Annotated in this window: 144 protein-coding genes and 6 pseudogenes (1 of these 150 running past the window's edge); 85 read left to right on the forward strand and 65 right to left on the reverse strand. The window is 67.6% G+C overall.

The genetic code is table 11. From position 1 onward, the window contains the following. The 8 genes from ACH4D3_RS19000 to ACH4D3_RS19035 all read left to right on the forward strand — a co-directional run. Positions 1-978, forward strand: the 3' end of a protein-coding gene (locus ACH4D3_RS19000) for a CRISPR-associated endonuclease Cas3'' (protein WP_398323407.1). Its footprint begins 1,890 nt before the window's first position; 978 of the gene's 2,868 nt are visible here — the last part of the coding sequence; the start codon falls outside the window, past its left edge; the stop codon is at positions 976-978. Between the two features lie 336 nt (positions 979-1,314). After that, entirely contained in the window at positions 1,315-2,862 is a 1,548-nt protein-coding gene (gene casA / locus ACH4D3_RS19005) for a type I-E CRISPR-associated protein Cse1/CasA (protein ID WP_398323409.1), read from the forward strand. Then, positions 2,862-3,497, forward strand: a complete 636-nt coding sequence (gene casB, locus ACH4D3_RS19010; RefSeq protein ID WP_398323410.1) for a type I-E CRISPR-associated protein Cse2/CasB — start codon at positions 2,862-2,864, stop codon at positions 3,495-3,497. Before casA ends, casB begins: the two co-directional genes overlap by 1 nt. 211 nt (positions 3,498-3,708) lie before the next feature. Further along, complete coding sequence (gene cas7e / locus ACH4D3_RS19015) at positions 3,709-4,872, forward strand: type I-E CRISPR-associated protein Cas7/Cse4/CasC (RefSeq protein ID WP_398323412.1); 1,164 nt, start codon at positions 3,709-3,711, stop codon at positions 4,870-4,872. Then, on the forward strand, positions 4,869-5,678 hold the full coding sequence (gene cas5e / locus ACH4D3_RS19020) for a type I-E CRISPR-associated protein Cas5/CasD (RefSeq protein ID WP_398323414.1): 810 nt from the start codon (positions 4,869-4,871) through the stop codon (positions 5,676-5,678). Before cas7e ends, cas5e begins: the two co-directional genes overlap by 4 nt. After that, positions 5,675-6,319 carry a type I-E CRISPR-associated protein Cas6/Cse3/CasE gene (gene cas6e, locus ACH4D3_RS19025; protein WP_398323416.1) on the forward strand — a complete coding sequence of 215 codons (645 nt, stop codon included), beginning with the start codon at positions 5,675-5,677 and terminating at the stop codon, positions 6,317-6,319. Before cas5e ends, cas6e begins: the two co-directional genes overlap by 4 nt. Before the next feature lie 23 nt (positions 6,320-6,342). Further along, the gene (locus tag ACH4D3_RS19030; RefSeq protein ID WP_398323418.1) at positions 6,343-7,902 is read left to right on the forward strand and encodes a Mu transposase C-terminal domain-containing protein; all 1,560 of its coding nucleotides are present in this window, start codon (positions 6,343-6,345) and stop codon (positions 7,900-7,902) included. 83 nt (positions 7,903-7,985) lie between these two features. Then, the gene (locus tag ACH4D3_RS19035) at positions 7,986-8,708 is read left to right on the forward strand and encodes an AAA family ATPase (protein WP_398323420.1); all 723 of its coding nucleotides are present in this window, start codon (positions 7,986-7,988) and stop codon (positions 8,706-8,708) included. A gap of 779 nt (positions 8,709-9,487) precedes the next feature. Here the strand turns inward: ACH4D3_RS19035 and ACH4D3_RS19040 are convergent. Beyond that, a complete protein-coding gene (locus ACH4D3_RS19040; protein ID WP_398323422.1) occupies positions 9,488-10,138 on the reverse strand; it encodes a GNAT family N-acetyltransferase in 651 nt (216 codons plus the stop codon). A 702-nt stretch (positions 10,139-10,840) separates the two neighbouring features. Here ACH4D3_RS19040 and ACH4D3_RS19045 point away from each other — a divergent pair. From ACH4D3_RS19045 to ACH4D3_RS19055, 3 genes are all read left to right on the forward strand, one after another. Further along, on the forward strand, positions 10,841-11,479 hold the full coding sequence (locus tag ACH4D3_RS19045; protein WP_398323424.1) for a hypothetical protein: 639 nt from the start codon (positions 10,841-10,843) through the stop codon (positions 11,477-11,479). A 270-nt stretch (positions 11,480-11,749) separates the two neighbouring features. After that, on the forward strand, positions 11,750-13,957 hold the full coding sequence (locus ACH4D3_RS19050; protein WP_398323425.1) for a hypothetical protein: 2,208 nt from the start codon (positions 11,750-11,752) through the stop codon (positions 13,955-13,957). After that, positions 13,950-14,738: a hypothetical protein gene (locus ACH4D3_RS19055; protein ID WP_398323427.1), complete on the forward strand. Its 789-nt coding sequence runs from the start codon at positions 13,950-13,952 to the stop codon at positions 14,736-14,738. The genes ACH4D3_RS19050 and ACH4D3_RS19055 overlap by 8 nt, the downstream gene beginning before the upstream one ends. 57 nt (positions 14,739-14,795) lie before the next feature. On the opposite strand, the gene ACH4D3_RS19060 is transcribed toward ACH4D3_RS19055, so the two are convergent. From ACH4D3_RS19060 to ACH4D3_RS19070, 3 genes and pseudogenes are all read right to left on the reverse strand, one after another. Continuing rightward, positions 14,796-16,022: a hypothetical protein gene (locus tag ACH4D3_RS19060; protein WP_398323429.1), complete on the reverse strand. Its 1,227-nt coding sequence runs from the start codon at positions 16,020-16,022 to the stop codon at positions 14,796-14,798. 659 nt (positions 16,023-16,681) lie between these two features. Further along, positions 16,682-16,918, reverse strand: coding sequence for a hypothetical protein (locus ACH4D3_RS19065; protein ID WP_365981100.1), 237 nt, complete (start codon positions 16,916-16,918; stop codon positions 16,682-16,684). Between the two features lie 99 nt (positions 16,919-17,017). Continuing rightward, a pseudogene (locus tag ACH4D3_RS19070) lies at positions 17,018-17,188 on the reverse strand (SLOG family protein); the annotation flags it as partial. 844 nt (positions 17,189-18,032) lie between these two features. Between ACH4D3_RS19070 and ACH4D3_RS19075 the strand changes: the two are divergent. Beyond that, the gene (locus ACH4D3_RS19075; RefSeq protein WP_398323430.1) at positions 18,033-18,512 is read left to right on the forward strand and encodes a lamin tail domain-containing protein; all 480 of its coding nucleotides are present in this window, start codon (positions 18,033-18,035) and stop codon (positions 18,510-18,512) included. A 129-nt stretch (positions 18,513-18,641) separates the two neighbouring features. Here ACH4D3_RS19075 and ACH4D3_RS19080 read toward each other — a convergent pair whose 3' ends face one another. Together ACH4D3_RS19080 and ACH4D3_RS19085 are read right to left on the reverse strand one after the other, a co-directional pair. Next, positions 18,642-19,250, reverse strand: a complete 609-nt coding sequence (locus ACH4D3_RS19080; protein WP_393673863.1) for a hypothetical protein — start codon at positions 19,248-19,250, stop codon at positions 18,642-18,644. 107 nt (positions 19,251-19,357) lie between these two features. Beyond that, a complete protein-coding gene (locus ACH4D3_RS19085) occupies positions 19,358-19,861 on the reverse strand; it encodes a lamin tail domain-containing protein (protein WP_383625543.1) in 504 nt (167 codons plus the stop codon). A gap of 251 nt (positions 19,862-20,112) precedes the next feature. Here ACH4D3_RS19085 and ACH4D3_RS19090 point away from each other — a divergent pair, with 251 nt between their 5' ends. From ACH4D3_RS19090 to ACH4D3_RS19105, 4 genes are all read left to right on the forward strand, one after another. After that, positions 20,113-20,346 (forward strand): DUF6207 family protein, encoded by a 234-nt coding sequence (locus ACH4D3_RS19090; RefSeq protein WP_365980955.1) that lies wholly within the window; start codon positions 20,113-20,115, stop codon positions 20,344-20,346. Positions 20,347-20,517: 171 nt separating this feature from the next. Then, on the forward strand, positions 20,518-21,177 hold the full coding sequence (locus tag ACH4D3_RS19095; RefSeq protein WP_393673869.1) for an HNH endonuclease family protein: 660 nt from the start codon (positions 20,518-20,520) through the stop codon (positions 21,175-21,177). Next, positions 21,174-21,509 carry a hypothetical protein gene (locus ACH4D3_RS19100; protein ID WP_365980953.1) on the forward strand — a complete coding sequence of 112 codons (336 nt, stop codon included), beginning with the start codon at positions 21,174-21,176 and terminating at the stop codon, positions 21,507-21,509. The genes ACH4D3_RS19095 and ACH4D3_RS19100 overlap by 4 nt, the downstream gene beginning before the upstream one ends. A 38-nt stretch (positions 21,510-21,547) precedes the next feature. Beyond that, entirely contained in the window at positions 21,548-21,919 is a 372-nt protein-coding gene (locus tag ACH4D3_RS19105) for a hypothetical protein (RefSeq protein WP_398323433.1), read from the forward strand. A 365-nt stretch (positions 21,920-22,284) separates the two neighbouring features. Here the strand turns inward: ACH4D3_RS19105 and ACH4D3_RS19110 are convergent, their stop codons facing one another. Both ACH4D3_RS19110 and ACH4D3_RS19115 read right to left on the reverse strand, forming a co-directional pair. Beyond that, positions 22,285-23,199, reverse strand: coding sequence for an MBL fold metallo-hydrolase (locus tag ACH4D3_RS19110; protein ID WP_365980951.1), 915 nt, complete (start codon positions 23,197-23,199; stop codon positions 22,285-22,287). Positions 23,200-23,893: 694 nt separating this feature from the next. Then, positions 23,894-24,340 (reverse strand): isochorismatase family protein, encoded by a 447-nt coding sequence (locus tag ACH4D3_RS19115; RefSeq protein WP_398323626.1) that lies wholly within the window; start codon positions 24,338-24,340, stop codon positions 23,894-23,896. 340 nt (positions 24,341-24,680) lie between these two features. Between ACH4D3_RS19115 and ACH4D3_RS19120 the strand changes: the two genes are divergently transcribed. The 3 genes from ACH4D3_RS19120 to ACH4D3_RS19130 all read left to right on the forward strand — a co-directional run bounded on the left by ACH4D3_RS19120 (position 24,681) and on the right by ACH4D3_RS19130 (position 27,425). After that, positions 24,681-25,229 (forward strand): RNA polymerase sigma factor, encoded by a 549-nt coding sequence (locus ACH4D3_RS19120; protein ID WP_398323435.1) that lies wholly within the window; start codon positions 24,681-24,683, stop codon positions 25,227-25,229. Further along, entirely contained in the window at positions 25,229-26,239 is a 1,011-nt protein-coding gene (locus ACH4D3_RS19125) for an RNA polymerase sigma factor SigF (protein WP_398323437.1), read from the forward strand. Before ACH4D3_RS19120 ends, ACH4D3_RS19125 begins: the two co-directional genes overlap by 1 nt. Positions 26,240-26,453: 214 nt before the next feature. Then, complete coding sequence (locus ACH4D3_RS19130) at positions 26,454-27,425, forward strand: hypothetical protein (RefSeq protein WP_398323439.1); 972 nt, start codon at positions 26,454-26,456, stop codon at positions 27,423-27,425. A gap of 34 nt (positions 27,426-27,459) precedes the next feature. Here ACH4D3_RS19130 and ACH4D3_RS19135 read toward each other — a convergent pair whose 3' ends face one another. Further along, positions 27,460-29,409: a hypothetical protein gene (locus ACH4D3_RS19135; RefSeq protein WP_398323441.1), complete on the reverse strand. Its 1,950-nt coding sequence runs from the start codon at positions 29,407-29,409 to the stop codon at positions 27,460-27,462. 509 nt (positions 29,410-29,918) lie between these two features. Here ACH4D3_RS19135 and ACH4D3_RS19140 point away from each other — a divergent pair. Next, entirely contained in the window at positions 29,919-32,717 is a 2,799-nt protein-coding gene (locus ACH4D3_RS19140) for an AAA family ATPase (RefSeq protein WP_398323443.1), read from the forward strand. Positions 32,718-33,060: 343 nt separating this feature from the next. On the opposite strand, the gene ACH4D3_RS19145 is transcribed toward ACH4D3_RS19140, so the two are convergent. Together ACH4D3_RS19145 and ACH4D3_RS19150 are read right to left on the reverse strand one after the other, a co-directional pair. Continuing rightward, positions 33,061-33,483: a hypothetical protein gene (locus ACH4D3_RS19145; RefSeq protein ID WP_222515089.1), complete on the reverse strand. Its 423-nt coding sequence runs from the start codon at positions 33,481-33,483 to the stop codon at positions 33,061-33,063. A gap of 543 nt (positions 33,484-34,026) precedes the next feature. After that, the gene (locus ACH4D3_RS19150; RefSeq protein WP_398323445.1) at positions 34,027-35,331 is read right to left on the reverse strand and encodes an epoxide hydrolase family protein; all 1,305 of its coding nucleotides are present in this window, start codon (positions 35,329-35,331) and stop codon (positions 34,027-34,029) included. A gap of 1,144 nt (positions 35,332-36,475) precedes the next feature. Here ACH4D3_RS19150 and ACH4D3_RS19155 point away from each other — a divergent pair. Next, positions 36,476-37,567, forward strand: coding sequence for an MBL fold metallo-hydrolase (locus tag ACH4D3_RS19155; protein WP_398323447.1), 1,092 nt, complete (start codon positions 36,476-36,478; stop codon positions 37,565-37,567). A gap of 244 nt (positions 37,568-37,811) precedes the next feature. Here ACH4D3_RS19155 and ACH4D3_RS19160 read toward each other — a convergent pair whose 3' ends face one another. Then, entirely contained in the window at positions 37,812-38,405 is a 594-nt protein-coding gene (locus tag ACH4D3_RS19160) for a hypothetical protein (protein ID WP_186779668.1), read from the reverse strand. Between the two features lie 226 nt (positions 38,406-38,631). On the opposite strand from ACH4D3_RS19160, the gene ACH4D3_RS19165 reads away from it, so the two are divergent. The 3 genes from ACH4D3_RS19165 (at position 38,632) to ACH4D3_RS19175 (ending at position 41,567) form a co-directional block, all read left to right on the forward strand. Further along, complete coding sequence (locus ACH4D3_RS19165) at positions 38,632-38,904, forward strand: WhiB family transcriptional regulator (RefSeq protein WP_186779667.1); 273 nt, start codon at positions 38,632-38,634, stop codon at positions 38,902-38,904. A 112-nt stretch (positions 38,905-39,016) separates the two neighbouring features. Further along, positions 39,017-40,591: a cytochrome bc complex cytochrome b subunit gene (locus ACH4D3_RS19170; RefSeq protein WP_398323449.1), complete on the forward strand. Its 1,575-nt coding sequence runs from the start codon at positions 39,017-39,019 to the stop codon at positions 40,589-40,591. Positions 40,592-40,724: 133 nt separating this feature from the next. Beyond that, entirely contained in the window at positions 40,725-41,567 is an 843-nt protein-coding gene (locus ACH4D3_RS19175; RefSeq protein WP_398323451.1) for an alpha/beta fold hydrolase, read from the forward strand. Between the two features lie 912 nt (positions 41,568-42,479). Here ACH4D3_RS19175 and ACH4D3_RS19180 read toward each other — a convergent pair. The 4 genes from ACH4D3_RS19180 to ACH4D3_RS19195 form a co-directional block, all read right to left on the reverse strand. Then, positions 42,480-43,085, reverse strand: coding sequence for a YceI family protein (locus ACH4D3_RS19180; RefSeq protein ID WP_186779664.1), 606 nt, complete (start codon positions 43,083-43,085; stop codon positions 42,480-42,482). 119 nt (positions 43,086-43,204) lie between these two features. Continuing rightward, a complete protein-coding gene (locus ACH4D3_RS19185) occupies positions 43,205-43,954 on the reverse strand; it encodes an SDR family oxidoreductase (protein ID WP_398323453.1) in 750 nt (249 codons plus the stop codon). Between the two features lie 174 nt (positions 43,955-44,128). After that, positions 44,129-45,859, reverse strand: a complete 1,731-nt coding sequence (locus ACH4D3_RS19190; protein WP_383625496.1) for an L-aspartate oxidase — start codon at positions 45,857-45,859, stop codon at positions 44,129-44,131. Between the two features lie 70 nt (positions 45,860-45,929). Further along, entirely contained in the window at positions 45,930-47,162 is a 1,233-nt protein-coding gene (locus tag ACH4D3_RS19195) for an NAD(P)/FAD-dependent oxidoreductase (protein WP_398323628.1), read from the reverse strand. 182 nt (positions 47,163-47,344) lie between these two features. Between ACH4D3_RS19195 and fdxA the strand changes: the two genes are divergently transcribed. Beyond that, complete coding sequence (gene fdxA, locus ACH4D3_RS19200) at positions 47,345-47,731, forward strand: ferredoxin (RefSeq protein ID WP_186779660.1); 387 nt, start codon at positions 47,345-47,347, stop codon at positions 47,729-47,731. Positions 47,732-47,778: 47 nt separating this feature from the next. Here the strand turns inward: fdxA and ACH4D3_RS19205 are convergent, their stop codons facing one another. The 3 genes from ACH4D3_RS19205 to ACH4D3_RS19215 all read right to left on the reverse strand — a co-directional run bounded on the left by ACH4D3_RS19205 (position 47,779) and on the right by ACH4D3_RS19215 (position 50,316). Next, complete coding sequence (locus tag ACH4D3_RS19205) at positions 47,779-48,276, reverse strand: Ohr family peroxiredoxin (protein WP_186779659.1); 498 nt, start codon at positions 48,274-48,276, stop codon at positions 47,779-47,781. Positions 48,277-48,490: 214 nt separating this feature from the next. Beyond that, on the reverse strand, positions 48,491-49,387 hold the full coding sequence (locus ACH4D3_RS19210; protein ID WP_398323456.1) for an RNA polymerase sigma-70 factor: 897 nt from the start codon (positions 49,385-49,387) through the stop codon (positions 48,491-48,493). 155 nt (positions 49,388-49,542) lie between these two features. Continuing rightward, positions 49,543-50,316: a class I SAM-dependent methyltransferase gene (locus ACH4D3_RS19215; RefSeq protein WP_398323457.1), complete on the reverse strand. Its 774-nt coding sequence runs from the start codon at positions 50,314-50,316 to the stop codon at positions 49,543-49,545. Positions 50,317-50,471: 155 nt separating this feature from the next. On the opposite strand from ACH4D3_RS19215, the gene ACH4D3_RS19220 reads away from it, so the two are divergent. The 4 genes from ACH4D3_RS19220 to ACH4D3_RS19235 are packed head-to-tail and all read left to right on the forward strand — an operon-like array spanning position 50,472 to position 54,159. Further along, a complete protein-coding gene (locus ACH4D3_RS19220; protein ID WP_384503294.1) occupies positions 50,472-51,479 on the forward strand; it encodes a patatin-like phospholipase family protein in 1,008 nt (335 codons plus the stop codon). A gap of 34 nt (positions 51,480-51,513) precedes the next feature. Further along, the gene (locus ACH4D3_RS19225) at positions 51,514-52,731 is read left to right on the forward strand and encodes a macrolide family glycosyltransferase (RefSeq protein WP_398323459.1); all 1,218 of its coding nucleotides are present in this window, start codon (positions 51,514-51,516) and stop codon (positions 52,729-52,731) included. Positions 52,732-52,735: 4 nt separating this feature from the next. Further along, entirely contained in the window at positions 52,736-53,224 is a 489-nt protein-coding gene (locus ACH4D3_RS19230; protein WP_398323461.1) for a hypothetical protein, read from the forward strand. Next, complete coding sequence (locus ACH4D3_RS19235) at positions 53,221-54,159, forward strand: hypothetical protein (RefSeq protein ID WP_398323463.1); 939 nt, start codon at positions 53,221-53,223, stop codon at positions 54,157-54,159. Before ACH4D3_RS19230 ends, ACH4D3_RS19235 begins: the two co-directional genes overlap by 4 nt. A 103-nt stretch (positions 54,160-54,262) precedes the next feature. On the opposite strand, the gene ACH4D3_RS19240 is transcribed toward ACH4D3_RS19235, so the two are convergent. The 3 genes from ACH4D3_RS19240 to ACH4D3_RS19250 form a co-directional block, all read right to left on the reverse strand. Then, the gene (locus ACH4D3_RS19240; protein ID WP_398323465.1) at positions 54,263-55,471 is read right to left on the reverse strand and encodes a 2-oxo acid dehydrogenase subunit E2; all 1,209 of its coding nucleotides are present in this window, start codon (positions 55,469-55,471) and stop codon (positions 54,263-54,265) included. Between the two features lie 82 nt (positions 55,472-55,553). Beyond that, positions 55,554-58,241 carry a pyruvate dehydrogenase (acetyl-transferring), homodimeric type gene (aceE, locus tag ACH4D3_RS19245; protein ID WP_398323467.1) on the reverse strand — a complete coding sequence of 896 codons (2,688 nt, stop codon included), beginning with the start codon at positions 58,239-58,241 and terminating at the stop codon, positions 55,554-55,556. Between the two features lie 117 nt (positions 58,242-58,358). Further along, complete coding sequence (locus ACH4D3_RS19250; protein WP_186779651.1) at positions 58,359-59,099, reverse strand: SDR family oxidoreductase; 741 nt, start codon at positions 59,097-59,099, stop codon at positions 58,359-58,361. 203 nt (positions 59,100-59,302) lie between these two features. Between ACH4D3_RS19250 and ACH4D3_RS19255 the strand changes: the two genes are divergently transcribed. Next, positions 59,303-59,752, forward strand: coding sequence for a cupin domain-containing protein (locus tag ACH4D3_RS19255; protein ID WP_186779650.1), 450 nt, complete (start codon positions 59,303-59,305; stop codon positions 59,750-59,752). 42 nt (positions 59,753-59,794) lie between these two features. Further along, a complete protein-coding gene (locus ACH4D3_RS19260) occupies positions 59,795-60,415 on the forward strand; it encodes a DUF5134 domain-containing protein (RefSeq protein ID WP_398323469.1) in 621 nt (206 codons plus the stop codon). 18 nt (positions 60,416-60,433) lie between these two features. Here the strand turns inward: ACH4D3_RS19260 and ACH4D3_RS19265 are convergent, their stop codons facing one another. From ACH4D3_RS19265 to ACH4D3_RS19295, 7 genes and pseudogenes are all read right to left on the reverse strand, one after another. Then, positions 60,434-61,825 (reverse strand): aldehyde dehydrogenase family protein, encoded by a 1,392-nt coding sequence (locus ACH4D3_RS19265; protein WP_398323471.1) that lies wholly within the window; start codon positions 61,823-61,825, stop codon positions 60,434-60,436. Beyond that, entirely contained in the window at positions 61,825-62,925 is a 1,101-nt protein-coding gene (locus ACH4D3_RS19270; RefSeq protein WP_186779647.1) for a phenazine antibiotic biosynthesis protein, read from the reverse strand. Before ACH4D3_RS19270 ends, ACH4D3_RS19265 begins: the two co-directional genes overlap by 1 nt. A gap of 28 nt (positions 62,926-62,953) precedes the next feature. Further along, positions 62,954-63,436, reverse strand: a complete 483-nt coding sequence (locus tag ACH4D3_RS19275; RefSeq protein WP_186779646.1) for a cupin domain-containing protein — start codon at positions 63,434-63,436, stop codon at positions 62,954-62,956. 2 nt (positions 63,437-63,438) lie between these two features. After that, positions 63,439-64,905 carry an NADP-dependent phosphogluconate dehydrogenase gene (gndA, locus tag ACH4D3_RS19280; protein WP_398323473.1) on the reverse strand — a complete coding sequence of 489 codons (1,467 nt, stop codon included), beginning with the start codon at positions 64,903-64,905 and terminating at the stop codon, positions 63,439-63,441. Positions 64,906-65,274: 369 nt separating this feature from the next. After that, on the reverse strand, positions 65,275-65,748 hold the full coding sequence (locus ACH4D3_RS19285) for a carboxymuconolactone decarboxylase family protein (protein WP_365980924.1): 474 nt from the start codon (positions 65,746-65,748) through the stop codon (positions 65,275-65,277). A gap of 188 nt (positions 65,749-65,936) precedes the next feature. After that, positions 65,937-66,783 (reverse strand): annotated as a pseudogene (locus ACH4D3_RS19290) (helix-turn-helix transcriptional regulator). A 29-nt stretch (positions 66,784-66,812) separates the two neighbouring features. After that, positions 66,813-67,745 carry an SDR family oxidoreductase gene (locus ACH4D3_RS19295; protein ID WP_398323475.1) on the reverse strand — a complete coding sequence of 311 codons (933 nt, stop codon included), beginning with the start codon at positions 67,743-67,745 and terminating at the stop codon, positions 66,813-66,815. A 217-nt stretch (positions 67,746-67,962) separates the two neighbouring features. Between ACH4D3_RS19295 and ACH4D3_RS19300 the strand changes: the two genes are divergently transcribed. Continuing rightward, a complete protein-coding gene (locus ACH4D3_RS19300; RefSeq protein WP_398323477.1) occupies positions 67,963-68,697 on the forward strand; it encodes an alpha/beta fold hydrolase in 735 nt (244 codons plus the stop codon). Between the two features lie 35 nt (positions 68,698-68,732). On the opposite strand, the gene ACH4D3_RS19305 is transcribed toward ACH4D3_RS19300, so the two are convergent. Further along, positions 68,733-69,194 (reverse strand): RrF2 family transcriptional regulator, encoded by a 462-nt coding sequence (locus tag ACH4D3_RS19305; RefSeq protein WP_393517992.1) that lies wholly within the window; start codon positions 69,192-69,194, stop codon positions 68,733-68,735. A gap of 201 nt (positions 69,195-69,395) precedes the next feature. On the opposite strand from ACH4D3_RS19305, the gene ACH4D3_RS19310 reads away from it, so the two are divergent. Both ACH4D3_RS19310 and ACH4D3_RS19315 read left to right on the forward strand, forming a co-directional pair. Further along, entirely contained in the window at positions 69,396-70,604 is a 1,209-nt protein-coding gene (locus ACH4D3_RS19310; RefSeq protein ID WP_398323479.1) for an NAD(P)/FAD-dependent oxidoreductase, read from the forward strand. 182 nt (positions 70,605-70,786) lie between these two features. After that, positions 70,787-71,452, forward strand: a complete 666-nt coding sequence (locus ACH4D3_RS19315; protein WP_376650205.1) for a nitroreductase — start codon at positions 70,787-70,789, stop codon at positions 71,450-71,452. 277 nt (positions 71,453-71,729) lie between these two features. Here ACH4D3_RS19315 and ACH4D3_RS19320 read toward each other — a convergent pair whose 3' ends face one another. After that, the gene (locus ACH4D3_RS19320; protein WP_398323481.1) at positions 71,730-71,945 is read right to left on the reverse strand and encodes a hypothetical protein; all 216 of its coding nucleotides are present in this window, start codon (positions 71,943-71,945) and stop codon (positions 71,730-71,732) included. A 693-nt stretch (positions 71,946-72,638) separates the two neighbouring features. Here ACH4D3_RS19320 and ACH4D3_RS19325 point away from each other — a divergent pair. Then, the gene (locus ACH4D3_RS19325; RefSeq protein ID WP_398323483.1) at positions 72,639-73,511 is read left to right on the forward strand and encodes an RNA polymerase subunit sigma; all 873 of its coding nucleotides are present in this window, start codon (positions 72,639-72,641) and stop codon (positions 73,509-73,511) included. Positions 73,512-73,601: 90 nt separating this feature from the next. On the opposite strand, the gene ACH4D3_RS19330 is transcribed toward ACH4D3_RS19325, so the two are convergent. Then, a complete protein-coding gene (locus ACH4D3_RS19330) occupies positions 73,602-74,351 on the reverse strand; it encodes a sigma-70 family RNA polymerase sigma factor (protein ID WP_376650203.1) in 750 nt (249 codons plus the stop codon). Positions 74,352-74,761: 410 nt separating this feature from the next. Between ACH4D3_RS19330 and ACH4D3_RS19335 the strand changes: the two genes are divergently transcribed. Both ACH4D3_RS19335 and ACH4D3_RS19340 read left to right on the forward strand, forming a co-directional pair. Next, entirely contained in the window at positions 74,762-75,142 is a 381-nt protein-coding gene (locus ACH4D3_RS19335; RefSeq protein WP_261400964.1) for an N-acetyltransferase, read from the forward strand. A 1-nt stretch (position 75,143) separates the two neighbouring features. Further along, the gene (locus tag ACH4D3_RS19340) at positions 75,144-76,355 is read left to right on the forward strand and encodes a PP2C family protein-serine/threonine phosphatase (protein ID WP_398323485.1); all 1,212 of its coding nucleotides are present in this window, start codon (positions 75,144-75,146) and stop codon (positions 76,353-76,355) included. On the opposite strand, the gene ACH4D3_RS19345 is transcribed toward ACH4D3_RS19340, so the two are convergent. Next, positions 76,344-77,273: a cupin domain-containing protein gene (locus tag ACH4D3_RS19345; protein WP_398323487.1), complete on the reverse strand. Its 930-nt coding sequence runs from the start codon at positions 77,271-77,273 to the stop codon at positions 76,344-76,346. The two genes, ACH4D3_RS19340 and ACH4D3_RS19345, sit on opposite strands and share 12 nt — an antisense overlap. A gap of 208 nt (positions 77,274-77,481) precedes the next feature. On the opposite strand from ACH4D3_RS19345, the gene ACH4D3_RS19350 reads away from it, so the two are divergent. The 5 genes from ACH4D3_RS19350 to ACH4D3_RS19370 all read left to right on the forward strand — a co-directional run bounded on the left by ACH4D3_RS19350 (position 77,482) and on the right by ACH4D3_RS19370 (position 86,180). Further along, entirely contained in the window at positions 77,482-78,357 is an 876-nt protein-coding gene (locus ACH4D3_RS19350; protein ID WP_365981089.1) for an SDR family NAD(P)-dependent oxidoreductase, read from the forward strand. A 520-nt stretch (positions 78,358-78,877) separates the two neighbouring features. Then, the gene (locus ACH4D3_RS19355) at positions 78,878-79,930 is read left to right on the forward strand and encodes a hypothetical protein (protein WP_398323488.1); all 1,053 of its coding nucleotides are present in this window, start codon (positions 78,878-78,880) and stop codon (positions 79,928-79,930) included. A 414-nt stretch (positions 79,931-80,344) separates the two neighbouring features. After that, entirely contained in the window at positions 80,345-84,094 is a 3,750-nt protein-coding gene (locus ACH4D3_RS19360; protein WP_398323490.1) for an RICIN domain-containing protein, read from the forward strand. Positions 84,095-84,296: 202 nt separating this feature from the next. Beyond that, a complete protein-coding gene (locus tag ACH4D3_RS19365) occupies positions 84,297-85,646 on the forward strand; it encodes an NAD(P)/FAD-dependent oxidoreductase (RefSeq protein ID WP_383625429.1) in 1,350 nt (449 codons plus the stop codon). A 75-nt stretch (positions 85,647-85,721) separates the two neighbouring features. Next, positions 85,722-86,180: a MarR family winged helix-turn-helix transcriptional regulator gene (locus ACH4D3_RS19370; protein WP_398323492.1), complete on the forward strand. Its 459-nt coding sequence runs from the start codon at positions 85,722-85,724 to the stop codon at positions 86,178-86,180. A gap of 571 nt (positions 86,181-86,751) precedes the next feature. Here the strand turns inward: ACH4D3_RS19370 and ACH4D3_RS19375 are convergent. Next, positions 86,752-87,339, reverse strand: coding sequence for a TetR/AcrR family transcriptional regulator (locus tag ACH4D3_RS19375; RefSeq protein ID WP_376650196.1), 588 nt, complete (start codon positions 87,337-87,339; stop codon positions 86,752-86,754). A gap of 128 nt (positions 87,340-87,467) precedes the next feature. On the opposite strand from ACH4D3_RS19375, the gene ACH4D3_RS19380 reads away from it, so the two are divergent. From ACH4D3_RS19380 to ACH4D3_RS19410, 7 genes and pseudogenes are all read left to right on the forward strand, one after another. Continuing rightward, entirely contained in the window at positions 87,468-88,646 is a 1,179-nt protein-coding gene (locus ACH4D3_RS19380; protein ID WP_398323494.1) for a nitroreductase family protein, read from the forward strand. A gap of 162 nt (positions 88,647-88,808) precedes the next feature. Beyond that, a pseudogene (locus ACH4D3_RS19385) lies at positions 88,809-89,561 on the forward strand (IS5 family transposase). Positions 89,562-90,032: 471 nt separating this feature from the next. Continuing rightward, positions 90,033-90,824, forward strand: coding sequence for a DUF427 domain-containing protein (locus tag ACH4D3_RS19390; RefSeq protein ID WP_398323496.1), 792 nt, complete (start codon positions 90,033-90,035; stop codon positions 90,822-90,824). A 161-nt stretch (positions 90,825-90,985) separates the two neighbouring features. Next, positions 90,986-91,936, forward strand: a complete 951-nt coding sequence (locus ACH4D3_RS19395; RefSeq protein WP_383625417.1) for an alpha/beta hydrolase — start codon at positions 90,986-90,988, stop codon at positions 91,934-91,936. Positions 91,937-92,135: 199 nt separating this feature from the next. After that, a complete protein-coding gene (locus tag ACH4D3_RS19400) occupies positions 92,136-92,855 on the forward strand; it encodes an alpha/beta fold hydrolase (RefSeq protein ID WP_398323498.1) in 720 nt (239 codons plus the stop codon). A 419-nt stretch (positions 92,856-93,274) separates the two neighbouring features. Further along, positions 93,275-93,616, forward strand: a complete 342-nt coding sequence (locus ACH4D3_RS19405; protein WP_398323500.1) for a hypothetical protein — start codon at positions 93,275-93,277, stop codon at positions 93,614-93,616. A gap of 1,347 nt (positions 93,617-94,963) precedes the next feature. Further along, a pseudogene (locus tag ACH4D3_RS19410) lies at positions 94,964-95,649 on the forward strand (transposase family protein). Positions 95,650-96,941: 1,292 nt separating this feature from the next. Here ACH4D3_RS19410 and ACH4D3_RS19415 read toward each other — a convergent pair. Both ACH4D3_RS19415 and ACH4D3_RS19420 read right to left on the reverse strand, forming a co-directional pair. Next, the gene (locus ACH4D3_RS19415) at positions 96,942-98,360 is read right to left on the reverse strand and encodes a sugar porter family MFS transporter (protein WP_398323502.1); all 1,419 of its coding nucleotides are present in this window, start codon (positions 98,358-98,360) and stop codon (positions 96,942-96,944) included. Positions 98,361-98,837: 477 nt separating this feature from the next. Next, positions 98,838-99,260, reverse strand: coding sequence for an OsmC family protein (locus tag ACH4D3_RS19420; RefSeq protein ID WP_186780184.1), 423 nt, complete (start codon positions 99,258-99,260; stop codon positions 98,838-98,840). 325 nt (positions 99,261-99,585) lie between these two features. Between ACH4D3_RS19420 and ACH4D3_RS19425 the strand changes: the two genes are divergently transcribed. Both ACH4D3_RS19425 and ACH4D3_RS19430 read left to right on the forward strand, forming a co-directional pair. Further along, positions 99,586-100,278: a sigma-70 family RNA polymerase sigma factor gene (locus ACH4D3_RS19425; RefSeq protein WP_365980900.1), complete on the forward strand. Its 693-nt coding sequence runs from the start codon at positions 99,586-99,588 to the stop codon at positions 100,276-100,278. 93 nt (positions 100,279-100,371) lie between these two features. Then, positions 100,372-101,124 carry an SDR family oxidoreductase gene (locus ACH4D3_RS19430; protein ID WP_398323504.1) on the forward strand — a complete coding sequence of 251 codons (753 nt, stop codon included), beginning with the start codon at positions 100,372-100,374 and terminating at the stop codon, positions 101,122-101,124. A 163-nt stretch (positions 101,125-101,287) separates the two neighbouring features. Here the strand turns inward: ACH4D3_RS19430 and ACH4D3_RS19435 are convergent, their stop codons facing one another. Then, complete coding sequence (locus ACH4D3_RS19435) at positions 101,288-104,029, reverse strand: AAA family ATPase (RefSeq protein ID WP_398323630.1); 2,742 nt, start codon at positions 104,027-104,029, stop codon at positions 101,288-101,290. 360 nt (positions 104,030-104,389) lie between these two features. On the opposite strand from ACH4D3_RS19435, the gene ACH4D3_RS19440 reads away from it, so the two are divergent. The 3 genes from ACH4D3_RS19440 to ACH4D3_RS19450 all read left to right on the forward strand — a co-directional run bounded on the left by ACH4D3_RS19440 (position 104,390) and on the right by ACH4D3_RS19450 (position 108,784). Further along, positions 104,390-107,149 carry an AAA family ATPase gene (locus ACH4D3_RS19440; protein ID WP_398323506.1) on the forward strand — a complete coding sequence of 920 codons (2,760 nt, stop codon included), beginning with the start codon at positions 104,390-104,392 and terminating at the stop codon, positions 107,147-107,149. A 470-nt stretch (positions 107,150-107,619) separates the two neighbouring features. Continuing rightward, on the forward strand, positions 107,620-108,009 hold the full coding sequence (locus ACH4D3_RS19445) for a hypothetical protein (protein ID WP_383626946.1): 390 nt from the start codon (positions 107,620-107,622) through the stop codon (positions 108,007-108,009). Between the two features lie 427 nt (positions 108,010-108,436). Next, positions 108,437-108,784 (forward strand): ArsR/SmtB family transcription factor, encoded by a 348-nt coding sequence (locus ACH4D3_RS19450; protein ID WP_383626943.1) that lies wholly within the window; start codon positions 108,437-108,439, stop codon positions 108,782-108,784. Positions 108,785-108,979: 195 nt separating this feature from the next. Here the strand turns inward: ACH4D3_RS19450 and ACH4D3_RS19455 are convergent, their stop codons facing one another. The 5 genes from ACH4D3_RS19455 to ACH4D3_RS19475 form a co-directional block, all read right to left on the reverse strand. After that, complete coding sequence (locus tag ACH4D3_RS19455; protein WP_386010804.1) at positions 108,980-109,429, reverse strand: SsgA family sporulation/cell division regulator; 450 nt, start codon at positions 109,427-109,429, stop codon at positions 108,980-108,982. Between the two features lie 322 nt (positions 109,430-109,751). After that, positions 109,752-112,499 (reverse strand): ATP-binding protein, encoded by a 2,748-nt coding sequence (locus tag ACH4D3_RS19460; RefSeq protein WP_398323509.1) that lies wholly within the window; start codon positions 112,497-112,499, stop codon positions 109,752-109,754. Positions 112,500-113,878: 1,379 nt separating this feature from the next. Then, complete coding sequence (locus ACH4D3_RS19465) at positions 113,879-114,646, reverse strand: SDR family oxidoreductase (protein ID WP_315902945.1); 768 nt, start codon at positions 114,644-114,646, stop codon at positions 113,879-113,881. Between the two features lie 792 nt (positions 114,647-115,438). After that, positions 115,439-116,176: a sigma factor gene (locus tag ACH4D3_RS19470; protein WP_384503244.1), complete on the reverse strand. Its 738-nt coding sequence runs from the start codon at positions 116,174-116,176 to the stop codon at positions 115,439-115,441. A 117-nt stretch (positions 116,177-116,293) separates the two neighbouring features. Continuing rightward, complete coding sequence (locus ACH4D3_RS19475) at positions 116,294-119,104, reverse strand: AAA family ATPase (protein WP_398323511.1); 2,811 nt, start codon at positions 119,102-119,104, stop codon at positions 116,294-116,296. Positions 119,105-120,917: 1,813 nt separating this feature from the next. On the opposite strand from ACH4D3_RS19475, the gene ACH4D3_RS19480 reads away from it, so the two are divergent. After that, complete coding sequence (locus tag ACH4D3_RS19480; protein WP_398323513.1) at positions 120,918-122,642, forward strand: FAD-binding protein; 1,725 nt, start codon at positions 120,918-120,920, stop codon at positions 122,640-122,642. A gap of 925 nt (positions 122,643-123,567) precedes the next feature. On the opposite strand, the gene ACH4D3_RS19485 is transcribed toward ACH4D3_RS19480, so the two are convergent. The 3 genes from ACH4D3_RS19485 to ACH4D3_RS19495 form a co-directional block, all read right to left on the reverse strand. Next, on the reverse strand, positions 123,568-123,999 hold the full coding sequence (locus tag ACH4D3_RS19485) for a peptidase inhibitor family I36 protein (protein WP_398323514.1): 432 nt from the start codon (positions 123,997-123,999) through the stop codon (positions 123,568-123,570). Positions 124,000-125,220: 1,221 nt separating this feature from the next. After that, positions 125,221-125,850 carry a hypothetical protein gene (locus tag ACH4D3_RS19490; RefSeq protein WP_398323516.1) on the reverse strand — a complete coding sequence of 210 codons (630 nt, stop codon included), beginning with the start codon at positions 125,848-125,850 and terminating at the stop codon, positions 125,221-125,223. A gap of 172 nt (positions 125,851-126,022) precedes the next feature. Then, the gene (locus tag ACH4D3_RS19495) at positions 126,023-126,985 is read right to left on the reverse strand and encodes a hypothetical protein (RefSeq protein ID WP_398323517.1); all 963 of its coding nucleotides are present in this window, start codon (positions 126,983-126,985) and stop codon (positions 126,023-126,025) included. 286 nt (positions 126,986-127,271) lie between these two features. Here ACH4D3_RS19495 and ACH4D3_RS19500 point away from each other — a divergent pair, with 286 nt between their 5' ends. Further along, positions 127,272-127,535, forward strand: a complete 264-nt coding sequence (locus tag ACH4D3_RS19500; protein WP_186780227.1) for a helix-turn-helix transcriptional regulator — start codon at positions 127,272-127,274, stop codon at positions 127,533-127,535. Positions 127,536-127,705: 170 nt separating this feature from the next. Continuing rightward, positions 127,706-128,107 (forward strand): annotated as a pseudogene (locus ACH4D3_RS19505) (DUF6083 domain-containing protein); the annotation flags it as partial. A 39-nt stretch (positions 128,108-128,146) separates the two neighbouring features. Here the strand turns inward: ACH4D3_RS19505 and ACH4D3_RS19510 are convergent. Further along, positions 128,147-128,368 (reverse strand): hypothetical protein, encoded by a 222-nt coding sequence (locus tag ACH4D3_RS19510; RefSeq protein ID WP_398323634.1) that lies wholly within the window; start codon positions 128,366-128,368, stop codon positions 128,147-128,149. A gap of 75 nt (positions 128,369-128,443) precedes the next feature. On the opposite strand from ACH4D3_RS19510, the gene ACH4D3_RS19515 reads away from it, so the two are divergent. Then, on the forward strand, positions 128,444-129,922 hold the full coding sequence (locus ACH4D3_RS19515) for a UvrD-helicase domain-containing protein (RefSeq protein WP_398323632.1): 1,479 nt from the start codon (positions 128,444-128,446) through the stop codon (positions 129,920-129,922). Between the two features lie 49 nt (positions 129,923-129,971). Here the strand turns inward: ACH4D3_RS19515 and ACH4D3_RS19520 are convergent, their stop codons facing one another. Continuing rightward, a complete protein-coding gene (locus tag ACH4D3_RS19520) occupies positions 129,972-130,445 on the reverse strand; it encodes an ATP-binding protein (protein ID WP_365980887.1) in 474 nt (157 codons plus the stop codon). A 272-nt stretch (positions 130,446-130,717) separates the two neighbouring features. Here ACH4D3_RS19520 and ACH4D3_RS19525 point away from each other — a divergent pair, with 272 nt between their 5' ends. Then, positions 130,718-130,954 (forward strand): DUF397 domain-containing protein, encoded by a 237-nt coding sequence (locus ACH4D3_RS19525; protein WP_031087280.1) that lies wholly within the window; start codon positions 130,718-130,720, stop codon positions 130,952-130,954. An 88-nt stretch (positions 130,955-131,042) separates the two neighbouring features. Continuing rightward, positions 131,043-131,945, forward strand: a complete 903-nt coding sequence (locus tag ACH4D3_RS19530) for a helix-turn-helix domain-containing protein (RefSeq protein WP_398323520.1) — start codon at positions 131,043-131,045, stop codon at positions 131,943-131,945. 18 nt (positions 131,946-131,963) lie between these two features. Here ACH4D3_RS19530 and ACH4D3_RS19535 read toward each other — a convergent pair whose 3' ends face one another. The 12 genes from ACH4D3_RS19535 to ACH4D3_RS19590 all read right to left on the reverse strand — a co-directional run bounded on the left by ACH4D3_RS19535 (position 131,964) and on the right by ACH4D3_RS19590 (position 147,378). Further along, a complete protein-coding gene (locus ACH4D3_RS19535) occupies positions 131,964-132,833 on the reverse strand; it encodes an SAM-dependent methyltransferase (RefSeq protein ID WP_398323522.1) in 870 nt (289 codons plus the stop codon). 90 nt (positions 132,834-132,923) lie between these two features. After that, entirely contained in the window at positions 132,924-133,460 is a 537-nt protein-coding gene (locus tag ACH4D3_RS19540; protein WP_384503224.1) for a hypothetical protein, read from the reverse strand. A gap of 30 nt (positions 133,461-133,490) precedes the next feature. Continuing rightward, positions 133,491-134,567, reverse strand: a complete 1,077-nt coding sequence (locus ACH4D3_RS19545) for a helix-turn-helix domain-containing protein (protein WP_031087276.1) — start codon at positions 134,565-134,567, stop codon at positions 133,491-133,493. A 155-nt stretch (positions 134,568-134,722) separates the two neighbouring features. Continuing rightward, positions 134,723-134,896, reverse strand: coding sequence for a hypothetical protein (locus ACH4D3_RS19550; RefSeq protein ID WP_384503220.1), 174 nt, complete (start codon positions 134,894-134,896; stop codon positions 134,723-134,725). 776 nt (positions 134,897-135,672) lie between these two features. Further along, positions 135,673-136,851: a Wadjet anti-phage system protein JetD domain-containing protein gene (locus ACH4D3_RS19555; RefSeq protein WP_398323525.1), complete on the reverse strand. Its 1,179-nt coding sequence runs from the start codon at positions 136,849-136,851 to the stop codon at positions 135,673-135,675. Continuing rightward, the gene (locus ACH4D3_RS19560) at positions 136,848-140,282 is read right to left on the reverse strand and encodes an ATP-binding protein (protein WP_398323527.1); all 3,435 of its coding nucleotides are present in this window, start codon (positions 140,280-140,282) and stop codon (positions 136,848-136,850) included. Before ACH4D3_RS19560 ends, ACH4D3_RS19555 begins: the two co-directional genes overlap by 4 nt. Next, positions 140,279-140,875, reverse strand: a complete 597-nt coding sequence (locus tag ACH4D3_RS19565; RefSeq protein WP_398323528.1) for a DUF4194 domain-containing protein — start codon at positions 140,873-140,875, stop codon at positions 140,279-140,281. Before ACH4D3_RS19565 ends, ACH4D3_RS19560 begins: the two co-directional genes overlap by 4 nt. Next, the gene (locus ACH4D3_RS19570; protein WP_398323530.1) at positions 140,872-142,338 is read right to left on the reverse strand and encodes a DUF3375 domain-containing protein; all 1,467 of its coding nucleotides are present in this window, start codon (positions 142,336-142,338) and stop codon (positions 140,872-140,874) included. The genes ACH4D3_RS19565 and ACH4D3_RS19570 overlap by 4 nt, the downstream gene beginning before the upstream one ends. 149 nt (positions 142,339-142,487) lie before the next feature. Continuing rightward, complete coding sequence (locus ACH4D3_RS19575) at positions 142,488-143,849, reverse strand: AAA domain-containing protein (RefSeq protein WP_398323532.1); 1,362 nt, start codon at positions 143,847-143,849, stop codon at positions 142,488-142,490. Further along, the gene (locus ACH4D3_RS19580) at positions 143,839-145,347 is read right to left on the reverse strand and encodes a hypothetical protein (RefSeq protein ID WP_398323534.1); all 1,509 of its coding nucleotides are present in this window, start codon (positions 145,345-145,347) and stop codon (positions 143,839-143,841) included. The genes ACH4D3_RS19575 and ACH4D3_RS19580 overlap by 11 nt, the downstream gene beginning before the upstream one ends. After that, entirely contained in the window at positions 145,344-146,483 is a 1,140-nt protein-coding gene (locus ACH4D3_RS19585; RefSeq protein ID WP_398323536.1) for a hypothetical protein, read from the reverse strand. The genes ACH4D3_RS19580 and ACH4D3_RS19585 overlap by 4 nt, the downstream gene beginning before the upstream one ends. A gap of 49 nt (positions 146,484-146,532) precedes the next feature. Continuing rightward, positions 146,533-147,378, reverse strand: a complete 846-nt coding sequence (locus tag ACH4D3_RS19590; protein ID WP_398323537.1) for a hypothetical protein — start codon at positions 147,376-147,378, stop codon at positions 146,533-146,535. A gap of 134 nt (positions 147,379-147,512) precedes the next feature. Here ACH4D3_RS19590 and ACH4D3_RS19595 point away from each other — a divergent pair, with 134 nt between their 5' ends. From ACH4D3_RS19595 to ACH4D3_RS19630, 8 genes are all read left to right on the forward strand, one after another. Then, entirely contained in the window at positions 147,513-148,835 is a 1,323-nt protein-coding gene (locus ACH4D3_RS19595) for an exonuclease SbcCD subunit D (RefSeq protein WP_398323539.1), read from the forward strand. Then, positions 148,832-152,032, forward strand: a complete 3,201-nt coding sequence (locus ACH4D3_RS19600; protein ID WP_398323541.1) for an AAA family ATPase — start codon at positions 148,832-148,834, stop codon at positions 152,030-152,032. Before ACH4D3_RS19595 ends, ACH4D3_RS19600 begins: the two co-directional genes overlap by 4 nt. 244 nt (positions 152,033-152,276) lie before the next feature. Further along, positions 152,277-152,813, forward strand: coding sequence for a hypothetical protein (locus tag ACH4D3_RS19605; protein WP_398323543.1), 537 nt, complete (start codon positions 152,277-152,279; stop codon positions 152,811-152,813). Between the two features lie 162 nt (positions 152,814-152,975). After that, positions 152,976-155,072, forward strand: coding sequence for a telomere-associated protein Tap (gene tap, locus ACH4D3_RS19610; RefSeq protein ID WP_398323544.1), 2,097 nt, complete (start codon positions 152,976-152,978; stop codon positions 155,070-155,072). Positions 155,073-155,259: 187 nt separating this feature from the next. Beyond that, on the forward strand, positions 155,260-156,042 hold the full coding sequence (locus ACH4D3_RS19615) for a TnsA-like heteromeric transposase endonuclease subunit (protein ID WP_398323546.1): 783 nt from the start codon (positions 155,260-155,262) through the stop codon (positions 156,040-156,042). Further along, positions 156,039-158,165, forward strand: a complete 2,127-nt coding sequence (locus ACH4D3_RS19620; protein ID WP_398323548.1) for a helix-turn-helix domain-containing protein — start codon at positions 156,039-156,041, stop codon at positions 158,163-158,165. Before ACH4D3_RS19615 ends, ACH4D3_RS19620 begins: the two co-directional genes overlap by 4 nt. After that, a complete protein-coding gene (locus tag ACH4D3_RS19625) occupies positions 158,162-159,292 on the forward strand; it encodes an AAA family ATPase (protein ID WP_398323550.1) in 1,131 nt (376 codons plus the stop codon). Before ACH4D3_RS19620 ends, ACH4D3_RS19625 begins: the two co-directional genes overlap by 4 nt. Continuing rightward, a complete protein-coding gene (locus tag ACH4D3_RS19630) occupies positions 159,289-161,619 on the forward strand; it encodes a TniQ family protein (RefSeq protein ID WP_398323552.1) in 2,331 nt (776 codons plus the stop codon). The genes ACH4D3_RS19625 and ACH4D3_RS19630 overlap by 4 nt, the downstream gene beginning before the upstream one ends. 343 nt (positions 161,620-161,962) lie before the next feature. On the opposite strand, the gene ACH4D3_RS19635 is transcribed toward ACH4D3_RS19630, so the two are convergent. Beyond that, positions 161,963-162,226: a hypothetical protein gene (locus ACH4D3_RS19635; protein WP_398323554.1), complete on the reverse strand. Its 264-nt coding sequence runs from the start codon at positions 162,224-162,226 to the stop codon at positions 161,963-161,965. 244 nt (positions 162,227-162,470) lie between these two features. Between ACH4D3_RS19635 and ACH4D3_RS19640 the strand changes: the two genes are divergently transcribed. Beyond that, entirely contained in the window at positions 162,471-166,844 is a 4,374-nt protein-coding gene (locus ACH4D3_RS19640) for an NACHT domain-containing protein (protein WP_398323556.1), read from the forward strand. Positions 166,845-166,879: 35 nt separating this feature from the next. Here the strand turns inward: ACH4D3_RS19640 and ACH4D3_RS19645 are convergent, their stop codons facing one another. Next, positions 166,880-169,195, reverse strand: coding sequence for an LppP/LprE family lipoprotein (locus ACH4D3_RS19645; protein ID WP_398323558.1), 2,316 nt, complete (start codon positions 169,193-169,195; stop codon positions 166,880-166,882). A gap of 352 nt (positions 169,196-169,547) precedes the next feature. Here ACH4D3_RS19645 and ACH4D3_RS19650 point away from each other — a divergent pair, with 352 nt between their 5' ends. From ACH4D3_RS19650 to ACH4D3_RS19670, 5 genes are all read left to right on the forward strand, one after another. After that, positions 169,548-170,084, forward strand: a complete 537-nt coding sequence (locus tag ACH4D3_RS19650; protein WP_398323560.1) for a hypothetical protein — start codon at positions 169,548-169,550, stop codon at positions 170,082-170,084. 302 nt (positions 170,085-170,386) lie between these two features. Then, the gene (locus ACH4D3_RS19655; RefSeq protein ID WP_398323561.1) at positions 170,387-170,686 is read left to right on the forward strand and encodes a hypothetical protein; all 300 of its coding nucleotides are present in this window, start codon (positions 170,387-170,389) and stop codon (positions 170,684-170,686) included. 3 nt (positions 170,687-170,689) lie between these two features. Beyond that, a complete protein-coding gene (gene tpg, locus ACH4D3_RS19660) occupies positions 170,690-171,244 on the forward strand; it encodes a telomere-protecting terminal protein Tpg (RefSeq protein ID WP_384503192.1) in 555 nt (184 codons plus the stop codon). Between the two features lie 529 nt (positions 171,245-171,773). Next, complete coding sequence (locus ACH4D3_RS19665) at positions 171,774-172,277, forward strand: hypothetical protein (RefSeq protein ID WP_398323563.1); 504 nt, start codon at positions 171,774-171,776, stop codon at positions 172,275-172,277. Between the two features lie 104 nt (positions 172,278-172,381). Next, positions 172,382-174,100: a pentapeptide repeat-containing protein gene (locus tag ACH4D3_RS19670; RefSeq protein WP_398323565.1), complete on the forward strand. Its 1,719-nt coding sequence runs from the start codon at positions 172,382-172,384 to the stop codon at positions 174,098-174,100. 630 nt (positions 174,101-174,730) lie between these two features. On the opposite strand, the gene ACH4D3_RS19675 is transcribed toward ACH4D3_RS19670, so the two are convergent. Beyond that, positions 174,731-174,904, reverse strand: a complete 174-nt coding sequence (locus tag ACH4D3_RS19675; RefSeq protein WP_398323567.1) for a hypothetical protein — start codon at positions 174,902-174,904, stop codon at positions 174,731-174,733. Between the two features lie 173 nt (positions 174,905-175,077). On the opposite strand from ACH4D3_RS19675, the gene ACH4D3_RS19680 reads away from it, so the two are divergent. From ACH4D3_RS19680 to ACH4D3_RS19690, 3 genes are read left to right on the forward strand one after another with little or no spacing between them, the layout of a single operon-like run. Continuing rightward, the gene (locus ACH4D3_RS19680; protein WP_398323569.1) at positions 175,078-175,941 is read left to right on the forward strand and encodes a TIGR02391 family protein; all 864 of its coding nucleotides are present in this window, start codon (positions 175,078-175,080) and stop codon (positions 175,939-175,941) included. 60 nt (positions 175,942-176,001) lie between these two features. Beyond that, entirely contained in the window at positions 176,002-176,469 is a 468-nt protein-coding gene (locus ACH4D3_RS19685) for a hypothetical protein (protein WP_398323570.1), read from the forward strand. A 5-nt stretch (positions 176,470-176,474) separates the two neighbouring features. Next, positions 176,475-176,675: a hypothetical protein gene (locus ACH4D3_RS19690; RefSeq protein WP_398323572.1), complete on the forward strand. Its 201-nt coding sequence runs from the start codon at positions 176,475-176,477 to the stop codon at positions 176,673-176,675. Between the two features lie 83 nt (positions 176,676-176,758). Here ACH4D3_RS19690 and ACH4D3_RS19695 read toward each other — a convergent pair whose 3' ends face one another. After that, positions 176,759-177,019, reverse strand: coding sequence for a hypothetical protein (locus ACH4D3_RS19695; RefSeq protein ID WP_398323574.1), 261 nt, complete (start codon positions 177,017-177,019; stop codon positions 176,759-176,761). Between the two features lie 69 nt (positions 177,020-177,088). Here ACH4D3_RS19695 and ACH4D3_RS19700 point away from each other — a divergent pair, with 69 nt between their 5' ends. The 5 genes and pseudogenes from ACH4D3_RS19700 (at position 177,089) to ACH4D3_RS19720 (ending at position 179,380) form a co-directional block, all read left to right on the forward strand. Continuing rightward, complete coding sequence (locus tag ACH4D3_RS19700) at positions 177,089-177,274, forward strand: hypothetical protein (protein ID WP_398323576.1); 186 nt, start codon at positions 177,089-177,091, stop codon at positions 177,272-177,274. A gap of 10 nt (positions 177,275-177,284) precedes the next feature. After that, positions 177,285-178,133, forward strand: a complete 849-nt coding sequence (locus ACH4D3_RS19705; RefSeq protein ID WP_398323578.1) for a helix-turn-helix domain-containing protein — start codon at positions 177,285-177,287, stop codon at positions 178,131-178,133. Positions 178,134-178,232: 99 nt separating this feature from the next. Next, entirely contained in the window at positions 178,233-178,421 is a 189-nt protein-coding gene (locus ACH4D3_RS19710; RefSeq protein ID WP_398323580.1) for a hypothetical protein, read from the forward strand. Further along, a pseudogene (locus tag ACH4D3_RS19715) lies at positions 178,418-178,860 on the forward strand (DUF6415 family natural product biosynthesis protein). Before ACH4D3_RS19710 ends, ACH4D3_RS19715 begins: the two are co-directional and overlap by 4 nt. 10 nt (positions 178,861-178,870) lie before the next feature. After that, positions 178,871-179,380, forward strand: a complete 510-nt coding sequence (locus ACH4D3_RS19720) for a hypothetical protein (RefSeq protein WP_398323582.1) — start codon at positions 178,871-178,873, stop codon at positions 179,378-179,380. 75 nt (positions 179,381-179,455) lie between these two features. Here ACH4D3_RS19720 and ACH4D3_RS19725 read toward each other — a convergent pair whose 3' ends face one another. Then, a complete protein-coding gene (locus ACH4D3_RS19725) occupies positions 179,456-180,286 on the reverse strand; it encodes a hypothetical protein (protein WP_398323584.1) in 831 nt (276 codons plus the stop codon). Between the two features lie 208 nt (positions 180,287-180,494). Here ACH4D3_RS19725 and ACH4D3_RS19730 point away from each other — a divergent pair, with 208 nt between their 5' ends. The 3 genes from ACH4D3_RS19730 to ACH4D3_RS19740 all read left to right on the forward strand — a co-directional run bounded on the left by ACH4D3_RS19730 (position 180,495) and on the right by ACH4D3_RS19740 (position 183,637). Next, the gene (locus ACH4D3_RS19730; RefSeq protein ID WP_398323586.1) at positions 180,495-181,766 is read left to right on the forward strand and encodes a helix-turn-helix domain-containing protein; all 1,272 of its coding nucleotides are present in this window, start codon (positions 180,495-180,497) and stop codon (positions 181,764-181,766) included. A gap of 238 nt (positions 181,767-182,004) precedes the next feature. After that, positions 182,005-183,219, forward strand: a complete 1,215-nt coding sequence (locus tag ACH4D3_RS19735) for a hypothetical protein (protein WP_398323587.1) — start codon at positions 182,005-182,007, stop codon at positions 183,217-183,219. Positions 183,220-183,328: 109 nt separating this feature from the next. Beyond that, entirely contained in the window at positions 183,329-183,637 is a 309-nt protein-coding gene (locus tag ACH4D3_RS19740; protein WP_398323589.1) for a hypothetical protein, read from the forward strand. 896 nt (positions 183,638-184,533) lie between these two features. Here the strand turns inward: ACH4D3_RS19740 and ACH4D3_RS19745 are convergent. Then, the coding region (locus ACH4D3_RS19745; protein WP_398323591.1) for a Helicase associated domain protein at positions 184,534-186,608 on the reverse strand (2,075 nt) is incomplete at its 5' end.

Below are 186,608 nucleotides of genomic sequence, written 5' to 3' on the forward strand. Positions count from 1 at the left end.
GACCTGGTCCTCGTCCATGCCCGGGTGAGGGGGCGGCGACGGCAGAGCACACTGGGAGACCTCCGCCACCGGCTGGGGCCGACGGGCCCGCGCCCGGCCCGCCGCGTTTTCGTCACTACCAGTCTCCTCGACGTGAGCCTGGACATCGACGTCGACCTGATGGTCAGCGACCTCGCTTCTATCGCACGTCTGCTGCAGCGTCTGGGCCGTCTGGGCCGCTTCACGCATCTGTGGACCGGACAGGGGCGTCGGCCCGTCTGGTGGGACGGGGAGAACAGTCCGACGCTGACGGTGCTGTACCCGGTCAACTCCCGTGGCGCGACCGCCCTGCCGCCCGGCTGGGACACGGTCGAGCCCGCTGTCGCCCTCCATGAAACCGCCCGGCTCCTGCCTGCCCTGGAGAAACAACCGGTCGTCGTCCCCGACGACGTCCAGGCTCTCGTCGAACAGGTCCACGGCGTCACCTCCGGTTTCGCAGCCCAGACGACGCGCCTGCAGCAGATGGCCGCAGCCCACCAGAGGCGCACCTGCCGCCAGGAGCAGCTCAGCGCAGTCCACCTGGTACCCCCGCCCAAACGGGTCTCTTCCCTGGCCGACCTGCACCGCCAGCACCTCACCACCGCCCAGGCCGCCACCCGGCCCGGTGTCCTGCCCCGCCGACTGCTGCCCTGTTACCGAAGTGCCGACGGCACGCTGACGCTCGACGCAGCAGGCCTGCTTCCGCTCCCGGACCAGGAACACCTCGGCCCGCGCCACCTGCGCAGCATCCTCGAACACTCACTGCCCGTCCCGGCCGCCTGGGTCGCCCGCGCTTCCGCACCGCACCAGCCGCCCGCCAGCTGGAAGCAGCACCCCCTGCTCGCCGACATCGTGCTGCTGCCCACCGACTCCGTAACCCTTGAGAGTGAACATCATTTCGGCCAGCACTGGCTCCGCATGGACGAAGAACTCGGCCTCCAACACCGCAAACAGCAGTAATCACGATGCGTGAAGCCCAGCGCCAAAAGCATTACGCCATTACTTGATCGTCGGACTTTCTCACCGGTCGTGAGAGACGGCAGCGGCATGGTTCGCTGTACCCGCGACCCCGTCGAACCCTCGACCGCACCTCGCACATCCTTCCCCTCGCCCCACAAGGGCGCGGTGACGAACCCGTGCCCAGCCGTGCCTACGCGCGGCACGTGCAGCTGCCGCATGCCCGAGCCAGACCCAACCACCGGCTCAAGGGAACACCACCCTGGCCCCGGCACACCCCATCGCCCCAGGCCTTCACCGCACCTTCCGCTCCCGCCCCCCTTTTCGAAAGACACGCTCTTGTCTGCGTTACCCCCGCCCACCACCTCGTTCAGCGCGGCCGACCACCCCTGGATCGACGTCCGCACCGGCGGCCAGTACGACCAAGTGGGCCTGCGATCCCTGTTCCTGGACGCCCACCGCATCGACGACCTCGCCCTGCCCCAACCCCCGGCCGCGTCAGCCCTCCTGCGGATCGCGGCCGCCATCACGGCCCGCATCACCGGCCTCGACGACCCCGAACTCACCGCCTCCCAGTGGAACGCGCTGCGCCGCAGCCGCCTGGCCGAGGGCCGCTTCGACCCGGACGCCGTCCACACCTACTTCGACCAGTACGTCTGGGACGTCTTCGACCCCGTGCGGCCCTGGCTGCAGACCCCCTCACTGCGCACCGAGTGCGACCACAGCACCGGCATCAACGCCTTCGTGCCAGGGCGGCCCGCCGGCCGCAACTTTGCCTGGTTCAGCCCGCACGGCCACCACACCGCCAAGCCCGTTCCCACCGCCGAAGCCCTGCAGATCCTGCTCATCCACCACTACTACGGGCGTTCCGGCACCGGCACGCCCCGCACCCAGGACGGCACCACCGGCGGCAAGCAGACCAGTGGGCCCCTGCGCTCCAGCGTGTCCTTCCACCCGCTGGGCCGCACCCTGCACGAGACGCTCCTGGCCGGTGTGCCCGCCTTCACCGGCGACGACCAGCCGCCAGGCGCGGACACCTGCCCCTGGGAAGTATCCACGCCACCCGACTCGCAGGCCACGCTGCACGGTCCGGTGACCTGGCCCGGCCGGCAACTGACGGGACTGAGCCGGCACGCCATCCTCCTCGTGCCCGGCGACGACGGCACCACCGTCACCGACGCCTACCTCACCTGGGCCACCCAGCAGCCCAAGCCGATCACCACCGACCCCTACCTCGCCTACCGCATCATCCCCGAAACCAAGAAGGTCGACCGGCGCCGCATCCTCCACCGCGCCGACGCGTCCCGCGCGTGGTGGCGTGACCTGGAAACCCTGCTCCTGGCCCCGGACGAACACGGCACACAGCGCCGGCCGGCCATCTTCGACACCCTCAACGACCTCCCCGAACCCCTGCGACGCAGCCTGCGGATCCGCGTCCACGGATTCGACCAGGACGGCAAGGCCGTAGACCACCAGTGGTACACCGCCATCACGCCGCCCCTGCTGAACTGGACGCAGGAACACGACCCGGCCAAAGCCCAGCGCATCGCCGAGTGCTGCCGGGAAGCCGAACAGGCCGCGCAGCGGCTGCAGACCGTCGCCAAAGATGCGTGGGACACCGCCATGCGCAGCCGCCGCGGCACCACACCGCCCCCCTGGGTGAACAAGTCATTGACCCGTTACTGGCCGAAGGCCGAGACGGTGTTCTGGCGGCTGCTGGAAGAACCCGACACACCAGCCCCCACGGCTTTCGCCGCCGCGGCCGCCGCCGCCCTGCGCGAGACCACCGAAGCCGCCCGGACCCGCCAGACCTCCGCGGCCCGCGCCGTCGCCCACGCCGTCCAAGAGCTCTACCGCCGGTCCGCCACACCCCGGAAAGCCGCCTGATGTCCACCGCAGCCGAACACCGCGCCTCCTGCGACGCGTTCGTCGCCCACATCCACCTCCTGTGCGCCGAACCCGGCGTCCGTGTCCGCCTCAGCCGGGGGAGAGGCCGGCCCGTAGAGGAATGCGCCCCCATGGACCGCTACCTGGCCCGGCGCACTGCGCACCGCCAAGGACGCCGCGCCTACTACACCGTCGCAAGCCTCATCGCGATGGCCGGACCCCAGTCCCACACCCCCGGCGTCCGCCCCGACCACGACGCCGGCCTCCTCAACCCCGAGGACGGCCCCGACGGGCTGCTCGTCGCCCCCGTCGAACCCGCCCTACCACCAAAGCCGGACCCGGCCGCCTGGTACGCCCGGCCGAACCTCGGCGCCACCCTCGCCACCGCCGTACGCCGAGCGGGCCACCAAGCTGAGCGCACCGAGAGCCTTCTCCACGTCCTGACCCGCCTCAGCGACGACCAACTCCACCGTCGGCTGCCCGCACCCGTCACACGGCTGCTGCAGGACGGCATCACCCCCGACTGGGCAGTCCTCCTGAACGACCTGGTGCAGCGCCCCTACCGCCGAGACAAGGTCGGACTGCGCTGGCGCGACGCCTTCTACCTCGCCACTCCCGAACCCCGGCGCACCTGAAGCACGCAGAGGCAGCAGCCGGCTCCGGCCAGCCCCTACAGGAACCTGCCGACATCCCCGGCGCCCACCGGACCCCACACCACGCCACAGCGCACGACTGGCCGGCCACCAGTACAGTGCCGGCCCCCTCGTCCCTCCTGTTCCGGCAGCCCCCGTCCCATGGGCTGCACCAGCGGCATACCCGCCGCCCCACCGCGAAAGAGCCCCCTTCATGCACACCCCCGCACGCTTCCTCGACCTGCACATCCTGCAGCCCGTGACCGCGGCGAACCTGAACCGCGACTCCGACGGCGACCCCAAGACCATCCTCTTCGGGAACACGACCCGAGCCTTCGTCTCCCCTCAGGCGTGGAAGCGGCCCATCCGCCTCAACGTCGAGCAGGACCTGGGCGAGCACGCCGCCCGCACCCGCATGGTGCCACCCCTCGTCGCCCGGAAACTGCAGGAAGCCCAGTGGCCCGAGGACCTCGCCGCGTTCGCCGCGGCCCAGATCGTCCACTCGGCCAAGGACAAGGGCCTGCAGCACAACGACCAGGAGGGCTATCGCACCCAGGCCATGCTCTACCTCCCCAAGGACGTCGTCGACGACCTCGTCGCCCTGTGCGAAAAGCACCGCACCGACCTTGAAGAAGCACTCGCCGCCCACACCCCTAAGAAGCAGATCGCACCGGTCCTGCCCGCCAAAGACCTCGCCGCGCACCTGACCCGCCGCACCGCGAGCATCAACCTGTTCGGACGGATGCTCGCCGAAATCCCTGCCGGTCACGTCGAAGCGGCCGTGCAGATGGCCCCCGCCTTCTCCGTGCACCAAAGTGACCCGCAGCCCGACTTCTTCACCGCAGTGGAAGACCTGCCCCAGGACGGGGACTCCGGCAGCGCCCACCTTCAGACCGCGTTCCTGACCACCAGCCTCTTCTACCGTTTCGCCACCGTCAACATCACCGACCTCCACCGCAATCTCGGCCCCGGCGCCACCGTCGGCACGGTCAAGGATCTCGTCGAGCTCTTCGTCCAGCACTTCATCCTCAGCATGCCCAGCGGCAAGAAGACCGCCACCGCACCGCACACCGTCCCGGATCTCGTCCACTACGCCGTCCGCGACCGCCGCTCCGTCTCCTACGGCGCTGCCTTCGAACAGCCCGTCACCGCCCCCGCCCACGGCGGCTACACCGCCCCCGCCCGCCAGGCGCTCGCCGACTACGCCGCCACCATGAGCCGCCTGCTCGGCACCCGTCACCTCGTCGCCCACGGACACACCGGCACCCAGGCCAAGCCCGTCAAGGACCTTGGCTCACGGCACACGTCCTTCGACGACCTCGCCGCCGCCTGCGCCGCCGCCGCGACCGCCGACCTCACCGGCGCGGGCCGGCCGTGACCGGCCTCGTCCTGCGCCTGGCGGGCCTGCTGCAGTCCTCCGGCGAACGCGGCGTCTTCCACTACCGCGACACCTGCGCCTTCCCCACCCGCTCCTCACTCATCGGCATGTTCGCCGCCGCCCAGGGCCGCCCCCGCGAGCACGCCCTCGACCCCTATCTCCACCTGAAGGCACCTGGTGACACCACCGCCCCGAGCCACCGCGATCTGACCCTCACCCTCCGCATCGACCAGCCGGGCACCCGCTACCGCGACTTCCACACCGTCGGCGGCGGCCGCCCCCGCGAGCAGGGCCTTCACACCGGCGAAGGCGCCCGGCGAAAGGTGGCCGCCGCCACTCTCGTCTCCCACCGCGACTACCTCACCGACGCCGTCTTCACTGTCGCCGTCACCGGGCCCGCCCTCCTCATCGGCCACATCGCCGAAACCCTGGAGCGGCCTCGCTTCGGACTGTTCCTCGGCCGACGCGCCTGCCTGCCCGACGAACCCCTCGTCCTCAACCCGGACAGCCCCGACCCCGTCGAGGAACTGCTCACCCGTGTCCCCCTGACCCGCAGCCGGCCGCCCGGCCCCGCCGGCACTGACCTGCCCACCACCTTTGTCTGGGAACACCCGCCCCCCGGAGTCGACCCCGCCACACCGCCCGACCGGGAGAGCACCAGCGAACCCGTCAACCTCACCCGCCACGCCCGGCGCCACCTGCCACGCCCCCTGTGGATGACCACCGAAGCCCTGCCCGCCCACCTGTACGCAGGCCCCCGCCCTCTCGACGCCCTCACCACGTACATGCACGGAGCACCCGCGTGACCAGCCTCTCCCGCCTCATCCTCGACCCCCGCCATCCAGCGGTCAGAGCGGACCTCGCCGACGTCGACAGCCTCCACAAGACCCTGATGCGTCTGGTCCCCGACCACGCCGGTCCCACCCCACGGGCCAGGGCCGGCCTCCTGTTCCGCACCGAACCCGGACCCGATCCCGTCCTCCTCGTCCAGACTGCCAACCCGCCCGACCTCACCGCCCTGCCCACCCACTACGGCACCGGCCGCACCCTCGACCTCACCCCGCTGCTGAACTTCCTCACTCCCGGCCGCACGGTCCGCTACCGCATCACCGCCGCCCCCACCGTCGCCCGCTCCGCAGGCAACCCCACCCCCCACCCCGTTACCGGGAAACGCCGCGGCAAGATCACCCACCTCACCGGCGACGAGGCCCTCGCCTGGTGGCAGCGCCGCGCCACCGCCGCAGGCCTCGAACCCGTCACCATCACCTCCGTCCCACGCCCCTTTCCCCGCACCCGCGTGACGCGCTCGGCCCCCTACTTCACGCTCACCCAGTTCGACGGCCTCGCCCGCATCACCGACACCACCCCCCTCACCGACGCACTGAAGAACGGCATCGGCCGGGCCAAAAGCTACGGAGCCGGCCTCCTCTCCCTCGCCCCCGCCTGACCCTCGACGAGAAAGCACACCCCGTGCCCCACCCGCCCGACCACGACGCCCTGCGCGCGGCCGCCATCCACCGCCTCTACACCCTCGAGCAGTCGGAGCGACTCACCCGCGCCCGGATCGCCGGCGTCGCCGACGCTTTCGGTGTCGATCCCCGCACCGTCGACCGCTGGCTCGCCAACGCCCGAGCCAACAACGGCACCTACCGGCCCCCCAGCCGCACCAGCTTCGTCCTCACCCCGCACATGCTCGACGCCGTAGCCCGCTGGCGCGGCAACGCCACCGCCGCCTGGAAGGAACTACGCGCCGAAGACCACCCCGTCCCGTCCTTGGCCACCTTCCACCGCGCCACCAACAAAGCCCTCACCCCCGGCATGCGGGCCGGCCTCCGCGCCGGTGAGAACGCCCGCCGACGCTTCGACGTGGCCGGTGAACGCGAACGCCTCCACCGCAACCACGCCTGGGAAACCGACCACGTCGAAGCCAGCGTCAAAGTCCGCATCGAAGGCCACATCCGCAAACCCTGGATCACCTTCTTCGTCGACTGCGCCACCTCGGCCATCTGCGGCCTCGCCATCAGCCCGCAACGCCCCAGCCGCGAAGGCGTCCTCGTCGCCATCCGCGACGCCATCCTCATCGACGAACACCACGGCCCGTTCGGCGGCGTCCCCACCTACCTGCGTGTCGACGGCGGCAAAGAGTTCCTGTGCGCCACGGTCACCGAAGCACTCGGCGTCCTGGGAACCGAAATCATCGCCCTGCCGCCCTTCACCCCCGAAGGCAAAGGCAACGTCGAAGCAGTCAACGGAGCCATCAAGAAGACCCTGTTCGCCGGCATGCCCGGCTACACCCACGCCCCCACCCTCCGCGGCGGCAAACCCGTCGACCCCGACCAGCCCCTGCTCCACTTCGAAGCGTTCGTCGACCACGTCCTCACCTGGGTCCACCACTGGAACCACGAGAACACCCCCAAAAGCCTGGACGGCCGGACTCCCCGCCAAGCCTGGGACACCGACCCCGCACTCATCGACACCGTCAGGGCCGAAGACCTCCACACCTACACCCTCGAACGCCACGGCAAACCCCTGACCATCAACAACAGCGGCGTCCGCTGGCGCAAGCGCAACTACATCGCCGACTGGATGCACGGCCGCGTCGGAGAGAAAGTCGACCTGCGCTACCTCCCCCACCACGACCACCGCGTCGAGCTCTACGACCCCCACACCGGCCGCCACCTCGGCCCCGCCACCATGGCCCAACAAGCCACCCAAGAACAGGCCCTCAGCCTCAAACAAGCCCGCCGCCGCGAAGCCGACCGCCTGCGCGCCCAACTGAAGAAGGCCGAGAAGAACCGCAACGAACGCTACGCAGCCGCAACCCGCCCCGCACCACCCGTCCCCCTGGACACGATGCCTGAAGAAGAAGCCCTTGAGCATCTGCGCACCCTCGACGGCTTCACCCCGGCCACAGAAGCCCTGCCCGACCTCATCAAACTGCCCGAACCCGACGCCGCACTGACCCGGCCACTCGACCCCCGCACCACACCGCCATCCACCCTGCCCACACCACCCGAGGACCAGCCGTGAGTGCCCCCGCCACCTCGCCCCGCCCCAGCCAGCTCCCCCCACCCAGCCAGGACCACTACCTGGGCCTCACCGGAGCCAACGCCATGGCCACCAAAGCCGTAGCCGAAACCGAAACCCGCATCCTCAAAGCCATCAAGCACAACGCCCTGGTCTGCATCCACGGACACGTCGGACTCGGCAAGACCTTCGCCGTCCACACCGTCCTACGACGCCACGCCCCCGAAACCACCGTCCGCCTGCGCTACAACAACGGCGCCAACATGAACGAAATCCGCACCCAACTATGGCGCCGCCTCGACCTGCCCGGACCACCCCCGCAATCCGTCGGCCCCTGCGACCAGCAGATCCACGACGCACTCGAAGCAGAACCACGCGTCCTGCTCATCGACGAAGTACAAGGCCTCGGAACCAAAGCACTGGAATACTTCCGCACCCTGTGGGGCGACGACGCACGCCGCGCCCCCATCATCCTCGTCGGCAGCGGCAACGCCCGGCAGAAGATCCTCAACAACCCCGCCCTGCACTCCCGCATCCTCGACTGGTACCAGTTCAGCCCCCTCACCCCCACCGAAGTCCAGGCAGTCATCCCCGCCTACCAGCGCATCTGGGCCGACGCACAGCCCGAACTGATCCTGTACACCGACGACATGGCCGGCCACGGATCATTCAGGAACTGGGCACGAATCACCCTCCTCCTCCACGACGCCCTCGAGGAGAATCCCGGCCTCAGCCTCAGCAAAGACCTCATCCGCTGGGTACTCAGCCGCATCGATCCCACCACTCGCCACACTCCGCAACGCGGGTGACCGCACCGGCTCTCGGCCGCCACTGGCCGCCGTACCGCCCGAGCCGTGCCGAGCGCAATTCACCTATGCCGATCCACGAACCGCCACACATGTACGGGAAGTACATGTCCTGCCTCCCCGCAGAGCGTCAGAGGAGCCCGGCTGAGGCCAGGGGCGCTGGGCGCATGCGGTCGACCTCGTCGTAGATCCGGGCGCGCAGCTGCGCTCACTCCTCGGTGAGCTGCAGACTTCCGTAGCGCGTCTCGTAGAGGGCCGGGCGTTGTGCGGGATGTGCGGTCCGCTTGGACACGACCATGCCAGCGCGAGGACGACGTCTGGCTGACGGAAACGGCCACCCCGCCACGTACAGCAGGGGAGTAATGCAGAACCCGCCAACCGATGTGGAGGACAGCGCCCCAGGCCGGGTAGGGGAGCTTTCGTTCCGGGCGGTGTCGGCGTCGGTGACGATCATGTGCTGCTCACGAACGGCACGGGGCTTCTTCTGGGTGGCGTAGCGTCGGCATGCCACTGCATCCGACGCGCTGTCCGACTCGTGTACCACCGCAGCTCGTGCCGAATCCGCTCTCCTGGGTCGAGGTCGTGCAGCAGGGCGGCCGCGAGGACTTCGCCGCTCACCAGGCCGGGGATCTGCCGTTGCTGGGACACGGCGGCTTCCAACGTGGGTATGGTCTCCGCGCCCTCGTCCACCCTGGTCCTGGTTGACGCTGCCCTCGGCGTGGCCGGGCTCGACTTCAGCTGTCCCAGGGAACAGTGCGGGGCGTGTCGAAGCAGCCCCGGCGTCAGGTGTCGCGCTCCAGGAGGATCAGGGGGGTGCCGGCTCTGGCTGTGCGGCGCAGGGCTGTGCCGGGCTGCAGTGCTTTCGCAGCGAGTTGGTAGCCATCGGATCCGTCGTCGCAGGAGGTGAGCCCGTGGCGGGTGGCGAAGACGAGGGGTTCGTTCTGTGCTGCGATGGTGTATCCGCGTCTGCGGTACCAGCGCATGATGGGGAAGGCCCCGACGCGGATCTTGGCGAGGGCCAGGTGGGTTCCGTTGGCGCGCGCGGTGTTCTCGGCCTCCTGGAGCAGGACGGTCCCGACGCCCTGGGTGCGGTGGGATTCTGCGACGGCGAGGAGTTCGATCTCGACGAGGGAGTGGATCAGGCTGTTGCGGTGGGGCGACGGTTGTTGCTGAAGCCACCGGATCGGGGGCGTGGCGTACAGCATTCCTGAAACGGCCTCGCCGGTCCGGGCGACCCAGCACTGTCCCTGCCCGTACGGGAGCGGCACGCAGCCGCCGTGGTGGTCGATGGCTGCGGCCAGGGGAGAAAGGGGACTGTCCGCCGGCAGGGGGCTGTCCTGGAGGGCGAGTGCGCCCAGGGCTGCTGCCGCTTGCCCCTCTCCTCGGGCTGCGAGAGCAACTGCGGCGCGGCGGGTGCGGGCCTGGTCGGTCATGGGGGCACCTTATGACGGGGCGCGGCGCGGCCGTGTTCGACTGCTGGTTCATGCAAGTGCCGCGAGGACGGGAGCGGTGGCCCGCTTTGGAGCTTCTCCTGGCTGACCGTGGCCGCGCCTCGTGCCCCTCGCATCGATTGGACCCAAGGACCGACCAGGCGGGCGGCAGAAGCCGCCCGGCTGTCAGGCCGCAGACCGACGGCCCCACCAGACATCTGGCGGACCAAAGACGTCGGCAGAACTCTCACACGCCGATTCACCTGTGACGTGCCGTGCCTGACGGTGTGCAAGTTATCTATTGGGACTGACATTCTCAGTGGGTAATGGCTGGAATCTTCAGAGTGGTGGAGTCGGTGCGCCTGCCACACTCTGTCCGTGAATCCCACGGTGGCCATGCGCCTGCTTCTTTCTCCGATCACCTGTGCGAAAGTAGTACGCTTGATGCGAAAATCCGGGTGGTCCCTGTCCTTCGACGTGGCATGGCGGACCGCTCGAATCGCCTCCCATCCCGACGAGCTGGTCTACCGCGAGGCCGGCCACCGTACGCACCTGGCATCGGACACGACGTCAGCTCATGTGTCACCGCCCCCTCGCGAACCACAGTAACCACTTCATAATCACCGTTCGCACGAACTCGAAGAGTGTTCGAATAGGGCCTCGGGGCTGCAGGGAAGTGGCCTATTTAGGAGTCCCTTTCGCGCCATGGGTGCTGGAAGCGGTGCGGGCGCCACCGTCTCGGAGGTAAGAAGAGCACGCGTATTCCAGTTCTTGGTCGTCGCTTTCCGGGGGGAAGTCATGAATGACGCCGCAGACCTCTCTCTTATCGCCAGCAGTGCACTGCCGGCGGCCTTCACCTTCCTGTTCCAGCGGCTGCAGACGGCCCTGGAACGCCGTCGCTCAGCGCGGACAGAGCAGCCGGAACACGCCCCGGACGTTCCCGCGGAACTGGTCGGCAGTCTCCAACTGCCGCTGACGGTCGACGAGGACGAACTCGCCGACCACGCCCCGGTGCTGGAGGCCCTGGCACTCGGACTGCGACGCTACGACCGCGAACCCCACCTGGTCACCGCACACGATGCCGACCTGATGCAGGCGCTCGGAAAGGTGCGTGAAGGACTGGAGCGCGTTTACGGCCAGCGGTTCACCTTCCAGGGGGAGACGCGACAGAGCAGCGGCCCCCTCAGTGTCCAGCACTACGACACCGTGACCGGCGAGGTGATCGGCATGGAAGCAGGGCAGGCGATCCTCGGTGCCGCCACGAGCACGATCAGGGCCGGAAGTGTCGAAGCCGGGGGCAGGGTCGTCGGGATGAAAGCCCCGATCATCGACGGCCGCAGCTGACGGACTGCCCTTGCTCGCCTCCCCTCTGCCCTCTCTCGAGGAGGAACCCAGCGCATGACCCAGCCCGTCTTCGACAAATCACCTGCAGGGCCCGCCGAGGACCTACCGCAGTCCGTGGACGAGAAGGACGCACGACAGCCACCGACGCCGGATTCCGGCACCTTCAGCACACGGGTACCCTCACCGTCTCCCGCCCCGGACCCGGCCGCCGCCACTCACCCCATGGCGTACCCGGCACACACCACGGCGGAATTTTCGAAAGTCAGTCCGGTGCGTACAGAGGACACCGGCAGTACCCCCGGCGCCGGCGAGGGAGACGACGCGAGCGGAGAGGAGCCGACGAGGGGCACACAGCCAGCCACCCCCGGTGAGCCGACGGCCGTCACCCTTCCCGCCACCGCCGACGCCACCACACCCCCCAGCGCTGCGGACAGCTCCGACGAGGCGCCCGCCTCCCCAGGCGGGGCCTACGCTGACGTTCACGCCGACACCAACCACGGCACCATGATCGGACAGTTCTTCGAGGCAGTGGAACGCCTCAGCGGTGCCCCCCTGCCTCCTCAATGGGTGGACCGGGAACTCGCCGACTACGTACCGGTGAAGAACGAGGAGGAACTCGCCCGCCGGCTGCAGGACGACCGCGTCGTCGTACTCTTCGCAGATCACTTCGGCAGCGGCCGGTGGACGACCGCGCTGCGTCTGCTGACGACGCTTCCCAGCCAGCCCCGCACCCTGAGGCGGATCCGCCGTGAGCCCGGCGACGCCTTCAGCACCGAAGGCATCAGAGGCCACAAACGCACCGGCTGGATCCTGGACCTCCGAGATCCGGACGACAGCATCCCTGCCACCTGCGACTTCGGCCTCGAACTCCGCCACACCGCAGACCTGGACGCGGACGACTCCCATCTCGTCGTGCTTATCAGCACTCGTCTGTGGCATCAGATCGGACACGGAGCCGGCCACCTTGCACGCACCCCAACCCCTCCGGCCCAGACCACACTGTTCGCCACCCTCCTGCAGTCCGCCGGCATCGAGCACGCGAAGGACTTCGCCGCCGACCACCGCCTGACCGAACAACTGGCCAACCTGCGACCAGGACAGGTCAAAGAGCACGCCCAGACACTCATCCGCGCCGAACGCCACTACCGCAGCGCCACCGGCAGAGGAACCGACCCAGAAAGCCCAGGCTTCGAAGCGGTCGTCGCAGCCGCCGCCAACGCCACCTCCGGATGGATGGACGTGCTCGCCACCTGGCACTCCCACCCCCAGAGAACCAGCTACGACCGCAACTACCTGCTCCTGACCGCCGTCTACGGCGGAGAACCCATCGACAGCGTCCACACCAAGATCGCTTCTCTCTCACAGGCCTTCGACGAGAAGGAGCCGGCCGGAGCACGGCCCAAGGGCCAGCAGGGACCGGGCCTGATCCAGCTGGCACGGCAGATCGAGGCCGATCCGCTCCCCGACGGCCGTCTGCGCTTTCCCGGGCCAGGATTCGCCGAGGCCGTCGTCCGCTACTTCTGGCGTGACCGGCCCGAACTCATCACCCCATTCACCCGGTGGACAGCGAAACTCTGCCTTGACATCGGAAAGAAACAAGGCACGCAACTCGCCGAACGCATGATCCCCTGGGCGCTGCACGACCTCCAAGCCTCCCGCTCCACCAAACTGCTGCGCCAGGTGGCCGACGACTGGGCACAGGAAGACGCCCTGGCCCCCCATGCACACGACCTCATCGTCGCCGCCATACTCGACCCCCAGACTGCACAACTAGTCAAGAACGCTGCCGACCGCTGGACCGGTCAGCAGGACACCAGCCCACCGCTCCTGCGGACCCTCGCGCACGTCTTCCAAACCCTCACTCCCGCACAACCCGCACGCATGCTCCGCCGACTGGGCACCCTCGCCTCCTCCCAGAAACCAGGGGTCGCGGACGCCGTCGGTGACGCTCTCAACACCCTGTTCAGCAGCGAAAAGCTCCGCCCCCAGGTCCGTCAGACACTCGACTCCTGGTTCACCAGCACCGACCAGGCCCTGCAGCATGCCGCGGCCAGCGCCTTCGTACACCTCGCCGCACAACGCGACCCGGCCGGCCTCCCGGCCCTGCTGCATACATCGGATGCCGAAGCAGCCCCCTGGGTCGTCCGCGGCTGGAGAACCACGCTCGAGGCCGAAAAACCCAGCCCCGCCGCACACCACGCCTGCGCCGTCTGGCTCGACGCGGCCACGACACGACCGGACACCACGGAACGCATCCTCTCCACGCTGATCCGGTCCGTGCACGACGTCACCGGCCACGATCTGCGGGGCCAGCGCTACCTCAATCTCGTCCGCATGGCCGAACGATGGCTCATCCGGGACGACACCACCCGCCACCACGACCGCGAGCACATCCACACCATGCTCATGCACCGCACCAAGCAGGCAGACCCTCACCACAGCCAGCACGACAGAGAGGACGCCTCGACGGGTGACTAGGATCCGGCTCTGGCCGGGACGGCAGGGCACGCTGACAGCAACATTCACGGCTGCCAGCACTGAGGCTGATTTCCGCTTCGACGTGCACGCCGAAGGACGCTGGCAGGCCACGCGCCGAGGCCATCACGACCCCGCCGCATCCGCGACCTGCCATGTCATCGACGAAACGAAACGGCTGGCAGCCGAACACTCGGTCCTCGCCGCAGCAGAACTGCAGCATCGACTCAACGCACTCCTCGGCCGGCCAAGACAACTGCGCGAGACCACCGTGAACCTCAACTGGGCACACGTGCACGTCCACGTCGACCCAGAGACTCAGCACGTGGCTCACACCCGCCTTCGCCTGCGCGCCCGAGCACAAACGCAGTGGGAACTCAAGCAGGTGACGATGGCCCAAGCCGAAACCTACCGAGACCAGCTGCGCGAAGACCCCAACCTGCTCGTGGCGCAGCTCCTCCTCCACTCACCCCAAGCGGTCACCCAGCAAACCCTGGAAATACTCCCTCAGATCGCCAGGTCCGTAGCCGCCTACGCCCCCGGTGCCAGGTGGGTGCAGACAGCGCTCCTCCTCGACAAGTGGTTCGCGGACCTGCCGACCGACGCCAAGAGATTCATCATCGACCGCCTCAGTACCACCCTCACCGAATTCGGTGGCGAAGCCATCGCACAACAACTGAGAGATGCCCACGCCACGTCGGTACCGGCTGAACGCCCCACTCAAGGGGAGGGCTCAGACCGCAGCCCGGCCGGCCTCAACGGCTACGATCACCACAGCGGATGACGAACGAGACACGATGCTCCCGCCCTGCCAATCGGCCACCTATGTGCCACCGGGACGTCAGCGGCGCGCGGGCGAGGCCATGTGCGCTGGGCGCATGCGGTCGAGCTCGTCGTAGATCCGGGCGCGCAGCTGGGCCCGCGGCTCGGTGAGCTGCAGACGTCCATAGCGCGTCTCGTACCTGGCCAGGCGGGCCCGGATGTGCCGGTAGAGGTCGGGGTGGCGGCGGACAAGCTCGTTGTAGGCCTGATCCCCGGCCTTCTTCAGGAGTTGGTAGCTGGGGTCACGGCGCTCGGCCAGGGACATCCCGTCGTTGAGCGAGGTGATCAGCCGCACAGATTCCGAGCGGCGCTGCAGCAGGGCGGCGAACATGCGCCGCCGGTCGTGAAGCCGCCGAAGCTGTGCGTCGCTTCGCGGCCGACTGGTGAGGGCGAGGTCGTGCAGGTGCTTGGTGTGGGCGTTGTTAGCACGCGGGGCCATCTCCACCAAGGTCTCGGTGAGTTGGTCGCGCCACCGGTTGAGCAGCAGCGGGTGGCACAGTGCGTCATCGCGTGCGTCCTGTTGCGCGGCGTCGGCAACGATGCGCCGCCGGAAGGCCGGTCCGTCGAGCTCAAGCAGCTCGTGCACCGCGTCGTTGACGGGGGCGGCGAGCCATCCGTTGTCGATGCAGCGCGTGATCTTTTCCGGGATGGAGCGGATGTGGACGGTGGCCGAGGGCGCGAGTCCCTTGTCTGCCGCGAGGCGGCGTACGAGGGCCTCCTTCTCGTCCGGGAGGTAGCGGCCCAGCCACGCCCGGGCCAGGCGCCGGGAGTCGTCGGTGGGCGCGGGAAAGGGAAGGATCCCTGCGGCGGTGAGCTCCGCGATGCGCTGGTTCTTGAGGCGTCGCTCCGTATCGCGCAGCCGGTCCCGCACGGCCCGCTCCTGAGCGGCCAGGTCCTCGATCTCCTCGGGGCGGCCGCCGGACAGGACGCGGACCTCGCGCCAGAGCTGCCGGTCGTGCATCGCGTAGGTGAGGGCGTCGACACTCTGGTCGATGCGGTCGGGGCCGAAGAGCAACTCGTCCAGGCCGGTGCGCTGCAGGCCGCATGCGTGGGCGGTGACCACCTTGGCCAGGTCGAGGAAGCTTACATTCACCAGGTCCGCCAGCTCGTGCAGGGGGAGCCGCCACGGCTGCGGGTGCGGTGCACGGGTGGCTGTGAAGCCCGGACCGGAGAGCGGGGGAGCGGCCCGGTGGCGGACAGGCCGCTCATGCGGCTCGGCGAGGTCCAGAGCGAAGCGCATCTTCACATAGCGGATGGTGCGGCCGCGGTGCAGCACGGTTGTGGGGCGGTCCCACAGGGTCCGGCACGGGGCGCGCCTGGCAGCCCCGCAGGTTGGGCACGCGATCGTCGCGACCTCGCTGGAACGCAGATTCCACAGGGCCCGCCGCGTCGGGGAGGTGTCGAGTGCAGCGTCGGCCCGCGCGGAGTCGTCAAAGCTGGAGCACATGTGCCGGAGGCTGCCAGGCACAGCTCGCCTTCTGACCGGGCCACGCCGCGCAGGCGTCGTGCAGGCCCCGGAAGCCAGTCTTCGCGTTCCAATCGTGTACTCACGTTCGCATTGCTGCCGCACTATCGGGTGAACTCGTGCCGGGGAGTCTCCCTAACGGGCCCTGGAGCGCACCTTGACATGCATGCCGTTCGCGACCGGGCTGGGCCCCCCGCCCGTCCGCACGTCGGGGCCTCTGCTCGCCTGACTCGGGCGTCGCGGCGTCTTCGGTCTGGTGACTCGCACCGGGCCCCGAAGCAGTAGACAGGAACCCCGGCAACCCGGCCGTGCCAAGATCCCGTCAGGGCCAGCCAATCTGCCCACTACAGGTGCCATCGACGCAAGCCGCATCCCGGGCAGACGGGAGCCAACGGTCGGCGCGCCGGGACCTCCCATACCGGCCCCGAGGACGGAGCTGCTCAGCGGCGGTGTACTGCGCGGGCGGCGGCAAGTTCGGCCTGTACGCGCCGCACCCGACCCCTGGGGAAGACCTCCAGGCCCAGCCAGGTGCCCGCTTCCACGTCGTTGCCGGACACGAGCCACACCGGCACGCCGTCGATCAAGGCGCGCAAGCACATGTCGGAGGTGCCGCCGCCACCGGCATTAAAATGATCATGAAATGCGATCACGAGGCCCGGCCGCTCGTGCAGCAGCATCCGCGTGTTCCGCTCCGGTCCCGCCATCCGCCAGTCGTGCGGGCGCTCACGCCGCACTGCAGCCCAGTCGACCGGGTGACACCGGTGGCGGTCTGCCCCCAGCCCGTGACGGCGGCACCAGCGGCACGCAGCAGCATCCGCTCCGGTCGCCGAGCCCTCGATAACCACGAGCCTGTCGCCATAGCGTCTTGAGAGCCGGCCCAGGACTGTCGCTACGGCAGAAGGCCACGGCCAGCGGCGGCTCCCGCACATCAGCACCCGGCCCTCCATCAGCTCCGGCACACCTCTCACCCGCCCTTCTGGGCCAGCGTTGCATGTGGCACTGACAGCAGACCGCAGATCTGGCTGTGCCCAGGACAGGAAGACGCGAACGGGGCGGTGAAAAGCGAGGCCGCACAGAAGCGCAGCTGCTGCGCGGTGGACGGCCGGAGCCGGAAGATCTGCATGGAGCTGCCCCCGCCCACCGTTGAGTCGCAGGCGCGCGCGAAGAGGCGCGCTGAGGCGCAGCGCAAGGCCGAGGAAGCCGAAGCCCGCAAGGCCGGAAAGACGTTTGGCGACGTAACCGCAGCAATGGCGGCAGCGCCCGCGGTGGACCTGGTTGAGGATGGCGAGGCCGGCACATCGGTGGTCGCCGAGGCGCGGCTGCTTCGCGTGTTGGCCGACTTAGGAGACGCTCCCGCTTCCTGCGCTGGGACGCAGGTACACGGCCTGCACGGTGTTCTACAAGTCCCTGGCTGTCGTAGCGGGGGCAGAGCCGTTCACAGACACAGTCTGTTGCGCAGGGCGAGGCTGTTACTCACTTTCGAGTGAACGGGCCGCGGCGGCTGGGGTGGCGTGATCTGGCGTGGGGGGTTCTTGGGCCAGTGCCTGCAAGGCTCGTCTACCGAAGAGCTCGTCAATCTGGTGTATTTAGTACATAGATGGATATGGCAGGTGAGTGTCATGGTGACGTGAGTGATTGGTAACGCCTTCACGCCTTCTCCATGAACCGGTCGTCCGGTCGACAGTGTGTGGCTGCGCGGCCGACCGGCCGCCACCGCACCACGCACAACCTGGCCTCGTGGCCGCTGGGCCTGCCTGGTCGTGTTGTGCCTGTACCCAGCAGGGGGAACCTGTGTCGAAGTCCATCACTGCCCGCCGCCTGACCGCCGCCGCCCTCGTCGTCGGCGCCCTGACCGCCGCACTCGCGGTGCCGGCCACGGCCGCCGACCACGACCACCGGGCGAAGCGGCCGAACGTGGAGATCAGCCACGTCCAGTACGACTCTCCGGGCCGTGACACCCGCTCCAACCGCTCGCTGAACAAGGAATGGGTGGAGATCACCAACAACACCCGCCGCGCGGTCAACCTGGACGGCTGGACCCTGAAGGACGAGGACGGCCACACCTACACCTTCCGCCACTACCGCCTGGACGGCCGCGCCACGGTCCGCGTCCACACCGGCCAGGGCCGCGACACCCGCCACGACGTCTACCAGGACCGCCGCAACTACGTGTGGGGCAACCGCTCCGACACGGCCACTCTTCGCAATGACCACCGCCGCTTCATCGACAGCCAGTCGTGGGGCCACCACCGCCACGGCGGCCGTCACTGACACACCGCCTGAGCCGATAGCCGGGCCGGGCCGGGTCGGCAAACGGCCCGGCCCGGACATCGGGCACAGCACTGTCCCCGCGCGGCGCGCCACCCCCTGCCAGGGGTGGCGCGGCGCCGGCCTGGGGCTCTACGCGCTGCCCATGCCGGCTGAGTTGGGTGGCAGGCAGTACAGGGCGATGTCCAGGTCCCGGGGTGTCCAGGCGTGGGCGGGGGAGGGGGCCTGACTGAGGAGGTCGTCGAGGGCGGCGATGTAGCGGCTGTACCGGCCAGAAGCGTGGGTGAGCGAGATGCCCAGGGAGCTCAGGGCGGTGTGGGCGCGGCGGTCGTAGACAGCCATACGGTGGGGTGCGGCCGCGGTGAGGACGGTGGAGGCCAGTGCGTCGCCGCGAGTGAAGCCGGGAAGGCCGGCCAGCGCGGCCCGGCCCGCACGGGCGGCCTCGCTGCGGCTGAGAGCGGGGGTGCGCACGGCGGCCGTGGCGGCCGCGGTCGCCTGCCGTACGGCCGTGTCCGCGGTGGTCATCAGCGCGCGGGCCCAGGGAGTGTCGGCGCGCAGGCGTTTGAACAGCAGCAGCGCTCCGATGTCGGCCTTGCCGATGCTGCCTTCGCTCTGGGCCCGCTGGGCAACCTGGTGGAGGATCTCGTCGTAGTGGATGCCGGACGACCGCGCATACATCTCGCGTGCAGTGATCAGCCGCTGCCAGTCGTCACTGCAGATGTCACCGGTCCGGTCCGTCACGGCCTGCTGGTTCCTATCGGTCTGTGAGCGTCCGGGGTACGGCGAGGGGCCCCGGCTGCCGGGGTGTCTGTCCGACAGCCGCCTGTCGGTGCGCAGCGGGCAGTTGGTCAGCCGTGGTAGGTGATGTAGCCGTTGCCGTCGCGGTCGTTGGCCTTCTTGGTGTAGACATGGACGTCGGCGCGGGCACCGCCCGGCTTGTAGAAGTAGATGGTGTCCTTGTCGTTGTTCCAGATGAAGTTGCAGTTCTGCCGGTAGACGACGTTCTTCCCGTCGGAGTCGGTGCCGCGACCGCCGCGGAGGCTGACGTAGTCGCCGGGCTGCAGGGTGTGGCTGTTCTTGAAGGTGAAGGTGTTCCCGGCGGCGTCCTTGACCTTGTAGCCCTTCAGGTTCACGGTCGCCGTCTTCGAGTAGTTCTTGATCGTCAGGTACTCGTTCTTGGTGTTGCCGCCCGAGCACTTGTTGGAGTCCCGGCCCGGAGCGTCGTACTGCACGCCCTTGATCTTCAGGGCCGAGGAGTACTCGGCGGCCTGCGCCGGAACGGCGGCGGCGAGGCCGAGTGCGGCGGCGGCCGCCGTGGCAGCGGAAGCAGTCAGGGCGTAGCGGATGCGCATGAGGATTTCCCCCTCAGTGGTGCGAATGGAGCGCCCGGAGCCTACCGGAAGTGATCACCTCATGGAGGTAGAGTGAAGAACTTGTGACCATGGCTGCCGGTTGTCAGTAGTTCCCTGCGCCTGGTCACCCTGCGGGGCCCGGGGCAACTCCCCGGCTGGCTTGCCGTCAGGTGCTGCAACGAACGAACCCCGTCAGGGTGAATCCGAGGTCGTGGCAGAACCGGCCTACTCGGTAGCGCGTCGTGCGGGGCATGGAAGCGATCAACGACGTGCATGTGTCGCAGCCGGGTCTGGTCGTGGTCGATGTCGCCGCGGCCGACGACGAGACCGCGTTCGCGTTCCACACGGCGCTGGCCGCCCGGTGGGCGACCACCGGGGTGGAGCGCACGACACGGGATGCGGGCCAGCCAGGTGTCCGTCTGCGCTGCTACCTCGACCTGCGCCAGCCCGTCAACGCATCCGGCCAGGCGCCGACGCCCCACTGAACAAGCCGCCCTGCCCGGTCACTCGCCTTCCCGCGCCGGGTTCCGGGCACAGCACGACCCGCTGTCGTGGGGAGCCGGACCGCAAACGCCGGTATGACGAGTGCACCCACACGGGCGGCGCACTCGGCAAACGCCTGACAGCGCCCCCTCAGGGGCCGTTATGAACGGTGCATGCTCAAGTCTGTGCTGCGCGGCCTGGCTGCCGCTGCTCTCGCCGTCCTGCCCCTGACTGTCTCAACGCCCGCCCAAGCGGTTGAGACGCTTCCGCTGTCCGAGGCCATCGTGCGTCTGCCGGTGGCGGTCGAGTCCCGCGACGGCTACGACCGGGACGCCTTCAAGCACTGGAACGCCGGCGCGAACCCGTCCGACGGCTGCAACACCCGCGCCGAGGTATTGATCGCGGAGGCGGTGGAACCGCCGACGGTGGGTCCGAAGTGCCGCCTGACAGGCGGCCGCTGGTGGTCATACTACGACCAGGTGTGGGTAACCTCGGCCTCCAGCCTGGACATCGACCACATCGGCCCGCTCGCCGAGGCATGGGACAGCGGCGCCTCCATCTGGTCGGCGCAGCGCCGGGAGGCGTACGCCAACGACCTCGGCGCGGCCGCCAGTCTGGTCGCGGTCACGGCCCGCTCGAACCGGTCCAAGTCGGACCAGGACCCGGCCCAGTGGCTGCCGCCGGCGGCCGAGGTGCACTGCCGCTACGTCGCCGAGTGGGTGGGCACGAAGCTCCGCTGGACGCTGTCGGCGGACGAGGCCGAGGTGGCGGCGCTGCGCGAGGTGGCGGACGGCTGCCCGGAGCAGACCGTGACATACGAGCCGGCCCCGTGACCGGGGTGAGGCAGGACGTGGTCCTGCTCACCGAGGACTGGCACAGCGGCGCCTCGACATGGTCGACGCAGCGCCCAGAGGCGTACGCCAACGACCCCGGAGACGCCACCAGTCTCGCCGCTGCCACCGCCCGCTCCCACCAGTCCAAGTCCGACCGGAACCAGGCCGAGCAGCTGCCGCCGGCGGGTGAAGCGCACTGCCGCTACCTCGCCGAGTGGGAAGACATGAAGCTCCGCTGGGGCCTGTCGGCGGACGAGGCTGAGGCGGCGGCGCTGCGCGAGGTGGCGGACGGCTGCCCGGAGCAGACCGTGACGCGCGAGACAAACCCATAACCACGGGATGCCGGCGCACGCGAACGAGGAGAGGATTCATGGCCACAGCACGAAGGACACGACGGCGGATCGCCACGGTCACGGCCGCGCTCACGACCACCGCAGGGCTGCTGTTGGTAACGGCGGCGCCGGCGAGTGCCGAAGTGAAGTCCACCTGCGGCACCTACATCTGCGTCGCCACCGCATACCAGGGCCGCGACTACGTCCAGGACATCACCGTCACCACGAGGGACGGCCTGCCGGGGACGCTACGTGCGTTTGTCGGCGACTACCGGGGGAGCAAGGCGAACGCCTCGCGGTGGCGGTTCGTCGTCAACCGGGAGATCAGGGCGTACCCGAGGCTAGCCGTTTGCGGCGGACTCGATCGCGGTGGCAGGGTCATCGAGAACCACTGCGTGATGATCCCCTGAAGCCGGGCCGGCCCCGCGCCACCACGCCACGAGTCCTGAGCGGACCTGCAGGTCGACCCAGGTCCTGCTGTAGGGAGTCGGTGAAGAAGGAAGCCATTTCGCAGGCGCTGCGGAGGTGCAGAAGTCTCTGCGTAGTCGTCCTTGTGGACGTCCATGTGCGATGCACGGGCTGTCCTGACGCGCGGTGGCTGAATGGCCGAGTCTGTCCCCGTTTTGTGTTCACCGGGACTGGGTTTTCGGCATCCGACGGGGCTCGGCGATCGGAACGGGGTCCGCGCTGCGCGGGCAGGCCGCGGTGCTCGCCGCAGCCTGCCCGTATCCGCGCCGCCCAGGCCCTCAGGCTGAACCGGCAGCGATGCCGAGACTCAGTAGTCCCAGACCGTCGGCACGAAACGGAAGGCGTTGCCGGCCGTCGCCACGTGGCAGACGGACGGGAACGGCAGGTGGCTGGCCATCAGGTGCTCGCCGCTCGCCGCCATCTCCTTCAGTAGACGCATCCGGACCCGGGCCGACTCCTCGGGGTCGTGTTCAAAGCCGTTGTACCAGCCGGGCTGGTCGAACCCGCACTGGAACACAGCGTCACCGGCGAACGTCAACCGCTGTCCACCCGACTCCAGGCGGACGATGCTGTGACCGGGAGTGTGACCCCCGGTGCGCTCGATCAGTACGCCGGGCGCGACCTCGAACTCGGTCTCGAAGGGGTGCAACTGGCCGCGGTAGACATCCAGGAACCGTGCGGCGGTCGTGACGAGCGTCTCGGGCACCGGCGCCGGCATGGCGGTGCGGGAGAAGTCGGGCGCCTGCCAGAACTCGGCTTCGGCCGCGGCCAGGTGGACTCGGAGGTCCTTGCGCAGCCGGCCCCTCAGACCCTCGACGAGCAGTCCCCCGATGTGGTCCATGTGCAAGTGGGTGAGCACCACGTCGGTCACGGATGCGGGATCGATCCCGGCAGCGTCCAGCCTCATGGCCAACTGCCCGGCCCGGGGGAAGCCCGGGAACTCCGTACCCAGCCCGGAGTCGATGAGGATGGTCCGGTCCCCACTGCGGACCACGGACACGTTCAGTGGGTAGTCGATCACCTCGGGCGGCAGGAAGTTGTCACGGAGCCAGGCCGACAGCTCGGCCTTGGCGGCGTTGGTGGCCAGCGTCGCAGGGTTGATCGCCAGCACCCCGTCACTGATCACTGTGACATCGATGTCGCCGACCTTCAGCGCGTAGCGAGACGGAACTGCCTCGTCCCTCATCGGTGCGTGCGGGTGCGCGACGTTGATCTGGTTCATGTGCTCGTCCTTTGGAAGGCCTCGACAGAAGTCATCGACGAAGTGACGAGATCACTCCGTCCTACTCTCTCCAAGACAATTCAAGGTCAGCGCCTGTGACGACCCATCACATAATCCACACATTCGTGTGAAGCTCACCCCAGCAGCCTCACATCATGAGGACGTAGGTCTCGTGAGCAGGACGTCAGGAAGCGGCGCGGCCCTCGGGCGCAACAGGGCGGCCAGCCGCCGTCCGATCTTGCGGATCAGGGCCAGTGGCCTGCCCTTGCAGCAGCTCCGGCCCGGCGATCCCTCGTCTCGTCAGCCCAGAGATATGCGCGACGGGACAGCCCGTGTCCGTGCGACGGTCGGGTGGCAACGCACCGGTCGAGGCCGGCTGTTCGACCACGACCAGCACCGTTCCGTGCTCGGCCTGGAGCTTTGCCACGCAGTGACGCCTCGATCGCCCCGGCCCTCTCCTCATCACCACGCACCACATACAGGTCGAGATACGTCCAGGAATCAATCCGGCGTTCAAACTGCGGGCGGCTCAGATGAGTGCCGCGCGGACGGCCTTCAGGTACTGATCGACGTCGTACCGCGGCGTGAGAGATGGCCGGATGCCGTCCGGTCATCGCGTCGCAGGTCCTCGAGTCCCGCGTCCGTGGCGGTGGTGTCGGCGAACATGGTCACGTGGTGACCTCGTCCCATGCAGCTACGCGGTGGACTCGACGCACATGGTGCCGATCATCCCAGTGACGGTGATGTATTCCGCCCGGTGCTGACGGAGCTCCACGTCAAGGTCGGTCGTGGCCAGGACGTCGATGTTCTTGTGGGGTGCGATGACGATATCGTCGCAGGTGGGAGAGAGGTCTGGGTGGAACTCCGCGCCCCAGCGGCCCTCCTCGAACCTACGGTTCTCGAACAGCACCTGATGGATGCCAGCCAGGCGCTTATGCCATGGGGGGAGAATACCGGGTGGTCCAGTTCGCGCACCCCGGGCCAGCAGTCGCTTCAGGTTGTGGAAGGTGCCGATCCTGTCGAACCCCGCCTGGTAGAACGGTATTCCTTCCCGCTCCTGGTGGAATACCTCGTTCGTCGTGTCGATGAGGGGCAGCCCAGTCCCGGCCCCGCTTCGTACGGTGTGCTCATCGGTTTGCAGGCCAACTCATCCGAGCCACAAGGATCGTCCAGTCGCCTCTCGGCTGGAGTCGGTGGGGCGTGTACACGTTTTCGGCGCCTGATTCCTCTACCTGGTGAAAGCACTTCGAGCCTCGGGAGGCCAACGCCGTGACAGGACAGTGGAGTTGGGTGATAGTGGGCACCGGGGCGGCTGCTGCGGGAGCGGCAGTACGGACCTGCGGATACCTGCTCAGGGAGCGGGTGCGTGCCCGGGCGATGGTCCGGATGGCACGTGAGCTGTCCGTCCGCGGGGGGAGGGCCGAGGTGAGCGACCAGGACGGCACGGCATGGAGCGTCCGCCTGGACGAGCAGGATCCTCAATGACAGCCCCGCCCGAGGAGGAGTTCGACGCCCTGTTCCGTACGTGGTACCGGCCCCTTCCGGCGCAGGCGATCTTCGTCTCCGGAGGGCGCCGCACTCTGGCCGACGACGCGGTCCAGGAGGCCTTCCTGCAATGTTGGCAGCGCTGGAACGCCCCGCACTTGGAACCGGTCAGGGCCTGGCCTGCATGGCTACGCACCACCGTCGTGCGGGAGGTGCTGCGACTGCAGAAGGAAGCCGGCTCGATCGGTTTCGATACAGAGCACCACGATCGGGCTGCGGCGGAGGTGGACTTGGCGTCCTGGATGGATGCGCGCGGCGCCTACCGCACGGTGCTGGAGCGCATCGTGTCCCTCAGCGACAAACAGCGCGAAGTCATGGGCCGCTGCGCGATTGCCGGACAGCCGCTGGGGGATGCCGCGAAGGAGATGCGAATCCAGGTCGCGACCGCGCGCGTGCATCTGCACCGCGCCCGCCAGGCGCTGGAAGATGTACGAAGCCAGCTGCAGGAGCTGGGCGTGATCGACACGGGCGAGGGGAGGCAGTGATGACCGGCCACCACGACGAGGATGAAGTTGCCGCACTGCCTGCGGGGGCCGTCCGTCGCGGGCGGGAGGCGGCGAGGGCCGACCACCACGACAGGGACGACATTGCCGCGCTGCGCGAAACCCTCATGGCCAGTGAAGGACCGATCGGATCGCTCGTGGCCACGGCCCAGGACGTCGAGTCCGCGCTGGCCAGAGTCAAGCGGCGGACCAAAACACAGCCCACCCCCCAGCCGCCCCTTCGCACTACGTCGTCCGCCGCCGACCGTAGTGACGCGCGAGCGATGTTCCTCCAACTGCGCGCGATGCAAGGCGGCAGCCCGGAGTACGCCGAGCTGCGCAACCGGCTGGTCCGGATGCATCTGCCGCTCGTGGAGCACCTCGCACGCCGCTTCGGTAACCGCGGTGAGCCGCTGGACGACCTCGCCCAGGTCGCCACCATCGGTCTGATCAAGTCGGTCGACCGCTTCGACCCGGAGCGTGGCGTGGAGTTCTCCACGTACGCGACCCCGACGGTGGTCGGTGAGATCAAACGCCACTTCCGTGACAAGGGCTGGGCAGTGCGTGTACCCAGGCGCCTTCAGGAACTGCGCCTTGCGCTCACCACGGCCACTGCGGAGCTGTCGCAGGAACAAGGCCGACCGCCCACGGTCCACGAGCTGGCCACGAAGCTGTCGATCTCGGAGGAGGAAGTCCTGGAGGGCCTGGAGTCCGCGAACGCGTACTCCACACTGTCGTTGGACATCCCCGACACCGACGACGAGTCCCCGACGGTCGCGGACACCCTGGGAGCCGAGGAAGAGGCACTCGAGGGCGTCGAGTACCGCGAGTCCCTCAAGCCGTTGCTGGAAAGCCTCCCGCCGCGCGAGAAGCGGATCCTGCTGCTGCGCTTCTTCGGCAACATGACCCAATCGCAGATCGCGCAGGAGGTCGGCATCTCCCAGATGCACGTCTCCCGGCTACTGGCGCGCACACTGGCCCAGCTGCGAGAGAGGCTCCTTGCGGAGGAGTGAACTTCCCTATACAGAACCTTCCGTGCCTGCGTTACCCGCTCCCGGCAGTGCCTTGGGACGCACTGCCGGGCGGCGAAGGCCGCGGGTGCGCGAGGCACCCTGGCAGGGCGCCAGCCCACACCTGGTTTCGGGTCGGTGATGGTCGTTTGCGCGGAACCGTCGCTGGGCTACGTGTGGGTGGATGGCTGCTATGGGGGCGGGGGAGGAGACGGACATGAGCTCTGGAGAGACAGACGGATTACATGAGGGGGAGCAGTGCCGGCCCTCGAGGGAAGAGACAAGCGGCAGCGCCGCGCCGCCGCGATCAGGCAGGCGAACGGGCGATGAGGACGGTCAGGGATCCACACGGCCGGAGGGTGATGCGGTCGCAGCGGAAACCGGGGACAGCGGCCCGCAGCCGGAGGGAGGGTTCTGGCACAAGCAGAACAGGACGCTCGAGATCGTCGGCGCCGTTGTTACGGCGGTCGCTGGGGTAGCCGGACTGATCTTTCTCTTCTGGCCCGATGCGCAGCCCAAACCTGCGCCCGAGCCGGCGCCGGCGGTCGAACTGGTCGACTCGGACGTCGACCGGGAGCAGAACGTCGCTGCCGATGTGGTCTTCGACGGACAAGTCACCGAACAGGCTCGGGTGCCCGCGTCCGTCGTCAGCGCGACGCTGAGGAACAGTGCAGACAACCCCGTTCTGATCACCCGTGCTGAAGTGAACCTTGTTTCCGCTGCTGAGGTGTTCTGCCGTTACGGGGCCGGGCCGACTGACATCACTGCGCAGTACGACATCAAGATCCCGGCCGAAGCCCGCGAGGGAGCCGTAATCCACCGGAAAATGAAGTACACCCTGCCGCCGCATGCTCAGGAGCGGGTTGCGTTCACGGTGGGGCCCGAGCGGTACGGAGAGGGGTCGATGCCCTGGATCTACACCTTCACCATCTCCCTGTACATGGACGACGGTGCCACGGTCACGGTGCCCGAGGTCACCTACCTGGCTCCGACCGACAGAGCCACGGCGTTTCTCGCCATGGCGGATCAGGCCACGGGTCCGCCGCAGCCGGGCGGGCCGGGGCTGATGGACCCCTCCTGCATCTCCAAACAAGCCCGCCTTGTAGCGCAGTTGGTCAAGTCCGCGCCACGCCCGTCGCCGGAATTGCGGGAATTCAGCGCAGACCTGGCACGCATAGCCGCTCAGTGAGAGGGTCTCGTGCCCGTTGAGGCCGTGGCAGGGCTTATCGGCTGCCCGGCGGCTTCGGCCACGGGCTCCCCGCGGCGGCTGCGTCCAGCAGGTCGCCCAGACGCAGCCAGGCGGTGGGGCCGGAGTGGGTGGCGGGGCAGGCCGCGAAGCGGTCCCATGCCTCCTGATCACTTCCCAGAGCCTCGCGTACGGCCGTGACCACCGCGGCGTGCGCGGTTGCGTGGTAGTCGCCCCGGGCGCGCAGCGCCGTCCAGGCAGGCAGGGCGCGCACGAGTGCCGGATCGGCCTCCGCTCTGCCCAGAACCAGCTGGGTCCAGGCCTCACGCCAGGACGGCCCGCCGCCAAGACGGGTGCGCAGGCGCCCGGTGAGACGGAGCAGCACCGTGTCGGGACAGCTGTGGCGGCGCAGCACATTATCGAAGTCGTCACGCGACCGGTATCCGCTGGCGGCGCAGGACAGCAGGGCCTTTTCCACGAGGGAGTCGTCGCCGGCGTGCCGAGTCAGATAGTCGCTCAGTGCCTGCGTCTGGAGACGGGCCAGGTCGCGCACGGTCACCTCGTCGGGAGCGCCGAGCGCGGTCCGGCGACGTTCCACGCCGGTCGCGGGGGCAGGGTCTGCGAGCACGCGTTCGATCGTGTTCAGGCTCTCCTGGATCTCGCTGCGCTCGTCGTGACGCGGCTGGAGGCCGGGGTGACGGTAGCTCAGCCGCTCGTGCGCGTCGCGGACGAGGGGGCCGACCCCGGCCCTGACGTCTTCGGTGATGGTCGGAAGGCGCAGCACCATGTCGCGGACCCAGGTCACCTCGCGCGCGGTGATTCCCCGATAGCGGTCCATAGGCTCCCAGTAGGGCAGGGCACAGGCGGCGGTCTCGGCGAACTGCGTGGCGAGATCGGTGAGCAGGGCGGCGGACGCCTGCCACTGGACAGGGCGGTAGCCGTCCTTGGCCTGCGTGGGGCTGAGGATGTGGCGCCATGTTCCCACCGCGGCACGTTGCGCCCAGGTGATCGGTGCGTGGCACCCCATGTCGAGCAATGTGCTGCTCTTTCGGCGCAGGGCATGATGGAAGAGCGTCTGCTCGTCGTCCGTCACTGCAGACAGGTCCGTGGCGAAGTGTTCCAGGACCTGCTGCTCGTCCGATCCGGCGCGGAGCATGCGGCAGCCCCGGGCCAGTAGCACTTCGAAGGAGAAGCGGTCGAGGTCGGCCCTGGCGAGCTCGGCCAGCAGCGCGGGTTCGACCGCCCAGGGCAGACTACCGAGCAGCTCGTCGCGGATCAGCCCCTCGGCGCCGGCATCGGCAGCCCACGCTATGAGCTCTCGGTGACAGTGCGGATGGCGGTTGAGTACCTGACGCCACATGCTGCGCCACGCGTCGTACGCCTGTTTGTACTGCTTCCACGTGCCGTCTGTGTCGGATCCCTCGCCGATCTTGTCCGGATCGGGCTCGGTGGGAAGCGTGTCCCGGGCAGCCTCGAACACCAGAGGGTGCAGCGGTCCTTGCTGCAGCACGGTCTGGGCCGCAGTCGGCTCCTGAAGCAGCTGTGGAGTCATGGGCAGCGGTGCACCGCTGCGTGCACGCAGCTCCGCAGCAACCGTGGCGGCGAGGCGTGCATCCGCACGCGGCGTCCCGAGCATGCCCAATTGCTCACTCGTGCACCGTCTGAGGGCCTGCTCCCGCAGTGAGGCCGTGCACGACGGGTGCTCGAGGGCAGTCGCGACCAGTGCGGGCTGCTGGCCGACGCCAGACGCTTCCCCCTCGGCCCCCAGACCTGCCTCCACGGTGGTCTCCAGAAGCCACAAGGGTGCCTCCTGCGCGTACGGGCCAGACAGCAAAGCCTCCACCAGAGCTGACTGTGCATGCCCGGGCTGCGCCGTTCGGGCCTGTTGTGCCGCCAGTTGCACCACCGGGTCGTTTGGGCTGCGGCCGGCCATTGCCGTGCGGAGAAAGTCGACGGGGAGCACAGGGCTCAGATCTTGGCCGGTCACGGTTCTTCTCCATCACTGCGTGCAGGGCTGTTGGGTCGGAATGCTGCCGTACAGCACTGACATCGAACGCTCTGATTCAGCGCGGCAGGGCCGCGGCCCGCCGCCCTGCGGTCAGAGGCTATCTGCGGCTGCGACCGTGTGCTCCTCGTTGGCGTGTCTGGCCGCCGATTGCCCTGGCAGCGCGGGCTGCCAGCATTGCTGGGTACGCTATGCGCAAGCGACAGGTGGCCAAGGGCATGGCCGGCCGCCCGAGGTCCACCCGACGACGTGGACGAAACGCGTCTGGGTGAGGGGGGCGGTGCCTGCGGGAAGCGGCCGGCTTCTTCCGCCAGCACGGTGTAGCTCTTCATGACGGTGACCGGGTCGTCGACACCGGCCTTCGAATGCACAAAATGAGTCATACCCCCTCTTTTCGGTGACGCCCCCGCCGCTGTGACGGGCGGTCGATACTCACCGCGACACTTGGCGGTTCAGGACAAGGCTCCGATAGAATTTCTTGGACGACGGACATGGCGGAGCGATACTTCCCGACGAAGGCGGACATGGTGCCTGACATCGCGCCGTTGCGGGGGCGACACCGCGAGCTGGCGGAACTGGAAGCGCTGGTGGGCGGTGCCCGCGGTGGCCGCAGCGGGGCGCTGGTCGTCTCCGGTGAGGCCGGTGTCGGCAAGACGGCGCTCCTGGACCACCTCACGGCACGGACCGCGGCACACGTGCGCACCGAGCGGATCGTCGCCTCCCAGTCCGAGATGGAACTCGCCTACGCCGGCCTCCAACAGCTCTGCGGGCACATGATGGGTTCGGCCGCCAGGCTGCCGACTCCGCAGCAGGAGGCAATCGAGGTGGCGTTCGGGCTGCGCACCGCCGCAGCGCCGAGCCCGTTCTTCGTGGGACTGGCTCTGCTGGGGCTACTCACCGAGACTGCCCAAGAGCAGGCACTGCTGTGCGTCGTCGACGACGCACAGTGGCTCGACCAGGCGTCCGCGCGTGCCCTCGCCTTCGCCGCCCGGCGCTTGGACGCGGAGGGCATCGTCCTGGTGCTCGCCATGCGCCAGGCCGATCCGGTGTTCGCGGGCCTGCCCCACATGGTCGTCGAAGGGCTCGGCCACGAGGACGCGTGCGAGCTGCTGCGCCTGGCCGCACCCGGTGGTCTCGACCGGCGGGTGCGCGACCAGTTGATCGCGGAGGCTCGTGGCAATCCGCTTGCCCTGCGCGAACTGCCCCGGGCACTGAACCCGGCCCAGATCGCCGGCGGTTTCACCCTGACGGGCTCCCTGCCGCTGGAGAGCCGCATCGAGCAGAGCCTGGTCGTGCAGCTCGCGCCGCTGCCCCCGCCGACGCGCCTCCTGCTGTTGCTGGCGGCCGCCGAACCCACTGGTGACCCGGGGCTGCTGTGGCGTGCGAGCGCAGTACTGGGACTGGGCCCGGAAGCCTTCGACACGGCCAAGGCTGCCGAGGCCCTCATCATCGGCACCCGCGTCGGCTTCCGCCATCCGCTGGTGCGGTCGGCCGTGTACCGGGCGGCGTCACCGGGCGACCGACGTCGCGTCCACGCCGCTCTGGCCGACGTCACCAACGCCGAACACGACCCGGACCGCCGGGCCTGGCATCGGGCCAGCGCGACCCTGCAACCGGACGAGGAGGTCGCCGCCGATCTGGAGAAGTCCGCGGTCCGCGCACGAACGCGCGGCGGCGCGGCAGCTGCCGGCGCGTTCCTTGAGAGGGCAGCGGAGCTCACACCCTCGCCGTTCCACCGCGGGCAGCGGCTGATCGCGGCGGCCGAGGCCAAGCACGACGCGGGCGCGTCGGACGCGGCCCTGCGCCTGCTCGAGTCCGCCCGCGTCCTTCCCCTCACTGCGCTCCAGGAGGCGCTCGTGGTGCGGCTGCGCGCGCGGGCCGGATACGCGCTACGGCGTGACCGCAGCGGAGCGCAGAACCTCCTCGACGCGGCACGGGGGCTCGAAGGGCTCGACCCGGTCCTCGCCCGCGACACCTACATCGAAGCGCTCGCGGCGGCGACTTACGGCGGCAGGCTCGGTGACGCCGAGCAGGTGGCCGCCGTCGCGCACGCGATCCTCGGCGCCACGCCCGCCGCCGAGGAGACCGACCGGGCACGGGACCTGATCCTGCGCGGACAGGCGCTCCTGGCCACCGAAGGGCAGACGGTGGCGCTCCCCACCCTGCGACGGGCCCAGCGTGCGTTCCTCGAGCAGGCGCCGGACTTCCTCGAACTGCACTGGATGTGGTTCGCCTCTCGCGCCGCCCAGGACCTGTGGGATCCCGACGGGCTGCGTGCGCTCGCCGACCGGCAGGTCGAGCTCGCTCGCGCCGAAGGCGTCGTCACCGTGCTGCCGATTGCCCTGAGCCTGCTGATGCTCGTACAGATGACCGACGGCGACCTGGACGGGGCGGAAGCCTCCTGCGACGAGATCGACGCCATCAAGGAAGTCACGGGCAACCCGCTGCCGCCGTACGGGCGACTCCTCCTCGCCGCGTACCGGGGGCAGGCCGACGAGGCGGAGCGCTTGGCCGAGCGGATTCGGGCCGACGGGCTCGCGCGCGGCGAGGGATACGCGCAGAGCGCGGCCAACTTCTCCGAGGCGGTCCTCTACAACGGCCTGGGACGCTTCGCTGAGGCGGTGGCCTGCGGCCGGCGCGAGCTGCCGTACACCCATGAACTGAACCTCGCGATGCGCACGCTGCTCGAACTGGTGGAAGCGGCCACGCACACCGGTGAGCACGCACTCGCCGAGCAGGCACTCGAACAGTTGGCCCGCGTTACACGGCCGGTGGGCACCAGATACGCGCTGGCCGTACTGGCGATGGCCGAGGCGCAACTGCGTGCGGGGGACAAGGCCGAGAACCTGTATCTGGACGCGATCGCGCGCTTCGAGCACGAGCGGATCCCGATCTGGGAGGGGCGGTGCCGCCTGCTGTACGGCGAGGCACTCAACCGCCAGGGGCGGACCGCCGAGGCGCGCGAGCAGCTCCGCACCGCCCACAAGGAACTGACAGCCTGCGGAGTGAACGGATTTGCCCAGCGTGCCGCGGACGAGCTGCGCGCCTGTGGCGAGACCCTGCGGGTCCACGCACGGGGATCGGCAGCGCGGCTCACCGAACAGGAACTGAATGTGGCGCGCCTGGCCCGTGAGGGGCTGACGAACCGCGAGATCGGCACCCGCCTGTTCATCAGCGCACACACCGTCGAGTACCACCTGCGCAAAGTCTTCGTGAAGCTCGGCATCAAGCGGCGGACCGAGCTGAAGCCTGCCCTCGCCGGACTCACACCGACCGCGTCGAGCGCATGATCACCCACGAGCCGGTGTCCTCTCCCGGTTCCGAACGCGGGCGACGTCCGCGCCGTGCCTTCCGGAAGGGCCGTCCGGTGCGCAACGACATCCATGAAGCCTTCCCCGACCTCGCCCACCTGTCTTCACTTACCGCCACGTCAAACGCCCTTGTTAGGACCTCTTATTACAGCGCTGCTCGTGGGTGGGCGGGCTATCGTGACAGCGGGGATGCCGTCGCCCGTTACCTCTCGGAAGTGCTGTCGCCGCCAGAACGGGGCGCGTGTCCATGAGGACGTGAGCACTGCTGACGCGGCGCCCTTTCCCGTGTCATGCATGGACCGCTGCGCCCCGTTGAAGGCGCTCAGACGGTCTGCCGTGGAGGCAGGAACGCGCCTGCAGTCTCCGGGTCCGGCCAAGGCGTTACGGTCTCGCCGGCGACGAGCCAACCGCGGACACCGCCGCGCTTGAGTCGCAGCTCGTAGAGGAACGGTGCAGCGGACTCGCTCATGCGGCGGTAGAGAAGCACAGTGGCGTCGTCGCCCTGCTCCTCCAGGTGCAGAATGCGGTACTCCGTGGACAGGGCCCTTTCCCCGTTACTGCCACGAGCCGCGAACTCGGCGAAGACATCCTCGCGCGGTGCCGCGACGATCGAGCCGTCCTTGCTCGGGAACAGGATGGCCATATCGGCAGCGTAGAGCTTGTCCATTTCGTCCATCCGATAGTTGCTTCCATCCTCCACGACGTAGCGGATGAATTCCTCGATCTCCTTGTTGACCGTGCCCATAGTTTCCTCCAGGAAGCTTCTGGCGTGCCGAGTCCGGGCAATCCAATTGCCCTAAGGTCGGCGGTGCGAGTGTTTGCCTGCTGTGCGACGCGAACGTAGACGAGTGAGTCCACTCAGTCGTCGGCGGTCGACGGTTGTTAGCCCGACCCCCACAGGGCGGGTATCACTGGCGCGACCACATCTTTACGTGCGACCACCCAGACCCTTGTTCGGCGCCTATCGAACAAGCTACCTTGTTCATTCGGCATTTGTCGAACGTTGCGCCTGTGGCAAAAGCCACAACGTGGAATTGCTTAATTCGGCCTTCTTGGAGAGGCTAGGAGGACGACCGACCAGTTCCGATTTCGATCATCGTGAATACCGATCATGAACCCCCAGGGGTGCACCCACGCCCTGCGGGCGCGCTTGCCGGGGCATGGAGCGAAGTTCCTGGAGGACTCGGCCTGGTGGCGACCGGACTCCCCGCGGCCGGCCGATATGAACCGATGGCAATGACGGCGCCGTGCGTACAGTTCCGTCACCTCGTAGTCGCGCGCATACGGATCACGCGCCGCGGAACAGGCGACCGAACTTGCGCATTTCCTCCGCGAAGATCACGGGCTGCTCGAAAGCTGCGAAGTGACCCCCCTTGCTGGCCTGGTTCCAGTACACGAGCTTGGAAAAGGCCCTTTCGGCCCACGCGCGAGGCGGCGTATAGAATTCCTTCGGGAACAGTGTGACGCCCATCGGGATGTCAATTTCTACGGCATTCATGGTGACGTCAGAATTCTCCCAGTAGAAGCGTGCAGCCGATTCAGCGGAATTCGTCAGCCAGTAGAGGGTGATGTCGTCCAGCATTTCATCCAGAGTCCAGATGGACTCGGGGTTCTTGTTGCTGTCGCTCCACACTCCGAACTTCTCGTAGATCCAGGCAGCCTGACCCACGGGCGAATCCGCCAGCGAGTAGGAAACTGTCTGCGGCCTGGTCATCATTTCAAGCTGATAACCGATCTCGTTCTGCTGCTGCCGGTTCAGCTGATCCATCGCGACCTGTTCCTCAGGAGTCAGGTGATCGAGGTCGAGATCGGGCGGCACGATCTGCGGGAAGTTCAGGTGGATGCCCAACAGCCCCTTGGGCCGCAGCACACCCAACTGGGCGTTGACTGCCGCTCCCCAGTCGCCGCCCTGGGAGAGGTAGTGATCGTATCCGAGGCGCGGCATGATCTCAGCCCATGCCTTGGCCGTCCTCGCACGCCCCCAGCCCAGATCGTCGGGCTGGTCGGAGAACCCGAACCCCGGCAGAGAGGGAACGACCACGTGGAAGGCGTCGCGTCGTGATCCACCGAATTCGGTGGGATGCGTCAGACGCCGGATCACGTTACGGAATTCCAGAACGGATCCCGGCCAGCCGTGGGTCAGCATGATGGGCATCGCCTCGGCGTGCGGTGACTTGGCGTGCAGCAGGTGGATGCTGACCCCGTCGATAACCGTGCGGTACTGACCGAAGCTGTTGAGCAACGACTCCACCCTGCGCCAGTCGTAGTGCCGCTTCCAGTACTCCACGAGGTGCTTGACGCGCCGCAGAGGGGCTCCCTGCGACCAGTCGTCCACCAACTCTTCCGCCGGCCACCGTGTCATTTCCAGCCGCTGCCTCAGATCGCGCAGCATGCTCTCGGGCACGTGAAGCCTCATGGGAACAACGGCATCATTCGGCGGGCTCGGCAGGTACAACTCCGCAGCTGTAGTGCCTGATTTTGGGGCTGCCTGGGCGGCTCCGGGGGTGATCACTGAAGCTGCGGACCCCGCCCCCAGGGCGCCCATGGCGTACAGCAGTCGCCGACGGCTCAGAACACTTTCTCTATTCGGCATCAGCTTCTTGCTCCTGTCGGTACGTTCTGGCGCCGCGGTACTCCGGCGGCCTGCATGACCAGAACAAGCGCTGGGCACCCGGGTCTGGATCCCACACACCGGGCCCCTTATGGACCTGCGGTCGGTTTGCGCTCTGGGATTCACGGATCGTGAGTGCGAGTCGCCAACTCGACTTGCAGGGAGCCCTGTACAAGCACCTGCACGTGCCGTCTTGTCGTCCAGGTAACGACGAGGGTGCATACCTGACGCATCGGCCTCGGGCGTTCGGAAGGCTTCGGACCGTATTCAAAGGAGGCAGTCGTGGCGCGGGCGACGAGCGCCCGCCCGGCAACCCGATGCCTGGAACGTCCGCGCAAGCAGTTCTACAGAGACTAATGTTCGCTATCCATCGAACATATCTGGAAACGTATCACGGCCATCGTCCGTGCGGCATCTGACAGCCGTGGCATCAGTCACAGCGTGAGCGCCCTGCGGAATGGATGGAGATCGGCAGCGCTTCTCCGTGCTGCACCTCCGTCATGCGGACGGGTGTGATCTGCTCCCGGGCCGGCCATCGCGCGAGGCATGCCGGTTCGGAGCGCGTCGAACGCTCATGTAGATTGTTCGACGTGTTTCGAACGCTTCGCATCGTGTGAGGGTGGCGGTGCGCCACCTCGGCCTGGCCTGGTCCCGGGCCGAGTGCCTGTCGGCACTCCAGCGACGGCGGAGCCGCAGAGAGGACGGTCAGTGACGGCTGGAGGAGCAATGCGATGAGTGATGTCTCCCGCCGCGGACGCGGATTCTCCCTCGTCTGAGGAACTACGGGATGAGCGGCGCGCGGAGACGCGCCCCTGGGCATCGAGTAGTTCTCCTGGCGGCGGTGCCCTTTCGGCGCGCACGTACAGGGCATGCGGCCCAGTCGGCGGGCGACGTGCACCCGCTGCGCGTGCGACCGAGACGGCTCCTGACTTCACCGCGTGATCAAGCAGGACGGGGCGGCTGAGTGACAGCCGGAAGCGGTTTGTCATTAATCCCCCGGAATCATCCACTGTCATAGTGTGCTCAGTAACACACCGCAACATCCAACATTGTGTACAACCCTCCGATTTTGTGATGTCTGATGCCGGGCACCTCGTGCCCGATGCGAGCCCTGGAAGGCGAATCGATGACCAACACTCTCCGGCGAACTGAACCGGCCACGCGGCGCAGTGTGCTCAGGGGCGCGGCCGCCGCGGCCGCTGTGCCTGCTGGGGCGGGGCTGCTCGGCACGACGATGGCGAGGACCGCCGGCGCTGCTGAACGGGAAGCCTTGCCGGACTTCGCACCGGTACCTGCCAGCGCCCTGGGTCCGGCGATGAATGCGCAGGGGTACCACGTCGGCAAGATCCAGGGCAACCTTTACTGGGTCACTGACAGCTTCTACACCTCGATGTTCCTCACCACACGCAAGGGCGTGGTACTCGTCGACGCGCCACCGACGATCGGACACAACCTTCTGCGCGCCATCGGTGAAGTCACCAAGGCCAACGGCAGGCCGAGCAAGGTGACGCATCTGGTGTACTCCCACTCCCACGCCGACCACATCGGAGCGTCCGCCATCCTGGGTCCCGATGTGGTGCGCATCGGCCACGAGGAGACCCGCGCGCTGCTCAAGTACCAGTCAGATCCCAATCGCCCGGTGCCGAAGGAGACGTTCCGAGACAGGTACGTGCTCGAGGTGGGGGGCGAGACGCTGAAGCTCGCCTATCACGGTCCGAACCATGCACCCGACAACATCTATGTCTACGCGCCCGAGTACAAAACGCTCCTGCTGGTGGACGTCTTCTACCCCGGCTGGGTGCCGTTCGAGAACCTCGCGATGTCCGAGAGCATCCCCGCCTGGGTGGACGCGCATGACGTGGCGATGAACTACCGCTGGCAGACACTGGTCGGCGGACACTTGGGGCGCCTCGGTACCCGAGCGGACGCATATATCCAAAAGCGGTACATATCAGACCTGGATGCGTCCGTGCGCACCGCTCTGGCCACCGTGGACCCCACGCCGTACATAACGAAGTACGGCCCCAGCGGCAATGCCTGGGCCATCTTCAAAACATACCTCGACGCCGTTGCCCGAGAGGCCGCCGAACCCGTGTCCGACAAGTACACCGGCATACTGGCAGGCGCCGACGTGTACACCCTGGGGCACGCCGCGACGCTGATGGAATCCCACCGCATCAACGGGGGCATCCTCGGCCCCTTCGGTACCCGCCCCTGAAAGAGCCCCGCCGCCTGCTGCCCGTCGTAGCGGTGACCGGCAGGCAGCAGGCATGGAGACGTGCCAAGCACACTATTGAAATGCGATACACTTTTCACAGTGTTCTTGCTGTGATGTAGGTACCCGGCGACAGCAGCCTGGAACACGCTTCAGCACCTGCCGATGGAGCCAAGCAGGTGCGTAGCTGCTCCGGACGCCACTCGGTCCCCCGCGAGCCGGCGTCCGGAGCGGTCAGTCAGGGTGTTTACCGGGCGCGGTAGAGCCCACGGCCAGCCCGGCGGATACGGGAGTTGCCGACGAGACGGTCGAGGGTGCTGCGAACCGCGTTGATGCTCCCGCTGTCACTATCGCGGCCCAGTGCCGCCGCGACATCACGAGCGCGCACGTCGGCGTCGCCGACGCCCGCGAAGTACTCCAGGATCTGCTCAGTGAGCCTGCCGTAGTTCCGCTGCTGGCCGTCTTCGGTGCGGGGCGAGCGCGAGGTCCTCTTCGCCGTCTGCGGCCGCTGTGCCGGCTGCTCGACGCGCGACTCGGTCCGGGACCCGGCGGTGTCGGCGTCCTTGACGGGGACGTCAGCGTCCGCCGGCGCAGCCTCGGCTGCCCGGGGGCGTTCTGTGCGCGGGAGAGCGGCGGCAGGCTCGGCGGAACCCGTGCTCGCCGGAGTGAGCATGAGGACCTCGAGCGCGCTGAGGGCACGCTGAACGGAGCCGAGGTGGGCCACGACTGCGGCCAGTTCCCGCTCGAGTGCCTGCTTCTGGACCTCTAGGCGGGCCAGGTCCTCCTGGAGGCTCTCTGCGGTGATCTCAACATTGTGTGCCGCGCGAGTTCCCGAGACCATGTGTTCCTCTCATTCTCATCCGTACGTGCACATCATAAGCGGGAGCCCGCTCCTCACAAAGATGTACCAATTGTTGCCACTGTCCCCCAAGGAGTGCAACGGGGGGCCGAGGGGAAGTCTGTCAGGCCCGAGCGAGCTCTCTCGATGTGCGGAAACCCCTGTGTCACACATACGGGCAGTGCCCGGTCTCACAAGCCAGATACTTCGTCACCGAGGAGGCTCAGCCATGGACTGGCGTGAGAAGGCGAGTTGCCGACACGAGGATCCTGATCTCTTCTTCCCTGTAGGCAACATCAACAGTGGCCCGTCGCTGGTACAGGTTGATGAGGCGAAGGCCGTGTGCCATCGGTGCCCCGTGATGGAGACATGCCTGAACTGGGCGATCGGGGTCCCGCCAATGGAGGGGATCTGGGGCGGCACTACGGAGAGCGAGCGCCGTGCCATCAGGCGCCAACTGGCACGCCGGACGACCCGGACCACCGTGAAGGCCGTCGCGTGACAGGTTCCGGGGTGCTGGGGACGGAACCGCGACACGGTTATGTCACATATTCACACGGTGTCTGGTCGTATGGAAGACAGACGTCCGCAATCCCAGCCGTTGGAGTGCCACCGTGAATGAGTCGGGTGAAAGGGTCGCCCAGTGGACGAAAGAGCGGCTGGGCCACCGCGGCAGTGACCGGGGAGCACTGCGGAAGGCTTTCCCAGGGCATTGGTCGTTCCTGCTGGGAGAGATCTGCCTCTACAGCTTCGTCGTCCTCGTCCTCACGGGCGTGTACCTGACCTTTTACTTCCACCCGTCGTCCGAGCAGCTGATCTATGAGGGCAGCTACGTGCCGCTGCAGGGGCAGCTGGTCTCGGAGGCGTTCGACTCGACCATGCACATCTCCTTCGACGTGCGTGGCGGCCTCCTCATCCGGCAAGCCCACCACTGGGCGGCCTTGGTATTTGTTGCCGCCGTGTTCACACACATGATGCGGGTCTTTTTCACCGGCGCCTTCCGAAAACCGCGTGAGCTCAACTGGGTCCTGGGGTTCTCCCTGCTGATCCTGGCCATGTTCGGGGGACTCACCGGATACGATCTGCCGGGCGACCTTCTGTCCGGCACCGGGCTGGTCGTCGTGAACGGAACGATCCTCTCCATACCCATCGTCGGCACCTACCTGTCGATGTTCCTCTTCGGCGGAGAGTTCCCGGGAAACGATCTCGTGGCCCGCTTCCACACCATCCATGTCCTGCTGATCCCGGCCCTCATGACGGCGCTGATCCTCGCCCACATCGTCCTGTCCCTCCGCCACAGGCACGCCCAGTACCCCGGGCCGGGACGCACCAACGACAACGTCGTCGGCATACCCGCCCGGGTGTATGCGGTGAAGGCGGCGGGATACTTCTTCCTGGTCACCGGTGTGATCTTCTTCCTCGCAGCCATCGCACAGATCAATCCCGTCTGGGAGTACGGCCCCTACCGGCCCGACCAGGTCTCGGCCGGATCACAACCCGACTGGTACATGGGCGTGGCCGACGGACTCCTGCGGGTCATGCCCGGATGGGAGATCAGCGCCTGGGGTCACACGCTCGCCCTCGACAACCTTGTTCCGCTACTGGTGGGCGTCGGACTCTTCGCCGCAATGGGCGCGTATCCCTTCCTCGAGGCGTGGGTGACCGGCGACAACCGGGAACAGCACCTCCTCGACCGACCGCGCAACAGGCCCGCGCGCACCGCACTTGGGGCCGCCTGGCTGAGCGTGTACATGGTGTCGCTGATCGGGGCGGCCAACGACCTGATCGCAACGCGTTTCCACGTCTCTGTCAATGCTGTGACGTGGGGGGTCCGCATCGGCCTGTTCGCCGTACCGCTCGTCGTCTACTTCGTTGCGAAACGCTGGGCCCTCGGCCTGCAGCGACGCGACCGCGACAAGGTTCTGCACGGCCGGGAGACAGGCATCATCAAACGCCTCCCGCACGGAGAGTACGTCGAGGTGCACGAGCCGCTCGGCCCCGAAGAGCTGCATGCGCTGACCGCGCACGAGCAGTATGCGCCACTTGCTCCGCCGACCAAGGACCACGACAACGCAAGGCCCACCCGCGTACAGCGGCTACGGAGCCGGCTCAGCCGCGGTCTCTACGGAGAGACTTCGCAGATTCGGAAGCCGACTGAGAAGGAATACAAGGAAATTACTCACCCGTAGATGTCACACGGCGACCGGGTTCCCTGTCACAGAAGCGGAGGAGGAACGTAATTCCTCTGCTCCGAAGAGGCCCGGATCACAAGCGGATCCCTCCATGGCCGCGCACCAGTAAATTCCCGGAAAGGTCTTCGAAATGAACTCGCGTTCTGTTTACCGCCGTCTCCGCACACCACTCACTCTTACGGCCGCAGCGACGGTCGCAGGCGCTCTTCTCGCCACGTCGGTCGCTCCGGCGAGCGCCGGCAAGGGAACACCGTCCCAGCACCGCAAGCCGACCGTGGTCCTCGTCCACGGCGCATTCGCCGATTCGACCAGTTGGAACGGCGTCATCAAGAAGCTGAAGCGGCACGGATACCCGGTCGTAGCCGCGGCCAACCCGCTGCGCGGACTGAGCAGTGACTCCGCCTACGTCAAGGAACTCCTGGCCGGCATCGACGGGCCCGTGGTGCTCGCCGGACACTCGTACGGCGGATCGGTCATCAGCAACGCCGCCCGCGACGCCGACAACGTGAAGGCGCTGGTCTACATCGCGGCCTTCCTGCCCGACAAGGGAGAGAGCGCGCTCGCTCTCTCCGGGAAGTTCCCGGGCAGCACCCTCGGCGAGGCCCTCAAGCCGGTACCGATCACCCAGCCCGACGGCTCCCAGGGCGTCGATCTCTACATCGACCAGAGCGAGTTCAACCACCAGTTCGCGGCGGACGTCCCGAAGAACACAGCCGATCTGATGGCTGTCACTCAGCGCCCCGTGACCAGTGCCGCATTGGAGGAGGAGGCCGGCGAGCCCGCCTGGAAGACCATCCCCTCGTGGGTCCTGGTGACCACACAGGATCTCAACATCCCGCCGAAGGTCCAGAAGTTCATGGCGGACCGAGCCAAGGCCCACACGGAGAAGGCCGTCGCCTCGCACGCGGTGAGCGTCTCGCAGCCGGACAAGGTCGCCGACATCATCCAGGACGCCGCCCGGACGGTCCGCTGACCGTCGGCCCACGGCAGAAACCGGGGCGGGATGGCGTGTCGCGCCATCCCGCCCCGGTTTCTGCCCGGCACGTGGCATGCAACTCCGTGCATAGATCGAGCGGTGGAAGTCGTCCGATGCCTGTCGGGCCAGCGCTCATGACGGCCACGTAGACGCATCACGGGGGCAGTCCTGGTCGGTGGGCAGCGTCCTCGGGCAACGGACGGCCGTTGCGCAATCCCGTGCGTTGACGCTCGAGACCGGACGTTCACACAGCCGTAGAACTCCTCCTCGTTCACGAGTTCTACTGCTGGCGCCGTAGGGCTTCCTGCTTCATCGCCGACCGCTGCCCGGAGCACTCCGTTGAGGTCTTGTGCCGGCTCCACTGGCCGACACTGGGCAGGCTTTTCGCAGCGCTCACGTCCCTGCCGTGGGTTCGTGGCGCAGCCGCCCGTCCGGTTGTGAAGGCTCAGGACGTCGTGCCCTGCCAGGTGCAGCAGCGGGAGCACAGTCTGGATGCGAGAAGCGGTCGACGGCGACCACTTCTCGCCCCTGCCAGGATGCCGTACTCCAAAGAGCGGCACTCACTCCCGCCCGCCTCCGAGGTGGCTCGGGCAAGCGTGTGGTTCTCGACCATGGTGCGAGCAGAGCGATCCCCCTCCAGCGCGGCCCCGACCCTCGCTCAGTGGGCGGCAACAGGCCGCCTTGCCCAATGAGTTGCATCCCCACCGGCCTGACTCGGGCCGTCACCCCGGCGACCAGCCCTCACCCACGGAGCTCGTCCCGCTCACAGTGGCCTGGTCGGCCTTGATGTAGCCCATCATGTCAGCCATCAACCGCCGCTAACGGCCCGTCGAGAGTTGGACCACGTACAGACCAGCGCGCCAGACCCCCGGCGACCGGAGATCTGGCGTGCGCGTGAGCGTCAGTGGGTCAGGCGGCGGGAGATAGCTGCTGCTCCTGGCGCACTGCGGAGATGTCGAGCACCAGCGTCACCTTGTCGCTGATGAGGACACCGCCCGTTTCCAGGGCTGCGTTCCACGTGAGTCCCCAGTCGGACCGTTGCAGGGTGGCCCTGCCCTCGAAACCGACCCGGTGCTGGCCGTAGGTGTCCTGGCCGGCACCGCCAAAGGTGATCTCGAGGTCGACGGGCAGTTCGATGTCCTTGATCTTGAGGTTGCCGACCAGGCGGAACATGTCGTTTCCGACCGGCACGATCCCGGTGGAGCGGAAGGTCATCAGAGGAAAGACCGCGGAGTCGAAGAAATCCGGGCCGGTGAGATGCGTGTCCCGCTCCCGGATGCCGGTGTCCAGGCTCTGCGTCTGGATACTCGCGTAGGCCTCTGACCGTTCCGGCCGGGAGCCGTCGAGTTTGAGGAGTCCCTCGAACGCGTCGAACTTTCCCCGCACATTTGAGATCATGGCGTGCCGGACGGAGAAGCCGATCGTGCTGTGGACCGGGTCGATGGTGTAGAGGCCGGTCAGCGGCGTGTACCGGCCGGTCTCGGAGAGGCTGTTCTGCGTGCGGTTCCTGAGCATGACCAGACGCTTCCTTCGGGGGCGGAGTGATGTGGCGGGGGAGGGCGGCGCCGTCGGGAGAAGACAGGGGCGGCCCCAGAGAGGGGCCGCCCCGTCCGGACGGCCTGCTGCCTGCCGCTCTACCGCTGCTGCTGCGCGGACCAGTCGGCGATCCGGGTCTCGGCGATCTGCGCGTCGGGGCCGGGCAGGAGTGTGGTCTCCTGGAGCTGGGCACCGAAGTACGGGGCCTTCGGGTCCGCCACGACCTTGCGGGGGTCGTTCTTGGCGGCGAGGGCCTTGCGGACCAGCTCGTCCAGCTGGAACGCCTCGGGGCCGGCCACCTCCACCACGCCGCCCACGGGCGTGCCCACGGCTGTGCGGCCCACGGCGGCGGCGACGTCGTCGGAGTAGATGGGCTGGATCTTGACGGGGGCCAGGCGCACGGTGTCGCCCTCGGTCGCGGCGTCCGAGATGCCCTTCATGAACTCGAAGAACTGCGTCGCGTGGACGATGGAGAACGGGATCCCGGACTCCTTGATCAGCTCCTCCTGCACCTGCTTGGCACGGAAGTAGCCGCTCTCCTGGAGCCGCTCGGTGCCGACCACGGAGAGCGCGACATGGTGGGTCACACCCGCTTCCGCCTCGGCCTTGAGGAGGTTGCTGGTCGACGTGCGGAAGAACTCCATCACGTCGTCGTCCGCGAACGAGGGGGAGTTCGAGACGTCGACCACGACGGAGGCGTCCTGCAGGACCTCGGCCAGGCCCTCACCGGTCAGGCAGTTGACGCCGGTGTTGGGAGCGGCCGGCACCGCCTCGTGGCCGTGCTCGTTCAGCTTGGCGACCAGCTTCGAGCCGATCAGGCCGGTCCCGCCGATGACTACAACCTTCATGATTCGGATCCTCTCCGAGTTCTCTCTGCGCGGCGAAGTTGCGTGAAGCGGTGTTCCGCCGCATCGGCCAATTTTGTTCTTCACTGGGAAAGACAGAATGCTGACTTCATTTGTGACACTGCACCCGGATGGATTCGGAACCCTCCGGACCTTCCGTGCCGGGATAGCTGCGGTCTATTCCACGAGCTTGCCGTCGGCCGAGACGTCTTCCATCAGACGGGAGATCTCGTCCGGAACAGGGCCGATGCTCTCGTGGGTGATTCCCGACGTGGGGGACCACACCAGGTTCACCTGCAGCGCGGGATCCATCTGCGGGTAGTCGCTTCGGTTGTGGCACCCGCGGGTCTCCCGGCGTTCGAGCGCCGCTTCGAGCGTGGCCCGCGCCGCGAGAGCAGCGGACTTGAGATCGAAGGCGTGGGCCAGGTCCTGGAAGCCGGCGATGTCAGGGTGGACGCCGACATCTTCCATCCGCTTCTCGATCGCGGTGAGTTCCGACAGCCCGGCGCGCAGCCCGTCCTCGTTGCGTACGACGCCCGCGTGCTCGGTCATGGTGTTGCGGATCGCGCGCTGGAGGGCGCGCACGTTCTCCGGCCCGTCCGCCGCGAGCAGCTCGTCGATCTCCGCCCGTGCCGCGGCCACCGCGGCCGCAGAGCGTGGCTGCGCAGTGAGCCCCTGGGAGTAGGCGGCGGCCGCTTGGCCCGTGATGCGGCCGAAGACCAGCAGCTCGATGAGGCTGTTGCCGCCCAGGCGGTTGGCACCGTGCAGGCCGCTGGACGCCTCGCCGATGGCGTACAGACCGCGTACGTCGGTGCTGTGGTCGTCGTGCCTGACCCACACGCCGCCCATCGAATAGTGGGCCGTGGGCGCGATCTCGATCGGCTCGCGGGTGATGTCCAGCATCTGCAGGTCGAGCAGTGTCTGGTAGACCCGGGGCAACCGGTTCATGATCGTCTGCCGGGGCAGGTGAGAAACGTCGAGCCAGACGCCGCCCTTGGGCGTACCGCGCCCTTCCTTGATCTCCGTGTAGGAGGCCAGGGCCACCCGGTCGCGGGTGGACAGTTCCATGCGCTCGGGGTCGTAGCGGTTCATGAACCGCTCGCCGAGGGCGTTGCGCAGGATTCCGCCCTCCCCTCGAGCGGCTTCGCTGACGAGGGTCCCTGCCGCGTTCTCCGGCTCGATGATGCCCGACGGGTGGAACTGGACCAGTTCCGGGTCGCGCAGCCGGGCACCGGCTTCCACCGCCAGCCGGAACGAGTCGCCGGTGTTCTCGTCGCGCCGGGAGGACGTACGCCGCCAGATACGGGTGTGGCCGCCCGCCGCCAGAATGACGGCGTCGGCATGGATGAGATAGCGCTGTCCGTCCGTGAGGTCGAAACCGTAGGCCCCGAACACGGCACCGTCGTGCACCAGGAGCCGGGTGATGTAGACGCTGTCGAGCATGGGAATCCCGAGCTGAGTCGCCCGCCGGATCAGGGTGCGCTGGATCTCCAGGCCGGTGTAGTCGCCGGCGAAGGCGGTGCGGCGGAACTTGTGCGCGCCGAAGAAGCGCTGCGAGATGCGGCCGTCGTCCTCCCTGGCGAAGGCCATGCCGTAGCGCTCCAGGTCATCGATCCCCAGGGCGGCGCCCTGGGTGACGATCTCGACGGTGCGCGGATCGGCCAGGAGGTAGCTCTCCTTGAGTGTGTCCGCGGCGTGCTGCTGCCAGCTGTCCTCGGGGTCCATGGTGGCCAGGGCCGCATTGATGCCCCCGGCGGCCAGGGCCGTGTGCGTGTCCTCCTTCGGGCGCTTGCCGACGGCGAGGACATCCATCCCGGCCTCGGCGAGTTCGATGGAGGCCCGCAGGCCAGCCCCGCCCGTACCGATCACCAGCACCCCGGTGGAAAGACGTCGTTCGGTGATAGCCACGATTGCTCCGATCGCTTGGGTCGTCACCGACTACGACCGGCTGGTCCCGGTGTTTGTGACACGGGCCGGATCAGGGCAGCAGGCTGCCGAGGGGGACCTCGGGGTCGGCAAGAAGAGCGTCGTCGATGTCGGTCCGGGACTGCACCAGAGCCCGGATGGGATCGACGACGTCCCACACGTTGACGTTCATGCCGGCGAGCACACGACGGCCCGACATCCAGAAGGCGACGAAGCGCCGCTGGTCCAGATCGCCACGGAAGACCACACGGTCGTACCCGTCGGCCTCCGTGTAACCCGTGTACTCCATCCCCAGGTCGTACTGGTCGGTGTAGAAGTACGGCAGCCTGTCGTACACGGCGTCCTGGCCGAGCATGCTCCGCGCTGCTGTCTCCGGCTGATTCAGAGCATTGGCCCAGTGTTCGACGCGCACATGACGGTCGAGGAACGGGTGGTAGGCATTGGCGACGTCACCCGCCGCGTAGATCCCGGGCACCGACGACCGCAGGTGCGCGTCGGTGACGATGCCGTTGCGCACCTCCAGGCCCGCCTGCTCGGCAAGTTGCACGTTGGGGGTGATGCCGACTCCCACAACGACGGCGTCCGCGTCCAGACGAGTACCGTCGGACAGCAGCACCCCGTCCGCGCGGCCTCCTGCCCCGGTGATGCGCTCAACCTCCACACGCGAGCGCAGGCGGACGCCGTGATCCGTGTGGAGCTGGGCGAACACCTCGGCCGCCTCCCGGCCCAGCACCTTCATCAGGGGCAGATCTCCATGCCCGAGCACCGTCACCTGTGCCCCCGCCATCCGTGCGGCGGCCGCCGTCTCGAGCCCAATCCAGCCGTCGCCGATCACCACAATCCGTGCGCCCGCGGTGAAGGCGGCCTTGAGCCGTTCGCTGTCACCCACCTGCCGCAGGTACAGCACGTTCCCGAGATCCGCACCCGGAATCCGCAGGCGGCGAGGAGACGAGCCGGTGGCCAGCAAGAGCCCGCCGTAGGACACACGGCGGCCGTTGTCGAGCTCCACCTCCTTGGCCAGAGGGTCGACGGCCCGCACGCTGGTGCCCAGGAACAGGTCCACCGCGTTGTTCGCATACCACTCCTCAGGGTGCACGAAGATCGAATCGCGCTCTTCCTTGCCCAGCAGGTAGCCCTTGGACAGCGGCGGGCGGACGTAGGGCGGCTCCTTCTCGTCGCTGATGACGAGAAGTGGGCCGGTATGGCCGTGCTCCCGCAGTGCCTCAGCCGCCTTTCCTGCGGCGAGTCCGCCCCCGACGATCACGAAAGTGTTCACAGATGACACGGTGTTCCTCTTCTCGGATGTCGCATTACGAGGCACGTGGCCCTCGGCCAACTGACCGGGCATCTGTGCCTCCTGTGACATCCGGCCGGGCCTCGGCGATCGCCGGGGTGTCACACCAGCAAGATCTCCTCGGTCTTAACGGCTGGCCGGGAGTGCCGCGTCCGAGGGCGAAGGAGGACAGGATGACGTACGTCATTGCGCAGCCCTGCGTCGATGTCAAGGACAGAGCATGCGTCACGGAATGCCCCGTGGACTGCATCTACGAGGGCGAGCGGACGCTCTACATCGACCCGTCCGAGTGCGTCGACTGCCACGCGTGTGAGCCGGTGTGCCCGGTGGAGGCGATCTTCTACGAAGACGAGCTCCCTGAGCAGTGGGCGCACTACCGCTCTGTGAACGCCGAGTACTTCCAGGCCGTCCGGGAGCCGGACACGCCCCGGGGCACCGGAGGCGACCACCGTTTCGTCGCTGAGCTGCCCCCGCAGGGCTCGCGGAGAAAGAAGGAAACCGCCGTGTTCACCATCCGGAAGGAAGAGGCCGCCGATGCCGATCTCTGGTTTCCCAGCTGACACCCGGTCCGCCGCTCGGGCGCCAGCCGGCGCATGCGACGGTGCGGTCAGGGAGCGAGAGTGACGGTCGACGGCGTTCCCTCACCAGCCATTCTGGCGTAGGGACACAGCGAGTCCGCCTTCTCGATGAGGGGCGTGGCGACCTCCGGAGCGACACCGGGCCACTTGACCACCAGATCGACGCGGAGCAGGTACCCGCCGTCTCCCGGATCCCGGCCGAACGCCACTGTCGCCTCGACACAGATGGCGGATGGATCGAGCGCCTCCTGCCGCGCGACCAGGCTCAGGGCCCCGTGGAAGCAGGCCGCGAAGCCGGCGGCGAAGAGCTGCTCGGGATTGGTTCCGTGCCCGTCGCCGCCGAGCGCGGCTGGCATCCGCAGGTTGAGGTCGAGAACTCCGTCGTCCGACCGCGCTCGTCCGGAGGCCCGTCCGTGGGCGGCCACCCCACCACTGACCGTCACGGTCGTCGTGTAGATGGCGGAGAAGGACTCGCCGTCGAAGTCCTTGTCCGTGGACAGGTCCGGCAGTCTGATGTGTTCGGTCACCTCGTGACTCCCCAGGCAGGAGTCTTGACTTGCCGGCCACAACCGCTCACACCGCAGAGGGCGGGACCTGCCGCGCCGCTCATGGCTGTCATCACGTCGTCTGTCCTTCTGGTCTTCAGGAAACCGCAGATTCGGATAACCAGATGACCGACGAGTGGCCGTCCTTGTGACACAGCGTGCCCCGAGCCGCCTCCTGAGTCTTCGAAGGCCGTGCTCAACCTGTCAGCGACGCGACGTACGGCGTCAGCTTGGCCGGGTTCATCACCCACATGATCCGGTCGATGCCCTCTGCCGAGACATCGACGGACAGCAGAGCCACGGGCTCCTCCCCAAACTGCACCAGGACCGCCGGCCGGCCGTTGGCCTCGACCCAGCGGACCTGTGCCTGCGGCCAGAAACGGGGGGCGAAGGCGGCCAGGTACCTGGCGACACGGGCACGCCCGAAGACGGGGATCCTCGATGCTCCACGCACTCCTCCGCCGTCGGAGTAACTGACGACATCCGCAGCGAGGACATCCTCCAGAGCCTCGAGATCCCCGGTCCGCGCCGCAGTGAGGAACACCTCCAGCAGGCGCTGGTGGGCGGACCGGCTCACCCTCTCACCGCGCTCGGCGGCCAGATGCTTACGGGCCCGGCTCACCAGCTGGCGGGTATTGACTTGACTCGTCTCCAGCATCTCGGCGATCTGCCCGTAGGGATAGTCGAACGCCTCTCGCAGAACGTAGGCGGCCCGCTCCACAGGGTTCAGCTTCTCCAAGAGGTGGAGAACGGCCAGTTCGACCGCCTCGGCGCGTTCCGCGCCCATCTGCGGATCCGCGCTCGTATCGACAGGCTCGGGAAGCCAGGGACCGACATATGCCTCACGCCGTACCCGGGCGGACTGGGCCGTATTGATCGCGAGCCGCGTGGTCATGGTGGCCAGGAAAGCCGCAGGCTCGACGACCTGGGTGCGATCAGCGTTCTGCCATCGCACCCAGGCCTCCTGGAGGATGTCCTCAGCCTCCACCGTGCTGCCCAGCACGCGATAGGCGATGCCGAAGAGCTGTGGACGCGACGCAACGAAGTCCTTCGTCGCCTTCTCCAGTGCGTCCACATCGTCCCCAGCGTGCATTGGCATCCCTTCCGGCCCGCAGAAAACCCATGCTACAACCGGCACAGACGGGACGCGCGGACGACTCGAAGGAACACACGGTACCCGAACATCGTGGTACTCGATGTCACACACGAGGGAGATCCGGCAGGGGCGGGAGACGGGAGCATGGCGGGTCAGAAGCGAGGCCCCGGGCGCACGAGTGTCACCGCGAGGACAGCCGGATCACGCCGCAGGGGCAGCGGAGCGAAGCCGTGACCGGCCAGGTCGCTGAGCAGATCTGCGCGAGCAGCAGGCCACATCCAGAAGGTCTCCGTGTGCCGACTGAGCAAACCCTCCGATCCCCGGACCCAGTAGCGGCATCGGGTACGGATGCGGTCCCCGACGGCCGACATGGCCATGTGCCCCCCGTAGACGTGCTGCCCGACCGTCTGGAGGGGAAAGACACGCACGGTGTCCGAATCGGGAACGCGAGCGGGCGGAAGCTGGAAGACCAGTGAACCACCGGGTACGAGCGCCCGGGCGACGGCCGGCCACAGCGCTCGCCGTTCCTCTGGCGCGAGACAGGCGATGGTGTTGTGGCAGATCGCCACATCCGCGACCTCGTGCAGTGCCGTCTCCTCAAGGGACCGAGGATGCACGGTGACACGCTCCCTCGGCGCCCGTGGCAGTGCAGCCAGCCGCGTCATCAACGGCGCACGCATAGCCCGAGAGGGCTCGACAGCATGCACATCGACCCGGGACTCGCCCAGGCACATCATGGTGACCCGCCCGGTTCCGGCTCCGATGTCGAGTACTCCGACACGCGCGTCTGCCGCATCGCGGCCGTAGAGCTCCCGGACGAGGGCCTCGTCCTGCTCCGCCTGGAGCACATCGTAGAACTCCGCGGTGACCGCATAGTCGTCCGGCGGTGGGCGGCGGGCTGGCGCTCTCGAAATGACGGAGTACATGCCCAGCAGGACCGGTCACCCGACGGATGTGTGACAGCCGTCCGGCACCCGACCGTATCCAGGGCGAGGACCCGCCCGTGTCACAGATCCACCTGCCACCCGGTCGTAGTGGGCGGACCGTAACGACGCGTCACCCAGGGTGGAGAAGGTAGATCATGCAGGTCACTCGCCTCCGGAAACCGCTCTCGTCACCACGCCCCGACGAGACGCGTTCCCTGCCACCGCGCAAGGTGTCCACGGCCGCCGAGGCGGTGGGCCTGAACACGCTTCCGCGGCCCGTCGCCGTGGTCGTGGGAGCCGGCGGCGTGCTGGGCGCGGCGCACGTCGGCATCGGGCACGCCTTGGAGGAGCGTGGGTTCGTCCCGGACATGATCATCGGGACTTCAGTGGGAGCGCTGAACGGCGCCATCGCGGCCTCGCGCCCCGACGGGGCGGCGTCGTGGCTGGAACACGTGTGGAGGGAACTGCGCCGCCGGGACGTGTACCGGCTCGCCCATCCGTCCTCCCGGGCCGGCATCTTCACCGACCTGGGGCTGCGCCGACTGATCGTCCGTGCCGGACTTCCCTCGCGCATCGAGCAGCTGGCGGTTCCCTTCACCGCAGTGGCCACGGATCTGGTAGCCGGTACACCGGTGCTGCTCGACCACGGCGACCTCGAATCCGCCCTGCTGGCCAGCACGGCCATCCCCGGGATCCTGCCGCCGGTCGAACGAGGGGGCAGAATGCTCGTCGACGGCGGAGTGACCGCCTACGTCCCCGTGCTGGCGGCCCTCGAGTCGGGCGCATCCAGCGTGGTCGTGGTACCGACCGGGCCGGAGAGCTCGCCACTGCCCCCCAACGTCCCGCCCCTGCGGCCCGGCGCGATCGCCGCCCGGGCAGGGGTCCTGCTGTTGCACCACCAGATCGAACGCGACCTGCGCGAAGTGGCGCGGAGCATCCCGACCGTAGTGCTGCCGACCGGCACCCACGACTGGCCCGCCCCCTGGGATTTCGGCCACTCGCAGCGACTGATCAGCACCGCGTCCCAGACTGCCGGGCACTTCATCGACGCGCTGCACGTCACCGGACCGGGCCTGTACCGGATCGGGGACGCTGACGGGTCCGTTCCCGGCACACGGATCACTCAGAACGCTTGGAAGACAAGAACACAACAGAAGACCTGATCACAACAGGTCCAGACCCAGAGGAGATTGGTCTGTGAGCACCGTCGCGTTCCTCAACATCGGCATGCACGGGCACGTCAACCCGACCCTGCCGGTCGTCTCCGAACTCGTCAGACGCGGCCACACGGTCACATACCACACCTGGCCGGCGTTCCGTGAGGCGATTGAGGCCACCGGTGCCGCCGTACACCTCTACCCCGGTGGTGCCCCTCCGCTGCCCGAACCGGTCACCCCGCTCGCGCTGCTGGAGGCGCTCGCCGGCACCGCCGTACGCATGCTGCCCGCCGTCCTCGACGACCTCCGCGGCATCGGCCCCGACCTGATCGTCCACGACAGCGCCTGCCCCTGGGGCGCGGTCGCCGCGCGTGAACTCGGGATCCCGGCGGCGTCCTCGTTCACCACGTTCGCCTACAACCGACACGTCCCCAGCCCCACGAGCGCCTCGTGGGACCTGCTCACCGCGGCGCGGGCCCGACCCCGCAGCCTCCAGGGCTACGTCCGATCACGCCACGAACTGCACCGACGGTTCGACACCCACGACATACCGCTGGTCGACCTCTCAGGCATCCGCCAGCCGCTCAACCTGGTCTACACTTCACGCGAATTCCAGCCGGACGTGCAGGAATTCGACGGGTCCTACCGGTTCGTCGGCCCCAGCCTGGGCGCCCGGCCGCACGACCCGACCTTCCCGTTCGAGCGGCTGCGGGACCCCGTGCTGTACGCGTCCCTGGGCACCGTGTTCGACGCCGCCCCCCGCCTGCTGCGCTGCTTCGCCACCGCGCTCGCTCCACTGGGCGGCACTGTGGTCCTCTCCACCGGCAGAACTGACCCTGGGGCGCTGGAGCCCCTGCCGAAGAACGTCATCGCGCGTCTTTTCGTGCCGCAGACAGAGGTGCTGGAACGCACCGCCCTGCTCGTCACACACGGCGGGATGAACAGTGTGAACGAGGCCCTGTACGCCGGAGTCCCGATGCTGGTGATCCCGCAGGGTGCCGACCAGCCGCTGGTGGCCCGGCGCGTCACCGACCTCGGAGCAGGCCTGTCGATGCACCCCCGGAACGTCTTGGAGAACACGGTCCGGTCGCTCGCCCGGCAGCTGCTGGACGAACCCCGGTTCCGGAAGGCCGCGCACACCATGCGGGACGCCCAGCACCGGGCGGGCGGGTTCCGACGAGCCGCAGACGAACTGGAGCGGTACCTGCATACAGCGCGTCCGCTCCGGCCGGCCGCCGACCGGGCACAGCAAGGGTGACACCATGTCACCCGCCGTCGTCGCACTGCTTCTGCTCGCCGGACTGTCAGAAGCCGCCGGGCGCATCATGCCGCTCTTGGTGTGCCGGCCCGGAGTGTCCCTCAGGAACGTCGTCGGACTGATGCTGACCGGCGCCATCGTCGAGGGGGCCGTGCTCGCACTGTGGCCGCTGACCGCGTGGACCGTAGCCGAACTGCTGCTGACCTCACCGCCTGCGGACGGCACACTGGAGTGGACCCCCGGCCTGCTCGCACCCCTGCTGCTCGCCGCAGTCCTCGCCTTTCCGCTGCTCGGCCCCCTGCTCCATCTGCTGCTCTTTGCCGGAGTCGGCGCCACACTCACCGGCCCGCTGGCCGCCACGACCGGGCTGGGCTGGTGGACCGCCGCCGGCTGCGTGGCCGCAGCCGGAGTAGCGCTCGGCATCACGGTGGAGGGCGTCCGCCGACTGGTCGTACGCCTCAGCGCGACCGCTGCCCCGGAGGCGCTCGCATGAACCACTTCCTGCTCTGGGCCAGCCTGCTGGGACCGGCTCTGCTCGCCGAGGGACTGCTCGCCCGATATGAGGTGCTGGCCTACGGTGCCGGCTGGCGCAACCCCGTCACCACGCTCCCCAAGGGCGTGCCCTACGCCCGTGGCGCGGCACCCGACGATCCCCCGAAGGCATACCTGGTCTACCTGGACGGCATCGGAAAGCGGCGCGTGCGCGACAGCCGCGACGGCGGCCAACTGGTCAAGGCCGTAATTGCCGCAGCACCCGAATTGCGGGTCCTGGGCCAGGTCCAGCCCTACTCGCCGCTCGCCGACCCGCTTGCCGACCGTCCCGTATGGGCATGGCTGCGCCGCCATATCGGGCTGCTGCTGTTCCTGCACAACGTCATGCAGATCTTCGTCGCTGCCGACCGGCGGTACCGCCCCCTGTACAACCGGGCCGTCGGCTCACAGATCGCCACGCAGCTCCGGTTGGCCGGATACCGCCCGGGCAGCGGCACCCCTGTGGTGTTGCTCAGCTACAGCGGCGGCGCACAGGTCGCCACCGGCGCAGTCGACGAGCTGCGCACACGGCTGGCCGCCCCGCTCATGCTCATCATGTTCGGTGCGTTCCACAACGGGGCCAACGACCTCTCCTGCGCCGAGCACGTGCATCAACTGACCAGTGCATACGACCGTGTCGAGCGGGTCGGCACCTGGATGTTCCCCCAGCGCTGGCCGCTGCTGCGCCGCAGTGCCTGGAACCGCGCCGCCCGTGACGGCAAGATCACCGTTCACCGGCTCGACCCGGCCACGCACGTCGGACCGCGCAGTTACATCAGCCCCACCGCTCTGCTGCCGAACGGCCGCAGCCATCTCGACCGCACCACGGATACCGTGATCGCGATCGTGCGCTCCCGGCGTGCTGCGACCGCGATGACACAGGACCCGGCACCCTGAGCGGCGACGGCCGCATACATCCGAAACCGCCGAAGGCGGTGCGGGGCGACGTTTCGCTCGTCGCCCCGCACCGCCCGTGCCTTTCCGCAGCCGCAGCCGCAGCTCAGGTCCGGGAACCGGGCGAGAGGTCGCCCTCGAAGGCCGCGGCCTCCAGGATCGCCTTGACGGCGGTCAGATACCGGGCGGCGTCCGCACCATCCACCAGACGGTGGTCGTACGACAGGGACAGGTACACCATGTCGCGGACACCCAGGCCCACGGTGTCCTCGTCGATCATGACGGCCGCCGGCCGCTTGACGGTGGCACCGATACCCAGGATGGCAGCCTGGCCCGGCGGCACGATCACCGTGTCGAACAGAGCGCCACGTGAGCCGGTGTTGGAGATCGTGAAGGTCGCTCCCGACACGTCGTCCGGGGTGAGATGGCCACTGCGGGCCCGGCCGGCCAGTTCGGCGGTCGCGTGCGCGATGCCCGCAGTGCTCAGGTCGCCCGCGTCCTTGATGACCGGAGTCATCAACCCCCTGTCGGTGTCCACCGCAATGCCGATGTTCTCGCGGTCGAAGTAGGTGATCGTGCCCTCGCCCTCATTGATGCGGGCGTTGATCACGGGATGCGCCTTGAGGGCCTGGGCAGCCGCCTTGACGAAGAACGGCATGGGCGAGAGCTTGACACCCTCGCGGGCAAAGAAGTCCTCCTTGGCCCGGTTGCGTAGACGCAACAGCACGGTGACGTCGACCTCGACGACGGAGGTCAGCTGAGCCTGCTCCAGCAGCGCCTGCTTGAGGTTGTCTCCGATGATCCTGCGGATACGGGTCATCGCGACGGTCTGTCCCCGCAACGCCACCGTGCCGGCAACCGGGGTCGCGGGTACGGCAGCCACCGCGGGAGCGGACGCCGCAGGCACCGGAGCCGGAGCGGGCACGGCCTCCTCGACCACGACAGGCGGCGCGGCGGCCTGAACCGGTGCGGGAGCCGGAGTCGGCTCCGGCGGAGGAACCGAAGCCGGCGTAGAGGCCGCCGCAGGAGCAGGAGCAGGAGCAGGAGCAGGAGCAGGTTCCGGTGCCTGGGCCGTGTCCGGCGCGCCGATGACGCCGAGAACGGCGCCGATCTCGACGGTCTCGTCCTCAGGGACGCTGATGGAAACGAGGATGCCAGCGGCGGGGGAGGGGATTTCGGTGTCGACCTTGTCGGTGGAGATCTCCAGGAGGGGTTCGTCGACTTCCACGCTGTCGCCGACCTGCTTGAGCCAGCGGGTGACCGTGCCCTCGGTGACACTCTCACCGAGGGCTGGCAGGGTTACGGAAAACGCCATGATGTTGGTTGCTCCTCACACGTCCACAGGGCGTCACGGCACCCCTTGTCGTCGTATCCGGCCCGCATCAGGCGGGTCCGGTTCATGCCTGCCATCCGTAGCGTTCGCGGGCCTCGGCAACGGTCTGCGGGGAGACCTCGCCGGCCCGGGCGAGCTGGTCCAGAGCGGCGATCACGATCGACTCCGCGTCCACCCGGAAGTACCGGCGTACGGCGTCCCGGGTGTCCGACAGGCCGAAGCCGTCCGTTCCAAGGGAGGCGTAGTCCTGCTCGACCCACTGACTGATCTGGTCGGGCACCTGACGCATCCAGTCGCTGACCGCCAGTACCGGGCCCCGCGCACCCGACAGTGCGCGCGTCACGTACGGGGTGCGCTCCGAGCCGTTCAGCCGCTCACGGTCCGCGCATAGGGCGTCGCGGCGCAGCTCCGTCCAAGACGTCACCGACCAGACGTCGGCGTGCACGTTCCACTGCGACCGCAGGAGTTCCTGGGCCTCCAGCGCCCAGTGGATCGCCGTGCCGGAGGACAGCAGCTGGATCCGCGGCCCGGCGTCAGGGAACTCGGCCTGCCGGAAGCGGTAGATGCCCCGCACGATGCCCTCTTCGATGTTCGGCACGGGCGGCATGGCGGGCTGTCGCTTCGGCTCGTTGTACACCGTCAGGTAGTAAAAGACGTTTTCGGGCTGCTCGCCGTACATGCGACGCAGCCCGTCCTTGACGATGACCGCGATCTCGTATGCGAAGGCCGGGTCGTAGCTGATCGCCGCCGGGTTCGTGGAGGCCAGCAGATGGGAGTGACCGTCGGCGTGCTGCAGCCCCTCACCGGTCATCGTCGTACGGCCCGCGGTCGCCCCGATGACGAAGCCGCGCCCCATCTGGTCGGCGAGCGCCCAGAACTGGTCGCCGGTCCTCTGAAAGCCGAACATGGCGTAGAAGATGTAGAACGGGATCATCGGCTCGCCGTGCGTGGCGTACGAGGTCGCCGCCGCGGTGAACTCGGCCATTGAACCGGCTTCGGTGATGCCCTCGTCGATGAGCTGGCCGTTCTTGGACTCCCGGTAGTACAGCAGCTGGTCGGCGTCGACCGGCTCGTAGGTCTGCCCGTCCGGCGAGTAGATCCCGGCCGTCGGGAACAGGGACTCCATGCCGAACGTGCGGGCCTCGTCGGGAATGATCGGTACCCAGCGCGGCCCCGTCTCCTTGCCCTTCATCAGGTCCCGGACCAGGCGGACGAGGGCCATCGTCGTGGCCACCTCCTGATTGCCGAAACCCTTCTCCAATGCTTCGAAGGGCTTGGCGGGCGGCTGTTCCAGCCGGCCCGCGACCACGCGGCGCACCGGGGCGGGACCGCCCAGGGCGGCACGCCGCGCGCGAAGGTAGCGCACCTCCGGCGCGTTCTCGCCCGGGTGCCAGTACGGCACCACGTCGTCACTCAACGCGCTGTCCGGAATAGGAAGTTCAAGCAGATCACGCATCTGTCGGAACTGCGCCAGAGTGAGCTTCTTCATCTGGTGGTTGGCGTTGCGCGACTCGAAATCCGGCCCCAGCGTGTGTCCCTTGACGGTCTGGGCGAGGATGACGGTCGGCGCTCCCTGGTGCTCGACGGCGGCCCGGTAGGCTGCGTACACCTTGAGTGGCTCGTGCCCGCCGCGTGACTTCTCGAACAACTCGGTCAGCTGCGCGTCGCTCAACCCGGCCGCAATGCCGGACAGCGCGTCGCCGGTGAAGAAGTCCTTGCGGATGTAGGCGGCGTCCCGCGCGGCGTATGTCTGCATCTGCGCGTCCGGCACCTCGCCCAGGCGGTGAACCAGCGCACCGGTGGCGTCCTGCGCGATCACCGGGTCCCAGGCCTCGCCCCACAGGGACTTCACCACGTTCCAGCCCGCCCCACGGAACCGCGCCTCCAGTTCCTGCACAATCTTCGAGTTCGACCGGACGGGACCGTCCAGGCGCTGGAGGTTGCAGTTGACGACGAAGGTGAGGTTGTCCAGCCCTTCGCGGGCGGCGAGCGCCAGCGCGGCCATCGACTCGGGCTCGTCCATCTCACCGTCTCCGAGGAAGGCCCACACCCGCGAACCCGAGGTGTCCTTGATGCCCCGGGCGTGCAGATACCGGTTAAAGCGGGCCTGGTAGATGGCAGCAAGCGGCCCGAGTCCCATGGACACGGTCGGAAATTCCCAGAGCCACGGCAGCCGCCGCGGGTGGGGGTAGGACGGCAGACCGTGACCGTCCGCCTCGCGTCGGAAGGCATCCAGCTGAGCCTCGCTCAGACGCCCTTCGAGGAACACACGGGCGTAGATCCCCGGCGACGCGTGCCCCTGCACATACAGCTGATCGCCAGAGCCGTCGCTGTCCTTGCCCTTGAAGAAGTGGTTGAAGCCGATCTCGTAGAGCCACGCGGCCGAGGCATACGTGGATATATGACCGCCGAGCCCCAGACGCGAGCCGCGCGTGACCATCGCGGCCGCGTTCCAACGGTTCAGGGCGGTGATCCTGGACTCCATGTCGAGGTCGCCGTCGAAGGATGGCTGGGCCGTCACCGGGATCGTGTTGATGTAGTCCGAGGAGAGCAGTCCGGGCAGTCGGACCCCGGACCTGGCTGCGTACTCGTGGACCCTTCGCAGCAGGTAACCCGCCCGATCCGGACCCGCGTTGCGCACCACGGCGTCCAGCGATGCCTGCCATTCGGCGGTCTCTTCGGCGTCGCGGTCGGGTAGCTGGTCGAGTTCACTTGTCGGTGCGGACTCAGCGGGCTGGGCCGGATCGCTCATGACGGCCTTCCTGTCACGGTGTCGGGAGGAAAGGGGCCGGACGCAGGACTGGACGGGGCGTTGGTGTCCGCGGCCGAGGGTTGGGGGTGGGATGGGGGCCGGCATAGCCAGGAGGAGTCACCGCCGGGCGAGCCACTGGTCGAGGGTGCCGTGACCCACGTGCGCGTCGGCACCCGGGAGCAAAGTCCGCTCCCCGAGCACCGCGCCGAAGAACGGGGCGTGCGGGTCGGTGACCACACCCCGCGGATCGCCATGCGCCGCCTGCACTTTCGCGGTGAGTTCGTCCAGGCGGTACTGGTCGGGCCCGGCGACCTCGCGGGTGCCGAACAGCGGTACGCCCACGGCGGCATGGGAGACCGCGGCGGCGACGTCGTCCGTGGACACAGGGCGTACCAGCGCGGGCGCCACGTGTACGCCGTCTGCGTGCTTGGTCGAGCGCGACAGTGCGTCCACGGACTCGAAGAACGGCGTGGCCCGTACGACGGAGTGGGGTATCGGGGAGTTCCGCACCTGCTGTTCCTGCAGCGCCTTCGCACGGAAGTAGCCGCCCTGGACCCGGTCGGCGCCCACCACGGACAGGGCCACGAAGTGCTCCGCGCCCGCCGCGGCGGCGGCCCGCAGCAGATTGGCTGTCGCGGTGTCGAAGAACTCGACACTCGCCCGTTCGCCGCGGGACGGCGCGTCGGTGACGTCCACGACCACCTCGACACCTCGCAGGGCGTCGGCGAGACCCTGCCCGGTGGTGACGTCGACGCCCTCGGAACGGGCCACGGGGACGGCCTCCACACCGTGGTCCCGGAGCCTGGCGACCGTCCTGGAGCCGATCAGCCCGCTGGCTCCTGCAACTACGACTCTCATCTGGGGTCTCTTCCGTCGGGGGGCCGATGACCCCGCTGATGCCTGTGTGGCGGTGATGGCGGGATCCACCGCTCACCACAGGTACGACCGGGCTCCCGGCGCTGTTGTGACATTGCGGACGGGGATCCGCCGGTGTCACAGATCCGCCCGGTGTCCGGTCATCACGGAAAGACCGTTGTGACATCCACGGAAGGTGCGACACAGTGTCCGAGAACCACGCAGCTCACACCCACGGAGCCGGCGAGCACGAGGAGGGGGCGAGCTGGATGACCGCGGCCAGGATGCTGCAGGACGCCTCCCCGATCAGCGTTCCCGAAGGCGCCTCGGCGATGACCATCGAGGTCGAGTGGGAGCCGGGCGACCCGGGTACCCCTCCGCACCGCCACTCCGGCCCGGCCTTCGGCTACGTCATCGAGGGCGCGGTCCGCTTCGAGCTGGAGGGCGAGCCCGAGCGCGTCGTCGAAGCCGGAGGCACGTTCTGGGAGCCCGGCGGCGACGTCATCCACTACCAGGACGGCAACGCGCTGACGGACGCGCGGACCCGGTTCGTGGTGACCATGATGTGTGCGCCCGGCAAGCCCATGCTGGAGCTGGTCAGCGAGGAGGAGCTGGCGCAGCGCACACACCTGCGCGCCCCCCGGCCCGCCGCCTGACGCGCGAGGCTGCCCGTACAGGCTGCGTGAGGCGCGAAGGTCATGAGTGCCATTGACACCGTGTACGGGATGCTGAGCGTCCTGTTCGCCGCCGCCGCGGTCCATGGCCTGCGGCGGACCGTGCTGTCCAAGGGCTCGGCGTGGCGCGAGCGCCTCGACCACCTTCTGCACACCGCCATGGCCCTGGCCATGGCGGTGATGCCGTGGAGCTGGGGACGTGTCCTCCCGGAGCCGCCGCAAACAGCCTTCTTCGCGGCGTCCGCCCTGTGGTTCCTGCTGTCCGCGCGGGACTCCCGACCGGGCACGATCGCCAGACGGCTGCCCCACGCGGCCGGCATGGCAGCGATGGCGTGGATGTCCCACTCCATGGCGGCTTCGTCGCACGAGACACTCGCCGGCGGGCTCTCGGCGGCACACCACGCCGCCGGTTCGGGCCACCACGCCGAGGAGACGACGGCCGGTGACGCCGTCGCCGCGACGCTGGCCCTGTTCCTGCTGGCGTACGCGCTGTGGTCACTGACCCGGGACATGCCGGCGCTGCGCACCCCGAGGCCCCCTGGGATGCACGGCACCGGTGCCTCGGGGACACGGCATCCCTACGCCCACTTCTGGGAGGGATCGATGGCCCTGGGGACAGCCGTCATGCTGCTGATGCCGCACTGAAACCGCCCGGCAGGGCCGTCACAGGGAGCCTATGACGGCCTTGCCGCGCATCAGGAAGTCGGACAGATAGCCGTCGTGAGGTACCCCCGGTGCCATCCAGTAGGTCGGATACCCGCCGAGATACACGTTGGCGATGGTGGGTTCGGCCAGCAGCTTGTCGACCAGCGTGCCGTCACTGGTCAGGGCCGACAGGACCAGCGTGTCACGCAGCGGAGCGATGCCGTCCGCCCGGCTCCACGGAGCCACCCACACACAGGGGAAGGGCAGTTCGGTCCGCAGCTGTACGGCATCCGCACGGGAGACCAGGTGGACGGCCGGCCGGAGCACAGCGCTGCCGTCCCCGAGGTCCTCGGCGATTCCCTCCCCACCCAGCAGCGCCTGCGTCCCCTCGGCCACGGCACGCAGGTGGGAGCTGAGGGCACGGGCCCGCTCCAGCGGCTGCACGGGAAGTACCGCACGCTCGTCCTGCGGAGGCAGGCCGGGCAGCGCGGACAGACGGGCCGCGAGGGCCTCGGCCAGCGGCACGGGGTCGCCCTCGACAAGCACCGCGGTGGCGTTGACGCACGCGGTGCCGCCCTCGTCGGCGACCGAAGCGACGATCACGTCCAGATACTCGCGCCAGTCCGTGTCCGCGGTGACCAGGATCTTGGTCCGGCCCGGCCCCTGCGGAAGGACTCGCGGGTCGTGCGCGTACCGGGCCACGACGTCGTCGCCGCCGTACACCACGGCGCGGTCGGCACCGCGCACCAGGGCATCGGCGCCGGCGTGGTCGGTGGGCAGCAGCACGAGCCGGTCGTCGGGCATACCGGCCCCGCGCAGGGCCGCGACCAGCCGGTGCGGGGTGAACGGCTCCCGCCGGGACGGGCGGACGGCGACACGGTAGCCCAGCGCCAGCGCCTCCAGCCACAGCCGGTGGACGCCAGGATGGTTACCGGATGCGTTCACGGCGAACACGTCCCCGCGCCGCGCCCAGACGGCGCCGCCCTGGCGGACGGCCGCATCGCGCCGATCGGTGACAGCACCCACCGGCCTGCCCTGCTCGGCGGACGAACGGGCCCGGCGCACGAATCGCGCCGTCCCCTCTGTCGAAGCCCGCACCACCGGCAGCGGGGTGCCCGAGGTGCGGCTCACGAGTGACTCGTACTCCCGCACGCCCAGACCGCCTGCCGTGTCCGAGGCGAACGCGTGGGCCGCCGCGGCCAGCATCGCGTCGAGGCCGGCGGCCGGAACCGGCTTGGCCCTGCGCAGGGCGGCCAGAGCCCGTGTGACGAACACCGGGGGCACCAGACTCAGCCGTGCCACCTCGGCGCCCGTCACATCCGTCACCGCCTGAGGAACGCGGGTCCGGTAGGCGCCCCGGGGACCCAGCGCGTCCAGGTGCGGCACACAGCCGTCCGGCAGGCCCGCCATCAGTACACGCCCTCAATCACCGCTTCGCCCCCAACCTTCGGCACCGGGGCGACGTCCGCGACGGCGTCGCCCGCGTGCCCCTCGACCGGCCGGACCCGCAGCGCGAGGTCCCGCTCGGCGTTGTTGGGTACGAGCATCGACTTGCTGACATGGCTGACCACGACCTGCCCCCGCTCGCCGACCTCCACCTTCTCCCCGGTGACCGGGTCCAGGACCGACAGGAAGACATATGGCGAGACCGGGTCGAAGACACAAGGGTCGGACGCCGACAGGCCGACCCGCTCGATCAGCGCGGTGAGCATCATCGTGTTGCCGTACATGCCGATCAGCCGCACGTCCGGGAAGACCTCGGTGCTCAGCAGATCGCGGGTGTCGGGATCCATGTGCGTACCGCCCCAGACGATCGCGTCGACCTTGCTGTTGATCACCTCCACCAGGTCGTCCTCGCGGGCAAACCGCTCCAGAAGCGGGGTGGTGGCCGCGAGGACGCCGATGTCCTGGGTGAGCAGGATGCGCCGGCACTGCTCGACGAGGTGGTCGGTGTAGGCCTCGGCCTCGTCGGCCCGGCCCGCAGCGACGAGTCCCCTCACCCACCGGGGGTCCATGTCGATGCTCAGTCCCGGGGCCCCGAGACCGGCTGCCGCGCGCTGCAGCACGTCGCCCACCAGGTGCGGGCCGGTGGGCGCGACGGTCAGCCAGTGGGCACCGACGGGCAGACCGTGCGCCCTCAGCCGGCGGTCCACCTGCTCGGAGCTGTGCCGCATCCAGTCCTCGAGCTGAACTACTCGTTTGGGGGCGCCGGTCGTTCCACCGCTGTCGAATACGTTGAGGACACGGGCCCCGGGCCCGTAGCCCCGGGGGACCAGGTCCGTCACCCGCACGTTCCGCAGCTCGTCCGTCAGGTCGGGGAAGAGCGCCAGGTCGTCCACCCCGCGGACGTCCTGACGCGGGTCGAAGCCGAGCCGTCCGGCCCGGCTCAGCCAGTACGGGGAACCGGTCTCGGGGTCGAAGTGCCACCGCATGGCGGCCCTGACGAACTCGTCGGGATCCACCCCGTCCGAGGGGCCGGCATCCAGGACGGCTGGAAGGTCGTGCGGCACGATGAAATCCCTTCTGCAGGCGGCCGGGTCAGTCCACGAAGTACGAGTCGTGCTTGTCGAAGAACCTCGAGCGTTCCTCGTCCGAGGCGTGGGCCAGCTGCGACACCTGCTCGAAGTACTCCTCGCGGGGCGCGCCGGGAGTGAAGAGCAGCAGCATCTCGGCCGGGGCGTCGGAGTCATTGCGGAACGCATGCAGCCCGCCCTGCGGTACATGCAGGAAGTCGCCCTTGCCCGCGTCGACCCACCGCTCGCCGTCGTAGAGGCGGACGGTGCCCTCCAGGATGTAGAAGGACTCCGAGATGGTCTTGTGGAAGTGGGTCCTGGGGCCGCCGGCCTTCGCGCTCATCTCGACCCGGTAGAGGCCGAACTCGCCGCGGGTGGTGGTCGTGGTCGCCAGGTAGTGGATTGCGTCCTTGCCCGTCTCACCCACGTCCGGCCCGGTGCCCGCAGGCCGGAAACCGGCGCTGACCTCGCCGTCGTCGCCCCGGTAGACCTGTTCCGGATAGGACATGGCTAGCCTTCCTTTCCTGTGGGCGACTCACCGGTCCGGGTCTCCGGACGCTCGGACTCCCCCCAGTGGGTGTGGAACGTGCCGGAGCGGTCGACGCGTCCGTAGGTATGCGCACCGAAGAAGTCGCGCTGCCCCTGGATGAGTGCGGTCGGCAGGTGCTCTGCCCGCAGGGTGTCGTACGAGGCCAGGGCCGCTGAGAAGGCCGGGACGGGGATGCCACGACGGGTGGCGGACGCGATGGTCTCGCGCCACGGCACCTGCGCCTGGGCAATCTCCTCGGCGAAGCCCTTCTCGACGAGCAGGCTGCTCATGGCCGGGTCGGCGGTGTACGCGGCGCGGACACGGTCGAGGAACGCGGCACGGATGATGCAGCCGTCACGCCAGATCCGGGCGACTGTCGCGAGGTCGATGTCCCAGCCGTACTCGGCGGCCGCGCTCTGGATCATCGTCCAACCCTGGTCGTAGGCGATGACCTTCGACGCGTACAGGGCACTCTCGACCCGGGAGGCGAACCTGGCCGCCTCCGTACCACTCAGCGGTACCGTGACGCCGCCCGGCAGTCCGCGGTAGGCCGCGCGCAGGGCGCGGCGTCCGGAAGCGGCCCGGGCGAAGGTGGCCTGTGCGATGGCCGTCACCGGCGCGGCCAGGTCCAGCGCTGTCTGCACGGTCCAGCGGCCGGTGCCCTTCTGGCCCGCCGCGTCGGCGACCACGTCCACGAACGGACCGCCGGTGTGCGCGTCGGTGTGAGCGAGGACCTCCGCGCTGATCTGGACCAGGTAGGAGTCGAGCCGTCCGCTGTTCCAGGTGCGGAAAACGTCCGCGATCTCGCCGGGGGAGTAGCCGGCGACCTGTCGCAGCAGGTCGTAGGCCTCGGCGAGCAACTGCATGTCGGCGTATTCGATGCCGTTGTGCACCATCTTCACGAAGTGCCCGGCGCCGTCGCTGCCGATGTGCGCACAGCACGGCTCGCCGTCGACCTTCGCGCTGATGTCCTCCAGCATCGGACCGAGGACGGCATACGCCTCCGCGGAGCCGCCGACCATGATCGACGGGCCGTTGAGCGCGCCTTCTTCGCCACCGGAGATTCCGGTGCCGACGAAGTGGATACCGCGCTCCTTGAGGGCGGCCTCACGACGGCGAGTGTCCGCGAAGTGGGCGTTGCCCCCGTCGATGATCATGTCTCCCGGTTCCAGGAGAGGGGCGAACTCCTCGATGACAGCGTCGGTGGCCGCCCCCGCCTGCACCATGATCATCAGCCGGCGGGGCCGCTCCAGTGCCGCGACGAACTCCTCGGCGGTCCGCGCGGGGACGAAGGCCCCCTCGTGACCGAACTCCTCGGTGAGCGCCCGGGTACGGAACGCAGAACGATTGTGGACAGCGACGGTGTAGCCGTGGCGGGCGAAGTTGCGGGCCAGGTTGCGGCCCATCACGCCGAGCCCGGTCACGCCGATGTGTGCGGTTGCCTGCATGGTGGTGCGGATCCTTGGGTTGTGGAGAGAGGTGAGGGAGGGCCGTCCTCGGACCGGACCGTCTGGTGCGACCTGCCGTTCGCCCGCCGACCGGCGGGGCGCGTGCCCTACAGGTGGCTGCTCTCTCGGCTCGCTGCCGTCACACCGACCTGGAACCGGTCGCCAGTCACAGATTCCGCAACGGGACCTGGCCATCCCAACGTTATTCGATGTTCATGATGCATCGAACAATGTACAGGGCCTCTGGCATCGGTTCCTGCCCACGCAACGGTGGCATATCACACACGGTGTTGCGAGTCCGTCTCCTCGCCGGAGGCCGGGGTGACGTGGAGACGGACCGTCTGTGTCCGGGCGGGCCGGACGGCTTCGTCAGCCGAACTGACCGGGCTGGTAGCTGCCGGCGGGCTGCTGGTTGATCACGTTGATGCGGTTGTATGCGTTGATGATGGCGATGAGCGAGAGGAGCGCGATGAGCTGGTCCTCGTCGTAGTACTTGGCCGCGTTCGCCCAGGCCTCGTCCGTGACACCGCCGGCCGCATCTGCGATACGGGTGCCCTGCTCGGACAGTTCCAGCGCGGCACGCTCAGCGTCGGTGAAGACCGTGGCCTCCCGCCATGCAGCGACCAGGTTCAGCCGCTGCTGCGTCTCACCGGCCGCAGCGGCGTCCTTGGTGTGCATGTCGGTGCAGAAGCCGCAGCCGTTGATCTGGCTGGCGCGGATCTTCACGAGTTCCTGCGTCGCCGTGGGCACGCCCGAATCCGAGGCGACCTTGGCCGCCGAGTTGATGTGCTTCAGCACCTTGCCCGCGAAGGGGTTGCCGAAGAAGTTGAGACGCGGTTCCATGACGTCCTCCTGGCCGAGTAGTGGTTACCTCCTCCTGACCGAGCAGACGGCGGATGTGTGACAGCGGGCAGGGCTGAGCGCGGCCTCTCCGGCAGGCCCAGCCTCGATCAGCACGTCGAGGTGCTGACCGAGGCGGGCACCACACGGACCGAGCGGGCAGGCGCCCAGTGCCCAGTGCTGCTTCAGCCTCAGGGGCGCGCATCTTCTCCAAGGACCGACAGCAGCCGGAGATTCACGTGGCTCTCCGTGCCGGGTACCGCGGTGAAGACCAGCAGCCGCTGCGCCTGATCGGGGTCGACCAACGTCTGACAGTGCAGTTCGAGCAAGCCGACCTGCGGGTGCTGGAAACGCTTTCGGAGCACAGGAGGAACCCAACACCGGATGCCCGTCCCACAGGGCCGCGAACTCGGCACTGGCGGTCCGCAGCTCCTCGACGAGTTCCCCCGCGCGTGAGTTCCTGCCGTCACGCGCGTACGCGCCATGCAGATCCGCGACCAGGAGACGGCTGTGCTCCGCACGGTCGCTCTCGGGGCGGATCAGCCGTGATGCGGGCTGGGTGAACCAGCGATAGTGCAGGCTGCGGTTCCAGCCGGTGAAAGCCCGCTCGTCCCCCAGCAGAGCCACCGCCGTCCGGGTCTGCCTGAGCGTTTCGCCGAGGTGGTTGACCACTTGTGCGGGGGTGTCCTCCAGCCGCTCGAGGATGCGCATCATGCCGGGATTGATGTGGTCGGCGCGCCGGATCCTGCGTGGAGCAACGTGCCCGCCGAGCCGGAACAGGTGATCCCGCTCCTCCAGGGAGAGGCGCATGCCGCGTGCGATCGCGGCCAGCATCTGTTCGGACGGATGCGGCCCTCTCGGTTGCTCCAGCCTGCTGTAGTAGTCCGCCGACATGTCGCACAGCGCCGCCACCTCCTCGCGGCGCAGGCCTCCGGTGCGCCGTCGGCGTCCACGGGGCAGGCCGACGTCCTCCGGCTGGAGGGCGTCGCGACGGGCTCTGAGAAACGCCGCCAGTGCGGCGCGGTCTCCTGTGTCCACTGTCCGTAGTCCTTTTCGTCCTGGCCGTATCAGACGGCAGGGAACGCGACGCCCGTGAGCCGTTCGGAGACCTGCCAGAGCCGGGCCGCGGTCGCCTCGCTGCGGGCTGATCTGTAGATCGCGAGCCGGGTGGGGCCTCCAGTGAACTGGCCCAGACCGTCGGGTCCGTACAACTGCCCGCCGCCTGCTCCCGGACTCGTGGCCGCGTGGAGGATCGGAAGCAGTCCCTCGTCCACGGACTGCACGAACAAGCCCCAGCGCGCGAGCCGTTTCACGACAGCCTCGTGCGGCGCGGGCCGGGCCCTGCCCAGGCTGGGCCCGGAGGCGTAGAGGTTGGTCAGCGTCGTGCCGGGATGCGCGGCGTTGCTGACGATGCCCCATTCGCCCGTCGTGCTGCGTCGGTCCAGTTCCAGTGCGAACAGCAGATTGGCCAGTTTGGAGAGACTGTACGCGCGCACCGGAGAGTACCGACGGCTGCTCTGGAGGTCGTCCCAGACCGGCTTGCCACTGCGCGCGGCGCTGCTGGTCACAGTGGTCACACGGGCTTCTCCGGCCCGCAGCAGTGGCAACAGCCGTCCCGTGAGCGCCATGTGCCCCAGATGGTTGGTGCCGAACTGCAGCTCATACCCGTCCGCCGTCGTATGCCTGGTCGGCGGGGCCATCACCCCGGCATTGTTGACCAGGAGATGGATGGCCCTTCCCTCAGCCTCCAGCGCGGCAGCCAGTTTCTCAACAGAGGCCAGGGAAGCCAGGTCGAGGGCACGGGTGGTGACCTTGGCGGCCGGCTCCGCCGCACGGATACGGGCGACAGCCGCGGCACCCTTGGCCTCGTTGCGCACCGGAAGGATCAGTTCGGCGCCGGCGGCCGCGAGCCGCGTGGCAAGCCCCAGGCCGACCCCGTCGCTTGCTCCGGTGACGACGGCGAGTTTCCCTCGCATACCCGTCACGGTCACTTTCTTCATCACAGACTCCTGATTGTGCGGTCGGCTGCTCGGACCATCAGGGTTGCTGCACCGGACGCCCTGATCCATGTGACGTCGGACCATGGTTCAAGGCCGCCACCCACTTACATCACAGTGTGACAAAGTGTTGCCTCTCGCTGTACGGTCAAGTGCGACGCTCCGCCACATGGTTGCATGATGCTTCCGTGGTTCTTCCTCCACGAAGGAACTCGTCCCCATGCCCGCAGTTCTCATCCATGGCATACCCGACACCCACCATCTGTGGGACCCCGTTCGTCAGTATTTGTCCCGGAGTGATGTCGAGGCATGGGACCTGCCCGGCTTCGGCGCGCCGAGACCGGCCGGATTCGGCTCCAGCAAGGAGGAGTACGTCGACTGGCTCGTCGAGCGGCTGGAGCGAATCGGTGAGCCGGTCGACCTGGTTGGCCACGACTGGGGATGCATTCTCACCGCCCGTGTGGCCTCGGTGCGGCCGGATCTGGTCCGCACCTGGGCCGGAGGGAACGGCCCCGTCAGCTCCGAGTACGTCTGGCATCCGCTCGCCAGGATCTGGCAGGACCCGGTTGAAGGCGGTCGATACATGGATCGACTGGAGGCAGCGTCCTTCGCGCGCGATCTGACGGAAGGCTTCGACGTGCCCGCCGGACCGGCGGCCAGGACAGCTGTCCGGGTCGATGCCCCGATGAAGGACAGCATCCTCAAGCTCTACCGTTCCGCCCTGACTGTGGGGGCGGAGTGGGAACCTGGACTCTCCCAGGTGTCGGCGCCGTGCATGGTGTTCTGGGGTGCGCTCGATCCAGCGTGCCAGGTCGAGTTCGGCCGGAAGCTGGGTGACGCTCTGCATGCGACCAAGGTCATCGAACTGGACTGCAACCACTGGACCGTGCTCCAGCGGCCGGCCGAGGTGGCGGCGGCTCTGGAAGCGCACTGGGGTCCGTCCGTCCGCGCTTGAGTCATGCGGCCGTGCACCGGACCGGAGGGTGCGGCTCAGCCGAAGGCGGACCGGACGACGTGACGGGTCTGCGGGATGCTGACCAGTTCGGCTCTGATCTCGGCGAGGGTCTGGGCGGCCAGGGCCTGGTGCCACGCCTGCTCAGCGCGCCGCATCGCCGCGTTCACAGCGCATGTTCCCGTGGGCGGCGGTGACAGTGCGCCGATCCGTCCGCAGGACCGGATCTCGGCACAGTTGAAGGCACGCGCCGTGCCCTCGATGGCTTCCACCACGTCGAGCAACGTGATGTCCTCGAGCGGTTTGGCCAGCCTGAAGCCTCCCCGTGGCCCCGGGACGGAGCTCAGAAGTCCGGCACGCGTCAACTGCTGCAACTGCTTGTTGAGGTAAGAGGCGGAAAGGTCGTGCGCTGCAGCGAGTTGCGCGCTGCCTGCGGGCCCCCCGCCGATCATGTCCAGGTTGAGAAGCGTGTGCAGGGCCCACTCGACCCCTTTGGCCATTCGCATATTACGGACACTACATGTCCGGGTTTCAGGGCGTTCCACCGGCGGCGCAGCACAGAAATCTTGTCGTTGAAGATCCTGGATATCTACTATCCAGAAATTGCGTCCGGTCAGGCGATCGCCACTTCGACCAGCGCCCCGGTTCATCGTCGGGCGCCCAGCGTGCTGTTCATCACTCGGTTCTTGAGGGAGACGTATATGAAAGACATCGTGATCATCGGCGGAGGCTTCGCCGGCGTGTGGAGCGCAGCGGGCGCCGTGCGAGCCGCCCGCGAGGCCGGTGAGGCCGGTGAGCAAGTGCGGGTGACGCTGGTGAACGGTGGTGACGACCTCGTCGTCCGTCCCCGTCTGTACGAGGACGCTCCGGAGACGATGCGCGTGCCGCTGGACCGCGTCCTCGGGCCGATCGGTGTGCGCCGGGTGGCGGCGACGGTGACCGGCATCGACACGGAAGCGCACACCGTCCGAGCCGTCGACCGGACGGGTGAGAACCTCGACCTGCCATACGAACGGCTCGTTCTGGCCAGCGGCAGTCAGCTGGTACGTCCCGACTTCCCCGGCTCTCAAGAGGTCTTCGACGTCGACACCCTGCCCGCGGCGGCACGGCTCGATGCCCATCTGCGGCGGCTGCCCGAACGCACCTCCTCACCGGGCCAGTACACGGCCGTCGTGGTCGGAGCCGGGTTCACCGGTCTGGAGATCGCCACCGCCCTGGTCGAGCGCCTGCGTACCGTCTCCGACGCCCAGAGCGATCCTGCGGAGGGCGTCCGCGTCGTGCTCGTCGACCGGGCCGACGTCGTCGGTCCTGAGCTCGGTCCCGGTCCCCGTCCGCAGATCGACAGCGTCATCGACGAGCTGAAGATCGAACGGCGGCTGGGGCGGACCGTGGCATCGGTCACGACGGAGGGCGTCACACTGTCGGACGGTGAAGTGATCCAGGCAGCGACCGTCGTATGGACGGCGGGCATGGCTGCCAGCCCGCTTACGTCGCAGATCCCCGGCGAGCGTGACCGGTGGGGCCGGCTGACCGTGGACGAGTACCTGCGGGTGACCGGCGTCGACGACGTCTACGCCGCCGGCGACACGGCACGCGGCCCGGCAGACGAGGGCCGAAGCACGGTCCAGAGCTGCCAGCATGCCCTGCCGATGGGGAAGTACGCGGGACACAACGTCGTGGCCGAACTGCTCGGCAACACTCTGATTCCTTTTACCCCGGACCCCTACTCCAACTGTCTGGACCTCGGTCCTGCCGGCGCCCTGACCACGGCCGGCTGGGACCGCCAGGTGGTGGCGACCGGCCCCGAGGCGAAGACGCTCAAGGAGAACATCAACACACTGTGGATCTATCCGCCGGTCGACGACCGTGAACTGATCCTTGCCCAGGCGGGCCGCTTCTCCAAGGGCTGACCACCAGCAAGGTTTCAGAGCCCCCTTCAGGCGCCGTTCACGCGTCCGGAGGGGGCCTTCTGCATGATGGCTCAAATAGTGTGAATACCTTGGTGGTAAGTACACACACACTGTCTACGGCTGGTACGGTCGCCCGTGCCGTGAGTGCCTCGGTTTGCCAACAATGTAGGGAGCAGGCGATCTTGGACGTCTATGAAGCGGTCACCAGCCGACGAGCAGTGCGCGGTTTCACCGACCGTGAAGTTCCGAGGGAGGCGCTCCAGCGCGTCGTGTCCGCCGCCGCCTGGACGCCGTCCGCGTCGAACCTCCAGCCATGGCATGCCTATGTGCTGACAGGCGAGCCCTTGTCCGAACTGAAGAAACACGTGCGCGAGCGCATAGCCGCAGGCGAACCGTGGGACGAGCCGGAGTACGTGCAGTATCCGGCCACTCTGAAGTCCCCGTATCGTGAGCGGCGGTCCGAGTTCGGCGCCCAGCGCTACGGCTCACTCGGGATCGCGCGCGAGGACTGGGAGGCCCGCCAGAGGGCCGCCACCGCGAACTGGGAGTGCTTTGGCGCCCCTGTCGCCCTGTTCTGCTACATCGACCGCGATCTCGGACCTGCCCAGTGGTCCGACGTCGGGATGTTCCTGCAGACCGTCATGCTGCTGCTGCGCGCCGAAGGGCTGCACAGTTGTGCGCAGATGGCGTGGGCGAAGTACCGCACGTCCGTCGCGGAGATCCTTTCGCCTCCGGACGAGCTCCTCCTCTTCTGCGGAATGTCCATCGGATACGAGGACCTGACGATCAGCCACCCACGTACGGGCCGGGCGCGGCTTGAAGAGACGGTCTCCTTCGTCGGCTCGTGACCTGGGCGCGCAGCCCGTGACCTGGGCGGAATGCTGAGGACGGCCCAGTGCTTGAACCACCGCGGTCGGCCCTCGACCGATGGTGAGTCCGGCGTCGTACGCCTGGCGGTGCGTGGCGGCGATGTCTTCCGCTCACCTATGGCTTCCCCGCCGCGTTCCGCCCAGGCATCGGAGCTGTTGCTGCGAGTCCCGAAACCCGGAAATGCCATCCTGCTGCACAGCAGGCTGAGTACAGGCTTGTGCCCGCGGTACCGGCAGGCACGAGACGAGTGATGCACTACGAATGCATGCGCTCCCTACCGTCCGCACCGGGAGCCGAATGACGCAGTTTGTGCAGGCTGTCCTTTACCACCCTGATACGCGTATCCACCTCGTGGAGGGCGTCGCTCAGCATGCTTAGGCGGGCCTCGAGCAGGGCAGCCTCGGCGGCCAGGGAGACGCTGGCGCCGGCCGGGTCTGCGTAGACATCGCCGTGATCGCGTGCCGTTGACATGTCTGTTTCCCTTCCTCGCTGAACAGGTGCGCGTAGGCGCCACGCACACCACCGAGGAACTGACAGGGCAGCCGTGGGATCTGTGACAGGTTCCGCCGAAGCGACGACCGGCAGGCTGCAGCCAGCTGGTGGAGCAGCGCCCTTGCCCTCACTCAGCCGGCTGGGAGTGGAGGCCGCCGGAGCGCGCCGAGGCAAGGCATGGTTCGTGGTGGCTGAGGTGGGCGCCGTCCCGCGTGAGGTCCGCGATCAGCTTCAGCCCGTGCTGGCTCGAAGGAGGAGACCCTGGCTGGTGACCGGCCTCGGCCAGGGGATCGGATGTCGAGCGGAGTGGCTACGGCACCGGTCCGAGGAATAGCACAGAGCTGCTCAAGCTCGTGAGCCCGGGGAGACGAAGAGGTGTAAGGCAGGCTCACCCCGCGCCGGAACAGCGATGTCACAACATCTCCGTCCGCCCGGTCTAGCTGTCGAGCCGACAGAGGAGGCGAGTGCGACGTGAACCCATACTGTGACGAGTTTTTCCTCACTGGAGCGATGGCACTCTGGCAGTTCCGTATGTCGGATGGAGGAGACAATGCATGCTGCCGTCGTGCCTAGGGGGAACTCTGTAAACCGCAGCACATTTGAACCAGACCGTCTGAATGACTGCCGCTCGGGCCGTGTGACGCGATGCCGGGGCGAGAGGAGGGAAGCCGCATGGACCATTCCGATGATGCGGTGCCGATTTCCGAGTTGCTCGATGAGCGGAAGCACCTGCTGGATGTCGCGTACTGGATGCTGGGCAGCAGTAGTGCGGCCGAGAGCGTGATCGACGAGACCTACCGGCAGTGGTACCAGCTGTCCGATGCCGAGCGGGCGGGCATCGTCGCTCCGCGAGCATGGCTGGCGAAGGCGGCCGGCGGCATCTGCCTGGCACGGTTGGCCATGCCGGAGCGCTCGGCCTCTGCGGGAGGCGGCCGGACGGCCGGGACCGCGGAGCGGAGCGCACTGGAGGAGGAGATCAGTGAGGTATTGCTCAATGCGCTGGACTCCCTCTCCCCGCAAGAGCGGGCGGCGTTCGTGCTCAACGGCGTCTTCGGTATGGAACCGGGCACAGTTGCCGACGTCGTGGGGCAGTCGGAGCCCGAGGTTGCCGAACTGACCCTGCGGGCTCGGGACAGTCTGCGTGCCCGCCGTGCGCGGCCCACGACCGCCGCGGAACACGACGCAGTGGCCGTTAGGATACGCCGGGCTTGTGTGACGCAGGACGAGGCGCTCCTGGCGTCACTGATGGCGCCCGATGTAACGGCGTTCTTCGACGGCGGTGGCAAGATCCGGGCAATGATCAAGCCGGTACACGGCACGGAGCGGGTTGCCCGCTGCCTCCTGGGGTTGCTGGACTCTGGCTCACGTACAACCCTACGGTCCCAGTCGGTCAACGGACGGACCGGTCTCGTGATGCGCTACGACCAACAAGTGGTCGCCGTCATCAGTCTTGACATCGCTGCTCACCGAGTTGTACAGGTATGGGTCGTCCTCAACCCTGACAAGCTCCGTTCCTGGAACCAGCCCTCTATTGCAAACCCGTGAACCGCACGCGTTGCCAGTGGCTCGACCGCCCGACGGATTTCCTCCCGGCGGGCGGTCCGACTGCTCCGCCCGCGTGGCCGTGCCCGTGTCTCAGACTGTGGCGGCTGCCACGGGGTGGGAACACGAGCCGGCGAACCCGGCAGCTCCGTTCGGACTCAGGGTTCTGCGGGCGCGCCTACCGGCAGCGCGGGATCTGCCGCCGCCCTCGGACGTCCTGACGGCCTCAGGTATGAGAACGGCCTCCAGCCGGGCGGTGTTTCCTGTCCGGGCGGCCGACAGGAAGGCGTCGAGGAGCTGCCGGTGCTCCTCCGCTCCGACGGTCGCCTGCTGATCCGCACAAAGATGCTTGCGGGCTCTGCTCACGATCTTCCGGACGTTGACCAGGCTCACCTGGAGGATCTCTGCGATGTCGGCGTATGCGTAGTCGAACGCCTCACGCAGGACGTAAGCAGCCCGTTCCACGGGCGTCAGCTTCTGCAGTACCAGGAGCAGTGCGATCGCCAGGTCTTCCTCACGTTCCGCACCCAGTTCGAGATCGTTGCTCGTGTCGACGGGTTCGGGCAGCCACGGACCGATGTAGCTTTCCCGGCGGACCCGGGCCGACTGCGCCACGTTGAGGGCCAGCCGGGTCGTGGTGCTGGACAGGAACGCTATCGGACTGTTGACCGCTGAACGGTCGGTCTTCTGCCACCGTAGCCAGACTTCCTGTACCACGTCCTCGGCTTCGACCACACTGCCGAGCACGCGGTACGCGATGCCGAAGAGCCGCGGACGGAGCTCCACGAAGACAGAAACGGCCTCGTCCAAGGTGCTGTCCGCAGGGGACGTCTCGAGGTGCATGTCCTGCTGTCTCCGTTCCTCCGAGTGCTGCCGCTCAGCGGTGTGAGCACACGCAGACACCTCGGTCGGTGCTCTGCCGAAAGGTGGGATAGATGGGGGTCTGCCACTGAACGCCACGGTTGTGATGACCGCTTCCGCTTCATTGACCTGCCAGCGTGGGGTTCTGTGACAGGTTTGACCCACAAGATTCCTGACATGTCGCCGGGGTGACCGCTTCGATGTCACAACTTCAACCGTGATCCGGTCTTGAGGCTGGCCGGGACGTACCGGCTGGAAACCGGCCCTTTGGAGATGCAGGAATGAGAGATAGTGCCCGGATAGTCCGTATTGGGGTCGCTGATGTAGAGCGAGCTGCCTCCATGCACACCAGGTGCTCCACATACACCTTGTGGCGCCGCTACCACCGGCCCATGGGGGATCCCCGCTTGTACCTGCACACACTGTTGGGCCGCCCGGGTTCGGTCCATCTGGCCGTGCGGGACACCTCCAGCCGTTTCATCGCCATGGCGCACCTGATGCCGGATGGGGACCATGCTGAGGCGGCACTCCTCGTGGAGGACGCCTGGCAGAACAGCGGGTTCGGTACCCAGTTGCTGCACCGTCTTGGCAGGGACGCCATACGTGCCGACCTGCGCGAGCTCTACGGCCTGGTCCTGTCGGGCGACCCACGGATACCGGCCATTCTGCGCCACGCAGCGGTGCCGGTGCGCTGTGTCCAGGAGCTCGGCGTGACGACTGTCTGGGCGAGGACCCGCGACATCGCCACCGCAGTCCGACCGCGGAAGCCTTGATATGAGGAGCGTGTTCTCAGTCGGCGACGTGAGGTTCCCCGGCCCTCGTGGACTCGGCTCCACCCTGCTCCTGATTTCGGAGGACGAGGTAGAGGCGTCCGCTGTCCGGCGCATGCTGCCGCGCGAGCTCGCCGATGTCTGGATCTGGTGCAGAACGACTGCCGAGGCGGCGCCTCTCCTGGCCCTGCGCCCTGCGCCGATGTGCGTGCTCGTGGGCCGCTCCTACTCAGGAGTAGAGCCGGCAGAGGTCGCCGCCCGGGTTCGGCAACTCGCCTCAGACGTTCCGGTGGTGGTCGTCGCCCACGACGCCGTATCGGCCATGCCGCCTGCTGCGGTCTGGAGACCAGGCCCCGGCCGCCCGGACCCGGCACGTGCCGACCGCAGGACACTCGGCCAGACCGTCCGGCTGGCGATGGAGCGACAGCACATGGAGCGGTTCCGAGTGGAGACCGGCTCGGTTCTTTCCTATGACAGCATCTCGCTGGAGCGCGGTCTGCTGCCCGCGCCGACGCTTCGGGACGACGGCTTCACTGCGGTCTCACGCTACGAGCCGGGCCGGTCCCACGCTCTCCTCAGCGGCGACTTCTACGACGTGGTCCAGACGGAGGACTCGAGGGTCCACGTCATTCTGGGCGACGTTTCCGGGCACGGACCCGCGGAGGCAGCCCTGGCCGTCCAGCTGCGGGTCGCCTGGCGGACGGCCGTCCTGTGCGGAACGACGCAGCTCGCACAGTTGGAAGTCCTCGAAAGGATCCTGACCGCAGAACGGTCGGACGACGACACGTACGCAACGGTTGTTTCGCTCGTGTTCCCGCCCGAAGCAACGTCGGCCACCGTGGTCAACGCAGGGCATCCCGGTATGCTCCACCGGCGGTCAGGACAAGTCCGATGGGTCGAACCGCCCCGGACCGGGATGGCCCTGGGGCTCTTCCCGGGGCTGGGGGACTGGTCGGTGACTGAGATGGAACTCGCGCCGCACGACAGCGTCGTCCTGTTCACCGATGGCCTCTTCGAAGGAAGGACCGAACGCTCCGCGAGGCTCGGCGAGGAGGGCCTCCTTCGACTCGCCACCCGGCACGCCCACCTGGGCTCACAGGAATTCGTCGACGCGCTGGTGGCCGGCGCCACGTCGATGGCGGCACCGTACGGAGGGCTGGTCGACGACGTGGCCGTCCTCCACCTGGGATGGAACCAGAACCCCTCACTGTCCTGACAGCCGGGCTGACCTGTGCTCGTTGCGGTACGCGCGCGGCGAGATGCCGGTGACCCGTCTGAAAGCGGAGCTGAGAGCGCTCTCCGATCCGTAACCGACGGCTCGCGCGATCGTGGCCAGTGTGTCGGTACCCCCGCGCAGGCGCTTGGAAGCCAGTTCGATGCGCCAATGAGTGAGGTAGTCCAGTGGCCCTTGGCCGACCGTGTCCTTGAACCGCGCCGCCAGGGTCGAACGGGAGACCGCGCCTGTCCGCGCCAACTCTGCAACGGTCCAGGGATGGCCGGGCGCGGTGTGCATCGACGTCAGAGCCGTGGCCACGACCGGGTCCGCGAGCCCGGCCGGCCAACCGGACAAGGCCTGCGGCGCGCGGGCGAAGTACAGGCGCAGTACGTGGACGAGCATGACAACCGCAAGATGCTGTGCCACCAGCGTCGACGCCATGGGGCGCTGCCGCAGCTCCTGGTCGATCTGTCCGAGCGCCCACTGGAGGGTGCCGGCTTCCTCGGAGCCGGCCGGTATGTGGATGACCGGGGGAAGCGTGTCGAGCAGGAGAGCATGCGCCCGGTCACCGAACGAGAAACGACCACCGACGAGGAGGACGTCCTCCCCCTCTCCGGTACGCGCGACGCCGTTCTCGGCGGCAGCAAACACCTGGCCGGCATCCACCGGCACCGCCTCGGCGTCGCTCGACAGCGTGAACGCGCGCGCCTGAGTGAGAAGGTAGCAATCTCCCTCGGCCAGCTGAACCGGCTCACCGGCGCCCTCCACGTCGAGGCGGCAGGAACCGCGGCGGACTGCGTTGAACTTCACGCCATCCGGAGCCTCGAAGTGCACCGCCCATCTGCCGCCGGCCACCAGGCTCGACGACAGGTGGCTTCGCGTGTCGAGAAGTGAGAGGACGTCTTCCAGCGGATCCATCAACACTCCGTTCTGGATGGTTGAGCAAGTTTTCTGGACTGTTCATTATAGAGACTCCGAAAGTGTCCTCGTATCTTGGTTGCGTGAGCATTGCCCGCCCAACAGAAAGGAACCGATCGTGAACCACGCGACTCGCCTCACCACTCCCTTCCATTCCCACGCCACCGCCACCGAGGTCCTCGACGGAGTAGACCTGGCCGGCCGGCGCATGATCGTCACCGGCGGTGCTTCCGGAATCGGTGTCGAGACGGTCCGGGCCCTGGCCGCCGCCGGTGCGGAGGTCACCGTCGCCACCCGCGATCCCGCGACGGCCGAACCCCTCGTCCGGGACTTCGCCGCCATGCCCGGGCCGGGCGCGGTGCGGGCGGAGGCGCTCGACCTCGCAGACCTCTCCTCGGTGGCCGCCTTCACCCGGGGATGGCAGGGGCCGCTCGATGTCCTCGTGGCCAACGCCGGCATCATGGCCCTCCCGCAACGGCACGTGACCGCCGAGGGCTGGGAACTCCAGCTGGCGACCAACTATCTCGGCCACTTCGCACTCGCCCTGGGACTGCACACCAACCTGCGCGCGGCCGGCGCCGCCCGCATCGTCGTCGTAAGCTCAGGCGCGCACCGCAACGCGGCGTTCGACTTCGAGGACCCGCACTTCGTACGTCGGCCGTACGACCGCTGGGCGGCCTACGCGCAGTCCAAGACCGCCGATGTCCTGTTCACCGTGGGCGCACGCCGGTGGGCCGCCGACGGCATTACCGCCAACGCACTCAACCCCGGTTGGATCAGCACCAACCTCCAGCGTCACATCGATGACGAGACCATGAAGGCCCTGGGTGCGATGGACGACGACGGGAACATCATCGAGCAGCCCTACTACAAAACACCCGCCCAGGGCGCCGCGACCTCCGCGCTGCTGGCCGGGTCACCCCTGGTCAACGGTGTCACCGGGCGCTACTTCGAAGACAATCAGCAGGCGGAAACGGTCGCCACCGACGACGAGCAGCACGTGGGCGGTGTAGCCCCCCATGCTCTCGACCCGCAGGCCGCGGACCGTTTGTGGGAATACGCCAGCGAGACCATCGGTCAGTGACCAGGCATGGGCCGGTCCTCGCCGACCGGCCGGCGCATGCCCGTCCCGCACCGAACCGTAGAGGTCGTCCGAGGAGGGCGTTGCCCCCGTCAGACAGGTTCGACCCCGCCTGACGGGCTCTCCAGCCTGCCAGGGCCGACACGCCCTGAGGGGCTCGCAAGCCCCGGTAAGGGGCCATGTGATGACTACCACGTCACAACCGACATGCCTACATTGTCAACACTGTGACGGACCATCAGCAACCGTCGTGGCAACGGGGGCAGCAGACGCTGATGCGTGAGTGAGTGACTTCCCTGACCGGTAGGTCACGGAGGTGCTGATGCCTGCGGCCGCCTCGCCGCCGTGGGCTCGGCACCGTTCTCGGCACTCGTGGCACGCAAGCAGCTGTGATCTGCGGTGGCCATCCATGTTCGCGAGGCCCTACGGAGGAAGAGTGCGCAACACATCGATGAGGTTCCGGTTGGCGGCAGTGGCGCTCGTAGCCGCGTCCGCCGCGGTCCCGGGAGCGGCTGTGCCCGCTATGGCCGGTGAAGCCTCGATCGCGGCCGACGGCCCTTCGGCCGCGGTCTGGGGGTTTCCCGGCGAAGGCAGCGACTGGAAGCCGGTGACCTATGGGGGCGGGGCGATCACCAGTAGGTCCACCCCGGGCGAGGCACGCGACGAGCGCGGCAACATCCTGCACGCCTGGCGCGGCGCCAGCAACGACTACATCTACATTGCGTTGAACAACGGCCCCTCCTACCGGCTGCCCGCGGGGGCCGGCACGTTCGCGCAGACCTGGACACCGCCGAAGGTGATCTGGACCGACGACGGGGGCCGCGGGAACTTCAGGATCTTCCACACCGGTACGGAAGGCCACGTCTACCAGCACCGCGTCCAGCTCGACTCGAGCTACCAGCTGCCCGGCGACCTGCCCGACCCGACCAAGATCCCCAACGACACCCGAACAAGCGCCACCCTGCCCGTGGGGGCGGCCGCGCTGCCCAACAACTCGTTCATGCTCGCTTGGAACAGCCAGTCCAACGACGCCATCTGGACGACGTACTACAACGGTGAGGCCGCCACCTACACCTCGCCCCGCGTGATTCCGGGTGCGCTGAGCAAGGACGCGCCGGCGCTGGCCGCCCAGGTGGACACCGGAAGCGACCCCGCACCCTGGAACCAGATCGTGCTGGCCTTCACCGGCACCGACAACAACATCTACATGTCGCGGCAGAGGTACGGGACATCCACGTGGACGAACCCGTTCAAGGTGTACGCCTCGGGCACCTCCGGCTACACCAGAAGCGGTCCGTCCGTCGCGCTTTCCCGCAACGGCTACGGCGTGATCAGCCTGACCGAGGACCGCGACAACACGATCGGCAGCTACATCATTTCGCGGGACGGTGGGTGGAGCGGGTACTACGAAGAGAACTCCTTCGCCAACACGTACGGCAAGACCCCGCTGGCCGTGATCGCCGGAACCAATCTCTACTACGTCATCAACGGCACGGGCGGGGGACAGAACGGCGTCCTGTGGAAGGAGGTCTACGACTTCGCGGCCATGCCCAAGCCCCCGGCTCCGCAGTGGTGATGGGGCCAAGGGACCGACTTCAGGCAGCCGGACGGAGCGCGTAGCAAAGCAGCCGCCCGACCACGAGGACGTGAGCCTTGACGGACGCGGGCGCAGACGACCTCAATCGCCTTCTGGCGAGAACGAGAGGACGCGGCCGCGCTGTCAGCCCTCTGCACCGCACGGAGTCTCACACACCAGTTGCCCCTCCCCGGCGACTCACTGCCTCGAAGACACACCAGTCTCCGACAACGGTCGCCGGGCGGAGGGGCCGCCCCGTTTCCCCCACGCAGACACGGATACAACGATGACGCTACATATCGAGGTCACGTGAAACACAGCCGAAGAGCGACGAGTCTTCTGCCCGGCTTGCTGTTGTCCCTCCTGGCTCCGGCATTCACTCCCGCGGCGTCGGCGCTTGCCCCCGCGGCGCCCATGACCGCTCCCGCGCAGGCCGCGCCAACGGCTGGACCCGGAGCCAGCGGACCGGACCTGAGCCAGACGAACCGCGCCGTCCCCCGCGCCGGCCTGCCCGACTGGTCGCGGACGGGATATCGCGGCGGCCTGGAGCTTCCGGGCAGCGGGGACCTGACCAGCGATGCCTCCTGCCGCATCACCAGGGACGAACTCGCCTCCACCTACAAGGTGATCGGGGACGACGGCGTCGACGACACCGCCGGGCTGCAGAAGGCGATCGACGACGTCAAGAGCAGATGCTCCCCGAACGCGAACTTCCACCGGCTCTCACTCATCGAGTTGCCGTACGGGCGGGTCGACATATCCCGCCAGATCTACGTCGACGCCAACTTCCTGACCATCAAGGGCATGGGCTCCGACGATGGGGGCACGAAGGTGGTGTTCCGCCCCGACCTCAGCACACGCTACGACCAGACGGTCAACGGCCGCTGGGACCAGGAAAGCATGACGGCCGGCAACGCACCCGACATGGGCAATGGCGGCTGGATATGGCCGGGACGGGGGATGTTCCGGGTCCAGACCCGGGATGTGGCGGCACGGTACCAGGACGAATGGGAGGTGCTCCCGCCGCTTCCCGGTCGTAAGGACCTCTTCGAGGGCAGCGTCAACCAGCACTGGGTCTCCGGCTTCAAGCTGGCCTCACTGCCCGACGCTCCGGGCTTCTCGGGCCGCCGCGGCGCCAACGTGGTGCGGCTGGACCCGAAGGCCGACACGGACAAGTTCAAACTGGGCGGCTACGTCTGGGTGGGGGCGGCCAACAGCAAGAAGTTCTACGCACAGCAGGGCATCACCGACTCGAGCATGATCGAGGCGCTCCACATGCGTCAGCAGATGTTCCGGGTCACCCACATCGACGCCACCACCAAGACGATCACGCTGGACGAGCCGCTTGAATGGGACCTGCCGGTCAACTCCGAATCGGACGGCTCCGAACCGCTGAACGGCAGCGGCAATCCGTACCCCAGCAAGATCACCCCGCTGAAGACCGTCGAAGGAGTGGGGTTCGAGGACTTCGCCTTCACTCAGGACATGAACGGCCTGCTCAAGATCGGCGGCCAGGAGACCTACTCTCTGAGCCCCGACCAGGCCAAGAACAACTATGGCAACATGGCCCCGGAGTACGCGATGCACGGCATCGTGTTCAAGTGGGCCGCCAACAGCTGGGCGCGAGGGCTCAGGGCCACGATGACCGGCTCGCACCCGATCGTCACCGAGGTGGCGCGCAACCTGCAGATCGAGCGCAACAGCTTCGACGGTGCATGGAACAAGGGCAAGGGCGGCAACGGCTACTTGCGCGGCAGCCGGGTCTGGGACTCGCTGTGGGCCTACAACCTCAGCCGCAACCTGCGCCACTTCACCTTCCAGTGGTCGGCCAGCGGCAACGTCGCCTTCCGTAACGACCTCGACTCGGACCTGAACCTGCACGGCGGTTGGGAACACAGCAACCTGTTCGAGCAGAACACGGTACGCATTCCCTACGACCACCGTTCGGCGAGCTGCCAGACCAACTGCGGCGGGGAAGGCGGCGAGATCGACGACGGGACCTGGTACCCGGTCTGGTGGGCGGCCGGCCCCAAGGCCGGCAAATGGGCTGGTTCCTCCGGTCCGCAGAACGTCTTCTACAACAACACGTTGATCAAGCAGACCACCCCGAACGGGCCCTTCGAGCCGTACGCGCCGTACGGCACGCGGCCCGGTGTCGCGTTCCAGTTCGGCTCCGACGGCACGCACCCCGGCGAGTTCCTGCCTCTGAGCCAGGACGGCCAGGCGATTGCCGACTGGACCGGCCGGGAGACGCTGGACTTCCAGGGCCAGGGAGTGGCAACCCTCGACCTCGGTAAACAGCACTCGTTGTTCCTGCGCGACACCGGCGGCGAGATCGACCCCCGTGAACAGAACCGCCGCAAGGTGATCACTTGGAACATGCAGGGCGCAGGCACCACCAACGACGTCGGCGAGTACGAATCCAAGTACGACGCGGGAGTACTCGGCATGATGGAGCGATACCAGGCCGACATCGTGCTTCTGCAAGAAGCAGGCTCTCCGCCCGGAGGCGAAACAGGCGACAGATGGCTGGGACAGGAGCACGACATCCAGCAGACGCAGTTCAGCCGAGGGCTCGACTACGTGGGCAATCACATATACCCCCCGGTCCGGCAGTACCGCATCAGCGGGACGCGCAGCCGACCGGCGGCATATCTGTACTGGCTGCACACGGACACCTCCACCGTTGGGGTCAACCGCGTCAACCTGGCCATCGCAACCTCCAGGCCGGTCGACCAGGACGACGTCTATGTGGTGCAGGGAACCGCCGACAGGTACGGTGCCACGAGCCGGCCCGCGCTCGGCGTCCGCGTCGACGGCGTCGTCTACTTCACGGTGCACGGGTGGTCGGGGACCGGCAACGACGCCCCCGAACTGCTGGCCAACATCCGGACCCGGATGGCCACCGCAGGCCCCAACAACACGCCGCTGCCCTGGGTGGCGCTCGGCGACTACAATCGCCTCCCACATCCTGGCGCCCGGAACTCCCTGTACGACCGACTCGCCCAGGACGCACCTGGACAGTGGCAGGTGATGGCCCCGTCCCTCGGGCAGCCGACCCATCCGACCGTGCCGGACCCTGAACCCTATGTTCCGGACCCCTTGGATCCAGAGCCCGCGGAGCCGCTGACCACCACGCCGAGAGTCCTCGACTACGCGGTCGCCCCGTCCGGCGCCAACGCGCCCCAGGCCACCGGCATAGCCCGGGTCGACGAAGAAGTCAGGTCGGACCACTATCCCGTCCTGTTCGAGATCGGCAACCTGCCGGAACCCCCGAGCGACAGGCCGCGACCGGTGAAGAAGCTGCCGGCACGGGCTGTGCTCCGCAACGCCAAGACCACGAACGTGGCCACCTACGGCGGCTACACCTCCCAGGTCACCGACGAGCCCCTCAACCGGGCCGATGTACCGATGCAGACCTTCAGCCTGGATGCGGTACCCGAGTTCCCCGGCTACTACCGCCTGGTCGCCGTCGACGGCAACAGCTACCTGGGACAGCCGGACGGTGCCCGTGACGCGCGGATCGTACTGAACCCGAACGAAGAGACCGACCAGCTCTGGCGCCCCGTTGACCAGGGCGACGGCACATGGATCCTGGAGAACATGGTCAGTCACCAGTTGCTCACCTCTCTGAACAGCGGTGAGGCTCTGATGGCTCGCGACTTCGACAACTCGGGCTCCCAGCGTTGGTTCCTCCAGGACCCCGCCACCGAGGCGACGAGAGTCGACGAGATCCTCCTCAAGGAGTCCACCCCACCCCTGATGATGACCGTGGCGGACGGCCGCACCGAAGAGGGCACCTCGGTGGACGTGCGCTACGACACCGAGGAGGGAAACGAAGGGTTCATCACGATCTACGCGGACAAAACCGGCGATGACCACTGCTATTACCTGGCCTACGGCGGCAAGTACGTCAACGCGACGGCGACTCAGACACTGCCGCAGGACGGCAACAGGGTCACGCTGAATACCTTCCGCCCCAACGACGACGGCTATCTGTGGTGTGCCACGTTCAACGAGACGACGATGTTCTTGAGTAACCACACCGCACCCGACGAGCGTCTGTACCTGGACGCTCACGGCGAGAACCAGCCGTTGACACTCCACACATACACCCCCGGGCTCCCAGTGGATCTCTGGGCCTTCGATCCAGTCACACAGTGACGGACAGGCCACGGCCGGCGTGACGACGGCAGCCGCCAGGCCATCATGTACTGGCTCTGCCCCACCGGTCACATGAAGTGACTGCGCGCCCGGCTCCCAAGGGAGCCGGGCGCGCACACTTTCGCACGCCGTGTGCAGGCGATGTCACAGCAGGCGGTTCTGATCGGTCAGTGGTGTGAAGCCGAGAAGAACTGAGGACACCGTGCGTGAGATCCTTATCGTGGGCGGCGGCTACGCGGGCTTCTACACCGCGTGGGGCCTGGAGAAGAAGCTGCGCCGGGGCGAGGCGCACGTCACCGTCGTCGACCCGCGTCCCTACATGACATACCAGCCGTTTCTGCCGGAGGTCGTGGCGGGCTCCGTGGAAGCCCGCCACGCCGCAGTGTCCCTCCGTCGGCACCTGCACCGCACCCGCCTGATCGCGGGATCCGTCACAGAGATCCGTAACCGTGACCGCACAGTCACGGTACGCCCGGAGAGCGGGCCGGACTACCAACTGACCTACGACATCCTTGTCATCACGGCAGGCGCGATCACCCGCACCTTTCCCATTCCGGGCATCAGCGACCAGGCCTTCGGCCTGAAGCACGTCGAGGAGGCGGTGGCCATCCGTGACCGGCTGCTGACTTCGTTCGACCGGGCGGCGACCCTGCCTAAGGGACCCGAACGCAAGAGGCTCCTGACCGCCACCTTCGTAGGCGGGGGCTTCTCGGGTGTTGAGGGCTTCGGCGAAGCGTTGTCCCTGGCTGCCGCACTGCTGAAGCACTACCCGGAGGTCAGTGCCCAGGAACTCGACTTCCACCTGGTCGAGGCACGGGGCCGGATCCTGCCCGAGGTCACTGACCAGCCGGGCGAGTGGGTGGTCCAGTCCCTGCAGAAGCGAGGTGCGCAGGTGCACCTCAACACCCAGCTCATCTCTGCCCAGGACGGACATGTCGTGCTCTCGGATGGGACGGAGTACGACTCCGGCCTGATCGTGTGGGCTGCAGGCAACGCGGCGAACCCCGTGGTGCACAACCACACGGATCTCCCAGTGGACGAACGGGGACTGCTCGTCGCACGGCCCGACCTGCGCGTCGGAACGGAGACGGACGCGGTGCCGGACGTCTGGGCCGCCGGCGACGACGCATCCGTGCCCGACCTTGCCTCAGGTCAGCCGGGAGCGCGGACGGTCCCCAACGCCCAGCACGCGGTACGACAGGGCAAACGCCTTGCGAAGAACATCCTGGCGTCACTGCGCGGAAGGCCCACCAAGGACTACGTTCACCACAGCCTGGGAGTGGTGGCCACCTTGGGCCTGGGCAGGGGCATCTTCCAGTATCGGCGTCTTGTCATCAAGGGCTTCCCAGCCTGGCTCATGCACCGCGGCTATCACGTGCTCGCCGTTCCGTCGTGGGAACGCAAGGTACGCGTGTTCGCAGTATGGGCCACCGCCGCCCTCTACGGCCGGGACGTTGTCTCCCTGGTCTCGGTGCAGCACCCTCGGGAGGCATTCCTGACCAAGGGCGACCCACACCGAGGCGAACAGCCGACCAGCGCTCCCGTCCGATGAACTGGTTCCCTTCGTTTACCGCAGAGTTCCGGTGTCGGCCGTCCGGAACCCTGTTCGGCGCTCCAAGGAACCATCATGAGTGAAGACGCATCCTTGATCACACGCTGGAGCGCGCTCGACCGGCTCCACCGCCGGATCGACGCCACCGTCGAACGGCGCCTTCACCAGCGGCTCGGTCTGGGCGTCAGCGAGTTTCGCGCACTGACGGCTCTGGACAGCGGCGAGGCCGAGGCCCGGACGCTGCAACTCCGGGACCTGGCCACGCAGGTCGGCCTGAGCCAATCCGCAACAAGCCGTCTGGTGATCCGGTTGCGGGATCGGGGCCTCATCACCACGAGCACTCCCGCGCACGACCACCGCGGCGTCGAACTCCGGCTTACCACCGTCGCACAGAAGGTGCTGCGGGTCGGTACGCCGGTGCTCACCGACGCCGTCTGTGACGCGGTGCGAGACCTTACCGAGAAGGACACCGACCGCGCCCTGCTGCGCTACCTCCACGAGGGCCCCGGCCATGGGGGCGACGCGCAGAGGTGAATTCGACCTTGCCGCAAGACGCCGTCAGCACGTCATCCCCGAGCCGAAGCCCAGCTCCCGGGGCAGGTACTCTCACTGGATGCCGGTGTGCAGGACGAAAGGAATCCCGCACAGCGCCTGCCGGTCCGGCACCCGCGGCCGGCCCTCGACCCCCTTCGGACCCAGCTTCGGCAACAACGCCGCGGGCCACGGAGATCGTAATGACCGCCGAGGAACTGTCAGAGCTGGAGGCTGCGGTTCAGCCTGGCGCCGTCAGCGGCGCCAGCTACACGCCGCAGCAACTGGCCTCACCCGGACCGCTGAGCCAGCGGCCTGGGCGACCGCCGTCCCGGCGTCCGCCAGTACGGATCCAGCCGCACCGGCCGGCCTCCACAGCAAGGTGAACCCGCTCCGGGCCGGGGCGCCACTGGGTGACCAGGCCAGGGCACCCCGTTCGAGGTGTGGGGCCGCCTGTGATGCCAACTCCTTATTCGGACTCACCAGGACGGCCCGCTCCACGGTCAACTCGGTCCGTGGGGTTCTGACCAGTGCTTGCGATGTGGGGGTCTCTCGCCGCGCGCCCTTCGAAATTTCACGCGTGCCCCTCTTCGGCCGCGCCCTTCCCGCGGTGGCCGTTGAGGAAGGCGGCGACGGCGGCGTCCAGGTCGCTGTCGCACGCGGTCACGGCGTACCCGGCCCGGTCCCAGAGCCCCGACGCCATCAGGGGCGCGATCAGCGTCAGCACCATGTGCATCGGATCGCCGGGAGCAATACGCCCTTGCTCTTGATGCGCCTTGATCACCTGTGCTGCGCTGCGCATGTTCGGCATGAGGGCCTCCATCGCGTCGCGCAGTTCGGGGTGGCGCGATACGTCGGTGAGGAGGCTGAGAATCGCGGCACCGTACTGCTCAACCGACTCGGCGTAGGCACGAGCCATGGCGACGAGGTCGGCGACCACGTCATCCGTGACCGTTAGCCGGGCGAATGACGAACGAGCCAGCGTGTGCGTGAGAGCCCTGTTGAGCAGGGCTGCCTTGCCACCGTAGCGGCGGAACAGTGTTGCCTCATTCACTCCGGATCTTCGCGCGATCTCCTGAGTGGTGCAGGCCGAGTACCCGCGCTCGGCGAAGACGGTGACGGTGGTCTCGAACAGCCTGTCCACGTCGATCTGCTTGGGCATATGTCTCCAGGTCGCCGCCTCTGCGGGGATTCTAGCCCCCGTCTATTGCAAGTGTTCACTTGCAATAGACGGGGCTGCGTGTCTAGCGTGCGGATGCGATGCGTCACAGGACTGACCGAAGGGGCTTCATGACTCATCTGCGACTGGGGCAACGGGCCAACCGCGGACTGCCTCCCCACAATCGCCGACACGGCTTCCTGAAACGGACCAAGCTGAGACTGCAGTTCACGGGATGGTTGCAGTACATCCCCACGGCTGCGGCCGCGGTCCTCCTTCTGGCCGCTGCGCTCGCGGGAAGCTGGATCGGAATCTGGCAGGTCCTGCTGGTCCGGCTACCGTTGGGCATCGGCATCCTGTTGCTCGGCGCACTCTTGGTCGATCTGGTCACCGTCAAGCTGGGAGTGCGGCACTTCGAACCGGTGCCCCGTCGCCTTGACGAACTCGACACCTTCGGTGTCATGCACAAACGGCGGTCCTGTCGGTCCTTCCAGAACCGCGACCTGACCGTGTCGGACCGGGAGGAGCTGATGCGCGCGGTCCACCGGCACACTCGACCGACGCATCTGATCGGCACCCGGCTGATCCGGCTGGAATATGTCGCCGCTCCTCTCAAGGTGTGGCCGACCGTAGGGGCACGCGAGTTCATTGTCGCCGTCGCTCCGCGTACCTACGACCGCCTGTCGGTCATCGACGTGGGCAGAAGCCTGCACAAGGTGGTTCTGCACGCCACCCGGATGGGCGTGGCAACGTGCTGGATCGGAGCAGGCGCCGACCAGACCAGCGTCGTCTCCCATCTGGGAGGCCGATTCGATCCTGCGGAGGAGCACGTCATCTGCGTCTGCGCCGTGGGCTACCGATCGAGATTCAAACCGATTGTGGTCCGAGCCATCGAGTTGGTACAACATCGGCGGTTGCCTTTGGCGTCGCTCTTCTTCGCTTCCCCCAGCTTCGACACGCCACTCAAGGTTGACCGACTACCCTTCTCGCCCTTCAGGCGGTGCTACGAGGCGTGCCGGTGGTCGCCCTCCTCCCTCAACACCCAGACCACCCGGTGCATCGGGACAACGGATGACAGTGGCCGAGCCATGGCACGGTTCGACTTCTGCACCACCACAGCATCCCGCTATTACGCCCCCCTGGGTCTGGGTATCTGGTGTGCGAACTGGGAAGTCGGCTGCGAAGCCCTCGGGCTGCCCGGGCACCTGCGGGTACTCACATCGGACGAACAAGGGGAGCTCGACACTCCGGAACCGCCCGGTTATGGCGTGAGTTGGATCGCTGACCCGCTCGGAGCCTCTATTGCGTGACACTTTCCCAAGTGGGGCGAGCGCCCGAGGTCGGAGCATGCCTGCGTCAACGCGTACGCCACGCCACATCATGTGCGTCCATCCACCCACCATGCTCAGGAACAGCCGAACCTCAGACCTAACGGAGGCCTGCTAGGGTCCCCGTCTTCAAAGATCATCCAGCTGGCAGAGCATGGTGTCGTGGTACGTCGTCATGAACTTACTGATCAGGAGTGGGAGTTACTCGCTCCGCCGATACCCCGGGCCGCGATGCGGCCCCGCGTGGAGGACCGGCAGTCGTCACGGGCCCTGCAGCAGATCCAAGCCCAGGCCGACGCGGCCGGCGACGTCGACTGGCTGGTCCAGATTGACGCCACCATCGTCCGCGCCCACCAGCACGCGCCGCCACCGGCCGCAAAGGGGGGCATCGGCAGGACGAACCGGACGATCACGCCCTCGTCCGGTCCCGAGGTGGCATGACGACCAAGATTCACCTCGCCTGCGACGGCAAGGACCGTCCGCTCGCGATTCTGGCGACTCCCGGCCAACGCCACGACAGTGTCTGCGCACGCCCTATGCTGGAAGGATCTGTGCTCCCGGCACCGGCCCGGGCCGACCTCGGTACAGGCCCGGCCAGGTCATCGCAGACAAGACTTACAGCTCCCGAGGCTTCCGTGTCTACCTGCGAAGACGCGGCATTGCGCACATCATCTCCGAGAAGACCGACCAGCGACGGCACCGGCTGAGGCGCGGAGGCCACGGCGGCCGACCGCCAGGGTTCGAGCGGGAAACCTACCGGCGGCGCAACATGATCGAGCGCTGCTTCAACCGGCTCAAGGGCTTCCGCGGGATCGCCACCAGATACGAGAAAACCGCACTTCCTACGAAGCGGCGGCCACTCTCGCATCGTTCCTGCTCTGGGCAAGATCCGTTTGAAGACGGACCCTAGTAGTGGGGACATACGCCCGGCGGTGAGCTGGCCCCGGTAATCTCGCGGTTGTCTCGTGGCCTGCGCAGTGTGATGCATGTGAGCCGAGGCTTCCCACCATACTGGCGTCCTGCACTGCCGTTCATGTCACACCGAGAGTCGGAGGCTGGTCACCGCAGACAACCTCCATGAACTCCAGCCGGTCGGACAAGCACGCCCCGCGGACCACTTCGGCGCCCTGAAGGCGCGCTGTGCCGCACATGGACCGAGGCTGGAAAGGTACGCGTGGATTGCATGAAGATGTTGACACCGTTCGAAGTTGGCGTGATCCCGACCTCGCGTGACACTGTTGAGGATCGATTTCGAGGGCCCGCCAGGTACAGCCGATAACATCGAGCCGTGAGGCATGACCGTGGGCCCCGGGGCTTTGCACCGGACAGAGCGACCACACAGCCGTCGAATCGATCAAGGTGATCACCATGGCAACCGAGAGTGTCCAGTACCCGAGCCTGATCGTGCCGGTCGGACATGTCGAACCCGCACCGCGCCGTATCCGGGGCATGATTGGCGGCCGTGTCGTCTTTGACACCCGACGGGCGCTGTACGTGTGGGAGTGGCAGGCCTACCCGCAGTACAGCATTCCGGTCGAGGATCTGGTGGACGGTGTGCTTCACGATGACGAGCACACGGAGCAACTCGGTGCCGGCCCTGCACACCGGCACACCCTCCAGGTCGGCTCGGAGATCCGCCCGGGTGCGGCCTGGGTCTGGGGTGAAGGCGCTCCGCGGTCTCTGCACGACACCGTACGCTTTGAGTGGGAGGCAGTGGACTCCTGGCTCGAGGAGGCCGAGCCGATCTTCGTCCACCCCAGGAGCCCCTATTCCCGCGTGGACGCCGTGCGCTCGGACAGCAGCGTCCGCGTGGAGGTAGACGGTGTCGTGCTGGCCGAGGCCCCCGGGTGCGTGAAGCTGTTCGAGACTGGGCTCCCGACCCGCTACTACCTCGATCGCACGCACATCAACTGGAGCCGGCTGCGGCACTCGGGCACGGTGACCCGATGCCCGTACAAGGGGACGACAAGCAGCTACTGGTCCTTCGACAGCGACATTGCCACTCACGAGGATGTCGCCTGGACCTATGACTTTCCGACCATCCACGCCAACCGCATCGCCGGGATGACTGCGTTCTACAATGAGCACGTCGACCTGTACATCGACGGCTCCCTGCTGCCGAAATCAGCCGACCCCACCCGGGCGGTCTCCTCCGAGTAAAACAAGAGCGGTGTGCCCGGGCAGGATACGGGGATCTTCAGAACATGTCCCAGACCGTCGCTGATATCCGTCAGTTTCGCTCGGTGCGTCACGCTTCGACCTCTGGCTCGGTCTTATTGGGTGCAAGCCCTTCTCCATGACCGACTCCGAGGACACACACCATGAGCGACATCACCCTCGAACCCGCCGCACAGGAATTCGCCAACGCGACCGCCAAGCCGCCGCTGCTGTACGAACTCGGCGTCGACGGTGCCCGCAAGCTGCTGGACGACGTCCAGGCACAGCCCGTCGAAAAGCTCGACGTGGACGAGAAGTGGACCACCGTCCCCGCCCAAGTCGGTGAGGTGAGGGTGCGCATCATCAAGCCGGTCGGCAGCACGGGCGCACTGCCCGTGATCCTCTACATGCACGGCGGCGGCTGGATCCTCGGCAACGCCGGTACCCACGACCGCCTGGTGCGCGAGCTGGCCGTGGGCGCGCAGGCCGCCCTGGTCTTCGTCGAGTACGACCGCTCCCCGGAGGCGAAGTACCCCGTCGCCATCGAGCAGGCGTACGCCACCGCTCAGTGGATCACAGCCAAGGGCGAGGAAGAGGGCCTCGACGGCTCCCGCATGGTCGTCGCTGGCGACTCCGTCGGTGGCAACATGAGTGCTGCCCTCACCCACATGGCCAAGCAGCGCGGTGACGTGACCTTCCTGCACCAGTCTCTGTACTACCCCGTCACCGATGCGGCTCAGGACACCGAGAGCTACAAGACCTTCGCCCACGGCCCCCACCTGACCGCCAAGGCGATGGAGTGGTTCTGGGACGCCTACACCACCGATCCGGCCGAACGCGCTCAGATCACCGCGTCTCCTCTGCGGGCGACCCTCGAAGACCTCCAGGCTCTGCCCCCGGCGTTCGTCGTCGTCGACCAGAACGACGTCCTGCGCGATGAGGGCGAGGCTTACGCCAGCAAGCTGGTCCAGGCCGGCGTGCCGACCGTCAGTGTGCGCTACAACGCCAGTCTGCACGACTTCATGATGCTGAACCCGGTGCGAGGTACCCAGGCCTCAAGCGCGGCAATCGAGCAAGCCGTCCACGTGCTGCGCAAGGCGCTGGGAACCGACTGATCCACCTCGGCGCGGCACCCCGGGAAGCCCCGAACACAGGCCGGGACTTCACTTCCCGGGCAGCAAAGCACGCGATACGCCAGAACAGCGAATCGGAGATCCGTTCCCGGCACTGCCGCAAGTCGGAACCGTGAAATTCGGCATGCAGCACCCCGTTCGATGACGCGCGTATTTCGCTAGTAAATGAAAGGTCTCTGCCATGAATGCGCAGAATCCCACCATCGTTCTCGTCCATGGTGCGTTCGCCGACTCCTCCAGCTGGAATGGCGTCGTCGAGAAACTGCAGTCCCACGACTATCCGGTCGTAGCCGCGAGCAACCCGCTGCGCGGACTTGCCGACGACGCCGAGTACGTCAGGCAACTGGTGGCCTCAATCGGCGGCCCCGTCGTGCTCGTCGGCCACTCCTACGGCGGCTCGGTCATCAGCAGCGCCGCTAAGGGGCTCACCAACGTCAAGGCGCTGGTCTTCGTCGCGGCCTTCCTGCCCGACGAGGGCGAGAGCGCGATCGCACTCTCCGGAAAGTTCCCAGGAAGCACCCTCGGTGAGGCGCTCCGTCCAGTACCGGTCACACTGCCCAACGGCAGTCAGGTCGCGGATCTCTACATCGAAACGAGCAAGTTCCACCAGCAGTTCGCCGCCGACGTGCCCATGGGAACAGCCGCGATCATGGCCGCCACGCAGCGGCCCGTGACCGACGCCGCGCTGGCGGAAGGCGGCGCTGCCCCGGCATGGAGGGACGTCCCGTCGTGGGCCCTCGTGGCCACCGAAGACCGGAACATCCCGCCTCGGACGCAGACCTTCATGGCCGAGCGGGCGCACGCCACTGTGATCAACGTTCCCGCCTCTCACGCGGTCAGTGTCTCCCGTCCCCAGGACGTCGCGCGCCTGATCAACGAGGCGGCCCAGGCCACCGTCTGAGCGGCCGGCACCCGCGCCGCGTCGGCGGGGCGGGTGCCCACTCGGATTCTCACTCGACCGCCCGACGTACGTCATAAGCCACGAGGCTGCCAGCGGGTTCAAGCTCGCCAAGGGGGCCGCGCTGTCAAGATATCGGTTGGGTGCAGGAACAACGGATGACGGGGATGCCCAATTTCAGGCATCAGACTGCCTCAGACAGCCGGGTCATCTTGTTGTACTCACGCCCGAATGGTGTGGTGGTGCCGCCTCGGCTCAGACACAGTTTGTCCGGCCGAGCGCGCCCCTCCTTCTCTTGGACAGCGTGTGGACATACGGATCGCAACTTGGGACGACCTACACAGGTAGGAGCCACTGCGCGATGTCTCATCCGGCAAGCCGGGCCCAAGGACGGAAACTGGTCACTGACTCTGGAGTACACCATGGGCACGGAGAAACAGGCCGCTCGTGGGCTGGTCGACATAGAAGCCTTTCTCTATCGGGAGGCTCAACTCAGGGCGGCTCGTCAACGCGTGGCGGACTTCACCGCGAGAGCGGAGGGACTGACCTTCGAACAGAGGCGACGCATCGAACTGTGGTATCTCGAGGAGCAGCAGTATGTGGCCCACATGGTGACGGAACACATCGCCGACAGCCTTAACGCTGCCGAGGAGGTACACCGCATCCGGTTCGGGCGATGGCTGCGCGGAACGTTGATCGGCATGGTCCTGATTACTGTGGCGGCGTGCGTGTGTACGGCCGTCGTGGTGGGGACGGTGCGCTGATCCCCGATCCCGCGGCGAACGCTGCCGACGGCGCTCGACGGCGGGTGTCCCCTCGCCGCCGCGTCCTGAACGATTCGGCAGACTCCACGCGGTCACGGTACTTGCTGCCTGAGCGGGATGGCGTACGGCTATGTGGTGTAGGGAGTCGCGGCGGCTCAGTGCGCGGGTTCCACTCCTCAGACCTTGCCCGTAACTGCTGGTCATGGGAGACCCACCTGATCGCTTGGGCTGGTTCAGCTGACGACGTGAACTGTTCCGCGAGTGTCTCGTGGCCCTCATTCGTCGGCCGCCAAGCGTTGTCAGCGCCTCGGGGTACGGTGCGAGCTTTCGGCCGGACGGAGGGCGAGAGTGACTCGCGGCCATGGGGGATGGACGGGTCCTCGGCATCCAGCCCCCGGGGCTGGACTGGTGTCCTCACCCCCCTCTGCCCACCTGCGCGTGCCATTTGAAGCACCGGACGCGGGGACGACCTTGTCGTGTGGTGTGATCGCGGCGTAGGAGCCTCCCTGGACAACGCCGTTTCACCGGGCCGAGCCCGTGGCAGTGCCGCAACTTTGATCACCTCGGCTCGGCGCTCGCTACGGCCCTCGACGCCGAGTGGGGCGAGCACACCGACGCCCGCACCACTTGGCGCAGAAAGGCACCGGGAGAAGGCGGTGACCACGCAGGTCAGCGACATGAATCGCGCCACCCCGGATGCGCGGGCCGGAAGCTTCTTTTCCAGCCTGTTGGAAATGCCGCGTCCCATGGCCCACTGAACCCTTTCAAACTTCACCTCGCGCTTCAGGGCGCGGCGCTCACCACGTTGGTGGCTGCCGAGGCTGTGACGGGCTATTCAGGGATCGCCGTCTTGAGAGGATTCACTCATGGAGGACAGTACGTTTGGGCCAGCCAGGGCGAACGTAGACCTTGAGTGCCAGATCTACGTCGCCGCTCCCAGCCGTGATCGGTTGATGGAGCGGCTGGCAGCGGCTCTGAACGTGTCGCTCGGACCAGATCGCGTGATCTCGTACGGGTGCGTCTAGGTGGAGTGGGAGCATAACGACTACGAAGGCACTGGCGCTCACATGGAGTTCCTGGACTGGCACTCGCTCCTTGGGTGCCGACCTCGTCGCGGCGTCTCAGCGACTGCTGTTGTGGCGGACACGGCAGCGGTTCTGGAAGCGGTCCGGGAGGCCGGCTACCGGGCCGTCCCTGTTTGCGACTACGAAGAGCTTCTACCTGAGCCGGGCACTGAACCTCGTCCAACCTGATGGGTGGTTGGATCGGCGTCCCCCGGCGGCGGCATGAAGGAAGCTTCTGGTAGACGGATTCACGATCAAGATCACCAGTCCGGCAAGAGCTCTCGTGCTTCTCTACCCGTCCGCCATCGGCCTGTCCAACTGTGCCCTGGAGCACCTCTCTTTTCGCAGGTCACCGCCTTCGCATCGGTTCCCGCTGGCGACGCCCTACTTGCGGTTGGCAGGCCCTGTTCGTCCTCGCTCACCTGCGCTGCGGCGACACTTACGTCCGCCTCGCGGCAAGTCTCCGGGTTGAGATCGCGACGGTCTACGGGTACATACGCGAGGCCGTAGACCTCCTGGGCGCCCTCGCGCCCACGCTTGAGTAGGCCATGCAGACCGTGCGGAAGAAGGCGCACGTGATCCTCGACGGTAGCGTGCTGCCGATCGACCGCATCGCCGCCGCCCGGCCGTACTACTCGGGGAAGAGAAGCACCACGGCATGAACGTGCAGGTCATCGTCGATCCTGCCGGGCGTTTGATTTGGGCATCGGACTCGCTGCCGGGAGCCATGCACGACCTGACCGCGGCCTGGCCCGTGGCATTCCCGCCGCTCTCGTCGCTGATGGCGTCAAGTGCTGGGCGGACAAGGCCTACCAAGATGCGGGTGCTGCCTTCCGCGTCCCGTTTAGGGGTAAGAGCCTTCGCGGCTGGCGCTGGCGTCACAACCGGAACCACTCCAAGATCCGCAGCCTCGGCGAACGTGCCATGGCGATCCTCAAGTGCTGGCGACTCCTGTGGAAGCTCCGCTAGAGCACCGCCCGAATCACCGCAGTCGTCCGAGCCGTCGTCATCCGCGAACTCGTCAGCTGATCAAGATGGAAAAGGCACTGTTGTCACGGAGGCATACGTCCAGGCGTCTCCACGCTAGGCCTCCTGGAACTGTGCGACCTGGTCAATCACCTGGGCGCCCTTTCGCTCCGTTCACTCGATCACATCCGGTTCCTCGACGCTACGTGAGCCAAGGCACCGACCGCCGCATCGTCTCTCGGCGAGCGATCGCCGTCGCCACGGATCACTCAGGACGGCAGCTGTGAAGTTGTCGGGCTGCTCGGCTTCGCCTGGTAGTGGCATGACGCCGATGGCGGCGGACGGGTACTCATGGCCTTGCCCGATATGCTGATGGTTCGACGCAGTCGGCGCTGTTTCTGGTCTACTCATGGATTGGTTACCGTCCCTCTTCCCAGGAACACGAGCGTTTGCAGTGTCGACCGACTGGTCGTGACGTCGCTATTGAGGTTGGTTCCTCTCAACGCAGCCTCTTGAAGGCCGGCTGACACCAGGTTCGCGCGAAGAGACAGTCCAGCGCGCCCTTGGCAATCCGTGGGCGAGTCCGTAGTCGCACTAGGGGATGGCTCTGGCGGAGGTACGGACACGTATGTGAAGCAAAGACGCGGCCTCGCAGGTCTGAACCTTGCTCCGGTGCGTCACCGCACTGCGCTGCGCGCCGGATCCAAGCGGGCGCGGTCAACCCAAGTCAGCCAGGCCGACGCGCCCAGTTTCGAAGACGTGCGAGGACGGTGCCTCGGGTACTCGTGGTATGGCCGCCAAAGATCAAGTGAGGGAAAGGGCATCTGATGGTCGACGCCCCCGGTCTACTGATGGGGCCGCCCTCGTCACAGCGCACGTGCACGACATCAGTAGGGTGCTCCAGCGTGCATCACGGCGCTGATCGGGATTGATGGCGCTTCCGGCGGCGCATCGAGGAAGGACGGACGGCGGAGCAGAAAGTGCTCGGCACAGGTCTACCGGTAGTCAGTCGGGCGGTGGCATGCGGCGACTGCAGGCTCGCCCTTGTTGGCCCCCAGCCTGCGACCCTCCGCGTTCACCAGCTGCGGAGTACGGGGAGAAACGCGCTTGCGCGGCTGACCTTGCCTCCGACACTGACGTGCTGAAGCTCGGACATCTACCCTGCGGAGACACCAGCAGTCGGACATGCTGCCGCCTCCGTCCGCGCCGTACGCGGACGGAGGCGGCAGCGTACGAGGAGCGGGCAGCGGGGACTTGGCCCGGCTCCTCGAGTCGGTGCGGTCTCAGGAGGAGGCTCAACCCATCTCTTCCAGGGCCTTGCCCTTGGTCTCCTTCACGAACTTCAGCACGAAGGGGATGGAGAGGGCGGCGAAGATCGTGTAGATCACGTAGGTGCCGGAGAGGTTCCAGTCGGCCAGCGACGGGAAGCTCGCGGTGATGGCCCAGTTGGCGATCCACTGCGCGGAGGCGGCCACACCCAGGGCGGCGGCGCGGATCCGGTTGGGGAACATCTCGCCGAGGAAGACCCAGACGACCACACCCCACGACAGGGCGAAGAAGAGGACGAAGACGTGGGCGGCGATCAGGGCGACCCAGCCCTGGGTGGCCGGGAGCTTGCCGTCGACCAGGTCGAAGGAGAAGGCCCAGGCCTCCAGCGCCAGGCCGATCACCATGCCGACGGAGCCGATCAGCGCGAGCGGCTTGCGGCCGACGCGGTCCACGAAGATCATCGCGATCACGGTGCCGATGATGTTGATGATCGACGTCGTGAACGAGTAGAAGAAGGAGTCCGTCGGGTCGACGCCGACCGACTGCCACAGCGTCGAGGAGTAGTAGAACGCGACGTTGATGCCGACGAACTGCTGGAAGACCGACAGGCCGATGCCGATCCAGACGATCGGCTTGAAGAAGAAGCTGCCGCCGAGCAGGTCCTTGAAGGAGGACTTCTCCTCGCGGTGCATGGCGTGTTCGATCTCGGTGATGCGGGCGTCGAAGTCGACGTCCTTGCCCTCGACCTCTTCGAGGATCTTCTTGGCGCGCTCGCGCTTGCCGACGGAGATCAGGAAGCGGGGGGACTCGGGGATGGCGAAGGACAGCAGTCCGTAGAGGACGGCCGGGATCACCATGACGCCGAGCATGACCTGCCAGGCCTCCAGGCCCATCAGCTCGCCGCGCTGGTCACCGCCGGCGGCGTTCAGCAGACCCCAGTTGACCAGCTGGGAGACGGCGATGCCGATGACGATCGCGGCCTGCTGGAAGGAGCCGAGCCGGCCGCGGTAGGCGGGCGGGGAGACCTCGGCGATGTAGGCGGGGCCGATCACCGAGGCCATGCCGATGGCGAAGCCGCCGATGACGCGCCACATGGCGAGGTCCCACAGCGCGAAGGGCAGTGCGGAGCCGACGGCGCTGACGGTGAAGAGGACCGCCGCGATCTGCATGCAGCGGATCCGGCCGATGCGGTCGGCGATGCGGCCCGCGGTCGCGGCGCCGATGGCGCAGCCGATCAGCGCGACGGCGATGACCTGGGCCAGCACCGCGGAGCCGACGTCGTAGCGGTCCCGGATGGCCTCGACGGCGCCGTTGATCACGGAACTGTCGTAGCCGAACAGGAAACCGCCCATCGCGGCCGCCGCCGCGATGAAGATGACGTGCCCGAGATGATCGGGGTGAGCCGTCCTGGCTCCTGGACTGGGTGCCTGCGATGTGCTGGCCACGTGTACTCCTTCGACTGCCGGCAACGCTGCCGGGGCGGTTCGCCTTCGACTGATGGGAACGGAAGGCCAAGGCAAGATCTCAACGAGAGCGCGGTGGTGTGTCGGCTCCTCAAGGAGACACGCGCGGCCAGCCAAGCTGTCGGCCTCTTGAGCCGATGTGCTGCCTGGGCATGACCCGACTCAAGCCCTTGAAATGGGGTTCTCACGCATAAGACCGTTTTCGAACACCTGGTGTGACACGGTCTTCCGACGACAAGAGGAGGATGAGACCCGTAGATGCCGCGATGGAGTCAATCAGCGAGATCAACGCGACGAGATGGCAACTACAGTGCCTCGTGTTCGGCAGGCTGAACGATGGCAGGCGTCCCGGGACAGGCCGTGCCCGATTCCACGGGGGTGAGCTGTGGCAGGGGGAGCGCCCTTGCCACGCTGCTGACCGACCGCCCCCTTCATCGGGCAGCCCCAACCAGGGGAGGGTCACGCAGAGAGGGGACCGGTGGAGGCCTCTTCCGGTTCTACCAACAGGGCGGGCACTGTGACGATGGTGGTCTGCCTGGTCAGCAGGCGGTGCACAGGGCAGCGTCCGGCAGCAGCCAGCAGCTGTTCGCGCTGGGTCGGTTCCAGATCGCCGGTCAGACCGATGTTCTTGATGATGCGTCCCTGCGCGCCGAAGCGCACGGCCACGTCGATGCGGTCGAGTGGCCAGCCGTGCCGGTCCGCCAGGGCCCGTACGGCCATGGAAGTGCAGGACCCGAGCGCGGCCAGGATCAGTTCTCCGGGGGTGGGACCCAGGTCGGCGCTCAGAGGTTCGGGTTCGTCGGCAGTCAGCGTGTGGGTGCCGATCGCGATGGAACGAGTGAGCCGCTTGCCATCGGCAACGGTCACGAGACGTGTGGTCATGGGCCTTCCTCTCTCTGGCAAGGTGAGGGAGGGCTGTTTGGCACCGTCCCTTCCTGAGCAGTGACCGGTCGGCGTGCATCGGTGTGACAGTTGACTCCCGGGCGTCAGGCCAAAACTCTTGCTCGTCGTGGCTGTGTCCCGCGTCCGGACTGGCCCGTTCTCGGGCTTCTTGGGCCCCGTGGCGTAGTGCGGCGCCACGGGATGCCCTACGGCATCACTACGTACTAGCCCACGGGTTCTCAGTGGTTCGGTCGCCGCGTATCGGCGCGAGGTTGGTCTCAGCAGCACTCCCAAGCTGCTGTCCCACCCAGCGGAGGAGCCGACCGTGGACACGTACCTGATGGAGACCAGGGACTCGTCGGTGGCGAGCGGTGCGGCGGCCCCGCTCATCGATGATCTGGAGGACGCGGCGTCCCTGTTCTTGCAGGACCGGCCGGCGCTGCTCAAGATCGCCTATCGCATTCTCGGCAACGCGAGCGAAGCCGAGGACGTGGTCCAAGAGGTGTGGCTGCGCCTGCAGCGCACCGACCGTGCAGTGGTGCATAGCCCGTCGGCGCTACTGCGAACGATTACCGTCCGGATGGCGATCAACGCGGGCCAGTCGGCTCGACGGCGCCGGGAGTGCTCCGCCACCCCGTGGCTGCCGGAATCGCCGGACCCCGAGAGCACACCGGAGGCGGTGGCCGAGCGGCAGGACGCGGTGGAGCGGGCCAGCGTCCTCATGCTGGAGACGCTGACACCTCGGCAGCGTGCTGCGTTCGTCCTCAGGGAAGGGTTCGGCTACCCGTACGATCAGATCGCCGGACTCCTGTGCCTCAGCGTTGTCAACGCGCGACAACAGGTCGCACGTGCACAGCAGCGTCTCGGCGCAGGGCGTCGGCGTCAGCCAGTGGACTCCGTCACGCACCGCCGGTTCGTACAGGCGCTGCTCGCCGCTGCACAGGCAGGTGACCTGAACCGTCTGGAACGCTTCCTCGTCAGCGACACCGGCGGACGGCCCGGAAGCCCGCCTACGTGACAACCGTGCTGGACGCACTCGTGTCACAGACAGAGCGCCTGTCCTGTCTGTTTGGCGGAGCCGGGACTCCCGGCGGGTACGAGGAGGAACCGCATGCAGGTGGCCGTAGCCGGAGGGACCGGCGTGGTCGGGAATCATGTTGTCGCCAAACTGCGGAATGCAGGGCATCAGCCCGTGATTCTCGCCCGCTCACACGGCGTGGATCTGACCACAGGTGTCGGGCTGGGGGAGAAGGTATCGGGCTGTGACGCTGTGATCGATGTCGTGAACATCGTCACGACACGTAGAAAGGCCGCCGTCAACTTCTTCTCCCGGACCACGAGCAACCTGCTTGAGGCCGCCCGGTCGAACAAAATACGGCATATGATCACGCTATCGATCGTTGGTAGCGAAGAGGTCGATTTCGGGTACTACTTCGGCAAGCGTGCGCAGGAGGGGCTGCTCCGCAGCGGAGGCGTTCCTTGGACACTGCTTCGGGCCACCCAGTTCTTCGAGTTCCCCCAACCCCTGCTGGACAACCGGTCCCCGGTGGTCCTGATGCCCAGGATGCTGTGCCGGCCTGTCGCGGCCCAGGATGTCGCTGAACAGCTTGTTGAACACGTGACCCGCACTCCCTCGGGAAGGACACGGGACCTTGCGGGACCCGAGCAGCTGAACATGGTGGACATGGCACGCCGTATCGCGCGCGTTCAAGGTCGGCACCGACTCGTTGTGCCGCTGTCATTGCCGGGCGAGGTGGGCAGAGCCATGTCGGGAGGGGGCTTGCTGCCACGTGGCGACTACTCCCAGGGCCGACGGACGTTCAGCGATTACCTTGCGACCCTGGGACGGTCAACCGGTCAGTGATCCTGTTCGTTCTGCCTTTGACGTAGGGCAGCGCCCGATGGCATCCAGTAGGCCGTGAGTGGGTGTGGACGTCGGGCGTGGCCGTACCTTTCGAACGCACGACTGCCTTGATCACGCCGGTGATGCCGTTGCTGCGGCTGTCCGACGCTGCAACCTGTACCAGTTAGAGTGCCGTGCGCAGGAGGCGGCGAGAGGCGATGCCGAGCTTGGCATACACCTTCCGCAGGTGCCATTCTACCGTGTGAGTACTGAGGAACAACTGGGCGCCGATCTCGGAGTTGGTGAGCCCGTCCCGGGCCAGATGCGCAATCTGGGTTTCCTGTGCGGTGAGGGTTGGGGCGGCGACGCTGGTGCGCGGTGCCACCGACTCGCCAGTGGCCTGCAGTTCCCGGATCGTGCGCTCCGTGAAGGCGTTGGCTCCGAACCGTGTGAACAGAGCATGCGCCTCACGCAGTTGTTTCCGGGCGTCAACGCGTCGGTTCTCCCGGCGCAGCCACTCTCCGTACAACAGATGGGCCCGGGCCAGTTCCGCTCCGACTCGGGTACGTTTGAGCCGCTCGACCGCCTCGCGGTACAGGTCATCGGCTTGGTCCCCGTGGCTGAGCAGCGCGCGGGAACGTGCCTGGACACCCAGCGACCAGTCCGTGGCCGCCGCGTCCGTCGTCCGGGCCAGCCGGACCATTGCAGCCTCGGCCGCCTCCTGCCGGCCGCTGCGCACTGCTGCCTCCACCAGTTCGACCAGCCCCCAGTTGGCCGCGACCAGGTCCTGCGGATACGCACTTGCCTGCTCAGCCGCAGCAAACGCCTCCTCGTAGCGGCCCATAGAGTTGTGGAGCACGGCTTTGGCCCGCTGTGCGATGGCCACACCGATGCCCTCGCCGCGGCCAACGGCTTCGTCCGTACTGGTCGCGATCAGTGAGGACGCCTCGGCCGCGTGCCCCTGCCAGGCGGCGAGGGTCATCGTGCCATAGGGCACGAAGCCGCTGCCGGCGGCTTCCTGGACCCTGCTGACCTCCGCGATGAGCAGCTCCGCCGCGTTCAGTTCTCCGGCGCACGTGTGGACGACCACCCGCGAGTTGAGCGCGAGCGGCAGCTCGGCTAGCGCGCCGACGTCGCGAGCCGTCCCCACATGACGAGTCGCCAGGTCCGTCCAGCCCTCGTCGTCCCACACCTCGGCCGCCAGCGCCGACGCCAGCCACGACCAGCGCAGAATCTCCTCCGAGTCGGTCTCCCGGCGGAGCGCGCGCACCGCGTCACGGGATACGACGACCGCCTCGCGGTATCCACTGGTGAACCGAGTGGCCAGGGCTTCCAGGAGCAGATCGGCGTTGCGCGGCGGCCTCGTACCGGACGGTGACGTCTTCTGCGCCGCCGCTGCCACCTCGTGCACCGTCGTACCAGTGGCGAGGCGCCCGGCGAACATGGCGGCTGACACGGTGTCCAGGAAGGTTTCGCGGGCCAGGCCGACGTCCAGCGGCACCAGGCGTCGCGCAGCATCCAGCAGAAGGGGGAGGGCCTCGTTGCCGCGGCTTCCGGTGAAGGCGATCTGCGCTTGGAGAAGGTCCACGCTGGCGTGACCCAGTTCGTCCAGGGCTCCGCTCCTGGCGAGGGCGAGCAGATCGCGTGCTGCGGCGGGCGCACCGGCGCGAAGCTTTGCCCGGGCCGCAGCGAGGGCACGTGTCGCTTTGCGCCGCGGCTGTGGGCTCAATACGGCTGCATGGGCGAGGAACGCCGCAGCTGCGGCGGTGCCGCCCCGTGCGAGTGCCCGCTCGGCCGATGTCTCCAGCTCAGCGGCGATCGTCTCGTCGGGGCGCACCGTTGCCCGCGCCAGATGCCATGCGCGGCGGTCGGGGTCAACGACGGGATCGGTTACTTCCGCAAGGACACGGTGGGTCTCCCGCAGGTCCGCGAGCCCGGCAGACCGGTAGACAGCGGAGCGCAGGAGCGGATGCCGAAAGCGCACCAGAGCGGCGATGTCGAGCAGTCCCGCCTTCACTGCGGGATCGGCCGCGCCGGGATCGATGTGCAGTTGCTCCGCTGCGCGCCACAGCAGGTGCACGTCGCCGATCGGCTCGGCGGCGGCGGTCAGCAGCAGTCGCTGTGTCGCCGACGGCAGTGCGCGGACCCGCTGCATATAACTCCGCTCGATGCTGCCGGTCACCGGTCCGGGGGCAGACCGCCCGAGCCCGTCAGCTGGTTCCGTCTCGCCACGGCCGTGGGGGAGTTCCAGCAGCGCCAAGGGGTTGCCGCGCGCTTCGGCGAGGATGCGGTCGCGGATGCGCTCGTCTGTCGGACCTCCAGCCGCCGAATCCAGCAGTGCCTGGGCATCGACGTCGTTCAGGCCGCCGAGTGTTAGTTGCGGCAGCCCGGCGAACTCGTCCCGTCCCCGGTGTTCACGGGAGGCGAAGACCAGCGCCAGCGGTTCGGCGAGCATCCGTCGCGCCACGAACGCCAGCGTCTGGGCGGATACTCGGTCGAGCCACTGTGCGTCGTCTACCAGGCAGAACAGCGGTCTCTCGTTGGCCACCTCGGTCAGCAGGCCGAGCACAGCCAGACCGACCAAGAACCGGTCCGGCGGAGGGCCTGCGCTCAGTCCGAAGGCCGTAGCCAGCGCTTCTCGCTGTGGTGGCGGAAGGGAAGGGGCGCGTCCGAGGAAGGGAGCACACAGCTGGTGCAGCCCCGCGAAGGGAAGCTCCATCTCCGACTCGGCGCCCGCCCCGCGGGCGACGCGATGCCTGATGACGCGTGCTGCCAGGTGATCGAGCAGCGCCGACTTGCCGATGCCAGCCTCACCGCGCAGGACGAGTACGGCGCTCCGCCCGGCCTCCACCCCCAAGACGAGCTCTTCGAGGGCATCGCACTCGTGGTGTCTGCCGCGCAGCCGCTCTCTACCGTCTCCGCTCACTTGCTCCCCCTCGGGCACGGGGGGAGCATAACAACACCGTGGGCGGATGGACCCGCGGAGTGAAGTAGGAGGACAGATTCCTTTTGGGGGCCCTCACCTGCATGTTTCCTTCGTTTGGCCCATGCGGGAGCGGCTCTCGTGCGGGCCGGAGACGGCTGTCCGACTACGTGGTGCACCCCCCACGGGGAAAAGGGCCAGGGCGTGCGCCACAAGCTGACGGGCTTGTGGCGGGTGGTCCGATCCCCTTTTGACTCCCGGAGACCGGGCTTGGCAGTCGCGTATTGCCGACAGGGTGCCCGCGACAGGGTTTCCTGGAGTAGACAGGGTATATCAGAACTATTCGGAACCAAGGCGGACACTGTGACTGGAAACGTGCCGCTGCGCGGTCGGCGACACGAGCTGGCGGAGCTGGATGCGCTGGTCAACCGCGCCCGCGCTGGCCATAGCGAGGCGCTGACCGTTTCCGGCGAGGCCGGCGTCGGCAAGACCGCCCTCCTCGATCACCTCACTGCGAGCGCTGCGCCGCACGTCCGCGTGGAACGCACGGTCGCCTCCCAGTCCGAGATGGAACTCGCCTACGCCGGCCTCCAGCAGCTCTGCGGGCCTATGCTGGGATCGGCCGTGCGGTTGCCGGCTCCGCAGCAAGAGGCGATCGAAGTAGCGTTCGGGTTGCGCAGCGCTCCCGCACCGAGTCCCTTCCTCGTCGGACTCGCAGTGCTCGGACTGCTCACCGAGGCCGCAGAGGAGCGAGGCTTGCTGTGCGTCATCGACGACGCACAGTGGCTCGACCAGGCATCGGCCCGCGCGATCGCGTTCGCCGCCCGGCGCATGGATGCGGAGGGCATCGCCCTGGTGCTCGCCATGCGTCGGACCGACGAGGCGTTCGCCAGTCTTCCGCACATGATCGTCGAAGGACTTGACTACGAGGATGCGAGCGCTCTGTTGCGTCTTGCGGTCCCCGGCGGCCTCGACCGGCGGGTGCGTGAACGGCTTCTGGCAGAGGCGCGCGGCAACCCGCTGGCCCTGCGGGAACTGCCTCGGGCTCTGAGCCCGGCCGAGATCGCCGGCGGCTTCGCTCTCACCGGCTCTCTGCCGCTGGAGAGCCGGATTGAGCAGAGCCTGATCGTGCAGCTCGCACCGCTACCCGCACCGGCGCGTCTACTGCTGTTGCTGGCCGCAGCCGACCCCACTGGCGACCCTGGCTTGCTGTGGCAGGCAAGTGAGCTGTTGGGACTGGGGCAGGAAGCCTTTGATGCCGCCAGGGACACTGAGGCGCTCGTCGTTGACACACGCGTCGGCTTCCGCCATCCGCTGGTGCGGTCGGCCGTGTATCGGGCTGCGTCACCGGAGGACCGGCGGCGCGTCCATGCCGCGCTGGCGGACGTCACCGATCTCAGTCAGGACCCGGACCGCCGGGCCTGGCACCGCGCCAGCGCGACGCTGCACCCGGACGAGGGGGTCGCCTCCGATCTGGAACGGTCTGCGGAACGTGCCAGGACCCGTGGCGGCGCGGCGGCGGCGGCCGCGTTCCTGGAACGAGCCGCGGAGCTGACGCCTGAGCCGGCGCGTCGGGTACAGCGGCTGATCGCCGCCGCGGAGGCCAAACACGATGCGGGCGCTCCTGAGGCGGTGCTGAGCCTGCTCGACACGGCCCATGACCTCCCGCTGACCGCTGCGCAGGAGGCGGTGACTGCCCGCCTACGTGCCCGCGCCGGGTATGCGCTGCGGCGCGACAGCAGCGGTCCGCAACTTCTCCTGGCCGCAGCGCAGGGCCTGGAGAGGCATGATCCGGTGCTGGCCCGCGACACCTACCTGGAAGCACTGGCGGCGGCGGTCTACGGAGGCAGGCTTGGCGACGCCGAACAGGTGGCTGTCGTCTCGAACGCGATCCTGGAAGCGACCGTCAGCGAGGGACCCGGCAATGCGCGGGACCTGATCCTGCGCGGTCAGGCGCTGCTAGCCGCCAAGGGACAGGAGGCCGCGATCGAAACCCTGCGTCGGGCGCAGCACGCGCTCCTGGAACAGGCCCCCGACTCGCTCGGACTGCACTGGTTGTGGTTCGCCTCGCGAGCGGCACAGGACCTCTGGGACGCTGATGCGCTGCGTGCTCTGGCCAACCGGCAGGTCAGACTCGCTCGTGCCGACGGTGTCGTCACTGTCCTTCCGATCGCTCTGAGCCTGCTGATGCTGGCGCAGACGGTCGACGGGGACCTCGACGCGGCCGAGGCTTCCTGCGACGAGATCGACGCGATCAAGGACGTTACGGGCAATCCGCTGCCGCCGTACGGACGGCTGTTCCTAGCCGCCTACCGGGGGAGGGCGAGTGAGGCGGCGCGCTGGGCTGAGCGCATCCGAGCGGACGCGTACGCACGCGGCGAGGGGTACGGACTGAGCGCGGTCAACTTCTCAGAGGCCATCCTCCACAACGGCCTGGGCGCCTTCACCGAGGCGGTGGTCTCCGCCAGCCGCGAGCTGCCCTACACGCACGAACTCAACCATGCGATGCGCACGCTGCTCGAACTGGTGGAGGCGGCCACCCACACCGGCGACCGGGCTCTCGCCGAGCACGCAGTGGACAAGCTGGCCGGTGTGACGCGTCCGGTCGGAAACACCTGGGCGACCGCCGTGCTGGCCATGGCAGAGGCGCAGCTGCATGAGGGCGACGAGGCCGAAAGGCGTTACCGGGACGCGATCGAAGGATTCGAGGCGGAACGCATTCCGATCATGGTGGGCCGGTGCCGCCTACTGTACGGAGAGGAGCTTAACCGCCAGAACCGGCATCTCGAGGCACGTGAGCAGCTCAGAGCAGCGCACGAACTGTTGACCGGTTTGGGTTTGGACGGCTTCGCCCAGCGGGCTGCGGACGAACTGCGAGTAAGCGGTGAGACCCCACAGGTCCGCGTGCGGGGATCAGCTGTGCAACTCACCAATCAGGAGCTCAATGTTGCGCGCCTGGCGCGGGAAGGGCTGACGAACCGGGACATTGGCGCCCGGTTGTTCATCAGCGTGCACACCGCGGAGTACCACCTGCGCAAAGTATTCGCGAAGCTCGGCATCAAGCGGCGCACCGAGTTGAAGACCGCACTCGCCGAACTCGACCAATCGCCTACGGACATCTGAGACTCGGGGTTCCTTGAGCGCGGTGTGCCCGCGGCTGCCTCGAGCGCGAGGCAGTAAGCATGCCAGCTCAGTACTTGCACACCGTGTGTTAGTCACGGCGGTGCGCCCTTCAGGTTCGGACTGGACTCGGCGACAGCCCCGGGGGCCAGGATCTGCCGCAGGCGTGCACGGCGCGGCCAGGGCGAATTGACCAGTCAGGCCCATGGGCGGCGGCGCGGTCCTCGTCCTGCTCCGCGTCCGGGGCCACAGCACCGGAGAGGAAAGCGTCCACCTCCGACAACGGGACCACGAAGGGCCGGGGCGGCCGCTCATCGCAGCATGCGCACCGCTGCGCCTTTCAGTCTCCCCGCCAAATCTGTCACAGACAGGACGGCTACCCAGTCAAACCGTATGAAACGGATATAAGCCACTTCGTGCTGATGGTCACAAGCCGCAGCCGGCAGACGCGCGGAGCCGAAAGGACCAGAAACATGCTGCTTGAGATGGACCGTCCCGGGCTCCAGCCCACCTCCGGCCCCGTACTCACCACCGGGGAGAGGAGCACGACCGCCTGCGGTCCTCCGAGAAGGGACGACCCAACGCTGGGCAACCCCGGGGCTTGGGTGTCCTCCGCCTTCCGACAGCCGGTCAAATGGATGGTGGGCGTTCCGTTCAACGCCTCCAACTCCCGGGTGATCTGGATGTACTACATCGTGGATGATGCCCGCGACAGTCTCCACGCGGTGCGCGCGGCACTGGAACGTGCCAACAGTATTCAGGAGAGGCAGGTGCGTGGCGGGGCGTCCGTGATGGCTGAGCACGTCGAGGTGCAGAAGATCCTGCAGGACGCCATAGGGCGCCTGAGCCTGGTCGACGAATGACCCGCCGGAAAAGCAGGGGCGTCCAGTCGAGGGACAGGGGCCTTGGCCGGCCAGTCTCAACACCACCCGCTCGGCATTGGCGGAAACAGCGGGGTGGAGCCACGCACCGACAGGTGGTGGTGCATTGCGTATCCCCGGCGTCACCCTTGGTGGGAATCTCGGCGCAGAAGCCCCAGCCGTTGTGCGGCTGGCGCTGCTCTTCTCCACCTGTGCGGTGATCGTGTGTCCTCAGCACCCGCGCCCGCGAGGTCCTTTGGCGAAGCAGGTGAGACGTGGCTCCGCGAGTCTCCCGGTGAAGGCGAGCGATGCGCGTGCGGCAGCCCACTGATGGAGTGGGCTGCAGAGAGAAATGAGCGATGCTCGCCCGTCGCAGGCAGTGGAAAGCTTTAAGTTCGACCCTTCCCGAACTTGCGATAGCATGGCTCCTATGCCCGACCACTCCTCCCCTGCTGACAGCGAGATCATCCTGCCGCGCTTGTTGGGAGTGCTCAGCGACCCGACTCGGCTGGGGATTGTCCGTATCCTGTCAGACGGCGCTGAACGAGGGTGGGGGCAGTTCAGTGCGCCCGTCGCCAAGTCAACGCTCAGCCACCACCTCAAGATGTTGCGCGAAGCGGGCGTCACTCAGACCCGTCAAGAGGGCACTCGCTGCTATGTGAAGCTGCGGGGGGATGCCCTCGACGCCCGATTCCCTGGGCTACTGTCGGCCCTGCTGTCGGCTGCGGTCGCAGACCATATCGGAGAACACGTGAGCGAACGGGATGATCACGGCTAGTCACCATCATGAACGTGGTGGAGCGTGCGGACGACACGTGATCGTGCTCTTTTTTCCGGCACACATGTGGGAGAAGGCGATGAGGACCTCGCTCCTGGCCCTCTGGTAGTGCCAGACGAGGGAGGTCGCTGGCGTAACGTGCAGCCGGTCTGGTCCAGGCAACGTGAGTGCAGGACAGAGTGGCAAAACGTCACGTCAGTCAGGTGCAGTGCCCGGGCTGCCGAAGAGACCCTCAAGAAAGGCATCCGGGTCCAACCGTCTCATCTCCGTACCGGCCGGCACGATCTGGTAGGTCCGGTCCAACCACTCCGCCAGCGGCGGTGCGGGCATCTCGAACAAGGCGGTGACGTCGTAGGAGCTGAGCTGCAGCCAAGCCGACTCCTGTTCGCCCAGATACGACGGCCACACCTGAACATCGCCGATGCCGCTCATCGATCGGAGCCCTTGGTCCAAAAGATCGCGGCCCACCTGCCAGGTCACCTTGGGTCCGTCCTCGTCGATGAAGAAGGTGATGCTGACGAGGAGGGGAGCATCAGGAGTGAACTTGAATTCGGCCCGGATGGCCTCCCACGCCCGGCTGCCCACCATTCGGTGGAGCTTCAAGGACAGGCAGATACCCTGTGCAACCGTGGTCTGCGTCTGCACACGCTGATCATTACCACTCATGAGGCTGTGCTTCCTTCCTTGAGGACTGGCGACAGCACCACCCTCGCGCATGACATGATGCAGGCACATCAGTACTTCGACAGTGAGAAGTGGCAGGTCAGACCGCCAGACACCGCAATGGGACTCTGCTTGTAGGACAAGGAGCCCTGGGCATGGGAAGACGTTAGGTCGGGCGACTGCTTTCAGCACTGCTATCTAGTGGACGCGGCACACCCTGTGTTAAGAGACTGAGATTGACTCGACGGTCGCGCACAGCACCGTGTCGCTCACCGTCAGACACTGTGTCGAAGAGACGGGCACGCTATTTTTGCTCTGGGAAGTTGGTATTGCGCACCATGGGCTGTCCGCCATCGAGAGCCGCGAGTGCTGTGGCCAGCTTGCCTCGGCTGGTGATACCCAGACGCGGATAGATCCGGTAGAGGTGGGCTCCGACCGTGCGGTGGGAGATAAACAGACGCTGACCGATCTCTCGGTTGCTCAGCCCCTTCGCAGCCAGCATGGCGATCTGCATCTCCTGGGGAGACAACTGTTCACCGGAACTTGCAGGCCGTCGGACGCTTGACTCGCCAGCAGCACGCAACTGCTCACGGGCCATCTCAGCCCAGGGTTGCGCACCGACCCGGTCGAACTCGTCACGGGCGAGCCGCAAAGGTTCGCGGGCATCCACGTTGCGCCGCTGACGACGCAGTCGAAGCCCCTGGTGCAGATGCAACCGAGCCCGCGCCAGCGACCAGCTGGCTGGCATCGTCTCAAGTGCCGAGGAGTACCGCTTCTCCGCCGTGTCCTCCGGCGCCAACACCGCACTGGTATAGGCATGAGCCACGAGCATCATTTCCGAAGGCAATCGGCTTGCCAGCTCCGGTAGTTCAGCGAGCAAATTCCGGGCGTGCTCGACGGTTCCGGCGGCAACTGCGGCGTCGGCGAGATCCGGTGCCAGCAACCAGCGGCTCACTGAGTGGTAGTGGGGGTCGGCTGGATCGAAAGCCCGCACAAGAAGTTCGTACGCCTCGGACGCGCGACCATCGAAGAGAGCGAGCAGACTGTCGACCTGCTGTGCCATCACGGTGACGAAGGGGGCACCGGGGAAGAGGTTGTGGGAGCGCAACTCGCGGACTGCGGAGTCCGCCGTTTCCCTGTCACCACGCAATGCCGCCACCAGACCTGCAGTCGCCTTCAGGCCCAGCCAGACGAGCCACTCTCCGGTCTCCTCCGCCAGGCCGAGGCCCTCGTCGGATTCCTCGCGGGCACGGTCCACCTGACCGAGATAGACGCGGGGCCAACTGCCGGCCAGAGCGCGGGCGAGTAGCCCGAGCCTGCCTTGTGACCGCCACACGGCAGCAGTCACCGACAGATATCGGGCGGCGCGACTCATGTCGCCTACGACCATGGCTCCGCTGCCGAGGAAGTGCAGGATCCGACCGTCCCGAAAGTCCGGGCTGATCTCTCCGAGCCGAGCGATCACATCGGCACCGTGTTGGTAGGGCTGGGTGTATGCCCGGACGGCCAGCACATGCGGAGCGTCCGGGTCGGGGTTCCACCGGTCCAGTTCCGCGGCGGCCTCGGCGCGCACCTGTGCGTCGCCGTCCTGGAAGAAGCACCGTGCGGCGGCACGCCATAGCAGGTCCTCTGCGACGTTTTTGGCATCCGCGTCCATCGCTCCGGCCGCGGCAGCGACCATGTCCCTGATACGTCGGTGAGGCTCGTCCGCTTCGAAGCCTGCTCTGTCGGACACAACCAGGAGGCGCGCGCGCTCAACCGGTCCGAGTACGTCCATGTCAGCGCGGTTCAGGAATTCCTGTGTGGCAATCCGGTCGTTGATCCCACCGGCCAGTTCAGCCGCCCGCACCAAGATGCCTGTTCGCCGGCGCGGATCACGTACGAGGTCCGCCGCCTGTCGCAGGGCAGGAATGGCCGACGCCATCTTGCCCCGTGCCAGTGCCGCGTCGGCACTGTGCTCCAGTCGCTCAGCCAGTTCGTCGTCCGGGCCAATTGCGGCTGCGGCCTGATGAACGAGCTGGCGGTCCGGCATGTCGTCCAGCACCGCCGCAAGAGCAGCGTGTGTGGTGAGCCGGTCAGCGATCGGTGCGCGGGTGTAGACCGCCGAGCGCATCAGCGGATGTCGCCACTCCGGCGTGCGACCTGCCAAAACAATCAAGCCTGCATCGATCGCCTCCTGCAGAGCATCCAGGGTGACCGGGGCGTTACACATGCGGCCAGAAACGTCCAGTAGACGGTTCAAGGGAGTCGTCGGCTCGGCGGCCAACGTCAGCAACAGCGCACGGCACTCGCGGCTCGCGGAGTCGGTACGCGCCGCGAAGGCGGCCTCCAGACGTTGCGTCAGAGGCAGTTCGTCCACTGGTCCTGAGATGTGCTGCACCGCTTTGGGCAGTTCGACCAGCGCCAGCGGGTTGCCCGCAGCGCGGTCCAGAACCAGCGAGCGTAGCGGGTTCGGCAAATCTGGGGCCTCCGAGTCGAGCAATGCGACGGAGGCTTCCGCGTCAAGGGGGGACAGACAGAGATCCGGGTGAACGCCCAGACTGTACTCCTCGGGGGAGTGGACCCGGGCAGCAGTGATGAGAACTATCTGCAGGTCACCGGTTCGCCGCGCGATGAACCTGAGTACATCCCGACTGGAGGAATCGACCCATTGCAGGTCGTCGATGAGGAGGAGGAGCGGCTGCCGGTCGGCTACTTCTGCCAGGAGTTCCAGTGCGGCGAGGCCGACTTTGTAGAGGGGTGGTTCGTTCTCCGCGGCACCGAAAGCACCGTTGAGCGTCTGCTGGTGCAGTGCTGAGAGGCTCTTGGGCCCTCGCATGATTGGTTGCAGCAACATCTGCAGTGCAGCGAACGGCAACCACTGTTCGGTCTCTACCCCAGAAGCAGACAGCACCCGGAACCCACGTTGGGTGGCATCTTCCCCGACTGTGCTCAGCAGAGCCGACTTGCCGACACCAGCTGCCCCATGAACAAGCACCGCTGTTCCACATCCGACCGCCGCCTTGTCCAAAAGGGTACTCATGGTGCGTTGTTCCACGTCTCGGCCGATCACGAGACATCTCCTGACACCGGCATGTATCGCCTGACACAGTCCACCCATCGTGGCTGTTCAGCGCAGAGGCATGGGGTGCCGCTGATCATGCGAACAGGGTTCTTGGAGACGCGGAGAGGCTCCCGCGTCCTGAGGTAGTCATGGCCACCCATGCTCAACTTCTCCCGGTATCAGATCACAACGCCGGCGGAGGGAGACGAGATGGTGGGGATTCTCCTGGCCCCGCACGCTACCACAGCTGCATCAGTCAAACGACTCTCAAATGACTAGCTGTGACCAGTTGCGCCCGTATGACGGCCCCGCAGGTGAAGCGCTCCGCGTGCAAGGAAGCCCGACTTGTGAAGCCACGGAGATCAAGCGGATCAGGGTGGGGAACGCCGAGCTGCGCCGGACGCCGAGACCTGCAAGGCGGCCTCGGCGTCCTTCGCGCCGGAGCCCGTCCGGTCGCCGAAGCGCTAGTGGTGCACATCGAGGAGCGCCGGAAGGTGTCCGAATGCGATCCGATCTGCAGTAATACGACCAGCCGTCACGACATGGAGAACGACTCAGGCGCACCTACCAGGCCACCCAGAACCGCCTCCAGGTCGGCGAGCCCGTTCGGAGCGCCGATCCGCCGGCGCGCAACAGCCGCATTCACACCAACACCTTCAGCGTCTACGGAACACGGAGGCTCTGGCGGCAGCTGCACTGCGTTTATCCGCTGCCCGCTGCCCGCTGCCCGCTGCCCGTCGCTGGCTGATGTGTGTCCTCGGTGTCCAGAGCATCCGACGGGGCCTTAAGACCGCACGATCACCCACACGATGGCTACGAAGAGCCCACTGACCTGCTGGGGCGTGGACTTCACCGCGCTCCGTCGGAAGGTGCGGTGGGTCGCCGACATCACCTACATGGCGACTGGGCCCAGGTCCGCCTGCGCCGCCTTCATCGATCTAGGCTCCCGGGCCGACCGTCGGCTGGTCCGCTGCCGTCAGCAAACAGCCCCAGCTCGTCCTTCACGACCTCGACGTCGCCATGTCGAGCGGTGGCCAGGCACCCCAACGGAGCCCGGCCTCGCGCAGCCCTCGGACGCGGGCCATGCACGTTCTCGCGTCAGTCACCACCCACCTCCCTGAGGCGGGCATCGATGCCTTGATCGGCACCTCGGCGATGCACGCCCCAACGCCCTCACGCAGTTCCGGACCAGCTTCGCCAAAATGCAGCCGATCAATCCTTGCAGGCCCTGGCACGGCTTCACCGACGTCCGAATCTGCCACTGCAGACCGGTTGACTGGTTCTCTAATCAGCACCTCACCGGTACCGGAGCTGTCCCGCCCCACGAGCAGAGCGTCCACCGATTCCGGATGGCCTCGGCGCGTCCAAATCGGTCGACGCTCGTGGCATCAGATGAGTTCCAGACCTCCATCAACGGTGATGACCTGGCCGGTAGCATGCCGCCCTGCCGGCTCAGCCATCCGGAGGATCCAGTGGGCCATCTCATCAGCCGTCGCAATGCGATGGGTAGGGATGCGGTCGCGCTCGTAGGCGTACATGTCGTTGGCGGCCTCTGGGGTGAGACCGGCGTGCAGCATGACGTCGGTCCGGGTGGGACCCGGGGCAACAGAGTTCACACGGACGCCTTCGCCGGCGAGTTCCAGGGCCCAGCTTCTCGTCATCTGTTCGATAGCCGCCTTGGTGGCCGAGTAGTGGGCGCCTCCGGCCATGGGCCGATGGCCATAGGTGCTGGAAAGGTTGATGATCGTGCCGAACGTCCTGCGCAGGTGCGGCAAGGCTTCGTGGGCCAGGAGGCTCGGAGCGACAACGTTCAGTGCCAGAAGGTCGAGGATCACTTCCTTGTCCGTCTCGGCCAGAGGCATGACTGCCGTCGCGCCAGCATTGTTGACCAAGTAGTCGAGACGCCCCCATCGCTGCACAGCAGCATCGATGACGCTCGCAGGTGCCCCGTCCCCACAGACATCGATGGCCAGGACTTCAATGTTGTCGCTGGCTGCAGCTGTCTCCTTCAACGGCTCCTCTCGGCGTCCCACCCCGAGTACATGTGCGCCCGCATTGGCGAAGGCGACGGCCGTAGCCCGCCCGATACCGGACCCTGCGCCGGTCACAATCGCTACCTGCCCGGCGAAGGCGGGATTGATCGAGTTCTCGGTCACGAACACTCCTCGTTCGAAGTTCGTTGTACATAGAACACTATGTGTAGTCCGTAGGCTCGCGTCAAATGCACACGTGCATGTGTGGCGGCGAAGCACAAGGTGCACTGGTCGGGCAAGCTCGACCTTGACTACACAAGCCAGACAGGGTGGGCTGGCGACATGTGACACCTACAGGCACTCTGATGAACACTCACAGCCTTATGAAGACTGGCGGGGGAGACTGCGTAGTGCCAGACAGGCCAGACCGCCGTTGCGGCCACCTCAGCACTCATCGTGGCCACTTCCGCTCCCGCTGGCGGCCCCTTCGTGGCACGCAGCGTAGGGCCCTCGGCGGCGCGCGGTTGAGCCGCAGGCTGGCCGCGCGAGCGTCGGCGGCTCCGCCCCTTCCCCGCGGGTGTGCGTGCCGGTCGGGGAGGTTGCTTCCAGCCTCAGTAGAGAACCGGGGGCGGGGTCGGCCTCTCCGAGTTTGTCGAAGACATTGCGAACTGATTGCCGGCGTGCGGCCTCGTGAGCTTGGTCGCATGACCATCCGCAGTGCCGTCTGTGGCCGCCTCGCCCACGGGCTGGCGCGGGTGTCATCGGACAACGTGAGCAGGTGCAGACAGGCCAGGGTCCCAAAGCCCGAAGCCGAGATCGATGGCCGTGACGAACTGGGCAGAAGGTTGCGAAGGCGCGGCAGCGAAGCGGGTTTGACTAGGCGGAACTTTCGTTGCTGTAGGTGACCAGACGCTTCCTACGGGTGCTGGGCCCCGTGTGCTCACTGAGCCGTTCCATTCGCCGCGTGGCCTGCTCTCACGCAGCGTGCCGGGCTGATCTGAGAATCTGACGGGACAATCCAGGAGCCGGGGACGACGAGGACTGGCTCTGCCCTTGGGGGACAAGCACCCGTGTGAGACTCTCAAGATCACCTGTGTTGGCCGCGATCTGGAACGCATCGACCAGGCGGCGGTGCGCCTCAGCAGGGACTGGCCGTTGGCGACCAACTTTGACGAGGCGGGTCTGCGCACGGCGGACCAGTTGCCGCGCATTCGTGACGCTGATGCGAAGCAACTCCGCAAGATCGGCATAGCCGTAGCCGAACCCCTTCCGGAGCACGTAGGCAGCCAATCCATCCGGCGTGAGCCTCGCCATGAGCAGAGCCAGGGCTTCCTCGATCGACACCGTCTGCTCGGCGCGCAGGACGGGATCCTGGACGGTCAGATCGACGAGGTTGACCAACTGCGACTCGCTCGGGATTTCGTGGCGGTGCCGCGCGGACTGGATGACATTGAGAGCCAGACGGGTCGTCGTCGTCGTGAGGAACGCGGCCGGATTCTCAATCCGTGCGCGGTCTGCGCGTTGCCAGCGCAGCCATGTTTCCTGAACTGCGTCTTCGGCTCTCGCGACGTCGCCGAGAATCTGATGGGCGATGCGGAACAATCGTGTCCGCTGGGCCAGGAAGACGTCGAGGGCTAGGTCCAAGTGGTCCTGGGGCGACCACCGGGGCTCAGGGACTCCGGCCGTCGTCGTCTCCAGGCTGGGCGCGGACATCGGGAACTCCTCGTGGTGGACGGCGCCCGTCGAGGGCGATGGCACCACCCTCGGTCCGTGGCTGTGTTCACCGCGCCCTGGAAGTCCGTGGTGTCGTCCGTGGGGTCCCGCGCCGGTTCAGCCGGATTGCACCATGCCCACGTTCCTCGTGTCCGTGGTTGCAGCACTCGCGAGCGCACCCGGTAGCGCACGACGAGAGTTGATCCCGAGCTTCGTGTATACCTTCCGCAGGTGCCACTCCACGGTGTGAGGGCTGATGAATAGCTCCGCACCGATTTTTGGATTCGTCATGCCGCTGGCGGCGAGAACCGCAATCTGAGACTCCTGCGGGGTCAGGGCGGTCGCAAGCTCGGTTCTCCGTATCCGTACATGCTCGCCAGTGGCGAGCAGCTCCCGGCGAGCACGTTCGGCAAACGCGTTTGCTCCCATCCCTTCAAACATTTCGTGGGCCGTACGAAGGTGCTCTCGCGCCAGGGAACGGCGGCGGCCTCGGCGCAGCCACTCGCCGTACAGGAGGTGAGTACGTGCTACCTCTACGGCTACCCGGCCGCGGGTGAGCTCATCGATCGCGAGCCGGTACAGGTCGTCAGCTGCGTCATCTTCGGTGAGGAGAGCCTGACTGCGTGCGGTGACGCCCCCCGCCCATCCAGAATCGGTAGCGCGGGTGAATTCGACCAGCCGGGCGAGCGAGGCCTGGGCCTGGCCGTGCTCGCCGCAACGGGTTGCGGCCTCGATGTGTTCGACCAGCGACAGGCCGGCGAAGTTGAAGCCGTCGTGCTCAATGCCCGAGCGAGCAGCCGCAAGAGCGTCGTCGTAGCGTGCCAGTCCGTTGAACAGCACGCCTTGGATGTAACTCGTCGCACCCAGGAGGGATACCTCGCCACGTTGCGCGGCGCTGGCCCTGGCGTCCTCGATGAAGCCGGCGGCGATCTCCTCATCGCCTCGCCAGGCGGCAAGGACCAGCGTGGCGTACTTGTGCGGGGCATGGCCGGTCGCGGCCGCGATCGCGTCGGCCTCATCAATCATCCGAGCTGCACCAGCGAAGTCGCCGGTGTGGATGTGTACCCCGCTGGCGTAGATCAGTGCCGGTGGCAGCGTGCCGAGTGCTCCGATGTCGCGGGCAAGACGTACCGCACGAGTCGACAGCGTGTCCCACGCTGTCAGGTCCCAGGCATAGTGAATGATCGCTTCCAAGGCGACCGGAGCCAGGAGAAGCCAACGCATCGTAGCCTCCCGGGTGGCGAAGTTCTCGCGTGCGAAAAGCTCCAACGCGCGGCGCAGGGCTGGGCCGCCCATCTCGTAATCGCCCGCGAGGAGTGTAGCCACACCATCCAGCAAGAGGTCGGCGGCCTCGGATCCCGAAGGGGGTGCTCCTGAACTGCGGGCCGCGATCGCTGCAGCACGGGCGCCTGTCGGCCCGTGAACCCTGCCGGCGAATATGGTTGCGCTGATTGCTTCTAGGTAGGTTTCGCGCGCCAATGACGACCTGGCAGCAGCAAACTTTGCAGCGGCACCGAGCAATAGAGGCGCCGCCTCGTCGCTGCGGCTGCGGGCGAAGAGGATCCTGGCACGCAGGCGCGCCAGGCGGGCGCGATCCAGCGGACTGAGCGGACACAATTCCGCCAGCGTCGCCTGCTCCGTGGCCCGTTCCGGAGAGGCAGCCGAGAAGTGTGCTTCCGCGGCTGCGAGAGCTCGGCGCCCCCTCAGCCAAAGGTCCGGTGTCAACTCCGCTGCCCGCTGCAGTAGTACTGCCTCGGCGGCCACGCCGCCGCGCTGGCGAGCTCGGCCGGCCGCCTGCTCCAGCCCGATTGCAACCTCTTCATCGGCCTCATCGACAGCCTGCGCGGCATGCCAAGCGCGCCGGTCGGGGTCCAAGGACGGGTCCGTGGCTTCGGCAAGCGCCCGGTGCACCATTCGACGTTCTTCGGGCTCGGCCTGGTGGTAGACCGCCGAACGCACCAGAGGGTGTCGAAACCGAACGGACTCGCCGAACTCGATCAGACCGGCTGCTTTAGCGGGTGCGGCGTTGGGAGTGACCTGCAGAGAGGCTGCTGCGTGGAACAGCAGACGGGGGTCACCGACTGGTTCCGCCGCGGCGATCAGCAGCAGAGTCCGGGTCGACGCCGGCAGCGAGGCCAAACGGCTGGCGAAGTCCCGTTCGACACGGCTCGACACCGTCCCCTCGACAGTCGGGGAACCCGGATGCAGGCCGTACGCCAACTCGGCGGCGCTACGGCCGCGGGAGAACTCGAGCAACGCGAGGGGGTTGCCGTGCATCTCGGCGACGAACCGATCACGGACCCGCTTCTCCAGCCGTCCACCGACGGCAGTCATAAGAAGTTCCTCGGCCGCGCCGGCGTCGAGGCCGCCGATCAGCAGTTCCGGCAGGCCGGCGAGTGCGGCTTGCCCCTCAGGGTCCCGGACTGCGAACGCCATCGCGACCGCCTCAGCCAGTAGTCGCCGAGCCACGAACTCCAGCGTCTGCAGAGACACCCGGTCGAGCCATTGGGCGTCGTCGACCACGACGAGCACCGGTCGGGTTTCCGAGGCCCGGGTGAGCAGAGTCAGCACCGCGAGGCCGACGAGGAAGCGGTCGGGCGGCTCTCCGGCCGCCATTCCGAATGCGACGCGGAGGGCATCACGCTGGGGGGCGGGCAACGTCTCGATGTCGGCCAGAAACGGAGCGCACAACTGATGCAGACTGGCATAGGGCAGTTCCATGTCTGCTTCGATGCCCTGTGCTCTCGTCACGGTCACCCGTGACGCCTGCTGGGCCACATAGTCCAGCAGCACCGACTTTCCGATGCCTGCTTCGCCGCGGATCACGCATACACGAGACTCCCCCTTGCGCAGGCCGGCCAGCAAGTCGTCGAGCGCCGAGCACTCGAACTGTCGGCCAACCAGGATGGGAAGCGTGTTGGCGGCCATATGACATTGCTCCTAAGGTCTGTCGCCAATGGTTTCCGATCAGGGACCACGGCAGGGCTACTGCCATGAAACGTCCGATACGCAGTGGGTTTCGGCCAGCCGTCTGCTACCCCGTCCCACCTCGAGGCAGTAGACGGCTGGATAACCAGACAGACCTCAACGAGATCGTGTGGCTGGACACGTCCGATCGGGCCGGATCCTGGGTCAGACCTTGCCGCGCGGGCGAAGACCGATGCGACCGGTGAGACTGAGCGGCCGGCGCCAGGCGCCTCCACGTCACGCAGGCCCATCCGCATGCGGCCGGAGATCGAGAAACGGGCTTTGCACCGACTGGTCCAGCGGAGGCCGGACCCGCAAGGTTCACTTGGCCTGCGACCTCCTGGTGCATCCGTTCGGCTCTACTGTCGCCTGGGGGCACATTGATGCCGTCATGCGGTTCATCATTGGCTGCAAGGACCATAGCTCCCAGGCAACACGCAGTTGACTGTGCCGAGTGAACGTCCGACACAGCATGCCGGCACGGCTCAACCGAACATGTAGCCGGCGCCGGCGCGGCAGCCTGGGCCAGACTCCATCGGCCTTCGACAGGCAGGTGCACAAGCGGCACAGCATCGTCGAACGCTGCTTCGACAGCCTCCAGCGACGCGGCACCGTCATCCGCTACGACAAGGCCACCGAGGTCGACCAAGCAGCCGTCATCCTCGAACCACTCCCGGTACTGGCGGTGCATGCGGCAACTCCTAGAGATCCCAGGGGCCTCCCAGGATGTGGGGACTTTCCCTAGACGATACTAAGAGGTCACAACATGTGCTGTTAAAGATGTGGTCACTTGCTCGAGTGTGAGTGGGCACACGCTCGTGATGGTGGTCGTTACTCTCGAACCCGAACCGTGCAGGCAGCACGACCCCTCCATGCTGTGATGGACATCACATTCAGGAGAGTGCTTCGAAACTGTCACAGACGGCGTCGCTGTCCGGTCAAGCACTGCCTATCGGCCGTCTGCCGTCTCAGCCGTCGGGTCGGGATTCTCCCTATATGTCAGTGCACTTCAGTGAATCGGAGGGACGCTTGGTGGCCGAGCGTGTTGAGCTGGCTGACGAGGCGGCTTGCCTGCCGGGCTCCGCCGATCCGTTGGACGAGGTAGTCGCCTTCGAATTCGCAGTAGCCGAAGTCAACGGGGAGTATGTGCCCGGCAGATGCCGACCTGATGTGGCTGACGCTCGTCTGGTTCTGCTTCCTGATGTGGCGGACGGTGACGGGTGCGTAGCAAGGAATGGGGGAGGCGCCCTTGCTACGGGCCACCGCGGCGAATCAGCCCGAGTCCTTCATCCGGCTGCGAATTACTCGCACAGAATTTGCCGAGAGTCAATCTTCCAGCGGACTCGTGGGCGCGCGGAAATATCGTGGACCATGAGGTCGGACGGGGATGCTGGAGAAAATGCTCGTTCAACCGGGACCGCCAATGGCCTGTCGGCATCCGCCGCTAGTAGCGCCTCCTGGAGGATGGCAGGAGACCCAGGGGTATTCACTGCCAAGGGGAGGCCGGATCGCACTAGATCTATATCTACGCCGAGGACAGTTGAAGCTTCCGGCTTCGTATTGTCGGTCTCTTCGACCAGAGCGTGGCGGCGATTGTCTACCACCGCTACACAAAGGGAACCGTATGGGCGACGATACAGGCCCTAGTTTGGGTCCTCGGCTCGCTCGCTTGTCTTGCGCCGGGCGCCTGAAAAGGCGGTACCCCGAGAGCGCGACGGGGAGTCGAGTAATCCACTGACCAGAAGACCGGATGCCCTAAACCATCGGAGAGATCATGTCATTTCTTGGACACCAACTCGCCACATCCGTCCTCGTGGTGGGAGCCGGCCGGGCAGGCCTACGCGCAGCCATTGAGATCGCCGAGACAGGTATGTCGGTCATCGCGGTAGGCAGTCGAGCGAACGACCGCGCTCGAACAGCTATGGAACCGGCCGGTATCGAGGAGATGCTAGCCACCACTGAATTCGCAGGGGGTTGGCAGGAACGTGTGGCGGACCTGTTGCAGGACAATCACTTGCCAGCCGACACGAGCAGCGTTCATAGTACAGCTCGAAAAGCTCTGCAGGCAGTATATGATCTGGAGCGCTACGTAATGCGATTCGACTGTCAATGCCACAGTCGGAACAATTCGCGCTACGTCGCTGAGTCCACTTATGTCCGTAATGATGCATTCGATGGCGACCGTACTGGACGCGAGGTGCAAAGAATACTGCGAGAGCGTGCTGACAGGCTCGCTATTCCAATTTTGTCGGATGTATACATTACCCGACTATTGGTCGATGATGGGACAGTTTTCGGCGCCTACGGAATCGACCTTATCGATGGCTCCCGTTACATCATTCGCGCCGACGCTGTGATTATCGCGACAGGAGGACATACGCGTATCTGGCAACGTACGTCCTCGCGTCGTGGTGAGAACACTGGCGATTCTTTCCGCCTTGCCGTTGAAGCAGGTGCCCGGTTGCGTAGCGCCGAACTGGTCCAGTTCCATCCTTTTGGACTGATCAAGCCGGAAAATGCGGCTGGCGCGCTTGTCAGTGACACTGTACGCAGCGAAGGGGGAATTCTGCTCAATAACCTAGGTGAACGTTTCATGGCGCGCTATGATTCCGAGCGAATGGAACTCTCTAACCGAGATAACGTCTCGCTGGCGTCCTACAGCGAGATCAAGGAAGGTCGCGGCACCCAGGATGGAGGTGTCTGGCTCGACCTGTCTCACCTGCCCCGAGAGACCGTCATAACCAGGTTGCCGCGTGTGCACCAGATGCTGTTGGACCTGCAGATGCTCGATGTCACCCGCGATCCGATCGAAGTGGCACCGACTGCTCACTACTCCACGGGCGGAGTCTGGGTCCGGCCTGAGGATCACAGCACAGACGTCAATGGGCTATTTGCGATAGGAGAGGCCGCCAGCGGTCTCCACGGTGCGAATCGCTGGGAGCAAGATTCGCTGGTCGAACTACTGCGGCACAGCAAAGTTGCTGGCAGGGCCGCGGCAGAGTACTCGGCCAAGCTCACGGGCCAGCAACGGTCGCTAGCAGCGATTCGCGCAGCAGAAACGGACGTGAACCGACTTCTTGCTGCTGACGGGGACCAGAACGTCCGCGCTCTGCAAAGGTCAGTTCGCCGCCTGATGACAGAGCACGCGGGCATCCTGCGCAGCGAAGCAGGGCTCGTTGCCGGGATCACCGCACTTGATGAGATCGAGACCCGCATGGTGGACGTCGGTGTGCACATCGACATCAGCGGATTCCAGGACCTTGCGTACGCCTTCAACCTCAGATCTACCGTTCTCGCCGCTCGAGCGACGCTTGAGTCCGCGCTAGAACGGCGGGAGACCCGAGGCTGTCATATCCGCTCAGACTACCCGGATCCCAACCCGGCCCTGGCAGTCAACTTGGTGTGGTCGCCAGACACCGGGGTGCGCCGCGAACCGGTTCAGGCTGACGTCATCAAATTGACGCGTGGTGTGTCGCCCGACAGCGGGCTGACTGAGTAGGGGACAAATGGCACACATGGCCTCGAGCTGGGCATACCCGGGGGCGACTGGGGACATTGCGGGCTGAATGAGTGTGCGGGCGGAGACGTTCACACGGCTGCGGTTGGAGCAGTTCGAGCGGCTGCTGAAGGCGATCGATGACACAGCGGTGTTTTCAGTCGGATGAACGGGACTTGTGTGGCCGTGTACCACCGCACGGACCTGACTACGCGGCAGCTCGGGCCGCTGTTGGGGATCTCGTCCCCGACGCGGTGTGCCGGGCAATCCAGCGGCTCGATCTGATGCTCGCGCTGGACGGTCGCCCGACCAGGCGATGCGGCCGACTGAGTGTGGACCGCGGACGGCACCCTCATCCCGGTCCACGAAAGGAACGTCTGCAGTACGGTGACCTCTTGGGCGGCGGAACGGGTCCGGTGAGCGCCGAATGCTGCTGGACCGATACCCGCCAGCAATCGCCATGTGGTGGGAGTGGACGCGACCCCGGGCAACATTTTGGTCTGGTCCCACAGCAGAGCCAGGTCAGCGATCGCCTCCCCACCGTCGGCGAGCATCACTGCCAATTCGCTGGATCCCGCCGGCGACGTAACTCGTGCCGCGCAGCCGTCTGTGGTGCGGCACGTTTCTGAAGGCGTGGTCAGGTCAGTGGTTTCGGCGATATCGGACAGCAGACGGGGCCCGGCATGACTGACAGCTCACAACCGGCAGCTGATACGGCGAGCCTGGGAAGCGACCCGTTAGTGTTCACGCAGAGAGTGCTTTGCTGCTGGGGTGACAGGATCCCAGACAAGCCTCATCATTCCAGCTCGAAAGGAGCTTCCGCGTTCCCGCTCAAGAACTGACGCTTCCGAAGGTGAAAGCGGAGGTTAGCGCAACGGGTGCAGTACTCCTCCTGAGAAGGCCCTCGGGAGGAGTACTGCCATCCCTTTCAGCAGGCGGAGCCCGGAGGAGGCTGGGGGCCGCCGCCACCAAGAGGCGCCCAGGAAGAGATTACGTCGTTCATGCTGGAGGCACCCACATAAGTGCTGGCGAGGTTGGCAAGGCTACCGCCGGGTGGCACTGCAACACCGCGGCCCGTGTAGTTGTTGTGCTCGTAGAAGCAGATCGTCGCAGCACCGTTGTTGCGGATGGACGAGATGCTGTCCTGCAGGCCGGGGCTGACCTGTTTCAGAACGTCGCCCACGTAGCCGGGAACGTTTGTTGTGCAGTTCCTCCCGTAGGCGTCTTTGCAGACGGTGATACCGGTGGCCGCTGCTCCCGCGGTGGAGGCAGATGCAGTACCGGCAAGAGCGCTCATCGTGCCAATCGTCAGCACGAGACTTGCGGTGGCGCTGGCAAATCTTGTCTTGCGTACACTCATAAGGGGTTCCTCTGTGCTGAGTTCAACCGTGCGTAGTCGTTTGTCGAGCGTCTGTTTGTGCGCCCATGCCGAGGTGCCCTAGAGGGCCCGGGCCCTCGTCTGACGACGGGTCGTCAACCTTTTGACCGGGAAGGGACTTTCGATGTGACAGGGACACCTCTACGAGGTCCGCATACAGGGAGGTGGCCGTACCGCCTGCTCTGGCGGCGCAGTTCTTCGCCCGGACGCGCTGCTGGCTGGGACTCGGTTGTCTCTCTTCCGCCGCAGATCAGGTGTGTGGGCGAACCGAGCCCGGTTCTGACAGTGGAGCGGCGGACCGGGTGCCACTACGGGGCTGTGGTGGCGGCGGTTGACCGCAGTCGGGCATGGCGTGTTGAGGCCGTGTGCTGCCGCTCCTGCCGAGTACGCGTCCAATACGTTCGTTGCCACTCCGCGGACGCCGATGCCGCGGGGTTCGAGTGCCTGACGGCTGTGGGCATTGGTGGTGGAGATCTCGATCGAGAGCGGAAGACACTGTTGTGTTTGTCACGGCCGGTTGGATTGGCTTCGACAACTACCTACTTCAGTCGGCGGTGCTGATTGAGCCGACGCGCACGACTCCGGTCCAGCTCACTCAGGGCAAGGAGTCCGTCCGGGATAGGACGGTAGGGTTTGTCCAGACCCGGGCCCGACATGGTCGCGTCCGCCTGGTATTGCCCAGGAAGTGGTCAGGCAATGCACGGGGATGTGGGCTGCTGGATGAACGCTCAGTCGAAGTCGCGGCGCTCTGGTCGTTCGCAGACAACACGCTTTGTCGGCTCGGTGGACACCTGAGCACACCACACCTGAGCGCCTGTCTAGCCGCGGCAAGGCGTTCGAACCGATAACGGAGCCCCTAGTCGGCCGCCCCATCTCAGAACTTGATCGCTACAACCGGCCCATCACGGGATGATCCGGCTCCTGGGCCACTCTGCATCCGGCTTGTCCGTGTGCGTCCTCATCGCTGAAGCAGCCTTGCGCGCTCTGTCGGACCCGCTGTGGCATCGCCCGGCGTGTGACGGTTGACGTCACGGCGGCGTGCACCAGCAGTCCGGAAGGATCGGCCGCAGTGGCCAGTATGCGCGTCCCGCAGCCCGCGGACGGAACGCACGCTGGCGCATCAGCTGTCCACTCTCGGGACGAGATGACCGCAGCCGGGCCCGGGGGTGTGCCGGGTTGCGGGCGGACTACGTGCTTCAAATTCTACTTGGCCTCAGTGCCGGACTCCGGCGCCACCGACGGCTCGGACGCGCTAATCGTGGTGTAGGAGACAGAGGAGCCCTGCTTGGTGCGTTGTGCCTGCTGCTTGGCCACGAGGCCTTCGAGTGTGTTGCGTACCACGGTGGTCTGGGCGGCGCGTTCGGGGTAGGCCTGGTTCAGCGCGGCAGAGATCTGTGCGGCGGACCGCGGCTCGTTCTGCGCGGTGAGGTGGCGCCGGACGAGTTCGACGAGGGTGGGAGCGGAGCTCTTCACGGCTGTGGTCCTGGGCGCAGCGTTGGCGGCAGGTGTCTTCTTGGCCGCCTTGCGGCTCCGGGGGGCCGTAGCGCCATTCTTGGCCCGCGTGCGTTTGCCCTCGGCCGGCTCAGCGGCCGCCTTCTTGCGAGGCGTAGGCACGATGTTGCTCTGGGCAGGTGACGCGGGCATGGCTCCGGCCAGCGCCTGCTGGATGTTCATCAGTACGTTGTGGTCGTGCTGCAGGACGGTGAGCTGTTCCTGCAGTGCGGCAATTTCCGTCCCGACGCGTTCCTGTTCCTTGGCATTGCGCTCGAGATCGGCGGTCACCTGGGCGGCGTACTGCGAGGCCACTTCGGTGGTGGTCGGGGTCTCAGACATGGCGCTGGTTCTCCTTGGCTAGGCGAGGCGTGCGCTGGGAGGCGGCTGCTGCGGGACAGTGGATGCCGGGTTGCGCCTGACACGAAGACAGCAGCCGTCGTGCGTTACCCGGGTCTAGAGATAATACGGGCCGGGAGATGAGGATAGGTCTTGTCTTCTGTCCTGCTCTGACTCACTGCCTGTCCGAAGGTGGTGGGTTGCGTGGTGGGCTGCCCTGACCCGGCGAGGACGCTGGTGGTCGCTGCGGGAATCGCCACAGCACTTGATCGGTGTCCCGGTGGTAGTGCCAGGACACCAGTGTGTGGACGGACACCAGCCGGTCGAGTAACTCCTTGGTCTGCTGTGGGTAGTGCCCGCATAGACGGGAGATGTTGGCCAGGTCTTCCGTGCCGTCGAGAGAGCTGGCGGAATGCGAGGCGAGGACGACCGCGGTCAGCTGCAGTGCCGCGGGCGCAGATGCCGGCAGGACCAGCGGTGTCGGGTGCAGCGCCCAGTGTGCGGCACGGCGTCGCACGCAGCGGCCGGGTACCTGGTCCAGCACGGTGGTATCCAGCAGGCGTGCGCTCATGGTCCCCGACTGCATGCCGGACGCTTGCAACCATCCGGCCTGGGTCAGCTCCAGCCACAGCTCCCAGCGTCGTTGCAGACGCATGCTGCGCAGCAGCCCGTTTGGCAAGGTGACATGCCCCCGGCTGTTCGAGCGCAGGGCGCACTGCAGAGCGAGCATGCGAGCTGCGGGCGAGGTGAACTGGGGGAGTGCGGCGGACAGATAAGTGAGCATCTCCCGTACCCGCGTCCGTTCGTCGGGCCCCGGCGTGACACCGTGCCGGGCAGGCCGCACGGCGTGGCCGATCGAACGGCGCCGGGGTGATCCGAGCAAGGTGTCCGGCACGAGGGCGGTACCGCTGGTCGCTGCCGCGCAGGCGGCGCAGGTGTCGGCCAGTCGCCAGGAGCGCCCGCCGGCGCGACGGGTGAGTGCCAGGAGTACCGGACCGCTGCAGCCACGGCTGCGGGGGTGCCAGGAGCAGCCCAGAGCCCGGCACTGGCACGTGCGCAGGTGTCCGGGCAGCGCGTCGGCGAGGGCGTGGCTGGCCAGATGTGTCAGGGCCGTGGACCGGGCTGAGGATGCATCCACCGGGTGGGTGTGGGCCTGGCACTGGAGGCAGAACAGCCTCGGTCCTCCCGCCTGCGGGCGCAGCTCGACTGTCCAGACGCGCCGCACCGCGGTCTGTGCACCGGCCAGCCTCATCGGCTCGTCGTCCTCCCGTTAACACAACTGATGGCGCAGGTGTCTTGGCAACAGGTGCCAGAACGCCCGCACGATAGTGCAGATTCCCGCACCGCGAGTGTCACCCGCATGAGCTCAGATAGTGCAGAAACCCGCACTGACAGGGCAGTGTTCTGCACCGTCGGATGGTGGAGTGACGATCTTGCCGCCCGACCCCGACTTCAGCGCACTGCGCGAGGAATTCGCACGCCTGCGGGGCGAACGCGGCTGGACCTTCGATGAACTCGCCAGCCGTAGTGGCCTGGCTCGCCGCACCCTCATCGACCTCGAGCACGGCCGCACTCCGGGCAACCTCACCACCTGGCACGTCCTCGCCCACACCTTCGACGTGCCCATCGAGCACCTGCTCGCGGTCCTCTGCACCAACCACACACCGCCGGGCGACAAGGGCACCTGACAGGCCGGCCGTATCCTGCACCCCGCGCCGCGGCGAACCACTCGAAAGGACGAGACGATGGCGCATCTATGTGCGATCTCTCGTGTCTTCGTTCGCACATGCTGGGCCGTTCGCGGGATCTCCGGCAGCCACTGCGTGGACTGAGGCGCGCCGTCTGGCACGGTCCGCGCATGTGTTCCCAACCCATCGGCCCTCACCATCACGGGGACGGCAGCGCTCGTCTCCCGTACACGCGGCCACCCCTGTGGGTATCCGCCGCCAGCCCACGACAGCCCCAAGGGGCCAGACAGACCCGACGCTGCAACGCCTGCGGCAACCGAATCGGCCACCACCTGTCCGCCGACCGCCAGCTCGTCGTTCTGTACTCCGCAGAACCAGCCGCAGACACATTCCCTGAAGAGTGTCGCTGGCACTCCAGGGGAGGCGTCGCCCACCCTCACGGTGACGGCATGGCAGTGCCTGGTGCTGTCACAAAACCGCCCCGCCAGCCAATTTCCCCCCACCGAGCAGCCACACCACAGGACGAGCCCCGTCTGGACTCCCTGCGCCTCGGGCACACACCGCAAACCCATCACCTGATCGACGTCAGCCTGCTTGCCCCCAGACCTTGCTCAGCACAGCCCGTCCGACTCTGTCCACCTGGTCGTCCGCACCTTGATGAACCACCACTCGGCCAGCGCCTCGGCAGGAGACTTCTGCTGCGCCGCCCAGCCCTCTCGCGGCGCCTGACCGGCCACACTCCCCAACAGGTGGTGGAACAAGCACCGCACCGAGCGCTGGCCCAGCACGACCGAATCGAAACCGACCGTCTCAGCCGAACGCTGTCCCACCATCTGCGGAACGACACCCGCCCGTCTTCTGGCAGCCTTCGGACAAGTCCTGGCCCGCACTCCCGGAGCAGCACCATGGTGTACGCCACCCACGAACAGACTGCCGCAGCCGACGCCTTCCGCAACGGCGACCACCTGTCTCTGCAAGCTGGCGCAGGAACCGGCAAGACCAGCACCCTGAACCTTCTCGCCCGCACCACCAGCCGCCGCGGCCGCTACCTCGCCTACAACCGCGCCATCGCCCAGGACGCTGCCGCCCGCTTCCCCGCACACGTCCGTTGCAAGACCGCCCACGCCCTGGCCTACGCCGCCCTCGGCCATCGCTACTCCCGCCGCCTGAACGCACCCCGCCGCCCCGCCTGGCAGACCGGCCAAGCCCTCGGCATCAGCAAAGCCCTTCACATCGCAGACCGCGAACTCACCCAAAGAACCCTCTCCAACGCCGCGCTCCGCACCGTCACCCGCTTCTGCCACACCGCCGACGAGACCATCACCAGCCACCACGTACCGCACCTGCGCGGCCTGGAAGACCCCGACCATCACACCGAACTCGCCCACCACATCGTGCCTTTCGCCCGCAAAGCATGGGCCGACCTGCAACACCCCGACGACGGCGCCGTCCGCTTCGACCACGACCACTACCTGAAAATCTGGGCACTCACCCGCCCTCGGCTCGACACCGATTTCCTCCTGCTGGACGAAGCGCAGGACACCAATCCGGTCGTCGAAGACGTCTTCCTCGCCCAGCGCGACCACGCCCAGCTCGTCATGGTCGGTGACTCTGCACAGGCCATCTACCACTGGCGCGGAGCCAAGGACATCATGGCCGGCTTCGACGGCACCCGCCTGGCCTTGTCGCAGTCCTTCCGTTTCGGCCCCGCCCTTGCCGCAGAGGCCAACCGCTGGCTCCACCTCGCCGACGCTCCGCTCCGCCTCACCGGCACCCCCGACATCCCCACAGAACTCGGGACCGTCACCCAGCCAGATGCCGTTTTGTGCCGCACCAACGTCGGTGCCATGGCGCAGGTGATGGCACTCATGGCCGCCGGCAGCCGAGTAGCTCTGGCCGGCGGAGGAGAGAGCCTGCAGACCCTTGCCCTGGCAGCCCGGGACCTCAAGGAAGGCCGGCGTACCCACCACCCGGAGCTGACCCTCTTCACTCACTGGGGCGAACTCCAGGACTACGCAGCCTATGACCCGGCGGGACGTGATCTGCAGCCGCTGGTCAACCTCGTCGACAGCCACGGCACAGATGCCATTCTCGACGCCGTAGCTCGGCTCGTCTCCGAGCCACAGGCGCAGGCGACTGTCTCCACCGCACACAAAGCAAAGGGACGGGAGTGGTCCCGCGTACTCATTGCCGACGACTTCACCCCAGAGGACAACGGCCCAGCCGACAGCGATGACGGAGCTCCGACGCCTCCTGAACCGATCGACGAGGCAGAAGCCCGTCTGGCGTACGTGGCCGTCACACGGGCACGCCAGTGTCTCGACCTCGGCGGACTGTCATGGGTCCGTGACCACCCCGACGGTACTGCGGCGCAGGACGCGTCATGAATGCCCGCGTACGTGTGAGGGTGCGGACGGGGCGACCGTCATCGCCAAGTCAGTGCGTGTGCGCGTTCAGCCGTGCCCAGACGGTCTTTCCGGGTGCTGCCTCGGCGTAACCCCATTGGCTGGTCAGGGCGTCCACGACGAGCAGGCCCCGGCCTGCGACGGCCATACCCCGAGGCGGGTGGGGCAGTGGGGGAGCCGGACTGGGGTCGGAGACAGCGCACAGCACCGTGCCCGCAGTCCGGGCGATACCCAGCCATGCCTTGGCTTCCCGCGGAGCGCTCGACCGCAGCGCATGCCGAACCGCGTTGGTGGTCAGCTCGTTGACCACGAGAGTCAGGTCTTCGGCCACAGCGCCGATGCCCCACGCCACGGCGGTGTCGCGGACGAAGCAGCGGATGCTTTTCAGACTACTCGGGTCCCGCGTGAATGCCCGAGCGGCAAAGTCGGATGTGCTGATGCCCAGGGCAAGTCCCCAGTCCGGTGCCGTGGGCGGCGTCAGCGGTGAACGGGAGTGGCAGCTCATGCTCCGAAGTGGCAAGAGGGCCTCCGAATTCGGCCCTTGGATTGGCGCCGTCGCCGCGTGAGCTGTCACTGTTCATCCCCCCGGAAGACGTCCAGTTGTATGGGCCGCGGTCCTCTGCCCTGACTGATAAGTATCCGCGTCGCCCCACTCCGGATGCAATTGCATCCGTGACTTGCATCCAAATGAGGAGGAGAGGGAAAGCATGTCCCCAGCAACCAGAGCAGCGTCACCCAAAAATGAAAGAAGTCGGAAACGATCGAAAGAGGTCGGACATGGCCCGTGCCTTCAACGGTGTCCCGGCGGACTCTCTTCCAGGAGTGACATGGGTCAAGAGCCGTCACAGCACAGCAGACGGCAACTGCGTCGAAGTGGCGCTACTGATAGGAGGTGAGGTGGCACTGCGCAACTCCCGGCACCCTGACGGACCGGCGCTGGTCTACACGAGGGCAGAGATCGCGGCCTTCATCGCGGGGGTCAAGGACGGCGAGTTCGACCCGATCGCCAGTTAACGCCAGCCCAAGACAGTCCAATTGACGCGCCCACCGCCTCGTCTCCTGGAAGACTGACGCTCGTCGTCCGGCCACTACAGGAGACATCATGCCCGTGCCCGTCCCTCCGGTCGATGCACCGACCCTGGAGTACTACCTCGACGCCTCCGCGCGCAGCCCCGTCGCGCTGCGGCTGGTCCTCGGGTACTACCTGCGTCACCTGCGCAAGGCTGCACACATCGACGCGGAGCCGGCGGGCAAGTCCATCAGAAGCTCGGAAGCCAAGATCTCCCGGATGGAACGAGCCCAGGTCACCTGCAAGCACGATGACGTGATGGACCTGCTCACCCTCTACGGTGTCGATGACAAGCACGTCCGCGCCTGCTTCGCCGAGATCGTACGCATCTCCCGTCAGCCCGGCTGGTGGCACCGATTCGACGGAGTCCTGCCGGACTGGTGCGGCAAGCTGATCGGACTGCAGGAGGCAGCCTCTGTCATCCGCACCTACGAAGTGCAGCTCGTTCCCGGACTGCTGCAGACACCCGCCTACACAGAAGCCCTGGTACACCAGGCCTACCCCGCCGCTCCTGCGGAAGAGGTCAAAGACCGGCTGGAACTCAGGGCCCTGCGCCAGAACGTCCTGATCCGCCAGGACCCGCCCCGCCTTTGGGCCGTCCTCGACGAAGCCGTGCTGCGCCGGCCCATGGGTGGCGATCTGGTCATGCGAGAGCAACTGCGCTATCTGATCAGCATGTCTCGCCTCAGCCACGTGACGATACAGATCGCGCCCTTCAACCGGCCGGGGTGCATCGCCGGAGGCTTCCCGATTACCCACCTGCGCTTCGACCTTCCGGCCTTGCCCGACGTCGTCTACCTGGAGCAACTGCAGGACGCGGAGTATTTGGACAAGCCAGACGAGACTCAGCATTACCGAAGCGTCCTGGACGGCTTGGCCCAGGCTGCTCTGTCCCCGCAGGAGAGTGTGGAGCTCCTGGACAGCATGATCAGCTGAACCCGGCCAGTCCGCACCTCAGTGCACCACGGCCACCGCTCCGCGCTCGGCCCACCTCAGACTGCCGCCACCCGCAGCACGGTCACCGCCCGGCCGCCACTGGTGCACGTCCACCAGCCCTGGAGTCAACTGCTGCAAGCCGCCGAAGAATGCGTCGACGTCCGCGCGCGGGCGCACGCGTCCCCACCGGCCCGCAGCGGCTTCCCGCAGCAATGCACCAGCCTTCCGGCGCACCTCGGCATCCTCACTCACGAGATGGCTTGCTGCGATGAAACTTCCCGATGCCAGTATTCTCGCTGCCTGCTGCAGCACGGTCGAAGGACCAGCGTCTTCGGGAACGCTGTGCAGTCCTGAGACAAGAAGCACGGCCACCGGCGACGAAAAGTCGATCATCTGGCGCACCGCTGCACTTTTCAGCAGAGCCAGTGATTCAGCCGGAGCAGCCCGCATGACCAGCGTGTACCGGTCCTCCCACAAAGCGCGGCCATGGACCAGCGCCAGCGGATCGTGATCGGCATAAACGGTGCGCGCACCCGCCTGGATGCGCCGCGCAACGTGGTGTACTCCGACAGAGGTCGGCAGTCCGGCGCCGAAAACCACGTATTGGCGCACCTGGTGATCACGGGCCAGATGGCTGGTTGCCCTCAAGAGGAACCGATGTGCAGCCTGAGCCACCCGAGGTGCTTCGGGAACGATCTGCGTCAGCCGCTCGCACGCCTCACGGTCGGCGCCGTAGTGGTCCTTGCCGCCCAACAGGTAGTTGTTCATCCGGGCAAGGTTCGGTGATTTGGAGTCGATTACATCCAGCCGCGGCGTCTGCCCGCGCTCCAAGGTGGCACCCCGCCCCGTGTTGGTACCCGCAGCACGCTGCGTGCTGCGGGTACCCATGGTAGGGAGGCCGCTTTCACCGCGGGTAGTTCTTCGCCGAATCAGCACGCGCGGGTCGAAGCGCGCTGCAGGATCCCTTCCGGAACCCTCTCACCGGCGCACGCGACCGGCCGGCGGATGCGCGGCCGCGGCGGAGGCCGTCAGCTTCCCGGGCAAGGCCCGCTGAGCCATCCGTAACCGGGTAGCGACAACCGGCGGCTCGACCCCCATCAGTTCCGCCGCCTGCGCCTCACTCAAATGCATCCGGCATCGCAGGACGACCGCGTCTGCCTGCGCGGGCGGCAGCACCTGGTGCACCGGATCCGGCCCCGTGACACCTGCATCACCGTTGCGCAGCACGGAGGAGATCAGGGCGTCCAGCAGCCGCCACGCCACCGCAGCAGGCCGCGGACTGCTGATGACCGTCGGCCAGATCGTGGCAAGGTTGCCCAGGAGCGCCCTGACCACCTGCTGGCTCATCAACGGGTCCCGTACCCGCTCCCGCGTGTAGTGCAGGTACCGCTCCTGATGCAGGAGGCAGAAGGCGGTGTACTCCAGCGGCAGAACCAGCTCGATAGACGGCGCAGTGGTCTCCACCGCGCCGTCTGCCTGCACCAGCCGGTCCGTCCGACGCAAACGCATGAACATGGCATCCCACTTCCTGCAGCACACAGGGCATCAGGCGGATTCGGACGGGTCAGCAGACTGCGACTGCGGATCCTTGGGCGGATCCATGCAGAGCAGGAAGGTGTAGTGGACCGCCTGCCACAGCGGCCGCACGTCGGCGGGCCAGCCGCCCAGCGCGGTCACCAGCGCCGACGTCTGCTCCCAGCCTGGAACCAAGACGCCCTCGAGGATGTCGTCGATCTCCTGGACACTCAGTGCGCCGTGGGAAGCGCTGCGGACCACGCCGACACGGGGACGTCCTGCCGCCAGGTGCAGACCGCGCAGTGCGGCGTGCAGCCGGTCCACCGCATCAGTGATCGCGTACTGCGCTGGCGGCACCTTCCCGTGTGCACTTTCGAACAGCACGCTCAGCTCGGCCGGGTCGCCTCCGAACAACTCGGTCAGCGCACCCACCACGGCCCAGGCCGGGGTTCGCTCTCCGGAAAGGATGCGCGAGACATACGAGGGAGACAAGGACGTCCGCTCGCCCACGTCCCTGATCGTCAAACCACTGGATCGGTGGAGATGCGACAGCGCCGATGCCAGCTTCGCCGACGCCCGCTCGGCCACCTTGGACAGCTGGCCGTCTGCCGCGGCGTTCGGTCCCTCCATCATCGGGGCAAGAGGCTCCTGCACTTCGGCACGCTCGGCAGCCCGCCTTCTCAGGCGTTCCCGCACCCGGTTCTCCGGCCACCGCGTACGGGCCGTGGTCACACTCAGCTGCGCCGCCTCGGCCACCTGCTCCCAACTCGAGCCCTGGGACCGCGCGTCCTGAACGGCGGCCGCCGTGTAGTAGTCCACTTCCCGGGCCACGCTGCTGGCGCAACGCAGGAGCTCCTGAAGAGGCCGCCCGTCGTACTCGGCCTCGAGGAGCGCGGCCGACAACGCCTGCAGGTCCTCTGCGATGCGCCGGCCCAAGGGGAGCGCCGTGGGCGCCTTGTGTTGGCCTGTCTTGCCGGACCGGTCGCGCTGTGCCTTGCTGCGGCAGCCGACGCTGCAGTACTCCCGCTTGCGGCCCGGACCGATCGTCTGAGCGAACCGCTCCTGGCAGTAGCGGCAGATGCCATAGCGGGGGCTTGAACCCGCCATCCTTTCCTCCCACGTGCTGTGACCGTTTCTCTCCCGTGCGCGCGGAGTTCTGCGCAAGCTGAAGAGGAATGGACTCTTCCCGTGTCCGTCCCGGCGGCAACCGCCGGGACCGCGGGTGGCGCGCTGTGCAGCGCGCCACCACGATCGAGCACGGCTCAGATCAGTCGAATTCGCTGGTAGCGGAGTTGCGACTGGCGCATCATCACCGAGAGGCCGGCCACCAGCGCTGTGGTGGCAGGTCCCGTCCACTGGTCTCGGATCAGGAGCACGGGGAGCACGGCCACTGCCAGGAACGCGCTCGCCTGCACCGTGACAGTCCAGGCACTCATGCCACGGGTTTCAGGCTGGGAGCGACGCGGAATGCTAGCGTCGTCGCGAGTTGCCGCCCTGGTTGCGGCAGCGGCGAAGTACGGGACAAGCATAGGTGGTTACCTGCCTTCCTTGGTCTCGTTGAGGAGGGGCCCCGGAGTCGGTAGCGAGCCTGCCCGGGGTTCCCTCGCGTCAACGGACGGTAGTCCCTCCGTCACAAGCGGCGCCATATAAACCGTTCATCGCGCAAAGTTCGAATCTCCTTGCGGTGAGCAATTGCGGTCCGTGGCCTGCGAAGGCGTCGAACATCGTCGCCTTCAGCCCATCCTTGATCGGTCTCGACCGCGAATGACAACCCCTCGCTGTGCTGCATAAATGCGACTGACCCAGGCGAGTGGACCGTCTTGCCTCCCTGGCGTACGCCGGGGCGCACTCTGCCGCCACAACGTTTGCGGACATGGTGCGCCCTGCCCTTACCGATACATTTGCGCAAATTTGCATATCCCGCTCTCGCGTGAGTGAATCCAGTCCTTCCAGAGAGCTGCCGCAACCGGGGTATGTCGTGGCGGCTATGGAAGAGATCGACGACGCTCACGTGTTCGACCGGGCTGCTCGTGATCGACGTCGGCTTTTAACGGTTCTGACTTTGCTGGTGACCGCGATGGGCGCCCCGATGCTGTCGAGGCTTTTGGCGTTCGCTCGCCGTCCAGGTGCCGGCGCCGGAGCTACCGTCGTATTCCGGCAATGGCCCGGGGTGCGGCCTCCGGTGGCTGACCAGTGTCCAGAGCCTGCACTGTCACCCCTGCTGCCGCATCAGAGTTTCTCGCACGGTGGCGAAAGCGATGCGTTCCTGCTCCAGGCGCAGGTGTGGCCCGTAGGTGGCGTTCCGCAGGTCCTGGTCGAGGTGTGCTTCCTCGGGGGTGAGGCGTGTCAGGTTGCCGTGCGCCTGTGTCTTCTCCTGGCTCCAGTGGGCCTCGTGGGCAAGGAGGGTGGTGCGGTCCATGAGGATTGACGTGGTATGCGGGAAGCGTCCCCGGACCTGGTCGAGGATGGCGAAGCCGTGGGTGTCGATGTCGCCCCAGTAGTAGAGGGCGACGTTGTCCAGCCAGGGGAGGTGACGCAGCAGGGCCGCGGCGTATCCGGAGCCGAGGATGGCGATGGCGTCGGCAACTGGTGGCAGTGAGAGGTAGGTGATCTCGTTCTCAAGGACGAAGACGGTGCGCACTGCAGGGGACCAGCGCGCCAGTTCATCGGCTCGGACGGTGAGTTCGCTGAAGGGCAGAGGAGAGGCACCAAGGTAGCGCAGGCGGATGTAGATGGGCTTGGTGCGGAAGCCGTAGCGGGTGGCGAGATCGCTTTTCGGGGCGTCCGTGTCAATACGGTCCTTGGGAAGAGTGTGGTCGAGGAGCTCGGCGAGGATCGCCTTGTGGCTCTCGATGAACTTGGTGTCCACGCCGGGGACGTCGATCTCGCGCAGGTAGACCTGCTTGGTTGTGTGGTCGCGTATCCAGCAGACCGTACGCACCAGCTGATGCCAGAGCTCAGCGTGGGGGAGGACCTTCATGGGGTGGTCGGCCATCCAGTCGACAAGTCCGGAGCCGTGGAGTGCGGTGCGTTCACACAGACTGTGGAAGTGGTCGACCTGGGCGGTGACGCCCAGCAGCGCCCACAGGGCGGGGCGGGTCTCGACCCAGGCTCGAGCCGGCACGGTGTGGGAGGGAAGGCCGTTGCGGCCGCCGATGCTCTTGGTCTGCAGGCGCAGCTGAGGGTGAAGACTGGGTGCCCAGGACTGCGACCAGGCGAGTGCCTGCTCGTAGTGGTGCAGGGCATCGGATGCGGTCGGGCCCTTGAGCGACACCGCGATGGGTTCGAAGGGGTAGCCGTGGGCGGCGTCGGTGAGGTAGCGGCCGCTAGCCCACTTGCGGCGCAGGGTCTCGACGACATCCTCAGGGCGGCTCCATGCGTCCGGTGTCATGACTGCTCCGCCGGCCGCTGGTGGGCCTTCCGGGCCGTCTGCTTGTGGGCGCGGAACTCCTCGATGGTGAGGTTGACCAGGCGGGAGCGGTTCCCGTCGGGTTTGTCGACGTAACCGACGCGGGTGACATGGGGCTCGATGACGTGCAGCTTCTGGAGTGGGGTGATCACGAGGAGTTGCAGGCCCAGCCGTTGGAACAGGTCGAGGGCGAAGTGGGCCGAGGAGTCGTCTCCGCGTCCGAAGGCCTCGTCGATGGTGACGAAGTGGAAGGTCTTGGCCTTGGCGGCAGTTGGGTCGATGCGGAACTGGTAGGCGAGGGAGGCCGCGAGGACGGTGTAGGCGAGCTTCTCCTTCTGGCCACCTGACTTGCCGCCGGAGTCGGGGTGGACCTCGTGCTCGGTTCCGGTGTCGCGGTCGAGTTCGCTGGCGGAGAAGGCGAACCAGCGGCGCACATCGGTGACCCGGGCGGTCCACCCGGCGTCGGCGCGGGTGTGGTCGGCGCGTCCCTTGAACCGGTCGAGGAGCGCTTTCACCTCGAGGAACTTCTCCTCGGTGTAGGCGTCGCCGGTGTCGTGGGAGAGCGCTTCGCTGCTGCAGGCCCGCAGGTCGTGCTGGAACTCGCGGATTTCCCTGCTCAGCGTGGGGGCGGCGTTCAGCCGGATGTAGCGGCCCGGGTTGTAGTCGATGCCGGCCAGCGAGTCGTTGATCACGTCGATGCGTTCGCGGATCTGCTGCTCCTGCGCGGTGAGCCGGCCCTGGAAGGAGGCAATGTCGCGGATGACATTGGTCCGCAGGTAGAGGAGGAACTGCTCCTCGAAACGCGGCAGGTCCTCGTCAATGAGGTGGCCGTGCAGCGACCTGTAGCCGGCGGCGGACTCGATGGAGTTGTCCAGGCCGGTGGTGTGGGCCAGGTACCTGCCGCGGAAGGCGGTCATCAGTTCGGTTGCCTGGTTGCTTGCCTGGCGCAGGGTGTCGTTGCGCCGGCCGATCGTGCGCCGCAGCTGTGCTTCGGCTTCGCGCTCGGCAGTCTCCAGTTCTTCCAGGCGTCTGTCGTCTCTGGTGATCGCAGGCAGGAATTTGCTCAGGGCCGTCTCGTGGTCCGCCAGGGCGTCGAGGTCGCACTCTTCCAGCAGACTCGTGGTCTTCTCCAGCAGTGTGGTGGTGCCCTCGGTGTCTCGGCGCAAGGCTCCCAGGTCTTCCTGCCCCTGGCCGAAGGCCTCTTCGCTCTGCTTGATGTCGTTCCTGGCCTGCTGGAGCTGCTCGGTGAGCGTGTCCAGGCCTGCTGCGGCCTCAAGGGCGCGCTTTTGCTGCTCGAGCTGTTCGATGTCCGCGACGGTGGCCGGCCAGTCGAGCTCCGTGTAGGTGGTGACGCTGGCCAGAAGGGTGAGGGCGCCGTTCATGCCGACGCGTGTCCTTCGCCGTTCTTCGAGCGCGCGGGCGGCGGCAGTTAGGGCGGCGCTCTCGCGGGTGAGGCGGTCGGCGTCGGCGAGGAGGGCGTCGAGCTTGGCCTGATTGCTCCAGCCCAGCACCCAGTTGCGCCGGTCGTCGATGCGGTGGGTGTCGTTCTTCTCGTGGCGGCCTCCACCGGCCTTGACCAGGCCCTGCCGGGTGACGGCGGGCCGGGTGGCGCGAGTGAAGGCGTCCAGGTCTTCGGCGCACAGGTAGTCGGCGTGCGAACGCAGTCGTGTGGCGAGCCAGTCATGGGCCCAGCTGTCGGTTTTGAGGTCGAGCTTGCCGGCCAGCAGGGTGGGGTCGTCGGGCAGGGCGGCGGGTGGTGTGTGGGCGGGAACCTGGAAATAGACGAGCCTGAGGCCCAGGTGACGGCCGTTGACCCAGGACGAGACCGCGTCGTAGTAGGTGTGCGGGACCAGCAGGGACAGGGCGAGCCCGCGCAGGACGCGTTCGGCGGCACCGGCCCAGCCGACCTCGTCGTCGCGGACCTGGATCAGTTCGCCAGCGAACGGCAGTACATCGTCACTGACGCCTGCGGCTGCGGCGAGTTCGCGGCGCAGGGCCAGCAGCTTGGCGGGGATGCTGGAGCGTTGTTGCTGCAGACTGGTGATCTCGCGCCGCATCGCCTCGGTCGCGGCGGTGTTGTCACGGCGTGCGACAGCGAGGCCGTCGAGTTCCTCACGGTCCTGCTGTTCCTGTTCTCCTGCCAGGGCGCGGGCGGAGCTGATCTGCTCCGTGCGCTCGCGGAAGGAGACGGAGTCGGTGACCGGGTCCATGCCCGCTTGCGCGAGCCAGCCGTTGTACTCGGTGGCGCGGCTGCGGCGCCGCTGGCGTTCACGGCCCAGTTCGTCGATGCGTCCGGTCAGCGCGACGAGCTGCTCGCCGCCGATGCCGTCGATGCGGCGCTGCAGGCCGTCGGCCGCGCCACGCAGCTGTTCCAGTCGCCGCGCGCGGGCGGACTGCTGCTCTTCCAGTTCGGTCGTGCGCGTACGCAGGTCGGCGTGGCGTGCGGTCAGAAGCTGGTGGCGGTGCCGGGCGAAGAATGCGGCGACGGCGTTGTGGCGTTCTTCCAGGACGGTGAGGTCCTCCTGGACGGTGTCGTACCGCGCGCACGCCTCCACGATCGGTGTCAGGCCCTCGATCATCTGGCGGGCCCGGACCACTTCGTTGTGGCTGGCGGTGAGCGCATCGAAGTGGGCGACGATCTTGTCGACGGCCGTCTGGGCGTCGAATGGCTCCAGCATCCGCTCGCGGACGAACTCGTCCAGGCTGCCCACGGCCTTCATCGACACCGTCTGGTGGAACAGGTCCAAGGCCTGCTGGCCGGGGATGCCCAGACCGCGGCGCAGTGCTTTGCCGTACTGGGTGTAGGTGCTGCCGTGGAGGGTGGCGCCCCGCTGTTTGAGCTGTCGGCGCAGGTCGGTGATGTCGGTGCCGAAGCCCGTGAAGTCGGTGTCGATGGACAGCGGGGTATCGGCGGTGAGATAGAAACGCTCCGGCTGTCCCGTGCTGGTCGGGGAGGTCCAGTAGAAGACCTGCGCGAGCGTGAGGTGGACACCCAGGACGTCGTTGGTGAAAACGCCCAGGATCACGCTGTAGGAGGTGTGGTCGCGCAACCCCACGGGGCGGGTGCTGCCCGTTGCTTCGACCCGTTCGTTCCTGTAGTGGCCCAGAACGTAGGAGCGCAGATCGCGTTCCTTGGCGTCAGCGCCCGCCGCCTTGTTGTAGTCGATCTTGTGGGCGGGCAGGAGCAGTGTCGTGATCGCGTCCACCAGGGTGGACTTGCCCGAGCCCACGCCGCCGGTGAGCAGCGCACTGTGTCCGTCGACCGTGAACGTGCGGGTGGTGCGGTGAAAGGTGCCCCAGTTCAGCACCTCAAGCCGGGCGAGCCGGAATCCGGGGCCGGCGCTGACGGTGGGTGTGGGGCCGGGAAGGGCTTGGCGGGGGAGGAGCGCCGCCGGGCCGGTGGTGAGAGTCATACGTCGTCCTTGGCCGCGGGGGAGGCGGCGCTTCGATAGGTGGCGAGGAGGTCGTTGAAGTCGTTCAGGACCTGGGCGTCGACCAGTGCTTTGAGGTGCCGCCGCACCTCGTAGGCTGCCGTGGTCTGCTTCGTCGGGCGTAGCACCTTGAGGTCGACGAGCTTCTTGATGTGGGCGTCGATCTGGTCGATGAGCTGTGCTTCGTTGCCGCGTGGGGGCAGGAAGCCGCGGACCATCTCGACCAGGTCCTCGCGGGTCAGCACCAGGCGCGGATCCCCGGAGCCGGCGTCGCTGTCGGCCAGCCGCCCGCGCAGCAGGACGAGCATCAGGCTGACGGGGAAGGAGAGCCGGTGGCGGGTGACCAGTCTCGGCACGGCGGTCCCGTCGTCCCGATCCTCGGTGTCCTGCTGCCGTACGTAGGCGTAGCCCTCGGCACGGTCGACGACGACGTCGAGACCTATGACGCCGAGGTAGTCTCCGATCGCCGCCTGCTGGGCGAGGATCTGCTCCCAAATCAGAGGGGCGTCGCCCTGGTAGAGCACGCCCGCCTTCAGCAGGTGGACCACGGGGGTGGTGAGGGCATCGCTCATCATGGTTCGGCCTTCCCGGCGGCCGTGCCGCCCTCGATGCGTACGAATGTCACGTGCGGCACTTCCGCCCGGGCGCGTCCCGGTGCCGCCACACGCGGGTACACCAGGACGTCGGTGCGCTCGGGGTCCACGCTCACGTCCAGGCCGGGATGCTGGATGCGGAAGTAGCTGAGCAGTTCGGCCAGTCCCAGGGTCAGCGGGTGGTCGTCGACGACGGCGGCCAGGGCCGCCTGGCCGTTCGGACTCGCGGCTACTGCGTCCAGGACATGGCCGGTCAGCACCTCGGTGTCGACGTGGACGCCGGTGAACAATTCCGTGAGGTCCGCCGTGGTGTCGTCAGATGGTTCCTGCGCGGTGGTGTCCAGTTCGACGCGTTCGACCGGCATGTACAGTCGGCGCTCCATCGGCAGTGCGATGCCCGCCCGGGGCATCTCCAGCTCCATGCCGGGCAGGTCCGCCGTGTCGCCCAGGGCGGTCACATGGCGCTGGAGGGAACGCACCAGCGTCAGCACGCGCTGGTCCTCCGCCCGGCTCCGGTCGGCGAGGAACCGGCGCAGTTGTTCGGTCAGTTGCCGGACCGTGTCCTGAGTGTTCTCGGCCGCCTCCAGCCAGGCGAACGGGATCTTCAGCAGTCTCCGGTCGGTTCTGCCTTCCAACTGTGGCAGTTGGGTGACCTGCTGCAGCAGTTCCCGCAGCTCCTGCTGGCGGCGAGGGGAGAGGAGGTAGTCGAAGAACGCCTGGAAGCTCTGCCCCTGGTCGGACTGGGCGATCTCGTCGCGCTCCAGCAGAAAGGCGGCCAGCTGCTCGCCCTTCCCGCCTTCCGTGGTGGCCACTTGCCGGCGCAGCCGCCGGTCCAGTTCCCGCAGGTTCGCCTCCACCTCGCGGAAGTCCCTCAGGAGCTCGATCGCGGTGCTCTCCACCTGCTGGTAGCGGTCCAGCAGCGCGAGCGGGGAGAGGAGTTCCACCTCTCCGGTCAGCAACCGGGCGATCTGCGCGTCGAGCGCGTCACGTTCCCGGCGCAGCTCGTCGATCCGCGCCTGCGGGTCGGTCTGCGTGCCGAAGGCCATCTGACGCAGGAGCGTGACGACGGTATTCAGGCGGGACTCTGTCCCGATGAACGAGCGTGCCCGCAGGTCCCGCACCCACGCCGTGGCCTTCTCCAAGGCGGTGGTCGCATCGAAATGCGCCTCGTCCTCACCGGGCGGGTAGTACTTGCGCAGCCAGCCGTTCTTCGTCCACTCCGTCAGGTAGGCGGCCGCGGTCCGCGGAAAGGAGCCGGCGTCGAGCTCGTTGAGGAGGTAGAGCTGGTCGTCCAGCCGGGACTCCAGCACGCTCTCAGGCATGCCCCGCGCGTTCTCCTCGACGAACACCGTGCCGCAGAAGGACAGCACCAAGGCGGCGTTGTCCGCGCGCAGCAGTACCCATGCCGGGTGGCTGGTAAGAGCCGTGACCTGATCGAATTGCATGCAACCCCCCGATCGCACACCTGCAGTTTGTGCGCCCGCCTGAAGGAGGCGGACGCGGAGTCTCTATGGACGAGCACTGACAAAAGCGGAAAGACAATTCAATTACGCGAAACCAGTGGAGAGGGCGGGCGTAGGAAGCGTCGTGTGGATCAGGCGGCGACGCGGTGCTGGGCGAGCTTGTCCAGCATGATCTGGTTGGCTTCCCAGCCGTCCGGGAACTTGGCGCGCACGGACAGGTGCACCGGGTCGGTCGAGGGATGGCTGTCCAGGAGGTCGGCGATGCCCTCACGGGCGACGACGATGCACGCCTGCCGGTGGCGGGAAGCCAGCACGCACAGCCGTCCGGCCTCGAGATGGAAGGCGGTGGCGTCACGGCGGCCGGACAACGGGTGCACGACGATGACGACTTCGAACTCGCGGCCCTGCAGCCGGTTCGCGGTGTCCACGGCCACCCCCGGCGCGTTGGGGTTGCCTGTGCGGGCGAGTGCGGCCCGGACCAGGTCGGCCTGGTCGCGGTGGGCGACGCCGATGGCGATGTCGTCCGGGCCCAGGGCGCGGCCGTTCTGGTGGCGCTCGCAGGTGGCGACCGCTCCGCGCTCCAGCAGTCGGCCGGCGAGGTCGGCGGCGGTCTGGAGGGTCTGGGTGTCGGTGCGCGGGACATGGCGGCGGGGCAGTTCGTGCAGGGCCCAGCCGGTGGTGAACGCCTGCACGAGGGTCTCGTCCAGGTCGGTTCGGGCGAGCCCGGCGGTGCGGAACTCGAGGGAACGGGTGTCCTTTTCGGTTCCGGCGGTGAAGCGGGTGAACGGGTAGAAGGCCTGGGCGATGGTGGGGGCGGCCGAGGGCGGCAGGCGCCAGGAGACCGGCAGCCGGTGCACGGGAATGTTCCGGTTGTGCTCCAGCATCACGCTGACGCCGTTCTGGGTGGGGTCGTGCGGCAGTCCGATCCAGCGCTCGGTGCCGACAATTGTGAACGGGTCCAGCTGACCGGGGTCGCCGACGAACAGCCCCTTCTCGAAGCGTTCGACAATCTGGAGCAGCATGTCCGAACGCATCTGGTAGGCCTCGTCCAGGATCGCCCAGCCGAATGTGGTGTCGCGGACGGTGGCCCACTTGGCGGCGGTGGCGACGATGATCCGGCAGCCGGACAGGTCGGCCAGGGTGCGGCCGACGGTGGCGTTCGTCAGGGCGCCCAGGGCCGGGGGAGGGGTGTAGCCGGTGGCGCTCAGTCGCCCGACGGAGCTGCCGGGGTGTTCCCTGGCCAGGCGTAGGACCAGGTCGTCGACCTGGTTGTTGGTCTGGGCGACGATGATCGGGTGTTCGCCGCCGTCGGTGAGCTCCTGGGCGGCGCGGGCCACCAGGGTGCTTTTGCCGGCGCCGGGTGGGGAGTCGACGACCACGGCCCTGTGGCGACCGTCGGCCATGTCCGCGAGGACCGCCTGGGTGGCAGCGGCGGCAGCCGTTGCCGGATCGGGCGCGGGCGGGTCGGGTGTCGTGCTGGCATCAGTCGTCATTGCCCCACTCCTCTGCGGCGGCGTCCTGGGGTACGGCGGGGTCGGCGTCGGCCCCGCCGGCGGCACTGTGCGTCCATGGGGTGGCATCGGAGGCCGGGAACTGCGGTGCCGGGCGCCATCCGGGATCGGGCAGGTAGGCGAGGCGCTGGCCCGGTTCCGGCACGCTGCCCTGCTTCGGGGTGCGGCCGCGTCCCATTCCGCCGGTGACCTCCACCATGACCCGTGTGAAGTCGCCGTCGGGGGCGACGGAGACGATTACGGCTTTGTGGCCGGCCGGCAGAGACGGGCTGATCAGCTTCGTGTCGGCGGCCAGCCGCACGGGGTCTTCGGTGCGGACGGTGATGCGCGGTCGCGGCACCCGCCTGTTCTTGTCCGTGGTGACCGTCCGGCCGGGGTCGGCTTCCACGACCGTCCCGGCGAACGCCTCCCCGGCACTGCGCCGGTCGGCTAGTACGAAGCGATCGTCGAAGGCCATGTCGGACTCGAAATCGGCCAGCGCGCGCTCAAGCCAGCCCAGCCGCCGGGCCGCACCGATCGCGTTGTCCCGTCTGCGCTGGGGGAGGCCGCCGGCGTCACGGTAGTCGGAGTAGTCCGTGAAGGCCCTGCAGTCGCCCTCGAAGCGCTTGGCGGTCCGCGGAGCCTCGGGCACGGAGCGCAGCAGCGATATGGCGTCCCACACCATGCGCCAGGTGGGTTGGATCTGGCCCGCGATCAGCTCCCGCAGCTCGGCCTCGGCGGCGGCCAGCATGCGCGGGTCGCCGAGTGCGCGCGCCGTGTCGAACCTCCTGATCGCCGGGGCCAGGTCGCGGTTGTCGAACTCGGGGGAGGTCGCCGGGCCCGCCGGCGGGCACACGTCCGGGTTCTCCGCCTCGGCCATGGCTTGCTCGACACTCAAGCCCGGCGGGGGAGCGATCCAGGCCATGAGGGAGGCGAGGTTCTGGTTCTCCAGCGTGCTCTGGCCGGTCGCCCAGTGCTCGGAGAGCAAGCCGGTGACGGGCAGCAGCGTGGAGGTGCCGGCCTGCTCGGCCCTGTCGACCAGGAAGGTCAGCCACATGCCGAACTCCGGTACGACGTCCGGGACCGCGTAGGGGCCCGACGTTTCACGGAAGCGGCACATGCGGCCCAGGTCGGCCAGGGCCTTGATTCCGCCGGGGCTGGGCACCAGGATCTGAGGCGCGTCGGTATACCGGGAGCGCTCGCCTTCCCCGCGGCGGTCCTGGCGGAAGGAGTCGATGTAGTCCATCACGATCCGGCCGAGGCCCGCGGCGAACTCGAACCGCTGGTCCCGGTTGCGGGGCTGGGACACGACGAGCAGGGTCCCGTTCCTCTTGGCGGAGCCGGCCATCGCGGCCAGGGGAGCACCGGCCTCTCCGGCCATGGCCAGCGGGACGATCACCAGCGGCCGGGCGGACAGGTGCCGGTGCCGGAACTCGGTCAGGGTCACCGCCTGCATCGACTCCATCGCCTGCACATGCGCCAGTGCCGACAGCGTGCTCATGCCGCACCCCCGAGGTCTTCCAGTTCTGCGCGCAGCCGGGCGGCGTGCCGCAGGGCCGCGGCCATCTCCACCTGATCCTCGCTCGGCGTCAGCTCCCCGCGGGCGAGCCCCATGACCATGGTCGTGGTGTCGATGCCGCCGAACTGCTCGCGCACGACCGGCCCGAGGACATCCAGTGAGGCCTCCGCGCGGGCGCGGGAGCGGCAGTAGAAGGCCATCTCGCAGTGGTTGAGGCAGTCCGGGCGGTAGGTCACGAGGACCTGGTCCAGCGCCTCGGTCAGCTCCTCGGCCGGGCGCCGGGGGCGATCGTCCGCATCCGGTGCCAGGTCGAACGTGAGGTCCTCGGGCAGCAGGTCCACCAGGTCCCCGATGCGCTCGATCCGGGACAGCTGCCGGCTCAGGGCCGCCACCTGCTTGCGTGCGTCGACGAACGCTCCGGTCGGGCGGTTGGTGAAGTCCTTCGGCGCGACCAGCACGATCGTGTCGGAGACGGCCTCCGCGCCGATACCGGCCCGCCCGAGCAGGTCACGCAGCGCGATGATGTACGCACACGCCTGCGTGGTCGCTGCCCGGACCTGTGCGGAGTCCGCCTGCTCGTCGATGATCGGGAAGCTCTTGATCTCCACGACGTGGAAGCGTCCGTCGATACGGAAGGCCACCAGGTCCGGCTCCAGGAACGCGGTGTGCCCACCGATGTGCAGGCGCAGCATCGGGTGGTCGAACAAGGTGCCCTCGCTCTCGCCGCGGGCTGCCCGCAGCAAGACCTCCTCGGTGCGTTCGTGGCGCTGCTTGGACCGGCCGTCGCCACCGACGTCGTTCAGGTCCTCGTAGCCCACCTCCGGCAGCGTCAGCCCCAAGGTTTCGCGCAATACGCGCAGGAGCTCCGCGCAGCCATGCTCCTTCACCATCGCCTCGAAGGCGTTGCCGCGGGCGAGAGCGAAGGAGGACTGGCCGAAGGACGGAGGATGGCCGACGTGTGTGGCGATCGCGGCCTTGTCAGATCCGGAGGCGTCCAACAGGGCGCGCAACGTGCAGCGCGGATTGTTCTCCAGGGCCGCCAGCGACCGGGCGTTGTAGTCCAGGCGCTTCGCGGAGCCGCGCAGTGCGGTAAGTCGGTCGTCGACTGGTTCTTTCACGGTCTCGTAGATCCTTGCGGGGAAGAAAAGGATGCAGGGAAGAGGAGAATCAGGCGCGGGCCGACCGAAGGTGCGTCACACCCCGCAAGGGCGCGCCGAACAACTGCTCGTCGTCTCCGAGCGACTTGCGTGCCCGCCGCGCGGCCGCCACTCGAGTGGCACGGTCGGCGTCCGTATGCACTTCCAGCTCGGCCACGGCCGCACCGATCACCCGCTGCGCATCCAGAGCACCCTCGTGACCGGAAGCGGTCTTCGGCATGGCATCGGGGATGTTGGCGGCGAAGCGCCACAGCAGCCGCTGGGCTTCGGGAGTAGGACCGTCCGCAGTGGACTCGGAGGAGGTCCGCACCGCTTCGGCGATGCCGATCGCGCTGGTGAGGAAGTCCACGCGTGGCGACAGCGGGCCGATGATGCGCTGCTCCAGAGTCCAGGTGCTGATGCTGATCAGTGCCCGCACCGGTGTCAGCAGATCGTGCGCCAGTGCGGGACACAGATAGTAGGGCCGGGCTCCCGGACTGGAGCGGTAGGAACGCTCCTCGTCCCGGCGCAGGCTGGACAGTTTGGACGCGGACAGCTCGCCCGGGAAGAACGCCTCGTGGACCCCCACGATCAGCTTGGGCGCGGCCGGAGCTCGGAGAAGCATGAGGGCACGGTGGACGTGTTCACGTGCCGGGAGTTGCGATCCCCGGGCGGTGGGAGCTGCCTGCGGTGCGGAGGGGGGCGGGGCGGCTGCCGGTCCATCGGTGTCGAGGAGGGCGTCCCAGGCCCGCTCGGCGCGGCGTAGCTGCATCCGCAGCTCGCCGGCGCGTTCGGTGTCACCGGCAGCGGTGGCGTCGCGGATCGCGCGGCGCAGGGTGCCGATGCTCTTCTCCAGGGCGTCCAGCGGATCACTCATGTACCAGACGCTACCAGAGTTCCAGGGTTTTCCAGACTTCTTCCAGTGATTCGGGGTACAGTCGAGGCCCTCGAACCTCCGGCCGCGGCGACGCAACCCGCGCCGCCCCGCAGGCCGTTCCTCTGGAGGCACCCGTGACGGGACGCGTATTCCACACCTCCGACTGGCACCTGGGCCGCCAGATCGGCCGACACCGGCGTGACGGCGAAGTCGACGCCGTCCTGGACGAAATCATCGCCATCGCCGAGGACTACGCCCCCGACCTGATCGTCCACAGCGGCGACCTCTTCGACAGCCCCCGCCCGAGCCTGGACGACATGCGCCGCGCGGCACAGGCACTGCGCCGCCTCGGCACGATCGCGCCCGTGGTCGTCGTCGCAGGAAACCACGACACCACGCACGTCCTGACGTTCCTGGAGTACGTCCTCAACGACATGGGCGCCCGCGAAAGAGACCAGACCCGGGTCCGCTTCGCCACCGACGCCCGCCCCGACAGACTGCTCCTCGCCGAATACCCGACCAGGAACGGGGAGCTCACCCTGCGCATCGGCGCACTGCCCTACCTGCACCCCAACCGCTTCACCTACGACTTCGCCGACCCCGCCCTGACCACCGCGACCTACGCCGAACGGATGCGCACCGTCCAAGCCGACGTCTACCGCCACCTGACCGCCGACCGCGGCCCCCGGGACGTCCTCGTCTACGCCGCCCACCTGTTCATCGAAGGCGCCACCCCGTCCTACTCGGAACGGCGGATCTCCCTGAACACCGAGTACGCCGCCCCAGCCGCGGACCTGCCCGACGTCGCCTACGGCGCCCTCGGCCACATCCACAAACCCCAGCCCGTCGGCCGTGCCGGATTCCCCGCCTACTACGCTGGCAGCCCCCTGCAGATGGACTTCGGCGAGACCGGCGACACCAAGAGCGTCGTACTCGCCGAGATCGGGCCGGACACCAATCCCCGCATCGAACTCGAACCGCTCACCGCAGGCCGCCGTCTGGTACGCCTCGAAGGAACCCTGGAACAGATCGCCCACCGCGCCGCCCGCGTGGGCGACGCCTGGGTGAAGGCAGTGGTGAACGTCGACACCTTCGACCCGTCCCTGCCGGACACCCTCGCCAAGATGCTGCCCCAGGCGACGCTCGTCGACATCGACGAGCGCCGTACCGGCGCAGGCCACCGCGTGCTGGACCGGCAGACCTCCACCACCGAGCTGCCCGACATCGACGACCTGCTGCACGACTACCTCGCCGACCGCGGCACCGGCGGCCCGGCCCTGGACCGCGCCATGACCGCCTTTGCCCACCTGCGTGCCGAACCCGACCCCGAGGACCCCGCACCGTGCTGCGAGGAGACGCTGCTGACCGCGGCCCTCTCCGGCCAACCCCTCGACAACCTTGACCGCTCCAGCATCCTGACCGCCATCGACACCACCGACGCGGAGACCACGCGATGAAACCGATGACACTCACCCTCACCGGATTCCGCAGCTACCCCGCCCAGGCCACCGTCGACTTCACCGGCAAGAGCCTGGTCGCGGTCCTCGGCGACACCGGCGCCGGCAAGAGCAGCCTGCTCGACGCCATCGCCTTCGCCCTGTTCCGCAAAAGCTCCTGGGACGCCAAGGAACCCCGGCAGCTCATCTCCGACGGCGCACAGGCCATGAGCGTCGAACTCACCTTCGTACACGACGGGCAGAACTGGCGTGTCCACCGCACCATGCACGCCACCAACCCGAACGCGGGCCGGCACCACCTGAAAAACCTGGACACCGGTGAGGAGACCGACGGCGCCACAGCCGTCGACAACCGCATCAAGACGGTGCTGCAGATGAGTTACGAGACCTTCCTGCGGGTCGGGCTGCTCCCACAGGGCAAGTTCGACCAGCTCCTCACCGCCGCTCCCAAAGAGCGCAGCGAACGGCTCCGCGAACTGTTCGGGGCCGAATCACTGGAAGCAGTGCGGAACCTGGCCGCCCGCCACGGCCGCACGCTCCAGCAACTCCTGGGCGATGCGAAAGCCAAACGGGCCCCCATGCCGGACAATCCGCAGGAGACGGCCGCCGCCGCCGGAGCCGCCGCCGATGCGGCCACAGCCCAGGCCGAACGCCTGAACACCGCCGTCGTCCGCATCACGGCACTGCAGGAAGAGATCTCGCAAGCCCGGGACACCGCGGCGGCCGCCACCAGCGCTTGTCAGAGCCTGGCAGCGCGGCAGGTGGCCGACGTCGGCACCGTCCTCGACACGCTCGAGTGCGCTGCCACCGACCTCACCACCCGGCGCGAACTCCTCGACCGGCGTGCCGAGCAGGCTGAGGCCAGGGAAGAGGAAATGACCGGAGCGATCACCGAGGCCGAGAGACAAGGAGAAGGCCGGGACGCCCTCGCCCAGTCCGCACTGCTCCTGAAGACCCTGGCAGAAACCGCCGAGGAACACCGAGGCGAACGCGAACGACTGGTCTCCCTCACCACACAACTCGACGACGAACGCGATGCCATCGCCACGGCGGAAGCGGAACTTGCCGAACGGGTCGCACACATCGAAGCGGCGGCAGAGGAAGCCCGTGCCGCCGCCGAGACCAGCGGGCAGATCCGTACGCACAGCACAACTGTCCGCACCGCGTTGGACGCGGCCCTCTCAGCGGCCCGGCGCGTCGCTGACACCACGCGCGCCCACGCCACCGCACTGGGCCGGCAGGAATCCGCCCACAAAGATCTCGGCCCGGTGGAGGCCGAGGCATCCGCGGCCCACAAAGATCTCATCGCGGCCGAGACCCACCTGGAGACGCTGCGGTTGCGGAAAAAGGCAGCCGCGATCGCCGCCGAACTTCACCCCGGCGACGACTGCCCTGTATGCCGCCGGCACCTACCCGTCGACTTCCACCCCGCACCGACCGACGCGGATGAGCTGGCCGAGGCGAACACGCAACGAGAGCAGGCCAAGAGCGCACACGACAGGGCCGTCGACCTGCGCGCCGAAGCCCGCGCCACCGTGACCGCAGCCGATAACGCGGTGCTCGAACGTAACCACGAGCACCAAGGCGCACAGCAGACGGCGCAGGAGATGACTCAGGCAGCGGAACGAGCCTTCCGAAGCCTGGAGGCCCTGGCCACCGAGGCAGGCACGGACTTCGACGCCCGGTCAGCCTCAGCAAGGCTGACCGCCGCTACCACTGCCCTGGCCGCCCCCGCCGCCAGCACCACCGCATCACCGCACCAGCACCACCCCGAGCAGGACACCGCAGTGATCACCCACGCCATCGCCGCATGCGAACACGCGGCCGCCGCACATGCCGAAAAGCTGCAGGCCGAGGAGCACCGCCGCACCGCTGGAATCGAAGCGGACCGCAAAACGCTGACAGAACGTAAGAAAGCACATGATCGCGGTAAAAGAAATGCATCCGCAGCTCAAGAGCGGCATGCCCGGGCCGTGACAAGGACCGCCACCGACATCGGCATCCTTCCCCCGCGGATCCAGGCGATGCTGTCGCACAACCCGATCGACATCGTCGTCGGACAGACGGACGCCGCCACCACAGCCGTCAACGCCCGGCAGGCCGAGCTCCAAGAGCTGCTCGACCAGAGGGAAGCAGCCCGAGCGGAGAAGACCGCGGTGCTCGCCGATCAGCGCACGCTCGACCACGACACCCACGCCCGCCTGGAACGTCCCCTTGGCAAATTGCGTGACAACCTCGACGCGTGGGCCCAGGCCGCAGACCAAGCTCGCACCCGACTCGAGGAGGCCGACCGGCCAGCGCTGCCAGAATCTCCCACCCAACCGACGATCCCCGAGGTCCGCCACTACGCCGCCGCCCTGTCGGCGATGACCTCAGTGCTCGGCGACAAGCTCATTGAGCGAGCCACCACGGCAACAGAACGCGCATCCGCCGCCGAAAGCCGCCTCGGCGAGCATGCAGCCGTGCTCGCCGACATCGACGACTTCGACGCCTCAGCCGACCTGACGACACCCACATCACTTCACCCCTTCGTTGCCGCAGCCGCGCAGGCAACCAAGGAAGCCCAAGACCAGCGCTGCAGACAGCGAGAAGCACAGGACCTGATCAAGCCGGCCGCTGACCTGGACTTCGCCATCACCGCAGGCGAAGCCCGCTATGAAGCCCTCGAAGTACTACGCCGCGAACTGGTCGACGCCAAGTTTCTGGGCCACCTCACCACACTGCGAACCCGCGCACTGCTCGGCGTCGCCAGCGACCTGCTCGGGCAGATGTCCGACGGCCGATTCGGTTTCGCAGACGACTTCGACATCATCAGCCGAAGCTCCGGGGTCGCCCACCACCCGAATCGCTTGTCAGGAGGGGAGAAGTTCATGGCGTCCCTCGCCCTGGCCCTGGCACTTGCCGAACTGCATTCCCGCAGTGGGCCGGCTCTCGGCTCCCTCTTCCTCGACGAGGGCTTTGCCGCCCTCGACACCACCGCCTTGGACCTGGCACTGGAGGTACTGCGCGACCAGGCCGGCGGCGACCGCCTGGTGATGGTGATCAGCCACCTGCACGCCGTCGCCGAGGCCGTCGATGATGTGCTGTGGGTGGAGCGGACCGCCGTCGGCTCGTCCGCCCGGTGGCTCACGCCAGCTGAGCGAGACGACATGGTCCAGGACGACCTCACCAGCGGACTGCACTCCCAGGCGCGATAACCACTACTGGGCACGCTATCCATCGCCGTTCCCGGAACCGGGCTTCACCCACTCCCGCTGGACACAGTGAGCGTCGTTGATCTGTGTCAGCGAAGGCTGAGCGGTTCTCACCGAAGGCTGAGTGCGTGGTCGGTGTGGTCGCTGGACTGTCGCCGGCAGCGCTGGCAGCGGCGCATGGACTGACATGTTAAAAGCTGGCGTCGAATGAATCGGCGACAACCAAATAGTCGAAGAGGGGTTGGGGATGACAGAAGACCCAGGCATGTTTGCTTTGGAGTGGATACAGGCAGTCGGCCGCGATGATGTCGAGCCGGTGTGGCCGAGGATGACGCCGGACTTCAGGCTGGCCATGGCGCAGGCATGGCTGTCCAGGAATCCGACGGCCCTAAAAGATTCGCAGGCCTCTGGCCTGGACCGCGACTCACTGGTTCGGGCCTTGGCGGTCGACAGCCCGGAGCACCCGCTCTTCCGACATCTCTCTCGAGTGTCTCTAAGGGAGATCAGGGACAGCTACGACAACCTGAGCACCGACCAGCTGGGGATCGCGTCGCGCCCCAGGCCCGTCGGTCCAGACATGGAGTTGATGCGCCTCTTCCACCTACCCGACCTCGACGTGGACGGCAGCGGCAACTACTCATTGGCACCAGGTGCTTCTGCCAGGACGGCGAACGTCATCCTCCGGCGAGACGGGCAAGCGTGGGCGGTCGCCGGAGTGGGCGACTACCTTCTTCACCCGGGCTGGCCTCCAGTACTTGAGCGGGTCGTGCAACCGGAGGACTGAACTCTGACCAACCTTCGGTGAGAATCACTCAGCCTCCGCTGCAACAGGTCAGTCGTGAACATTCCTCTCCCGCTCGGTTTCCTCCCAGCAGGCCAGATGGGTAAAAGAAAAGGTTAAATACTGGGGTAAGTCTGCTAGCGTTCGGGGCGGAGGTGAAGCCGTATGGCGACCGAGGAAGAGCTGTTCGCATCGGTTGACGCTCTGTTGGAGGAGGAGCCTCAGCTTCCGCCCCCGGCAGAGCGGGCCCGGCTGCGTGAGGCCGCTGGTATCACCCAGGCCCGTCTGGCAACAGCGATGAAGACGACGCCGCAGACGGTGAAGAACTGGGAGAACGGGCGGTCCGAGCCGCGGGAGCCGCGCCTGTCGGCGTACCAGCGGCTGCTGCAGGGCTGGGCGGCGAAGTACCCTGCACACGGCGCCCCCGCCGCCTCGGTTCCGGCCGGCGCGCCGCAGCCGAAGGTGCGGGAGACCTTCACAGGTGCCGCCCTCGAGCCGGAGACTGCCGCGCCTGTGGAGGCCCCGGCCGTCCAGGCCGCGCCGGAGCGTCCCGCCCGTCCGGCCGCGACGTCGTCCAGGCGCCCGGTGGCGAAGAAGGCCGTGAAGCCTGCGACCGATCCGCGGTTCCCGCACGGTCCACTCGCTGTGCTGGACAGCGACGGCTCCGCGTACAGCACGGACGGCATCGTGCTGGACTGCCCAGCGACCACGGTGATGGAGCTGGTGGAGTGGACGCTGCACGAGTCCGGGCTCGGTGCGCCGAAGCTGAACCGCTACGGCAAGGACTCCGACCCGCTGATCGTGCTCACCGCCGCGGCCGCTGTAAAGCTGGGTCTGCCGGAACGCCTGGAGGGTCACGAGCAACGCCGCTCCCTGCGCCTACCGGAGGACCACCCGGTCGTCAAGCAAGTGGCGAAGGCGAAGTGGCAGCTCACGCAGCGCGGATTCGGGCCGTGGGCTCGGATCTACCGTAAGGCCCAGGGGCGCGAGCGGCAGTGCGTGCAACTGGCGATCCTGTCCTGGGACGCCCTCGATGAGCGGTCCTGGCCCGGCGTGGCCGAGATGGAGCCGGCCGACATCGCCCGCGTCCTTGGCATCTACGCCCAGCGGGTCATCACCCCGCGCGGCTCCACCGCCGTCTCCGGCCTGGAGCTGATGACGGCGCTGCGCCCGCCCACGCGCGCCGTGCGGGACGAAACGACCGGGAACTGGGTGTCCGCCTACAACCCGGGCAGCCTCGGCACGGAGCCGATGGACCCGGCACCGCCCGAGGCCACCCCGGAACACCCGGTCGTCGTGAACAGCGGCTGGACCGGCGGCTTCCTCAACGAAGAGGCGTACCAGTGGGTGCGGTCGGTGAATCTGCTCACCGATGAGGAGTGCACGCTGCCCTTCGCGGTCGGCCTGGACCTCAACACCGCCTTCCTCGCCGCTGCGGCCCGCCTGGTCGTCGGCCTGTCCGGACCGGACCACTTCCACGCCCCGACGTTCAACCCGAAGATCCCCGGATCCTGGCTGGTCGACCTCTCCCACATTGAGCTGGACCCGCGCCTGCCCTCGCCGTTCACACCGGACGGCACCCGCCCGACGGGCCCGGCCTGGTATCAGACACACACCGTCGCCTACGCCCAGGAGCTCGGCCATGACGTGCACCCGATCGAGGCGTACCTGCGCCGCGAGACCGGCGCGTACCTGGACCCGTGGCACGATCGGCTCAAGAACGCGTACGTCGACACCCTCGCCGACCTCGGCGTCACCCGGGACCTGGACGACCGCCAGTTCCTTGCCGCGATGGAGCAGCACAAGCAGGCAGACCCGGCCCTGGCCGCCGTCCTGGCCGCGATCAAGGCGACCGTGAAGGGCGGCGTCGGTAAGCTCCGCGAACGCCCGCAGGGCAAGCACTACAAGGACGGCGAGCGCTGGCCGGCCCTGGAACGGCCGACCTGGCGCCCCGACATCCGCGCCGCCGTCATCAGCAAGGCCCGGATCAACATGCACCGCAAGCTGGGCAACATGGCGAAGATGACGGGCCTGTACCCGCTCGCCGTGCTGTCCGACTGCGTCGTTTACCCGAGCCCCGGCGACAGCCCGCTCGACTTCCTGCCGTACGCGGCCTCCGGTAGGCCGCAGCCTGGCGGCTTCCGGCTCGGTCCCACCCCGGGCCTGGCGAAGCTGGAGGGCGTCCAGTCGATGCTGTGGGCGGTCGATCTGATGGAGCAGGGCCTCAACCCGGCCCGGCACATCAAGGGCGGCGACGTGTAGGTACTCAGAATCCGCATCATGTTCTCGCGAGCGATGACCTCTGAATAGCACTTATGACGCGGAGCTGAGATTCTCGGCTCGGAATGATCACCCTTTCGAGTGATCGAAAACACGTGTGGCCGTTCGTACTCCAGTGCCCGTGTAACTGTCCTGCGATCAAGGTCAGTTACACGGGCACTGGGGGCGGATGGTGGATGTAGAGGTGTGTGTACGGCTCGCCGAGGACGAGGTGTCCGAGGGCCTCGCCTGGGAGTCGGCGCCGTTGGAGATGCTGTACGCGGCCGAGCCGTGGCGGACGTTCCGCTGGTACATGGGGCAGAAGCACTACTCGGGTTCGTACTGGTCGAGTACGCAGTCGGATCACGTGATCTACGAGTCGCGGCTGGAGCTCGCGCGGCTGCTCTACGCCGACTTCGACCGGGACGTGACGGCGATCGTGGCCCAGCCCTTCTTGCTGAGGGCCGGCGTGGACGGCGCGTTGCGCCGGCACATCCCGGACTACCTGATGGCCACCACCACGGGCCCGTTGGTCGTCGACGTCAAGCCGCGCCACCGGGAGGCCCGGCCGGAGCACGCGTTCACCTTCGCCTGGACCCGGGAGGCGGTCGAGTCCCGAGGCTGGCGCTACGAGGTGTGGAGTGAACCGCCGGACGCCGAGCTGGCCAACGTCCGGTTCCTCGCGGGCTACCGCCGCGACTGGCTGTTCGAGCCGGACTTGCCCGAGGAGATACCGGACCTGCCCGTGGACGAGGAGCCGCAGCCGGAGAGGCTTTTCGATCCGGTCATCCTCGACGAAGTACGCGACCGGGTCGTGGACGGGGACACGCTGGGAGAGGCGTTCGCCTGCCTGCCGGACCGTCCGGCTCCGCTGGTGCGGGCCGCGGCCCTGCATCTGCTGTGGAAACAGCAGTGGATGACCGACCTGAGCGTTCCGCTGAGCGCCCGCAGTGTGCTGAGGGTGGCGTCGTGAGCGGGGCCGCGGTGCGCGTGGGAGTAGGGAGTCGCTTCTCCTACGACGGCGAGATCGTCGAGGTGGTCGAGCTCGCCAGCACGCAGGCGGGCGGCGAAGTGGTCCTTAAGGACGGCCGGGGACGGCTGCTGCGCCTGGCCGTCAAGGAACTGCTGCTCTCCGACCGTGCCCGCATCATCCCGGACGGGCCCGGGCCTGCCTCCGACGACCCGCAGGAGACGGCGGCGGTCGTGCTGGCCCGCCTGGACGCCGGGGAGCGCGAGCTGGTGCTGGAGCGGGCCGCGCACGTGAGGGAGGTGCTCACCGGGTTCCGCAGCGGCAGCGAGGAATTGGCGGCCGTGGGGGAGCCTCGCGCCGCCTACACGGTGGGCGAGCCGTTGGAGAGCCGGTACGCGGCGAAGGCGGCCGAGCTGGGGGTGGCCGCGCGCACGGTCAAGCGGTGGGCGGCTGCCTTCCGCCAGGACGGCGAGGCGGGACTGGTACCGGCCCGCAGCGGGCCGCGGTCCGGGCACCGGAACGCGGAGCCGTGGTCGGAGGCGGCACTGGAGGTGATGATCGAGCACACGGGCCAGTCCAAGCCGTCGCGCAAGATGGTCATCGAGCGGACCCGGGCCCGGCTGCTGGCCCGGGGGTTCGAGGAGGAGGACCTGCCCAGCCGGGCGACGGCCTACCGTCTCCTTGAGGACCTCGAGCGGCGTCATCCGACGTTCCGGCTGAGCACGAAGCGGAACCGGGACATCGCCGCCCGGCCCGGCGGGGTCTACGGGAAGCTGCGGCCGACCCGGCCGGGCGAGTACCTGCTGATGGACACCAACCGCCTCGACGTGTTCGCCCTGGACCCGGTCACGCTGCAGTGGCTGCAGGCGGAGCTCACGGTCGCGATGGACTGGTACACACGCTGCGTCTGCGGGATCAGGATCACGCCGGTGTCGACGAAGGCCGTCGACGCCAGTGTCGCCCTCTACCAGGTGTTTCGACCCCGGCCCGCGGGCCAGGACTGGCCGGCGCACGCGGTCTGGCCCGAGCACGGCATCCCGAGGTCGGTCCTGGTGGAGGCCACCGCGCTGGAGGGGCCGATGCGCTCGGCGGCGTCGCCCGCGCTGGTGCCGGAGACGGTGCTGGTCGACCACGGCAAGGTGTTCGTCTCGGAGCATCTGACCAGCGTCTGCCGCCGGTTGGGGATCTCGGTGCAGCCGGCCCGGCTGCGGACGGGCCGGGACAAGGGCCCGCTGGAAAGGTTCTTTCTGACCCTGCGCGAGGACCTGCTGCAGGGCCTGCCCGGCTACAAGGGGCCCGATCTACACTCGCGCGGCGAGCGACCGGAGGGGGAGGCGTTCTTCTTCCTCCACGAGCTTGAGGCGATCATCCGCGAGTGGGTGGCCTGCGTGTATCACCACCGGCCGCACACCAGCCTGGTCGATCCAGGGGTGCCGGGGCTGCGGATGTCGCCAGCGGCGATGTTCGAGCACGGGCTGAACAGGGCCGGCTACATCGAGGTCCCGCGTGATCCGGACCTGGCGTTTGAGTTCCTGCGGGTGGAACGGCGCAGGATCCAGCACTACGGAATCGATCTGGACGCCCGCCGCTACAACGGCGCTGCCCTGGACCCCTACCGCGGGCTGCTCAGCGATGAGCGGGACGGCAAGTGGCCGATCGCGGTGAACCCGGATGACATCAACGCGGTCTACTTCCGTGATCCCGCCGATCGCCGGTGGCATGCGCTGGCCTGGGAGCACGCGCCGGGGCGGGACATGCCGGTGAGCGAGGAGGCACTGCAGTTCGCCCGCCGCCTGGCCGCGGTCCGTGACCGGTTCCCGGACGACAAGGCCGCGGTCCGTGACCTGTTCGAGCGGTGGAACCTCGGCCTGGGCACCTCGCTGGTCGAACGTCGCATGGCGCTGAGGCTCGCCCGGGAACAGGCGGCCCTGGACCTTCCCGAGGCCGAGGAGAGCGTCGCCACGCTGCCGAGCGTGAGGCGCCTGATGGAACTCCCCGACGCAGAGCCGCACCTCGCGGCGGAGGCCGTGCAGGAGACGGGCGACGACGACGTGGCCGACGATGCCGAGTTGGTGGAGCTGGAAGACGACAGCGACTTCTACACCGACGCCCTGGAGGACGCGTGAACAGCGAGGGCACCTGGACGCCGGGAGACGCCCACCGTCTGGACGCGCTGACGCTGTCCCGCAAGGAGGGCTGGGCGGCGTTCGCGGACGCGGAGGCGCGCATGCAGCCCGAACTGCTGCCGCGCAGCAAGTACTTGGCGCTGGGTGAGCGGGCGCGGGCCGAGTACGACCAGGCCCGGCGCGTGTGGCACGCGAACCTCGGGCCGTTGCGCACGCCGCAGCTGGCCGAGCTGCACGAGGACTTGTGGGACATCGTCGACAGCAACCAGCAGGACGGCGACAAGGCCAAGGGCGCCGTCGCGGTGGACGCCTTTCCGGGGCTGGGCAAGACGACCGCGGTGCTGGCCTTCGCCCGGGACTTTCACCGCCGGGAGATCGCCGAGAGCGGCGCGTTCACGGCCGGCGGGCACGAGCGGCTCCCGGTCTGCCGGGTGGGGCTGACCGGGAATACCGGGATGAAGGACTTCAACCGGGCGATGCTGGAGTTCTTCAGCCATCCCGGCCGCACCACCGGCACCACGGCACAGTTCGCCCAGCGTGCCCTGGACTGTGTGCTCTCCTGTGATGTCAGGCTCTTGATCGTCGACGATCTGCACTTCCTGCGGTGGAGGGCGAGCGGCGGTGTCGAGGTGAGCAACCACTTCAAGTACATCGCGAACGAGTTCCCGGTCACCTTGCTGTTCGTCGGCGTCGGCCTGGCCAAGCGCGGCCTGTTCTCCGAGGGCGAGACCTACGACAACGCGGTCCTGGCCCAGACGGGCCGGCGCACGACCCGCCTGGACATGCGGTCCTTCGAGCTCAAGACCGACCAGGGCCGCGCCGAGTGGCGGCAGCTGCTGCTGGCCCTGGAGAAGCGCCTGGTGCTGAGCGGCAAGTACCGGGGAATGCTCGCCGACGACCTGTTCGACTACCTGTTCATCCGCTCCAGCGGCCACATCGGCTCGTTGATGACGCTCATCAACCGCGGCTGCCAGCGAGCTGTTCGTACCGGCGCCGAGCGTCTCGATGAGGATCTCCTCAGCCGGGTCAAGATCGACCAGGCGGCCCACCTGGCCCAGGACGACGTACGCAATCTCCTGAAGGGCCAGCGGTCACGACGGACCGGTCGGAAGGCGGTTCGCCGGTGACGCACGCGCGGACTCTGCCGATCCGCCTCGCCCCGCATCCGGGCGAGGCACTCGATTCCTGGTGGGAGGCGATCGCCCACCGGCTGGGAACCACCACGGGCGACGTCCTGGCCTCGATCGGCCTGCTGCCCCGCAGCCCGTCCAAGCCGGTGAGCTCGGGCGTGCTGGGCCGCCTGGTCACCCTCCTCGGTACGGACCAGGCGGCGGCCTTCGCCTGGTCCGCCGGTGCCACAGAGACGGAGGTGCACGCCATGACCCTGGCCCGCTACGACGGCCGGGCCCACGTGGTCGACCCCCAGCGGCGCCGGGTCGCGGCGAGGCATGTTTGGGGACGGCCCCGCGGCTCCCGCTACTGCCCGGCCTGCCTGGCCGAGAACAGCGGCAGGTGGCTGCTGAGATGGAGACTCGGCTGGTCCTTCGCCTGCCTCGACCACCACATCCTGCTGGTCGACACCTGCCCGCGCTGCAGCCGCATGCCGCGGCACTTCCCGGCGACCACCCGGCACCCGATCACTCCGGGCCGCTGCCACAGCCCTTCGGAGAAGGACACTCCGCCGGCTCGCTGCGGCCAGCCGTTCGAGGAGGTTCCTGCGCTCACGCTCGCCGCACGGGGATCCGTGATCGCGGCCCAGAAGCTCATCGAGGAGGCCATCTCCCGCGGCCGGGCCGACTTCGGCGTCTACCAGGACCACCCCCAGCCCAGCCTTGCGCTGTTCGGCGACCTTCGGGCACTGGCCTGCATTCTCCTTCGCCGCGTCCCTGACCCCGACCGGCTGGCGGGCTTCGTCCCCCCGGAGATCTTGGCGCTGCACCAGCAGCCCGTACCGGACAAGCGGCGGTCCTTCGACCCCGTCGAGGAGACCCGTCCGGGACGCCTGGCCCCGCAGCGGGCCGCGGCCGCCGCCCTCGCCGTCAGCGCGGCCCTGCACATCCTCGAGCAGGGCGATGCCCACCGGGCCGGAGCCGCCCTTCGCCACCTGATCAGCGACGCCGACGGCACCATCCCGCTCAAGGTCGGGCTCCGGTGGGCCCACACCAGCCCGGTATTCGACGCGATCCACCTCGCGACGCTGGCTCCCCGGCTCAAACACAGTGATCAACTGCGCTACCGCACCGCGGACCGGCTGCCCTCAAGGCCCGGCCCTTCGGCGACCACTCGGACCACTCAGCGGGCCCGCAGGACCCCGACGCAGCTCTGGCCGGCATGGTCCGCGCGGCTGAGCCCTGTGAACGGGGCCCTCTCGCGCACCATCCGCCCGGCCCTGTCGTGCTACCTCCTGCTCATCGGCGGCACGGGAGACTTCACCACAGCGACCCGGCGCCTTCGATCCCCGGCAGAAGACAGGCTCGGGCCCCACATGGCGTTCCGGCTCACGAAGCAGGGGCACTGGAAGGCCATCAGTCTCGGCCTGTCCGCGCTGGCGGATTACCTCGACCAGGAGGGATCGCCGATCGACTACGACCGCCGCCGCGCGACCGACTACCGCGACCTGCTGCCCCTGGGCGCCTGGAGACAACTCTGCCGGGACATCGAATTCGAAGCCGGCGGCGTGCGGCGGAACCAATTCGCCCGAGCGCTGCTGTTCGAACAGATCAGCGGCCTCCCGGCAACCCTCGCTCCGGCCGCCTACGCGCCCGCCACTCAGGAGCTGCGGACCATGCTGCGAACCTTCGAAACGGACCTCACCCCCGCGCTGGTGAGCCAACTCGAAGGGCACGCACGAGAGTTCCTCGCCCGGCAGGGGATCCATGACGAGCCCCTCACCTGGCAACCGCCGACGGACATCATCGACGACCTCGACCTGCCCGGGTGCGACCTGGGGGACATCGACCTCGGCACGCTGCACCGCCTCATCCGGGACGAATCCCTGACGACAGCTCAAGCAGCCCGCCGCCTGGGCGTCAGCCATGACGCTGTCCGGTTCGTCCTGCAGGAGCAGCCGGCACCCCCCAAAAGATCCGCGAAGTGGGAGAGAGGAGCGACCGTTCGCCGTGCTCGCGCCGCGCTCCCTAGGGACAAGTTCGCCCGCCTCTACCTCGAGGAGTACCGCTCGCTCAAGTGGATCGCTAAGCACGCCGACGTGAACGAGGAGGCCATCAAGGTCCTGGTCCGCGAGTACGGCATGACGCGCGAGGGCAAAGCGACCCGGTGGCGCCAGATCGATCTCGACTGGCTCCGTGCCGAACGGGCCGCTGGACGCACCTGCCGCGAGCTCGCCGAGGAGACCGGCTTCTCACTCGGAATGATCAGCTACCTGGCCCGGCGCCACGACATGCCCGGTGGCCGGCCAAGGGCCAGCCGAGAGATGCACAAAGCTCCCGGCTAGTGCTGGTGTCGAGGGCTCCTTTGATCTCCATCGCGGCCCAGTCGTTCTCCCGGTGCGAGGCGAGGAACAGAGCCATGGTCCTCACTCTGCCGGGGCTGCAGTTCATGACCCGGATTCAGTTACTTCCATCAGCAAGTATTCACCGCGGAAGGTGCGGGGCTCCGCAAGGTGATCGCAGTGCTGCTCTCCGCTCGACCTCACCGGCGCTCCGACTGGTGACCGGTTCGCGATCGCCCTCCGGGAGCCGGAGGGCGATCGCGTACGGCCCCGCCGTTGGCGGGCTCCGCATCTTATCCGGCGTCGACGCGGAGCCCTCCTCGTGCTGCGGCCCGGCCCGTGGGTGTCAGTTCCTGTGCCTCAGGCGCGCGTACCAGGCCTGGACGCGTGCCCCGACCAGGGAGGCGACGACGAGCACGGTGAGCCGGAAGCCCTTGTCCAGCAGGAGGTCCGTCACCAGCTTGGCAACGGGGTGAGTCCACAGCTCGGCGAGGGCCGGAGCGTGGTCCAGCAGGTGGCGCAGAGCGGACGGCAGCGGCGAGCCGCAGACGGTGAGTCGACGGAGGCACCCCGCGCATGCGGAGAGGACGGATCGAAACGGACGGAACATGAGTACCTCACCAGGTGTCGATCGGCGAGGCGTGGCCACACCCCGGTGGAAGCCGGCGTGTGACCGATGCTGCTGAGGGCGTCGCCGCGGGCGAAGCGATCCGGGGTGAGCTTCTAAGGAGAAGAGAAACCCGCTGGTCAGGGCGAGGAGGACCGAATGGGATTGAGGTCCAGCGCAAACGGGAGGGCGCCGCGCGGCGGTTACGCTGCTCTACCCTGGCGTTCCGTATTGCATGGGGGGCTCGATGGCATCAGGGGGCACACGGCGTACACCGCGGTCGGCCGGCCGGGACAGCGGCCCCGGCACCGCACCCGGCGTCAGGGCGGCACGGCTGCTGAAGGAGCTGATCGGCCACCAGTTGCTGCTGTTGCGCACCAAGCAGCAACTGGACGAGCAACAGGCGTCGGACGCCTGGCGGGAACTGGTCCGCCGGCAGCTCAGGAAGGACCGCGAGGACCGCGAACGGAAGGGCCAGCCCCGGCTGCCCGGCCGGATGACGGTCGTCCACCCCGTGACGCTCCAGCGGCTGTACTCGGAACTCGAACAACCGGACGCGGAACTGGGCAGTGACCGTCAGGCACTCGTCGAAGCCGTGGCCCACCTGTGCGTGGAACCCCCCTTCCGCGGCTACATCCCGGGTTCCCTGGCCGGTGAGCTGAAGAAGGCCGGCCAGCTGCTGCCGCCGTCCCGCACCGCGGGTGGCGGCGGCTGGGCAGGCAAAAAGGAACTGGAGGCGGCCACTTCGGCGGCGCTGAGAGCGGCCGACCGGCTCAATGACGAAGCCGACGTCAGCCTGAGCCAGGTCTACATCACCCGGGGCTGTGAGGAGCGCCTCGCCCGGAGACTGCTCACCGGCCTGGCCCGAGCGAACCGGGCGCCCCGCGTGGAACTCGTGCTGGGCGAACCCGGCACCGGTAAGACCAGCCTGCTGTGGAACCTCACCACGCGGCTCACCGGTCGCTCTTCCCTTCCGGACCCTCAGGGCGGAGAGGACGGCGAGACCCGGGACGGCGCACCGCGCGTGCACTGTCACCCGCTGCTGCTCCGCGCCGACGACCTGCTGCTGCCCCGCGAGACGACGGACCTGCTGACCCTCTTCGACGGGCTACTGCACCAGCCGACGTACCGCGCCTCGGTGATCGTCCTCCTCGACAGCGCGGACGTGCTGCTGGCCGACGACCACGGGCGGGCCGTGTGCCGCGAACTGGTCGACTGCTGCGCGGAGCACGGGGTGCCGCTGGTGATCTCCTGCCGCACTCGTGACCAGGACCTCCTGTACGACGTCCTCGGCACGACACCGTCCGCCGTACAGGAGCTGGGCGACTTCCGTTTCGGCGGAGAGGCCGAACACGCCGTCGACGCGTACTGCGCGCACTACTACCGCGGTCAGACAGCGGCACGCCGCCGCGAGGCGTACGACGCGGTCATCGGTGCCGCCGTCCGTGGTCTGCCGATGCGGGAGGTCGTGGCCCGGCCACTGACCCTGCGCATGCTGTTCGAGGTCTACGCCCCCCAGGTACCCACCACGGAGATCGATGCCGCGGGCCTGTACGACGCCTACTGGACGAAACGCGTGGTCGGCGACCGTCGCCACGGCAGCGCCGGCATCGTCGACGCCGACGATCTGTCACCGGCGGCCGAGGGCGTGGCGAGGATCATGCTCCGTGACGGCGGTGTCGCTGTCGCCTCGGCGCACGCCGTCCGGCTGCTCGGCACCGCGGCCCCGCGTCCGCTGCCCGTCACCGCCCCCGCCGCTCTGACCGCCCTGCACCGCCGCAACGTCCTGACCGGCAGCGGCGGCCACGACGGTTCGAGCACCCGCTTCTTCCACCAGACGCTGTACGAGTACGCGGCCGCGCGCTGCCTGGTCTCCCTGGTGAATACCCGTCAGCAGCCGGAGATCTTCGAACAGCTGGGCCGGCGGCTGGAGGCCACCCCGGACGACTTCCTGCGTTCCGTGATCGCGGAGCAGGCGATCGTGCAAGGCGTCCGGGACGAACGGGCGGCCCGCCCGGCGGCCGCCGACTTCATCAAGCGGCTCGTCATCAGCGACAACCACTACCTCCGGTTCACCGCCCTGCGGGCCTACGCCCTGCTGCCCTCCGTACCGCACGCGGTCAAGGTGATGGTGCACCGTTTTCTGCCCGAGGCGCCGCTCGCCCTCGTCACCACCATGATGGAGCTGCTGCCCACTCACCATCACACCGATCCCCGGCGCGTCACCGAGGACCTCTTCGTCATCCTCCAGCACCATCGGCTTCCAAAGGTTCGGCGCAGGGCACTTGACCTGGTGTGCCGATTCGTGGGCATGGACGGGCAGGACGACGGAAGAGGAGCGGCCACAGCGGTCAGGGACCTGCTGCGGGACCTGTGCATCCGTCCCCAGGAGTGCGTCGACCGCGCACCCGGCGCGGGCGCGTCACGGGGCTGCTGCCCTGCGCAGACCTGCCTGTGGTCCTGGCTGCTGGGCCTGTCCGTGCAGGAGGCCACCAGTCACGGCAACCACGCCGTGCGCCTTGTCACGGCGATGGCTTCGGCCGAGCCGGACTGGGCTGCCGCGCGTATGGCCGAGCTGCTGGACCTCGCCGAGCACCACCGTTCCGCGCGCTGGCTGTGGCAGTGCATCCCGCCCATCAGCGCCCATCGCCACCTCAGCGGCTGGGGTGCGCTCATCGGGCGTGCCGCCGTGCTGGCGGAGAAGCTCGGCAATCCGGACCGGATCCGCCGCCAGAACCGCCCCGCGGCGTTCGTACGCAAGGCCGGGACCGCCTTCGGCACCGTGCTGGCGGGCCCCGGCGAGGACGCCGACGGCGAGAGCTACGAGAGCGAGGAGCGCGAGCAGCAGGAGGCCCATGTCCTGCTCGCCGCCCATTGGGCCGAGACCCTCGCTGATGCGCCGCCCATCACCGTGTTCGACCAACTCGTGGGCGTCGGCGGTGTCTTCAGTGGCCCGCAGATGCGGATCCGGGCGCGCGTCGCCGCTCTCGGCACCCGCCTGCGCACCGCCGAGAGCGGTGTGCCCGAGTTCCTGGACCATGCCGTGGCACGCTGCGGGGACAGCGACCAGATCGACGACGTCGCGGAGTCCCTGCTGCCCGCACTGCTCCGCGCACCGGGCGACGAGCCCGGGACCCGCTCCGCTCGGGACTGGTGCGCGCGGCAGCTGAAGAAAATGAGCATGCGGGCACCAGGCACGCGCCCGCACCGCGCGGCCCGTTTCGCCGCCAGCGGCCTGCACCCCCTGCCCGCCGCCGAGATCCGGGAAGTCGTCAAGGACGCGTGGGGCGGAGGCACAGGCTGGCAACCGGCCCGTCTCGACCGCGTGTTCCTCGTGCGTGACAGTGCCACCCGCCTCCTCGCGCCGATCGCGGCCACCGACACCACCGGTCGCGGGAGGGAGTCGAAGGCCCTACGACGATGGAGGGCCCTGGAACAGGAGCGCACCCGAGAGCTGTCCCGCGGGGCCAACGACTGGCCGTCCTACGGCGACGGCGGCACCTGGGGCAAGCCGGAGCGCAACGCGGTCAACTCCATCCTGCACGCCTCTCTGCGCGACCACGCCCCGGCCCACCCCGACCTCGTGGCGCACGCCCTGGACGAGGAAGTCGCTTTGGCCGACATTCCCTGGCTGGCCAAGCTGGTCAGCCAGGCCGCCGACCATCCCCACGTCGACATCGCCCACACCCTGCTGATGCGTCACGGTCTCAAGCTGGCCGACTGGTGCGAACGGTTGTGGACCGGGCAACAGGCCTTCCCCGACGACGAGACCAAGAAGGCGGCGCTCCGGCTGTGGAGTGGCCTGGTCTGGATGCGGGCTGCCGAGCGGCCGTCCCTCACCGCACAGGCCGGCCTGCTGACCGAGTACCTCAACCCGACGCAGTGGAGGTCCGGCCTGGAGACCCTGGCCCGGTGGAACGCCCACGGCGTCAGCGAACTCGCCGGCCCGGCGGGCGAGGACGGCTGGGACAAGCTGGACACCGCGCTGGCGCCGATCGCCCAGCTCCCCGCCGACCATCCCCAGGCCGGCCGCGCACCCACCGCCGCCGCGCTGCGCTTCCACTGCCTGTGCCGCTTCGCACCCATCGGCGAGACGGTCGAACGCGCACACACGATCGAGATGGCCACGGAAGCCGTCCGCGCCGCCGACACCACGACCGTGATCTCCACCACCGGCTTCCTCGTGGAACGCCTGTGCCTGGTGGAACCCTCCGCCGCGGTCACCCTGACCACTCTGGTCGCTGCCAGGATGGCGCAGCAGGGCAAGCACGAAGGTCACCACGTCAAGAGCATGGTGCATCGCTGGCCGCATCCCCTCAGACACCTGGTACGCGCCACCGGCTACGCCGACCTCGAGCGGCTCGTGCGGGGGCTGTCGGGGGGCCCGGAGCGCATGCTCCTCAACGTCCTCGACCGGGCCGTGGCCCTGCGCCGCCACGACCCCGTACGCGACGACGCGCTCCGGTGGCTCGCGGACAGCCCCTACCTTGCCCAGGCGACCATGCAGCTCCGTAACTCGGCCGTACGACACCGCCGGACCCCACTGTCCGACCCCGCCTGGCCCGAGGCACTGCCCGGCGCCGACGACCCGGAGTACGCGGATGGCACCCTCGACCGGTGAGGTCCGGCAGCACCCACGTGTCGGAGCGACGTCGGTTACTGCCCACTCGCCACGGACTCTGTGTACTGCAATTGGTGGTTCTGCCATGTGTGCTGGTAGGTGACTTCGTCACCGCTGGGGCAGCACACCGGGTCATCAGGGTTTGCCCACCGCACGCGTGAGGTGACCTGGGTGCCGTTCTGGCTGACCACTTCACGGAAGCTGTACGCCTTGCCCTCCTGCACCATGCCGACGTACCGGTTCCCGTAGAACAGCATGATGATTTGCGCGGACCCGTCACCGCCCTCGGGGCCGCAGTTCCCGCATGCCTGCACAGCACGCAATGGGCCACGGAGTGCCTTCAGGTCCGTGTCGGACAGTGTCGGAACGTACCCGCTGGACGCGAACACGTCCGCTGACACAGGGTTGAACGCGGCGGTCGCGGAGGTGCCGGTGCTGGTCGGGCACAGGAAGTCCAGCAAGCCAGCCGGCACCTTCATGCCCTTCACCTTGGTGCACGTCGCGTTGTGGCTACTGCCCGCAGGCCCGTCGACGCCCAGCATGGTGACCGTCGGCGTCAAACTGTCATCCTTGCGCTTGAACACGGTCGCCGACACCCGGTCCGCGTAGAGGTCAGGCACCCAGTCGACCACCGCCCAGTCCCTCCAGCACTTCCGGCCGGTCACCTGCAGGCCCACGGCGCCGGTCGTTTCCTCCAGGTCGGCCACTGCCGCCGTCGTGGTGGCGTTATCGGGGCAGTCGGTTGGGTTCTCCCTGGCCGCCCTGTCGGCCGGTGACTCGCGCAAGGTCTTCTCCCACAGCACCTTGTCGATGTGGAACAAGTCCGAGATCTCGACAGCGCTGTCTTTGAAGCCGAGCCATTCCAGATCGATCCCGGCAGTCGTATACAAGCCGCCGCGCAGCTCCGTCTTGATGGTTCCCTGCCGCCCGAAATTCTCCTTGTAGACAAGCTTCAGGCCCGGGGTGATGTCCAGGTAGGGGCCGACGTCCGTGCCGTACAGGTGGAACGAGAGCCGGCCGCCGATCTTGATGTTCCCTTCCACCTCGAAGGACGGCGGCTCTTTCAGGGTGAACTTGTTGTCGAACGTGGCGATGCCCTTCGCTTTGCCGCCGTCCGGAATCTCGATGCCCGCCTCGAAATGCGATTCCTGGTTGACTTTCACGGCAGCCTTGCCGCCGAAGCCAGCCACGCCGGTCAGGGCGCCCTTCACGGTGATCGCCACCGGCACGCTCCCCAGGGACACCGTGATGACGCCGAGACGAATCGGCTTCTTCGGGTACAGCCAGCGCACGTCGCACTTGGCTTCCACGTTGTTCGACTCGGCGCCGAACCCGGCCGTCTGGGAGGCATTCAGCGCCCACCTCACACCCTTCTGCCTACCGTGGTCCCAACTGGTGTCCAGGGTCATCCTTGGCGTCGTCGCCGTGAACGCCGCCTCCATCAGTAGCGGCAGCGAACCTCCGCCGGCGCACGCCAGACTGCCTTCCCCCCGCTTCGAGTCATCCTTGTCCGCCCCGGCATTGGAACTGCTGTCGGCGAAGTTATGCAGGAAGGAGAACCCTCCCTCGCCGTCCACCTCCAGCTCTGGGTCATCCTCGGTGACAGCGCCGGCGGCGAGGAGATTGGCCGTCCTGACCGGACCGGTAAAGGCGGCATGCCGAGCTGTTGCTGTTCCCTCCCGGCGCATCGCCTCCTCCAGCGACATCACGGGTGCGTCCACGATGTTGAGGCGTCCCTGCGGCACAGCCTCCCTCAGCGTCGCCGGCTGGGTGACAGCGGTTACCCCGCCGCCGCTCGTGCGGACCTCGGTGACCTTCCGCAGGAGCCCTTCCGGAGTGTCCGGGCCAACCCCGGCCACCAGCACATCACCGACGGCAAGCTTCCTCGCGGTGGCGCTGCCGGGTGCCAAGGTGACCGAATCGCCGTCGACCTCGCGGATCTCCACAGCGTCGACAGGCTTCGTCGTATGAGGAATGACCGTGTTGTAGTCGACCGTCACCGACGCTCTACCGCCAGCAGCCACCGTGGCGGTCTGCTCTACCGTCGGGGGGTACAGGTCATGGTCGGTGCCGCGCACCCTGCCCGCCGTGATGGTGTACCGGCCCGGCTTCACACCGGTGAGGGTGCTGGTTCGGGTGACATGCTCTGTCATGCCCTCCGGCCCCCGCACCGTCACGTCGCCGATCTTGCCGACGGGCAGGCTCCCGACACGCACTTGGAGCTGCCCCTCGGACTCTGACTGCCAGGGCATCCAGCCCTCGTTCACAGCGACGACGCTTCCGCCGACCATGCAGGCGACGACGCTGAAGATGACGCCGCGTCCCCATCGTGTCGAAGCCCAACTGGCCATCCCTCGTCCCTTCCTGGGCCACTTGTACACGGCGCACGATACGGTCGGCCGACTCCCCCGGCTCCAGAACCAGCCATCACGTTCCTCTGGAGCAACGGCAAGGCAGCGCAATGGTCCCTTCCCTGGATGTCGAGGTCGGCACCGCGGACGCAGCGCTCCCTAGCTCAGGGGAACCACCACCTCGCGGCAGTATCGCCCCTTCACGGTCAGCTCAGATTCGGCGCCGAGCGCAGCAAGTACCTCCTACCAACAGACGATGGGACTCCGGCTTAAGGGAGATTGATGGTCTAGCTTCGTTCGGCTACCTTAGACTCGTCGATTCCGTTAGAGACTGGTCTCTCAAGGAGGGCGGATGATCCAGATCACGCTGGGCAGACGCAGGTTGACTGACCCGCGGGAGGACGCCTTCGGGCGATCACAGATCGGATGGACCGAAGGACTCTCCGACCAGCAGCTGCACGACATCGCCCGGGGAACCTGGGTGATGCCCGGAGAGCGCGTCGAACGAGAGCGGTTCGCTGTCGTCAGCGGAGGGGTCATCATCAGGCAGGCCATGGAGATCGACCGGGTCGTCGACACCCCCGACGGCCGGCGGGCCTTCGAAGGACGCATCCTCGGCCCCGGGCATCCGGTGTACGACCACTACGTCGGCAAACCCGCGCCGAACGGCGCCCAGCAGAACCCCATCACCTACTTCAAGTCGCCGCTGGACAACCGGAAGTGCAACTGCGGCTGCGGCAAACCGATCGAACGCGGCGACTTCCTCCCCGGACACGACCAGCGAGCCATCCACGAGCGCATCGCCCGCGTCGGCACCGTGATGGACTTCATCACCTGGTTCGACCAGACCTGGAAGGCCGACGAGGACCAGCAGGACGATGCGGCATGAAGAAATGCCACCGTACTGAGACGGAACCCGCGGGACATCTGATGAGACAGCGGCACAAGCAGCAGGTCACCGCGGCCCGGAATGACAATGGCGGCGCGAACCTACACGACGCCGTCTTCGACGAAGGCGAGTAAGGCCGTGACCACCGACACTGGCATGATGCCGTCCCAGCTTGAGGCAGGCACGGACACAAATCGGAGTCGTACCTGATGAACACCCCCGACGGCCTGCCCTCACAGTGGCCCGTTCCCACAGCCCCGCCCACCCATAACCCGGCGCTGCCCTCGCGGACGATGCGGGACATGCGCTTGACCTGGCGCGCCCGCGGCACCCCGGCCGAACTCGCCACCGGCTACACCCCCGGCCAGGAGCCCACGGTCAGCGAACTGGTCTCCCTCACGCGCGACGAGCGCCTGGCCACCGAGGGCCGCGACGCCGTCCATAAAGCGGTTGGCGAGCTACGCAGCCTCGGCTGCCTCTCAACCGACGCCGCCACGGCCTCCGGCGTGAGCGAACGCCTGGTCGTGGGCCTCGCCCCGGCTGCAGGCGCCCGCCTGATCCCCCAGCGGTACGTCCACGGCCCGTTCACGGACGGGAGCTGACCAGTGGGGGAGATCGAGGACGCTATCGAGCGGGCCGACCAGGAGGCGTTCACCCGTCAGCCTCCCAAGGGCCTCAGAGCCCGCATCAACTTCCTGGTGGGGAAGTTGAAGACCACCAAGGCTGTCGCGGAGGAGATCGGGGTCAGCCAGCGGTCCGTGGAGCGCTACCGCACCGGCGAGCGCAAACACCCGCCCAAGGACATCGCCGACCGGATCGACGCGGCCGTACGGGCCCGCTGGCAGCCCCGCATCCGGGGACACCGCAGGAAGCAGGCCACCATCAGCACCGGGATCACCGTCGAGACCCGGGCCCGCTTCGGCTACACCGCGCCGATCGGCACCACCGACGACGGCCGGGTACGGCGGCTGACCGTCCACCTCCCCCCGGCCTACGCCCGCCGTCTGTTCGACGCCCAGCAACAGGGCGCCAGCGACCAGCAGATGCGTGACATCGTCGCCGAAGGGCTGCAGGAGGTCTACTTCAGGGACGGCGGACGCCGTGCCGCGGGCCTCGAGGTCGCCTTCACCGACATCGACTATTTCGATGTTTCCTTCTGAGAAGGACATGCGCTGCCTGCGTGCCGAAGGCCGGGCCGACTGACACAGCCCAACTCAGGAATCGACGTCGCCAGATTCCTGAGTTCCCGCTTCAGTCGGCACCTCCTACGAGGCGTACCACTCGTCCGCCTGGATCGCGGCTGCCCATCTCCAGCTTGAGCATGTGGTGTTCCCACGACTCGTTCGACAACTCACACGACGGCGGCCGCCCTGGGGCGTGACAGAAGAACCGCACGCCGGGCGGCGCCAATGTCACCTGACGAACTTGGTCCAGGACGACGGGTGAGACTGCGCAGTACTGGATCGGTGGGCAGCACGATCCTGGACTGGCACTCGCTCGGGTCTCTGGCAGATCGGTCGGACGGTGTCGTCACAGCCTCCACCGTCGGCGGGCCTCGCGGACGGCAGACGGAACCGACGGGTGGCCGATGAACGCCTTGTTCACCGCGAACCCCAGGCGAAAAGATCAGAGGTCAGTGATCTACAACCAAAGGGGATAAGCACGGTGGGCAACGCGCTGCTATCACCAGTGGGATGGCTCGTGCTGGGGCTGCCCTGGCCGACCGAGACCCGCGACGGCTGGGGAGAGTGCGCAGTCGCCATCGCGCCGACGATGATCCCCCGCTCTCTCGTCAGCAAGGGCGCCGGCATCGCGCTCGACCTCGCCACCGGCCTGGCCCGAGACCCGGGCGACGGTCCGGGCAAGGCCGTGTTCCTCTCCGACGTCACCCTGTGGCTCGACAAGCAGGGCAAGACCTGGCCTGATCTCGGCATCGACTACGAGGCCGTCATCGATGAACTCCTGAACGCGCAGGTCCCGCAGCTCTACCTCACGCTCACCCAGAAGGCCCACGCCATCCTGTGTGACGCCAGCCGCGAAGGGCTGCGCCTGCACTACCCGAACGGCGACGTCGAACACATCACTCCGCAGCTGCGCCAGGACGTCCAAGACGGCATCACCCAGAGCCTCACCCGCGACTGGCCGTCCTACATCCAGGGACTCATCGACAGCGGCGCCCTGCAGGCCCGGTGAACCTGATCCATGCGGGTCGCCCCATCCTGGCCTTCCAAAGTGATGACCCCCGGCTTCGGTGGCCTGCCTGCGGTTTCCCGGGCGAGCGCGGCGCCTGCTTCGGTGTGCCGTGGGAGTCGTACGACCGGTGCCTGGCTCACCTGGAGCCGGAGGAGCGGCGCCAGGCGCTCGCGGTGTTATCGCCCGGCGCCGCCGTGGACTGCCGCGGCGTGCCCTTCACCCGCGAACTGCTGGAAGAGCTCAAAGCGACGGTCGGCAACACCTTCGGCGAGGCAGACTTCGGCCGCGCCCGCTTCCTGGACCGGGCCGACTTCACGGGCGTCACATTCAACGGCGAGGCATTCTTCTGGTGTGTCCAGTTCTCGGACGACGCCCTGTTCTACGAGGTCACCTTCAACGGTGAGGCTGTCTTCGAGGAAGCCGTTTTCGAACAGGCCGGCGCTTTCGAGCATGCGGACTTCCTGAGCTCCGCCTGGTTCCAGGACACCCTCTTCGCCGGGGATGCTGACTTCGAGCACGCCAGGTTCGCCAGCGGGGCTCTGTTCTCCCGTGCCCAGATGTTCGGCGGAGCGGTCTTCAACGGAGTGACGTTCACTGACGGGATCGTCTTCGTCTCGGTACAGGTCGAAGAGACAGCATGGTTCACCGAGGCGACGTTCGGCCGTGACGCCGTCTTCGCCGGAGCCCGCTTTAAAGACAGCGCCCACCTGCCCGACACGATGTTCACCGGGCCCCTGGTGGGCCCCATCGTTTGCGGCGGGATACTGGACCTGAGCCGGGCGGTCCTGACCTGCCCGATCCGTATACGGATCGCCGCAGCGCAAGTTCTCCTGGAGGCGGCGCAGATCAACACGGCGCTCACCCTCGACGTCCGCTACGCCGACATCAACCTGCTGGACGCCGTGCTCTCCCAGCCCGTCGCCATCAACTTCCACCCACGGCCGTTCCCCTTCAACGACACCCTGGTCCCCGAAGACCCGCTGACTGGACAAGATCCTCAGCCGTCGGTTGCCATGCTGGCGGGCGTGGACGTCGCCTTCCTGGCGGTGTCCAGAGTAGACCTGTCCGCCTGCCTGTTCACCGGCGCCCATCACCTCGACCAGCTGCGCTTCGAAGGTCACATTCCGTTCGACGAGCCACCGGCTCCCTGGACCCGTCGCCGGACCGTCGCTGAGGAACACCACTGGCGCGCCCTGCCCCTCCCCGGCCGCCGCCCCGCCCACACCCGAGGCTGGCAGCCCGGCCCCGACCACCCTGACCCGGCTACGACCCCGGGGCCCAAGGAGTTGGCCGCCACCTACCGGCAGCTGCGCAAGGCCCTGGAGGACGGCAAAAACGAGCCCGGTGCCGCGGACTTCTACTACGGCGAGATGGAGATGCGCCGCCTGGACCACGACACTCCCTTCGGTGAACGCATCCTGCTGAACGCCTACTGGCTCGTCTCCGGCTACGGCCTGCGTGCCTCCCGAGCCATGGTCGCGCTCGGGGTTGCGATGGCCCTGACCGTGCTGCTGATGATGCTGTGGGGCCTGCCCAACCCGAAGCCGCAACAGACCGCGAGCGGTACCATGCCCGCCCCCGGCAGTCGGATCCATCTGGTGATCGACAAGAGCGACCCCACCCTCTCCGGACCGCTCAGCCAGCGCTGGACCGCTGACCGGGCGAAGAAGGCCGGGCGCGTCGTGCTGAACTCCGTCGTCTTCCGCTCCAGCGACCAGGACCTCACCACCGTCGGCACGTGGATCGAGATGTTCAGCCGCTTCAGCGAACCAGTCCTTCTCGGACTTGCCGCGCTGGCGGCACGCGGCAGGATCAAACGCTGACGACCTGGGACTGTCGACGGTCAGGCAGTTCCCCATGATTTGCATGATCAGCGTCAGGCAATTGCCCACCCCCGTGGTCACGATTCCCCACCGGGACGCTGAACCGCTCCGGGGCTGATGGAGGCTCGATCCCTGAGAGGATCGAGTCATGGCGCGTCCGTCCCCCTACCCTGCCGAGCTTCGTGAGCGCGCGGTGCGCCGTGAAGAGGCGAGGCCGGGGAGCGGGAGGCGCGGCGGCCGGTGTGTAACTGCGGGCAGAAGTTCACCGACGCCACGTGGGAGGCGATCGGCTACACCCGGGACTGGAGCAAGCGCCAGTCACACCCGCACCTGTGCGAGGACTGCCAGGACCGGGCCGTCGCAGCCGAGCAGCGGGGCGAAGCCGACGAACGGGAGCGCCAGGAGCAGGAGCGCTTGCGTCAGGAGGCAGAGGGAACACGGTTCCGGGCAGAAGACCAGGGGCTGGTTTCGCTCTTCCGTGACTGACCGGGCCTGGACTTGCAGGTCTGAACAGAACTGCTGCATGGACCGCGACCCAGCGCTGCCCCCGATCCCAGTGGAGTCGGGGGCAGCGGATGCTTACTTCTCGCACGGACCGCAGGTGCGGGTCAGGTGGCCCTGCTCATGGAGTTACCGGCGCAGGGCGCGGGCGAGGGCCCAGGCGGCCCCGGCGGCGGGGAACAGCGGGAGGGCCGAGGCGAGGCTGCCCATCGCGATCAGCGTGATGGCGATGCCGAAGACGATGGTGCCGATTAGGAGGAAGGAGTGGAAGCCGATGCGGGGCGCGGTCCGGATGAGCGCCATGCGCTGCTGACGACGGTGGTGACGCCGCCGCGCGCGGGCGACTTGGCGCACCCGGCCGGCTCGGCTGCGTCATCGGATGAGGGTGTCACGGTGTCCACCGTAAGCAGCCGCCGCGCTGCGCCCTTCTAGGCTCTCGGTGTCAGGCAGGCACGATCCGATGGAGGGGGCAGGGCGTGGCGACGTACAGCGCGGACTACTTGAAGCGGCTGATGGCCGCTGTGGAGCGGTTCGAGGAAGTCTTCGGGCGTTGGATGGAGACCCAGGAGGAGTCGGACCACATGCGGACGCGAGGGCTGTTCCCCACGGTGTGGACCAAGGAGGGGCAGGACCAGGCGGCGGTCCGCACGCTGGAGCTCGATGTGGCGGAGGCTGCGGGGGCCGCTGCGCGGGCGGTCGCCGTCACGGGGGCGAGTATGCGCGTCGCCGGGCTCGGTGTCGTGGATCCGATCGAGAACTGGGCGTTGATGTCGGCCCCGAAGGCGATCTTCACCCCCCAGGAGATCCGTGCCACGGCGGCCAGGGTCCGGGGTCGTCTGAGCACGATGATCAGCGAGGCGGAGGAGGCGGCGGAGTCAGCGATACCAGGGTTCGCCCCGTCCGAGCTCCATGAGGTGATCTGGACGGCGGCGGCCGCGCACTGGACGACCCATCAGTACCGGGTTGCGGTGCGGGAGGCGTCGGAGGCACTGACCGTGCACTGGAAGGAACGTCTGGGCCGCAACGACGTGACCGACACCTCGTTCTGGCAGCAGACTCTCTCCGGGGGCGACCCTGAGCCAGGCAAGCCCAAGCTCGCCTGGCCCGGCCCGGCGGAGGACCAGACAGCCAAGAGCATGCGCGGCGGGCTGGCACCGTTGGCTGGCGCGCTCAACAACCTCGCGACCGGGCTGAACCTCACCGTCAGGAACGTCGCGACGCACACCCGAGATGAGCTGACCGAGCAGGAGGGCATGGAACGGCTGGCCGCCTACAGCTACTTCGCCCGGCTGCTCGATCAGTGCGAGGTCCGCCGCGCGGAGGAGCCCGAGGGCACGTGAGTCGTTTCGATCTGTAGAGCGGGCTGCGGCACCTCCGGCCCTGGCTCCTAGGCTCTCGGTATGACGATGACACCGGCTGAACTCGAGGCGCAGAAGGAAACGCTGGAACTTCTCAACACCGAGGCGGCCTCGCGCTTGACGCGACAGTCGGAGTCGCTGGCGAAGATCGACACCAAGACGGTGTTCCTGATCGGGTTCGCGGCCACCGCCGCGCAGTTTCTGGCGACGCACAAGCACCACGATGTCCTCGCCTACGGAGCTTTCGCCGCGTACGCCGTCGCCCTGTTCATGGGAGTGCTGACAATCCGCGTGGCGGAGCACAAGGAGCTGGAGCCTCCTCAGATGATCGCTGACCACGTGCACTTGCCCAAGAGTCAGGTCCTGGCCGCACTGGCGGCCTCTCGGGCATCGATCTTCGAGGTCAACGCACGGCGCCAGAAGCTGAAGGCTCGGTACTGGGGGGTCAGCCTGTGGTCGCTGGTTGCGGGGCTTGGCCTGTCGACTGTCGCACTCCTGCTGCACACTTGAGCCCCATGAGCAACGGACAGAATCAGGGAAGCGGCCAGCCGGCTCCCGCACCCGCCTCTCCGCCCCCGGCTCCGGCCCCGGCGCCGCAGCCGGACTTCGTCGCCGCCTTCACCAACACAGCGATGATCGGTTCCGACAAGAAGAGCGACACCAACCCCACGCTGAACAAGGCGGTGCGGCCGCAGGGGAATACCGAGACCCGCTGAACAGCGCCTGCACGGTCGTCGGACCCGGCCCTCCTACCGGAGGACCGGGCCCGAGCTGTGACTGGTGACTGCGGCCTGTCTTGTCAGAGCAGGCGGGTGATGTGCTGCTCCCACCGATACAGCCAGTCGTTATGCCCTTCCTCGCCGGGGGCCGGGACGTTCTGCAGGCCCTCGGGCAGGGTGATCTCCTCCGGCGCGCACGTGCCGTCGTCGAAGTAGCACGCCCACACCACCTCGCGGGCGGTGTTGATGACGACGGCCCCCACGGCGCCGTCCTCAGTGAGAGCGCCTTCGTCCACGGCGGTGCGCCCGGTCTCGATCACCTTGCTGCTGCTGCGGAGCACCTGGACCGTACGGTTCGTGTCCGCTTCCGGGTGTGAGGTGCCGGGACGCACACCGAAAGGGCCCGGCCGATGGCACAGACGAAGTTCGACAAGCAGGTGGAGGAGACCGCCGAGTCCCTCATTTTCGGCATCGGCCGGTTCCTGGCCGGCCGCCCGATGGACGGGGTGAAGCGGACCGACGCGACGTTCTGGCGCTCGGGCGGGGTCTGGGAGCGCGCCATCCCGCACGAGAAGTACACCGTCCAGGCCCACTGAGTAGAGCACCGTGAGCACATCCCCATCGTCCAGCGCCCAGGCCGCCCGTGAGGCGCTGGCCGTGCGCTTGCAGCACCTGCGCAAGGACGCCGGCCTTTCCGGGAAGGACTTCTCCGCCCGGTGCGGCTGGCACCCGGCGAAGACCACCCGCATCCAGAAGGGCGACGCCCCGCCTTCGGACACCGACATCCGCGCCTGGTGCGCGGCGTGCGGCGCGGACGACCAGGCCGACGACCTCATCGCCACCGCCCGCGCCGTCGACTCCATGTATCTGGAGTGGCGCCGCCTGCACAAGGACGGGATGCGCAAGGTCCAGCAGAACTGGAACACCCTGCACGAACGGACCCGCGTCTGCCGGGTCTACGTCTCCAACGTCTTCCCGGGCTTCTTCCAGACCCCCGGCTTCGCCACCGCCCTGATGGGGCAGATCACGACGTTCCAGGGGACGCCGAACGACGTCTCCGAAGCCGTCGCCGCCCGGGTCGCGCGCTCCCGGTTCCTTTACGAGGGCGGGCACCGCTACGTCGTGCTCATGGAGGAGTCCGTCCTGCGGTTCCGCACCGCCGACCCCGAGGCGATGCGCGGGCAACTGCGCCACCTCCTGGCGGTGATGCCTCTCGCCTCGGTCTCGCTAGGCATCATCCCGTTCACCGCGCAGCGCACCGTCTGGCCGCTGGAGGCGTTCTACCTCCACGACGACACCGTGGCCGTGGTGGAGACGCTGACGGCGGAGATCAAGGTGACGCAGCCGCGCGAGCTCGCCGACTACGCCAAGGCGTTCGCCGGCCTCGCGGAGATGGCCGTCTACGGCGATGCTGCCCGCGACCGCATCGCGGCCGCGATCGACGCCCTGGGGTGAACTTCCGCAATTTCCCGCAATCTCGTTGAGGACGGAGCCGGAGCCTCCGTAGCGTCGAGCGACACCGACGCGACCACTCAGCACACGGAGGCGGTGCCCATGAGCGCACCCACACCCGCCGGCCCCGCACCCGACGGACCCGGCCTCCAGCGGCCCGACTTCGGCCGGCCTTCACCCGCGCTGCGGGAGCGCGCCGTACGCGGCTACGCCCGCTACCTCGCCGACCCGGACCCGGACGCCGACAGGGGCGACCACGGCCAGGCCGACGACGCGGCGGGCATGCGGTGAGCGGGGCCTACGCCGTGCTCCACGATCCCGAGGGCCTCTGGACGCCGAACTGCCCCTGGATTGTGCCCCGCACGAGGCCCTCGTCACCGCCGTCCTCGCGTGGAAGGACCCGGACCTCGCTCCCCGCGACTACGAGCAGATCGCTCTCCAGCTCACCGGCCACGCCCGCGCGGTCGCTGCCGACGTCCGGCGTCTCGCCGCCGCCCTGCCCAAGAGCGACGGCCGCGGCGCCCTCGCCGAAGTCATCCTCCGCGAAGCGGACGGCCGCCTGTCCGCCCCGCTCCAGGGCACCGCCCGCTGCGTCCAGAACCGCGCCCGCCTCGTACAGGCCCTCTACAGCCGGCTAGATCGCCTCACAGAAGCCGTGGCCGCTGCCAAGCCTCCGACAAGACCTCACCAGGGCGAGAACAGGGGGAACACTGTCAGCAATCTCCGGTAGATCTGGTGGCATGAACCTCAACGACCTCAGCTCGCTGATGGAGCGCCGTCAGGACGGCGGCCGCAGCTTCGAACGCTTCCGCACTGATCCGGCCCTGGCCAACCTGCGATGGCCGGGTGACGTGCTGCGGGACTTTCTCTTCGACCACGGCGACCACGGCCCCTTCGTCAACGACTACGGCCACCTCGAGCTGAGTGCGATCACCTGGACGCTTCAGACGATCCCGACCGCGGACTTCCACACCATGCCGACCGGTGAGAGCGAAGCCGGACTGATCGAGCACATCGCACAGCACCCGGTGCACTGGGTCACGGTGCGCCCTCCACAAGTCGGCCGACACTGGGAAGACCACGGGACGTGGCTGCGCCCGCCGCTCCTGATCGACCGGCGCCTTTTGGGCCCGTCGGACAGTGGGTTGCAGGTGGTGGAGGGAAGAACGCGCGTCGGCGTCCTGCGCGGCCGACAGCGCGAAGGGCTGTACGTCGCGTCTCACCATCAGGCCTGGGTCGGACGCTCTTGAGAACGCTTCGTCCGCAGTGCGTAGCCTGTGAGCGTTTGGCCGTCAGGTGGGCGAGCCGACCGCGTCGGCGACCAGCTAGGCGTGGAGCTGCACGGGATACCCCATGTCGTCGATATCGCGGAGCACGCTGACGGCAAGCATGATTCCGGTGACGGCGTTGACCAGGGTGTACTGCGTGGCCGCGGCAGCGTGAGCGGTGGCGTGCCGGTTGAACGTCTCAGGGACCGGGTCCGCCGCCCAGAACGGCTCCAGCGCCTTCGGGAACGGTAGGAAGGCCGCAGCTTCGCGGAGTTGGCGGATCGTCGCGTCGTCGTCCTCAACGGCCGGAATGCTCTCCAGGACCTTGGCGTAGCCCGGCCACTGACCATTGGGCTTGAGCCAGCCGGGATTTGCGTAGGTCAGACCACGGATCAGGGTGTCCAACACGTTCGCAGCCAGTGCCTGGGCACCGCTGAACATGCCGCGGTCAGCCATGTGCACGCATTCTTCGAGGAGTGTGGTCTGCTCGCTCAACTGGATGTCAGACACTGCTGCGAGGGTCGCCTTGCAGGAGGACAGGATGGCCGGACGGCAGTCGTCAAGGACCTGTGCACGGGCAGCTGCGTCGTCGGCGGCGAGGAGCTGGCGGATGACGTCGGCCGGTGGAACCCAGACCAACGGAATGCCTTCCCTCATCAGCATGATCATGTCCGAGTAGTCGAGACGGGCGCCCCGCCAGTTGGCGGGCATCATCGCGTCCAGTCGTTCCAGCGCCGGCTGAAGCGGAGCGATCACCTCGGCCAGGTGATCCAGAGCGGGTATCCGGATCTCCAGCGGTGGCACGACCGCCGCCGCGACGGCTTCCTGGATACCTTTGGTAGCCGCAGCCAATGCCCTCGACAGGTCCGGCCCGAAGCTGATGTTCATCCTGAGGTCCTTCCTCGCACGTGGTGAGCATCATCAGGCACGCACACACCGAGGAGCCTCCGCTTTTCTGCCCTCGGCCGTACCGTCCTCGCAACCCTCAACGGCTGCGCGTCTCCCTGTTGTCGGTCCCCCTCCGTATCATTGACGCTCAGCCGCTGGGCCTCACGGTCCCGCCGAGCCTCGGATCAACGGGAAGCGGGACCGCACAGTGACATCGATCTACCTCTCCTCCGACAATCCCCGGTGGACACCGAAGACTGAGGCCAACCTGGAGGCCGCCGTCACCGGCGGCCTGCTCGAGGAAAGCCATCACCTGGACCTGAAAAGGGCCCCGCACAGCAAGGGCGACAACAAGGAACTGGCGCGAGATCTGTCCTCGTTCGCCGTCGACGGCGGAACACTGATCATCGGCGTGCAGGAGAACAAGGAGAGCCGCACCTTCGAACTCGCCCCCCAGTCTCTGAACGGGTTGGCGGAAAAGATCGAGCAGGTGGCACGGACAATTCCCGACCCACCGCTGACCATCCTCACCGAGGAGATCAGCGCTGCGGCCAACGACGGGACCGGCTACCTCGTCGTACACATCCCGGCCAGCCCCGTCGCGCCGCACATGGTGGACAACCGGTACTTCGGCCGCGGTGACAAGACGAAATACCAGATGGGTGACGCCCAGGTCGTCGCACTGCACGCAAAGCGGCGGAACGCCGAAGCGGACACGCTCCTGCTTCTGCAGAAGCAGATGGAAGAAGACCCACTGCGCGACGTCGGCGTCCAGTCCCACTTGTTTCTCGTTGCGCAGCCCACGGCCGGCCGCCGGGACATGTGCCTGTCCATCACCGGTGCTCAGGACTGGAACTTGCGCATGGCTACGCTGATCAAGCGCGTCCAAGAGTCTCAGGACCTGCGATCGGCACTCGCCGGGCGGGGATTCAGTCCTGATCTAGGCGACGCCCACCAGGGGAACCGGCGAGCTAGGGGAGTGGCTCGCACCTCCTCAGGTCTCGGACCCGACCGTACGTACATCCCTGAAGGGCGCTGGGGCGATGAGGACGTCATCGAACTCCAGCTCTTCGAGGACGGCGGCCTGAAGCTGCTCATGACCCGTCTCTCCGACAATCTGTCCAAGCCGCACACTGCGACAGATGACACGGAACAGGTCATCTTCGACTCCGCGGCCGTTGTCCTTACCCGGCAAGTACTGGAACTTCTGCGCCTGATCTCCGAAGACGTCGGATACCACGGCAACTGGGCGATGGCGGTCGGAGCCAACCGGCTCCGCGGTCGGCGCAGGTACTCCGGTCAGTCGGTCTTTCCGAGCAGCCAGAGATACAGCGAAGACAGGTACGAGGAGACCACCGGCATCACACTGGCCGAACTTCGTGAAGCACAAGGGGCGGTCACCAGGCGCCTGCTCGGCCCGCTGCTGCGTTCCCTGGACTCCCAAGAAGTGTTCACCGAGGCGTTGATCGATAAGGAATGACGCGACCTGCGGGTTCCTCTCGTAGCGACCAGCCGCCAAAGGACAGCGGGTCTCCGAAGTGCTCGCCGATGCCGTAGAACCGTGCCTGACTCGTACGGGCCCTCTACACCCGGCTGGACCGCCTCACCGAACCCGCCCCGGCAACCGCGTAGTTCACCAAGCGAAAATCGAGGACCGAGGGGTGAACCGGTCTCTACGATCGACAGACGATCCACACGAATAGCGCAAGGAGCAACCAGTGGGGGAAGTCGTCCTTCATCCGGCGAGCGATCTGATCTCGGACAGCGAGGTCCCCGCGATCATGGGGCAGATCCGGCCGCAGTGGCAGTCCAAAGGACTGATCGAACGTGTTCGGCGCCTGCTGCCGGTGGATCCGAGCAGCGCGTGCCAGCGACTGCTGAACGCCGCCGTCCAGGATCTCCGCGAGAAGGTTCAGATCGCCGGTATCGACATCGCCTCCGAAGTCGCCGCGGCGCACAAGCTGCCGCCGATCAACCGTGGCGACCGCGGGGCCGAGGACATCGAGAACTACTCCACCGCCAAGCTCATCGACCTCTCGTACAGGATGGGACTGCTCAGCCGGCCCGAGTGGCGCAAGATGACCCGCGCCTACGACATCCGCCGCGACCTGGAGCACGAGGACGCCGAGTACGAGGCTGGCATCGAGGACTGCATCTACATCTTCAAGACCTGCGTCGACGCGGTCCTCTCCCGCGACCCCATCACGCTCATCCACGTCTCGGAGGTCAAGCAGATCGTCCAGGCGTCGGGCCCCGTCGCCGCGGACCCAGATCTCCTGACCGACTACGAGCACGCCCCCGACACCCGGCAGCTGGAGATCCTCAAGTTCCTGCTGAGCATGGCCCTGAGCGACTCGGAACCCGAACTGATCCGAGGAAACTGCTACACCCTCATCACGGAAATCTCCCCTTGCACCCGTGACGGCGTACGCGTTGACCTGGCCAAGTATCAGATGGACAAGGTCGGACGCGTGCCGCTGACAGAGCTTCAGGTCCGCGTCGCCCACGCGGCCGGCATCCTGCCGTATTTCCGGAAATCTCAGCGAACCGCCTTCTTCCGTAGCCAGCTTGAGGCCCTGCAGAAGATCGGCCACAGCTGGAGGGCCAACGCCTCCCACGGCCCCGCCCTCCGGCTGTTCCCCGAGTTCGGCGGGTTGGCCGCGGTGCCCGCCGACGTGCGGGTGGACATCGTCCGTTGGATGACCCTCTGCTACATCGGCGAGGAGGGCGGCTACGGCACGATGGGCCGCAACCGCAAGGTCTTCTACAGCAACAGCGCCGCGCCGCTGATCGAGCAGATGTTCAAGGACCACCGCGAGATCATCCGTGATGATGTCAGCGGCCTGCAGAAGGACCGCAGCGTGAAGCTTGCCTGCCGTGATGAGTACGTTGCCCGACGCTTCCAAGACCTCCTGGACCTGGTCGGTGCTTGACACAACAGCTCGGGCGCCAGAGAGACGACTCCCTGACGCCCGAAGTGGTAAGTGGTGCGCCGACGCACTCAGTCTGTGGCACCCTACGTTCCATTAGGGGGATCAATTGATGACCGAGTACGTGTGTACCGCATGCCCCTTCCAGGCTGACGGCCTCGAAGAACTGCAGCGGCACTCACTGGAGACCGGCCACGTCGGCATCTGCAAGAGCGGAGCTCCACCAACTGGAGGCAAGCTCACCAAGCGTCTGGTAGTAACTCAGGGCGTGACCCTTGCCGCCCTTGGAGCTTCCCTTTCCGCGTGCACGTACCTCTACGCCAAGTGGCAGAGTGCAGAGGCGGAGAACACCTACTTGAAGTCACCTAGCGGCGCAGGTCGCAACCTCAAGAGCCATGACAAGAGCCGTGACAAGGAATGAGCTGAGTGCGGGCGATGCCTGCGCCGTCGATCGGTGAATCTGCTGACGTGGGGGAGCGCTGACCGGCTGCTGCCCCGCGTCCTGGCCACACGTGGACATCACGCCGCTCCTTCCATGGCTGCCCACTCCAGTCCGAGGCCGGCGAGCACGAGTTTGTCGGCGGGGGGGCTTGGCGCGCCTGTACGTGGTGCGGAACGGGGCACGGATGGTGTGAACCACATCACAGTACGTTGAACCCCTTCCTTCGTACCATCCGGCCGCCCGGTCACCCCGGCACGACGAACATGGTGCAGTGCCAACCAGGTTCACGTGTTGGCGCTCAGGTAGGTGAAACCCTGGCCACTCGGCCGGCCGTGGCGGACTGAACTGCCCCTGCGCAAAAGGCCAATGAGCGGCCCTGACACCGCGTAAGGTGGTGCGTGCTTCCTAGAAGAAGCCTCGGAGGGGGACCGCACGGGCGGGTTCTCGGGCCCGGGATCCGGCAACAAGGTGTCGGTCCCACTGTCCCGAGGAGGTCTCGATGGGGAAGCATGCGCGGCCAAAGTCGGTGCGCTGGAAGCGGGTGTTGAGAAACATCCGGCTCTGGATGGCTCCGGTGATGGCGACCGTGTTCTGGGTGGGTCAGATGCTCCGCACGTGGTGCTGGGGCTTGAACTGACACCGCCCCCAGCTCAATGCGAGTGAGCTGGGGACGGCACCCGATGCGGTGCGGGGCCCTTGCCGTGACAGCGGCGGGGCCCCGTCGCTCGTAGTTCGCGACTTAATTGACAACTAAGTCGGTAACCCCACCCTAGCGCACCCATGGATGCGCAAGGGTGGGGTTTTGTGGTTTCGTGCGATCGCACCTGCGATCGCAGATTACCCGGAATCATGAGGTCAACACCGGTTTAGAGCTGCTACACCTCAGCCCACTCCAGCCCGAGGCCGGCGAGCGCGGCGAGCTTGTCGACGGTCAGCTTGGCCCGGCGGCTCTTGCTGTTGGACAGGAACACCCCGAGCTTCACCTCCGACCCATCCGGCAACGCCTCTACGTGGCCCCTGGGGACCTTCACAGAGCCCGTGCGGGCCTTGTACTGCGCCAGGGCCGCAACGCCCCTCTCGAAGGCGCTCACGGGCGTCGTGGACGGCTCCGCGGACACGTCCGGCTCCACCGGGGCCGGAGCGGCGAGCGGGGTGACGCCGACGGCCTCCAGGCGCTCGCGCTGCCCGTCGGCCAGGGCCTCCCACACCTCGGGCTTGCGCTGCCGGGCCAGCCACTTCCCCACGTCCATGCCGTGCACGGTGAAGCCGGGCATGACCTCCGCCGGGCCTTCCTCGTCACGCACCAGCTCACGCAGCGCGGCGTAGTGCCTCTGCCACTCCGCCGGCCACTCGGGGTTCCAGTCCTCGTCCACGGTCGCCAACGCCGCCTCCCACTCCGGGTGTTCGGCCAGCGCACCCGGACGACGCAAATTGCTCAACCACTGCCCCACGGGCTTGTCGAGCGCGGCCGTGGACCGGGGAGCGCACAGCGTCCAGTGCTCCTGGTAGTACACCCGGGCGGCTGCTAGGTTCTCCTGGAACCGCGCATCGGCCGCCGACCAGGCCATGCCCAGCTTCTCCAGCCGCGCCGCGCGCCGGCCGTTCATCTGCCCCGCCCCGTACGCCCGTCGCTGCTCCGCGACCCAGGTCCCCAGCGGGAACGCGCCCTCCTTGTGCTCGTACGGCACCCGGGCGTGGCCCTCACGCTCCGTATACTCCTTGAGCTTCGCCCAGCCCCTCGCCCAGTCCTGCCGCTCCGTGTCGATCACGTTGAAGGACACCCAGTTCGCGACCATCACCGGATCACGCGGAGCAGCAAAACGGAGCAGCAGACGGGTTTCTTCCTCGTTATCACCGGGCGCGGCACCGATGTATTCGGAGGGCTGCGCGACGTCCTTCTGAGGCTCCTGCGGGATCGCCAGCAATTCGACGGCCTCTTCGTCGTGAGCCCGCAGACCTTCCAATACCTTCACCAACGGCTTGTACGAACCCGAGGTGAACATGTCCTCCGGGCTTTCGTCAGGCTGGAGGAAAACCGGCACGATCAGAGAGGCGAGCTTTCCTTCTCCGGGCTTCTGGCGCAGCGCGCGGCCGATCGCCTGCACGATGTCGTGCGGCGCGCCCTTGGGGTCCAGCAGGGCCACCGAGTCCACGGCCCGGATGTCCACGCCCTCCCCCAGGACGCGGCAGTTCGAGAGCACCGCGCGCCGGGCGGTGGAGCCGAACTTGCCCAGCACCTCCCGCCGGCGCTCCGGGACGTGCTCGCCGCACAGCCAGTCCGCCCAGATCTCGGACGGGTACTTCTCCGGCTGGTCGGCGTGCAGCCGCTTGGCCACGCGCTGAAGGCCATCCGCGTACGCCGCGGCCTCTATGGTCCGATGGTGGAAGGTGATGCAGGTCTGGAGGTTGTGCTGCTCCATCGTGTGCAGCAGCGCGGCCTGGAGGGTGCCCAGGCGCTGCCCGCGGACCTCCTCGGTGTGCCGCTCCTCGCCCATCAGCCGCTCGGGCGTCACGACCGGGTCCTGGAGCTCCAGGACGATGATCTGGTACCGCGCCAGCAGCTTCCGCGACACCGCCGACGCCAGCGAGAGCTTGTAGAGGACCGGCCCGAAGACCTTCTCATCGTCCATGGAGGCCGCTATCTCGCGCGGCAGCGGGTCGCGTACCCCTTCGGCGACCTCGCGGTTCAGCCGCTCCTCCCAGATCCGCGGCGTCGCCGTCAGATACAGCCGGCGGTGCGCCGGGATCTTCGCCTGATCGTGGATGTCCGCCCACGCCTTACCCATCGACCCACTGGTCCGGTGCGCCTCATCGACCACCGCCAGGTCCACCGGCGCGAGCTTCTGCCCGTAGGCGCTGTGAGGTTCGGCTGTGATGTCGCTGGGATGTTCGGCGTTGTATGTCACTGACGTGTAGATGTATTCGTGCTGCTCAGGAGTAGTTGAGTCGC

Origin of the sequence: Streptomyces sp. NPDC018026 (assembly GCF_044327745.1) — a bacterium.
In the GTDB taxonomy this organism is placed as follows: domain Bacteria; phylum Actinomycetota; class Actinomycetes; order Streptomycetales; family Streptomycetaceae; genus Streptomyces; species Streptomyces rubrogriseus.

Excerpts from the sequence above, each read along its gene's own strand:
- casB (WP_398323410.1), top strand. The coding sequence starts at position 2,862 with ATGTCCACCGCAGCCGAACACCGCGCCTCCTGCGACGCGTTCGTCGCC.
- cas7e (WP_398323412.1), top strand. The coding sequence starts at position 3,709 with ATGCACACCCCCGCACGCTTCCTCGACCTGCACATCCTGCAGCCCGTG.
- ACH4D3_RS19035 (WP_398323420.1), top strand. The coding sequence starts at position 7,986 with ATGGCCACCAAAGCCGTAGCCGAAACCGAAACCCGCATCCTCAAAGCC.
- ACH4D3_RS19040 (WP_398323422.1), bottom strand. The coding sequence starts at position 10,138 with ATGACCGACCAGGCCCGCACCCGCCGCGCCGCAGTTGCTCTCGCAGCC.
- ACH4D3_RS19045 (WP_398323424.1), top strand. The coding sequence starts at position 10,841 with ATGGGTGCTGGAAGCGGTGCGGGCGCCACCGTCTCGGAGGTAAGAAGA.
- ACH4D3_RS19065 (WP_365981100.1), bottom strand. The coding sequence starts at position 16,918 with ATGCTGCTGCACGAGCGGCCGGGCCTCGTGATCGCATTTCATGATCAT.
- ACH4D3_RS19085 (WP_383625543.1), bottom strand. The coding sequence starts at position 19,861 with ATGCGCATCCGCTACGCCCTGACTGCTTCCGCTGCCACGGCGGCCGCC.
- ACH4D3_RS19090 (WP_365980955.1), top strand. The coding sequence starts at position 20,113 with ATGGAAGCGATCAACGACGTGCATGTGTCGCAGCCGGGTCTGGTCGTG.
- ACH4D3_RS19095 (WP_393673869.1), top strand. The coding sequence starts at position 20,518 with ATGCTCAAGTCTGTGCTGCGCGGCCTGGCTGCCGCTGCTCTCGCCGTC.
- ACH4D3_RS19105 (WP_398323433.1), top strand. The coding sequence starts at position 21,548 with ATGGCCACAGCACGAAGGACACGACGGCGGATCGCCACGGTCACGGCC.
- ACH4D3_RS19110 (WP_365980951.1), bottom strand. The coding sequence starts at position 23,199 with ATGAACCAGATCAACGTCGCGCACCCGCACGCACCGATGAGGGACGAG.
- ACH4D3_RS19120 (WP_398323435.1), top strand. The coding sequence starts at position 24,681 with ATGACAGCCCCGCCCGAGGAGGAGTTCGACGCCCTGTTCCGTACGTGG.
- ACH4D3_RS19125 (WP_398323437.1), top strand. The coding sequence starts at position 25,229 with ATGACCGGCCACCACGACGAGGATGAAGTTGCCGCACTGCCTGCGGGG.
- ACH4D3_RS19130 (WP_398323439.1), top strand. The coding sequence starts at position 26,454 with ATGAGCTCTGGAGAGACAGACGGATTACATGAGGGGGAGCAGTGCCGG.
- ACH4D3_RS19140 (WP_398323443.1), top strand. The coding sequence starts at position 29,919 with ATGGCGGAGCGATACTTCCCGACGAAGGCGGACATGGTGCCTGACATC.
- ACH4D3_RS19145 (WP_222515089.1), bottom strand. The coding sequence starts at position 33,483 with ATGGGCACGGTCAACAAGGAGATCGAGGAATTCATCCGCTACGTCGTG.
- ACH4D3_RS19150 (WP_398323445.1), bottom strand. The coding sequence starts at position 35,331 with ATGCCGAATAGAGAAAGTGTTCTGAGCCGTCGGCGACTGCTGTACGCC.
- ACH4D3_RS19155 (WP_398323447.1), top strand. The coding sequence starts at position 36,476 with ATGACCAACACTCTCCGGCGAACTGAACCGGCCACGCGGCGCAGTGTG.
- ACH4D3_RS19160 (WP_186779668.1), bottom strand. The coding sequence starts at position 38,405 with ATGGTCTCGGGAACTCGCGCGGCACACAATGTTGAGATCACCGCAGAG.
- ACH4D3_RS19165 (WP_186779667.1), top strand. The coding sequence starts at position 38,632 with ATGGACTGGCGTGAGAAGGCGAGTTGCCGACACGAGGATCCTGATCTC.
- ACH4D3_RS19175 (WP_398323451.1), top strand. The coding sequence starts at position 40,725 with ATGAACTCGCGTTCTGTTTACCGCCGTCTCCGCACACCACTCACTCTT.
- ACH4D3_RS19180 (WP_186779664.1), bottom strand. The coding sequence starts at position 43,085 with ATGCTCAGGAACCGCACGCAGAACAGCCTCTCCGAGACCGGCCGGTAC.
- ACH4D3_RS19185 (WP_398323453.1), bottom strand. The coding sequence starts at position 43,954 with ATGAAGGTTGTAGTCATCGGCGGGACCGGCCTGATCGGCTCGAAGCTG.
- fdxA (WP_186779660.1), top strand. The coding sequence starts at position 47,345 with ATGACGTACGTCATTGCGCAGCCCTGCGTCGATGTCAAGGACAGAGCA.
- ACH4D3_RS19210 (WP_398323456.1), bottom strand. The coding sequence starts at position 49,387 with ATGCACGCTGGGGACGATGTGGACGCACTGGAGAAGGCGACGAAGGAC.
- ACH4D3_RS19215 (WP_398323457.1), bottom strand. The coding sequence starts at position 50,316 with ATGTACTCCGTCATTTCGAGAGCGCCAGCCCGCCGCCCACCGCCGGAC.
- ACH4D3_RS19220 (WP_384503294.1), top strand. The coding sequence starts at position 50,472 with ATGCAGGTCACTCGCCTCCGGAAACCGCTCTCGTCACCACGCCCCGAC.
- ACH4D3_RS19230 (WP_398323461.1), top strand. The coding sequence starts at position 52,736 with ATGTCACCCGCCGTCGTCGCACTGCTTCTGCTCGCCGGACTGTCAGAA.
- ACH4D3_RS19235 (WP_398323463.1), top strand. The coding sequence starts at position 53,221 with ATGAACCACTTCCTGCTCTGGGCCAGCCTGCTGGGACCGGCTCTGCTC.
- ACH4D3_RS19240 (WP_398323465.1), bottom strand. The coding sequence starts at position 55,471 with ATGGCGTTTTCCGTAACCCTGCCAGCCCTCGGTGAGAGTGTCACCGAG.
- aceE (WP_398323467.1), bottom strand. The coding sequence starts at position 58,241 with ATGAGCGATCCGGCCCAGCCCGCTGAGTCCGCACCGACAAGTGAACTC.
- ACH4D3_RS19250 (WP_186779651.1), bottom strand. The coding sequence starts at position 59,099 with ATGAGAGTCGTAGTTGCAGGAGCCAGCGGGCTGATCGGCTCCAGGACG.
- ACH4D3_RS19260 (WP_398323469.1), top strand. The coding sequence starts at position 59,795 with ATGAGTGCCATTGACACCGTGTACGGGATGCTGAGCGTCCTGTTCGCC.
- ACH4D3_RS19265 (WP_398323471.1), bottom strand. The coding sequence starts at position 61,825 with ATGGCGGGCCTGCCGGACGGCTGTGTGCCGCACCTGGACGCGCTGGGT.
- ACH4D3_RS19275 (WP_186779646.1), bottom strand. The coding sequence starts at position 63,436 with ATGTCCTATCCGGAACAGGTCTACCGGGGCGACGACGGCGAGGTCAGC.
- gndA (WP_398323473.1), bottom strand. The coding sequence starts at position 64,905 with ATGCAGGCAACCGCACACATCGGCGTGACCGGGCTCGGCGTGATGGGC.
- ACH4D3_RS19285 (WP_365980924.1), bottom strand. The coding sequence starts at position 65,748 with ATGGAACCGCGTCTCAACTTCTTCGGCAACCCCTTCGCGGGCAAGGTG.
- ACH4D3_RS19295 (WP_398323475.1), bottom strand. The coding sequence starts at position 67,745 with ATGAAGAAAGTGACCGTGACGGGTATGCGAGGGAAACTCGCCGTCGTC.
- ACH4D3_RS19300 (WP_398323477.1), top strand. The coding sequence starts at position 67,963 with ATGCCCGCAGTTCTCATCCATGGCATACCCGACACCCACCATCTGTGG.
- ACH4D3_RS19305 (WP_393517992.1), bottom strand. The coding sequence starts at position 69,194 with ATGGCCAAAGGGGTCGAGTGGGCCCTGCACACGCTTCTCAACCTGGAC.
- ACH4D3_RS19310 (WP_398323479.1), top strand. The coding sequence starts at position 69,396 with ATGAAAGACATCGTGATCATCGGCGGAGGCTTCGCCGGCGTGTGGAGC.
- ACH4D3_RS19320 (WP_398323481.1), bottom strand. The coding sequence starts at position 71,945 with ATGTCAACGGCACGCGATCACGGCGATGTCTACGCAGACCCGGCCGGC.
- ACH4D3_RS19325 (WP_398323483.1), top strand. The coding sequence starts at position 72,639 with ATGGACCATTCCGATGATGCGGTGCCGATTTCCGAGTTGCTCGATGAG.
- ACH4D3_RS19330 (WP_376650203.1), bottom strand. The coding sequence starts at position 74,351 with ATGCACCTCGAGACGTCCCCTGCGGACAGCACCTTGGACGAGGCCGTT.
- ACH4D3_RS19335 (WP_261400964.1), top strand. The coding sequence starts at position 74,762 with ATGGGGGATCCCCGCTTGTACCTGCACACACTGTTGGGCCGCCCGGGT.
- ACH4D3_RS19340 (WP_398323485.1), top strand. The coding sequence starts at position 75,144 with ATGAGGAGCGTGTTCTCAGTCGGCGACGTGAGGTTCCCCGGCCCTCGT.
- ACH4D3_RS19345 (WP_398323487.1), bottom strand. The coding sequence starts at position 77,273 with ATGGATCCGCTGGAAGACGTCCTCTCACTTCTCGACACGCGAAGCCAC.
- ACH4D3_RS19350 (WP_365981089.1), top strand. The coding sequence starts at position 77,482 with ATGATCGTCACCGGCGGTGCTTCCGGAATCGGTGTCGAGACGGTCCGG.
- ACH4D3_RS19355 (WP_398323488.1), top strand. The coding sequence starts at position 78,878 with ATGGCCGGTGAAGCCTCGATCGCGGCCGACGGCCCTTCGGCCGCGGTC.
- ACH4D3_RS19360 (WP_398323490.1), top strand. The coding sequence starts at position 80,345 with ATGACCGCTCCCGCGCAGGCCGCGCCAACGGCTGGACCCGGAGCCAGC.
- ACH4D3_RS19370 (WP_398323492.1), top strand. The coding sequence starts at position 85,722 with ATGAGTGAAGACGCATCCTTGATCACACGCTGGAGCGCGCTCGACCGG.
- ACH4D3_RS19375 (WP_376650196.1), bottom strand. The coding sequence starts at position 87,339 with ATGCCCAAGCAGATCGACGTGGACAGGCTGTTCGAGACCACCGTCACC.
- ACH4D3_RS19380 (WP_398323494.1), top strand. The coding sequence starts at position 87,468 with ATGACTCATCTGCGACTGGGGCAACGGGCCAACCGCGGACTGCCTCCC.
- ACH4D3_RS19390 (WP_398323496.1), top strand. The coding sequence starts at position 90,033 with ATGGCAACCGAGAGTGTCCAGTACCCGAGCCTGATCGTGCCGGTCGGA.
- ACH4D3_RS19395 (WP_383625417.1), top strand. The coding sequence starts at position 90,986 with ATGAGCGACATCACCCTCGAACCCGCCGCACAGGAATTCGCCAACGCG.
- ACH4D3_RS19400 (WP_398323498.1), top strand. The coding sequence starts at position 92,136 with ATGAATGCGCAGAATCCCACCATCGTTCTCGTCCATGGTGCGTTCGCC.
- ACH4D3_RS19405 (WP_398323500.1), top strand. The coding sequence starts at position 93,275 with ATGGGCACGGAGAAACAGGCCGCTCGTGGGCTGGTCGACATAGAAGCC.
- ACH4D3_RS19420 (WP_186780184.1), bottom strand. The coding sequence starts at position 99,260 with ATGACCACACGTCTCGTGACCGTTGCCGATGGCAAGCGGCTCACTCGT.
- ACH4D3_RS19430 (WP_398323504.1), top strand. The coding sequence starts at position 100,372 with ATGCAGGTGGCCGTAGCCGGAGGGACCGGCGTGGTCGGGAATCATGTT.
- ACH4D3_RS19445 (WP_383626946.1), top strand. The coding sequence starts at position 107,620 with ATGCTGCTTGAGATGGACCGTCCCGGGCTCCAGCCCACCTCCGGCCCC.
- ACH4D3_RS19450 (WP_383626943.1), top strand. The coding sequence starts at position 108,437 with ATGCCCGACCACTCCTCCCCTGCTGACAGCGAGATCATCCTGCCGCGC.
- ACH4D3_RS19470 (WP_384503244.1), bottom strand. The coding sequence starts at position 116,176 with ATGTCCGCGCCCAGCCTGGAGACGACGACGGCCGGAGTCCCTGAGCCC.
- ACH4D3_RS19475 (WP_398323511.1), bottom strand. The coding sequence starts at position 119,104 with ATGGCCGCCAACACGCTTCCCATCCTGGTTGGCCGACAGTTCGAGTGC.
- ACH4D3_RS19480 (WP_398323513.1), top strand. The coding sequence starts at position 120,918 with ATGTCATTTCTTGGACACCAACTCGCCACATCCGTCCTCGTGGTGGGA.
- ACH4D3_RS19485 (WP_398323514.1), bottom strand. The coding sequence starts at position 123,999 with ATGAGTGTACGCAAGACAAGATTTGCCAGCGCCACCGCAAGTCTCGTG.
- ACH4D3_RS19490 (WP_398323516.1), bottom strand. The coding sequence starts at position 125,850 with ATGTCTGAGACCCCGACCACCACCGAAGTGGCCTCGCAGTACGCCGCC.
- ACH4D3_RS19510 (WP_398323634.1), bottom strand. The coding sequence starts at position 128,368 with ATGGTGGGACAGCGTTCGGCTGAGACGGTCGGTTTCGATTCGGTCGTG.
- ACH4D3_RS19520 (WP_365980887.1), bottom strand. The coding sequence starts at position 130,445 with ATGAGCTGCCACTCCCGTTCACCGCTGACGCCGCCCACGGCACCGGAC.
- ACH4D3_RS19525 (WP_031087280.1), top strand. The coding sequence starts at position 130,718 with ATGGCCCGTGCCTTCAACGGTGTCCCGGCGGACTCTCTTCCAGGAGTG.
- ACH4D3_RS19530 (WP_398323520.1), top strand. The coding sequence starts at position 131,043 with ATGCCCGTGCCCGTCCCTCCGGTCGATGCACCGACCCTGGAGTACTAC.
- ACH4D3_RS19535 (WP_398323522.1), bottom strand. The coding sequence starts at position 132,833 with ATGGGTACCCGCAGCACGCAGCGTGCTGCGGGTACCAACACGGGGCGG.
- ACH4D3_RS19540 (WP_384503224.1), bottom strand. The coding sequence starts at position 133,460 with ATGTTCATGCGTTTGCGTCGGACGGACCGGCTGGTGCAGGCAGACGGC.
- ACH4D3_RS19545 (WP_031087276.1), bottom strand. The coding sequence starts at position 134,567 with ATGGCGGGTTCAAGCCCCCGCTATGGCATCTGCCGCTACTGCCAGGAG.
- ACH4D3_RS19550 (WP_384503220.1), bottom strand. The coding sequence starts at position 134,896 with ATGAGTGCCTGGACTGTCACGGTGCAGGCGAGCGCGTTCCTGGCAGTG.
- ACH4D3_RS19555 (WP_398323525.1), bottom strand. The coding sequence starts at position 136,851 with ATGACACCGGACGCATGGAGCCGCCCTGAGGATGTCGTCGAGACCCTG.
- ACH4D3_RS19560 (WP_398323527.1), bottom strand. The coding sequence starts at position 140,282 with ATGACTCTCACCACCGGCCCGGCGGCGCTCCTCCCCCGCCAAGCCCTT.
- ACH4D3_RS19565 (WP_398323528.1), bottom strand. The coding sequence starts at position 140,875 with ATGATGAGCGATGCCCTCACCACCCCCGTGGTCCACCTGCTGAAGGCG.
- ACH4D3_RS19570 (WP_398323530.1), bottom strand. The coding sequence starts at position 142,338 with ATGCAATTCGATCAGGTCACGGCTCTTACCAGCCACCCGGCATGGGTA.
- ACH4D3_RS19575 (WP_398323532.1), bottom strand. The coding sequence starts at position 143,849 with ATGACGACTGATGCCAGCACGACACCCGACCCGCCCGCGCCCGATCCG.
- ACH4D3_RS19580 (WP_398323534.1), bottom strand. The coding sequence starts at position 145,347 with ATGAGCACGCTGTCGGCACTGGCGCATGTGCAGGCGATGGAGTCGATG.
- ACH4D3_RS19590 (WP_398323537.1), bottom strand. The coding sequence starts at position 147,378 with ATGAGTGATCCGCTGGACGCCCTGGAGAAGAGCATCGGCACCCTGCGC.
- ACH4D3_RS19600 (WP_398323541.1), top strand. The coding sequence starts at position 148,832 with ATGAAACCGATGACACTCACCCTCACCGGATTCCGCAGCTACCCCGCC.
- ACH4D3_RS19605 (WP_398323543.1), top strand. The coding sequence starts at position 152,277 with ATGACAGAAGACCCAGGCATGTTTGCTTTGGAGTGGATACAGGCAGTC.
- tap (WP_398323544.1), top strand. The coding sequence starts at position 152,976 with ATGGCGACCGAGGAAGAGCTGTTCGCATCGGTTGACGCTCTGTTGGAG.
- ACH4D3_RS19615 (WP_398323546.1), top strand. The coding sequence starts at position 155,260 with ATGGTGGATGTAGAGGTGTGTGTACGGCTCGCCGAGGACGAGGTGTCC.
- ACH4D3_RS19635 (WP_398323554.1), bottom strand. The coding sequence starts at position 162,226 with ATGTTCCGTCCGTTTCGATCCGTCCTCTCCGCATGCGCGGGGTGCCTC.
- ACH4D3_RS19640 (WP_398323556.1), top strand. The coding sequence starts at position 162,471 with ATGGCATCAGGGGGCACACGGCGTACACCGCGGTCGGCCGGCCGGGAC.
- ACH4D3_RS19645 (WP_398323558.1), bottom strand. The coding sequence starts at position 169,195 with ATGGCCAGTTGGGCTTCGACACGATGGGGACGCGGCGTCATCTTCAGC.
- ACH4D3_RS19650 (WP_398323560.1), top strand. The coding sequence starts at position 169,548 with ATGATCCAGATCACGCTGGGCAGACGCAGGTTGACTGACCCGCGGGAG.
- ACH4D3_RS19655 (WP_398323561.1), top strand. The coding sequence starts at position 170,387 with ATGCGCTTGACCTGGCGCGCCCGCGGCACCCCGGCCGAACTCGCCACC.
- ACH4D3_RS19675 (WP_398323567.1), bottom strand. The coding sequence starts at position 174,904 with ATGGCGCTCATCCGGACCGCGCCCCGCATCGGCTTCCACTCCTTCCTC.
- ACH4D3_RS19685 (WP_398323570.1), top strand. The coding sequence starts at position 176,002 with ATGACGATGACACCGGCTGAACTCGAGGCGCAGAAGGAAACGCTGGAA.
- ACH4D3_RS19690 (WP_398323572.1), top strand. The coding sequence starts at position 176,475 with ATGAGCAACGGACAGAATCAGGGAAGCGGCCAGCCGGCTCCCGCACCC.
- ACH4D3_RS19700 (WP_398323576.1), top strand. The coding sequence starts at position 177,089 with ATGGCACAGACGAAGTTCGACAAGCAGGTGGAGGAGACCGCCGAGTCC.
- ACH4D3_RS19710 (WP_398323580.1), top strand. The coding sequence starts at position 178,233 with ATGAGCGCACCCACACCCGCCGGCCCCGCACCCGACGGACCCGGCCTC.
- ACH4D3_RS19720 (WP_398323582.1), top strand. The coding sequence starts at position 178,871 with ATGAACCTCAACGACCTCAGCTCGCTGATGGAGCGCCGTCAGGACGGC.
- ACH4D3_RS19725 (WP_398323584.1), bottom strand. The coding sequence starts at position 180,286 with ATGAACATCAGCTTCGGGCCGGACCTGTCGAGGGCATTGGCTGCGGCT.
- ACH4D3_RS19740 (WP_398323589.1), top strand. The coding sequence starts at position 183,329 with ATGACCGAGTACGTGTGTACCGCATGCCCCTTCCAGGCTGACGGCCTC.